The following is a 228,532-nucleotide window of genomic DNA, read 5'->3' on the forward strand; positions in this document are numbered from 1 at the left end:
CGCCGCTTCGGCCCGCGCCCGCCGCCGGTCGGTCTTCACCGCCCGCGCCATCTGCGTGACCCGGTCATAGATCGCCCGCCCCTCCAGACTCGGCACGAACATCCACAGCTCACTCATCCCGTCGTCACACTCCGTCAGCACCACCCGGCGCTCCTTCCGCGCCCGCGCATGCCTCTCCCGCAGCGACACCGGTGCGAGCTGCGCCGCCTGCAGCTTCGCGATCTTCCCCACCTCCCCCGCCGTGCGCACCCTCGCGAACGCCACTGCATGCGCATCCAACGACGCCTTCCCACCCGCATCGAGATTCACCCCCGCGCCCGCGATGACATCCGCGTGCCGTTTCGAGATCCGCCCCTCCGACAGAGCCTCCAGCGTCACCGGGAAATCCGCCACCAGGCGCTCGGCGTCCTCCATCCGGTGCTTCGCCGACGACGGATGCACCCGCGTCGCGACCGCGACCTCGGCCGCCATCGCCCGCCGCGCATACTCCGGCCCATCCGGCGCCTCCTGCCGGGCGCCCTCCGCGTGCGCGATCCGCGCCAGCTCCGCCAACACCCGCGCCTTGACGCCCTCGGCCCGCGCGATATCCCGATCGCACTCCGCGACCTCATCGATCAGGCCCCGCACCCGCGCCAACTCACCCGGCGTGAGCCCGGGCAGCTTCTCCGCGACGCGTTCGTGATCCATGACCCCACGCTACGAACCACCACTGACAAACGAAGAGACCTTCGATGAACGCAGCGATCGCCCTGACCGTGATGCGCGCCAGGTGCCTCACACGTCGCGATTGAACGCCGTCGACCGGGCGTCCGGCGATGAACGACCACGGCTGAGAACTGCCGGCGGAGGGCGCGCGTGAAGCGGCGTGTCGCCACAGCCGGTCGTCACGACGGCGCCGTTTCGGAAGGCCACGGGACTCAACCGTCGCCCCGACGCCGGATGCAGCTCCGGAGATGGCGACACCGGGCACGGGGCCACACCGATCAGTCGGCGTCGCGACCGGCGGTCGCCTGGTCCCCGCCAGCCGCTCGCAGCCGCGCCCGCGTGTTCCGCAGCAGCAGGATCCCCACCGCGACGAACATCACGTGCGCGGCGGCCTCGAGCCACAGCGGTGCCTCGGCGCCCATCAGGATCGTGAGATCGGACGTCGCATGCGTGAGCACCAGCGGCCAGATCCACGCGAAGCGCGCCTGGAACGCCGCCATCGCGAAGCCGGCGATCGTCGACAGCAGCACCGTCACAAGCACTACGTCGATCCGGCTCGGCGTCGTCGCGAGAATCGACAGATGCTGGAGGCCGAAGAGGATCGCCGTCATCACCACCGCGGGGGTGAGCGAGAAGCTCTCCCGGAGCGTCTCGAGCACCACGACGCGGCTCGTCAGCTCCTCGTTCACCCCGACCAGCAGGAGCGTCAGTGCCCACAGCCCGAATCCCGGCTCCGCGAACACGAGCCCGTCGGGCACCAGTGCCCACACCAACGCCTCCGCGACGAAGGGCAGCAGGAACAGCAGTGCCGTCCACGATCGCCACAGCCGGAACATCCCGCTGCGCCGCCACAGCCCCAGCACTGAGACGAGGATCGCGGCGAACACCGCGCACACGACGTTCGCGAAGAGCCCGATGTACCAGCCCGTGACGCCGATCAGCGGTGCGATCCCGATCGCGGCGAGGATCAGGAGGAAGCGGGCGACGTGCACCGCAACGGCGAACGCGAGCGCACCCGCGAGGTTCGTGGGAATCCTCACGGCCCGACCATATCGCCGCCGCGCGGATCGACGCAGTGGGGATATCCGCCGATCCCGCGATCGCTACGATCGTGCCATGACCTCCGACCTCCGTGTCCCCGCGGCGCGCTCCTTCGAAGCGGGCGCCGACGCATACGAGGCCCACCGCCCGCCGTACCCGGACGCGCTCTTCGACGACATCCTGAGCCGCGTCGGCGGATCCCCGCTCGCGCGGATCCTCGACATCGGCGCCGGGACCGGCCGCGCCACGATCGCCCTCGCCTCGCGCGGCGCGAACGTCGACGCGCTCGAGCCGTCGAACGACATGCTCGGCGTCCTCACCCGCCGGGTCCGACAGGAGGGGCTCGACGACCGCGTCACGGTGCGCAAGGCCGTCTTCGAGGACCTCTCCCTCGACGCCCGATACGACGCCATCGTCGCGGCGCAGTCGTTCCACTGGACGGATCCGGACACCCGCTGGTCGCGTCTCGCCTCGCTCCTCGGATCCGATGGGCGCGCCTTCCTCTTCTGGAACGCCTGGAGCCTCGACGCCGACCACCACGATCTCGACGCCGTCGCGACGATCTACGCCGCGCACGCCCCGGAGCTGCCGCCGGATCTCCCCCGCGATCTCGTCTCCCGCATGTGGGCCGACGGTCAGATCGACGCGCACCCCGACGTGCGACTCGCCGACCGGATCACGTACGGCTGGGACGTCCGGATGTCGGCGGCCGATTACATCCGCCTGCTCGCGACGATCTCGCAGTATGCGATCACGCCAGCCGCGCAGCGCGAAGGGCTGTTCACCGCGCTCGAGCCAGCCCTCGGCGAGGAGGTCCATCTGCGCGGCACGACCCTGCTCCTGGTGGTGGCGAAGGCGTGACTCGGATCACGCGCTCGACGCGGTGATCGCCGACCGGGTCGTCGGCACGAGAGCCGAGAGCGCGGACGGGGGCATCGCCAGCTGATCCCGCCGGTCGACGCGGCGCCTGCCGCATGTCTCGCAGCGCACATAGACCACGACGCCCTCGCTCGTGCGGTGCGCCGACTCCGTCGCCCAGCCGTGCTCGTGTGTCCACGGTGCCGTGCCGTGGGTGGGTTCCGACCGCTGCTCTGTCGCCATGGGATTCAGCCTGATGTAATGCCCTTATGCAACTCAACCCTTACGGCGAGTACGCGGTGCTCCTCGCCGCGTCGCTCGCGAACGAGTGGCCCGCGGACGGCTCCGGGATCGAGTCGCGGACGCGCGAGTTCGGCATGACGATGGCCTTCGCGCGCTCCCCCGACGACCACGCCGCCACACGACGCGTGATCGACCGATGGCTCCGCATCGTGGACGCCGCAGACGATGACGAGCGCGCTGCGCTCCTCAACGCCGAGATGGCCGCCGCCGCCGCCTACCCGCGCCTCACGAACCACGACGACGAGGGGTGGCACCTGCACTACCGCGACGAGATCCAGTCACTCGCTCACGTGCTGCACGCCGTCATCAGCGTCGGCACTGCGCTGCACCTCACGACACGGGGCATGCATCGCCTCGGACGCTGCGCCGCGGACCCCTGCCGACAGGTCGTCGTCGACGTCACGCGCAACGGGCGCCAGCGCTACTGCTCGGTGCGCTGCGCGAACCGCGACGCCGTGCGCCGACACCGCCGACGCGCGCGGGCGCTCTGAGCCCGCCGCGTCACCACGGCATCGCTCGGTCGGGATCCCTCGTCGCGTCGTCGGGAAGGTGCGGCAGCTGCTCGCCGCCCGCGCGGATGCACAGCCAGCGCATATCGCCCGCGCCATCCGGATCCGCGCGCCAGGTGCGCCAGACGCCCGGCCCGACCCGCACGACGGATCCGGCCCGCACGTCGACGACCTCGTCGTCGAGCCCCATCTGACCCGCCCCCTCGAGGAACACGTACAGCTCTTCGATGCGGGAGTGCGTGTGCCAGTACCCCGCCTGTTCCCCGGGCGGCATGGCATTGGCCGTCATCCCGATATAGGCCATCGACAGCTCGTGGTCGACGACGCGCCTGCCCTGCTTCGAGGTCTCCGGCCGGAAGCCGCCGAAGTGCCCGCCCCACGCGTCCGGCGCGCCGATGTCTCGGATCTCGTAGTCGCTCATGCCGCCACGCTACGTCAGACCGCCGACATCCGTCCCGACGCGTGTGGGCGCGCGCCCCGAGGGACGCGCGCCCACACGGAGGGAGGCCGGCTCACGCGGTCGGAAGCACGAGCCCCTGCCCGACGAGGATGAGGTCGGGGTTCGACACCTCGTCCTGGTTGACGGCGTAGATGCCGAGCCAGCCGCTGTCGAGGTCGAGCGCCTCGGCGATCTCGAACAGCGTGTCGCCCGACTCGACCGTGTAGGTCTCGTCGGACGCCTCGACGTCCGGGAGCGTCTCCGGCACCGACACCGTCTGCTCCTCGGCGACGGGCGCAGCGGGCGCCTCGGCCGGAGCAGCAGGCGCCTCACCCGGCGCCTCAGCCGGAGCGGCCGGCGCCTCCTCGGCTGGAGCCTGCTCCTCCGCGGGCGCGGAGCCGCTCGTGTCCGCTGTGCCGGAGGCGCCGATCTGCGCCGAGCATGACGGCCATGCGCCCCAGCCCTGCGTGGCGAGGACGTTCTCCGCGACGCGGATCTGCTCCTCGCGCGACGCGTCGGCCGGGTTTCCCGTGCCGCCGTTCGCCTCCCAGGTGGGAAGCGAGAACTGCAGGCCGCCGTAGTAGCCGTTGCCGGTGTCGATCGCCCAGTTGCCGCCGGACTCGCACTGCGCGAGCGAGTCCCACGTGGCGCCGTCGGCGGCGTTGGCCGCCGTCGGGACGAACATGGCGCCGGCGACGACCGCGAGGCCCGCCGCGGTGAGGCCGCTCTTCGCGAAGCGCGAGCGGCGCGTGGGGGTGGCGTGGGGGAAGGTCTTCTTCGAGAACACACTCGTCTCCAGGATCCCGTCTCGCTCCGCGGTGTTCCGCGGAGCGCATCCGCCCGACCGGCTGTCTCATTCGAGGTCAGGGTGCGAGGGGCTCTCGGGCGGATGAGACGGCGGCCCCTCGATGTCGAGTCCGATCACCCTACGCCTCCATCACGATCAGATAACAATCCAGCACAGCACCTTGCCAGGAACGTCATCAGGTCCCTTGACCTTCGCGCAGACCTCGAGACGGGCCTGGAAGAATGGGCGGATGACCGCCCGCGCGCACCGCTTCGACATCGACCGGATCGGCACGGGCCTCGTCGTCGCGACCGCACGCGGCGCCCTCGAAGCAGCCCTCTACGCAGGCGCCGCCGTCGTCACCGCCCCGCCGGGAACGGGCAAGACGACCTTCGTTCCACCACTCGTCGCGAACCACCTCGCGTCCCACGGAACGGGCCGGATCCTCGTGACGCAGCCGCGCCGCGTCGCGGTCCGCGCCGCCGCCCGCCGCATCGCGAGCCTGGATGGCAGCCCCCTCGGGGGCCCGGCCGGCTTCACGGTCCGCGGAGAACGCGCGGTCTCGCCCGAGACCCGCATCGAGGTCGTCACCCCCGGCGTCCTCCTGAGACGCCTGCTCGCGGATCCGGGGCTCGACGGCGTCGATGCCGTGATCCTCGACGAGGTGCACGAGCGCTCCGTCGACGGCGATCTCCTGTTGGGGATCCTGTCCGAGGTGCGGCAGCTGCGCGACGACCTCGTGCTCGTCGCCATGTCCGCAACCCTCGACGCGGACCCCGTCGCCGCCGTCCTCGGAGCCGGCCGCGCCGCGCCGATCGTCGACGTCCCGTCCGCCCTGCACCCGCTCGGCGTCACCTACTCCCCCGGCTCCGCCCCGAGGATCGGCCCCCACGGCGTGACGCGCGAGTTCCTCGCGCACGTCGCATCGACGGCCATCGACGCCCAGGCCGCGAGCGGATCCGATGCCCTCGTCTTCGTCCCGTCCGCGCGCGATGTCGACGAGGTGGCGCGCGCGATCCGCGAGAGCGCGACGGGTGTCGAAGCCCTGCCCCTGCACGGGCGACTGCCGGCGCGCGAGCAGGACCGCGCGACCTCCGGCCGCACGTCGGAGGCGGATCCGCCCCGCATCGTCGTGAGCACAGCGCTCGCCGAGAGCTCGCTGACGGTCCCCGGCGTGCGCCTCGTGATCGACGCCGGCCTCTCGCGCGAGGTCAGGCGCGACCAGGCGCGCGACATGAGCGGGCTCGTGACCGTGAGCGCGTCCCGGGCGAGCGCCGAGCAGCGCGCCGGACGCGCGGCCCGGCTCGGCCCCGGGCGCGTCGTCCGGGCCTACTCCGAGGCCGAGTTCGCGGCATTCCGCCCCGCGAACGATCCCGAGATCCTCTCCGCCGACCTCGTCGACGCCGCCCTCCTCCTCGCCGCCTGGGGCACGCCTGAGGGACGCGGTCTCGCCCTTCTCACCCCGCCGCCGGCGGCATCGATGATGCGTGCGACGGCGACCCTCGCGGCGCTGGAGCTCATCGGATCCGATGGCTTCACAACCGCGCTCGGCACGCGGGTCGCGCGCATGCCGGTCGGAGCCCGCGAGGCCCGCGCGCTCCTCGGCGGTCCCGCGGAGGGGATCCCCGCAGACACAGTCGCCGACGTCATCGCGGCGCTCTCGGGCGATCATCGTGACGCGGGCGCCGACCTCACGCGGCTGCTCCGCGCGCTGCGCGACGGCCGCGACCCGGGGAGCCGCCGCTGGCGCACCGAGGCGAAGCGGCTCCAGCGGATCATCGAGTCGGAGCCGGGCCAGGCTGCCATCGGATCCGGCCGCGGGGGCGACGCCGCGGGCGTGATCACCGCCCTCACGCGGCCCGATTGGATCGCGCGACGCACGGCAGACGGATCCCGCACCTACCTGCTCGCCACCGGCACGCGCGCCGCGCTCCCCGAGGGGAGCGGCCTGATCGGATCCGAGTGGATCGCCGTGCACGAGGTCCAGCGCGCGGACGGCCGCGTCGCCGACGGCACCGGCGCCGTGATCCGGCTCGCCGCCCCGCTCACGGAGTCGGACGCGCTGCGGATCGGGCATGCCCTCGTCGAGGCGCCCCGGCGCACCTCGATCGACGGCGGGCGCGTACGGGTCCGCGAGGAGCGTCGGCTCGGCGCGATCGTGCTCAGCTCGACCCCTGTCGCGCCGCGCCCCGAGGACACGGGCCCGGCCTTCGCTGCGCACATCCGAGCGCGCGGGCTCGACGCCCTCTCGTGGTCCGATGCGGCATCGGCGCTGCGCGGGCGACTCGCGCTGATCCGCCGCGAGCTCGGAGATCCATGGCCGGACGTGTCAGACGACGCGCTGCTCGCCGGCCTCGCCGCCTGGCTCGGCCCGGACCTCGCCGCGCTGCGCCCCGACGCACCACTCGCCCGACTCGATCTCGCGAACGCCCTGCGCCGCCTCCTGCCCTGGCCCGACGCGGCGCGCCTCGAGGCCCTCGCGCCCGAGCGGCTCGAGGTGCCCTCGGGATCCCGGGTGCGCATCGGCTATCCCGTGGATGCGGGCGCGCGCCCCGTCGTCTCCGTCAAGCTGCAGGAGGTGTTCGGCCTCACCGAGACACCCCGCCTCGTCGACGGCCGCGTGCCCGTGCAGTTCCGTCTGCTCTCCCCCGCCCGCCGCCCGCTCGCCGTCACCGACGACCTGGCATCGTTCTGGGACGGTCCCTATCGCGAGGTGCGGAAGGAGATGCGCGGCCGGTATCCGAAGCACCCGTGGCCCGAGGATCCGTGGACGGCTCCCGCCACTGCGCGGACGAAGCGACGGGCGTGAACTGAGAGGGTCACCTCCCGAGCGGCGTCCACCCGACGGGGATCGGGCCGTCGACGATCGCATTCTCCTCGTCAGCCGCGGCCGACCAGCCCTGCGCCCCGTCGCGGGCATCGAACCCGCCCCGCGCCACGCGGAAGCCGACGTCATCGTGGTGCATGCGGGGTCCGCCGCCGCGCCGGGCCGACGCCCGCACACTCCACGCCTCGTCCGCGTAGCCGCCGCCGCGGAACACGCGGTAGTCGCCGTATCTCGCCGGGTCCAGCAGGTCCCAGCACCATTCCCACGCATTGCCGAGGGTGTCGAAGAGCCCGAACAGGTTGGGCATCTTCCCGCCGACGTCCTGCGGGTGATCGACCCGGTCGGCCGCCGTCCACGCCACCTCGTGCAGCTCGCCGTACTGCGGCTTCGTCGAGCCCGCGCGGCACGCGTACTCCCATTCGGCCTCCGTCGGCAGCCGGTATCCGTCGGAATCGACGCGCCAGGAGATCTCCGCGCCGTCGACGCGGTATGCCGGATCGAGGCCCTCCCATTCCGAGAGGGCATTGCAGAAGCGGATGGCGCGCTGCCACGTCACGTCGACGGCGGGGCGGCGCGGGTGCGCGCTCGGCACCCCGAGGAGCTCCGCGAGCATCTCCTCCGTCACGGCGTACGCGGCGATCTCGAACGGCTCGAGTTCCACCGTGCGCCGCGCCTTCCGGCGGGCGTCGTGCAGGGTCACGGATCCGGCGGGCAGCGCCGCCATCTCGACGTCGGGGGTCACCGTCTCAGGCTACGCGGGCGGGGAGGTGCGGGTGTCGGACCCGGTTCGTGTGCCCCGCACCGGCGTCGGAGAATCACCGCGACTCGACCTGATCCTGCGGCGTGTCTGCCGAGAACGATGCACGTCTCCGACGCTCGCGCTCGGGCCTGGCGACCGCTCCGACATCCGCGCCGAGTCCGGATGGGGGCCGGCGCCCGCGCGGCGGGATCGACAGAATCGGTCCGTCTCCGCGTCACTCGGCGCCGACGGCCGCGATCAGAAAGCCCGTCGGTGTGTCCGCCGTCGCACTCAGCACGATCTCGCGGACATCAGGGATCTCGCGGGACGACTCGAGCCGCGCAATCTGTCCGGTGCACTCGATCGTCTCGGTCGCGCCTTCGGAACCTTCGGAGGCCGAATGAGCGGTCCACGTGAAGGTGACCTCGACGCCCGCATCCTCCTCGCACGCGGCCCAGACCGATTCGACGGTGCGCGGGTCGTCGTCGTATCCGAGGGCGATCGTCGATTCTGCGCCGTCCGCGACGCCGCTGCCCGAGCCCAGCCGAGACTCCGGCAGGCTCTCGGACAGCGCATCGGCCCATTCCTGAGTCTCGTCGTCGAGCACCACCGTATCGGGTTCCGCGGAGCACCCCGTGGCGGCGAGGAGGATGACCGCGAGGACCGGGAGGAGCACGCGTTTCGGCATATCGCCACGCTAGCGCAGCCTCACGATCCGGCAACGAGCCGCCCCATGCGCGGAAAACGGGCGGATACTGGCCCCATGCGGAGGAAGCTGGTGATCGGCGCGGCCGGGGCGGCCATGATGCTGCCTCTGTCGGCGTGCATGACGGATCAGGCCGATCCTCCTCCCGCTGCGCCTCCCGCCACGACGGCGCCGGCGGTCCCGACGCCGAGCCCCACCGCCGCGCCCGACGGCACGATCGCACTCGCGACGCCGCACCCGATCACCGTTCTCGAGAAGGAGTCTCGCGGCGACGGCCCGCAGCTCTGCGTCGGCGGCGTCGCCGCGTCGCTCCCGCCGCAATGCACCGGCGTCGACCTCCTCGGCTGGAGCTGGGAGGATGTCGCCGGCGAATACGACGACCGCTCCGGCGTGCGCTGGGGTGAGTTCGTGGTCACGGGAGACTTCTCCCTCTCGGACGACACCATGCGGGTCACGCTCGTCGAGACGGACGGTCCGGATCGGGGACCGCGATGGCCCGACTGCGCCGACGAATGCGAGCAGCCGACCGAGGAGCAGGAGGCGATCGCCGGCGAGATCATCCGCGACCACGTGGGCATCTACTCCTCTGGCGTCGACGGCACAGGCGCCGTCCGAGTGGAGGTCGCATACGACGACGGATCCCTGCAGCGCGAGCTCGACGCGACCTACGGCGAGGGCGTCGTCATCGTCGAATCGATTCTCCTCCCCGTCGAGGAGTGACGGGTTCCGGCGATAGCGTGAAGGCGATGACCTCCACGCGACTCGACGCCCTCCTCGGGCGCCGTCATTCGACGAAGGCGTTTTCGCCGGACTCCCTCGACGCCGATGTGCTGTTCTCCCTGCTCAGCACCGTTTTCGGCACCGGCGCGCAGGGCCGGCGCACCTACGGATCCGCACTGGCGCGATACGCGGTCACGGCGTCGATCATCGTCGGCGACGTGTCAGGGATGACGCCGGGTGCCTACGACGTCGACGGCGACGCGCTCGCACGCCGCGACGCCGAGGACCACCGCGCCGCTCTCGCCGCGGTGACGCTCGATGCCCCATGGCTCGCCGAATGCCCCGCTCTGATCGTCCTCACCGTCGACCTCGCGACCGAGAACGAGGCGTTCGCCGCGCAGGGGCCCACCCGGGGCGAGCGGTTCGCCGCGATGGAGGCCGGGATGATCGCCCAGACCGTGCACCTCGTCGCTGAGAGCCTCGGGATCGGCACCGCGCTCATCGCCGGCCTCGATCACCCGGGGGCGCACGACGTCGCCGCGTCGGCGCTGCCCACGGGTCACACGCTCCTCGGGATCATGCCGCTCGGATACCCCTGGGCGCGCTGACGAGCGCTCAGCCCGCGCTCCCCCGCCACCACCACGAGAACCACCCACGCCGTGGCTCCTCCGGGGGCGGCTCGGGAGCGCGCGCCGCGCGCCGCTCATGCCAGGCCCGCACGTCCTCGTCGACGTCATGCGTCGGGGTGACGACGGGCGGGCCACCCTGCAGCTGCAGGCGCGCATGGCGCACGCGCCGATTGAAGTCCTCGAGGTGCGCCCGCACATCGTCCTCCCGCGCGAAGCCATCGAGCGTCTCGTCCATCGCGCGGTGCTCGTTCCGCAGCTGAATCGCCGGCGGCGCGAGGCCAGTGAGGCCCTCCCGCTCGACCTTCCGGCGGATCCACCAATCGGGATCATGACCGCCGCCGAGCCACTCGAGTGGCTTGCCCGCGCCCGGCAGGTCGTCGAACTCGCCGCGGCGCATCGCGAGCTGGATCGACGTCTCCACGGCCGCCCAGCGCTCCTCGCGCGTCGTCCAGCTCGGTGGCCCGCCCGCGCCGTCGGCCCGTTCCTCCGCCTCGAGGTCGCGGCCGTCGTCCGAAGATGGATCCGACATGATTCCTCCCGAGACCACGGTACGCCCGCGGGCGCGCGGCGGCGCCGGATCAGCCCTCGAGGATCACGAGACGCTCTGTCGTGCGCGTCATCGCGACGTAACGGTCCACGGCTCCCGTGATGCCCTCCCCGAACGACGCGGGCTCGACGACCGCGACGAGGTCGAACTCGAGCCCCTTCGCCTCTGCCGGCGCGAGACCCGCGACCCGCGGCAGAGCCGGCACGTCGACCCCGCCGATCACACAGGCCACGCCGTCGGGATGCTCGGCGAGCCACTCCTCGAGGATCCGTCGGAGGTCGGCGATGGGCCCGCGCGCCACCGGGATCCCGCTCGCACGCACCGAGGTCGGGACGTTCGCGTCGGGGATCGCCGCCCGGATCACCGGCTCGGCCTCCGCCATCGCCTCGGACGGCGTGCGGTAGTTGATCGTGAGCCCCGCGACGCGGGAACGCGTGATCCCAACCTCCTCGAGGCGCTCCTCCCAGGTGCGGGTGAAGCCCTGCCGCGCCTGCGCGCGATCGCCGACGATCGTGAAGCTCTTCGACGGGCAGCGCCGGATGAGCATGCGCCACTCCGCGTCGGTGAGCTCCTGCGCCTCGTCGACGATCACGTGCGCGAAGGGGCCCGCGAGCGCGTCGACCGGCAGCTCGGGCAGCGCCCCCTCGTCGATCAGGCGCTCCTGCATATCGGCCGCGTGCAGCATCAGCGAGGTCCCCTCGCCGTCCTCGTCGGCGTCCGAGAGGTACTCCACGACGCGCTCGATGCGCTCCCGCTCGGCCGCCAGCGCGGTGCGTCGCCGCCTCCGCCGCTCAGTGGTCTCCGGATCCCCGATGATGTCACGTGCCGCGTCGATGAGCGGCACATCGTCGCCCGTCCACGCCCCGCCGTCCGGTCGCTGCAGCGACCGCATCTCCTCGTCCGACAGCCACGGCGCGAAGCGGGCGAGGAGCGACGGCGAGCTCCAGAGCGCCGAGACCAGCCGGGCCGGATCCAGCACGGGCCACGCGCGGTCGAAGGCCTCACGCAGCCCCGAATGGCCCTCGAGCTCGCGCCGCGCGAGGTGCGGCGGCATCTCCTCCACCTTCGCGGTGAGGATCTCGAGGAGCTCGGCCCACACGAGGTCGCGCGCGTCGTTGTGCGGCGTGCCGTCGTCGGCGGCCTCGAAGGCCTCGGCCCACTCCTCCGGCTCGACGTAGATGTCGGCCCACGACGCCTGGATGACGGTGGGATCCTCGGGCGGCCGCTCGTAGTGGCGCACGATCGACGAGATCGCGCGCTCGAGGTCCGCGGATCCCTTGAGGGCCGACACCCGCGGATCCCGTTCGGGCACCGCGTCCTCCCCCTCGGGCGTCAGTCGACGCAGCGTCGCGATGCGCACGCTGTCCTCGCCGAGGCTCGGCAGCACGTCGTCGACATACGACAGGTAGCGGTCGTTCGGGCCGACGAACAGCACGCCCCCGCCTCCCGACTGCGACACGCGTGCGTCCGCGTACAGGAGGTAGGCGGCGCGGTGCAGTGCGACGACCGTCTTGCCCGTGCCCGGCCCGCCGTCGACGACCAGCGCGCCGTCGGAGCCCGCGCGGATGATCTCGTCCTGGTCCACCTGGATCGTGCCGAGCACGTCGCGCATGCGGTGCGACCGCGACTGCCCGAGGCTGCGGATGAAGGCCGACTGGTCGTCGAGCGCCGCGTCGTCCGCCACCTCGCCCCCCGCGAACACCTCGTCCCAGTAGTCGACGACGCGTCCGGCGCGCCAGCGGAACCGGCGGCGGCTCGCGAGGCCCATCGGGTTCGCGTGCGTCGCGGCGAAGAACGGCTCGGCCGCGGGCGCTCGCCAGTCGACGAGCAGCCGCGCTCCCTCGGGCGAGACGAGGCCCGTGCGCCCGATGTAGACGGGCTCGGAGGATCCCTCCGGCACGATCCTCCCGAGACACAGATCCAGCGCGAACCGTCGCAGCACCGTCTGCCTGGACGCCAGCCGGTGCACGGCGATGTCGCGGTCCATCGCGTCCTGCCCGTCTCCGCCCTCGGCCCGGCGCGCATCCGCCAGCCGGCGCTCGATGTCGTCTCTGCTCGCCGCGAGGGCACGATCGATCTCGCGGAACCGCTCCTCGTCGGCCGCGATGAGCGCGGGCGCGGCCTTGGCGGCGAGATTGTCGGGCAGGGCGAACGCGGATCCGGAGGAGGTCACGATGATCCATTCTCCGTCACGCGGCGGCCCGCGGCGCGCCGAACGCCGCGATCCGCCGCGCCGACGATCCGCCTGATGCGGCAGGATGAGCGCATGACGCCAGCCGACCCGCGCCTCGCGAGACGAGCGCACGAGGAGCTCGACGAGTTCCAGCTCGCCGAGACGAACCCCGACTTCCGCGTCGACATCGAGCGGATCCGCTTCTCGCCGTACTTCTCTCGGCTGTCCGCCGTGACCCAGGTGATCGCGCAGACCGGTGCGGGCCTCGCGGTGCACAACCGGCTCACGCACTCCGTCAAGGTCGCCGCCGTCGCGCGAGCGATCGCGATGCACCTGCACCGATCCACGGGAACGGTCGGCGAGATCGTCGAGGAGCTCGGCGGCTGCCACCCTGTCGTCGTGCAGGCCGCCGCCAGCGCGCACGATGTCGGGCACCCTCCCTTCGGGCACCTCGGCGAGCACACACTCGATCGGCTGGCGCGCCACCGGTTCCGCCTGCGGGAGGGCTTCGAAGGCAATGCGCAGACCTACCGGATCCTCACCCGGCTCGACGAGCACGATCAGCCCGGCGTGGGGCTCAACCTCACGAGCGCCGTCCGCGCGGCCGTCCTGAAGTACCCGTGGCTGCGCGGCCAGGGCGGCGGTCGGCGCGGCGGCACGAGCAAGTTCTCGATGTACACCGTCGACCTCGGCGACGCGCAGGATGCGCTTCGTGCGTACCCGCTGATCGCCGAGGGCCAGCAGACGCTCGAGTGCTCCGTCATGGACATCGCCGACGACATCGCGTACTCGCTGCACGACCTCGACGACTTCTACCGCGCCGGGCTCCTCAACCAGGCGACGATCTCGGGAGAGTTCCGCGCGTGGCGCCGCGACCTCGCCGAGCTGCGGGCGCTCGACGCTCCCTCGCTCGCGATCGCATCGCGCTCGCCGGGGCACGCGCTCGAGCTGCTCTGGCGCCGCCTCGCCGACAGGGATCCCTGGATCGCCGACGCCGACGCGTTCGAGCAGGCCGTGTCGAAGGTGACGAGCGAGGTGATCGACGGCCTCCTCACGGTGCCGTTCGACGGATCCCTCGCGGCCGAGCGCTCGCTCGCGGGCTTCACCTCCGATTGGATCGCCCACCTGCAGTCGTCGGTCGAGGTGCATCGCGATCCCCCGCACCGCTCCGGCCACGCGACCCTCGACCGCACGGCGTGGCACGAGGTCGCCGTGCTCAAGTTCCTGCACGAGCGGTTCATCCTCGACCGTCCGGACCTCGCCGTCTACCAGCGCGGGCAGGCGAGCGTGCTCGAGCGGCTCGTCGACGGCTTCACGGCGTGGCTCGACGACGCATACGACGTCCGCCGCGCCCCGAGACGCCTCGTCGACCTCGTCGACCTCGCGACGGAGGACCACATCACGGCGCGCCGCGAGCACCCGGAGCTGCTCCCGACGACCGACGAGGCGGAGCTGCGTCGCCGCGCCGTCGGCCGCGGCGTCATCGACTACGTCGCCTCGCTCACCGACGCCCAGGCCGCGCAGCTCGACGCCCTGCTCGCGGGCCAGACCGAGCGGCTCTGGGACGCCGGTCAGGGGCTCTGAGCGAGCGGTCATCACGAGAGGATAGCTCCCGGCGAGGATGGTTTTAACTATTGCCGCGGCGCAACTCAATCGCCGGATGATCCGCGCGTCGCCTGACTAGAAGCCTGAAGCCCACGACCACCAACCCGATGACCCCGGTGGCGAGAACGAGCTAGGCAGCGAGCACCCGCGCCTTGGGGAGGATCGGAGCCACTCACTCGTTCGGCGCTACGACATTGTCGCCGAGGACGCGCACCGTGGCGTCGACGGTGCATGCGGTCATGCCCCCGCGCAACGCCCAAAGGAGCAGCAGGTCCGCGAACCATCTGAACACCGCGGGCCGGAATCCGCCCAATACCGACCACGATCGCTGGCACCCTGCGAACAGGACCGAACACTCAGGTCGGGGTGGTCGACACACCCGCTGTCTCGGTCGACCACAGTGCCTACCACGAGGCGAAGAGGATCGCCGAGAGTCTGAGTCCGATTGTCATCGCCCTCGAGATATGGTAAACGACGAGCCAGAACGCCACCCGTGCGAGCACAGCCGACACAACAAAGACCGCGAGGCTGGCAGCGACGACCTCCTTCAGCGCGCGCGAATCCCACGACGTAGATAACCACGGATCACAAGTTTCTTCGCCGTCATTGATGCCGCGGCTACGTGACGGAGCCACGCGCGCGGTCTCAGCCCGGGTCGAGGCACCCGGCTACGGACCCATAGGTGTGACCGCGCGCCTTGGCACACTGCGTCCCGGCGAATTCTCGCGAACCTTGGCTTCGAAGTATCCGGTCGCGCGCCCCAGCTCCGTCCACGGAAACGCGCATTCACCTACCGGCAGCTCAGACAAGGCAGCGCACCACGCTCCGGCTGCTCGCTGGCTTCTGCGACTCGGTGTCAGCCGCAGGCGAGCTCCCACGCGACATATGTCAAGAACGACTCGACGAGGTGCGCGTTGTGGTCGACATCAAGCTAGTTAGAAACCACTTGGGACTTCTCGTCCCCTTGGACCGGGGAAAAAAGATGTCGCCCGTCACATTGGATCACGCCGGAACCCGGTTGGTGGCCGGGTTCACCCCTGATCAGACGGCAACTCCGTTGAATCGATTAGGTCGATCCAGTTGTTGATCTGACCCAGCGCGGTTCGAATGTGCGTAACGCCGCTCGTAGCAGTCTGCACAGGCTTTTTCAGATCCCGGGACTGCTTTTGCAACGGAGCGATCGACCCGATGAACCCGGAGAGTCGGGTGTCGACAGTGTCAGTGGCGGTGCCGAGGACTCGGATCTGATCAAAGAACGCCTCAAACTGCGCGCGAGAATCCGGGTCTCCGAGGGCCTCGGACGGCGCCGACTCGATGACGATCCGTACTCCTTGATCGACGGAGGAGACTTTTCGCTCGAACTCTGCGCCCGCGCTCTCGATACGATCGGTGGGTTCCTGGAGCCGTTTCGCTGTTTCTCGAACGATCAGTAGCTTTCCAGCGAAGGTGCGACCGCGGTTGTCAGTCGCCATGTCTGCCGTAGCTTGCGAGGCAACCGCGCCCATGTCCTGGACACCGCTGGCAACCTGCTCTAATAGAGGAGCCCACGACTTTAGATCATCTTCCATGCGAGCGAGGATATCGAGTCGCCCCTCGTCGATGTCGAGCTCGTCACCGGCATCCCCAACTGTGGCTGTAACGAGTTCGGCGACCCCGGCCTTGTCGGCGTCGTCGTTGGCGCTCTTGATGCGCTCCGCCATCTTCGCGAGGGTGCGGCTGTACAACTCTGATCCACGAGCCTCATGCCGTAGATCCGTCCAGTCTTCCCATTGGCGATCCTGGATGATCCGCACCAGCTTGTCCTCCGTCGTTTCATCCTCCAGGCCTTCAACGGAAATCCAAAGAATCGGGAGAAGCAGCCCGCGCAACCCTTCGGCCTCGGTCCGCTGCGCGAACGACTCTATCTCGCTCCGACACACCGGACTCTGGAAGAAGGCTGGCGTGATAACCGGAATGAAGAACGCTACTGTACCCAGGTTCCTCTTGATAACTGATTTCCATGCATCCCCCCACTCCAAAGAGTCGCGGTCGATGAATAGAGAGACTTCGGTTCCGCTGATCATCTGGTAGACGCGCTGGAGGTCACGTCCCAGCTCAACGATCTTGTTGAAGGACGCAGTGTTGTCGTCGTGCACATACGACCAGAAGCCGTCGTTGGAGGTCATGCGAGCAACATAGCAGACCGACGTTCTTGACGGTATAGCAGCTGTCGGAAGCCGTCGGGTTCCAGTAGCGTGAAGGCGAAGCGATCGTTCGGGCTCCGGAACCCGAGCGCAGTGTCGCACAGATGTTCAACACGCGCGTCATCGGTCGCCCTCGGACCGCTCGAGGCGCCCCGCCTGTCGAAGACGGCAAGGACGTCGAGCTCGCGACGCATGATCGTGCGATAGAGAGGGAACCGCTCAGGAAGGGGTCCTTCGGGACCCTGTCGGTCTGCGAGGAGAACACGCGCTCGAGGTTCTTCGTCCGCGAGCAGGACCCTTGCGACGATTGGTGGGATAGCCTGCGTCGTAGAGCAGGTCTCGCTTGTGACGGCGATATCTGAGGGTTTCCTCTTAGTTGCGATAGGTCATCCTGTCGAGGATGCACCGAACAGCGCGACAACGTCGGTTCCGTCTCGCCGGGGTGCGAGCGCCAAGGCGAGCCGTGTTCGAACGTGTAAGAACTTCTGCCGCTCCGCCAGCAGTGCTTTCTATTGCGTCGCCGCGCCGTCGGCCGCGGCGTCATCGACTACGTCGCCTCGCTCACCGACGCCCAGGCCGCGCAGCTCGACGCCTTGCTCGCGGGCCAGACCGAGCGGCTCTGGGACGCCGGTCAGGGGCTCTGAGCGAGCGGGGTGCTCAGCGCCATCCGAGCGCCGGGGCGACCTCGGTCAGGATCGCTCCACGGGCGCCTCGGCGGTCTCGAGACTCTTCCGCATCTTAACGCTCGTGATCTCGTAGCCGAGCGACTCGTACAGTTGACGCGCCGGTCGATTGAAGCCGAAGACGCTGAGCCCCAGTGTCACCGCTCCTCGTGATCGGGCATATTCTTCGGCGAGCTGCATGGCCTCTCTGCCGAGCCCTCGTCCGCGATATTCAGCGTCGACGACGACGTCCCACACCCACCAGGACGTCGGGTCCTGGGACTGATCACGACCGAGCCAGAGATAGCCGACTGAACGTCCCGTATCATCGATCAGATCGAATACGGCGTTGTCCTCGAGGGGATGCCCGGCGGGGAAGGACTCCCGGATCGAGCTCTCAGCGTGCCGACGAGCCTCGTCGGCCGATCCCCCCAGGGCCACGAGGTCCGCCGCATACTCGGCACAGCACCGCTGCATCCACTGCGGGAAGTCATCGGAGCGGACCGGAACCAGACGCAGAGGCATCGAGCCAGCTTATGCCCCAGGCCATGGGCCAGCAGCCGGTGACGTCGCGCGTCCCGTTCGGTGACTCGGTGGGGTGGGTCACCTCGACGGGGCTCACCGTGCTCAGCGCCAGCCGAGCGCCGGGGCGACCTCGGTCAGGATCGACTCGATGAGGTGCGCGTTGTAGTCGACGCCCAGCTGGTTAGGCACCGTGACGAGCAGGGTGTCGGCCTCCGCGATCGCCGTGTCGTATCGCAGCTGCTCGATGAGCGCCTCGGGCTCGTCGGTGTACGAGCGCCCGAAGATCGCGCGCCCCGTTCCCTCGATCTGGCCGATCTGGTCCTCGGAGTCGCCCCCTCCGAGGAAGTACCGCCGGTCGGTGTCGCTCGTGATCGCGATGATCGAGCGCGAGACCGACACACGCGGCTCGAAGCCGTGCTCGTGCCGCGCCCACTCCTCGCGGAACGCGCGGATCTGCGTCGCCTGCTGCACGTGGAACGGCTCGCCCGACTCGTCGTTCTTGAGCGTCGAGCTCATGAGGTTCATGCCCAGCTCCGCCGCCCAGCGCGCGGTGGCGTCGGATCCGGCGCCCCACCAGATCCGCTGGCGCAGCCCCTCGCTGTGCGGCTCGAGGCGCAGCAGGCCGGGCGGGTTCGGGAACATCGGGCGCGGATCGGGCTCGGCGAACCCATGGCCGTCGAGCAGCTGCAGCAGCAGCTCGGTCTTCTGGCGCGCGGCCGCCTGTCCCGTCGGGTCGTCGTCCGCCGATGCATAGCCGAAGTGCCTCCAGCCGTCGATCACCTGCTCGGGTGACCCCCGCGAGATGCCGAGCTGCAGCCGCCCGTCGGAGATGAGGTCGGCGGCGCCCGCGTCCTCGACCATGTACATCGGGTTCTCGTAGCGCATGTCGATCACGCCCGTGCCCAGCTCGATCCGGCTGGTCTTCGCACCGGCCGCGGCCAGCAGCGGGAACGGCGAGGCCAGCTGGCGCGCGAAGTGGTGCACGCGGAAGTACGCGCCGTCGGCGCCGAGGTCCTCGGCGGCCTGCGCGAGATCGATCGACTGGTGCAGGACGTCACTCGCCGAGCGCGTCTGCGACTGCGGGTGGGGCGTGAAGTGCCCGAATGAGAGGAACCCGATCTTCTTCATGGTTCTATTCTGACGCATAAATCAACACAGGGCTCCGCGGGCAACTACTCGTCCGAGACGACGCGGATCCAGTCGGCGTGCTTCGGCGCGCGGCCGTCGCCGGAGGATCGCCCCGTGAGGCGGCGCCGCACCCACGGCGCGACGTGCGCGCGGTAGTAGGTGCGCGTATCGAGGTGCGGCGCCGGATCGCCCGGGTGCTCCCACCAGTCGGGGTGAGCCTCGAGGCCCAGCGCCTCGAGCACCCGCGCCGCGACGCGGTGGTGCCCGCGCGCGTTCATGTGCAGGCGATCCGGTGACCAGAACGACGGATCCCGCAGGCGCGCGTCGGTCCAGTTGACCGCCCAGACGATGCTCTCGTCACGCCGCAGGCGCGTCGTGACCGCCGCCGTGAGGGCGTCACCGCGCCGGCGGATCAGCGACGACATCGGCAGACCGCCCGACGGATCCGCCCCCGCGAGCAGGACAGGGATGACGCCCTCCTCGGCGCAGCGACGCGTGACCATCACGTACGCGTCGACGATCGAAGCGATCTTCGTGCCAGGGCGCAGCATGTCGTTGCCGCCGCCGTTGAACGACAGGTGCGTCGGACGCAACGCGAGCGCGGCCTCGAGCTGCTCGTCGACGACGGGCCACGCCAGCCGCCCGCGGATCGCGAGGTTCGCGTATTCGATCGGCTCACCGGCCTGGCGCGCCCATCCCTCCGCGGTCAGATCCGCCCAGCCGCGGGGCGTCCCGTCCGGCCGCTCGTCTCCGACGCCCTCCGTGAAGGAATCCCCGATGGCCACATACCGCACGCTCGTCACAGCGCGAGTCTACGACGCGTCGAGCACCCGGCCCTTCAGGTCGCGCAGGCCCCACGCGCCGACAGCGGCGATCGCGAAGAACACCGCGAACACCGTGAAGACGAGGCCCGCCCCGCCGAGGTTCAGCGCCCACGGCGTGAACAGGGGCGCGATGATCGACGCGATGCGGCCGAAAGCCGCCGCCCAGCCGGCACCCGTCGCGCGCACGGGTGTCGGATAGATCTCGGGCGTCACGGCGTAGAGCGCGCCCCATGCGCCGAGGTTGAAGAACGACAGCAGGCAGCCGAAGAGGAGGATCTGCCAGACCTCGCTCGCGGAGCCGAAGAGCATCGCGGCGACCGCGGATCCGACGAGGAACGTCGACAGCGTCGCTCGCCTCCCCCACACCTCGATCAGCCACGCCGCGACCGCGTAGCCCGGAAGCTGCGCGAGAGTGATGATGAGCGTGTACTCGAAGGATCGCAGCAGGTCGAAGCCCTGTGCGACGAGGATCGACGGGATCCAGATGAACGCGCCGTAGTACGAGAAGTTCACGAAGAACCAGACGATCCACAACGCGGCGGTGCGGGGCGCGAGACCGTCGCGGAACAGCGCGCGGACGCCGGCACGGGCCGGGCGTGCGGGCGCCGGCTCGGCCGTCGGTGCCGCGTCGGGCGTCGGTGCAGCCCGCGCGACGCCGCGCTCGAACCGCCGCACGACCGCATCGGCCTCGGCGACGCGCCCGCGCGACTCCAGCCAGCGCGCCGACTCCGGCAGGCCCCAGCGCACGATGATCGCGTACAGGGCGGGGATCGCGCCGATCGCGAACGCCCAGCGCCATCCGTTCTCGAGCGGCACGACGAAGTAGCCGATCACGGCGGACGCCGTCCAGCCGAGCGCCCAGAACGCCTCGAGGATCACGACGAGCCGCCCGCGGATCCGTGCGGGCGCGAACTCGCTGACGTAGGTCGACGCGACCGGCAGCTCGGATCCGAGGCCCAGCCCGACGAGGAACCGCAGCACGAGGAGCGCACCCACGCCGCCGACGAGGGCGCTCGCGCCGGTCGCGACGCCGTAGACGAGCAGCGTGAGGGCGAACACCTGCCGCCGGCCGAGGCGATCGGCGAGGAGGCCGCCGACGCTCGCGCCGATCGCCATCCCGACGAAGCCGATCGAGGTGATCCAGCCCGCCGTGCCGCCGTCGAGGCCCCACTCTGCGGACAGCGCCGCGATGATGAAGGCGATCAGCCCGACGTCCATCGCGTCGAGGGCCCAGCCGAGGCCGGATCCCGAGAGCACGCGCAGGTGCGCCCGTGTGAAGCGCAGTCCGTCGAGGCGCGCAGAAGGAGAGGTCACACCGACAGGTTAATGTCGATTCGACCCTTTCGGCGAATCCGCGCGCGTCAGCCGAGCAGCGCGCTGCGCAGCGTGTCGAGCCCGACCCCGCCGAGATCGAGCGCGCGACGATGGAACGCCTTCATCGAGAACGCATCGCCCTCGCGCTCCGCGACCGCGTCGCGCAGATCCTCCCAGATTCGCTGACCGACCTTGTACGACGGCGCCTGTCCGGGCCAGCCGAGGTAGCGGTTCACCTCGAAGCGCACGAACGCATCGTCCATGTTGACGTTGCGACGCATGAACTCGAGCGCGTAGTCGGCGTCCCACTTCTGGTAGCTGTCCGGGCGTCGCTTGCCGAGGTGCACGCCGATGTCGAGGACGACGCGCGCGGCGCGCATGCGCTGCCCGTCGAGCATGCCGAGGCGGGCGGCCGGGTCGTCGAGGTAGCCCAGCTCCTCCATGAGCCGTTCGGCATACAGCGCCCAGCCCTCGGCGTGACCCGAGGAGCCCGCGAGCAGGCGCCGCCAGCTGTTGAGGTGCGCGCGGTTGTAGACGGCCTGGCCGATCTGCAGGTGATGGCCCGGCACACCCTCGTGATAGACCGTCGTCAGCTCGCGCCACGTGTCGAAGGCGCGGACACCGGCGGGAACCGACCACCACATGCGGCCGGGGCGCGAGAAGTCGTCGCTCGGCGCCGTGTAGTAGATCTCGCCCGAGCTCGTCGGTGCGATCATGCACTCGACGCGCCGCACCGGCTCTGGGATGTCGAAGTGCGTCTCGCCGAGCTCGGCGATCGCCGCGTCGGCCGTGGACTGCATCCATTCGCGCAGCGCGTCCGAGCCGACGAGTTTGCGCTCCATGTCGTGTTCGAGGAACGCCACCGCCTCGTCGACGCTGGCCCCCGGAACGATCTCCCGCGCGAGCGCCTCCTGCTCGGCGCGCACCTTCGCCAGCTCCTCGAGGCCCCACTGATAGGTCTCGTCGAGGTCGACCTCGGCGCCGAGGAACCGCTTCGAGTGCAGCGCATAGAGCTCTCGCCCCACGGCGTCGTCCTCCGTGGCCCGCGGCGCGAGCACACCGTCGAGGAAGCGCGCGAAGCGCCCGTACGCGCTGCGTGCGGCATCCGCGCCGTCGACGAGGTCGCGGCGCAGCGAGGCCGGCAGCTCGGCGCCGCCCGCCGAGGCGCCCGCGACGAGCTGATCGAAGAATCCATCAGGGAACGCGTAGCTGCGCGCCTGCTCGGCGACCTCGTGCACCTGCCGCATCGCGGGCACGACCTCCGCGTGGATCCCCTCGCGGAGCGTCGCCATGTAGCCGTCGATCGCGTCGGGCACGCCCGCGAGCCGCGTGGCCACCATCGCCCAGTCGTCGACGGTCTCGGTCGGCATGAGGTCATATGCCTGTCGGATGTCCTGCGACGGGCTCTCGAGCACGTTGATGTCGCGAAGGTGCCACTGCGCGTCGTGCAGCTCGAGGTCGAGCCGCAGCTCGCGGGCCAGATCCGCCTTCGTCACGCGGTCGACGTCGTCGACGGGATCCGCGGACTCGAGGCGGCCGAGCGTCGCACGCGCGGCATCCGCGAACGCCGCGTGTCCGTCCGGCCCATAGTCGCCGTAGCTGTCGTTCACCTCGGTTCGACCGATGTAGGTGCCCACCGTGGGAACGAGGCCGACGAGGGTGTCGACCCACTCCTCCGCGATGGTGTCGATCAGGGACTGGGTGCGTGTGTTCTGATCCATGAGTGGTTCCAGGGTATCGGCCCCGGCACTCGCGGCCGATTCGGGGCTCAGTGGGCGGCCTCGTTCCAATCGTCTCCGTGTCCCACCTGCACCGAGAGCGGCACGCGCAGCTCGGCCGCCTGCGCCATCTGGCGGCGCACGATCTCCTCGACCTGATCCCACTCGCCTGGGGCCACCTCGACGACGACCTCGTCGTGGATCTGCAGCAGCAGGCGCGACGTGAGCGGGCGCAGATCGGCGTGGATCCGGAACAGGGCGATCTTCATGATGTCGGCGGCGCTGCCCTGGATCGGCGCGTTGAGCGCGGCCCGTTCGGCGTTCTCGCGGAGCACCCGGTTGGGGCTCGTGAGATCGGGGAACGGGCGACGGCGGCCGAAGATCGTCTCGGTGTAGCCGTCTTCACGGGCCTTGTCGACCGACGCCCGAAGATAGTCGCGCACGGCGCCGAAGCGCTCGAAGTAGCCGAGCATGAGCTGCTTGGCCTCCTTCTGCTCGATGCCCAGCTGCTTCGCGAGCCCGAAAGCGCTCAGGCCGTACACGAGTCCATAGGACATCGCCTTGACCTTGCTGCGCATCTCGCCCGAGACGTCCTCCGGCGCGACGCCGAAGACCTGCGCGCCCACGAAGCGGTGGAGGTCCTCGCCGTCGTTGAACGCGGCGACCAGCCCCGGATCCTCCGACAGATGCGCCATGATGCGCATCTCGATCTGCGAGTAGTCGGCCGTGAGGAGGGTCTGCCACCCCTCGCCGACCTCGAAGGCCGCGCGGATGCGCCGCGACTCCTCCGTGCGCACCGGGATGTTCTGGAGGTTCGGGTCGGTGCTCGACAGGCGGCCAGTCTGGCTTCCTGTCTGCACGTACGTCGTGTGGACGCGCCCATCGGCGGCGATCGCCTGGTCGAGGCCGTCGATGATCTGCTTGAGCTTCGTCGCCTCGCGGTGCGCGAGCAGCTGCGCCAGGAACGGGTGCCCCGTCTTGACCTGCAGGTCGGCCAGGGCGCTCGCGTCGGTCGTGTATCCCGTCTTCGTCTTGCGGGTCTTCGGGAGCTCGAGCTCCTCGAAGAGCACCTGCTGCAGCTGCTTCGGCGATCCGAGGTTCACCTCGCGGCCCAGCTCGGCGTAGGCCTCGGCCGCGATCGCCGCGGCGCGCTCCCCCAGCTCCGTCGAGAATCCCGAGAGCTTCTCGTGGGAGACCGACACGCCCGCGAGCTCCATGTCGGCGAGCGCGAGCAGCGTCGGCATCTCGATGTCGTCGAGCACCGCGCGTTCGCGGTCGGGGAGCGAGGCTGTGACCGCCTCGACCGCGCGCAGCGCGTACCAGGCGAGCTGGCCGGGCGTCGCCCCCTCGGTCTCCGGGACCAGCTGATCCGGATCAGCCTCGGGCAGGCGCTCGCCGAGATAGCGGTCGACGAGGTGCGCCAGGGTCTTGTCGGGGAACGACGGGCGGGCGATCCATCCGGCGATCAGCGCGTCGCCTCGCAGCCCGCGCACCTCGACGCCCGCGCGGCCGAGGGCCTTCACCTGCGTCTTCGCGTCGCACATCATCTTGGGTGACTCGGACGCGAACCACGGCGCGATCGCGTCGCGCACGGCGTCCGACCATTCGACCTCGACGGCCGCGTCGGCCGTGGCGAGGCCGACGCGCGCGGGCAGGCCGCCGTCGAGGGCGACAGTGACGCCGACCGGCCGGGCGGGGTCGGTGAACCAGCCCGCCAGCGCAGCGGCGTCGAGCTGCACGACGGACGGCGCGACCGCCTGCGGCTCGGGCTCGACCTCCTCGGCGCCGCCCATCGCGTCGAGGACCCGCTTCAGCAGCGAGCGGAACTCGAGCTGGGAGAAGATGTCGCGCACGGCCGCGTCGTCGGCGGCGCCCACCTCGAGGTCGTCAAGAGCGACGGGCACGTCGATGTCGTCGAGGAGGCGGTTGAGGCGGCGATTGCGGCGCACGTCGTCCAGGTGATCGCGCAGGTTCTGGCCCACGACGCCCGTGATGCCGTCCGCCCCTTCGAGGATGGCGTCAAGCGAGCCGAACTGCGTGAGCCACTTGACGGCCGTCTTCTCGCCGACCTTGGGCACGCCCGGCAGATTGTCGGCCTTCTCGCCCACGAGCGCCGCGATGTCGGGGTACTGCTCGGGAGGCACGCCATAGCGCTCCTCGACGGCAGGCGGGTCGTATCGCTTGAGCTTCGACACGCCCTGCACCGACGGATACAGCAGCGTGACGCGCTCGTTCACGAGCTGGATGGCGTCGCGGTCGCCGGAGCAGACGAGCACGTCGTAGCCGCCCTCCGCGCCGCGTCGCGCCAGGGTCGCGAGGATGTCGTCCGCCTCGAAGCCGTCCTTCTCGAGCACGGTGATGTTCATCGCCTCGAGGCACTGCTTGAGCAGGGGGATCTGGCCGCTGAACTCCTTCGGCGTCTCCTGCCGCCCCTCCTTGTAATCGGGGTACTCCTCCTTGCGGAAGGTCTTGTCGGAGACATCGAAGGCGACTGCGACGTGCGTCGGCTTCTCGTTCTTCAGCAGGTTGATGAACATCGACAGGAAGCCGTGGATGCCGTTGGTGTGCTGGCCCTCCTTGTTCTGGAAGGTGTCGACCGGCAGCGCGAAGAAGGCGCGGAAGGCGAGCGAATGGCCGTCGACGATGAGCAGAGTAGGCTTCGTGGGGTCCGTCACCCCTCCAGGGTATGCGGGACCGCCGACATTCGAGAGACCGCCACCGCCAGGAGAGCTGCGATGACCGCGAACACGCCCGCGCCGACGACCGGGATCGACTGGCTGCGGGCGCGCGGCATCGGCGCCCTCGCCGAACGGATGGGCGTGGAGTTCACCGAGCTGTCGGCCGAGCGCTCGGTCGCGACGATGCCCGTCGAGGGGAACACGCAGCCGGTCGGTCTGCTGCACGGGGGCGCCTACGTCGTGCTGGGCGAGTCGCTCGGATCCATGTCGGCGAACTTCCACGCCGGCGAGGGGCGCCTCGCGGTCGGCGTCGACATCAACGCGACCCACACGGCATCCGCGACCTCCGGAATCGTGACCGGCACGTGCACGGCCATCCACCTGGGACGCACTCTCGCCGTGCACGAGATCGTCATCACGGATGAGCGCGGCCGTCGCTGCTCGACCGTGCGCATCACGAACCTCATCAAGGACCTCGCCGGCTGAACGGCGACGGCGGCGACCCCTCGAGAGGGGTCGCCGCCGTCGGGGCCGCTCAGTCCTTCTTCGGGGAGAGCTGCTCGATGATCGCCTTGGCGACATCCTGCATCGTGAGACGGCGGTCCATCGACGCCTTCTGGATCCAGCGGAACGCCTCGGGCTCGCTGAGGCCCATCTTCTCGTTGAGGAGGCCCTTCGCGCGGTCGACGAGCTTGCGCGTCTCGAATCGCTCGAACATGTCGGCGACCTCGGCCTCGAGCGTGATGATCTGCTCGTGGCGCGCCAGCGCGATCTCGATCGCGGGCAGGAGGTCGTTCGGCGTGAACGGCTTGACGACGTACGCGAGGGCTCCTGCCTCGGTCGCGCGCTCGACGAGCTCCTTCTGGCTGAACGCCGTCAGGAGCACGACCGGCGCGATGTGGTCGCGGCTCAGCTGCTCGGCCGCCGAGATGCCGTCCAGCTGGGGCATCTTCACGTCCATCACGACGAGGTCCGGCCGCAGCTCGGTCGCGAGCTGCACCGCCGTCTCGCCGTCGCCCGCCTCGCCGACGACCTCGTAGCCGTTGTCTCGGAGGATCTCGACGATGTCCATGCGGATGAGCGACTCATCCTCGGCCACCACTACTCGGCGCGGTGCGGACCCCGCGTTGTCGTTCTGCTCTTCGCTCACGTCGTCCATCCTATGGCCGGGGTCTCGATTCGTCGTCAGCGCGCATACAGCACGCGACCGTGCCGGTGGAGGGACTCGAACCCTCACGCCCTCGCGGGCAGCGCATTTTGAGTGCGCCGCGTCTGCCATTCCGCCACACCGGCCCGGGTGACGATCCTACGCGGATCGCCACCCTGATCGCCCCTACGCCTTGTATGCGGGGGCGGCGCCGTGGATGGCGTCGCCCACGCGGTGCACGCGCAGGTCGTTCGTCGATCCCGCGATCCCGGGAGGGGATCCGGAGATCACGATGACCTTGTCGCCGACGCGCGCGAGGTCGTTCGACAGCAGGTAGTCGTCCACCTGCAGGAACATGAGATCGGTGTGCTCGACGAGGTCGACGAGCGCCGAGCGGATGCCCCACGTCATCTGCATGCGACGGCGCGTCTCCTCCGCGACCGTGAACGCGATCATGGGGCGCGACGACCGCAGACGCGACATCCGCCGCGCGGAGTCGCCCGTCTGGGTGAAGATGCACAGGTACTTCGCGTCGACGAAGTCGGCGACCTCGACGGCCGCGAGCGTGATCGCTCCGCCCTGCGTGCGCGGCTTGCTCGTGAGCGTCTCGATGCGCTCGAGGCCGTGCTCCTCCGTCGACTCGACGATGCGGGCCATCGTCTGCACGGTGACGGTCGGATAGGCCCCGACGCTCGTCTCACCGGAGAGCATGACCGCGTCGGCGCCATCGAGGACCGCGTTCGCGACATCGCTCGTCTCGGCGCGCGTCGGAACGGGATTCTGGATCATCGACTCGAGCATCTGCGTGGCGACGATCACGGGCTTCGCGAGGCGACGCGCGATGCTGATCGCCTTCTTCTGCACGATCGGCACGGCCTCGAGCGGCAGCTCGACGCCGAGGTCGCCGCGGGCGACCATGATCCCGTCGAACGCCTCGACGATCTCCTCGAGCACGTCGACGGCCTGCGGCTTCTCGATCTTGGCGATGATCGGGACGCGGCGCCCCTCCTCCGCCATGATGACGTGGGCGCGCTGGACGTCCTTCGCGCTGCGGACGAACGAGAGCGCGATGATGTCGGCGCCCTTGTTGAGCGCCCAGCGCAGGTCGGCCTCGTCCTTCTCCGTCAGCGCGGGCACGTTGACCGCGACGCCGGGGAGGTTGATGCCCTTGTTGTTGCTGACCGGTCCGCCGACGATGACCTCGGTCGTGACGGTCGTGCCGTCGGTCTCGAGGACCTTGACCCGCACCTTGCCGTCGTCGATGAGGAGGAAGTCGCCCGGGGCGACGTCGTTCGCGAGGCCCTTGTAGGTCGTGCCGACGAGCTCCTTCGTCCCCTCGACCTCGTCGACGGTGATCTTGAACACGTCGCCGGGGGCGAGGTCGTGGGGGCCGTCGGAGAACTTCCCGAGGCGGATCTTCGGGCCCTGCAGGTCGGCGAGGACCGCGACGGGGCGGCCGGCCTCCTGCGCGGCGCCGCGCACGTTCTCGAAGTTGGTGTCGTGGACGGAGTAGTCGCCGTGGCTGAGGTTGAATCGCGCGACATCGAGTCCCGCGTCGATCAGCTCCCTGACGGTCTCCTTGGTCGAGGTCGCCGGCCCGAGGGTCGCGACGATCTTGGCTCGTCTCACAGAATTGCCTTCCGCACTGCTGGGCATGCCTGCCCGTGGCTATGGAGATGCGCTCATCGCTTCGCAGCGGCACCGCACGTGCCGACGAAGCGGGCACTGCCCGAACGCGCTTCTCACACTACGCGTCTTCGGGGGCCCGCCGCGACGCCGTGACGTCGCGGCGGGCGTGGTCACCTGTCGATCAGACGTGCATGCCGACGTCGGTCGGCCCCACGGGCGCGGGGAGGAAGGTCTCCCCCATCAGGTACTCGTCGACCTTCGATGCGGCGGCGCGCCCCTCGGCGATCGCCCACACGATGAGCGACTGGCCTCGGCCAGCATCTCCCGCCACGAACACGCCCGGATCGGACGTCTCGTAGCTGTCGTCGCGCTCGACCGCGCCGCGCGAGGTGAATCGCGTCGAGAGCTGAGATTCGAGGTGGTCGCGCTCGGGCCCGGTGAAGCCCATCGCGATCAGCACCAGGTCCGCGGGGATCTCGTGCTCCGTCCCGCTCTTGGGGACGCGGCGGCCGTCCGGGAGGTACTCGGTCTCGGCGACGCGCAGCGCGCGCACCTCGCCCGCCTCGTTGCCCAGGAACTCGACGGTCGAGGCGAGGAACCGGCGCTCGCCGCCCTCCTCGTGCGCCGAGGAGATCTCGAACACCGTGGGATCCGTCGGCCACGGCTGGTGATCGGGGCGCGCCTCGGCCGGCTGCTTGCCGATCGCGAGGTTCGTCACGCTGAGCGCGCCGTGGCGGTGCGCCGTGCCGATGCAGTCGGCGCCCGTGTCGCCGCCGCCGATGACGATGACGTGCTTGCCCTCGGCCGAGATCTGGTTCGGGACGTCGTCGCCGGCGCCGGCCCGGTTCTGCTCGACGAGATACTCCATCGCGAAGTGCACCCCCGCGAGGTCGCGGCCGGGGATCGGCAGATCGCGCGGAACGGTCGCACCCGTGGCGACGACGACGACGTCGTAGCGGCGCCGCAGCTCGTCCCACGCGATGTCCTCGCCGATCGTGACGCCGGCGCGGAAGCGCGTGCCCTCGTCGCGCATCTGGCGAAGGCGCATCTCGAGGTGCTTCTTCTCCATCTTGAAGTCGGGGATGCCGTAGCGCAGGAGTCCGCCGATGCGGTCGTCCCGCTCGTACACCGCGACCGTGTGGCCTGCGCGCGTGAGCTGCTGCGCCGCGGCGAGGCCCGCGGGGCCGGATCCGACGACCGCGACTGTCTTGCCGGTCAGGCGGGTCGGCGGCTTCGGCTCGACCCAGCCGTTCGCGACGGCCTCGTCGATGATCGATACCTCGACCTGCTTGATCGTCACCGCCGGCTGGTTGATCCCCAGCACGCACGCGCTCTCGCACGGCGCGGGGCAGAGCCGTCCGGTGAACTCGGGGAAGTTGTTCGTCGCGTGGAGGCGATCGATCGCCGCGCGGTCCTCGCCCTTCCAGGTGAGGTCGTTCCACTCGGGGATGAGGTTGCCGAGCGGGCACCCCTGGTGGCAGAACGGCACACCGCAGTCCATGCATCGACCGGCCTGGCGCGTGAGCACCGCCTTGTCGCCGGGCTCGTACACCTCTTTCCAGTCCATGATGCGCACGGGCACCGGGCGGCGTGCGGGAAGCTCCCGCTCGGTCACCTTCAGAAAGCCTTTGGGGTCAGCCACCGGTCACCTCCAGGATCCGGGTCCAGACGACGTCGCCGTCGGGGTCGAGCCCCTCATCGGCCGCGTCCTGGCGTGTCTTCTGTACGGCGGCGTAGTCGCGCGGGAGCACCCGCACGAAGTTCGCCGCCTCGGTCTCGAGATCGTCGAGCAGCCGGCGTGCCAGCTGCGATCCCGTCTCGGCGACGTGTCGCTCGAGCATGTCGCGCACGATCTCGACGTCGCCCGATCCGAGCGCGCCGAGCGTCAGCTCGCCCGAGGCGAGCGCCTGCGCGTTGACGCGCTCCGCGTCGAGGCGGTACACATACGCCGTGCCTCCGGACATGCCGGCGCCGAGGTTGCGTCCCGTCTCGCCGAGGATCACGGCGAGCCCGCCGGTCATGTACTCGAGTGCGTGATCGCCCACGCCCTCGACGACCGCCGTCGCGCCGGAGTTGCGCACGAGGAACCGCTCGCCGACGACGCCGCTGAGGAACAGGGATCCCTGCGTCGCGCCGTAGCCGATGACGTTGCCGGCGATGACGTTCTCCGACGCGTCGAACGCGGCGCCGCGCGGGGGCCGGACGACGATGTGCCCGCCGGAGAGGCCCTTGCCCACGTAGTCGTTCGCGTCGCCCTCGAGGCGCAGCGTGATGCCGCTCGGGACGAAGGCCCCGAACGACTGCCCGGACGAGCCGCGCAGGTTGACGGTGATCGATCCCTGCGGCATGCCGTGCTCGCCGTGCGCCTTCGTGACCTCGTGTCCGAGCATCGTGCCCACGGCCCGGGCGGTGTTCTTCACGGGCAGGTCGATCGCGATGTCGCCGCCCGAGGCGATGACGTCGCGCGCGCGCTCGATGAGCTGCACGTCGAAGTGCTCCGCGAGCTCGTGGTCCTGGTCGCGCACGTGCGTGCGCGGCTCGCCGTCGGCGAACGCCGGGCCGCGCAGCACGGGGGCGAGGTCGAGGCCGTCTGCCTTCCAGTGCTCCACCGCGCCGTTGATGTCGAGCGCGTCGACGTGGCCGATCGCCTCCTGGAGCGAGCGGAATCCGAGCTCGGCGAGGTACTCGCGCACCTCCTCGGCGATGAACTGCATGAAGTTCACGACGTGCTCCGCCTTGCCGGAGAACCGCGAGCGCAGGACCGGGTTCTGCGTGGCGACGCCGACCGGGCAGGTGTCGAGGTGGCACACGCGCATCATGATGCAGCCCTCGACGACGAGCGGCGCGGTCGCGAAGCCGAACTCCTCGGCGCCCAGCAGGGCGCCGATCACGACGTCGCGTCCCGTCTTCATCTGGCCGTCGACCTGCACGACGACGCGGTCGCGCATGCCGTTGAGCATGAGCGTCTGCTGCGTCTCCGCGAGACCGAGCTCCCACGGGGTGCCCGCGTGCTTGAGCGAGTTGAGGGGGCTCGCGCCCGTGCCGCCGTCGTGACCGGAGACGAGGATCACGTCGCTGAGCGCCTTCGCGACGCCCGCCGCGACCGCGCCGATGCCCGACTGGCTCACGAGCTTGGTGTGGATGCGCGCGGACGGGTTCGCCCGCTTCAGGTCGAAGATCAGCTGCTTGAGATCCTCGATCGAGTAGATGTCGTGGTGCGGGGGCGGCGAGATCAGCCCGACGCCCGGCGTCGAGTGGCGCGTGCGCGCGACCCAGGGGTACACCTTGCCCGGCGGGAGCTGTCCGCCCTCCCCCGGCTTCGCGCCCTGCGCGAGCTTGATCTGGATGTCGTCGGCGTGCGTGAGGTACATGCTCGTGACGCCGAAGCGCCCCGACGCGACCTGCTTGATCGAGCTGCGGCGCTCCGGGTCGAGCAGTCGGTCGACGTCCTCGCCGCCCTCGCCCGTGTTCGAGCGCGCGCCGAGGATGTTCATCGCCTTCGCAAGCGTCTCGTGCGCCTCGCGCGAGATCGACCCGTAGCTCATCGCGCCCGTCGAGAAGCGCTTCACGATGGACGAGACGGGCTCGACCTCGTCGATCGGAACGGGCTTCCTGACGCCCTTCCTGAACGCGAACAGCCCACGCAGGGTCTTCAGCTCGGCGGCCTGGTCGTCGACCATCTTCGTGTATTCGCGGAAGATGTCGTAGCGGCCCGTGCGCGTCGAGTGCTGCAGGCGGAAGACGGTCTCGGGGTTGAACAGGTGCGCCGAGCCGTCGCGGCGCCACTGGTACTCGCCGCCGGTCCAGAGCCGCTCGTGCGCGCGCGGCGAACGGTCCTCGGGGTACGCGAACGCGTGGCGCTCCGCGGTCTCGCGCGCGATCGCCGCGAGGCCGACGCCCTCGATCTTCGTCTCGGTGCCGGTGAAGTACTTCGCGACGAGCTCCGACGACAGGCCGACGGCCTCGAACACCTGGGCGCCTGAGTACGACGAGACCGTCGAGATGCCGATCTTCGACATGATCTTCAGCACGCCCTTGCCGAGCGCGTAGATGAGGTTGCGCACGGCCGTCTCGGCGTCGACGCCCGCGACGGATCCGCTGCGCACCAGGTGCTCGACGGTCTCCATCGCGAGGTACGGGTTCACGGCCGTCGCGCCGAAGCCCAGCAGCGTCGCCACGTGGTGCACCTCGCGCACATCGCCCGCCTCGACCACGAGGCCGACCTTCATGCGGGTCGAGCTCTGGATGAGGTGGTGGTGCACGGCCGAGACCGCCAGCAGCGACGGGATCGGCGCGAGGTCCTGGTTGGAGTCGCGGTCGCTGATGACGATGAACTCCGCGCCGTCCTCGATCGCGCGGTCGACCTCGGCGCACATGCGCTCGAGGCGCTTCTCCATGCCCTTCGCGCCCGCGGAGACGCGGTACAGGGCGGGGATCGTCACGGAGGTGCGGCCGGGCAGCGCCGAGTCGATGTGCTGGATCTTCGCGAGCTCGTCGTTGTCGATGACGGGGAAGTCGAGCACCACGCCGCGCGCGTGCGACGCCCCCCACGACAGCAGGTTGCCCTCGGGTCCGAGGTTCTGCGTGAGGCTCGTCACGACCTCCTCGCGGATCGAGTCGAGCGGCGGGTTCGTCACCTGGGCGAACTGCTGCACGAAGTAGTCGAACAGCAGGCGCGAGCGGCTGCTGAGCACGGCGATCGGCGTGTCCGATCCCATCGCACCCAGGGGCTCCGCGCCCGTGCGGCCCATGGGGCCGAGGAGGATCTTGAGCTCCTCCTCCGTGTAGCCGAAGGTGCGCTGGCGGCGCCGGATCGACGCGATGGGGTGCACGAGGTGCTCGCGCTCGGGCAGGTCCGCGAGGCGGACGGTGCCGCCGTCGAGCCATTCGCGCCACGGCTCCATCGCGGCCAGGTCGCCCTTGATCTCCGCGTCGGAGAGGATGCGCCCCTGCGCGGTGTCGACGACGAACATCGTGCCAGGCTGCAGCCGGCCGCGGCGCGCGATGCGCTCGGGCTCGAACTCGAGCACGCCCGTCTCGGATCCGATGACGACGAGGCCGTCGTTCGTGACGGTCCAGCGCCCGGGGCGGAGGCCGTTGCGGTCGAGCGTCGCGCAGACCTGCGTGCCGTCGGTTGCGAGCAGCGCGGCGGGGCCATCCCACGGCTCCATGAGCCCGGCGTGGTACTCGTAGAACGCCTTCAGCTCGGGGTCGAGGCCGGTCTTCTTCTCGTGGGCCTCCGGCACCATCATGAGCATCGCGTGCGGCAGCGAGCGGCCGCCGAGCGTGAGCAGCTCGAGGGTCTCGTCGAACGAGGCCGAGTCGGACTCGTGGTCGGAGCAGATCGGGAGGAGCGGCGCCATGTCGCCGAGCAGCTCGCTCGACAGCTGCGATTCGCGCGCGCGCATCCAGTTGCGGTTGCCGCCGACGGTGTTGATCTCACCGTTGTGCGCGAGCATGCGCAGCGGCTGCGCGAGCGGCCACGACGGGAAGGTGTTCGTGGAGTAGCGCGAGTGCACGACGGCGAGCTCGGTCGCGAAGCGCTCGTCCTGCAGGTCGAGGTAGAACGGCTCGAGCTGGAGCGTCGTCACCATGCCCTTGTAGCCGAGGGTGCGGCTCGAGAGCGACACGAAGTACGCGTCGAGCTCGTGCTGGGCGCGCTTGCGCAGGCGGTAGGCGCGCCGGTCCAGGGCGATCCCCTCGAGGGGCTCCTGGTGGCCGGCCTGCGCGCTCGCGACGAACAGCTGCTCGATCGCGGGCTGCGCCTCGCGGGCGAGGCGCCCGAGGTTGTCGGGAGCCGTCGGCACCTCGCGCCAGCCGAGGACGTAGAGGTTCTCGGACGAGGCGATCTGCTCGATCTCGCGCTTCTGCGCGGCCCGCGCGTCGTCGACTGTCGGCAGGAACGCCATGCCGGCCGCGTACTGACCCACGGGAGGCAGGTCGAAGGAGACGGCCTCGCGCAGGAATGCGTCGGGCATCTGCGTGAGGATCCCCGCGCCGTCGCCCGTGCCCGCGTCGGATCCGATGGCTCCGCGGTGCTCGAGATTGCGCAGCGCCTCGAGCGCGAGGGCGACGATGTCGTGGCCGGCCTCGCCCCTCAGCGTCGCGACCATGGCCAGGCCGCATGCGTCCTTCTCGAAGCGAGGGTCGTACATGCCCTGCCGCGGAGGGAGGGTGCCGGGGGCACCGTGATGTGGCTGGAACTGCATAGACGTAGTCCTTCAGTCGGGGGGATCGATGACCGTGCGGGCGTCGTCGGCCCTGGCTGAGCCGTCCACCGCGCGAGAAGTCCTCGTGCCCTTTCCGAAAGGACAGCGTAAGGAGCTAGTTCATCACGACGTTGCTTGTGGCGACGGCTGAGCGTCGACTTCCTCCTCAGCAGCCGGGTCGCTGACATCGACGAAGTCGCTCTCGGACGAGTGTAGCGCCTTCTCGCCGCCGCGCTGACGACCCGGGCGGTAGACCGACGGCTCGGTGCCGTGGTGGCGGCGCAGCACGACGAGCAGGACGAGGCCGAGGACGACCGCGCCGATCGCCGCCCACACATTGGTGCGCAGGCCGAAGAAGACCTGGCTGGGATCGATGCGGATCGACTCCCACACGATGCGTCCCGCGCCGTACCAGATGAGGTAGACCGAGAAGAGGCGGCCCCACTGCATGGAGACGCGGCGCCCGAGCCACAGCAGCACCACGACCCCGAGCACGTTCCAGATCACCTCGTACAGGAACGTCGGGTGGAACAGGGTCCCCTCGGGAAGGCCCGCGGGGATGGCGGCGTTGTCGGCGTCGATCTCGAGCCCCCACGGCAGGTCCGTCGGGAGGCCGAACAGCTCCTGGTTGAACCAGTTCCCGAAGCGGCCGATCGCCTGAGCCAGGAGCAGACCCGGCGCGAGGGCGTCGGCGAACGACGAGAATCGGACGCCGGTCCAGCGGCCGCCGATCAGAACGCCGAGCGCCCCGCCGAGCAGGGCGCCGAAGATCGCGATCCCGCCGTCCCAGATGTTCCAGACTGCGTTCTCGACCATCGGGTTCCACCACTCGCGCCCCGCCGCGAAGTAGAAGTCCCAGTGCGTCACGACATGGAACGCCCGCGCGCCGATGAGCGCGAGGACGACGGCGGGAAGACCGATGTCGATGACGACCCACGGCTCGCCGCCGCGCTTCGTGAGCCGGCGGTTCGTGAGGATCGTCGCGATGACGATGCCCGCGAGGATGCACAGCGCATAGAAGTGGATCGTGAACGGCCCGAAGGTGAACGACCCGATCGTCCACTCGTTGCCGAAGGTGAACGACGAGATCGGCGGGCTGGGGATGCTCGCGGGGAGCGCAGGCGAAGACAGCATGATGGGGAGAGTCTAGATCCTTGTCTGATGTGCTCAGTCGGTGACCGCGGGGATCCGCGTGCCCGCCGCGAGCTCGCGGGCCTTGGCCGCGAGGCCGTCGATTCCGCCGTCGCGGAGCGCGCGCACGAGGGCCGTTCCCACGATGGCGCCGTCGGCGTACGAGACGACGCTCTCGACGTGCGCGGCGGTCGTCACGCCGATGCCGACGCACGCCCGTTCGGCGCCGTGTGCGCGCAGCCTCTCCACGACGCTCCGTGCGGCCGCGTCCAGCTCGGCGCGTTCGCCCGTGATCCCCATGGTCGAGACCGTGTAGACGAAGCCCGTCGACACCTCGGCGATCATCCGCAGGCGCTCATCCGACGACGTGGGCGCGGCGAGGAACACGCGATCGAGTCCGAACTCCTCGGAGGCGCGGATCCACTCCTCGGCGGAGTCCGGGGTGATGTCGGGCGTGATTAGGCCCGCTCCCCCGGCGGCCGCGAGGTCGCGCGCGTAGCGCTCGACGCCGTACTGCACGACGAGGTTCCAGTACGTCATGACGAGGACGGGGACGTCCGTGCGGGCGGTGATCTCGCGCAGCGCCGTGAACAGGTCGGGCGTTCGGAAACCGGCCTCGAGCGCCGCGTTCGTGGCCTCCTGGATGATCGGCCCGTCCATCACCGGGTCGCTGTACGGCGGTCCCAGCTCGAGCACGTCGGCGCCGTTCTCCGCCAACGCGACCGCGGCCTCGATCGACGTCGCCAGATCGGGGTATCCGACGGGCAGGTAGCCGACGAAGGCCCCGCGTCCGTCGGCCCGGGCCGCGTCGATCGCCTTCTCGACGGCTGAGATCATTCGGTCGTCTCCTCGTCGTACAGGCCGAAGTACGTGGCCGCGGTGTCCATGTCCTTGTCGCCGCGCCCGGACAGGCAGATCGCGATCGTGGCATCGGGGCCGAGCTCGCGCCCGAGCCGCAGCGCGCCCGCGAGGGCGTGCGCGGACTCGATGGCGGGGATGATGCCCTCGGTCTCGGTCAGCAGGCGCAGCGCCTGCATCGCCTCGTCGTCGGTCGCCGGCACATACGTCGCGCGCCCGGTCGCCGCGAGCCACGCGTGCTCGGGGCCGACACCCGGGTAGTCGAGCCCGGCCGAGATCGAGTGCGACTCGATCGTCTGGCCGTCGTCGTCCATCAGCACATAGGTGCGGGATCCGTGGAGGACACCCGGGCGCCCACGCTCGATCGAGGCCGCGTGACGCGGGGTGTCCACGCCGTCACCCGCCGCCTCGACGCCCATGAGGCGCACATCGGCGTCGTCGATGAAGGCGTCGAACATGCCGATCGCGTTGGATCCGCCGCCCACGCAGGCCACGACGGCGTCGGGCAGGGATCCGGTGCGGTCGAGGAGCTGCTGGCGCGCCTCCTCCGAGATGACCTTCTGGAAGTCGCGGACCATCGCCGGGAACGGGTGCGGGCCCGCGGCCGTGCCGAAGATGTAGTTCGTCGTCTCGACGCTCGCGACCCAGTCGCGATATGCCTCGTTGATGGCGTCCTTGAGCGTGCGGGAGCCGTTCTTCACGGGCACGACCTCGGCGCCGAGCAGTCGCATCCGGGCGACGTTGAGGGCCTGCCGCTCGGTGTCGACCTCGCCCATGTAGATCGTGCACTCCATGCCGAACAGCGCCGCCGCCGTCGCGGTCGCCACGCCGTGCTGGCCCGCGCCCGTCTCCGCGATCACGCGCGTCTTGCCGAGCCGCTTCGTGAGGAGGGCCTGGCCGAGCACGTTGTTGATCTTGTGGCTGCCCGTGTGGTTGAGGTCCTCGCGCTTGAGGTAGACCCTCGCGCCGCCTGCGTGGGCGGCGAAGCGCGGCACCTCCGTCAGAGGCGAGGGGCGGCCCGCGTAGTCGGTGAGCAGGGCCGCGAGCGCGGCGAGGAACGCCGGATCCGCCATCGCCGCGGTGTGCGCCGCGGCGAGCTCGTCGATCGCCGCGATGAGCGACTCGGGCATGTACCGCCCGCCGAATTCACCGAAGAACGGCCCCGGCTGGTCGCGCAGTGACATCAGATCCCCTCCGTTGCCGAGATGAACGCCTCGAGGGAGCGCACGGGGTCGCCCGTCACGAGCGCCTCGCCGATGAGGACGGCGTCGGCGCCGTCGCGGCGATACCGCACGACGTCGTCCGGCGTGGAGACGGCCGACTCCGCGACGCGGATCGTGCCGTCCGGGATGCCGGGCGCGAGCCGGGCGAACAGGTCGCGGTCGAGCGAGAAGTCGCTGAGGTCGCGCGCGTTCACGCCGATGATGGGCGCCCCGAGGTCGGCCGCGATCGCGACCTCGTCGGCGGAGTGCGCCTCGACGAGGGGCGTCATCCCCGTCTCGGAGATGAGCCCGAACAGCTCTGTCAGCGTGCGGCGCTCGAGGGCCGCGACGATGAGCAGCACCATGTCGGCGCCGGCCGCGCGGGCCTCGACGACCTGGTACGGCGTCGCGATGAAGTCCTTGCGGAGCACCGGCAGGCCGACGCTCTTCTTCACGGCCGAGAGGTCGGCGAGGGATCCCTTGAAGCGTCGCCCTTCCGTGAGCACGCTGATGGCCGCGGCGCCGCCGCGCTCGTACAGTGCGGCCTGGTGCGACGGATCCGGGATGGCGGCGAGGTCGCCGCGCGACGGGCTCGCGCGCTTCACCTCGGCGATCACGCGGATCGTCTCGGCGCGTGCGAGGAACTCCGTCGCGTCCAGGGCCGGCGCGCGGTCCTCCGCGAGGCGCTCCACAGCGGCGAGGGGGCGCTCGGAGCGACGCGATTCGGCGTCCTCCACCGCCCCGGTCGTGAGGTCGGCGAGGAGCGACATCAGTGCGCCTTCGACTGGTGCTTCGATCCGTTCGCGCCGAGGCCGGCCTTCGACATGATCCCGCCCACGATGGCGCCGATCACGAGGAGGACGGCGCCCGCCACGAGGAGCCACATCACGTCGAAGAACAGCGCCGCGGTGCCGATCGAGATCGCGATCAGCATGATGATGACGCTCGTCCAGGCCGCGGGCGAATGACCGTGGCCGGGGTCTCCGATGGGATTGCTCATGAGGATGCTCCTGAAGAATCGTGCAGGGGATGGTGTCGAGTCTAGGGGATCACGCGGGCGGATCCCCGCGGTGCGGGGGCTCGTCGGGGCGCGCAGGAGGCGCGTGCGTCGGGTCGTCTCCGCGCGAGAGCTCGTCCCACGAGTCGACGGCGTCGAGCGGCCCGGCGGATCCGCGTGCGCGTTCCCCACCGCTCTCGTAGCGGCGCCCGGCGCGCGCCCACCGCGCGCCGGTTCCGACCGCGAACAGTCCACCCGCGGCGACGACGATCGCGCCCACGAGGCCGATCCATGCCCAGGGCGCGGAAGAGACCTCGCCGACGAGCTCCGCGACGCTCGAGGACCCGGCGATTCCGGTGTGCTCGGTCACCGCCGTCTCCACGGCCGACACGGGCGCCGCGAAGGCGACGGGCGCGGCGAACGCGATGAGGAGGGCGCCGATCGCGACCGCGACGGCCGCGAGGACGAAGCGCACGACGCGCCCCGTCAGCGCGAGCGCGAGCGAGAGCGCGAGGACCGCGAGGGACAGGGGCTGCAGCAGAGGGATCGCGTCGGCCCCCGTCGAGGTGACGGTCGCGCCCGAGATCTCCGTCGTCGCCCACGTCTGCGTCGACGACACCAGCGCACCGGCGGCGCCCGCGAGGAGCGTCACGACGCTCACCGCGCGCCCGCGTCGAGCGGCCCACCCCGCGACCACGGGCCTCACGCGCCGACCGGCCGCAGGTCCCGCTCGTCGCCGTCGAAGCAGGTGCGGGTGCCAGTGTGGCATGCCGCGCCCGTCTGCTCGACGTCGAGGAGCACGACGTCGCCGTCGCAGTCGATGCGCGCACCCCGGACCGTCTGGATGTGGCCGGAGGTGTCGCCCTTGCGCCAGTACTCCTGCCGGCTGCGCGACCAGTACGTCACGCGCCCCTCGGTGAGGGTCCGGCGCAGCGCCTCCGCGTCCATCCATGCCAGCATGAGGACGTCGCCCGAGGCGTGGTCCTGGACGACGGCGGGCACGAGCCCGTCGCCGCCGAAGCGCACGCGCGACATGCGCTGTGCGAGGTCGAGATCGTCCTGGGCGTTCATCGGATGAGGATCCCTTCCTCGCGCATGGCCTGCTTGACCTGGCCGACGGTGATCTGTCCGGAGTGGAAGACGGTCGCGGCGAGCACCGCGTCGGCGCCGGCCCGGATCGCGGGCGCGAAGTGGGCCACCTCGCCCGCCCCGCCCGACGCGATGATGGGCACGTCGGCGCACTCGCGGACGGCGGCGGTCAGCTCGAGGTCGAATCCGGACTTCGTGCCATCCGCGTCGATCGAGTTCACGAGCAGCTCGCCCGCACCGCGCTCGACGGCCTCGCGCGCCCAGGCGATCGCGTCGATGTCGGTCTCGGCGCGGCCCCCGTGCGTCGTCACGACGAACCCGCTCGGCATGCGCGCGGAGCGCTTGATGTCGAGCGAGAGCACGAGCGCCTGCGCGCCGAAGCGGTCGGCGATCTCGTCGAGGAGCGCCGGGCGGGCGATCGCGGCCGAGTTCACGCCGACCTTGTCGGCGCCGACCGCCTGCAGGCGCGCGACATCGTCGACGGAGCGCACGCCGCCGCCGACCGTGAGCGGGATGAAGACCTGCTCGGCCGTGGCGCGGACGACGTCGTACATCGTCGCCCGCTCCTCCACAGAGGCGCCCACGTCGAGGAACGTCAGCTCGTCCGCGCCCTGTGCGTAGTACTCGCGTGCCAGCTCGACGGGATCGCCCATCTCGCGCAGGTTCTCGAAGTTGACGCCCTTGACGACGCGCCCGCCGGAGACGTCGAGGCACGGGATGACGCGGGTGGCGACGCCGAGATCGGCGGCGGTCGCGTGCTGTCCTGTCACGCCGAGCTCACAGCCGCGCGTTGTCGATGGCCGTCACGAGCAGGGCCCGCGCGCCGAGCGCGTACAGGTCGTCCATGATGCGGTTCGCGTCGCGGCGCGGCACCATGACCCGCACGGCCAGCCATCCCTCGCGCTGCAGCGGCGAGACGGTGGGCGACTGCATCCCCTGCGCGATCTCGCCGGCGCGGTCGAGCAGCTCGGCCGGCAGGTCGTAGTCGAGCATCACGTAGCGGCGCGCCACGAGCACGCCGCGCAGGCGCCGGAGGAGCGTGTCGATCCCCTCGGGCTCACTCGGGCCCTGGATGAGCACCGCCTCGGATTCGAGCATCACGGGGCCGAAGATCTCCAGGCCCGCCTGGCGCAGCGTCGTGCCGGTCGAGACGACATCCGCCACGGCATCGGCCACGCCGAGCCGCACGGCCGACTCGACCGCGCCGTTCAGGGGCACGACGTCGACCGACACACCGCGCTCGGCGAGATACATCTCGACGAGGCCCGCGTAGCTCGTCGCGACCCGCTTGCCGTCGAGGTCCTCGAGCGCGGCGAAGCGGCCCGTGGGCGCGGCGAAGCGGAAGGTGGAGTCGCCGAAGCCGAGCGCCTCGATCTCGCGCGCGTCCGGCAGGCGCACATCGAGCAGCAGGTCACGGCCGGTGAGGCCGACGTCGAGCGCGCCATGGGCGACATACGTCGCGATGTCGCGCGGGCGGAGGTAGAAGAACTCGACGCCGTTCGCGTCGTCGATGAGGTGGAGGGTCTTGGAGTCGCGGCGCGTGGCATAGCCGGCCTCGGCCAGCATCTGCACGGCGGTCTCGGAGAGCGAGCCCTTGTTGGGGATGGCGATACGCAGCACGGGAGTCTTTCTGATCGGGTCGAGAGGGGTCGGCGGCGATTCAGAGATGTCGGTAGACATCCGCGAGCGTGAGGCCCTTCGCGATCATCATCACCTGCAGGTGGTACAGCAGCTGCGACATCTCCTCCGCGGCCTCCGCGTCGGATTCGTACTCCGACGCCATCCAGACCTCGGCGGCCTCCTCGACGATCTTCTTGCCGATGAAGTGCACGCCGCGATCCAGCTCCTCGACCGTGCCGGATCCCTCGGGTCGCGTCTGCGCCTTCTCGCTCAGCTCGGCGAACAGGTCCTCGAACGTTTTCACCCGACCAGGCTACCGGTCAGTGGCTGTGGGCTCGCGCCAGCTCACGCAGCTCGTGGATGCGCGAGCCGATGTCCTCGGCGCCGAACACCGCGGATCCCGCCACGAACGTGTCGGCGCCCGCAGCCGCGGCCTGCTCGATCGTGCCGGGGCCGATGCCGCCGTCGACCTGCAGCCACACGTCCGCCCCCGTGCGCGAGGCCGCCTCACGCAGCTCGCGGAGCTTCGGCATCGTCTCCGGCATGAAGCTCTGGCCGCCGAACCCCGGCTCGACGGTCATCACGAGCACCTGGTCGAACTCGCCGAGGTGATCGAGCAGCGGCTCCACGCTCGTCCCCGGCTTCGCCGCGATGCCGACGCGCGCGCCGATGTCGCGGATCCGCCGCGCGAGCGCGATGGGATCGCGCGCGGCCTCGACGTGGAAGGTGACCGACGCGGCCCCGATCTCGGCGTAGCCGGGCGCCCAGCGATCGGCGTCGCTGATCATGAGGTGCACGTCGAGCGGAATCGGGCTCGTCGCCTGAATGCGCTCGACCATCTGCGGCCCGAACGTGAGGTTCGGCACGAAGTGGTTGTCCATGACGTCGACGTGCACGAGGTCGGCCCCCGAGATGCGCTCGAGATCACGCTGCATATTCACGAAGTCGGCGGACAGGATGCTCGGGTTGATGCGCGGGGCTTCGGGAGGTGTCACCCCGTCATTATCCCTGCGCGGGGCTCGGTAATGTGAAGTCCGCGATCGAGGGGGGTGGGGAGATGAGCGAATTCCCCTGGCAGAAGGACGGGCATCGGGACGACGTGTTCCGCTGGGACCGGCGCATGCCGTGGCAGACCGGCGACGAGGCGGACGAGCAGAGGGAGGCGCCCGAATCGGCCGACGCGAGCCGCGAGGCGTCGCCTCTCACGGATTCGGACCTCGCTGCGGGCGCCGACCGGGTCGACGGCGCTGCCGTCGCCGAACCCGTCGCCCCCGATCCTGCGCCGGGGACCGCCGCAGTGCCGTCCTCCGTACCTGAGGCCTCCGCACCCGAGGCCGCTGTTCCCGAGGCCCCCGCACCTCCGGTCGCCCCCGCTCCCCGCCAGGCGAATCCCGCGTCACCCGCGCAGGGCCCCGTTCTGCGCCCCGCGACACCCGTCGGATCTCCGCTCGCTCCCCCTGTGCCGCATCGGACCACGCCGAAGCGGCGGAGGCACGCGGCGCGTCCCGCGGCCGCGGCGGCGGCCGCGAAGAGGGGCTTCCGCGTCGTGCCGTGGGTCATCGGCGCCGCCGTCGCGCTCCCCGTGCTGTTCGGAGTGTTCGGCTCGGCCTTCGATGACGACGGCGCCGTCGACGAGGCCGCCTCCGAGGCCGCCCAGGAGGACATCGCACGGATCACCGCGGAGTTCTTCGAAGCCGTCGCGGCCGCCGACCTCGACGAGGCCCTCGCCCGGCTCGACGTCGACCCCGACGACGACGGAGAGTATGAGAGCCACGCGCTCCTGACCCAGGAGGTGCTGGACGGCATCTCGGCGCGGGCGCCCCTGACCGGCCTCTCGGTCGGCGAGGTCGAGGCCGATCCCGACTACAGCTGGCGTGCGCACGTCGAGGTGTCGTTCCGCCTCGGCGACGATGTGCTCTTCAGCGATGACATCGAGGTCGAGCAGTCGACGTGGGCCGACGCCGAGTGGGCCGTGTCGCCCGAGAACTTCGCGCAGTGGATGAGCCCCGATATGCTGCCCGCCGGTCTGACCCTCGAGGGGGTTCCGATCGACGAGGACAACAGGTACGTGCTCCTGCCCGGCGTGTACGCCGTCGACACCGGCTCGGACCTGACCACCCTGCGGGGGTACGACGAGCACGGCGGCGAGGTCCTCCTCGAGGACCGGCTCCTGCCGATCCCCGCGCCGATCGACTCGTTCGCCGGCGCCGCCCTGCTCCCGGAAGCCGCCGAGGCAGTGGACGCGGCGATCGAGGCGTCGCTCGCGGAGTGCGCGGCCGCGACGACCCTCGAGACGCCGTGCGGCACGCTCGCCGCCGACGCGTTCTCCGGGGGCGTGCCGGTCGACGGCACGCTCTCGCGCGAGATCTCCTGGGACAGCGGCGCAGAGGGCGTGGCCCTCGCATACGACGACGCGCTCCGCGCCGAGTCATATCGCTACATCGAGTTCGACGTCACCGCCGACTGCTCAGGCGGGGGCGTCGACGTCGAGTGCACGGCATACGAGACGCTCGACGAGGTGTGGGTCGATCTCTCGGATCCCGAGCTCCCCGTCACCTGGGAGCACGAGAGCTGGTGACGCATCCTCACCGCCGCCGGATGAGCGCAAGGAACATCGCGTCGGTGCCGTGGCGGTGCGGCCACAGTTGTGCCACCGGGAGGTCGGCGCGGGCGCCCAGGTCGAGCGGCTGCCGCGCGACGGCCTGCAGCGCGGCGGGCGCGTCGAGGAGCTCGATCGCCTCGCCCCACCGCTCGGCGATCGTCCGCACGACACCCGTCGTCTCGGCGAGGTGCGGTGAGCAGGTGACGTAGGCGACGACGCCGCCCGGCGCGAGCGCGTCGATCGCCGCGTCGAGGAGCTCCTCCTGCACCGTCACGAGCTCCGCCACATCGTCGGGGCGCTTGCGCCAGCGCGCCTCGGGGCGACGTCGCAGGGCCCCGAGCCCCGTGCAGGGGGCGTCCACGAGGATCCGGTCGAAGGCGCCCGCGTTCTCCCGCGCGAGCGCGCGCCCGTCGCGTTCGTGGACGTCGACCGTCCCCGGAACGGTCTCGAGCGCCCTCCGCACGAGCCCCGCCCGCGCGGGAACGACCTCGTTCGCCTCGAGCCGCGCCCCGACCGTGCGCGCCTCGGCCGCGAGCAGGGCGGTCTTGCCGCCAGGGCCCGCGCAGAGGTCGAGCCACCGCTCGCCCATCCGCGACGGCTCGAGGCGCGCGAGCGCGAGCGCGACGAGCTGGGATCCTTCGTCCTGCACCCGCCGGGCGCCGCCCGACGCCCGCACGAGCGGCTCGGGATCGCCCGCGGGGGCGCGGAAGCCGAGCGGCGAGAAGGGGGTGCGCGGCTCCCCCGGCTCGGCGAGATCCGGCAGCGCGATCATCGTGACCGCCGGCGACGCGTTGTCGGCCGCGAGCAGCTCGTCCAGCTCGGATGCCCGGCCCTCGGCGGCGAGGGCGCGGCGCAGCGCGCGCACGACCCACACGGGATGCGACGTCGTCGATCCGAGCGCCTCGTCATCGCTGCGCGCGGCCGCGACGATCGCATCGCGCCACTGACCCGGCGTGTCGCGGGAGATCCGTCGCAGGACGGCGTTCGCGAACCCGCCGGCGCCCTGCCCGCTCGCGCGGCGCGCCAGGGCGACGGCCTCGTTGACCGCCGCGTGCGAGGCGACGCGCGTCGCGAGCAGCTGATGGGCGCCGAGGCGGATCGCGTCGAGCACGCCCGCGTCGATCGCGTCGGGGGCGCGACCGGAGGCGAGGGCGATGATCGCGTCGTACATCCCGCGGCCCCGCAGCGTCCCGTAGGTCAGCTCCGTCGCCAGGGCCGCGTCGCCCGGCGCGAGGCCCGCCCGCTCGATCTCCGCGGGGAGCAGGAGGTTCGCGTACGCGTCGTCCGCCTCCACCGCGCGCAGCACCCGGTACGCGACCTCGCGCGCGGGCTGCACCGCCTGGCCGCCGGGCGCGCGGCCGCGGCGCGGGTGCCGTGCCCGGCGATCCGTCCCGCTCATGCGCCCAGGACCGCCGCATCGCGCAGCCCGCGGTGCCAGTCGGCCGCCGCCATCGCCGCCTTGCCCGCCGGCTGCACGCGCTCGACGAGCACGGGGCTCGTGTCCGTGCCGACGAGGACGCCGCCGCGGGTCGCGGCGACCGCCCCCGGGGCGAGCGGTTCGGCGCCCGGCGCCGGGCGGGCCGACAGGATCTTGAAGCGCTCCCCCGCGAGCGTCGTGTGCGCCCCCGGCTCGGGGGTCACGCCGCGAAAGCGCGCGAGCAGCTCGTCGGCGGGACGCGACCAGTCGAGCCGGCCGTCTTCGAGGCTGAGCTTCGGGGCGAACGTCGGCGTGCCCCGCTGCGGCTCGGCGACCGCCGTGCCGTCGGCGATGCCGGCGACGACCTCCGTGAGGAGCTCGGCCCCGGACGCCGCCAGCGCGGCGAGCACCTCACCCGCGGTCTCATCGGCGCCCGGCGTGTAGGGGCGCATGGCGAGCACATCACCCGCGTCGAGCTCCGGAACCAGCCGGAAGACGCTCGACCCCGTCTCGGGCTCCCCCGCGATCAGGGAATGCTGCACGGGCGCGGCGCCGCGCCAGCGCGGGAGGAGCGAGAAGTGCAGGTTGATCCAGCCGTGCCCCGGGGCCGACAGCAGCGGCTCGCGCACGAGCCCGCCGTACGCGACGACCACGCCGAGGTCCGGCGCGAGCGCGCGGATCCGCCCCGTCGCCTCGTCGTCCAGCCGTGCGGCCTTCACGATCGGCAGCCCCAGCTCCTCGGCGGCGCGCGCGACGGGCGACGGCGTGAGCACGCGCTTCCTGCCGAGCGGTGCGTCGGGCCGCGTCACCACGCCGACGATGTCGTGCCCCGCGGCGTGCAGCGCGCGCAGCGACGCCACAGCCGGATCGGGTGTTCCGGCGAAGACGATCCGGGGGCGACGGGGGTGCGGCATGGAGAGGGAGGTCCTTTCGACGGGGTGGTTCACAGCTCGGGATCGGCGACGTCGAGCCGCACTGCGAGTGTATTCGCCGGGCTCCGGGTGCGACCCGAGGTCTCCTCCCGCTTCGGGCGGCGCGAGCGCGACGTCACGGCGGCCTGCACGACCGATGCGCGGAGGCTGCGCGCGACGTCCGCTCCTCGCGCGTAGTCGAAGCGCACGAGCGCCCTCGCCCGCTTGCGTCCCGCGACGTCGTCGGCCGGCACCGGTCCGAGCACGGCGTCGTCCGGCAGCTCCGGCACGTCGACGCGCAGCCGGCTCAGCGCGTCGGACATCTGCGGCACATCGCCCTCGACGCGCGCGACGCGGAATGCGGGCGGCATCTTCAGGGGCGCGCGCTCCGAGAGCTCCGAACGCGCATAGGCGGGCTGCGTCCACGTCGCGAGGGCGCGCGCGACGGGGCCCGTCACGCCCACGAGGTGGATGGTCGCGTTCGGCGCCGCGAGCGCGGCCGCGTTCGACCAACCGCGCAGGCAGGCCTCGCCGATACGCAGATCGGGAGCCTGCAGCATGCGCTCGCCGTCGAGGAGCAGGACGGCGCGGTAGCCGCCCGGCGCCCACGGCTCCGCGCCGCGCGTCGCGACGACGAGGGCGGGTGCGTCGTCGACGCGCTCCACCGGGTGGGCGCCGTCGGCGACGATCACCCGCACACCGGGGAACGCCCGGCCCAGCTCGTCGGCCGTACGCTCGGACCCGCTCGACGCGAGGCGCACGCGCGTCGCCTCGCAGTGCGCGCACTGCCAGCCGTGCGCGGAGCGCCCGCACCAGCCGCAGGTCGGCGTCGCGCCGCGCGCCGGCGCGAAGAGGGGCCCGCCGCAGGGCGCGCAGCGCGCCGGCGCCCGACACTCGGCGCAGACGAGCGTCGGCGCGTATCCGGGCCGCGCGACCTGCACGAGCACGGGCCCGTGCGCGAGCGCCTCGCCCGCCGTGCGGAACGCGGACGACGGGATGCGTGCCGTCTCGGGGGAATCCTGCGGGGCGGCCAGCACCACGCGCGGCGACACGCGCCGCGCCCGCGGCACATCGGCGACGAAGCCGATGCCGACGAGCCGCTCGACATCGGACGAACGGGTGTGCCCGCAGAAGACGAGCGCGCCGCCCGCGAGGCTCTGCCGCACGAGCGCGACGTCCCTGGCGTGCGCGTAGGGGGCGAGCGGCTCCTCGTAGAGGGGGTCGCCGTCGTCCCACAGCGCGACCAGCCCGGCGTCCGCGACCGGTGCCAGCACGGCCGACCTGTTGCCGATGACGATGCAGGGGGCGTCCTCGAGGGTGCGGAGGTAGTTCGCGTACCGCGCGGGCGCCGACTGCTGCGCGTCGAGGCGCACGATCGCCTCCTCCGGAACCATCTCCGCCAGGGCGTCGGCCAGGCGCGCGAGGTCGCGGTGGTCCGGCACGGCGAGGATCGCGGAGCGCCCTCCCGCGAGCGTCGCGGCCGCGGCCGACGACATCAGGCCCGCCCACGCGGGCGCGCCGCCCGTCGCGACGGGGACGGCGTCGACGGCGACGCGGTCCCCCGCAGCGAGGCGCTCCGCGAGCCCCGGGTGCTCGCCGAGGATCCCCTCGGCCCGCGCGAGCGCGTCGTCGTCGACGCGCGGCGCCGCGCTCGCCTCGCGCGCGAGCCACGCCTTCTCGGCCCGGACCATGCGGCGCGGGATCGCGAGCCGCACGACGTCGTTCGCCGACCCCGCCGCACGGTCGGCGACCGCGCGCGCGAGATCGTGCAGGCGCGCCGGCAGCACGGCGGCCGTCGAGACCACCGTCTCGATCTCGGCGAGGGCGCGCTCCGCGTCCGGCTCCTCGCCGACGTCGACGACGAACCCCTGCAGCACACGCCCCGCGCTGCGCAGTGGAACCTTGACGCGGACCCCCGGTCGCGCCTCGGGCTCCAGCTGCGGAGGGATGGCGTAGTCGAAGAGGCGGTCGAGCTGCGGCAGCGGCGAGTCGACGAGCACGCGCGCGATCGGGCGCGCGGCGCGGCCCGATCCGTCGGCGTGCGCGGACACGGGGCCCGTCAGAGCCCCGCGGCTGCTCGCAGCTGCTCCACGCGGTCGGTGCGCTCCCACGCGAAGTCGGGCAGCTCGCGCCCGAAGTGACCATAGGCCGCCGTCTGCGCGTAGATGGGGCGCAGGAGGTCGAGGTCGCGGATGATCGCCCCCGGGCGCAGGTCGAAGACCGAGCCGATCGCGTCCGTGATGGCCTCGTCGCTCACAGAGCCGGTGCCGAAGGTCTCGACGTACAGCCCCACCGGCCTGGCCGTGCCGATCGCGTACGCGACCTGCACCTCGAGCCGCTCGGCGAGGCCCGCCGCGACGGCGTTCTTCGCGACCCAGCGCATCGCGTATGCGGCCGAGCGGTCGACCTTCGACGGGTCCTTGCCGCTGAACGCGCCGCCGCCGTGGCGCGACGCGCCGCCGTAGGTGTCGATGATGATCTTCCGGCCCGTGAGGCCGGCATCGGCCTTCGGGCCGCCGAGCTCGAAGCTGCCGGACGGGTTGATGTGCAGCGCGACGCCGGACGTGTCGAGGCCGGTCTCCTCGAGGACCGGCGCGATCACGAGCCGCTCGACCGCCTCGGCGAGGTCGGCCTGCGAGATCTCGGGGCTGTGCTGCGTGGAGAGCACGACGGTCTCGACCGTGCGGGGAACGTGGCCCTCGTACCCGAGCGTCACCTGCGTCTTGCCGTCGGGGCGGAGGAACGCCAGCTCGCCGGAGCGGCGCACCTTCGTGAGGCGCTCCGCCATGCGGTGCGCCGTCCAGATCGCCATCGGCATGTAGCTCGGCGTCTCGTTCGTCGCGTAGCCGAACATGATGCCCTGGTCGCCCGCGCCCTGCTGGTCGAGCGCGTCGTCGTCATCGCCCCCGCGGTGCTCGGCGCTCGTCATCACGCCGTCGCCGATCTCGCGGGACTGCTCGCCGATCGAGACCGTCACGCCGCACGAGTCGGCGTCGAAGCCCATGTCGCTCGAGGTGTAGCCGATGCGGCGGATCACGTCGCGCACGATCGTCTGCACGTCGGCATAGCCCTCGGTGCGGATCTCGCCGGCGACGTGCACGAGCCCCGTCGTCACGAGCGTCTCGACGGCGACGCGCGCGTCAGGATCCTGCGCGAGGAGAGCGTCGAGGACGCTGTCGCTGATCTGGTCGCAGATCTTGTCGGGGTGGCCCTCGGTGACCGACTCGGAGGTGAACAGACGCAGGCTCATCGCGGATCCTCAGTGTGCGTGGTGAACGGGAACGACAGAGAGTATGCCGAGGACCCCCGACATCCGAATGACGGGGGCCCTCAGAAAGCGGTGGGGAGCGTCACTCCCCGACGGCGCGCAGACGCAGCTTGTCCTGGTGGATCTCGCGGAGCGCGATCGACAGCGGCTTGTCCTCGACGCCCGAGTCGACGAGCGGCCCGACGTTGTCGAAGAGCGAGCCCTCCTGCAGGTCGGTGTAGTAGTCGTTGATCTGGCGGGCCCGCTTCGAGCCGTAGATCACGAGCTGGTACTTCGAGTCGACGCGGTCGAGCAGCTCGTCGATCGGCGGATCGATGATGCCCTTGTTCTCCGTGGCCATGAGTTCTCCTTCTGTTTTCGCGCGCAACGACAAGCGTCAGCGCGCGGACGCCTGCATCAAGTCTACGACCTGCCGGGACGCGTCGGCGACGTCCTCGTTCACGATCCGATAGTCGAACTCGCCCTGGGCGGCGAGCTCGGTGCGCGCCGTGCGCAGCCGACGGGTGCGCTCCTCTTCGTCCTCGGTCCCCCGACCGACGAGGCGGCTGACGAGCTCATCCCACGACGGCGGCAGGAGGAACACGAGGGTCGCCCGCGGCTCCGATGCCCGCACCTGGAAGGCGCCCTGCATGTCGATCTCGAGCAGCACCGACCGCCCCTCGGCGAGGGCGCGATCGATCGGTCCGCGCGGCGTGCCGTATCGGTGCGTGCCGTGCACCGTCGCCCACTCGAGCAGCTCGTTCTGCGCGATCATCCGGTCGAACTCGGCGTCGTCGACGAAGTAGTAGTGACGCCCATCCTCCTCGCCAGGCCGCGGCGCGCGCGTCGTGGCGGAGACGGAGAGGAGAACATCGGGGTGGTTCTCTCGGATGTGCGTGGCGACCGTGCCCTTCCCGACCGCGGTCGGGCCGGCGAGGACGACGAGGCTGCTCCGCCCCGGGCGCGGGCGCGGTTCGGGAGACCGCTCGTCGAGCCAGCCGCGCAGCGCATCGCGCTGGCGCGAGCCCAGCCCGCCGAGGCGCTTGACGGGCGAGATCTGCAGCTCGGCGAGGATCCGGTCGCGCTTGCCCTCGCCGATCGCGGGCAGCGCCGTGAGGAACTCGGGGACGCGCAGGGTTCCCGCCGCGGACGAGGGATCGGCGATCGCGCGGCGCAGGACCTCCTGCGGCGTCACGACCCGCGTCGACAGGTCGCGCTTCAGGCTCGCGCGTGCGCGGCGCGCCGCGACGGCCTTGCGCGAGGCGGCGACGCGGTCGACCTCGGGTGGGCGGAGGGTCTCGTTCATCCTGCTGCGGCTCCCGGATGTGGCTCCCCCGGCGTGCTCGCGCCCTGGGCGGCGACACGAGCGTGTTCTTCGATCACTCGTGCGATCCTGTCAGGCCCAGCCGAGAGAATGCTCCGGCTCTCGCTCATGAGGACGGCGCCGGCCATCGGCCCGTAGATGCCGGCGACCTGCTCGGCGCGCGCCCCCTGGTGTCCGAATCCGGGCGCGAGGATCGGCGCGACGGGCGCGTAGGGCGCGATGCCCGCGGAGCCCCAGTCCACCGTGGCGCCGATCACGAAGCCCGCGCTGCCCCATTCGCCGGCGGCGGCGTGGTGTGCGTTCAGCGCACTCACCTCGTCGATCACCCGCTGCGACACGGTGCGGCCGTCCGCGTCCGTCGACCGCTGCAGCGCCGTGGCCTCGGGATTGCTCGTGGCGGCGAGGACGAACAGGCCCTTGCCGTGCGCGTAGGCCGTCTCGACGGCGCCCGTGAGGGCCCCCACTCCGAGGAACGGGCTCACGGTCAGGGCGTCGGCCTCCAGCGGCGAGCCCGGCGTGAGCCACGCCGCCGCGTACGCGTCCATCGTCGAGCCGATGTCGCCCCGCTTCGCGTCGGCGATCACGAGCAGGCCCGCCGCGCGGGCCGCGCGGGAGACATCCTCGAGCGCCGCGATCCCGGCGGATCCGAAGCGCTCGAAGAACGAGATCTGCGGCTTCACGATCGCGACGCGACCCGCCGCCGCCTCGACGACGCGCAGCCCGAACTCGCGCGCCCCCGCGGCGTCCTGCGACAGGCCCCAGTCGTCGAGGAGGCCCGCGTGCGGATCGATCCCCACGCACAGCGGTCCGCGCCGACCGATGCCGGCGCGGACGCGCTGTCCGAAGGAGACCGTCACGCCGTGCGCTCCGCCTGGTACTCCTGCAGGCTCTTGACGGCGAAGCCGCCCGCCATCGAGTCCATGGCGCTCACCGCGGCGCCGAGCGTCGCGATCGTCGTGAACAGCGCCTTGTCGGCGCCGACCGCCGCGGCACGGATCTCGTAGCCGTCGGCGCGCGCGGACATGCCGCTCGGCGTGTTGACGATGATGTCGACCTCGCCTCGCGTGATGAGGTCGACGATGTTGTCCTCGCCGCTCTCCTGCGTCGCCGAGAACTTCCGCACGACCTCGACGGCGATGCCGTTGCGCCCCAGGATCTCGGCGGTGCCCTCCGTCGCGAGCAGGCGGAAGCCCAGCTGGCGCAGGCGGTGCGCCGGCAGGATCACGTCGCGCTTGTCGCTGTCGGCGACCGAGATGAAGACGGTCCCGGAGAGCGGGATGCCGCCGTAGGCGGCCGCCTGGCTCTTCGCGAACGCCGTCGGGAAGTCGCGGTCGATGCCCATGACCTCGCCCGTCGAGCGCATCTCCGGCCCGAGCACCGAATCGACGATCTGGCCGTCGGCCGTGCGGAACCGCTTGAACGGCAGCACGGCCTCCTTGACGGCGACCGGGGCATCGATCGGCACCTGGGATCCGTCGGCCTCAGGGAGCAGGCCGTCGGCGCGCAGCTCGGCGATCTTCGAACCCGCCATGACGCGGCTCGCCGCCTTCGCGAGCTGGATGCCGAGCGCCTTCGAGACGAACGGCACGGTGCGGCTCGCGCGCGGGTTCGCCTCGATCACGTAGAGCACACCCGCGCTGATCGCGTACTGCACGTTCAGCAGTCCGCGCACCCCCACGCCCTCGGCGATCGCGCGGGTCGCGTGCACGACGCGCCCGATCTCGCTGCGGCCGAGCGACATCGGCGGCAGGGTGCACGACGAGTCGCCCGAGTGGATCCCGGCCTCCTCGAGGTGCTCCATGATGCCGCCGATGTAGAGCTCGTCGCCGTCGAACAGCGCGTCGACGTCGATCTCCACCGCGTCGTCGAGGAAGCGGTCGACCAGGAGCGGCGCGTCGGGGCCGATGATGGCGCTCGCCGCGATGCGGTCGAAGTAGTCGTGCAGGCTCTCCGAGTCGTACACGATCTCCATGCCGCGCCCGCCGAGCACGAACGAGGGGCGCACGAGGACCGGATAGCCGATGTCCTCGGCGATCGCGACGGCCTCATCCTCGGTCGTGGCCGTGCCGTTGCGGGGCGCGACGAGGCCCCCGCGCTCGAGGATCTCGCCGAACAGCTTGCGGTCCTCCGCGAGGTCGATCGCGGCCGGGCTCGTTCCGAGGATCGTGTAGCCGGCGTCCTGGATGCCCTGCGCGAGGCCGAGGGGCGTCTGCCCGCCGAGCTGGCAGACCACGCCGACGAGCTCTCCCGACGCGCTCTCCGCGTGCAGCACCTCGAGGACGTCCTCGAGGGTGAGCGGCTCGAAGTACAGCCGGTCGGAGGTGTCGTAGTCGGTCGAGACCGTCTCGGGGTTGCAGTTGACCATGATCGTCTCGAAGCCCGCGTCGCTCAGCGCGAACGACGCGTGCACGCACGAGTAGTCGAACTCGACGCCCTGCCCGATGCGGTTGGGGCCCGATCCGATGATCACGACCTTGCGGCGATCCGAGGGGATCACCTCCGTCTCGGCGTCGTACGACGAGTAGTGGTACGGCGTCAGGGCCGGGAACTCGCCCGCGCAGGTGTCGACGGTCTTGTAGACCGGGCGGACGCCGAGGCCGTGCCGGACGCGACGCACCTCTGCCTCGTCGAGCCCGCGCAGCTGCGCGATCTGCGCGTCCGAGAACCCGTGGTCCTTCGCGAGACGAAGCACCCGCTCGTCGAGGTCACTCGCCGCGGCGATGGCGGAGGCCACCTCGTTGATGAGCACGATCTGGTCGACGAACCACGGGTCGATCTTCGTCGCCTCGAAGACCTGCTCGGCCGTCGCGCCGAGGCGGAGCGCCTGCTGAACGTCGACGATGCGCCCGTCGGTCGGTGTGCGCATCGAAGTGAGCAGCGCGTCGACGGACCGGCTCTCCTCGCCCCAGTGGAAGCTGGATCCGCGCTTCTCGATCGAGCGCAGCGCCTTCTGCAGCGCCGTCGCGTAGTTGCGGCCGATCGCCATCGCCTCGCCGACCGACTTCATGGTCGTCGTGAGGGTCGGATCCGCGGCGGGGAACTTCTCGAACGCGAACCGGGGCACCTTGACGACGACGTAGTCGAGCGTCGGCTCGAACGACGCCGGCGTCTCCTTCGTGATGTCGTTGGGGACCTCGTCCAGGCGGTAGCCGAGGGCGAGCTTCGCGGCGAGCTTCGCGATCGGGAAGCCCGTCGCCTTCGATGCCAGCGCCGACGACCTCGACACGCGCGGATTCATCTCGATGACGATGATGCGCCCGTCGTCCGGGTTGATCGCGAACTGGATGTTGCAGCCACCCGTGTCGACGCCGACGGCGCGGATGATGTCGATGCCGATGTCGCGGAGCTGCTGGTACTCGCGGTCGGTGAGCGTCAGCGACGGCGCGACCGTGATCGAGTCGCCCGTGTGCACCCCGACGGGGTCGACGTTCTCGATCGAGCAGACGACGACAGTGTTGTCGGCCGTGTCGCGCATGAGCTCGAGCTCGTACTCCTTCCAGCCGAGGATCGACTCCTCGAGGAGCACCTCGGTCGTGGTCGACTCGACGAGCCCCTGCCCCGCCATGCGGCGCAGCTCCGCCTCGTCGTGCGCGAAGCCCGAGCCCAGGCCGCCCATCGTGAACGACGGGCGCACCACCATCGGATAGCCGAGGTCGTCGGCCGCCGCCAGCACCTCGTCCATCGTGTGCGCGATGCGGCTGCGCGCCACCTCGGCGCCCGATTCGATCACGAGCTCCTTGAAGACCTGGCGGTCCTCGCCCTTGCGGATCGCGTCGACGTTCGCGCCGATGAGCTCGACGTCGTGCTTCTCGAGGATGCCGAGGTCGTGCAGCGACATGGCGGCGTTGAGCGCCGTCTGGCCGCCGAGCGTCGGGAGGATCGCGTCAGGCCGCTCCTTGACGATGATCGACTCGATCACCTCGGGGGTGATCGGCTCGATGTAGGTCGCGTCGGCGAAGTCGGGATCGGTCATGATCGTCGCCGGGTTGGAGTTGACGAGGATGACGCGCACGCCCTCCTCACGGAGCACGCGGCACGCCTGGGTGCCCGAGTAGTCGAACTCGCACGCCTGGCCGATGACGATCGGCCCGGATCCGATGACGAGGACGGAGGAGATGTCATCGCGCTTAGGCATGGGCGCCCTTCTTGCTGAGGGTCTCGAGGACGAGATCCCGGAAACGGTCGAACAGGTAGTTGGCGTCGTGCGGGCCGCCCGCGGCCTCCGGGTGGTACTGGACGCTGAACGCGGGGATGTCGAGCGCGCGCAGGCCCTCCACGACGTCGTCGTTGAGGCCGATGTGGCTCACCTCGACACGCCCGAAGCCGGCGGGGCTGTCGAACACGCCCTCCGTCGGGGCGTCGACCGCGAATCCGTGATTCTGCGCCGTGATCTCGACGCGGCCCGTCAGCTTGTCGCGGACGGGCTGGTTGATGCCGCGGTGCCCGAAGGGCAGCTTGTACGTGCTGAGCCCGAGGGCGCGGCCGAGCAGCTGGTTGCCGAAGCAGATGCCGAAGAACGGCAGGCCGTCGCGCAGCACGCCCTGCAGCAGCTCGACATGCGCCGCTGAGGCGGCGGGGTCGCCGGGGCCGTTCGAGTAGAACACCGCGACGGGATCGATCGCGCGCAGCTCATCGGCCGTCACGCTCTGCGGGAGGACGTGCACCTCGAAGCCGCGGCGCGCGAGGTTCTCGACCGTCGCCTTCTTGATGCCGAGGTCGATGACCGCGAGGTTGCCGATGCGGTCGCCTTCGGCCGGCGTGACCTCGGCGGCCTGGACCGACACCTCGGCGGAGAGGTTGCGACCCGCCATCTCCGGCGCCTCGCGCACGAGGCGAAGCTGCTCATCGGCGGACAGCTCCGCCTGCTCGCCGGAGAACACACCGCCGCGCATGGATCCCTCGGAGCGGATCCGCCGCGTCACGGCGCGGGTGTCGATGCCGGAGATGCCGACGATGCCGTCGCGCTCGAGCGCGGCGTCGAGCGACTCGTCGGCGCGCCAGTTCGAGACGACCCTCGAGGGGTCGCGCACGATGTACCCGGCGACCCAGATGCGCCGCGACTCCGGGTCCTCGGAGTTGACGCCCGTGTTGCCGATGTGGGGCGCGGTCTGCAGCACGATCTGGCCGGCGTAGGACGGGTCGGTCAGCGTCTCCTGGTAGCCGGTCATGCCGGTCGAGAAGACGACCTCGCCGAGGGTCGTGCCGCGGGCGCCGTACGCAGAGCCGGAGTACCTGGTGCCGTCCTCGAGCACGAGGACGGCCCGGTCCCTCTCGAGGAGGGCGGTGACGGAGTCGGTGGGGGTCATGATGTCGCTCCCGTGGGTGTGCCCGCCGCCGAGATGTCGTCGATCGCGCGCGTCAGGAGCGCGGGGTCGTCGTCCGGCAGGCGGAGGTAGGTGTCGAGTGTCTGGGATCCGTCGCTCCAGGCGACGAGGACGAGGCCGTCACGTTCGACGACGCGGTCGATCGTCCAGGTGGCGCGTCCGGCGCCGACGATGCGGTCCGCCGGGATGAACACCGGGGGCTCCCCCGGCATCGCCAGCCCGAGGCCCGCCGTCGTGACGGTGATCTCGGCGCGCGAGCGGAAGGCCAGGGGCCGTGCGACGATCCGATCGAGCGGCGCGTCGTGACGGGTCGTCGCGACGAGCAGGCCAGAGAAGGTCGCGACGGCGTCGCCCGCCGGCTCGCCGAGCGGAACGCGCACATCCGCGTCGCGGCGGGTTCGTCGCCGCCAGCCCCACACCATGAGGGCGAGCACGACGAGCGCGATCGCGATCATGATGAGCGAGGCCGCCTCGCGGGTCATCCGGCACCGCCCGCGAGGTCGACGACCTCGCCGTCGGCCAGCGTCGCGTATCCGCGGTGGATCGTCCAGCGGACGCTGCCGGGCAGCTCGCGCCCGACGTACGGCGAGTTCGTGCTGCGCCCGCGCAGATCGTCGCGCGTGAACGGCGCGCGCGGCGCCGGGTCGTAGAGCGTGAGCTCGGCCGGCTGCCCCGCGGCGATCGGCGTGCCATGCCCCGCGAGCCCGCCGATGCGGGCGGGTGCGGCGGAGAGCACGCGCGCGACGTCGGCGAAGTCGAACGGCCCATCGGCCACCATCGTGTCGTGCACGACGCGAAGGGCGCTCTCGAGGCCCACCATGCCGTGCGCCGCGGCGGCCCACTCCGTGCACTTCGCCTCGGCGGGGTGCGGCGCGTGGTCGGTCGCGACGATGTCGATCGTGCCGTCGGCGAGGCCCTCGCGCACGGCCCGCACGTCCTCCTCGCGCCGCAGCGGCGGGTTCACCTTGTAGACCGCGTCGTATCCGCGCGCGTTCTCGTCGGTGAGCAGCAGGTGGTGCGGCGTCACCTCGGCCGTGACGTCGATCCCGCGCTTCTTCGCCCAACGCACGATGTCGACGCTGCCCGCCGTCGACAGGTGGCACACGTGCAGGCGGGATCCGACGTGCTCCGCGAGGAGGACGTCGCGCGCGATGATCGACTCCTCGGCGACCGCCGGCCAGCCCACGAGGCCGAGCTCCGCCGAGACGGCGCCCTCGTTCATCTGGGCGCCCTCCGTGAGGCGGGGGTCCTGCGCGTGCTGCGCGACGACGCCGCCGAACGACTTCACGTACTCGAGCGCGCGGCGCATGAGCAGCGGATCCCAGACGCAGAAGCCGTCGTCGCTGAAGACCCGCACGCGGGCGCGGGAGTGCGCCATCGCGCCGATCTCTGCGAGCGCCTCGCCCTTCTGCCCGACCGTGACGGCGCCGATGGGCTGCACGGTCGCATATCCGGCGGCCTCGCCGAGCGCGGCCTCCTGTTCGACGACGCCCGCCGTGTCCGCCACGGGGTGCGTGTTCGGCATCGCGAACACCGCGGTGAAGCCGCCCGCGGCCGCGGCGCGCGTGCCCGTCGTGATGGTCTCGCTCGCCTCGTAGCCGGGCTCGCGCAGGTGGGTGTGCAGGTCGACGAGTCCCGGCAGCGCCACGAGGCCGTCGGCGTCGATCGCGCGCGCGCCGGCCCGGCTCAGGCCGGTGCCGACCTCGGCGATCCGCCCGTCCTCGATGACGATGTCGGCGCGCTCCGCGCCCTCGATCGCCGCGCCCTGGATGAGGAGCACCTCGCTCATCGGTCCTCCTTCGTCTCGGTTCCCGCGTGCTCCCCGGCCAGCAGCAGGTAGAGCACGGCCATGCGCACGGAGACCCCGTTCGCGACCTGTTCGCGCACCGTGGCGCGCGGCGAGTCGGCGGCCTCCGCGCAGATCTCGAGCCCCCGGTTCATCGGCCCGGGATGCATCACAATCGTATCGTCCGGCAGGGCGGCGAATCTCATCGGATCGAGGCCCCACAGTCGGGCGTACTCGCGCTCGTTCGGGAAGAACGAGCCGGTCATCCGCTCGGTCTGGATGCGCAGCATCATGAGCGCCTCCGGGGCCGCCGCGATCGCCTCGTCGAGGCTGTACACGACGCGCGCCGGCCAGCCGGAGACGTCCTGCGGCACGAGCGTCGGCGGGGCGACGAGCGTCACCTCGGCGCCGAGCGCGTCGAGCAGCCAGACGTTCGACCGCGCGACGCGGGAGTGGAGGACGTCGCCGACGATCGCGACGCGGTACCCCGCGAGGTCGCGGCCGCGGCTCGCGCCCGCGCCGTATCGGCGGCGGCGCATCGTGAACGCGTCGAGGAGCGCCTGCGTCGGGTGCTCGTGCGTGCCGTCGCCCGCGTTGACGACCCCGGCGTCGATCCACCCGCTCGTCGCGAGCGTGCGGGGCGCGCCGGAGGCGCCGTGACGCACCACGACCGCGTCGGCGCCCATGGCCTCGAGCGTCTGCGCCGTGTCCTGCAGGCTCTCGCCCTTCGACACGCTGGAGCCCTTGGCGGAGAAGTTGATGACGTCGGCCGAGAGCCGCTTGCCGGCCGCCTCGAAGGAGATGCGCGTGCGGGTCGAGTCCTCGAAGAAGAGGTTCACGACCGTCTTTCCGCGCAGGGTCGGCAGCTTCTTGACCTGCCGGTCCTGCGTCGCGGCCATGTCCTCGGCGACGTCGAGGATCCGGATCGCGTCCTCGCGCGCCAGCGTGCGCGTGTCGAGCAGGTGCCGCATCATGCGTCCTCCCCCGGGCCGGCGATCGTGACCTCGTCGACGCCGTCTACCTCCGTCACCGAGACGTTCACGCGCTCCGAGCGCGCGGACGGCAGGTTCTTGCCGACGAAGTCGGGGCGGATCGGCAGCTCGCGGTGCCCGCGGTCGATGAGGATCGCGAGCCGCACGGCCGCGGGGCGGCCGATGTCGCCGATCGCGTCGAGCGCGGCGCGGATCGAGCGGCCCGAGAAGAGCACATCGTCGACGAGCACGACGACGCGGCCGTCGATTCCGCCGTCGGGGATCGACGTGGGGCGCGGCGCGCGCGTCGGATGCTTCGACAGGTCGTCGCGATACATCGTGACGTCCAGCTGACCGACCGCGACCGGCTCGCCTCCGAAGCGCTCGATCAGCGCGGCGAGCCGCTCCGCGAGCGCGACGCCGCGGGTCGGGATCCCGAGGAGGACGAGGCCGCCGGGGCCCCTGTTCGACTCGAGGATCTCATGCGCGATGCGCGTGAGCGCACGCGTGATGTCGGCTTCATGCAGCACGGTTCTCGTGCCCATCTGCCGCTCCCTTCTCCGCCTCACGGGACGGTGTTAAAGGTGCAGGTGGTGCTGGAAGAGCAGTCTACTCAGGTCGAGCGCGCGACGCGTGCGAGCACGCCGTGGACGAAGGCACCCGAGTCCTCGGTCGAGAGCTCCTTGGCGAGCTCGACCGCCTCGTCGATCGCGACGGCCGTGGGCACCTCGTCGTTGAAGAGGATCTCCCACGTCGCGAGGCGCAGCAGCCCCCTGTCGACGGCGGGCATGCGATCGAGCTTCCAGTCGCGGCTGTGGGCCGCGATCTGCTCGTCGATCTCGTCCGCGTGATCGACGACGCCGTCGACGATCTCGCGCGCGTACAGCCAGGACGCCTGGCGCTCGGGCTCGCTCGCGGCACGCTGGGCCTCCGCCGCGAGGGCGACGGGCAGCGCGTCGCCCCGCACATCGGCGGAGAAGAGGATGTTCAGCGCGCGGCGGCGCGCCTTGGTGCGTGCGCTCACCGGGGTCAGTCGTTCACGCGGCTGAGGTACTCACCCGTGCGGGTGTCGACCTTGACCTTCGTGCCCTCGCCGACGAAGAGGGGCACCTGGATCTCGGCGCCCGTCTCGACGGTGGCGGGCTTGGTGCCGGCGTTCGAGCGGTCGCCCTGCAGGCCCGGCTCGGAGTACGTGACCTCGAGGACGACCGACGGGGGCAGCTCCGCGTAGAGGGGCTGGCCGTCGTGCATCGCGATCGTGACCATCATGTTCTCGAGCATGAAGCGCGCCTGGTCGCCGACGAGGGCGGCCGGGACGTTGATCTGGTCGTAGTCCGACGTGTCCATGAACACGAAGGAGTCGCCATCGCTGTAGAGGTACTGGTAGTCGCGGCGGTCGACGTTCTGGATGTCGACCTTCGACCCCGCGTTGAAGGTCTTGTCGACGACCTTGTTCGAGACCACGTTCTTCAGCTTCGTGCGGACGAACGCGCCGCCCTTGCCCGGCTTCACGTGCTGGAACTCCACGACGCTCCAGAGCTGTCCGTCGATCGCGAGGACGACGCCGTTGCGGATGTCTGCGGTGGATGCCATGAAGAGGAGTTCCGTTTCGTGATTGTGGGGTGTGCGAGGGCCTGACGTGGGCCCGAGGGATGATCCTATCGCGAACCCGTCTGGATGATTCCGCCCTGCTGCTCCTCGGCGACCTCCTGGTACGCCGCGAAGAGCAGCGACTGGTCCGGCGCCTGCAGCACCGACGGCTTTCCGAGGTCGTCGAGGACGATGAAGCGCAGCTGCCCCGCGCGCGCCTTCTTATCGCGCTGCATGGTCGCGTGCAGCTGGTTCCACGCGCCCGCGCGGTACGTGGTCGGCAGGCCGAGCAGCTCGAGGACCCGCCGGTGCCGGTCGACGGCCGCGTCGCCCAGGCGCCCCGCGAGGCGCGAGAGCTCGGCGGCGAACATCATCCCGATCGAGATCGCCGCGCCGTGACGCCACTGGTAGCGCTCCGCGTGCTCGATCGCGTGGCCGAGCGTGTGGCCGTAGTTGAGCGTCTCGCGCAGCCCCGCCTCGCGGAAGTCCTCGCCGACGACGTCCGCCTTCATCTGGATCGCGAGCTCGATGCAGCGCCGGAACTCCGGGCCCGTCACGTCGAGGGCGCGCCCGGGATCCGCCTCGACGATGTCGAGGATCTCGGGGAACCGGATGAAGCCGGCCTTGAGCACCTCGGCGAAGCCCGCCTTGAGCTCGTTCTCGGGCAGCGCCTCGAGGAGCTCGAGGTCGCACAGCACCGCGCGCGGCGCCCAGAACGCCCCGACGAGGTTCTTGCCCTCGGCGGTGTTGATGCCCGTCTTGCCGCCGACGGCCGCGTCGACCATGCCGAGCACCGTCGTCGGCACCTGCACGACCGCGACGCCGCGCAGCCAGGTCGCCGCCGCGAAGCCGGCGAGGTCGGTCGCCGCTCCCCCGCCGAAGCCGACGATCGCGTCGGTGCGGGTGAAGTCGGCCTGCCCGAGGATCCCCCAGAGGAAGGACGCGACCTCGACGCGCTTGGCGCCCTCGGCGTCCGGGATCTCGGCGAGCAGGACCTCGAGGTCGCCCTCGGCGAGCAGCTCGTCGCGGAGCTCGTTCACGATGCGGCCGAGGGTCGGCTGATGCACGATGAGCACCTTGCGCGCCTCGGGCGGGAGCGACGCGCGGAGCAGGCGGCGGGCGCCGTGCCCGATCGTCACGTCGTACCCCGGCGTGCCCTCGACGTGGATGGCCGTGTGCTCGGTCATGATGCCCCTCCTGTGTCCGGCGATGCCGTGCCCGCCAGCCGTGCGGACGCCCATTCGGCGGCGCCCGTCACGACCTCCCGCAGCGGCCCGCGCGACGTGTCGAATGCGATGTCGGCCAGCTCCTCGTAGATCGGCTGGCGCTCGGCGGCGATGCGCTTCCACTCGGCCAGCGGATCCCCGTGGTTCAGCAGCGGGCGCTTCGCGCCCTGGATCCGCGAGGCGACCGTGCGCTCCGAGACCGTGAGGAGCACGACGAGATGGGCGGCGAGATCCGCACGGGTGTCGGGATCCAGAACGGCGCCCCCGCCCAGCGCGACGACCCCGCCGCGGGCGAGAGCGTCGCGCACCGCGGCGCGCTCGATGCGCCGGAACTCGGCCTCGCCGCGCGACGAGAACAGGTCGGCGATGCGCCCGTGCTCCGCGACGATGAGGCTGTCGGTGTCGGTGAACGAGACGGCCAGCCGCTTGGCGACGCGGCGCCCGATGCTGGACTTCCCCGCCCCCATGGGGCCGATGAAGACGACGGAGCGCGGGTCACTCATGCGGGATCGAGTGGGGTGCGCTCCGCAGCGTGTCGGGGATCGCCGCGAGGTACGCCTCGAGGTTGCGACGCGTCTCGGCGATCGAGTCGCCGCCGAACTTCTCGAGGACGACGTCGGCGAGCGTGATCGCGACCATCGCCTCCGCCACGACGCCCGACGCCGGGACCGCGCACACATCGGAGCGCTGGTGGTGCGCGGCTGCGGTCTCGCCCGTGGCGACGTCGATCGTGTCGAGCGCGCGCGGAACGGTCGCGATCGGCTTCATGCCGGCGCGAACGCGCAGCAGGGTGCCGGTCGACATGCCGCCCTCCGTGCCGCCTGCGCGGTCGGATCCCCGCGCGACGCCGTCGTCGGACGGGTACAGCGCGTCGTGCGCGGCCGAGCCGCGGCGCCGCGTCGTCTCGAAGCCGTCGCCGACCTCGACGCCCTTGATGGCCTGGATGCTCATGAGCGCCTGCGCGAGCTTCCCGTCGAGCCGGCGGTCCCAGTGCACGTGCGATCCGAGCCCCGGCGGCAGGCCGTAGGCGAGCACCTCGACGATGCCGCCGAGCGTGTCGCCCGCCTTGCGCGCGTCGTCGACCTCGTCGACCATGCGCGCCGAGGTCTCCGCGTCGAAGCAGCGCAGCGGATCCGCGTCGAGCACGGCAACGTCATCGGGCGTCGGCAGCGGGGCGCCCTCCGGCGCGGCGACGGGGCCGATCGAGAGGGTGTGGCTCACGAGGCGGACGCCGAGCTCGCCGAGGAACTTCCGCGCGACGGCGCCGAGCGCGACGCGCGCGGCGGTCTCGCGGGCGCTCGCGCGCTCGAGCACGGGGCGGGCCTCGTCGAAGTCGTACTTCTGCATGCCCACGAGGTCGGCGTGGCCCGGCCGGGGACGCGTGAGCGGGGCGCCGCGGCCGCGCGACTTCTCGCTCAGCTCGGTCGGCTCGGCGCTCATGACCTCGGTCCACTTCGGCCACTCGGTGTTCCCGATGCGCAGCGCGATCGGGCTGCCCATCGTGAGCCCGTGGCGGATGCCGCCCGAGAGCGTCAGCTCGTCCTGCTCGAACTTCATGCGCGAGCCGCGGCCGTAGCCGAGCTTGCGGCGCTGCAGGTCGTCCTGGATGTCCTGAGGAGAGACGGGAACGCCGGAGGGGAGGCCCTCCATGATGGCGACGAGTTCGGGGCCGTGCGATTCACCGGCCGTCAGCACGCGGAGCATGCCCTCCAGCCTAGGGCCACGCGGCGCGCCCCACGAACCGGGCGTCACGCGGCGACGCGGGTGGGCGCGTCAGATCCGGCCGAGCGCTCCGCGCATCGCGTCGATGACGATCGGCTCGTCCGGGAGGGGCGTCGCGGGATCCCCGTGCGCGAAGATGCGCACCTGCAGCACGGCCTGGTGCAGCAGCATCGGGAGCCCATGGTGGGCCGACCCGCCCCAGACGCCCGCGAGCGCCGATGGCCACGGGCTGTACGCGACGTCGAAGAGCACGCCGCCGCGGGATGCGAGGCGCTCCGCGACGGCCGGATCCAGGGGTGCGCCGCCCGGGAGCGTCGCGATCGTCAGCTCGACGTCGTCTCCCGCCTCGTCGAGCGCGACCGCGCGCGCCGCGATGCCGGCCCGCGTTCCGAGCGCGACGAGCTCCGCCGCGCGCTCGGGACGCCGCGCCGCGATCTCGACCCGGGTCGCGTCGAGTTCGCTCAGCGCGACGAGAGCCGACGTCGCGGTCGCGCCCGCGCCGAGGATCCGCACCGTGCGCGCGCCATCGGCGCCGATCTCGCGCAGCGCCTGGGCGATGCCGCCCACGTCCGTGTTGTAGGCGCGCAGGCCGCCGCCTGAGAACCACAGCGTGTTGGCGACGCCCGTGAGCTCGGCCCGTCGATCGCGCCAGGCGGCTGCGGCGAAGGCGCGCTCCTTCAGCGGATACGTCACGGCGAGCCCGCGCACATCCGCCCGCGCGAGCTGGTCCGCGAACCGGTCCTCCGGCACCTCGCGGCGCGTGAAGGACCAGTCGAGGCCGAGCGCGCGATAGGCGGCCAGGTGCAGGGCGGGCGAACGGCTGTGGCCGATCGGGTCACCCCACACCTCGAGGTGCGCGGCGGGCATCAGCAGCCGGAGTCCGGATTCGCCCGACACCACGCGGTCCACTCGGCGACGTGCGTCTCGTGCTCGGCATAGGTGTCGCTGAAGACCGTCTCGCCCGTGTCGAGGTTCACCGTCACGAAGAACTGCCACGAGCCCTCGGCGGGATGCATCGCCGCGTCGATCGCGAGGTCGCCGGGGTTCGAGATCGGGCCGGCCGGGAGCCCCGCGTGCACGTAGGTGTTCCAGGGGTTGTCGTCGTTCAGCGCCTCCTCGGAGCTCGACGCCTGCCCCTCGTGCATCTCGCCGTAGCCGTACTGCGCCGTCGAGTCCATCTGCAGCAGGCCGCCGGTCTCCGAGATCGACTCGTCGAGGCGGTTCGCGATGACGGCGGACACGCGGTAGAAGTCGTCCTCGTACCGCGCCTCGCGCTGGATGATCGACGCGATCGTGAGGACCCGCTGGGCCTGCGCGTCCGGCACACCGGCCGCGTCGAGCGACTCGCGCGTGCGCTCTACCATCTGCGCGATCGCCGCGCGGGGCGCCGTTCCGGGTTCGAACTGATAGCTCGCGGGGAAGAGCCAGCCCTCGAGGCTGTCGGCGTCGACGCCGTATTCGGAGGGATCCTCCAGCGCGGCGTCGACGAAGGCCTCGTCGACGTCGAGGCCCACCGCGATGCGCGGTGCGATCTGCTCGAGCGTGAAGCCCTCGGGGTACGCGACGGCGTCCTCGAGCTTGCTCTCCGGATCCTCGAGCGCCTCGAGCGCGGCCTTCGCCGTCATCTTCTGCTGGAGCTGGTACGTGCCTGGCATGAACTCGGGGTCGACCTGCGCGGCGACGAGCATGTCGTAGAAGACCGACTCCGTGAGGGTGACGTCGGCCTCGTGCAGCGCCTGCGAGACCTCCCAGCCCGTGTCACCCGCCGTGATCGTGATGGTGGCCTCGCCCGTCGCGAGGCCAGCCTCGTAGTCGGTCGGCGTCGGCTCGATGCCGAAGAGGCTGATGCCGAAGCGATCGGCGAGATCCTGCCCATATGTGTTCACGGCCCAGACCCCGGCGCCGACGATGCCGCCTACGATCACGAGCACGATGATGAGGGCGGCCAGGCAGCCGCCGCCCCGACGCTTCCGCTTCTTCGGCGCGTGGTGGTCGTCGTCGTGATGCCCCTCGAGGAGGTCGTGCAGCGTGGCGTCCGTGGACGCGGCGGACGCGGGCGCGGCACCGAGGGAATCGCCGCGGGTCGGCGCGCCGCGACGCTCGTCGCGCGCCGATGCCGTCGGCGACGCGCCCACCGGATCCGCCTGCGCGGCGGGGGCGCTCGGCGCGGCGCCGTCGCGCGGGACGTCGGCGCCGCCCGCGATCGCCTCGTCATGCCCCCGCGCCTCGGCGCCACCGCGCTCCGGGGAGCTCTGCGTCTCCGCGGGCGCCGCGCTCGGCGCCTCCTGCTGCGCCTCAGCGGTCGCCTGTCGCGCACGCAGATCGCGCATCTCGCGCCGCGTCAGCGGCCTGCCCTGGGGGGAATCGGGCTGGGTCATATCGGTCCGTTCACTCCTCGGCGCGCACGAGCACCTCACCCGGTGCCCGGCCGGTGCGCTTCTCGGTGTCGATGGCGTGCTGCAGGAAGACGACCGCCGCGACCTGGTCGACGATACCGCGGGACTTCTTCTGCGAGCGGCCGGACTGGCGGAGAGCCGTGTGCGCGCTCACCGTGCTCAGCCGCTCGTCGACGAGGCGCACCTGAACGGCGGGGAGGGCGTCGCGCAGCAGCGCGGCGAACTCCCGCGCATCTGCCGTCGACGGCGTGTCCTCGCCGCGCATGTTGAGCGGGAGGCCGACGACGATCTCGATCGGCCCGTGCTCGGCCGCGATCTCCACGAGACGCGCGATCGACCGTTCGTCACGCGGCACGGTCTCGACCGGTACCGCGAGCATCCCGTCAGGGTCGCAGCGCGCCACGCCGACGCGCGCCTTCCCGACGTCGACTCCCAGCCGCACGCCTCGACGGAACCCGGTCATCGTGAAGGCAGCGCCTCCACCGCCGCGCGGACGGCATCGAGCGCCGCCGGGATCGCCGACGCATCGGAACCGCCGCCCTGCGCGAGATCGGGCTTGCCGCCGCCCCCACCGCCGAGCGCCTGGGAGGCGACCTTGACGAGGTCGCCCGCCCTCGCGCCCTGCTCGCGGGCGCGATCGGTCGTCCCGATCACGACGACAGGTCGATCCTTCGCCACGCCTGCGAGGGCGACGATCGCCGGCTCACCGGCGAGGCGCTCGCGCACCTGGGTGACGAGAGCGCGCACGTCGTCGGCGGATCCGACCTCGCCGACGTTCTCGGCGACGAGGACGACGCGTCCCGCCGGTGCGGCGCTCGCGGCGATCTCAGGTACGCGCAGCTGCAGCTGCTGCGCCTCGAACTGCGCGATGCGCTTCTCCGCCTGCTTGAGGTTCGCCGACAGCTCGGCGATCCGGTCCGCCAGCTTGTCGCGCGGTGTCCTGAGCGCGCTCGTGAGCTCGCTCACCAGGGCGCGTTCGGCGGTCAGCTCGCGGAGGGCGTCCTGTCCGACGAGCGCCTCGACCCGGCGGTTCGAGGCGCCGACCGACGACTCGCCCGTGAGCGAGATGAGGCCGATCTCGGCCGACGAGCGCACGTGGGTGCCGCCGCAGAGCTCGCGCGACCACGGTCCGCCGATGTCGACCATGCGCACGCGATCGCCGTACTTCTCACCGAACAGCGCCGTCGCGCCGGCCGCCTTCGCATCGTCGAGGCTGGTCACCCGCGTCGTCACCTCGAGGTTGTCGTGCACGGCGCGGTTCGCGATCTCCTCGATCTCGGTCCTCGTCTCCGCGGACAGCGCCTGGCCCCAGGCGAAGTCGAAGCGGAGATAGCCCGCGCGGTTGAGGGATCCGGCCTGTCGGGCGCCGGTGCCGAGGGTGTCGCGGAGGGCCGCGTGCACGAGGTGCGTCGCCGAGTGCGCCTGCTGCGCGCGACGGCGGTTCGCCTCGTCGACGACCGTCGTCGCCGGGTCGCCCACGCCGACCTCCCCCGAGGTCACGAGCACCGTGTGGCTGACGAGGCCAGGGACCGGGCGCTGCACGTCGATGACGTCGAGCTCGAAGCCGCTGCCGACGATCGTGCCCTTGTCGGCGACCTGGCCGCCGGACTCGGCGTAGAGCGCCGTCTCCGCGAGGATCACCTCCGCGGTCTGGCCGGTCAGGGCGCGATCCGCGGGGGCGCCGTCCACGAGCAGGCCGAGGACCCGCGTCTCCGTGACGAGGTCGTCGTAGCCCGTGAAGGCCGTCTCGCCCTGCGCCCGGAACTCGCGGTACACCCCGACATCGGCGATCGCCCGCTTGCGCGATCGCGCGTCCTCCTTCGCCCGCTCGCGCTGTGCGCGCATCAGCGCGTCGAAGGCATCGCGGTCGACGCCGATCCCCGCCTCGTCGGCGATCTCGAGCGTCAGGTCGATCGGGAAGCCGTACGTGTCGTGCAGGAGGAACGCCTTGTCACCGTCGAGCGCGGCGCGCCCCTCCTTCTTCGCCGCGTCCACTGCGGTGTCGAGGATCGTGGATCCCGCGCTCAGCGTGCGCAGGAACGTCTCCTCCTCCGCGAAGGCGTAGTCGGAGATGCGCGTCCAGTCCGTCTCGAGCTCGGGGTACGTGGCCTTCATCGCGTCGCGCGATGCCGCGAACAGCTCGGGGAACGTCGCCTCGCCGACGCCCAGCAGGCGCATCGAGCGCACCGTGCGGCGCATGAGGCGGCGCAGGATGTAGCCGCGCCCCTCGTTCGACGGCGTCACGCCGTCGCTCAGGAGCATGAGCGAGCTGCGCACGTGGTCGGCGATGACGCGGAAGCGCACGTCGTCGCCGTGGTCGGCGCCGTAGCGGCGCCCGCTCAGCTCGCTTGCGCGGTCGAGCACGGGACGGACCTGATCCGTCTCATACATGTTCTCGACGCCCTGCTTCAGGAACGCGACGCGCTCGAGACCCATGCCCGTGTCGATGTTCTTCTGCGGCAGGTCGCCGACGATGTCGAACTCGGTCTTGCTGCGCACGTTGTCGATCGCGTACTGCATGAACACGAGGTTCCAGATCTCGAGGAACCGGTCATCGTCCACGGCGGGGCCGCCGTCGCGCCCGTATGCGGGGCCGCGATCGAAGTAGATCTCCGAGCAGGGGCCCGCGGGGCCCGGCTGCCCCGTCGTCCAGTAGTTGTCCTCGCGGCCCATGCGCTGGATGCGGCCCGCGGGGACGCCGGCGACCTTCCGCCACAGCTGCTCGGCCTCGTCGTCGTCCTCGTAGACCGTGACCCAGAGGTCCTTCTCGTCGAAGCCGAGGCCGCCGTCGGACTCGCTCGACGTGAGCAGCTCCCACGCGTACGAGATGGCGCCTTCCTTGAAGTAGTCGCCGAACGACCAGTTGCCCATCATCTGGAAGAAGGTGCCGTGGCGCGCCGTCCGGCCGACCTCCTCGATGTCGTTCGTCCGGATGCACTTCTGGATGTCGGCGGCGCTCGCGTACGGCGCGGGCACGACGCCCGTGAGATACGGGATGAACGGCACCATCCCGGCGATCGTGAACATGATCGACGGGTCGTCGCTGACGAGCGACGCCGACGGCACGATCGTGTGATCCTTCGAACGGAAGAAGTCGAGGTAGCGGGTGGCGATCTCCGCGGTCTTCATGTGAGGGAGTGTGTCCTTGGCAGTAGCGTGCGGAGGCGCCCCGCCATGCGCGGCGCCTGTCGAGGTGTGCGGCGTGAGGGCCGTCAGCCCGCGTTCTCGCGGGCGACCTCGGCGTGATAGGCCTCGGTCAGGGTGTCCGTGAAGCCGCTGATGCGTGCGTCGATCGAGGCGAGCAGCTCATTGCCGCGGGGATCCTTGGTCATGAAGTGCGCGGCCACGAAGCCGCCCACGATGCCGAGCAGGAACCACAGCACGTTCTTCATGTCATCTCCACGGTGTCGCTCATCGTCACGGGCGGTCGTTCCATCCTAGGCGCTTCCGGATCCGGATACGCGAAGGGCGCCGCGGACCGAAGTCCGCGGCGCCCCGTGTCGCTGAGGGATCAGCGAGCGGCGTAGTACTCGACCACGAGCTGGACCTCGCACTGCACGGGCACCTCGGCGCGCTTGGGGCGCGCGACGAGCTTGGCCTGCAGCTTGTCGAGGGAGACCTCGAGGTAGCCCGGGACGGGGGGCAGCACGTCGGCGTGCCCACCGGCGGCGGCGACCTGGAAGGGCTCGAGGCCCTCGCTCTTGGCCTTGACCTCGATCGTCTGGCCCGGCTTCACGCGGAACGACGGGCGGTCGACGATCTTGCCGTCGACGAGGATGTGGCGGTGCACGACGAACTGGCGCGACTGTGCCGTCGTCCGGGCGAAGCCCGCGCGCAGCACGAGCGCGTCGAGGCGCATCTCGAGCAGCTCGACGAGGTTCTCACCCGTCAGGCCGTCGGTGCGGTTGGCCTCGTTGAACGCGATGCGCAGCTGCTTCTCGCGGATGCCGTACTGCTCGCGCAGACGCTGCTTCTCGCGCAGACGGACGGCGTAGTCGCTGTCCTGCTTGCGCTTGGTGCGGCCGTGCTGGCCGGGGCCGTACGGGCGCTTCTCGAGGTAGCGCGCGGCCTTCGGCGTCAGCGCGATGCCGAGAGCGCGGGACAGGCGGACCTTGCGGCGGTCCTGTGCCTTGGTGACCATGGTGTCCTTTCACGTGCCGCGATGACGCGGCTTCACGGGCGTACATTCCGCCTTCTTCCCGTTCGCGGGCGTACGCCGAACTGCCCGCGGGAATCGTGAAGGGGATGTGCTCGGACTTCGAGCCGGTCAATCTTAGCAGACGGCGCCCGCGCGGCCTCTCAGCCCTCGAGGATCCGGCGGATCCTCTCGAGTCGCTCGCTGACCTCGCGCTCTCCGCCGTGCGTCGTCGGCTCGTAGTAGCGCACGCCGCGCAGCTCATCCGGCAGGTGCTGCTGTGCGAGGACGCCGCGGGGGTCGTCGTGCGGGAACCGATAGCCCCTGCCGTGGCCGAGGCGCTTCGCCCCGGCGTAGTGCGCGTCGCGCAGGTGCAGCGGCACCGGGCCCATACGGCCGGCCCGCACGTCGGCCAGCGCCCCGTCGATCGCGTTGATCACCGCGCCCGACTTGGGGGCGGTCGCGAGGTAGATCGTCGCCTCGGCGAGCGGGATCCGCGCCTCCGGCATCCCGATCAGCTGCACCGTTTCGGCCGCCGCGACCGCGATCTGCAGCGCGCGCGGATCCGCCATGCCGATGTCCTCCGCCGCGTGCACCATGAGCCGCCTCGCGATGAATCGCGGGTCCTCCCCCGCCTCGATCATGCGGGCGAGGTAGTGGATCGCGGCATCGGGGTCGGATCCGCGGATCGACTTGATGAAGGCGCTGATCACGTCGTAGTGCTCATCGCCCTGGCGGTCGTAGCGCAGGAGGGCGCGGTCCACGGCCTGCGAGACGCGATCCGGCGTCACGACGGGCGTCTCGTCGGCGTCGCGCTCCGAGACCGCCACCCCCGCCGCCGCCTCGAGCGCGGTGAGCGCGCGACGCGCATCCCCCGAGGAGAGGGCGATGATCGCCTCTCGCGCCTCCGGTTCGACCGCGACCGCGCCGTCGAGTCCGCGCGCATCCGAGACCGCCCTGTCGACGAGCAGGCCGAGGTCGTCGTCCGTGAGCGGCTTCAGCGTGAGCAGCAGCGACCGCGACAGGAGGGGCGAGATCACCGAGAACGACGGATTCTCCGTCGTCGCCGCGATGAGGATGACCCAGCCGTTCTCCACCCCGGGCAGCAGCGCGTCCTGCTGTGCCTTGGTGAACCGGTGGATCTCGTCGAGGAACAGGATCGTCGACTGCCCATAGAGGTCGCGCTGATCGAGCGCCTGCTTCATCACCTCGCGCACGTCCTTGACGCCGGCCGTGATGGCGGAGAGCTCGACGAATCGGCGCCCGGACGAGCGAGCGATCGCCTGGGCCAGCGTCGTCTTCCCCGTGCCGGGAGGACCCCACAGGATCACCGAGACCGTGCCCGGCTTCGTGGCGTCGGGGTCCGCGAGCGCCACGATGGGCGAGCCCGCGCCGAGCAGGTGCCGTTGGCCGGCGACCTCGTCGAGCGAGTTCGGCCGCATCCGCACCGCCAGCGGCGTCTGCCCCTGGAAGAGAGCGCCGGAGGAAGTCATCGCCTCCACGGTAGGCCATGCCGCGCCGGTTCCCGGCTGGCGGTGCCCGTCCGCCTCGCGTAGGCTCTCCGGCGTTCCGCAGAGAATTCGCCCCTCGAGGAGGCACGGTGGCAACCGCCAAGCAGCGTCGCGAACGCGCCGAGCGCGATCGCGCCAGGACCTACGAGGCGCGGGTGCGCTTCCAGGAGTCGCGGATCGCCCGCCGTCGACGCGACAACATCGTCGCGTGCGCGGCCGCCGGGCTCATCGTGCTCCTCGCGGTCGGCGGCCAGACGGCGTTCTACACGATCGGCCCCGGCGCCGAGGCGGCGGTCGTCGAGCAGGAGTGACTGCCCGCGCCGCCCGAGATGCCATAGGCTGGGCGCGTCCCTTTCCCCTTCCCGCGGACACCCGCGCTGAGGAGCCTCCCGTGTCGACCCCCGACCACACCCCCGAGACCGACGAGACCGCCGCACCGAAGCCCGGCCCCGTCCCCAGTCCCGCCGCCTTCGCGAAGCGTCCGAAGCCGGTCGCTCCCGCGGTCGATGCCGCCCCGGCCGTCGTCCCGGCGACCGCCCCCGCGACGCCCGGCGCCGCAGAATGGGGTCGCGTCGACGAGAACGGCGTCGTCTCCGTCCGCGAGGGCGACGAGTGGCGCGTCGTCGGCGAGTACCCCGATGGAACGCACGACGAGGCCCTGCAGTACTACGTCCGCAAGTTCGACGATCTCGCGTTCAAGGTGCAGACCATCGAGCAGCGACACCAGGCCGGAGGCGCCGCGGCGTCGGACCTGCGCAGGCAGGCGACGCAGCTCAAGGGCGACGTCGTCGGGGCCGCCGCGGTCGGGGACCTCGCGGCCCTCGAGAGCCGCCTCACGACCATGATCGACGAGCTGGCGGAGGCGAGCGCCCAGGAGGCGGCCGCCCAGCGCGAGGCCGTCGATGCCGCGATCGCCGAGCGCACCGCGATCGTCGAGAAGGTCGAGCAGCTCGCGGCGCGCGACCCGCAGCAGGTCCAGTGGAAGCAGGCGACCGCCGAGCTGAACGACCTCTTCGCCGAGTGGCAGACGCATCAGAAGACCGGCCCTCGGATCCCCCGCGGCACCGCGCAGGGCCTCTGGAAGCGCTTCCGCGACGCCCGCTCGAAGGTCGAGCGCGCCCGCCGCGCATTCTTCTCCGAGCTCGACGATGTGCACAAGGCGGCCAAGTCGCAGAAGACGCGCATCATCGAGCGTGCGGAGGCCCTCGCCTCGCAGGGCGAGGACGGGATCCCCGCCTACCGCGCCCTGCTCGACGAGTGGAAGGACGCGGGCCGCGCCGGCCGCAAGGCCGACGACGCGCTCTGGGCGCGCTTCAAGGCCGCCGGCGACCTGCTGTACCACGCGCGCGCCGAGCGCAGCGCCGAGGAGGTCGCCGAGTCCGCGCCGCGCATCGAGGAGCGCGAGGCGCTCCTCGAGGAGGCGAAGGAGGTCGCCGACATCGCCGATCTCAAGAAGGCGCGCCAGGTCCTCACCGGCATCCAGCGCCGCTGGGACGAGGTCGGCCGCATCTTCCCGCGCGAGGTCGAGCGCGACCTCGACGGCCGCATGCGCCGGATCGAGCAGGCACTGAAGGACCGCGAGGACGTCGACTGGAAGCGCAACAATCCCGAGACGAAGGCGCGCGCCAACGACATGGGCTCGCAGCTGCGCGAGTCGATCGAGGGCTTCGAGAAGGACCTCGAGGCCGCGAAGGCCGCCGGCGACGAGCGCGCCGCGCGCGAGGCACAGGAGGCCATCGACGCCCGCACGGCGTGGCTGCGCGCCATCGACGGCTGAGTTATCCACAGGCGTTCCCGAAGGGGGCCGTGCCGCGCGATACTCGCGGCATGGCCCCTTCCGCGTTCCTCAGCCCCGATCCCCTCTCCGTGGCCGAGCTGTCAGCCGCGCGGCTCGACGGCGACCTCGCGCGCGTCTCGCGCACGGGCTACGCGCCGTCGCTTCTGCCGCCGAGCGCGACGGTCCGCGCCGGCGCCGCCCGCGATGTGCTCGCCGACGGTCTCGTCGCGGTCGGGGTGACCGCGGCGTGGGTCCACGGCGCGCTGGCGCACGAGCCGGATCCCCACGAGGTCCAGCGCCTCGCGGGCACCCCCGTGAGGCGCCACTGGCGCGCCGGCGTCATCTCGCACGCCTGGCCCATGCCGCCCGGCGATGTCGAGACCATCGCCGGAGCGCACATCACCACGATCGAGCGCACCTGCTACGACGTGTCCCGCGCCGCCTTCACGGGCGGCGGCCGGCCCGATCAGCTCGAGGCCATCCGCTGGTTCGTCGCGCGCACCGACCTGCACCCGCGGATCCTCGCCTGGCTCAGGCGCGGGCGTCGCCTGCGGTACACCGCGCGCACGGCGCGCCTGCTCGAGACGGGTCAGGACGAGGTGACGCGGTACACGTCGTAGACGCCCTCGATGCGGCGCACGGCGTTCAGCACGCGGTCGAGGTGCACCGTGTCGCCCATCTCGAACACGTATCTGCTCAGGGCGAGCTGGTTGCGCGTGGTCTGAACGGAGGCCGAGAGGATGTTCACGTGGTGCTCCGACAGGATCCGCGTGATGTCGCTGAGCAGCCCGCCACGGTCGAGCGCTTCGACCTGGATGTGCACGAGGAACACGGCCTTCGTCGACGGCGCCCACTGCACCTCGATCATGCGCTCCGGATCCTTTTGGAGCGAGGCGACGTTCGCGCAGTCGGCGCGGTGCACGCTCACACCGCTGCCCCGCGTGACGAATCCGACGATCTCGTCGCCCGGCACCGGCGTGCAGCACTTCGCGAGCTTCACGAGGATGTCGGGGGCGCCGCGCACGAGGACGCCGGAGTCGCCCACGCGCGGGCGCTGGCTCGCCGTCGGCGGCAGGTCCACGGGGCCGGTCGCGGCGTCGGCGTCGCTCAGCGCGGCCTGCACCTTCTCGAGCACCGACTGCGCCGACACATGCCCCTCGCCGACCGCGGCGTACAGCGCGGAGACGTCGTGGTAGTGCATGTTCGCGACGAGCTCGGGGAGCGCGTCCTTGAGGCGGGCGAACGAGACGTTGTGGCGGCGCATCGCGCGGGCGATGTCCTCCTTGCCCTGCTCGATGGCCTCGTCGCGGCGCTCCTTCGTGAACCACGAGCGGATCTTGTTGCGGGCGCGGGTGCTCTTGACGAAGGTGAGCCAGTCGCGGCTCGGCCCGGCGTCGGGGTTCTTCGACGTGAACACCTCGACGACATCGCCCGAGTGCAGCTCTGTCTCGAGGGGCACGAGGCGTCCGTTGACCTTGGCGCCCATCGTGCGGAAGCCGATCTCGGTGTGCACGGCGAAGGCGAAGTCGACGGGCGTCGCGCCGGTCGGGAGCCCGATCACGCGCCCCTTCGGCGTGAAGACGTAGACCTCCTTCGCGCCGATCTCGAAGCGCAGAGAATCGAGGAACTCCCCCGGATCCTTCGTCTCGGCCTGCCAGTCGCTCAGGCGCGCGATCCACGCCATGTCCTGGCTGGAGGCGCGCTCGTCGGGCCGGCCGCCCGTCGCCGTCATGCGCTCCTTGTACATCCAGTGCGCGGCGACGCCGTACTCGGCCTGCTGGTGCATCTCCTGCGTGCGGATCTGGATCTCGACGGTGCGGCCGCCCGGCCCGATCACCGTCGTGTGCAGCGAGCGATAGAGGTTGAACTTGGGCGTCGCGATGTAGTCCTTGAAGCGCCCCGGCAGCGGCGTCCAGCGTGCGTGGATGGCGCCGAGGACCGCGTAGCAGTCGCGCACCGTCGGGACGATGACGCGGATCCCGATGAGATCGTAGATGTCGTCGAACTCGCGGCCGCGCACGACCATCTTCTGGTACACCGAGTACAGCTGCTTCGGACGCCCCGACACCGATCCGCGCACACGGAGATCGCCGAGGTCGCGGTTGACCTCGCCGATGACCTTCTGCACGTACTGCTCGCGCTGCGGCGTGCGCTGTTTCACGAGGCTGTCGATCTCGTTGTAGATCTTCGGGTACAGCACGGCGAACGACAGATCCTCGAGCTCGCTCTTGATCGCCGCGATGCCGAGGCGATGCGCGAGCGGCGCGTAGATCTCGAGGGTCTCCGTCGCCTTCTTCTTCGCCTTCTCCGGCGGGACGAAGCCCCACGTGCGTGCGTTGTGCAGGCGGTCGGCGAGCTTGATGACGAGCACGCGGACGTCCTTCGACATCGCCACGATCATCTTGCGCACCGTCTCGGCCTGCGCGCTCTCGCCGTATTTGACCTTGTCGAGCTTCGTCACGCCGTCGACGAGCAGGGCGACCTCGTCGCCGAACTCGGCCGTGAGGTCGTCGAGCGGGTAGCCCGTGTCCTCGACGGTGTCGTGCAGGAGCGCGGCGGCGATCGCCTTGGGCCCGAGGCCGAGCTCCGCGAGGATCTGTGCGACCGCGAGCGGATGCGTGATGTACGGCTCGCCGCTCTGGCGCTTCTGCCCCGCGTGCTTCTCCTCCGCGACGCGGTAGGCCTTCTCGATGATGCTGAGGTCGACGCGCGGATGGTTCGCCCTGACCGACTCCGTCAGACGGCGGACGGACTCGTTCGGCTTCGCGCGGGTGAAGATGCGCGGCACGAGCCAGCGGAGGCTCGGGCCCGAGGGAGGAGACGACACGGGGTCAGCCATCGTGTCTCGCCCCGCCGGCGTCCGAACGAGCCCTCATGCACTCATCTTAGGCGTCGTCCGAGCCGGCCTCAGCACGCTGCTCGCGAACGCGGGCGTCGCGCTGAGCGATCGCGGGCTCGCGCTCGCGCAGCAGCGAATACAACGGCGCCGCGACGAACAGGGTCGAGTAGGTCGCGACGATGATGCCGACGAAGATCGACAGCGAGATGTCGCTGAGCGTCTCCGCGCCCATCCCGAACACGCCGATGAAGAGGATCGCCGCCACCGGCAGCGCGGCGACCACCGAGGTGTTGATCGAACGCACGAGCGTCTGGTTGACCGCGAGGTTCACCGCTTCGCCGAAGGTGCGATCCCCCTGCTCCTCCTGCGTGTTCTCTCGGATCTTGTCGAACACGACCGTGGTGTCGTACAGCGAGTACGCGAGGATCGTCAGGAACCCGATGACGGCGGACGGCGAGATCTGGAAGCCCGCGAGCGAGTAGATCCCGATCGTCACGACGAGCACGTCGACGAGGCCGACGATGGCGGCGACCGACATCTTCCAGGTACGGAAGTAGATCGCGAGGATCAGGAACGTCAGGGCGAGGAAGATCGCGAGGCCCCACAGCGACTGCTTGGTGACCTCGGCGCCCCACGACGGGCCGATGAACGAATCCGTCACCTCGTCGACGGACACGCCATAGGCCTCGGCGAGGGCCGCCGCGAGGTCGCGGGTCTCGTCGTTCGAGAGCGTCGACGTCTGCACGCGGACATCGCTGCCGCCGACGATCGTCACGGTCGCCTCCGCGTCCGGCACGAGATCGCCCACGGTGTCGGTCGCGACAGCCTGGTCGGTCGTCGACGGGTTCGAGATCGTGAACTGCGATCCGCCCGTGAATTCGATCGACGGCTCGATTCCGCGCACGAACGGCGCGAGGGCCGAGATCACGACGAGCGCGATCGCGATGAGGAACCACGTCCTGCGCCGTTCCACGAACGGAACGGACGTCTTGCCGGTGTAGAGGTCGTTGCCGAGCTCGTTCATGGTGCGCATCAGGCGTCGCCCTCCCCGCTCGTGTGGCCGGTATCGCCCGTGCCCGTCTTCTCGGCCGCGAGCTTGCGCTCGGCGATCGTCTGGCGGCGCTCCGCCTCGTTCCGAGACCGCCGGTTGCGCGGCCCGACTCCGACGGGTTCGCGGAAGCGCGCGCGGCCGCGATAGACGGCGCCGAGCGCCTGCGGGTCGAGCCCCGAGAGCTTGTGCCCGCCTCCGAAGAAGCCCGTGCGGACGAGCAGCTGCATCACCGGGTGGGTGAAGATCACGAAGATCAGGATGTCGAGAAGCGTCGTGAGGCCGAGAGTGAAGGCGAAGCCCTTCACCGTCGCGTCGGCGAGGATGTACAGCACGACCGCCGCGAGCACGTTGATCGACTTCGAGATGAAGATCGTGCGGCGCGCGCGCGCCCAGCCGTCCTCGACGGCGGCGGTTGCGCTCTTGCCGTCGCGCAGCTCGTCGCGGATGCGCTCGAAGTACACGATGAACGAGTCCGCGGTGAAGCCGATCGTCACGATCAGGCCCGCGACGCCCGCGAGCGACAGGCGATAGTCGATGCGCCACGACAGCAGGCAGAGCATCACGAATGTGAGCACCGCCATGACGGCGAGCGAGGCGATGATCACGAATCCGAGCGCGCGGTAGCTGACGAGCAGCACCCAGAGCGCCACGAGCGCGAGGCCGATGAGGCCGGCGACGAGGCCGATCATCAGCTGCTGTGAGCCGAGCGTCGCCGAGATCGTGTCGCTCGAGACGACCTCGAAGCTCATCGGCAGCGCGCCGAATCGCAGCTGATCGGCGAGCGTCTTGGCGCTGTCCTCCGTGATGCCGGGGCCGGAGATCTGCGGCTGGCCGTTCGTGATGATGCCGTCCATCGACGGTGCGGAGATCACGGCGCCGTCGAGCACGAACGCGAATCGGTTCTGCGGATCCTGCATGTTGAAGAGGCGCTGGCTGACGTCTCCGAAGATCTCGGCGCCCTGGCCGTCGAAGTCGATCGTCACGAGCCACTGGCCGTTGGTCTGGCTGATGCCGGCCTGCGCGTCGTCGATCGCGGATCCGTCGAGCTCGACAGGACCGAGGATGTACTTCTCCGTGCCGGCGGCGTCGCAGGTGATGAGCGGCTCGTCGGCCGGCGCGTGCGCCGGGTCGTTCGACTCGGCCGTGCAGTCGTATGCGAGCATCTCGGCCCACAGCGCGTCTGTGACCCAGGCGAGATCGCTCGCGTTCGTCGGCTCGGCCGTCGGCTCCGCGTTGAGCGACGGATCGGGCGTCGGGTACGGCGTCGATTCGCCGTCCTCGCCGACGAAGGAGGTCGCGGGGTTCGCGGAGTAGAGCAGGGGGCGCAGCTGCATCTGCGCGCTCGCCTGGATGCGCTCGCGCGTCTCGTCATCGGCGTTGCCGGGGATCTGCACGACGATGTCGTCGGATCCCTGCGTCGTGATCGTCGCCTCGGAGACGCCGGACGCGTCGACGCGCTGTCGGATGATCTCGACCGCCTGCGCCATCTGCTCCGACGTCGGCGTCACGCCGCCGGTGTCGGCCTCCATGATGATCTGCGTGCCGCCCTGCAGGTCGAGCGCGAGCTCTGGCACCCAGGTGCCCTGCTTGAACACGTGCACGCCGAGCGCGTTCGCGCCGAAGAGCACGAGCGTGATCGCGAGCAGGCCGATGAGTGCGCGCCATGCTCGGCGCGTCGGAGGGGCAGTCGCCACGACGGGATCCCTTACGTGAGTCGCTGTCGATGTGTCACACGGTGGCCGCGGGTGCGGCGCGCCGGTCAGTCCTTCTTGGTGTCGTCGTCGGCGTCTGCGCCGACCTCGTCGGCGCGCTCGCTCTCCACGGCGTCGTCGCTGTCCACGTCCTCGCCATCGGCCGACTCGAGCGCCTCTTCCTCGACCCCGTCGCCCTCGACGGTCTCGTCTTCGAGCTCCTCGTCGTCGGCCGCGTACGCGTCGGCGTCGACGGTCACCGTCTGCGCGTGCACCTCGACCTCGACGCCCGGGGCGATCTCGACGACGGCGTGTCGCGTGAGGTCGTCGGCGTCGAACTCGACGAGCGTGCCGTACAGCCCGGCGCGCGTCATGATGCGCGTGCCGGGCACCAGCTCGCGCTGGCGCTTCTGCTCCTCGGCCTGCATCTTCTTGCGGCGGCGGCTCGAGCTCCAGAACATGAAGACGAGCAGGGCGCCGGCGACGACGAGCAGGATGATGTCCATAGAAGAGCTGAGGCCTTTCGAGGTGGGGGTGCGTGCTCGATGCGGCGGCGCCTGCGCGGCGCCGCTGTCTGCGGCACTGCGCCGAGAGGCCCCGGCGCATCCCGTCGATTATAGGGCATGGGGTGATGCGGACAGCCCGCTCACACGCCCTCCGGAACGGGCAGATCGAGGTGCTCGTAGGCGTCGGGCGTCGCGACACGCCCGCGCGGCGTGCGCCCCATGAGGCCGATGCGCACGAGGTAGGGCTCGACGACGCTCTCGACCGTGTCCGCCTCCTCGCCGACCGCGACCGCGAGCGTCGACAGACCCACGGGACCGCCGCGAAATCGCCGCACGAGGACGTCGAGGACGGCGCGGTCGAGGCGGTCGAGGCCGATCGCGTCGACGTCGTAGAGGTCGAGGGCGGCGCGCACGGCCTCGAGCGAGACGGCGCCGCCTCCCCCGTGCACGAGGTTCCAGTCGCGCACGCGGCGCAGGAGGCGGTTCGCGATGCGGGGCGTGCCGCGGGAGCGGCGGGCGATCTCGGCCCGCTGATCCGCGCCGAGCACGACGCCGAGGACCGCTGCCGAGCGGTCGACGACCGCCTCGAGCTCGTCGGTCTCGTAGAACTCGAGGTGCGCCGTGAAGCCGAACCGATCGCGCAGGGGGTTCGGCAGCAGGCCCGAGCGGGTCGTCGCCCCGACGAGCGTGAAGGGCGCGAGGTCGAGCGGGATGCTCGTCGCGCCGGCGCCCTTGCCGACCATGATGTCGATGCGGAAGTCCTCCATCGCGAGGTAGAGCATCTCCTCCGCCGAGCGCGCCATGCGATGGATCTCGTCGATGAAGAGCACCTCCCCCGGCGTGAGGCTCGACAGCACGGCGGCGAGGTCGCCCGCGTGCTGGATCGCCGGCCCGCTCGACATCCGCAGGGGCCGAGACGACTCGTGCGCGACGATCATCGCGAGGGTCGTCTTGCCGAGCCCCGGCGGGCCGGCGAGCAGGATGTGGTCGGCCGGGCGCGACTGCATGCCCGCCGCGTCGAGCAGCAGCTGCAGCTGGCCGCGCACCTTGTGCTGACCGATGAACTCGCCGAGGCTCCGGGGGCGCAGCGCCCCTTCGACGGCCAGCTCCGACTCATCCTGGGGCTCCGGCGAGACGATGTCGTCAGCCACGCGCACTTCCCGCCTTCGCCGGGCCGAGCGCCGCGAGCGTGAGCCGCAGCAGCGCCTGGACCGAGGAGCGATCCGCGTCGGACGCCTCGTCCGCGACCTGGCGCACGGCGTCGGCCGCCGTGCGCTCGGGCCATCCGAGGCCGATGATGGCCTGCACGACCTGGTCGGCGATCCCGACGGGAGCGGACGCGGCCGACGGCGCGGCGGGCGCCTGCAGCTTGCCCTGCAGCTGCACGGCGATGAGCTTGGCCGTCTTCGGTCCGATGCCGGAGACCTTCCGGAACGGCGCCGCGTTCTCATCGGCGACCGCCTCGGCGATCTGGTCGATCGTCATGCCCGAGAGCACCCCGAGGGCCGATTTCGGCCCGACACCGCTCACGCCGAGGAGGATGCCGAAGACCTCGAGCTCGTCGCGAGACGCGAAGCCGAACAGGCTCAGCGCGTCCTCTCGGACGACGAGGTGGGTGTGCAGGAAGAGCTCCTGCCCGAGGTGCGCCGTGCGGGCGACGTCCGGCGGGACGGCGACCGAGTAGCCGACCCCCGACACCTCCAGGACGACGCCGTCGGTTCCGGCGTGGAGGACGCTGCCGCGCAGGGACGAGATCATCCCCCCACCCTAGCGAGGTGTTCGGAGATATGTTCGAGTGACACGCGACCGCTTCTCGGCATCTGCCCACGCGCGCTGGGCGGGCGTCTGGCTCGCCGAGGATCCCGGCGCCGCCGCGCCGCCCGAGCGCCACGCGTGGCACAGCGCGATCGCGAGGGCGTCGGCGGCATCGGCCGGCGTCGGCGGCGCGGCGAGGCGGAGCACGCGCTGTACCATGTGCTGCACCTGCGATTTGTCGGCGGATCCGTAGCCCGTGATCGCCGCCTTGACCTCGCTCGGCGTGTGCGTCGCCGTCGGCAGCCCACGCTCGGCCGCGAGCATCAGCGCCACCCCGGACGCCTGCGCCGTGCCCATCACGGACGCGACATTGTGCTGGGCGAACACGCGCTCGACGGCGACGACGTCGGGGGCGTGCGCGTCGAGCACCTCGCGGATCCCCCGCGCGATCATCGCGAGCCGCTCCCCCGGATCCCCGTCCGCGGGCGACCTCACGACGCCGACGTGCACGAGGGCGGCGGTGCGATCGGGCGCGACATCGACGACCCCGACCCCGCACCGGGTCAGCCCCGGATCGATCCCGAGAACGCGCACTGTACTCACCCCCTCAGCGTACGACGAGCACCCCCGGTTCCTCCTTCGGAACGCGAGGTGACAGGCAGAGCGGAGCGGTCAGGCGATCACGCCGCGCAGCGCAGCACCCGACGAGAACTACTCCTCGTCGTCCGCCAGCTCCGCCTGCACGTCGTCACTCAGGTCGAGGTTGGAGAAGACGTTCTGGACGTCGTCGCTGTCCTCGAGGGCGTCGATGAGCTTGAGCACCTTGCGCGCCGTCTCGGCGTCGAGCGGGACCTTCACGTTCGCGACGAACTCGGCGTCGGCCGAGTTGTAGTCGATGCCCGCGTCGACGAGGGCGGTGCGGACGGCGACCATGTCGGTCGCCTCGGTCACGACCTCGAACCCGTCGGGGTGCGGCTCGATCTCCTGCGCGCCCGCCTCGAGGGCGGCCATCATGACGTCGTCCTCGGTCGTGCCCTCGGCGGAGACGACGATGACGCCCTTGCGTTCGAAGTTGAACGAGACGCTGCCGGGGTCGGCCATGTTGCCGCCGTTGCGCGTGACGATCGTGCGGACCTCGGCCGCGGCGCGGTTCTTGTTGTCGGTGAGGCACTCGATGAGGAGCGCCGTGCCGCCCTGGCCGTACGCCTCGTACATGATCGTCGTGTACTCGACGGCCTCGCCGCCGATGCCGGCGCCGCGCTTGATCGCGCGCTCGATGTTGTCCTTGGGGACGGATGTCTTCTTTGCCTTGAGGACGGCGTCGTACAGGGTCGGGTTGCCCGACTCGTCGGGGCCACCCAGTCGCGCCGCGACCTCGATGTTCTTGATCAGCTTGGCCCACGACTTCGCGCGCTTCGCGTCGATCGCGGCCTTCTTGTGCTTGGTCGTGGCCCACTTGGAGTGACCGGACATATGACTCCTCGCAAAACGTCTGCGTCTGTTCTCTCCCGCGCACCGCGGATCGCGGGTGCACAGGCCTCGGGCCATCCTACGCGGATGGGCGCGCTCCCCCGCGACGCCGGTCAGGCGGAGACGTGCACGGGCGTGCCCGCGGGGAGCTCCGCGAGGCGGTCGATCGCCTCGGCCGGGAGGCGGATGCACCCGTTGGAGATCGCTCCGGAGCGCGCGTCGTGATAGTGGAACGCCGTCACGGCGACGGGCTGGCCGCCGAATCCGGCGAGCGTGGGCGACTGCACCGAGAGGTACACCATCTCGTGGCCGCGCGTGTACTCGAACGACACCTGCTCCGTCAGCATGATGAACGAGCGACCGAGCGGCGTCGGCGTCGCCTCGGTGCCGAAGCCGAAGTCCGTCGCGATCGTCTCGCGCGTCTCGTCGTCGCCGTCCGCCGCGACGATGTCGATCGTGCGCGCGGCCAGGTCGACCTCGATGCGCGTGTCGTTGGGCGCGATGCCGATGTCGGCCGTGCGGACCCATCCGGTCAGCTGGCTCGGGTCTCCGTCTCCGGCGACGGCCTGGCGCCCGACGAGGAGGACCTTCGCCCAGTGCTCGTGCTCCTCCACGATCGGCACCGCCGTCCCGCCGTAGCGCTGCTCGGGCAGCAGCCAGGCGACGGGTTCCTCGGTCGGGTCGGCGAAGACGGGCGCGCCCTCGCCGCGCGGCGCCGCCGTCAGGCCGAGCGTGGGGTCATCGGGCGCGTCGTCGACGGGGAGCTCGGGGATGACGGCGTGCACGTCGACGGTCGGCAGCCCGTCAGCGGAGTACTCGGCCTCGTTCGCGGGCGGCCCCGTCGGGGTGGGGCTCGGCGTCGGCGTGGGCGTCGCGCTGACCGTCGGCGTCGGCGTCGGCGTCGGCTCGGCGAGCGTCTCGCCGCGGGGCCACACCAGCGCGGCGATCACGACGCCCAGAACGACGACGGCGGCCGCCGCGCCCGCGATCCATGCCCATCCTCTGGTCATATCCCCATGGTGGCATGATCGAGGGATGCAGATCCTGTCGATCCAGTCCGCTGTCGCGTACGGTCACGCGGGCAACTCCGCCGCCGTCTTCCCGATGCAGCGCATCGGCGTCGAGGTGCTGCCCGTGTACACCGTGAACTTCTCGAACCACACGGGCTACGGCGCGTGGCGCGGGCCCGTGATGGATCCCTCGGACGTCGCCGCGGTCATCGAGGGCGTCTCCGAGCGCGGCGCGTTCGCGTCGCTCGACGCCGTGCTGAGTGGGTATCAGGGATCCGAGGGCATCGCGGACGTCATCATCGATGCCGTCGCGCGGGTCAAGCAGGCGAATCCCGGCGCGCTGTACGCGTGCGATCCCGTCATGGGCAACGCGAAGTCGGGATGCTTCGTCGCGCCCGCGATCCCGGATCTGCTGCGCGACAAGGTCGTGCCGGTCGCGGACATCATCACGCCGAACCAGTTCGAGCTCGGCTTCCTGACGGGCACGACGCCCGACACGATCGAGTCCACGCTCGCGTCGGCTGATGCGGCGCGCGAGATGGGGCCGTCGACGGTTCTCGTGACGAGCGTCGAGCGCCCCGACCGCGAGGACGGCACGATCGAGATGATGGCGGTCGACGACGCGGGCGCGTGGGTCGTCCAGACCCCGCATCTGCCGATGAAGGCGAACGGATCCGGCGACGTCACCGCCGCGCTGTTCACGAGCCACTACGCCCGCACGCGCGACGCGGCGGACGCACTCGCCCGGACCGCGTCGAGCGTGTTCGGGCTCCTCGAGCAGACCCACGCCGCCGGCACGAAGGAGCTGCAGCTCGTCGAGGCGCAGGAGCACTACGCGAACCCGCGTATGGAGTTCGCCCCGCGCCGGGTGCGCTGAGAGGTCAGCCCGCCGCGCGCACCACGGCGAGGAATCGCTCGTGGAAGCGCGTCTCCCCCGTCTGCTCGGGGTGGAACGCCGTCGCGAGGATCGCGCCCTGTTCGGCCGCGACGGCGCGCCCGTCGGCGACGCGAGCGAGCACCGTCACGGCCGGTCCCGTCTCCTCGATCGCGGGCGCGCGGATGAACGCCGCACGCACGGGCGGGTCCCCGAGCGCCGACACGGCGAGCTCGGTCTCGAACGACTCGCTCTGTCGGCCGAACGCGTTGCGGCGCACGGTCGCGTCGAGGCCGCCGAACGTCTGCTGCCCCGTGATCCCGTCGACGATGCGGTCGGCGAGGAGGATCATCCCCGCGCAGGTGCCGTAGACGGGCAGCCCCTCGCGGATCCGTGCGACGAGCGGCTCGCGCACGTCGAAGGCGCGCGCGAGCTTGTCGATCGTCGACGACTCTCCGCCCGGGAGGACGAGCCCGTCGATCTCGCGGAGCTCCTCGGCGCGCCGCACGCGGGAGGTGCGGGCGCCGAGCGCGGCGAGGACCGCCTCGTGCTCGCGCACATCGCCCTGGAGGGCGAGGATCCCGACGCGCGGCGTCAGCTCACCAGCCACGCTCGGCGAGGCGGTGCGGGGCGGGCACGTCGGAGACGTTGATGCCGACCATCGCCTCGCCGAGGCCACGGGAGACGTCCGCGACGACGGCGGGGTCGTCGTGGAAGGTCGTCGCCTTCACGATGGCCTTCGCGCTACCCGCCGGATCCCCCGACTTGAAGATGCCCGAGCCGACGAACACGCCGTCCGCGCCGAGCTGCATCATCATCGCCGCGTCGGCGGGCGTCGCGACGCCGCCCGCCGTGAACAGCACGACGGGCAGCTCGCCCGTGCGGGCGATCTCGGCGACGAGCTCGTAGGGCGCCTGCAGCTCCTTCGCCGCGACGTACAGCTCGTCGGCGCTCTTGCCCGCGAGCGCGCGGATCTCGCCCGTGATCTGGCGGATGTGGCGCGTCGCCTCGGACACGTCACCCGTACCGGCCTCGCCCTTCGAGCGGATCATCGCCGCGCCCTCGGTGATGCGTCGGAGCGCCTCGCCGAGGTTCGTCGCACCGCACACGAACGGCACCGTGAAGGGCCACTTGTCGATGTGGTTGACGTAGTCGGCCGGCGAGAGCACCTCGGACTCGTCGATGTAGTCGACGCCGAGCTCCTGCAGGATCTGCGCCTCGACGAAGTGACCGATGCGCGCCTTCGCCATCACGGGGATCGACACGGACGCGATGATGTCGTCGATGAGATCCGGGTCGCTCATGCGGGCGACGCCGCCCTGCGCGCGGATGTCGGCGGGCACTCGCTCGAGCGCCATGACCGCGACGGCGCCCGCATCTTCGGCGATCTTCGCCTGATCGGCCGTGACGACGTCCATGATGACGCCGCCCTTGAGCATCTCCGCCAGGCCGCGCTTGACGCGACCCGTTCCCGTCTCGTTCTGCGTGTCCGCTGCCATGATCTCCTCGTCCCGCTCGGGGCGCGCCGCGCGCGCCGCAGTTTGTCCTATGCCAAAAGAGTACAAGGCGTCGGGCATACACTCGGCATCGATGACACACGACGACACGGCCGGCGCGATCCGCGGCTCCACTGCGGCCGAGATCGCCGCCAGCGTGCGAGGGCTCATCGAGCGGGGCGAGCTGCCGCCCGCCGCGGCGCTGCCGCCCGTGCGCGCCCTCGCCGAACGACTCGGCGTCAACAGGAACACGGCCGTCGCCGCGTATCGGCAGCTCGCCGCGAGCGGGCTCGTCGAGAGCCGCGGGCGCGGCGGCACCCGCGTCGCGGCGCCGGATCCCGTCGCCCGCGAGGGATTCGCGCGCGACACCGGGCTGCGCGACGTCGGCACGGGGAACCCGGATCCGCGGCTCATCCCGGATCCCTCCACGGCCCTCGCATCGGTCGTCGGTCGGCCCGTGCTGTACGGCGCACCCGTCGCGGACCCCGAGCTCGAGGCGTGGGCGCACGCGTGGCTCGCCGCGGACCTGCCGCCGGGCGACGAGGACGTGCGCGTCAGTGTCACGGGCGGCGCGGCCGATGCCCTCGAACGCCTGCTGACGGCGATGCTCGCGCAGGGCGACGCCGTGGCGATCGAGGAGCCCGGCTTCCTCACGGGGATCCACATGGTGCGCGTCGGCGGGTACCGAGCCGTCCCCATCGAAGTCGACGCGGAGGGGATCACCCCGTCGGGACTCCGCGCGGCGCTCGACGAGGGCGTGCGGGCGATCGTCTGCACGCCGCGGGCGCAGAACCCGACGGGCGGATCCCTCTCCGAGGCGCGCGCGGCCGAGCTGCGCGGGATCCTCACGGCGCACCCGTATGTGCTCGTGATCGAGGACGACCACTTCTCGATGCTCTCGCGGCGCCCGTACCTGTCGCTCATCCCGCGCGGCCACCGGCGCTGGGCGCTCGTGCGATCGGTCTCGAAGTTCCTCGGCCCGGACATGGGGCTCGCGCTCGTCGGATCCGACGCCGAGACGGCCGCCCGGCTCGGCATGCGGCTGCGCCCCGGCACGGCCTGGGTGAGCCACCTGCTGCAGCGCCTGTCGCTCGCCCTGCTGACCGACGAGGGCGTGCGCGCGCAGATCGACCGGGCCGGCGCGCACTACGCCGAGCGCAACCGGGCGCTCTGCGCGCGCCTCGCGGACCACGGGATCGCGTGCGAGCCGGGCGACGGGCTCAGCGTGTGGGTCCCCGCAGGCGCACCCGCACACGAGACCGCGGCCGCCCTCATGCGGCGCGGCTGGCTCGCGCGGTCCGGCGACGAGTTCCGCGTCGCGGCCGACGCGGAGCCGTCACGGCACCTGCGCGTCACCGCGCACCACCTCGACGACGCGGCCACGGCCGAGCTCGCGGCGGCGATCGCCGCGTCGGCGGCCGAGGCGCGCCGCTGACGCGCCCTTCGGGTCACGCCCACCGGGTCAGGCGTGGTGGTGCTCCGGCCACGCGTCCGCGACGGCGCGGCGGACGTCGCCGAGCAGCTGCGGCAGCGCCTTCGTGCGGCCGATGACCGGGAAGAAGTTCGCGTCGCTCGCCCAGCGCGGCACGATGTGCTGATGCAGGTGCTCCTCGATGCCCGCGCCCGCGACCTCGCCCTGATTCATGCCGATGTTGAAGCCGTCGCAGCGCGACGTCTTCCGCAGCACCCGCATCGCGACCTGCGTGAGGTAGGCGATCTCGGCCGTCTCGTGCGGCGTGGCCTCGTCGTACAGCCCGACGTGGCGATACGGGCAGACGAGCAGGTGCCCCGAGTTGTACGGGAAGAGGTTGAGGCACACGAAGGCGTGTTCGCCTCGGTGGACGATCAGTCCCTCCTCGTCGGACTTCTGGGGGTTCGCACAGAACGGGCAGCCGCTCCCCCGGTTCGCGTCGGCGCCCGCCTGGATGTAGGCCATCCGGTGCGGCGTCCACAGCCGCTGGAACGGATCGCGCGTCCCGCCGAACGAGCCCTCGGGCTCGAGGGCTGAGAACTCGTCGCGGGGGTCCGTCATACGGCATCCCCATCGCTCTTGACGAGAGCCTTCTCGGCCACGAGCCGTGTCACCAGGGCGATCGCCTCGTCGATCGGGACGCCGTTGCGCTGCGTGCCGTCGCGGAAGCGGAACGAGACCGTCCCGGCCGCGCGGTCCTGCTCGCCCGCGATGAGGATGAGCGGCACCTTGCCGGTCGTGTGCGTGCGGATCTTCTTCTGCATGCGATCGTCCGACGCGTCGAGCTCGGCGCGCACGCCCGCGCGGCGCAGCTGATCGACGACGTCGCCGAGGTAGTCGGCGAACTCGTCGGCGACCGGCACGCCGACGGCCTGCACGGGTGCGAGCCACAGCGGGAAGTCGCCCGCGTAGTGCTCGAGGAGGATCGCGAAGAAGCGCTCGATCGACCCGAAGAGCGCCCGGTGGATCATGATGGGCCGCTGCTTGGTGCCGTCGGCCGCCGTGTACTCGAGGTCGAAGCGCTCGGGCAGGTTCGGGTCGACCTGCACCGTCGACAGCTGCCACACGCGGCCGAGCGCGTCGCGCGTCTTCAGGTCGATCTTGGGGCCGTAGAACGCGGCCTCACCGGGAACCTCGGTGAGCTTCAGGCCGCTCGCGACCGCGACGTTGCGCAGCGCGTTCGTCGAGTCGTCCCAGAACTGATCCGATCCGATCCACTTCGACTTCTCGTCGTCGCGCATCGACAGCTCGAGCTCGAAGTCGTCGAGGCCGAAGTCGCGGAGCATCGAGATGATGAACTCGAGGACCTTCGTCACCTCACCTTCGAGCTGGTCGGGCGTGACGAACAGGTGGGAGTCGTCCTGGGTGAAGCCGCGCACGCGGGTGAGGCCGTGCAGCGCGCCCGAGAGCTCGTTGCGGTACACCGTGCCGTTCTCGGCGAAGCGCAGCGGCAGGTCGCGGTAGCTGCGCGCCCGCTCCTTGTAGATGAGGATGTGCATCGGGCAGTTCATGGGCTTCAGGTAGTAGTCCGAGCCCTGCTTCGTGATCGCGCCGTCGTCGTCGCACTCCTCGTCCATGTGGATCGCGGGCCACATGCTGTCGCCGTAGGTCGCCAGGTGGCCGGACGCCTCGAACAGGTCGCTCTTCGAGATGTGCGGCGTGTACACGTACGTGTAGCCGCCCTCGATGTGGCGGCGGCGGGCGTGCTGCTCCATCTCACCGCGCACGATGCCGCCCTTCGGATGCCAGACCGACAGGCCGGATCCGATCTCGTCCGGGAACGAGAAGAGGTCGAGCTCGCGTCCGAGCTTGCGGTGGTCACGGCGCGCGGCCTCGGCGAGGCGGTCCTGATAGGCCTTCAGCTCGTCCTTCGACGGCCACGCGGTGCCGTAGATCCGCTGCAGCTGCGGGTTCTTCTCGCTGCCGCGCCAGTAGGCGCCGGCGACGCGGACGATGTCCCACCCGTTGCCGATGAGCCTCGTGCTGGGCAGGTGGGGTCCGCGGCAGAGATCCTTCCAGACGACCTCGCCCGTCTTCGCGTCGACGTTGTCGTAGATCGTGAGCTCGCCGGCGCCGACCTCGACGCTCGCGCCCTCGGCGGCTTCCTTCTTCCCGCCCTTCAGGCCGATGAGCTCGAGCTTGAACGGCTCGTCCGCCAGCTCGGCCCGCGCCTGATCGTCGGTCACGGCGCGGCGCACGAAGCGCTGCCCCGACTTGACGATGCGCTGCATCTCCTTCTTGATCGCCTTCAGCGCCTCGGGAGTGAACGGCTCGTCGGTGCCGAAGTCGTAGTAGAAGCCGTCGGCGATGGGCGGGCCGATGCCGAGGTTCGCCTGCGGGTGGATCGCCTGCACCGCCTGGGCGAGCACGTGCGCCGTCGAGTGGCGGAGGATCGCGAGGCCGTCCTCGCTGTCGATCGTGACCGGCTCCGTCGTCCGCGTGTCTGAGACCTCCGCCGCGAGGTCGGTGAGCTCTCCGTCGACGCGCATCGCGACGACGTTCCGGTCGGGGTACAGATCGAATCCACTGGTCACCCGACCATCCTATGACCGCCGACGGCGGCCACCCTGCGCGACTCTCAGTGCGCGGGCAGGGTGCGCCCGTACATCGCCGCGGTCTCGCGGACGCTCGGCGATCCGGCGTCGGGATCGGCCCCCGCGCGCAGCAGCGCCTCGACGATCTCGGTGTGCCCCTTGAACACGGCTCCGGCGAGCGGCACGAGCCCCTTCGCGTTCGGGCGATTCACGTCGGCGCCCCGGGCGACGAGCCCGCGCACGAGTTCGACGTGGCCGTGGTAGGCCGCGAGCATGACGAGCGAGTCGCCGTTCTCGTTGGTCTTGTCGACGTCGAATCCGTCGTCGATCGCCTGCAGGAGAACCAGGTCCCCCGCCCGCGCGAATGTGAAGAGGTCCATGCGACCAGTATCCCCCGTTCCCGCGCCGGTCGCCATAACGATCGGGAAGCGGCACGGACCAACACAATGCAGTCACCGTGCCGCCGAACGGCCCGACACGCCGGGCCCCCGCCGCGAGGGCCTCGGATCGACTGCGTTGTGCTGCCGGGGGCGGGAACGCCCCGCGGCAGACGAAGAGAACCCCGCGTCGGCGCCGAGGCGTCGAGCGGGGTTCTTCCAGAGCGGATGACGAGACTCGAACTCGCGACCCTCACCTTGGCAAGGTGATGCGCTACCAACTGCGCTACATCCGCGGATGCGAAAACCCCCGACGTGCGGGGGTTCCGTGCGCGATACTGGGATCGAACCAGTGACCTCTTCCGTGTCAGGGAAGCGCGCTACCGCTGCGCTAATCGCGCTCATGAGAGCTGTTCAGTTGTGACGAGGTGGCGACGGGATTCGAACCCGTGTAAACGGCTTTGCAGGCCGGTGCCTAGCCTCTCGGCCACGCCACCGTGCGGATCGAACCCGCGTGCCCAGCCACCCGGAGGGTGACCTGGCACTCGAGCGGATGACGAGACTCGAACTCGCGACCCTCACCTTGGCAAGGTGATGCGCTACCAACTGCGCTACATCCGCATTTTCATGTCCGGCCGCTTGCGCCGGGCACTTGAAATACATTAGCCCAGGTTCGACCCGTCCGCCAAACCGGCCCGCCCGACCGGGCGTGTCTGCCGCGGCCGGCGCGGCGACACCCCCGGAGGACGTGCGCGTTGCCGAGCACGGGGCAGCGTCCTGTACTATGGCTACTTGTGCCGCTCGGCACGACAACTTCACACCATGGGCGATTGGCGCAGTTGGTTAGCGCGCTTCCTTCACACGGAAGAGGTCGTGGGTTCGAGTCCCGCATCGCCCACACGAGATTCGAGATGCCCCTGGTCGCGACTGCGTCGCTTCCCAGGGGCATCTCTCGCTGTGTCCGTCGCTGCGCGCTACCCCGCCGCCGCCCTCTCCGCCGCGCGGTGCTGGGCGTAGCCCCATGTCGCGAGGGCGAGGAGCGGACCCCACAGCCAGAACGGCAGCACGAGCGAGAGCAGCAGGTCGCCCACGGATGCCCCATGGGCCATCGTCGTCACGAGCGACTCCGCTCCCCCGGCCGTGAACAGCGCCGCGACGATCGACGCCGGCACGACCGCGAGCGCGATCGGAATCGGGCGCCCGCCGACCCGCGGAACCCACCGCGGGAAGCGCGCGCCCCACGGCAGGATGAGGCCGAGGGTCAGGATCCCGCCGACGAGCATCGCGCTGGCGAGCATGAGGCCCGTGATGAGCACCGCGGGGCCGCCGTCCGCGACCGCCTCGCCGCCGAACAGCGGCCACGGCGTGAGCCAGCTCGCGCGGGCGATGACATAGGGCACGGCGCAGCAGGCCGCGACGATCGTGATCGCGACGCGGCGACGGCGCACGAACCGCCCGAATCGCCCCACGTCGCCCGCCACGGCGAGGATCCCGCACAGGAGCCAGACGCCGGCGAAGGCGATCCACAGCAGCGCGGCCGCCATCATGACCCCCAGCTCGGCGACGCCTTCGAGGGCGCGCGCGTAGAACAGCCCGACGGGCGCGGGGCCGGCGATCGCGACGGCCCCGAGCACGGCGACGATCACGAGCACGATCCAGCCCGTGCGGGGCCGGCGCAGGGCGAAGACGACCGCCGCGGCGGCGATGGCGATGGGGGCGGTCATCGCGAGCAGATATCCGGCGAGCACGATGCCGTTGAATCCGACGAACCCGAGAGCCGTCGCGGTTCCGCAGGCCAGCCCACCGGCCGCCAGAGCGGTCCCGGCGCGCTGGCGCGAGAAGAGCGCGGCGACGGCGAGCGCTGTCGTGACCGCCCCGAGCGCGGCCTGCGTCGCGGCGGCGATCAGCGGGCCGGCGCCGGGCTCGCCCAGGAGGACCTGCAGCACGACGGCGCGCCGCGTGAACGGGCCGAGTTCGGGCGCGACGAGCCAGACGAGGCCGGCCGCCAGCATGGCGATGCCGAGCCCGGCTCCGGCCCACAGCAGCCCGCGCGGAGCCGATCGCGTCGGCGCGGCGGAGGAACGGGGTGAGGAGATGATGTCCATGCCGCCAGGATCTCCCGCGTCGTCGCCGCCCGACATCGCTCGCACGGGCGGTCCCGCCTCACCCGCTCGGGTGATCTTCCGCGCCATCTCCGGGCGTGACGAGGCCGTTCTCGTAGGCCCAGATGACCACCTGGATCCTGTCGGGCAGCCCGAGCCCCGCCAGGACCGCGCGCACGTGCGTCTTGACGGTGTTCTCGGTGAGGAACAGCCGCCGGCCGATCTCCGCGTTCGACGCGCCTCGCGCGAGGAGCCGGAAGACCTCGCGCTCGCGGGGCGACAGGGCGGCGAGCGGATCCCCGTCGGGCACGACCTGATGCCGCACATGCCGCAGCAGCGACGCAGCGGCGCGCGGCGACACCGCGGCATCGCCGTCGGCGACCCGGACGATCGCGTCCGCGAGCTCCGCCGGCCGCGTGTCCTTCGTGAGGAAGCCGCTCGCGCCGGCGCGGACGGCGGCGAACACGTACTCGTCGAGGTCGAAGGTCGTCAGCACGAGCACGCGCGTGGCGGGGCTCGCGCGCAGCACCTCGGGGGTGGCGGTGATGCCGTCCATGCCGGGCATGCGCACGTCCATCAGCACGAGGTCGATGCGGTGAGCGCGCACGTGCTCGACGGCCGCGGCGCCGTCCCTGACGCCGCCGACGACGCGGATCCGCCGATCCGCATCGAGGACGGTGGCGAGCGCGTCGCGCAGCAGATCCTGGTCGTCGGCGAGGAGGACCGACACGGGATCGCTCACGCCGCCTCCCCCGCCGGCAGCTCGGCGCGCAGGCGCCACCCCGGCCCCCGTTCGATCGCGAGGGAGCCGCCGGCGCGCTCGATCCTCTCGGACATCCCGATCAGCCCCGTGCCGCCGCCGGCCGGGCGGGCCGCGCCGCGCCCGCCGTCGTCGGAGACGAGCACGACGACCTCGTCCCCGCCCCACGCGACCGCCACGTCGATGCGGACGGGCGGGACGAGGTGGCGGATCGCGTTCGTCAGCGCCTCCTGCACCATGCGATAGGCGGCGAGCCCCGCGTCAGGCGCGATCCGCGTCGGCGAGCCCGTCGTCTCGAGCACGATGACATGGTCCGCGCTGCGGGCCCTCTCGACGAGGTCGGGGATCCGGCCGATGTCCGGGAGGGGTGCGCGCGGCTGCGGCCCGTCGTCGTCGAGGACCCCGAGCATGCCGCGCAGGCCCTGCATCGCCGAGCGGCCCGTCTCAGCGACTCTCTCGAGCGGGCCGTCGACGACCTGATCCCGCGCGAGCACCCGCGCCGCCTCGGCCTGCGCGATCATGACCGACAGCGAGTGCGAGACGACGTCATGGAGGTCGCGCCCGATGCGTCGGCGCTCCTCCGCGACGGCGCGGCGCGTCCGCTCCTCGACGCGCTCCGCCTCGGCGATGCGCCGCGCCCTGGCGAGGGCGCCGAGCGCCCAGGCCGCGATGATCCCCGCGGCGAGGGCGCCGGCCTCGACGAGGAGCAGCAGCGGGTCGCTCGATCCGCCGCGCGCGGCGTCGAGCGCCGTGATGATCACACCGCCCACGATCCCGACCGCGAGCGCCCCGCGCGAACGGATCCGGTCGTCGTCGGCCGCCATCCGCCAGACGAGCGGCAGGTAGCCGAGGCTCGACGGCATCATGGCAGCGCTGGATCCGTCGGGGATGTGCGTGAGGGCGAGCGCGAGCATGATGACGGATCCGGCGACGAACGCCGCCAAGGGCCGCCAGCGGGCGAGCACATCGGCGCCGTGCAGCAGGACCCCGAGCGCGATCACCCACGCGGCGAGGCCCGCCGGGACCTCGTCATCGGGCGTCTGCACGAGCACGACGAGGGTGAGCGGCAGGGCGACCGCAGCGATCACGGCGGCCGCGACGAGCAGCCCATCGCCGCCCACCCGCGGATCCGGGCGCACGACCGCGCGGAGAGTCACCATGCCCTCAGTATCCCGGCACGCCCGCGGCCTGCGCATCACCCGAGCGGGTGAGAGGGCGCGTGGAATGCCGTCAGGCGCGCCAGCCGAAGCGCTGCTGCAGTGCGTGCGCGACGCGCGTGAAGCGCTCGAGGTCGAGCGCCGCCGCCTCACGGCGCATGCCGTCCTCGTGCACGCTGTAGAGCTGGTCGAGGTCCACCCACGACTCACGGCCGCGTTGGTCCCACGGTCCCGTCCCGAGCGGGAAGTACTCGCGGTCGCCGTCCTTGTCCTTGCTCGTCAGCTTGACCGCATAGACGCGGTCGGGGGTGTGCCGGCCGATCACGAGCACCGGGCGATCCTTGCCCCGCCCGTCGTTCTCCGCGTACGGCACCCAGGTCCAGACGATCTCGCCGGCATCGGGGGCGCCGTCGGGCTCCGGGGCGTAGGAGAGGGTCACGTCCGACACGTCGCGGGGATCCAGCTCCGTCGTCTGCGTGCCGACCGCCGCGACAGGCGTCGCGCGCCGCACGCGGCCGCCCCGGATCGAGCGCGATGAGGCCCCTCCCTCGCGGCGCGGGGACCGCAGCGCCGACGACGCGATGTCGATCCCGACCGAGAGCAGCCTCTTCCACATTCCTCTGTTCGCCACGATGACAGCGTAGAGGGTCCCCGAGCTCCCCCCCCACGCGACGACGCGGGGCGCCACCCCCGGTGAGGAGATGACGCCCCGCGTCGTGCTGTGCGATGTGTCGGGCTGTGATCAGCGGCCGTCGGCCGCGATCGCGTAGCCCTCCTCGCCGTGGACGCTGACGTCGACACCCGCGACCTCGTCCTCGTTCTTGATCCTGAAGCCGATCGTCTTCTCGATCGCGAAGCCGAGGACGAACGCCACCACGAAGGAGTACACGAGCACGGCCACGGCCGAGATGACCTGGACGACCAGCTGCTCGATCCCGCCGCCCGTGAACAGGCCCGTGTCGATCGCGAAGAAGCCGAGGTAGATCGTTCCGATGAGTCCGCCGACGAGGTGGACGCCGACCACGTCGAGCGAGTCGTCGTAGCCGAGCTTCCACTTGAGCTCGATCGCGAGGGCGCAGACCGCGCCCGTGATGATGCCGAGGACGATCGCCCACAGCGGCTCGAGGTTCGCGCAGGCCGGCGTGATGGCCACGAGGCCCGCGACGGCGCCCGAGGCCGCGCCGACCGAGGTGGCCTTGCCGTCCTTGAGCTTCTCGATGATGATCCAGCCGAGGACCGCGGCGGCCGGGCAGACCATGGTGTTGATGATGATGAGTCCCGTGCCGAGGTTGCCGTCCTCGCCCAGCGGCGCGACCGTGAGGCCGCCGTTGAAGCCGAACCAGCCGAACCACAGCACGGCGGCGCCGAGCATGACGAGCGGCACGTTGTGCGGCTTCTGGATGCCCTTCTGGAAGCCGACGCGGCGACCGAGGACGAGTGCGAGGGCGAGCGCGGCGGCACCGGCGTTGATGTGCACAGCGGTTCCGCCTGCCCAGTCGATGACCTCGACGCCCGACTCGGGGAACATCAGGCTGCCGAGCTCGAAGATCCAGCCGCCGCCCCAGACCCAGGCCGCGACGGGGAAGTAGACGACGGTGACCCAGATGCCCGCGAACACCATCCAGGCGCCGAACTTGGCGCGGTCGGCGATCGCACCCGAGATGAGCGCCACGGTGATGATCGCGAACGTGGCGCCGAACGCGACGCCGATCGTGCCTTCGCCGGTCGGGTCGTCGGCGATCGTGGAGGTCAGGGCGAAGTCGCCGAACGGGTTGCCGGCGAAGCCCCAGGTCGACGACACGGCGCTCATGCTGTAGCCGTAGAGCACCCAGAGCACGGCGACGAGGCCGAGGGCGCCGAAGCTCATCATCATCATGCTGACGACGCTCTTGGCCTTGACGAGGCCGCCGTAGAAGAGGGCGACGCCCGGCGTCATGAGGAGCACGAGCGCGGTCGCGACCATGAGCCACGCGAGATTGCCGCTGTCCATGTGAATCCTTACGGGTCGGGTAACAGGACCCCCGACGAGCCGGGACGAACGCATTCGCTCGACGGGATGCGCCCATGGTGGCGGCTCGGGGTTACCCGCGAGGTGCGCCGAATGTTTCCGACAGATGACATCACGCCCGGAATGTGAACTCTGCGTTACTTCCGCGACATGAATCGCCGACCCATGCTCTCAGGCGTGCGAGGAGGCCACGAGGCGCGAGATCGCGCGGAGGTACTTCTTGCGGTACCCGCCCTCGAGCATCTCGCTCGAGAACACGCCGTCGAGCGCCAGCCCCGTCGCCCTGACGGGGATCTGTGCGTCGTACACGCGGTCGATGAAGGCGACGAAGCGCAGCGCCTCCGACTGGTCGGTCAGCTGGCGGACGCCGCGGAGGCCCACGACGTCGACTCCCTCCACGAGGCGGACGTACCGCGACGGGTGCACGTGCGCGAGGTGCGCGACGAGATCCGAGAAGTCGTCGTCTGAGGCCGTCCCGCCGACGGCGGCGAGCGCCGCCTCGTAGTCTGACTCGCCGGTGACGGCCGCGCCGCCGTCCAGCGAGCGCTGGCGGAAGTCGACGCCGTCGATGCGGATCGTCTCGAAGCTCGACGACATCGACTGGATCTCGCGCAGGAAGTCCTGCGCGGCGAAGCGCCCCTCGCCGAGCGCGTTCGGCGGCGTATTGCTCGTGGCGGCCAGCCGCGTGCCCGTCGCGACGAGCTCGCCCAGCAGGCGGGTCATCACCATCGTGTCGCCCGGATCGTCGAGCTCGAACTCGTCGATGCAGATCAGCGCGGTCCCCGTCAGGAGGTCGACCGTGTTCTTGTATCCGAGGGCGCCGACGAGGGCGGTGTACTCGATGAACGAGCCGAAGAGCTTCCGCCGCGCCGGCACCGCGTGGTAGATCGACGCGAGCAGGTGGGTCTTGCCGACGCCGAAGCCGCCGTCGAGATAGACGCCGGGCTTCATCTCAGGCGCCGGCGCCTTCTTCTTCCGACCGAACGAGAACAGGCCGCTCCGCGCGACCGGCTGCGCGCCGCTCGCGGCGAAGCGGATCAGGTGCTCCTTCGCGCCCTCCTGCGACGGGTACGCCTCGTCGGTGCGATACGACTCGAACGTCGCCGCATCGAACTGGGGCGGCGGCACGAGGCTCGCCAGCATCTCCTCGCCCGTGAGCCGGGGGTGGCGCTCGGTGAGTCGGACGATCGTGGCGGTCGGGAGCGAAGTCATCGCGTCTCAGACTACTGGGGCGGCCAGGCCCCGCTCTCCCAGCCAGGAGCGGATGCTGCCCTCCCAGCGTTCCTCGTCGTAGTTCCAGAGCTTCGTATGCCGCGCCTCGGAGTACGACACGAGTTCGACGAGGTCGGGGCGGGCCTCGGCGAGCCCGTGCGACGCCTCGGACGGCACGAAGCCGTCGTCGTCGCTGTGCAGCAGGAGGATCGGGTGCGCGAGCTCGTCCGCGTGGCTCACGATGTCGAGATCGTCGAGCGAGATCGCGTCGCCGGACCTGACCACCCTCGACCACGACGGCATCGTCAGCTGGCGCAGGGCGATGTGCGTCACGGGCGACGGCACGCGCAGCTCGCGCGCCTGGAAGCCGAGCACGAGGCGCCAGTCGACGACGGGCGAGTCCAGGATCAGGCCCGCGACGGCGTCGGCGTGCTCCGTGCGCAGGATCGTCTGCAGGACGATCGCGCCGCCCATCGACCACCCCATGAGGACGATGCGCCGAGCGCCGTGCGCGCGTGCGTACGCGATCGCGGCCTCGACATCTCGCCATTCGGTGGCGCCGAGGCCGTAGCGCCCCGAGTCCGAGCGCGGGGCCTGTCCGTCGTTGCGGTACGACACGGCGAGAGTCGTCAGGCCGGCGGCACGGAAGACGGGGACGGCGCGGAGCACCTCCGACCGGGTCGTGCCGCGGCCGTGCACCGCGATCGCCCAGGTCTCCGCGCTCCCCCGCCCCGCAGGGAACAGCCATGCGGGGCACGGCCCCACGGGCGAGGGCACAGCGACCTCCTGGTACGGCAGGTGCAGCTCGTCGGCGTGCGAGAAGTACCATCCGCTGAAGCTGGCGGCCCTCCCGATCCGTTCGGCGGGTCCGACGTGCGTGAGCAGCTTCCTCGTCACGGCATCACCGGAGCTCGAGAGCACCGCGCCGAGCTTGAGGTATTCGCGGGCGCCGTTGACGAAGAGCCCGTAGCGGCCAGGCAGCACCGTGTCGAGCGTGCGTCGCAGGGTGATCGTCTGGGCAGAGCGATCGATCGCGAGCACCTCGGTGTCGGCGATGCGGCGCGTCGCGGGCGTGACCGCCTTCCGCGCGACGGCGAACGCGACCAGCGTGCCGCCGACGACGATGCCGGCGGCGGCCGCCGCCGCGACGACGAACGCCTCGAGGACGCGCGCCCGGACGCGGACACGTGCTCGGTCGGTCGCGGCGTGCCTGGATCCCCTCACCACATTCACAGCCTAGTCTGACCGCGTGAGTGACGACGGGGCGATCGCCCGCGGATTCGAGGCCGCCGCCGAGGGATTGCGCGCGGCGCGCTTCCGCGACGACCTGACGGTGCGCGCGATCCCCTCTCCGACCGGCGTCGCGCCGTACAGCGTCGCCTTCGCGGGCGATGTGCGCCCCGACTCGCACGGCGACTCGCCATACGGGACAGGGCGCTTCATCCTCCTCCACGATCCCGACGAGCCCGAGGCCTGGGGCGGCCCGTGGCGGGTCGTATCGTTCGCGCAGGCGCCCCTTGAACCCGAGATCGGCACGGATCCCCTCCTCGCGGACGTGGCCTGGTCGTGGCTCGTCGACGCCCTCGCATCGCGCGGCGCCGCGCACCATTCGCTCTCGGGGACCGCGACGACCACGGCCTCGCGGGGATTCGGCGCGCTCGAGAGGCAGGGAATCGGGTCCCAGATCGAGCTGCGCGCGTCGTGGACACCCGCCGCACCGGACGTCGCGCATATCGAGGCGTGGGCCGAACTCGTCTGCATGCTCGCCGGCCTTCCCCCCGGATCCGAGGACATCGCCGTGCTGCGCCCGGGCCCGCACCGCATGTGAACACGCGAGAGAATGTCAAGGACGCGCGAACAGGAGCGCGATCTGCACGAAGGAGAACCGCCATCCCGTATCGCGTGATCGACACCTCTCGGGGCCTCGCCGAGGCGGCCCGACTCCTCGCCGACGCCGATGGACCCGTCGCGGTCGACGTCGAACGCGCGTCGGGCTTCCGATACTCGGCGCGGGCGTACCTCATCCAGGTGTTCCGCCGTGGCGCGGGCGTGTTCCTCTTCGACCCGCCCGCGATCGGCGACCTCACGGCGCTGCAGGATGCGATCGGCGAGGAGGAGTGGGTCTTCCACGCGGCGAGCCAGGACCTTCCGTCTCTGCGCGAGCTCGACCTCGTGCCCCCGCGGATCTTCGACACGGAGCTGTCGGCGCGGCTCCTCGGCTGGGAGCGCGTCGGGCTCGGCGCCGTCGTCGAGCGGACCCTCGACATCGTCCTCAAGAAGGAGCACTCGGCCGCCGACTGGTCGACCCGCCCGCTTCCGCAGGAGTGGCTCGAGTACGCCGCCCTCGACGTCGAGCACCTGCTCGATGTGCGCGATGCGATCGCCGACGAGCTCGACGAGACCGGCAAGCGCGAGTGGGCGGAGGAGGAGTTCGCCGATGTGCTCGTGCGCCCGCCCAAGCCGGCGCCCTCCGAGCCCTGGCGCCGCCTCACGGGGCTCCACAAGGTGCGCGGCCGGCGCAGCCTCGCGGTCGCCCGCGCGCTCTGGACGGCGCGCGATGATCTCGCGCAGGAGCGCGACGTCGCGCCGGGGCGGCTCGTTCCGGATCGCGGCGTCATCGCCGCGGTGCTCGCGCAGCCGCGCAGCAAGGGCGAGCTGTCCGGCGTCAAGGACTTCACGGGCCGCGCGAGCAGGTCCGAGATCGATCGATGGTGGCAGGCGATCGTCGACGGCCGCGCCGCGGAGGACCTCCCCGCCGAGCGCGTGCCCAGCGACGCGCTGCCGCCCGTGCGCTCATGGTCCGGCCGCCGCCCGGACGCCGATCGGCGCCTCAAAGCCGCGAAGCCGCTCGTCGAGACGCACGCCGAGTTCCTCTCGATCCCGACGGAGAACCTGCTCACCCCGGAGCACCTGCGCCGCGTCGCATGGGATCCGCGACTGCCCGTGTCCGCTGATGGCGTCGCCGCGCAGCTGCAGGTCCTCGGCGCCCGTCCATGGCAGGTCGCGCAGACGGCCCCGCTCATCGCCTCGGCGTTTGTGCACGCGGCGCAATCCGCCGCCGACGAGGCCGAAGCCGCTTCGTAGGATCGCCCCAACCGGCTCGCGCCGGGCCCTCCCCCTCCCCCTAGGCTGGCGTCGCACACCAATCTCAGGAGGCAACGTGGCCCAGCGGACGGATGTCTATTTCGTCGACGGCGTACGCACTCCCTTCGGTCGCGCAGGCGACAAGGGGATGTACGCGAACACCCGCGCAGACGACCTCGTCGTGAAGGCGCTCATCGGACTGATGGAGCGCAACGGCGATGTCCCGAAGGACCGGATCGACGATGTCGCGATCGCCGCGACCTCGCAGACCGGCGACCAGGGTCTCACCCTCGGGCGCACGGCGGCGATGCTCGCCGGGCTCCCGCAGTCGGTCCCCGGTCTCGCGATCGAGCGCATGTGCGCGGGCGCGATGACGTCGGTGACGACGATGGGATCCTCGATCGGCTTCGGCATGTACGACCTCGCGATCGCGGGCGGCGTCGAGCACATGGGGCGGCACCCGATCGGCGCGAACGCCGACCCGAACCCGCGCTTCGTCGCCGAGCGCCTCGTCGACCCGCAGGCCCTCAACATGGGCGTCACCGCCGAACGCCTGCACGACAGGTTCCCGCACCTCACGAAGGAGCGCGCCGATCGCTACGGCATGCGCAGCCAGCAGAAGGTGCAGACGGCGTACGACGAGGGGCTGATCCAGCCCGACCTCGTCCCCGTCGCCGTCACGGACTCCGCGGGCACCTCCGGCCTCGCGACCGAGGACGAGGGCCGCCGCCCGCAGACCACGATGGAGGATCTCGCGGGGCTCAAGACGCCCTTCCGCCCCCACGGGCGCGTGTCGGCCGGCACCTCGTCGCCGCTCACCGACGGGGCGACGATCAGCCTCCTCGCGGGCTCGGACGCCGTGAAGGAGCTCGGCCTCGCGCCGAAGATGCGAATGGTCTCGTTCGCGTTCAGCGGCGTTCAGCCCGAGGTGATGGGCATCGGCCCGATCCCCTCGACCGAGAAGGCGCTCCGGGTGGCGGGCCTCGACATCTCCGACATCGGCCTCTTCGAGCTCAACGAGGCCTTCGCCGTGCAGGTGCTGTCGTTCCTCGACCATTTCGGCATCGACGACGACGACCCGCGCGTGAACCCCTGGGGCGGCGCGATCGCCCTCGGTCACCCGCTCGCCGCGAGCGGCGTGCGCCTCATGATCCAGCTCGCCGCGCAGTTCGCAGAGCGTCCCGATGTGCGGTATGGCCTCACGGCGATGTGCGTCGGTCTCGGGCAGGGCGGCAGCGTGATCTGGGAGAACCCGCACTACACGGGCAAGAAGGCGAAGAGGAAGTGACCGGGCAGATGACCGACTATCGCACCATCGATTTCTCCGGGCTCGAGGCCGCCGCGGCCGACGAGGTGGTCACGCACTCGCTCGTCCGCGATGTGCGGCTCGCGAGCGGGCGCACCCTCGCCCTGATCACCCTGCACAACGGCAAGGACCACAAGCGTCCGAACACCCTCGGTCCGCTCACGCTGCGCGAGCTCGGCGACACGCTCGACGAGCTCCGCGCCCGCGCCGAGGCGGGCGAGATCGACGCCGTCGGCGTCACGGGCAAGCCGTACATCTTCGCCGCTGGAGCCGACCTGTCGCAGATCGGTGCGCTGCGCACCGCCGAGAACGCCCTGCGGATCGTTCAGCGCGGCCACGACGTCCTCGGCCGCCTCTCCGAGCTCGGTGTGCCGTCGTTCTCGTTCGTGAACGGCCTCGCCCTCGGCGGCGGCCTCGAGGTCGCCCTCAACTCCACCTACCGCACGGTCGACGCGTCGGCCGCGGCGATCGCACTGCCCGAGGTGTTCCTGGGCCTCATCCCCGGGTGGGGCGGCGCGTATCTCCTGCCGAACCTCATCGGCATCGAGAAGGCGCTCGAGGTCGTCATCTCGAACCCGCTCAAGCAGAACCGCACGCTGAAGCCGCAGCAGGCCTTCGACCTCGGGATCTTCGACGCGATCTACTCCCCCGCGAGCTTCCTCGAGGACTCGCTCGCGTGGGCTGATCGAGTGCTCTCCGGCGAGGAGAAGGTCGAGCGGAGGAACGCGCCGGGCCGCATCGAGCGCGCGACGAAGTGGCCGGCCGCGATCAAGATCGCGCGCGGCATGCTCGAGCAGCGCATCGGCACGGTGCCCCTCTCGCCGTACCGCGCCCTCGACCTCCTCGAGAAGGCCGCGAAGGGTACCCGGGAGGAGGGCTTCGCCCGTGAGGACGAGGCGCTCGGCGAGCTCATCGCCGGCGACCAGTTCGCCGCGTCGATGTACGCCTTCGACCTGGTGCAGAAGCGCGCCAAGCGGCCCGTCGGGGCGCCCGACAAGGACCTCGCGCGCCCCGTCACGAAGGTCGGCGTGATCGGCGCCGGTCTCATGGCCAGCCAGTTCGCGCTGCTGTTCGTGCGGCGCCTCCAGGTGCCCGTCCTCATCACCGACGTCTCACAGGAGCGCGTGGACAAGGGCCTCGGCTACATCCGCGACGAGATCGCGAAGCTCGAGGAGAAGGGGCGCCTCGATGCCGACACCGCGGGTCGACTCCGCGGCCTCGTCTCGGGCACCGTCGACAAGGCCGACTACGCCGACTGCGACTTCGTCATCGAGGCGGTGTTCGAGGAGACCTCGGTCAAGCAGGACGTGTTCCGCGAGATCGAGCAGCACATCGCGGACGACGCGATCCTCGCGACGAACACGTCGTCGCTGTCGGTCGAGGAGATCGGTTCCGTGCTCGCGCACCCCGAGCGCCTCGTCGGATTCCACTTCTTCAACCCCGTCGCGGTCATGCCCCTCATCGAGATCGTGCGCACGCCGCACACGAGCGACGCCGCGCTGTCGACCGCGTTCGTGACCGCGAAGGCGCTGAAGAAGAACGCGATCGGATCCGCGGACGCTCCCGGATTCATCGTGAACCGCCTGCTCGCGAAGGTCATGGGCGAGGCGATCCGCGCCGTCGACGAAGGCGCGGAGGTGACCGACGTCGAGGCGGCCTTCGCCCCGCTCGGACTGCCGATGGGACCCTTCGAGCTGATCGACCTCGTGGGCTGGAAGGTGGCGGCCCACGTGCAGGACACGATGGCGCGCCACTTCCCCGAGCGCTTCCACGCCTCCGCGAACCTGCATGCGCTCGCCGAGATCGACGGCCCGCTCGAGCGCGACAGGAAGAAGCGGATCACCGGCCTGACGAAGCAGGCGCGGAAGGCGATCACCGTCGGCGACGCGCCCGCGGACGCCGAGGAGATCCTGCGCCGTGTCGAAGACGAGCTCGCCCGCGAGATCCGTCTCATGCTGGACGAGGGCGTCGTGCCCGAGGTCGAGGACATCGACCTCGCGCTGATCCTCGGCGCCGGCTGGCCGTTCATCGACGGCGGGGCGACGCCGTACCTCGACCGGTCCGGCGCGTCCGAGCGCGCCGCCGGCGGCGCGTTCCACGAACCGCCGATCCGCGGCATCGCCTGACGCGCGACGACGGGCCCGCCACCGCACACCGCGGTGGCGGGCCCGTCGTCGTCAGCGGGCCTGGCGGCGGATCCTCGTGACCTCGCCCGTGTGCGGCGCGGGCGACGTGGTCTGCCGCGCGACGGGGATGCGGGTGCCGAGCACCTGCGAGACGACGTCCTGCGCGATCTTCGCGGGCGTGAGGCCCGCGTCGTCGAGGATCTGGCCGCGGGAGGCGTGGTCGATGAAGGTGTCGGGCAGCCCGAGCTCGTCGACCGCCGTGTCGACGCCGCGCTCGCGCAGCACCTGCCGCACGCGCGTGCCGATCCCGCCCACGCGGATCCCGTCCTCGATCGTGATGACGAGGCGGTGGCGGGCTGCCATGTCGACGATCGAGTCGGCGACGGGAACCACCCAGCGCGGATCGATGACCGTGGAGCCGATCCCCTGCGCCCGCAGCCGATCGGCCACCTCGAGGGCCGTACGGGCGAACGGACCGATGCCGATGAGCAGCACGTCCTCGTCGCCGGATCGCGCGAGCACGTCGACGCCGTCGTCGGTGCGCTCGATCGCCTCGATCGCCTCGCCCACCTCGCCCTTGGGATAGCGGACGACCGTCGGTGCGTCGGAGACGGCGACCGCCTCGTCGAGCTCCTCCCGCAGCCGCGCGGCGTCGCGTGGCGCCGCGATCCGGACGTTCGGCACGATGTGCAGCAGCGCGAGGTCCCACATGCCGTGGTGGCTCGGGCCGTCGGGGCCCGTGACGCCGGACCTGTCGAGGACGAAGGTCACGCCCGCACGGTGCAGCGCGACGTCCATGATCACCTGGTCGAAGGCGCGGTTCATGAAGGTCGCGTACATCGCGACGACGGGATGCAGGCCGCCGTAGGCCAGCCCCGCGGCCGAGGTCACGGCGTGCTGCTCGGCGATGCCGACGTCGTACACGCGATCCGGGAACCGCGCCGCGAACGGGGCGAGCCCAGTGGGGCGCAGCATCGCGGCCGTCATGGCGATGACGTCGTCGCGGCGTTCGCCGATCTCGACGAGCTTCTGCGCGAACACATCGGTCCAGCCTTCGCCCGACGAGCCGAGCGAGACGCCCGTCGCGGGGTCGATGCGGCCGACGGCGTGGAACTGGTCGGCCTCGTCCTCGCGTGCCGGGTCGTATCCGCGGCCCTTCTCGGTGATGACGTGGACGATGACGGGGGCACTGTACGACTTCGCGAGCTGCAGCGTCTCCATGAGCGCCGACAGATCGTGACCGTCGACCGGCCCGAGGTACTTGATGTCGAGCTGCGCGTAGAGGGCGGAGTTGTTCGTGAACCGTGACAGAAAGCCGTGCGTGCCGCCGCGCACACCGCGATAGAGCGCCCGGCCGACCTTGCCGAGCCGACGCGCGACGCGGCCCGACTTCGCGTCGAGGTCGCGGTACGGACCGGCGGTCCGCACGCGGTTGAGGTACCGCGCCATGCCGCCGATCGTCGGCGCGTACGAGCGGCCGTTGTCGTTGACGACGATGACGAGGTTGCGGTCGTTGTCGTCGGTGATGTTGTTGAGGGCTTCCCAGGTCATGCCGCCCGTGAGCGCGCCGTCGCCGAGGACGGCGACGACGTGCCTGTCACCACGTCCGGTTCGGGCGAACGCCCGCGAGATGCCGTCAGCCCAGCTGAGCGAGCTCGAGGCGTGGGACGACTCGACGACGTCGTGCTCGCTCTCGGAGCGCTGCGGGTAGCCCGCGAGGCCGCCGCGGGAGCGCAGGAGGTCGAAGTCCTGCCTCCCCGTGAGCAGCTTGTGCACATACGACTGGTGCCCCGTATCCCACACGATCGGATCCTGCGGGGAGTCGAACACGCGGTGCAGCGCGATCGTCAGCTCGACGACGCCGAGGTTCGGGCCGAGGTGGCCACCCGTGCGGGAGACGTTCTCGACGAGGAACTCGCGCAGCTCGTCCGCGAGCTCCTGGAGCTCCCGCCGAGACAGGCGATCGAGATCCCGCGGTCCGGAGATCGTGTCCAACAGACTCATGGAACGAGCCTACGCCCACGCCCCGAGAACAACCCGCCCGCGCGCGCAATACGGGAAACCCGACGATTCCCCGGGACGCCGACGGCCCCCTCCCGCTCGCGCGGAAGGGGGCCGTCGGACGGTCGCCGGCTCAGCTGGCGACGAGGTCCCGCAGCACGTACTGCAGGATGCCGCCGTTGCGGTAGTAGTCGGCCTCACCCGGTGTGTCGATGCGGACCACGGCGTCGAACTCGACGATCGACTTGCCGGCCGGCGAGTGCTCGCTCGGCTGGGCGGTGACGCGCACGGTCTTCGGGGTCTCGCCGTCGTTGAGCTTCGTGAGCCCCTCGATCGAGAACACCTCGGTGCCGTCGAGCCCGAGGGAGTCGATCGACTCGCCCTCCGGGAACTGCAGCGGGACGACGCCCATGCCGATGAGGTTCGAGCGGTGGATGCGCTCGAAGCTCTCCGTGATGACCGCCTTCACGCCGAGGAGGCGCGTGCCCTTGGCCGCCCAGTCGCGCGAGGATCCCGAGCCGTACTCCTTGCCGCCGAGCACGACGAGCGGGGTCTCCTGCTCTGCGTAGTGCTGCGCCGCGTCGTAGATGAACGACTGCGGGGCGCCGGACTGCGTGAAGTCACGGGTGTAGCCGCCCTCCACACCGTCGAGGAGCTGGTTGCGCAGGCGGATGTTCGCGAACGTTCCGCGGATCATGACCTCGTGGTTGCCGCGGCGCGAGCCGTAGGAGTTGAAGTCCTTGCGGCCGATGCCGTGCTCCGTCAGGTACTGACCGGCCGGGCTGTCGGCCTTGATCGCGCCGGCGGGCGAGATGTGGTCGGTCGTGACCGAGTCGCCGAGCTTCGCGAGCACCCGCGCGCCCTCGATGTCCTTCACGGCGTCGAGCTCGAGCGTCATGCCGTCGAAGTACGGGGGCTTGCGCACGTAGGTCGACTCGGGAGCCCACTCGAACGTCGATCCGGTCGGCGTCGGCAGGTTCTTCCACCGCTCGTCGCCCTCGAACACGCTGGCGTACTGGCGGTCGAACATCTCGGTCGAGATCGAGGTGTCGATCGTCTGCTGGACCTCGTCGGCCGACGGCCAGATGTCCTTAAGGAACACCTCGTTGCCGTCCTGGTCGGTCCCGAGCGGGTCGTTGTCGAAGTCGAAGTTCATCGTGCCCGCGAGCGCGTACGCGATGACGAGCGGCGGTGACGCGAGGTAGTTCATCTTCACGTCGGGGTTGATGCGGCCCTCGAAGTTGCGGTTGCCCGAGAGGACGGCCGTGACGGCGAGGTCGCTGTCGTTGATCGCCTGCGAGACCTCCTCGATGAGGGGTCCCGAGTTGCCGATGCACGTCGTGCAGCCGTAGCCGACGGTGTAGAAGCCGAGCGCCTCGAGGTCGGAGTTGAGCCCCGCCTTCTCGTAGTACTCGGTGACGACCTTCGAGCCGGGCGCCATCGTCGTCTTGACCCAGGGCTTCGAGGTGAGGCCCTTCTTGGCGGCGTTGCGCGCGAGCAGACCCGCCGCGAGCATGACCGACGGGTTCGACGTGTTCGTGCACGACGTGATGGCCGCGATCGTGACGGCGCCGTTGTCGAGCTCGTACTCGCCGGCGGCGCTCGTGACCTTCGTCGGCTTCGAGGGGACCTCGGAGTAGACGGGAAGGTCCTTCGAGAACTGGTCCTTGGCGTTCGTGAGCTCGATGCGGTCCTGCGGGCGCTTCGGTCCGGCGATCGACGGCACGACCGTCGAGAGGTCGAGCTCGAGGTACTCGCTGAACGTGGGCTCGACCGCGGGGTCGTGCCACATGTGCTGTTCCTTGGCGTACGCCTCGACGAGCGCGAGCTGCTCGTCCGAGCGGCCGGTGAGGCGCAGGTAGTCGATCGTGACGTCGTCGACCGGGAACATCGCGGCCGTCGAGCCGAACTCGGGGCTCATGTTGCCGATGGTCGCGCGGTTCGCCAGGGGCACCTGCGCGACGCCATCGCCGTAGAACTCGACGAACTTGCCGACCACGCCGTGCTGGCGCAGGATGTCGGTGATCGTGAGGACGACGTCGGTCGCGGTGACGCCGATCGGGATCTCGCCCGTGAGCTTGAAGCCGACGACCTTCGGGATGAGCATCGAGACGGGCTGGCCGAGCATGGCCGCCTCGGCCTCGATGCCGCCGACGCCCCAGCCGAGCACGCCGAGGCCGTTGACCATCGTCGTGTGCGAGTCCGTTCCGACGCACGTGTCGGGGTACGCCTGCGTGACGCCGCCGACCTCGCGCGTGAACGTCGTGCGCGCCAGGTACTCGATGTTGACCTGGTGGACGATGCCCGTCCCGGGGGGAACGACCTTGAAGTCGTCGAAGGCCGTCTGGCCCCAGCGGAGGAACTGGTAGCGCTCGCCGTTGCGCTCGTACTCGATCTCCGTGTTGCGCTCATACGCATCGGCGCGGCCGAAGAGGTCGGCGATGACCGAGTGATCGATGACCATCTCGGCGGGCGCGAGCGGGTTGATCTTGTTCGGGTCGCCGCCGAGGCTGGCCACCGCCTCGCGCATGGTCGCGAGGTCGACGATGCAGGGCACACCCGTGAAGTCCTGCATCACGACGCGCGCGGGCGTGAACTGGATCTCGGTGTGCGGGTCGGCGGCGGCATCCCAGCTGCCGAGCGCGCCGATCTGCTCCTTCGTGACGTTCGCGCCGTCCTCGGTGCGGAGCAGGTTCTCGAGGAGGACCTTGAGGCTGTAGGGCAGCTTCTCGTAGCCCTCGACCGCATCGATGCGGTAGATCTCGTAGTCGGAGCTGCCGACCGTCAGGGTGCTCTTCGCACCGAAGCTGTTCACCGTGGACACCGGATTCGTCTCCTTCAGGATCGACCGCGGACTTCCCCCTCATCCTGCCGCGGGTCCGGGCTCGCTGCCAGTAAGGGAATCCTCACCGCCGACTCGTCGGAGCACCGCCTCAGACGAGGAGATTTATCTTGACGTCAAGATAAATCGTACCCCACCGGCCGCGGCGGCGCGCGCCGGTCACGGAGCAGGCGTGTCGAGGCCCCCGACGGGTCGCGCATACGCGGCGCGGACCGTCAGCCAGGTCACCGCGACCAGCGGCGCGAACAGCGGGATCCCCATCACGAGCTTGACGGTGCCGAGCACCTGCACGTCCACGTCGGCGAGCCACATGGGGAACTGCACGCCGAGGCGCAGGAAGAACAGCGCCGACCACATGATCGCGAGCCAGAAGAACACCCGCCGCTTGCGCCGATCGCGCCGCCAGCGCACGCCGTCGTCCATCAGGAATCCGGCGGCGAGGCCGATCACCGACCATCCCGCGAGGGCGGAGGCGAGGAGTGCGGAGCCGTAGACGACGTTCGTGATGAAGCCCGGGATGAAGTTGTCCTCGGCGCGCCCCGTGAACAGCACGAGCGCGCCGGCCACGCCGACCGCGACCAGCCCGCCGAGCGCGGCCGACGGCGGCTGACGCTGGACCAGGCGGGCGATCGTGAAGACCCCGGCCGCGGCGATCGAGGCCCCGACGGCGACGACGAGGCGATCCGGCCAGATCGTGAGGCTCACGAGGAAGATGACGAGCGGAAGCACCGACTCGACGATCCCCCGCACGCCGCCGATCGCCTTCCACACGACTCCCCCGGTCGAGGCCGACTGCGATGGATCGAGTCCGGCGCGCCGCGCCGCCTGGCCGAGGGCCTCGCCGAAGACGGCCGACGGGCGCGGTGCATCGGCGGCGGGCGGCGTCAGCGGGGTGGCATCCGGATGCGGACCGCCCTCGTCTCGGTCGGGCTCGCCGCCCGGGCGATCCTCGGACGCGGCCATCAGCTGCCCGGCGTCGACGGCATCGACAGCGGGATGAGGTCGCGCGGAGGCATCGGCGCCGAGCCGCGCACGACGACGATCGACCGGAAGAGGTCCTCCACCTGCTCGGCCGCCTCGGGAGAGCTCGCGCCCTCGCCGCCGATGACGCCCCGCAGGAACCAGCGCGGCCCGTCCACGCCGACGAAGCGCGCGATCCGCATGCCCGCGCCCGCCTCAGCGCTCACGGGGACCTCCGCGAGCAGCTCGGCGCCGAGCGGCCCCTCCCGCTCCTCGACGCGACCACCCTGCTGTGCGACCTGTGCGCGGATCTGCGCGCGCGTCTCGTGCCAGAGCCCCGTCGAACGCGGGGCCGCGAACGGCTGCACCTGGAGCGTCGAGTCGGCGTAGTCGAGCCCGACCGCGACGATGCGCTGGGTCTTCTCCTCGACCTCGAGCCGCAGGTTCAGCCCCTCCCGCGGCAGCACCTTGATGCCGCCGATGTCGATGTACGGCCGCACGGGATTGGCCTCGGAGGCATCGAACGGGCCGCGCTCGGCGCGGTCGGCCGGCGCCGACTTCTCGGTCGGGATCTGCTCGTCCTGCTCTTCGTGGGATTCAGTCATCGCTGTCGTCACGTCTTCCTTCTCGTTGCGTGGGCGCCGCGGTCAGCGGGCGCCGCCGTGCGCGTAGCCCGACGACCCGAAGCCGCCGTCGCCGCGGGCGCTCTCGTCGAGGTCGGAGACCGCCACGAATCGTGCCCGCATCACGGGGGCGACGATCAGCTGCGCGATGCGATCACCCGCGGACACCTGATACGGCGCCTCGCGGTCGGTGTTCAGCAGGGCGACCTTGATCTCGCCCCGGTACCCCGCGTCGATCGTGCCCGGCGCGTTCACGATCGTGATGCCGTGCTTCGCGGCGAGGCCGCTGCGCGGCACGACGAACCCCGCACATCCGTCCGGCAGAGCGACCCGCACCCCTGTCGGGACGAGCGCCCGCTCACCGGGGGCGAGCAGCACGTCGACCGTCGAGACGAGGTCGGCCCCCGCGTCACCGGGATGCGCGTAGGCGGGAACGTCGGGTGCGACAATGGGGACATCCACGGATTCGCTCACGCAACGAGGGTAATGCAGAACCAGCCAGCTCCCCGCGCCGTCCGCCGCATCGCGGAGGGCGCGTATCGCGAACGCCTCGCGCCGTCGCTGAAGATCATCGCCGGCGCGGCGATCGTCGCCCCCATGGTGTCCCTCGTCTTCGTGCGGATCGACGCGCTCGTCGCCCTCGCCCTCGGCCTCGGCGCGGCCGTCGCCCTCATCGCGCTGCTGGTCGGGCTCGCACCCGTCGTGACCGTGTCGGACGGCGTGCTGCGCGCGGGGCGCGCGCATATCGACGTCTCGCTCCTCGGCGATCCGCGTCCGCTCGAGGACGACGAGGCCCGCTCCGCGCGCGGCGTCGGCCTGGATCCGAAGGGCTGGTACCTGATACGCGGAGGGATCGCCGGGATCGTGTTCGTTCCGAACGACGATCCCGACGATCCCGTGAGGTCGTGGACGATCTCGACGCGCACGCCGGACCGGCTCGCGGCCGCGATCCGGCGTGCGCAGCGCGCTTAGGCCGCGCAGTCCTTGCAGATCGGCCCCGTCTTGTCGTCGGTGTGGTCGAGCTGCGAGCGGTGCTTCACGAGGAAGCAGCTCATGCAGGTGAACTCGTCCTGCTGGGGAGGGAGCACGACGACGTCGAGCTCCACGTTCGAGAGGTCGTTGCCGCCGAGCACGAAGCTCGGGTTGTCGGAGTCCTCGCTCTCGACCGCGGTGCCCTGGTTCGATCGCGCCGCTTTCAGGGCCTCGATCGACTCATTGCCTTCGTCCTCGTTCTTCCGCGGTGCGTCGTAATCAGTTGCCATCTGCGGGCGTCACTTCTTTCGCAAGTCTGTGGATGGGAGAGGGTTCCCGCGGCCGTCGGCGCGCGTCTTCGACGGGCGGCGATCAGCAGGGCTCGTCTGCGGTCGTCGACAGCTGACGCGGACGCGGCTCTCTGCGCGGGGCGGCGACAGTTTGCACGAGTACGCCGCTTTTCGCAAATGCACTGGCGATGGCTTCGGCGCGTCGCACCCTGCCGCACAGGATGAAACAAGCGGCGCGCCCGCGCTGTTCCCGGTTTCGCGCACCCTCCGTGTCACCATATGTGCGGGCGCGACGAGCGCCGCGCCAGGCGGAGAGGAGCAGGATGGAACAGCTGACCATCGTCGGCACGGAGGGCGAGAGGCTCGTCCTCGCCACCGAGCAGGGACAGCGCTTCACCCTCGACATCGACGACATGCTGCGCGCGGAAGTGCGCCGGTCGCGCGCCGAGGCCGAGCCGAGGTCCCGCGATCTCGGACCGAGCCCCAAGGAGATCCAGGCCCACATGCGTGCGGGCATGTCCGCGGAGGATGTCGCAGAGCTGCTGTCCTGCGACCTCGACCGCGTCCGCCTGTTCGAGGGCCCCGTGCTCGCAGAGCGCGAGCACATCGTCGATCGCGCTCTCGCGATGCCTGTGCTCACGGGCGTGCGCGTCGACCAGGACGACAACCCCACCTTCGGCACCGCCATCCGGCAGAAGCTCGCCGACATCTCGGCCTCCGCGGAGCGCTGGTCGAGCTGGAAGGAGGACGAGGGCTGGGTCGTCAAGCTGATGTTCGAGGCGTCGGGCATCGAACGCGACGCGCGATGGAGCTTCGACCCTCGCCGGAGCGCCCTCGCCCCGGCGAACGACGACGCCGTGCAGCTGTCTCGACAGGGAAAGATCCCCGACGGCCTCATCCCCCGCCTCCGCGCTCTCGACGTCGTCGACGACACGAAGGACGCCTCGACATTCGACGAACAGGCGTTCCAGGAGGAGCCGCCCGCCGCGCCGGAGCCCGAGCGCACGGCCGACACCGCCGACCTGCTGGAGGCCCTGCGACGCAAGCGCGGGCAGCGCGAGACGCCGCCCGTCGCCGATGACGACGAGGATCCCCGGGACGCCCCTCGCGGCCGCCCCGTCGCCGTCCTCGGCGCGATCGACCCGAATCTCGAGGAGACCCCGCCCGCCGACGCGGCCGACGACGCTGATGCGCCGGCGGACGAGCCCGCCTCGGGCCCCGCGCCCGATCAGGCGTCGCGGCGCCGCGGCCGCCCGGCGATGCCCTCCTGGGACGAGATCGTCTTCGGAGCCCGCGGCGACGACTGAGACGTGTGTCGTGATCGGTCGACGCAGACCCGATCACGACGCGCGTTCTAGCCCGCGTACGCGCCGCGTCGGATGAGCGGGACGGTCGTCTCCTCGGGGGTGATCGATCCGTGCTGCCCGATCATCCGCTGCGCACCCTTGTCGGCGAGACGATCGTCATAGAACGCCCAGATCCCGCGCGCGGCGACGAGGACGTCGCCGATCCGCCCCTCCACATGGGCGGCGATCTCCTCCCCGAAGAGGCCGTCCGCGATGGCCTCCGCGCGCGTCGACACATCGGCCGTCCGCTCGCACAGGCTCCGCCAGCGCTCCGCGAGCGCGCCGACGTCCTCGCCCGGCTCCGCGTACACGTGCAGCATCCTCGGCTCCCCGCCGAGGTGGCGCACGCCGTCGAGGCGCGGATCGCCCTCCGCCAGCAGAACGTGGCGTGAGCGCGGCACGTCGATCATGCCGTGATCGGCCGTGACCACCGTGCCGACCCCCCGCGGTGGCTCGAGAGCGGGCGCGGTCGCGCGGTCGATCGTCTCGAGCACGCCCCGCCATTCGTCCGAGTCGACCCCGTGCCGATGCCCGGCCTGGTCGAGCTCGGGAATGTAGCAGTAGACGAACGCACCCTCCTGCTGCGCCGCGAGCGCGCACGCGACGCGCACGCGCTGGTCGATGTCGTCCTCCGCGACATACTCGGCTCCCCGCATGAGCGCGGCCGTGAGGCCCGTCGACCGATACGACGCCGCCCCGACCGCATAGCCCGCGACGCCCTCCGCGGCGGCGCGCTCGAACACCGTCTCGCTCCGCTGCCACGCGGCGGGATCGAGCCCGTCGCGCTCGTATCCGTTGAGCTGATTCGTCAGGACGTCGCGCGCGGGATCGAGGGTGCGGTACCCCACCAGGCCGTGCCTCCCGGGATGCTCGCCGGTGAGGAACGAGGCCAGGGCCGCGGCCGTGGTGGAGGGGAAGACCGTCTGCGCGACGTGCTTCCGCGGCATGGCCTGGGCGAGCCGTCGCGCGTGCGCCTGGTGGGCGCGCAGCTGGATCGCCCCCAGCCCGTCGACGAGCACGGCGACACCCGAGGCCGCGGGCGGAAGCCACTGTCCCCCACCGCGCAGCGAGCGGATGATCTCGGTCGCCACTCCGGCGAGATTCCGGGCCGTGGCGGGCCCCGCGGGTAGGATCTTCTGCATCCGGGCCAGTCTCGCACAGCCCGACGAGCGGGCGATGCGGACGCCGCGCCGTCGCGGTGCACGGCCCGACGGACGTTCTTCCCATCAGAGAGGGTCGCATGGCGCGCAAGCAGGAACCCGCGGCATCGCCTGCCGCCGAGCGCATCGAGGACATCGCCCTCGAGACGGAGATGCAGGGCTCGTACCTCGAGTACGCCTACTCGGTCATCTACTCGCGCGCGCTGCCCGACGCCCGCGACGGCCTCAAGCCCGTGCAGCGGCGCATCCTGTACCAGATGGCCGAGATGGGCCTCCGTCCCGACCGCGGTCATGTGAAGAGCGCGCGCGTCGTCGGCGATGTGATGGGCAAGCTCCACCCGCACGGCGACAGCGCGATCTACGACGCGCTCGTGCGACTCTCGCAGGACTTCGCGATGCGTCTGCCGCTCGTCGACGGCCACGGCAACTTCGGGTCCCTCGACGACGGTCCCGCGGCCGCGCGATACACCGAGGCGCGCCTCGACCGCGCCGCGATGCGCATGACGGAGGACCTCGACGAGGACGTCGTGGACTTCGTCCCGAACTACGACGGCCAGTTCCAGCAGCCCGATGTGCTTCCCGCCGCCTACCCGAACCTCCTCGTCAACGGCGCGACGGGCATCGCGGTCGGCATGGCGACCAACATGGCGCCCCACAACCTCATCGAGGTCGTCGGCGCCGCGACGCACCTGCTCGATCACCCCGATGCGACGACGGACGACCTCATGCGCTTCGTCCCCGGACCGGACTTCCCATCGGGCGGCATCATCATGGGCCTCGACGGCGTGCAGGGCGCGTACGAGACGGGTCGCGGATCCGTCAAGGTGCGCGCGAAGGCCCAGATCGAGCAGATCGGGCCGCGCCGCACCGGCATCGTCGTCACGGAGCTGCCGTACATGGTGGGCCCCGAGCGCGTCATCGAGAAGCTCAAGGATGCGGTGCAGTCGAAGAAGCTGCAGGGCATCAGCGACGTCAACGACCTCTCGGACCGCAAGCACGGGCTGAGGCTCGTCATCGGCGTGAAGACCGGCTTCGACCCCGAGGCGGTCCTCGAGCGTCTCTACCGGCTCACGCCCCTCGAGGACTCGTTCGGCTTCAACAACGTCGCCCTCGTCGAGGGGCAGCCCTCGACGCTCGGCCTGCGCGACATGCTCGTCGTGTACGTGAACCACCGCATCGAGGTCGTCACGCGCCGCACGCGGTACCGCCTCGGTCGGCGCCGCGACCGCCTCCATCTCGTCGAAGGTCTGCTCGTCGCGATCCTCGACATCGACGAGGTCATCCAGGTGATCCGCTCGTCCGAGACGAGCGACGAGGCGCGCACGCGCCTGTGCCAGGTGTTCGACCTCGACGAGGTGCAGGCCGAGTACATCCTCGAGCTGCGCCTGCGGCGCCTCACGAAGTTCTCGCGGATCGAGCTCGAGACCGAGCGCGACGAGCTGCTCGCCGAGATCGCGCGCCTCGAGGAGCTGCTGGGATCCGAGGCGGCGATCCGCCGACAGGTCGCCGGCGAGCTCGAGGCCGTCGCCGACGAGCTCGGCACGCCCCGCCGCACGGTGCTCATGAACGCGCGACCGCAGCCGAAGCGCGCCGCCGCCGCGAACGATGCCGATCTCCAGATCGCCGACGCCCCGACGGTCGTCGCGCTGTCGACGACGGGGCGGGCCGTGCGCATCGACACGCCGGACGGCGAGGAGATCGCCCTGCCCGCGCGCCGCGGCAAGCACGACGCGATCCTCGCGACGGCGACGACGACGGTGCGCGGGGAGGTCGGTGCGATCACCTCGGCCGGCCGGCTCCTGCGCTTCTCCCCCGTCGATCTCCCATCGGTGCCGCAGGCGTCGATCTCGCTCGGAGCCGGCCAGCGGCTGCGCGACTACATCGGGCTCGCCGACGCGAAGGAGGAGATCCTCGGACTCGTCGCCCCCGACAGCGACGTGCCGCTCGCGGTCGGCACCGTGGGCGGCATCGTGAAGCGCATCGTGCCGTCCGCCCTCCCCGCGCGTCCCGAGGTCGAGATCATCGCCCTCAAGCCCGGCGACCGGGTGGTCGGCGTCGCGAACGCGGCGGACGACGCCGACATCGTGTTCATCACGACGGACGCGCGCCTGCTGCGCTTCTCGGCAACGTCCGTGCGCCCCCAGGGCGCGTCGGCGGGCGGGATGGCGGGCATCAAGCTCACCCCCGGCGCGTCGGCGCTGTTCTTCGGATCCGCGGCAGGCGACGGCAATGTCGTCGTGACCGTCTCGACCGCAGAGGGCACGCTCGCGGGGACCGACGTCGGCCGCGCGAAGATCAGCGACTTCGGTGAGTATCCGTCGAAGGGCCGCGCCACGGGGGGCGTGCGCGCGCACGCGTTCCTGAAGGGCGAGGACCGCCTGCAGATCGCATGGGCCGGGCCGGATCCCGCCTACGCGCTCGACGCGAACGGATCCGTGCGGAAGATCCCGATGACGCTGTCGAAGCGGGACGGATCCGGCCAGCCGCTCGAGGCGCCCGTCGCGACGATCGGCCGCGCGCTGTGACGCCTCGCCCGCGTCAGACTCGAACGGAAGCGGCGGGCGCCGGGCGCAGCGACGCGAGCGCCTCGCCGAGCGCGCGGCGGAATGCGCCGATCGCGGGGTGCCCGGAGCGCCCGACGCGCGCTGTCGTATAGACCATGCGGTGCGGATCCCCGGGCAGGCGCACGAGCTCGAGCCCGTCGAGGTGCGGATCCGCGAGCATGCCGGGAATGAACGCCACCGCATGACCTGTGCGCACCAGGTGCGCCTGCAGCAGAGGGTCGGGGCTCTCGAACTGCACGCGCGGCTCGAAGCCGGCACTTCGGCATACGGCGCGCGCCCAGCTCCCTGTGACGGTGTCCTCCGGATCGATCGCCCACGGCGCATCGGCCAGGTCGGCGAGGCGGTGCGGGCGGTGCGTGAGCGATCCGGACGGCGGAAGCACGAGGTGCATCGGGTCGGCCATCAGGTCCTCGCGGTCCACCCCCGCGCGCACGGGTTCGGGAACTCCTGGGTACTCCTCGCCGACGATGAGGTCGAACCGATGCGCGAGAAGGCCGCGATAGGCTTCGCCGACCTCGCGCTGGGTCATCACCACCTCCAGCTCCGGATGCCGCTCGCGCAGCAGGTCGAGTGCGGACGGCGCGACGCCGAGGACGACGCTCTGGAACGACGCGACGGAGAGCACTCCCCTGGTCTGCCCGTCGCCTGCGGCCAGGTCGGCCTCGGCGCGCTCGAGCTCTGCGACTGCGGCGTCCGCATGCCGAGCGAGTTCGACAGCGGCCGGTGTGAGCCGGACCCTCCGCGCATCGCGCTCGAGCAGCCGTGCTCCCGTCTCGCGTTCGAGCAGAGACAGCTGCTGCGAGACCGCCGACGGCGAGTACCTGAGGGCCTCCGCTGTCGCCGCGATCGTGCCGCGTCGGCCGAGTTCGCTGAGCAGACGCATCCGTGTGAGGTTGAGCATCGGTTCTCCTTACGCTCAGAGTGAAGAGACACTCGCTGTACTGATGTTATGTCGTGGTCGACGATGGATCCATGGCATCATCCGCGCGTCTCGCCCCTGTCGCCCTCATCGCCGGGTCGTGCGTCTCCCTGCAGTTCGGCGCCGCTCTCGCCGTCCAGCTGTTCCCCGCACTCGGATCCTGGGGGATGACCGCGCTGCGCGTGCTCATCGCCGCAGTGGCGGTCCTGCTCATCGCGCGGCCCGCCGCGTGGGCCTGGGATCGCCGACAATGGGGCCTCGTCGCGGGCTACGGGCTCGCGCTCGGCGGCATGAACGGCTTCTTCTACGCGTCGCTCGCCGTTCTTCCTCTCGGCCCGGCCGTCGCGATCGAGTTCCTCGGTCCGCTCCTGCTCGCCGCCGCGCTCTCGCGCCGGATCGCCGACATCTCGTGGGTGGTCCTCGCGCTCGGGGCGATGGGGCTGTTCGCGCTCGACGGCATGAACGGGGAGCACCTCGATCCCACCGGTGTCATGCTCGTCCTCATCGCGGCCGCGTTCTGGGCGCTCTACATCCGACTCGGGGCGCGCGTGAGTCGAAACGTTCCCGGGCTCGGCGGGCTCGGCATGGGGCTCGCGATCGCCGCCATCGCCTTGATCCCGTTCGGCGTGCCCGCGATCGCGATCGTCGCCCTCGACCCGACGCTCGTCCCGCTCGTGATCGGGACCGTGGTGCTCGCCTCCGTCGTCCCGTACTCGCTCGAGCTGCTCGCGCTGCGCCGCCTGTCGCAGCGCGCGTTCGGGATCCTCCTCAGCCTCGAGCCCGTGTTCGCTGCGCTGTTCGGCTGGCTCCTTCTCGCGCAGGACCTGTCGCCGCTGCGGATCGTCGCGATCGTCCTGGTCGTGGCGGCGAGCATCGGGACCGCGATCGGCGCACGCCCGACGGACGAGGCACACCCGGGAACGGGTCTCACCCCGGTCCCGATCCCCGCGCGCGGGTCGGATCGCTGACGCGTCCTACGCGTCGATCGACTCCTTGTCGAGGCGGGCAGCGCCCTCGACGATGAAGTTCCTCCGTGGCGCGACCTCGCTGCCCATCAGCATCTCGAAGACGTGCCCCGCCGCCTCCGCGTCCTCCATGCGCACGCGGCGCAGGAGGCGACCATCACGCGACATCGTCGTGTCGGCGAGCTGGTCGGCGTCCATCTCCCCGAGCCCCTTGTACCGCTGGATCGGCTCCTGCCAGCGCTTGTTCTGTCGGCGGAGCTTCGCGAGCAGGGCGTTGAGCTCGCGGTCGCTGTACGTGTAGATCGTCTCGTTCGGCTTGGAGCCCGGATTCATGACGATCACCCGATGCAGCGGCGGAACCGCCGCGAAGACGCGCCCGTGCTCGATGAGCGGACGCATGTATCGATAGAACAGCGTGAGCAGCAGCGTACGGATGTGCGCGCCGTCGACGTCGGCGTCGCTCAGGACGATGACCTTGCCGTACCGCGCGACGTCGATGTCGAAGGTCCGGCCCGATCCCGCACCGACCACCTGGATCAGGGCGGCGCACTCGGCGTTCGAGAGCATGTCGCCGATCGACGCCTTCTGCGTGTTGAGGATCTTCCCGCGGATCGGGAAGAGCGCCTGATACTCGCTGTCGCGCGCCTTGCGCGCGGTGCCGAGCGCGGAGTCGCCCTCCACGATGAACAGTTCGGAGTTCGACACGTCGTTCGATCGGCAGTCGATCAGCTTGGCGGGGAGCGACGACGACTCGAGCGCGTTCTTGCGGCGCTGCGTCTCCTTGTGGGCGCGGGCCGAGACTCGGGCCTTCATCTCGCTGACGACCTTGTCGAGCAGCATCGACACCTGGTTCTTGTCGTCGCGCTTGGTCGACGTGAAGCGCGCCTTCATCCCCTCGCGCACGACCTTCGCCACGATGGCGCGCACGGCCGGGGTGCCGAGCACCTCCTTCGTCTGGCCCTCGAACTGCGGCTCGGGCAGGCTCACGTTCAGCACGGCCGTGAGGCCGGCGAGCACGTCGTCCTTCTCGAGCTTGTCGTTTCCGACCTTCAGTCGACGAGCGTTCTTCTCGACCTCGGCGCGCAGCTGCTTCGTGAGCTCCTGTTCGAAGCCCTGCTGGTGTGTGCCGCCCTTCGGCGTCGCGATGATGTTGACGAAGGAGCGCATGATCGTGTCGTAGCCCGTGCCCCAGCGCAGCGCGATATCGACGTGGCATTCGCGCTCGACCTCCGTCGAGCGCATGGATCCGTCGGGCTGCAGCGTCGGGACCGTCTCTGTGAAGGATCCCGTGCCCTCGAGTCGCCAGGTGTCCGTGACGGGAGCGTCCGTCGAGAGGAACTCGACGAACTCGGCCAGGCCGCCGTCGAATCGGTAGGAGCTCTCCCTGACGCCGATCTCAGGGTCGTCGGCTGCGCGCTCGTCGCGGATGACGATCTCGAGCCCCGGCACGAGGAAGGCGGTCTGGCGCGCGCGGGTGACGAGGTCGTCGTACTGGAAGGCCGCGTCGGCCGTGAAGATCTGGCGGTCGGCCCAGTAGCGCACCCTGGTGCCCGTGACGCCGCGCCTCGTCTTTCCCACGACGCGCAGCTCGCTGTTCTTCTCGAACGGCGTGAACGGCGAATCCGGGCGCGCATCGCCCGCGTCGGCGAAGATGCCGGGCTCTCCGCGGTGGAAGCTCATCGCGTGGGTCTTCCCGCCGCGGTCGACCTCGACGTCGAGTCGCTCGCTCAGCGCGTTCACCACGGACGCGCCGACGCCGTGCAGGCCGCCGGACGCGGCGTAGGATCCGCCGCCGAACTTCCCGCCCGCGTGCAGCTTCGTGTAGACGACCTCGACGCCCGTGAGGCCTGTGCGGGGCTCGACATCGACGGGCACGCCGCGACCTCGGTCCTGCACCTCGACGCTGCCGTCCGCGCGGAGGACGACGTCGATGCGGTCGCCGTTGCCGGCCACGGCCTCGTCGACCGAGTTGTCGATGATCTCCCACAGGCAGTGCATGAGCCCCGGGGATCCGTTCGACCCGATGTACATGCCCGGCCGCTTGCGCACGGCCTCGAGCCCCTCGAGGACCTGCAGGTGGTGGGCGGAGTACTCGGCTGTCACAAGATTCGATCCTATCTTCGAACATCGCCTGGTCGGGGAGAACACACCCGACCGGGCGTCGCGGCCCGCCCGCGTACGCCGAGCGCGAAAAACGGCGGATCTCCGGAAGGTGTGCGGGCGCGTCGTGGTTGTATGGAACATGCCCCGCGATATCGGATCCATCACGAAGGAGGCAGCCCGATGACTGCAACGACGACAGCCGACGCCACTGTCTCCCACCGCCTCACGGCGGCCGATCGCTGCGACGCCTGCGGAGCGCAGGCGTATATCGCCGCGTCGGTCGGCGGGAGCGAGCTGCTCTACTGCGCGCACCACGGGCGCAAGTTCGAAGAGAAGCTCCGGGCCGTGGCCACGGCGTGGCACGACGAGACCGACAAGCTCGGGGACGACGCGAGCTGACGGGTCCCCCAGACGGCGCCCTCCCGCACTGCGCGGGAGGGCGCCGTCCTGTTCCTCAGACGTAGACGCGCGGCACGAGCGGCGAGACCCGCAGGAGCGGCTCCTCGCCGACGGTGCCGATCGCCTCCCCGAGGTCGGTCGGCGTCGGCTCTCCGCGGTCGCCCGGTCCGAAGAGGGTCACCTCGTCGCCGGCGCGGGCGCCGCCCCACGCCGCGACGGCCGACTCGAACGGGTCCACGCGCCGCAGCTCCCGCGGCCCTCCCGGGGTCCCGACGCGCACGCGGCCCGCGAGCGTCGACGGCACGCCGTCGACGGACCCGATGCCGATGCGCACCTCGTCCGCCTCGGCGTCGACGACCCGGGCGACGAGCGACGACACGGGGGCGATCCCGGGGATGTCGGGGCCGTCCGCCGAGCGGATCCCGTAGCAGAACGCGCCGATCCGCACGAGGTCGCCGCGGAACTCGGGGCGGTGCCATGCGGCCGCGCTCGCGGCGAGGTGCCGCACGGCCGGCGTGAGGCCCGCGTGCCGCGCGTCCGAGACCGCCCGGTCGAATGCGGCGCGCGAGATGTCGTCCTCCTCGTCGCTCGCCTCCGCGATGTGGCTCCAGATGCCGACGACGTCGACGGATCCCTCGCGCTCGAGCGCCGCGGCGCGCGCGCAGAACGCGTCCCAGTCCTCGGGCCGCACACCGTTTCGGTGCAGGCCCGTGTCGATCTTGAGGTGCACGCGGGCGACCACGTCGGCGCCGCGGGCCGCGGAGGCGACGCGCTCCAGATAGCCGGCGTCGCCCACGCCGAGCTCGAGGCCGCCGCGCAGTGCCATCTCGGCCTCCGGCCCCGTCACGGTCATCCAGGCGACGACGCGGGCGCGTTCCCCCGCGACGTCCTTGGCGCGCAGGGCGCTCGGGATGTCGATCCCGCCGAACCAGCTCGCCCCCGCGTCGATCGCCGCCTCGACGATGCGCGGCACGCCCTGCGCGTAGGCGTCGTCCTTGATCACGACGAGCACCTCCGCGGGCGCCATGCGGTCGCGGACGGCGCGCACATTCGCCCGGAGGCGCGACAGGTCGACCCGCAGCTCGGCCGTGCTCATGCCGCGACCTCCCGCCGTGCGGACAGCCCGGGGGCGGCGACGAGCTCGATCTCGGACCAGCCGGTCGCACGCGCCCACCGCCCGAGGAGGTCCGGCGCGGGCCCGCCGAAGAACACGGCCTCGTCGCCGGGGCGCACCTCGAGGTCGCCGATGTCGACGACGCAGACGTCCATCGCCACGCGCCCGATCACGGGCCGCTCGACGCCGGCGATCAGCACCGCCGCGCGCCCGCCGATGGCGCGCGGAACGCCCTGCGCGTATCCGCCCGCGACGAGGGCGGCCCGGGTGTCCTCGTCGGCGCGATGCAGGTAGCCGTACGAGACGCCGTCCCCCGCGCGCAGGCGCTTGGTCTGCAGCACGGGAGTCGCGAGCGTCAGCACCGGCTCGCCGCGCCCGCGGAGTCCGAAGACGCTCTCGAGCGGCAGCGTCGCCGTGCGGGCCTCGCGCAGGCCCTCGGCTGCGGCGACCGCGGGATCATCTGCGAGCGCCCTCGTGACGCCGGCGGCGCGCGCGGCCGCCGCGACGATCCGGGCGCCGTGGCCGCACGCGTCCCGGCGCAGATCGATCGACGCGTCAGGATCACCCGCCGCCGCGCGGGCGATGTTCGCCTCGAGCGCGGACCGCGACACACGTGCGCGCGGTGCGCTCATCCCCAGAATCGACGCACTCATCCGACCTAGACTAGGCGGCGCCCGCCTGACGGGGCGCCGAGCGCGCCGCCGGGCACCTTCCTTTTCCGCCGACACGGAGGTTCCATGCCCGCGAACGGCCTCGCCCTCGGACCCAAGCTCCGGTATCTCGCCGAGCGCGCCCGCCGCATCGACATCGGCTCGGTCCTCGACCGCGCCAAGGAGGTGCGCGACGAGCACGGCAAGGCGGTTCCCGCCGTCCTCGTCGACATGCTCTGGTCGGCGGCCCGAAAGGACGTCGCGTTCCAGGACTACGTCGACTTCGACTTCGCGATCCTCGACGCCGCCGAGCGCGAGACGTTCATGACGCACCCCGTCTCGGCGCAGCTCGCGCAGCGCTGGTCGCAGCCCGCGGGGCGCGCGATCTTCGAAGACAAGATCGCCTTCAACCGCCGCTTCGACCGCTTCCTGAAGCGCGCCTGGCTCGTCGTCGACGAGGGCAACGCCGACGAGGTGCGCGCCTTCATCGAGGAGCAGGGCACGATCATCGCGAAGGTCCCGGTCAGCCACATGGGCCTCGGGGTGCGCCGCTATCATGCGAAGGACGTCGACGACTGGGCCGCGTTCCATCGCCGCCTCCTCGACGGCGGCGAGATCCTGCTCGAGGAGCTCATCCGGCAGCACGACGACATCTCGGCCGTGTGCCCCGGCACCGTGAACACGACGCGCATCACGGCGTTCTTCGACGGCTCGGACGTGCACACGCTGGCGGTCGCGCAGAAGTTCGGTCGCGGCGAGGTCAGCGACCAGATGTCGTACGGCGGGTTCTACACGATGCTCGACCCCGACTCGGGCCACGCGCTGAGCGCCGGCTACGACTCGCACGCGCACGTGCACGAGACGCATCCCGACACGGGGTTCCGGATCGCCGACTTCCAGCTGCCGCTCTTCGACGAGGCGATCGCTCTCGTCGACGAGGCCGCGCGCGAGGTCTCCGAGGTGCAGTACGCGGGCTGGGACGTCGTCGTGACGCCGACGGGGCCCGTCCTCGTCGAGGGCAACTGGGGCGCGGGCGTCTACGAGAACAAGCCGAGCGTCTCGGGCGTGCGCACGGGGCACAAGCCGCGCTACCGCGCCGCGATCGGCTTCTGAGCCTTCCCCATTTCTACATTTCTGGCACATCTCCACGGGGAATCCCGTGCGGAGATGTGCCAGAAATGAAGGGCTGTGGGCTTCAGGCCCTGCGGATGATGCCCATCGGCGTCGACTGGTGCCCCTGGCCGAGGGGGTTGTCGCCGAGGATCGACACGAGCGTGCGCTCCGTCGCCTTGTCCAGCGTGGATCCGAGGATGTTGCCGCCGATGTCGTTGATGTCGACCACGGCGACATCGCACCCGACAAGGCGCTTCATCTCGGCCGCGACCTCGCGAGGGCGCTCGGGGCCCAGCACGACGGCGTCGTTGTACGGCGGGATCGTGTTCGGCGTCGGGCCGTCGATCGCGCGGGCTTTGTCGCCCGCGATGCGGTAGAAGTCCCCGCTCCGCCCGAAGACCTTCGTCACGGCCGAGACGGCCGCCGCGAAGAGGATCCGCGGCGTACCGACCTCGCGCAGGGCGAACTCCATCGTCTCGGGGATCCCGAGGCCGATGCCGTAGGCCGTCTTGGTGACGTAGCGCGACAGGAAGCGCGCAAGCCGCCGCGGGTGGATCTCGCTCATCATGTACGAGCGCCCCTGCGTGATGGCGACGATCTTCTCGGTGATGAAGAGGATGTCGCCGGGCTCGACGTGGTCGATCGCGTAGGAGCGCACGACCTCTTCGATGTCATCGCCGGGCATGACGACGCGCGTGCGCAGCGGGATCCGCAGGAACCGCGCGTCGTCGACCGTGACCTCGAGGGCCTTGCCCTCATTCGCCTCGGCGCTCACTCGAGGTAGTCCCGCAGCGACTGCGAGCGGCTCGGGTGACGCAGCTTCGCCATCGTCTTGGACTCGATCTGCCGGATGCGCTCACGCGTCACGCCGAAGGTGTCGCCGATCTGGTCGAGCGTCTTCGGCTGCCCGTCGCCGAGGCCGAAGCGCATGCGGATCACGCCCGCCTCGCGCTCCGAGAGCGAGTCGAGCAGGCTCTCGAGCTGGCGCTGCAGCATCGTGAAGCCGACCGCGTCGGCCGGAACGACCGCCTCGGTGTCCTCGATGAGGTCGCCGAACTCGCTGTCGCCGTCCTCGCCGAGGGGCGTGTGCAGCGAGATCGGCTCACGGCCGTACTTCTGCACCTCGACGACCTTCTCGGGCGTCATGTCGAGCTCCTTGGCGAGCTCCTCCGGCGTGGGCTCGCGGCCCAGGTCCTGCAGCATCTGGCGCTGCACACGGGCGAGCTTGTTGATGACCTCGACCATGTGCACGGGGATGCGGATCGTGCGGGCCTGGTCGGCCATCGCGCGAGTGATCGCCTGGCGGATCCACCACGTCGCATAGGTCGAGAACTTGAAGCCCTTGGTGTAGTCGAACTTCTCGACGGCGCGGATAAGGCCGAGGTTGCCCTCCTGGATCAGGTCGAGGAACTGCATTCCCCGGCCCGTGTAGCGCTTCGCGAGCGACACGACGAGGCGCAGGTTGGCGCCGAGCAGGTGGCTCTTGGCGCGCTTTCCGTCGCGCGAGACCCACTGCATGTCGAGCCCGAGCTGCGCCGACTTCTCGGCCGCCGACATGTTCGCGAGCTTCTCCTCCGCGAACAGGCCCGCCTCGATGCGCATCGCGAGGTCGACCTCCTCCGCCGCGTTCAGCAGCGGGACCTTGCCGATCTGCTTCAGGTAGTCCTTGACGGGGTCGGCCGTCGCACCGGTGATCTGCGTCGAGTAGACCGGGACGTCCTCCTCAGCCGACTGGCTGATGACGATCGCTCCCGAGGGCAGCGGCTCGGTCTGCTCGGCCTTCGGCTTCTTGGTGTCCTCGGCCTCTTCGGCCTCGGGCGCGTCGTCGCCGATGATCTCGTCGACGACATCGCCCTTCTTCTTCCGGGTCGCCTTCTTCGCCGGCTCCTTCGCCGGAGCCTTCGCCGGTGCCTTCTTCTTCGCCGCGGGCTTCTTGGCCGCCATCGTCGCGGCGGTGCCCTTCTCGTCCGCCGTCGTCTCAGCCGCGGTCTCGTCGGCCGCGTCGGTCTTCGTGGTCTTCGTGGCAGGAGTCACGTTTCGCCTTTCCCCGGGACCGCCGCGCGCCAGCGCCCCGAGAGTGTTCGAGCACGATTAAGACCCTTGTCAAGTGCGACGCCTGGTGGGCGCCGACCGGACAACGGGTCGGATATCCATTCTCTCATACGTCCGCGCCGTCTGCTGACCATCCGGCGCCGCGTCGCATCTGAGAGAACAACCGCCGCGAACGGGCTATTCCAGGAGGCGCCGTCAGCGGCGATGGTCGTCGTCGGGACGATCCGCGAGGAACCGCTCGAGTTCGGCCGCGAGCTCGTCCGCGCTCGGCAGATCGCCCTCGTGGAACCCGGTCGACGAGTCATCGGATCCCCCGTCCCTGTCCCGGTCGCCCGCCATATATGCGTCGAATCGCTGCTCGAGGGCCGCGACCATGCGGGCGAGCTCCTCGTTGTGGGAGATCTGGTCCTCGACGCGCGCGAGATACTCGCGGTTCTCCTCCCGCACCTCGTCGAGTCCGAACACGAGACCGGTCGCCGTCATGAGCCTGTCGAGCGCCGCGAGCGCCGCGCCCGGATACTCCGTCTCCGCGAGGTAGTGCGGGATGAGCATCACGAACCCGGCGACGGGGTACCCGTCCTCGGACATGCGGAACTCGATGAGGTGCCCGATCGTCGCGGGCACCTGCGTGTGCGGTTTCCATACCGAGTGGGCCTGCACGAGGTCGGACCTCGACCCGCTCACGGTCGTCGTGATCTGGCGCGTGTGCGGCACGGGCATCGCGATCGCGTGCACCCAGGTCATCGTGGCGACGTCGAACTCGTCCGAGAGGTGCAGCAGCACCTCCACGAAGGTCTCCCACTGGAAGTCGGGCTCGTATCCCGAGAGCAGCAGGAACGGCTGACCGAGCGCGTCGTGCGCGAGCGACAGCTCGAGCCGCGGGGCGCGGAACTCCGTCAGGTGATCCTGATCGAACGTGACGACGGGGCGACGCGCCCGATAATCGAGGAGTGCGTCGTTGCGGAACACGATCACCGGGCGGGGTTCGAGCTGATCGCGCGCATAGTCGACGATGCTCGCGACCGTCCCTCCCGCGTCGGTGAATCCTGTGAGCAGGACGACCAGCGGGAGGCGCGGCGGGACGACGGGGCCGTTCGCGACGCGCTCGAAGATCTCCGGTGTGCGAGGCATCCTCCCATGCTACGAGCAGCGGCCGACCCCCGGGCCGGGCTCGCGGGTCGCGTCCCCCTCCTCACCGCGAACCTAGGATGGATCACATGCCTCTTCCCGAAATCGTGATCTCGCACGCACCGTTCGCTTCAGAGGAGGCCGACGCTCTGATCCTCGCGGTCCCGTCGCTCGACGACGCCGACCTGTCGGATCTCGCCGGCCTGCGCCCCGCCCTCGAGGCCATCTCGTTCACGGGCCGGAAGAACTCGTTCGCGCGCGCCTATGCGCCCGAGCTCACGCAGACGCCCCTCGCGGTCGTCGGGCTCGGCGGCCGGGCCGATGCCGACACCGTCCGCGACGCCGTCGGCACCGGCGTCCGCCAGCTCACGGGCTTCGACACCGTCGCCGTCGCCGTGCTCGGAGACATCGACGGCGCATGGCGGGCGGCCGCGGAGGGCGCGATCCTCGGCGGCTATCGCTTCGACTCCTACAAGAGCGACTCGGAGGAGGACCTCGCGAAGGGACGTCGCGCCGCGCGCGTGATCATCCACGCGCCGGAGGATGCCCGCGACGCCGATCTCGATGGGGCGCGCGCACACGGCGCCGCCGTCGCACTCGTGAAGGACCTCGTCTCGACGCCGGCCGACCGCCAGAGCCCGGAAGGCCTCGCGGATGCGGCCGTCGCCGCCGTCGCGGACCTGCCCATCCAGGCGATGGTGTGGGACGAGAACGCGCTCGCCGATGGCGGATTCGGCGGGATCCTCGGCGTCGGACGCGGATCCGACCGCCCGCCGCGCCTCGTGCGGCTCGACTACGCGCCCGAGTCCGCCGAGCGCCATGTCGCGCTCGTCGGCAAGGGCATCACGTTCGACACGGGCGGTCTCTCGCTCAAGCCGGCCGCGTCGATGGTCGGCATGCAGGAGGACATGACGGGTGCCGCCGAGGTGCTCGCCGTCGTACGCGCCGCCGCACAGCTCGCCCTCCCCGTGCGCGTGACCGCGTGGATGTGCATCGCCGACAACATGCCCTCGGGCCGCGCCACGCGCCCCGGCGATGTGCTCGTCATGGCCGACGGCACGACTGTCGAGGTCACCAACACCGATGCCGAGGGCCGCCTCGTGCTCGCCGACGGCCTCGTCGCCGCGAGCCGTGAGAACCCCGACGTGATCGTGGATGTCGCGACCCTGACGGGCGCCATCCTCGTCGCGCTCGGCACGCGCCACACCGGCGTGATGGGCGCGGACGACGCGGTCGCCGCGTTCCTAGCGGCCGCGGATCGCACGGGCGAGCTCGCCTGGGCGCTCCCGCTCCCCGAGTACATCGAGGAGCGGCTCGACTCGCGCGTCGCCGATATGCAGAACGCCGATGTCGGCAGCCGATCCGCAGGATCGCTCTATGCGGGCCTGTTCCTGCAGCGCTTCGTGGGGCGCCCGGGCAACGATCCCGAAGCGGACCGCATTCCCTGGGTGCATCTCGACATCGCAGGCTCCTCCATGAGCACGACATCCGTATACGGATTCACCGACAAGGGGCCGACGGGCGCGTCGACGCGCGCGCTCATCGACTTCGTGGCCGCCGGCGGCCGGCTCTCCTGATCGCCCCACGGATGAACCGGATCCTCACATGAGCTCCCACAGCTTCGACCTCGTCGTCCTCGGCGGAGGAAGCGCCGGCTACGCGGCCGCGCTGCGTGCAGCCGAGCTCGGCCGCTCCGTCGCCCTCGTCGAACAGGACCGGCTCGGCGGCACCTGCCTGCATCGCGGCTGCGTCCCGACGAAGGCGCTGCTGCACACGGCGGAGGTCGCCGACGGCGTGCGCCACGCAGCCGCGGTCGGCGTGCGGGCGAGCCTCGACGGCATCGATGCGGCCGCGGCCCGCGCCTGGCGGGAGAAGGTCGTCGCGGGCAAGCACCGCGGGCTGACGTCCCTCATCCGCTCACGCGGCATCACCGTCGTCGACGGCCGCGGAACCCTCACGAGCTCCGCAGAGCGCCCCGCCGTCGCGGTCGGCGACGACCTGTTCGTCGCCGACGACGTCGTCGTCGCGACAGGTGCCGTGAGCCGGTCGATCCCGGGCCTCGCGCTCGGCGGGCGCATCCTCGACTCCGAGGCCGCGCTTGCGCTCGACGAGGTGCCGGAGCGGGCGATCGTGCTCGGCGGCGGCGTCATCGGCGTCGAGTTCGCGAGCGCCTGGCGGTCGCTCGGCGCCGAGGTGACGATCGTCGAGGCGCTCGACCATCTCATCGCGAACGAGGACCCGTCCTCGCGCGCCGCGCTCGAGAAGGCGTACCGCCGACGCGGGATCACGCTCGAGCTCGGCGCCCGGGTGTCGGAGGTCTCGGCGGGGGCGGACTCCGTCTCGCTGACCTTCGAGCGCGACGGATCATCGTCGACGCTCGACGCGGACGTCGTGCTCGCCGCGGTCGGGCGGGCCCCCGTCACGGATGGGCTCGGGCTCGAGGCGGCCGGCGCGCGCACCGAGCGCGGCTTCGTCGTCGTCGACGAGGCGCTGCGCACGACCGCGCCTCACGTGTGGGCGGTCGGCGACATCGTGGCGGGCCCTCAGCTCGCCCACCGCGGCTTCCGTCACGGCATATTCGTCGCCGAGACCATCGCCGGCGAGGCGCCATCGCCCCTCGACGACGCGCTGTTCCCGCGCGTCACCTACTCGTCACCCGAGGTGGCATCCGTCGGCCTGACCGAACCGCAGGCCATCGCCGCACACGGCGCGGAGCGCGTCGTGGCGCGCGAGGTTCCGCTCGCGGGCAACGCGAAGAGCGAGATCGTCTCGGCCGGATCCCCCGTGCGCGGCGGCTTCGCAAAGGTCGTCGCCCTCGACGGCGGCCCGATCCTCGGAGTCCATCTCGTCGGCGATCGCGTCGGCGAGCTCATCACGGAGGGCCAGCTCGCCGTCGCGTGGGAGGCCCGCGCCGACGATCTCGCCCCTCTCATCCACGCGCACCCGACGCAGAGCGAGGCGCTCGGAGAGGCCTTCCTCGCGCTCGCGGGATCGCCCCTCCACACCACCTGATCGGCCCGCACTCTCCGCGCGGCCGCTCGACGGGCGCGCGGAGGACCGATCCCCTAAGCTGATACGGCATTCACACCTTCTCGAAGGAGACTCGAATATGAGCACTTCCGTTGTCCTCCCCGCTCTCGGCGAGAGCGTCACCGAGGGAACGGTCACCCGCTGGCTGAAGCAGGTCGGCGACACCGTCGAGGTCGATGAGCCTCTGCTCGAAGTGTCGACCGACAAGGTCGACACCGAGATCCCTTCGCCTGTCGCGGGCGTGCTCGAGGCGATCCTGGTCCAGGAGGACGAGACCGCCGAGGTCGGCGCCGACCTCGCCACGGTCGGCGAGGGCACGGGCGGTGCGGCTCCGGCCGAACCGGCCCCCGCCGCCGAGGCGCCGGCCGCTCCGGCGCCCGCCGCTCCCGCCGCCGAGGCCCCGGCCTCGGCTTCCGGCGACGCGGCCGACGTGACCCTCCCCGAGCTCGGCGAGAGCGTCACCGAGGGCACCGTCACCCGCTGGCTCAAGCAGGTCGGCGACACGATCGAGGTCGACGAGCCCCTCCTCGAGATCTCCACCGACAAGGTCGACACCGAGGTCCCCTCCCCCGTCGCCGGCACCGTCCTCGAACTCCTCGCGGGCGAAGACGACACCGTCGAGGTCGGCGCCGTGCTCGCACGCATCGGATCCGGCGCCCCCGCCGCGGCCGCCCCCACGGCACCGGCCGCCGAGGCACCCGCCGCCCCAGCCCCTGAGGCTCCCGCCTCTCCCGCGGCCGCCGCTCCGGCACCCGCCGAGGCTCAGGCGCCCGTGGCGGCAACGGCACCCGCCGCTCCTGCGCCGCAGGCGGCGCCCGCGGCCCCGGCTCCGGCGGATGACGCCGCCGTGTACGTCACGCCGCTCGTCCGCAAGCTCGCGGCGCAGCACGGCGTCGACCTCGCGTCGTTGTCGGGAACGGGCGTCGGCGGTCGCATCCGCAAGGATGACGTCCTGGCCGCGGCGACGTCGGCCCCGGCCGCTCCGTCCGCCGCCCCGGCGGCCGCGGCGCCCGCCGCGCCGGCGAAGAAGCTCGAGACCTCGCCGCTGCGCGGCACGACGCAGCCGATGACCCGTCTGCGCAAGGTGGTCGCATCGCGCGCCGTCGAGTCGCTCAACACGACGGCCCAGCTGACGACCGTCGTCGAGGTCGACGTGACGAAGCTCGCGGCGTTCCGCGACGCGAAGAAGGGCGAGTTCCTCGAGAAGACCGGCAGCAAGCTGTCGTTCCTGCCGTTCTTCTCCCTCGCCGCGGTCGAGGCGCTGAAGGCGTTCCCGATCATCAACTCGACCGTCGAGGGCGAGAACATCGTCTACCCCGAGACCGAGAACCTCTCGATCGCGGTCGACACCGAGAAGGGTCTGTACACGCCCGTCCTGCGGGACGCGTCGTCGAAGAACCTCGCGGAGATCGCCGTCGGCATCGCCGACCTCGCCGAGCGCACGCGCGACAGCAAGCTGAAGCCGGACGACCTCTCGGGCGGAACGTTCACGATCACGAACACGGGCTCGCGCGGCGCGCTGTTCGACACGCCGCTCGTATTCCTCCCGCAGTCGGCGATCCTCGGCACCGGCATCGTCTTCAAGCGCCCCGGCGTCATGAAGGTGGACGGCGTCGACGCGATCGGCGTGCGCTCGTACGTCTACCTCGCGCTGTCGTACGACCACCGCACGATCGACGGGGCCGACGCGGCCCGGTACCTCACGGCCGTCAAGGCCCGGCTCGAGGAAGCGGACTTCGCCGCCGATCTCGGCATCTGAGTCAGCACATCCCGCAGGGGGTCGCGTTATCGGCGCGACCCCCTGCGGCGTGTCACGGCGCGGGCGCGCGGTACAGGTCGCGGATCCGCCACGAACCGTCGCCGCGCTCGATGACGAGCAGCTGACGATCGGCATCCGGCGCGTCGACGGCCAGCAGCGCCACGGATCCGTAGTCGTCGACGAGAGACACCACCCGGTCCGGGTCGGCGACCGCGCCGGATCGCTCGACCGCGCCCGCGAGCGCGCAGGGGGCGTCGCACGCGTCCCACTGCGCGAGGAGCTCGCGGGCGGCGCCCAGGGGACCCGCAGAGCCCTCGCCCATCGTCTCGATGTCCTCCGTTCTCTCCGGCTCCGGGGGCGCATCTGCGGGGGACGCCCGGACAGGGCGCTCCGCCGGGACTGCCCGCCCGTCGCCGTGCGGCCACGCGAGACCCACCACGAGCACGAGGCCCGCCGCGAGGAGTCCCACGACCGCGACGCGGCGGCGGGCGGGACGGGGCGCGGGCGGGCGCGCTCCCTCGCCCGCGTTCGCACGGCCTCCGCGGTTCCTCCCCCTCCGGCCCACCGCACGCATGGCGTCGCCGACGAGCGCGGCCACGCGGCCGTCGACGTGGCGCTCGAGCGCCCCCCGCACGCGCATGAGGATCCCGGGCTCCTCCTCGGGTTCGTCCCCGATGACGCGCGCGGGGCGCGATGAGCCGGCCCGCGCGGGCGGCTCGCCGACGAGCGGCTGCGGCGCGGCCGCGTCGAACAGGGCCGCCTCCAGCTCGCCGATCCGCCGGCCGAGGGCCCGGGGGCGATCGAGGGCGTCGAGCACATCGTCCGCGACCCGGGCGATGATCCGATCGTCGCACGCGGCCGCCACCCGGCGGACGAGGGCGCGGGTCGCGTCCGCGATCGGCTCGCCCTCGCCCGCCTCCGGCGCGAAGACGAACACCGGCCTGCCGTCGACCGCGATCCACCATGCCCCGCCCGCCTCGTCCTCGAGGCCGCGTTCCGCGGCCTCCGCGACGCCGCGCAGGCCGGAGACGACGAGCGTCACCGCCTCACCGCGGTGCCATCCCGTCCCGGCCTGCTCGCGCGCACCGCACGCCCGCGCCGACGGCTCTCGCAGGTCCGGCAGGAGCGCGTCGTGCCCGTCGGCGCGGCGGCGGACGTCAAGCGGGGCGAGCAGGTGCTGCGCACCGGCGCACCGCCACCCCGCCCAGCCGCGCATCAGATCCGCGTCGACGAGGATCACGGTGTCGCCGTCCACGGAGGCGCGCGTCGCCGCGAACGGCGCATCGGGAGGGCCGACGCGGCGGATGGGGCGCGCGTCGAGGCCGAGGGGGTCCGCCGGGGCGGCGTCGGCGATGAGGGTCATGGCGACAGCCTGCCGCGCATCGCCGGTCTCCCGCTCGCCCGCTCCCCCCACCGTTGTGGACGGATCGCGCGAACGCGCGATTGTGAGCACGCTGACCTCGGACATCGAGGCCGGGGCGCGCCGGTAAACTGGACCCATGGCATCACGCACGTCCGCACCTGAGAAGCGCCCCGGGTTCTTCGCCACGGTCAAGAACCTGTTCACGTTCACGCGCGACCCCTTCCCGTGGGTCGTGTGGGTGCTCCCGCTGATCCTCGTCGCGGGCGTCGCCGTCGGCATCGCTCTCGCGCTGATCATGGCGCAGCCGTGGTGGGGCTACATCATCTGGGGCATCTTCGGCCTGATGCTCGGGCTCATCGCCGCGATGGCCCTGCTCAACCGCCTCGCCACCAAGGCGATGTACCAGAAGATCGAGGGCATGCCGGGCGGGGCGGGCCATGTCGTGTCGAATATGCTCGGCCGTCGCTGGCGCGGCGAGGAGATGCCGGTCGCGATCAACCCGAAGACTCAGGACGCCGTGTACCGCGCCGTCGGTCGCGGTGGCGTCGCGCTCGTCGCCGAGGGGTCCCGAAAGCGCCTCGAGAAGCTCGTGAAGAAGGAGAAGACGACGGCGCGCCGCATCACGCACGACTCCGTGCCCGTGTCGGTCTTCTACCTCGGTCGCGGCGAGGACGAGGTGCCGATCGACCAGCTCGCGAAGGCCATCAAGAAGCTTCCGAAGGTCGTCGACCGCAACGGCATGAGCCAGCTCATCGCGCGCACGGAGTCGATCTCGCAGGGCGGCGCGGCGTCGCTGCCGATCCCGAAGGGCATCGACCCGACGAAGGTGCGCGCGCCGAAGCCGCGCTGATCCCCGCACACGGCTCAGGCCCCCGCCACGGCGGGGGCCTTCGTCGTCAGCGGGCCCGGACGATCACGGTGCCCGAGAAGAGGTCGTGCATGCCCCGGTGGTCGCCGTCCCAGATCGCGGCGGGGATCACGAGGACGATGAGCACCGAGCGCACGATCGGTCGCCAGGGGCCCACCCACGCGCCGTCGGAGCGCGTCACGCGCAGGCCGCACATGTGGTGCCCTGGACTGCCGGACGCCGTCGCCACGAAAACCGACTGGATGATGACGAAGAGGACGAGCGTGGACCACCACGCATAGTCGAAGAACGCGATCGAGAGCAGCACGACGGCCGCCCAATCGATCGCGAAGGCCGCCACGCGTCGCGACAGGGGCGCGATGCTCCCGCGGCCGGATCGCGGCAGGCCCATCGACCGGCCGGGGTACTCGTCTTCACGCGCGTCGGGGGTCACTCGGACAGCCTATTGCGGCCCCGGTTTGTGTCGGACCCCGTTGTCCACGTAACCTCCAGGAAACATTCGAGACATTCACGGGCAATGCCCCGCGGCTAGTTTCGACGGGTCACCCGTCTTCGGGCGGCGACCCGACGACCCCGATATCTGGAGCCTCCATGTTCAAAGACTCTTCTGAGGTGCTCGCGTTCATCAAGGATGAGGACGTCAAGTTCCTCGACATCCGCTTCACCGACCTGCCGGGCGTGCAGCAGCACTTCAACATCCCGGCGTCGACGGTGGATGAGGAGTTCTTCACCGTCGGACAGATGTTCGACGGATCCTCGATCCGCGGCTTCGCGAACATCAACGAGTCGGACATGCAGCTGATCCCCGACGTGACGACCGCGTACGTGGATCCCTTCCGCGAGCACAAGACGCTCGTGGTGATCTTCGACATCTACAACCCGCGCAACGGCGAGATCTACTCGAAGGACCCGCGCCAGGTCGCGAAGAAGGCCGAGAAGTACCTCGCCTCGACGGGCATCGCGGACACGGCGTTCTTCGCCCCCGAGGCCGAGTTCTACATCTTCGACGACGTGCGCTACGAGGTCACGCAGGGCAAGAGCTTCTACTCCGTCGACTCGGAGGAGGCCGCGTGGAACACGGGCCGCGAGGAGGAGGGGGGAAACCTCGCGAACAAGACGCCGTTCAAGGGCGGCTACTTCCCCGTCTCCCCCGTCGACAAGCACTCCGACATCCGCGACGACATCTCCCTGCGCCTCATCGACGCGGGCCTCGAGCTCGAGCGCGCGCACCACGAGGTGGGCACGGCCGGCCAGGCCGAGATCAACTACAAGTTCGACACGATGGTCCACGCCGCGGACGACATCCTGAAGTTCAAGTACATCGTCAAGAACGTCGCCGATGAGTGGGGCAAGACGGCCACGTTCATGCCGAAGCCGATCTTCGGCGACAACGGCTCGGGCATGCACACCCACCAGTCGCTGTGGCTCGACGGCAAGCCGCTGTTCTTCGACGAGCAGGGCTACGCGCAGCTCTCGGACGTCGCGCGCTGGTACATCGGCGGCCTGCTCAAGCACGCCCCCGCGGTCCTCGCGTTCACGAACCCGACGATCAACTCGTACCACCGCCTCGTCAAGGGCTTCGAGGCCCCCGTCAACCTCGTGTACTCGGCGGGCAACCGCTCGGCTGCCGTGCGCATCCCGATCACGGGCTCGAACCCGAAGGCCAAGCGCCTCGAGTTCCGCGCCCCCGACTCGTCGGGCAACCCGTACCTCGCGTTCGCGGCGCAGCTCATGGCCGGCATCGACGGCATCAAGAACCGCATCGAGCCGCACGAGCCCGTCGACAAGGACCTCTACGAGCTCCCGCCGGAGGAGGCCAAGGACATCCCCCAGGTTCCCGGCACGCTCGCCGAGGCGCTCGAGGCGCTCCGCGAGGACCACGCGTTCCTCCTGGAGGGCGGCGTGTTCACCGAGGAGCTCATCGAGACCTGGATCGACTACAAGTACGAGAACGAGATCATCCCGATGGCCCAGCGCCCTCACCCGTTCGAGTTCGAGCTCTACTACGGCGTCTGACACCGCCTGAGCGCGCGAAAGAGCCCGCCCCCTCCCCGGAATCCTCGGGCAGGGGGCGGGCTCTTTCGCGTGTCAGTCCTCGACGAAGTGCTCGCGCGTCGCCGCCTGGACGCTGCGCAGGTGTGTCGACATCGCGGCGGCGGCCGCATCGGCGTCGCGCGCACGGATCGCGTCGATGATCGCCATGTGCTCGGGAAACGACACGCGGGGGCGGTTGTGCGTGCGGGCCAGCTTGATACGGAACCTCGCGTGCTGCGCGCGAAGCCGGTTCACGATCGTGGGCGCAAGACGCATGCCGCTGAGGTCGAGCACGAGGTCATGCAGCGCACGATTGCACGCCGAGTACCCCTCGGCGTCCCCGGCATCCACACACGCGCGCATGCGCTCGCCCACCTCCGCGAGCTCGGCGAGCTGAGCGTCGGTGGCGTTGCGCGCGGCGTGCGCCGCGCACAGCGACTCGATCGATGCGCGCAGCTCGAGGATCTCGAGCGCCTCGTCGGCGTCGATCGCCCGTACACGCGCGCCGCGGTTCTGCACCCGCTCGACCATGCCCTCGACCGCGAGGTTGGCGAGCGCCGTACGCACGACGCTCCGGCTGACACCGTACTGCTCGACGATGTCGGCCTCGATCAGGCGCTGATTCGGGGCCAGCTCCCCCGCGCTGATCTCGCGGCGCAGCTCGTCGGCGAGGCCATCGCTGTCGAGCCTCGCCGCCACTGTGCGTGCCGTGGCCATCGTTCTCCCTCCCGCGCGGCCGGTTGTCTCGTCGACCCGTCGCCGCGCGACGCGTGCGTTTCGTCGATCTTATTGTCCACAATCGCACCGCGCCATCCAGCGCGCCGAAGCGCGTGAGAACGTCGCGGCGCGGGTGACGGGCGGGTGCTCAGAGGTCGTAGAAGACGCTCTCGTATGTGCGGCGGGCGCGGCGCGCTGTGCGCAGCCACTCCTCCTCGACCTCCCACGCGGATCCCGGCGGGTGCTCGAGGATGCGCCCGATGCCGTCGAGCGCCCGGAACTCGGTCGGCAGCACATCGCTCGTCGTCCCCGTGAGCAGCGTGTTGGCGGAGCGGAGGCGCGTCGCGAGGCGCCACGCGGCGCCCAGCTGCCGCCCCTCCTCCTCGCCGAGCAGGCCGGCGTCGAACGCGGCCTGGAGGGCGTGCAGCGTGCGCGGCGTGCGCAGCTCGGTCACTCGATGCGCGTGCTTCATCTGGATCAGCTGCACGAGCCACTCGACATCGCTCAGGCCGCCGGGGCCGAGCTTGAGGTGCCGAGTCGGGTCGACGCCCTTGGGCATTCGCTCCGACTCGACGCGCGCCTTGATCCGCTTGATCTCGCGCACGTCGGACAGCTCGGCCCGCTCGGGGTACCTGATGTCGTCGACCATGCGCATGACGTCGTCGCGCAGCGCCGCGGTGCCGGCCACGGCGCGCGCCCGCAGGAGCGCCTGCGCCTCCCAGGACACGGACCAGCGCGCATAGTAGGCCCGATAGGCGTCCAGCGTGCGCACGATCGGACCGCTGCGGCCCTCGGGGCGCAGCTCGGCGTCGAGCTCGAGCGGCACCCTGTGGTCCTGCGACGCCTCGCGGAGGCCGGTCACGATGCCGCGAGCGTAGCGTTCGGCCAGCTGCGGATCGACGCCGCCCGCACGGTAGACGAAGAGGACGTCGGCGTCCGAGCCGAACCCGATCTCCGCGCCGCCGTAGCGGCCCATCCCGACGATGACGAACTCGAAGTCGTCGTGCTCGGGCGGCACGACATCGCGGCGCACGGCGCGCAGGAGCGCCTGCAGCGTGACGTCGGTGATCGTCGTGAGCGACGTGGTCACGTCCTTGATCGTGATCGCGCCGACCATCGACGCGATCGCCGTGCGCAGCAGCTCGCGCCGGCGCGCACCGCGGATCGCGCGCGCCGCGTCGGCCAACTGGTCGTGGCGCCGGTGCATGGCACGCGCCTCCTGGTCGAGCACCTCGAACGCGCGCGGGCGCAGCTGCTCGGCCGAGTCGAGCCACGCGACCGACTCCGGGATCCACTCCATGAGCTCGCCGACATAGCGCGATCCGCTCAGCAGCATCGTGAGCGATTCCGCGGCGCCGGCCGAGTCGCGCAGCATCCGCAGGAACCACGGGCTGTTGCCGAGGCGCTCGCTGATGCGCCGATACGCGACGAGCCCGTAATCCGGATCCACGCCCTCCGCGAACCAGCGCAGCATGACGGGCATGAGGGTGCGCTGCACGGTCGCCTTGCGGCTCACGCCCCGCGTCAGCGCGGCGATGTGCGCGAGCGCGCCCTTGGCATCGCGGAATCCGATCGCGGCGAGCCGGTCATGCGCCTCGGCGCCCGTGAGGGCACGGGCGTCGTACTCCGTCGCCGCGACGGCCGAGAGCAGCGGACGGTAGAACAGGCGCACGTGGATGTCGCGCACATCGGCGCGCACACGCTCCCATGTCGCGGTCACGTCCTTCGCCGTGCCGCCCGCGACCTGCTCCGACGGGTCGTACAGCCCCGTCGAGCGCGCGAGGATGCGCCGTGACTCGTCGTCGCTCGGCATGAGGTGCGTCCGGCGCAGCTGCTGCAGCTGCAGCCGGTGCTCGAGGAGGCGCAGGATCCGGTAGTCGGTCGCGAAGGCCGCCGCGTCGTCGCGGCCGATGTACCCGCGTTCGACGAGCGCCTCGATCGCCGCGAGCGTGCCCCGCTCGCGCACGTCCTCGTCCGAGCGGCCGTGCACGAGCTGCAGCAGCTGAACCGTGAACTCGACGTCGCGCAGACCTCCGGGGCCGAGCTTGAGCTGGCGGTCGACCTCGTCGCGCGCGATGTTGTCGCTCACGCGCTCCCGCATCCCCTGGACGCTGTCGACGAAGCCATCGCGCTCGGAACTCGCCCAGACGAGCGGGCGCGTCGCCGCCACGTACGCCTCGCCGAGCGTCTCGTCCCCCGCGAGGTGACGCGCCTTCAGCAGCGCCTGGAACTCCCACGAATGGGCCCAGCGGTCGTAGTAGGCCAGGTGCGAGTCGAGCGTGCGCACGAGCGCGCCCTTCGCCCCCTCGGGCCGCAGATTCGCGTCGACCTCCCACAGGGGCGGCTCGGTCTCGAACGCGCTGATCCCGCGCATCGTCTGCACGGCGAGCCGACTCGCGATGTCGATCATGCGGGGGTCTGCCAGCTCGGCGCCCTCGGCGCCGCCCGCGACGAAGATGACGTCCACGTCCGACACGTAGTTGAGCTCGCTCGCGCCCGCCTTGCCCATGCCGATGATGGCGAGTCGCGTCGCCCTGACCTGCTCCTCGGGGAACTGCCCGCCCGTGCCGTGCCCCGTGGACACGGCGGAGCGCGCCACGGCGAGCGACGCCTCGAGCGCCGCCGCCGCCGCGTCGGAGAGCGCGGAGGAGACACCGCGCACGGCCTCGACGGGATCGGGCGCCGAGAGGTCGAACGCCGCGATGCGCAGCATCTCGCGGCGGTACGCGACGCGCAGCTCGTTCCAGCCGGCGTCCCCGCCCACCGACGCGAATCCATCGCTCGCCTCGACGGCGGCGAGGAGGCGCGTCCGCATCTCCTCGGCGGTCGGCAGCGCGGTCGGTGCGACGAGCAGGTCCCGCAGCAGCACGGGGCGCCGCAGGAAGAACTCGCCGAAGCCCGCGGACGCGCCGAGCACGTTCCACATCCGGCGCGCGGCGCGCTCGTCGGCCAGGACGTCGCGCACGGGCGCGGGATCCCGGCGCGCGACCGCGACGACGGCGCGCACCGCGCTGTCGGGATCCGCGCTGCGCGCGCTGCCGGTGATGATCGCCTCGCGGTCATGCCCCGTCATCTCGACGAGCTCGTCGATCGCGACCGCGGCCCCGCTGAGGTCGGCGAAGCCGACCCGGGCGAGACGCGACCGGGTGGACTGCCGTTCGGACGGTGCCACCGGCGCCTCAGATGACGTCGAAGGTCGTCTGCCGCTCGAGCTCCGTCACCTGCGAGCGGTACTGCTCGAACTCGCGGCGCTTGTTCGCGAGGACATAGCGGAAGACCTGCTCGCCGAGCGTCTCGGCGACGAGCTCGCTGTCCTCCATCCGCGCGATCGCGTGGTCGAGGCTCGACGGCAGCGAGCGATACCCGAGGGCGCGGCGCTCGGCCTCGCTGAGCGCCCAGACATTGTCCTCGGCCTCCTCGGGGAGCTCGTACTCCTCCTCGATGCCCTTGAGGCCCGCCGCGAGCATGAGCGCGTACGCGAGGTACGGATTGGCGGCCGAGTCGATGCCGCGGTGCTCGACGCGGGCCGACTGGCTCTTGCCCGGCTTGTACATCGGCACGCGCACGAGGGCCGAGCGGTTGCTGTGGCCCCACGTGATGTAGCTCGGGGCCTCGTCGCCGCCCCAGACTCGCTTGTACGAGTTGACGAACTGGTTCAGCACGAGCGAGATCTCGTCCGAGTGGCGCAGCAGGCCCGCGATGAACCGGCGGCCCGTCGTCGAGAGCTGGTGCGGCGCGCTCGCCTCGTAGAACGCGTTCGTGTCGCCCTCGAAGAGCGACATGTGCGTGTGCATCCCGCTGCCAGGGGCGCCCGCGAGCGGCTTGGGCATGAACGTCGCGTGCACGCCCTGCTCGATCGCGACCTCCTTCACGACGGTGCGAAAGGTCATGATGTTGTCGGCCATCGTGAGGCCGTCGGCATACCGGAGGTCGATCTCGTTCTGACCGGGTCCGCCCTCGTGATGGCTGTACTCGACCGAGATGCCGAGGTCCTCGAGCATCCTCACCGCGCGGCGGCGGAAGTCGTGCGCCGTCCCTCCCGGGACGTTGTCGAAGTACCCCGCGGAGTCGACGGGGACGGGGATGCCGCCCTGCGCCCCGGTCTTGAAGAGATAGAACTCCATCTCGGGGTGCGTGTAGAAGGTGAAGCCGGCCTCGGCCGCCTTCGAGAGCGTGCGCTTGAGAACGTTGCGCGGATCCGCGACCGCGGGCTGGCCGTCGGGCGTGGTCAGATCGCAGAACATGCGGGCCGTCGGGTCGACGTCGCCGCGCCACGGGAGCAGCTGGAACGTCGTCGGATCGGGGTGCGCGAGCAGGTCGCTCTCCTGGACCCTCGTGAGCCCCTCGATGGCCGAGCCGTCGAACCCGATCCCCTCGCTGAACGCCCCCTCGACCTCGGCCGGGGCGATCGCGACGGATTTCAGGGTGCCGATCACGTCGGTGAACCACAGGCGCACGAACTTCACGCCTCGTTCCTCGATCGTGCGGAGCACGAAATCCTGCTGCTTGTCCATGCCAGCCAGCCTAGTGGCTGATCGCGTCGGGACACGCCCTCGATCAGGTCGCGTCGCCGCCCCACTCGGAGTCGCGTCGCTCGTCCTCCTGCCACGCCTTCGTGCGCTGGCGGATGATCTCCGGCGCCCGCGCCGCCTCCTCCGCCGTCTCGAACGGGCCCGCGCGATCGACGGCGGGAGACTCGGGCCCCTGCTCGACCTCGCCGGTGGTCAGGTTGTACCAGTAGCTGTCGGCCATGGCGCCAGACTAGCGCCGCGCGGCCTGGTCCGCTCGCAGTCGGCGCATTCGATCGACGGCGGCGCCGAGCGCCGCGACCGCGACGAGGGGGAGCCACAGCAGGAGCGACCGGATCGCCTCGCCCGCCGCGACGGCCGGTGTCGTGCCGTCGCGGAGCTCGACGTCCGCGATGATCGCGCCCGGCTCGTCGGCGGGGATCTGCTCGAGCGTCGTGCCGTCTGGCCCGATGACCTGGCTGGTGCCGACCGTCGAGACGTTCACGACGGCGCGTCCCGTCTCGATCGCGCGCATGCGCGCGAATGCGAGCTGCTGGAGGTTCTCGTCCGTCCCCCGGAAGTCCGCATTGTTCGTCTGGAACATCAGCACCTGCGCGCCGTCTGCGATCCCCTCCGCGACGAGCTGGTCGAAGAGCACGTCGAAGCAGATCGCGAGCCCGACCGTCGCCCCGTCGACGTCGACCGTCGGCGAGTCGTCGCCCGGCTCGTACTCGCGCTGGATCATCGCGATGAGGTCGGGGACGATGCGCGCGTACAGCTCGCGCTGCGGGACGTACTCGCCGAACGGCACGGGGAACCGCTTCGCGTGCGACTGATCTGCGCCGGCGTCCGTCCACAGCATCGACGTGTTGTAGACGAGGTCTCCGTCGGCGACGGCCGCGTTCATGAGGATCGGCGCGCCGTATGCGCGGGCGGCGCGATCGAGCGCGACCGCCGCGTTCGCGTCGGCGAGCGGATCCGCGTCGACGCCGCCCTCGGGCCACAGCACGAGGTCCACCTCGTCGTCGACGACGGGCGCGGAGGCCGCGAGCTGCGCCTCGAGCACGTCATAGCGCTCGCGGTCGTCGAGGTAGGCGGCCGGCCCGTCGCCCTGCACCGCCGCGACCCGCAGCGACCCCACGGCACTCGTGGGGAACTGCGGGACCACCGCGAGCGCGACGAGGAGCGCGGCGGGGGCCAGCACCGGACGCCATGCGCGCGGGCCCTCGCCTCGCGCGGAGGCGAACCGGCGACCGGCCTCGATCGCGAGCGCCGCGACGAGCACGACGAGGAAGGTCATCCCGGAGGGGCCGACCCAGGAGGCGAGGGGCGCGAAGGGGCTCTCGGCGAGGCTCATCCCGATGCGGCCCCACGGGAACCCGCCGTAGGGCCAGGATCCCATCACGAGCTCGCGCGAGGTCCAGACCCCCGCGACGAGGAGGGCCGTGGTGACGAGGCGCGCGATCGGGCGGACGACGAGCGCGCGCACCCAGCGGTAGGCGAGCGCGATGACGATCGCGCCGAGCGCCGAGAAGATCGTCTCGACGCCCGCCAGCGCGACCCAGGGCACCCACCGGAGAGGGTGGTCGCCGAGGAAGCTCGCCGCCCAGTCGATGTGCGGCAGGTAGAAGCACGCCGCGAACACGGCCCCGACGAGCAGCGCACCGCCCGCGCGCCGCCCGATGAGCGACAGCAGCGACAGCACGACGGCCGCGAAGGAAAGCGGCCAGATGCCCGGTGCGGGGAAGGCCGCGACGAGGGCGAAGCCGCCGACCGCGGCCGCGATCACCGCCGCCCACAGGGGCAGGAGTGCGCGCGCGGGCGCGTCGGCTGATCGCTGCGGGGACGACATGATCGCCCTACTGCTCGTCGTCGGCGAGCTCCTCGAAGAGCCCCGCCGGCGGCGTGAGCACGATGCGCCCGTTCGCCAGATCGACCTCGGGGACGATCGCCTGCACGAACGGCACCATGACCTCGTCCTCGCCGACCCGCACGATCAGCAGGTCCTGCGCCGGAAGGTGGTCGACGCGCGCGATCCGCCCGATGACGGCTCCGTCGCGGACGGCCTCGAGGCCGATGAGCTGATGGTCGTACCAGGCGTCGGGCTCGCCGACGACGTCGGCGTCGTCCTGGTCGACCCAGAGGATCGCGCGCACGAGCGACTCGGCTTCATCGCGGTCGTCCACACCCTCGAAGAACACCACGGGGCTCGCGTTCATCCACCGGAACTCGCGAACCGTGATGGTCTTGCGATGCCACTTCGAGTGCTCGGGCACCTGCAGAGTGAACGATGCCCCCGGCGTGAACCGGCCGTCGGGATCGTCGGTGTACAGCTCGAGCTTCAACGCGCCCTTGAGGCCGTGCGCCTTGAGGACGCGGCCGACGCGGAGCTGGTTCTTCGGCGACGCCGGCGCGGCCATCAGTCGTCGGCCACGTCGACGCGCACGCGCCGCCCGTCGGCCAGCGCCGAGACGAGCGTGCGCAGGGCCTTCGCCGTGCGGCCGCCGCGCCCGATCACGCGGCCGCGGTCCTCCGCGGCGACGTGCACTTCCAGCACGTCACCGCGCGAGGACGAGGTCGAGGTGATGCGGACCTCGTCTTCTGCGTCGACGATGCCCGTGACGATGTGTTCGAGTGCGGCGGCCAGCACGATCGGGATTACTCGGCCTGGTCGGCGTCGGAGGCGGCGGCCTCCGCGGCCGGCTCCTCGGACTTCTTCGGGGCCGCGGGCTTCACGACCGACTTCTTCGCGGAGTCGGCCTCGTAGGCCTTCTTCTCGTCGGCGACCTTGAGGGTGCTCTTCGCATCCTTGTCGCCCGTGAAGGTGCCCCAGTCGCCCGTGATCTTGAGGATCGCGCGCACCTGGTCCGTGGGCTGCGCGCCCACGGAAAGCCAGTGCTGCGCACGCTCCGAGTCGACCTCGATGAACGAGGGCTCCTCGGTGGGGTGGTACTTGCCGATCTCCTCGATCACGCGACCATCGCGCTTGGTGCGCGAGTCGGCGACGACGATGCGGTAGTAGGGCGCACGGATCTTGCCCAGGCGCTTGAGACGGATCTTGACAGCCACGATTCTCCTGTGGTTTGGAAAGAGTGAACGAACCGGTCGCCCTGCGCGTGGGGTGATGCACGCCGGCGGAAGCTCTGAATGGTGGACCGCCGTGCTGGATAGAGGGTCGAGCACGCGTTCCAACGTCCCATTCTGCCAGATGTCGACGGGGTTCGCGAACGGTCCCGCGGCCCGTGTCGGGCACCCGCGACGTCACCGCACCCGCGCATCCCGTACTATTAGGTGAGCCTTACCTACTTGGACCCGTCCCCGAAAGAATCGAGACCCCGTGCACGCCCAGCGCGCTCTCCTCCTCGCGGCCGCCGCCGCGACCGCTCTGACCCTCTCGTCCTGCGCCACAGGAGAAGGCGATGCCGGCTCCGACACCGACGCCGGCGAGGCCATCACGATCGAGCACGCACTCGGTACGACGGAGATCCCGGCGGGCGTCGAGCGCGTCGCCGCGATCGGCTGGGGCAACCACGACGCCGCGCTCGCGCTCGGGGTCGCGCCGGTGGGCGTCGACGACCAGACCTGGTCGATGGACGGCTCGGACGGTCTCGGGATCTACGAGTGGTCGACGGACGCATACGCCGAGCTCGGCGCCGACGAGCCCGTGATCTTCGACACGACCGACGGCGTCGACTTCGAGGCCATCGCCGACACGGCCCCCGACCTCATCATCGCGGCGCAGTCCGGACTCAGCGAGGAGGACTATGCGACGCTGAGCGAGATCGCCCCGGTCGTGGCGCACCCCGACATCCCGTGGTACACGCCGTGGCGCGACACGATCCGCGTCGACGGCACCGCGCTCGGCCTCGCCGACGAGGCCGATGACCTCGTCGCCGACATCGAGCAGCAGATCGCCGACGCGACGGCCGATGCGGGCGCGATCGACGGCAAGACCGCCGCGTTCTTCTCGTTCCTCCCGTCCGACCTCTCGACGGGGTCGATCTACGCGGAGGGCGACTCCCGCTCGGCGTTCCTCAACGACCTCGGATTCGCGATCCCGCAGGCCGCGATCGACGCGGCCGAGGGCGGCAGCTTCTACGCGGACATCGCCGCCGAGAACGCCGACCAGCTCGCGGACGTCGACGTCATCGTCTCGTACGGCGACGAGAGCCTCGTCGAGGCGCTCCAGGCCGACCCGCTGTGGAGCACCGTCCCCGCCGTCGAGAACGGCGCCATCGTGACGGTCGGCGCCGGCAGCCCGCTCAGCGGCGCGGTCAGCCCCACCGCCCTGTCCATCCCGTGGGCCCTCGACGAGTACGTCGGTCTGCTGGACGCCGCCGCCGCGAAGGCAGAGTGACCGCGGCGACCGCTCCCATCGGCGCCCCCGCGACTCGCGCGGGGGCGCCGCGCCGAGTTCTGCTCATCGCGATCGGCACCGCCGCCCTCACCCTCGCCGTCGCCGCGTCGCTCGCGTTCGGATCCCGGTTCGTCGGTGCCGACGAGATCATCGACGGCCTCACCTCGTGGACGCGCGGCGAGGTCGCGGGAGAGATCGGCGCGATCTCGGTGCAGGAGCGGATCCCCCGCACCGTGCTCGCGATCGTCGCCGGCGCGGCGCTCGCCCTCTCGGGCGGCGTCATGCAGGCGATCACGCGCAACCCGATCGCCGACCCCGGGATCCTCGGCGTCAACTCGGGCGCCGCGCTCTTCGTCGTGTGCGGCATGGCGCTGTTCGGCATGACCACGACCTCGGAGTTCCTCGTCCTCGCGCTCGTCGGGAGCGCCCTCGCGGCCGTGTTCGTCTACCTCGTGGGGTCGGTCGGCGCCGGGGGCGCCACGCCCATCAAGCTCGCTCTCGCGGGTGCGGCGACGACCGCCGCCCTCTCCTCTCTCGTGAGCGCCGTGCTCCTCCCCCGCGCGCAGGCCATGACCGAGTTCCGGTTCTGGCAGGTCGGCGGCGTCGGGGGCGCGACGTGGGAGTCCATGGCCATCGTCGCGCCCCTGATCGCCGTCGCCGCGCTCGCCGCCTTCGCTCTCGCCCCGGCCCTCAACGCGCTCGCGCTCGGCGACGACGTCGCCGTGGGCCTCGGCGTGCGCGTCGGCCGCACGCGCGCGCTCGCCGCGCTCGCGGGCGTCGTGCTCTGCGCCGCGGTCACCGCCGTCGCCGGCCCGATCGCCTTCGTCGGCCTGATGATCCCGCACGTCGTGCGCCTCGCCTCGGGGCCGGACCAGCGCTGGCTCCTGCCGCTCTCCGCCGTCGGCGGCGCCGTCCTCCTCACCCTCGCCGACACGGTCGGCCGCGTGATCGGGTCGCCTGGAGAGGTCGAGGCCGGCATCGTGACCGCCTTCCTCGGCGCCCCCGTGCTCGTGATGATCGCGCGCCGCACACGGATGAAGGCGCTCTGATGACCGCTCTCGCCGCCGCCGGCGCCCTCGCCGCCCGCGTGCCCGACATCCGGTCCGACATCCGGGCCGGTCGGCGTCGGCGCGCCCGGCGCCGCGGGATCGGCATCGCGATCCTGGCGGTCCTGCTCGTCGCGCTCGCGACCGCCATGCTCGTCCTCGGCCAGACGATCTACCCGATCGGCGACGTCGTGGCCGTGATCGCCGGGCGCGATGTGCCCGGCGCCTCGTTCACGGTCGGCACCCTGCGGATCCCCCGAGTGCTGACGGGGGCGCTCGCCGGCATCGCGTTCGGGATCGCGGGCTCGACGTTCCAGACGATGCTGCGCAATCCGCTCGCGAGCCCCGACGTCATCGGCATCACATCGGGCGCGAGCGCGGCCGCCGTGCTCGCCCTCGTCGTCCTGCACCTGAACGTCGGCGTCACGACGCTGCTCGCGCTCGTCGTCGGCGTCGCGACGGCCGCGGCCATCTACGCCGCCGCGCGCGGCGGCGAATCGACGGGGGGACGGCTCATCCTGATCGGCATCGGGATCGGCGCCATGCTCGAATCCGTCGTCGCCTACCTCATCCAACGCGCGGCCGAGTGGGATGTCGCCGTCGCGATGCGGTGGCTCACGGGGAGCCTGAACGGCTCCCGGATGGAGAGCCTGCCGCCGCTCGCCCTCGCGGTCGTCGTCCTCGTCCCCGTCGTCCTCGTGCTCTCGCGCAGCCTCGGCGCGCTGGAGCTCGGCGACGCGTCCGCGACGGCGCTCGGAGTGCGCGTCGACCGCGCGCGCCTGCTGCTGATCGTGTCGGCCGTCGCGCTCGCGTGCTTCGCCACGGCGACGACCGGACCGATCGCCTTCGTCGCCTTCCTCGCCGGGCCGATCGCCCACCGCATCGTGGGCGCGGGCTCGTCGCTCGTGATCCCGTCGGCGCTCGTCGGTGCGTGCCTGGTGCTCGCCGCCGACCTGCTCGGCCAGTTCGCCTTCGGCACGCGCTTCCCCGTCGGCGTCATCACGGGGATCCTCGGCGCCCCGTACCTGATCTTCCTGCTCGTCCGCACGAGCCGAAAAGGAGGTTCCTCGTGACCGTGGACCACTCGCTCGAGGCGCGCGGCCTGTCGGCCGGATACGGCCAGCGCACCGTCGTCGCCGACGTCGACCTCGCGCTGCCACCGGGACGGATCAGCGTCATCGTCGGCGCGAACGCATGCGGCAAGTCGACGCTCCTCAAGACCTTCGCGCGCCTGCTCTCCCCCGCCGCCGGCGCCGTCCTGCTCGACGGGGAGCGCATCGACCGCACCCCGACGAAACGGCTCGCCCGCACGCTCGGGCTGCTGCCGCAGACCTCGGTCGCGCCCGAGGGGATCGCGGTCGCCGACCTCGTGGGGCGCGGGCGCCACCCGCATCAGAAGCTGTTCCGATCGTGGACCGCCGACGACGAGCGCGCCGTCGCTGCGGCGCTCGCGGCGACGGGGACCGCCGAGCTGGCGGATCGCGCCGTCGACGAGCTCTCCGGCGGGCAGCGCCAGCGCGTCTGGATCGCGATGGCGCTCGCGCAGGAGACCGAGGTGCTGCTGCTCGACGAGCCGACGACCTATCTCGACCTCGCGCACCAGATCGAGGTGCTCGACCTCGTCGCGGACCTCAACCGCGACCGCGGCACGACGATCGCCATGGTGCTGCACGACATCAACCTCGCGGCGCGCTACGCCGATCACCTGTTCGCGCTCCGCGACGGCGCGCTCGTCGCGAGCGGTCCGCCGAGCGAGGTCGTCTCCGCCGAGCTCATGCGCGATGTCTTCGGTCTCGACAGCACCGTGATCCCCGACCCCGTCTCGGGGACCCCTCTGATCCTCCCCCACGGCCGGCACCACGCGCCGGCCGCGATCCCGCACGCCCCGACGACAGGAGCCTCCGCATGAGCGCCACCGCCACCGCGACCGACACCCGCCCGATGCGGTTCTTCCGGGTCAGGGTGACCGGGATCCAGGACCTGACGCCCAGCTTCCGCCGGTTCACCTTCGCGGCAGACGATCTCGACGAGTACGGCGACCCCGGCTTCGATCAGCGGATCAAGGTGGTCTTCCCCACGGACCGCCTCGCGCTCGAGGACATGCCCGCCGGCGACGACTGGTACGCCGAGTGGCGCGCGCTTCCCGAGGGAGAGCGCCCGCCGTTCCGCACGTACACGACGCGCGCCGTGCGCCCCGAGGCGCGCGAGATCGACATCGACATGGTGGCGCACGACGTGCAGGGTCCGGCCTCGGCGTGGATCGAGCGCGCCGGCATCGGCGACGAGGTCCTCGTGCTCGCCCCGACGGTGCACGCCGAGGGCGTGCCTCTGGGCGTCGACTTCGTGCCGCCCGCCCAGACCGACCAGCTGCTGCTCGTGGGCGACGAGACGGCCGCGCCCGCGATCGCCGTGATCCTCGAGCAGCTGCCCCGCGAGGCGACGGGCATCGTCGTGCTCGAGGTGCCGCACGAGCGCGATGCGGCATACCTCCCGCCGCATCCGGGGTTCCGCGTCTACGCCGCGGGGCGCGAGACCTCCGAACGCCATGACCACCTCACGCGCGTCGTCGAGGCCCACGCGGGCGTGCTGTGCCCTGACGGGCGCGGCGCCGACGTCGAGGAGGTGGACGTCGATCGCGATGTCCTCTGGGAGGTGCCGCGCACCGCGAAGGGCGGCGCCGCGCTCAAGAGCGCGCCGATGTACGCCTGGATCGCGGGCGAGGCGAGCGCCGTGAAGGCGCTGCGCCGCCACCTCGTCCGCGATGTGGGCGTCGACCGCCGCGCTGTCGCGTTCATGGGCTACTGGCGGCTGGGTCGGGCCGAGGGCAGCTGATCAGAGGCGCTCGACGAGGGCGGAGGCGAGCGACTCGTCGAGCACGACATCGGTGACGAGGCCGGCGGCGAGGGCGCCCCGCAGCGCCCGGAGCTTGTGCTGTCCCGCGGCGACGCAGACCCGCCGCGGCACGCGGCGCAGCCGGTCCAGCGACGGACCGGTCGCGCGCGCGTTGAGCCGCACATCGCGCCAGGATCCGTCGGCACGGAAGAAGACGGTCGCGACGTCGCCGACCGCGTGATCCTCGGCGAGGCTCGCGTAGTCCGCCTCGTCGAGGTAGCCCCCGACGTACACGTGGCTCGGCACATCGGCGGCGGGCGATCCGACGCTGAACAGCGCCACGTCCATGCGCGCCTGCAGGCCGAGCACGCGCCGGGTCATGCGCTCGCGCCACATCGCGTCGCGCGTGGCCGGCTCGTCGAAGAAGGCCGGCACGGGGAACTGCTGCACCACCGCGCCGAACGCGTCGCCGAACCGCAGCAGGATCTCGCTCGAGTACTCCACGCCTGTCGTCTGGGTGTTGCCCGCGCCGTTGAGCTGCACGAACAGCGTGTTGTGCGTGTCCTTCTGCGGCAGGTTCCGGCTCACCGCGCTGAGCGTCGATCCCCAGGCGAGCCCCACGACCATGTTCGACTCGACGAACTGGGCGACCAGGCGCGCCGCCGTCAGCGACACGCGGTCGAGGCGGTCGGCCTCGCTCACGTTCTCGGGCACGGGGACGACGTGCGCCGCGACGCCGAAGCGGCCGTCGATGAGGCGCTCCAGCTCGTCGCCGTGCGCGTGCGGCGGCTGCAGACGGATGTCGACGATGCCGCGATCGCGCGCGAAAGTCAGCAGCCGTGACACCGACGATCGTGATGTGCGCAGCTCGGTCGCGATCGCCGCCATGGTCTTGTCCTGCATGTAGTAGAGCTGCGCGGCGGTGAACGCCTGCGACAGCTTGTCGCTCTCCGACACGGTCCCGACCCCTTCCGGCGGCGCTGCGGCCTGGCCGATCTGCACATATGTGCATCCAGTTTGTGCGTCTGTGATCGCTGGGTCAAGGTGAGATCACCTGAGAGAAACGAGGCCGACGATGTCTGAGAACTCCCCCCTCCCCATGCGCAACGCCGTACGCTCCGTTCGCGATGCCGGTCGCACGAGCGTGCTCGTCATCGGCGGCGGCGTCAACGGGATCTCGACCTTCCGCGACCTCGCGCTGCAGGGCGTCGACGTCGTCCTCGTCGAGCGCGGCGACTTCGCGGGCGGCGCGTCCTCGGCGTCGAGCCACATGATCCACGGCGGCGTCCGCTATCTCGAGAACGGCGAGTTCCGGCTCGTGAAGGAGTCGGTGCAGGAGCGCAACCGCCTGCTGCGCCTCGCACCGCACTTCGTCAAGCCGCTCGAGACGACGATCCCGATCTACTCGACCTTCTCCGGCATCCTCTCCGCGCCGCTGCGCTTCCTCACGCACCGCTCCGGCAAGCCACAGGAGCGCGGCGCCGCCCTCATCAAGATCGGCCTGACGCTCTACGACACGTTCTCGCGCGACGGCGGGTCCGTCCCCCGGCACCGCTTCCTCGGGCGGAAGAAGTCGCTCGCCGAGCTGCCCTCGCTCGACGCCGACGTCAAGTACACGGCGACCTACTTCGACGCGTCGATGCACGACCCCGAGCGCCTCGCCCTCGACGTGCTGCTCGACGGGCTCGCCGCGAACGACAGCGCCCGCGCACTCAACTACGTCGAGGCCGTCGGCCGCACGGCGGACGGGGTCACCCTGCGCGACCTCGAGACGGGTGAGGAGTTCGACGTCGCCGCCGACGTCGTCGTCAACGCGTCGGGTCCGTGGACCGACCTCACGAACGCACAGCTCGGCCAGGGCACGCGCTTCATGGGCGGCACGAAGGGCTCGCACATCGTGCTCGACAACCCCGAGCTGCTCGCCGCGACCCGTGGCCGCGAGATCTTCTTCGAGCACTCCGACGGCCGCATCGTGCTCATCTACCCCCTGAAGGACCGCGTTCTCGTCGGCACGACCGACATCGACGCCGACCCGTCGAAGCCCGCCCTGTGCACCGAGGAGGAGGTCGACTACTTCTTCGACCTCATCCACCACGTGTTCCCGACGATCGACACCGACCGCGAGCAGATCGTCTACCGCTTCGCGGGGATCCGTCCCCTGCCGCGCCACGAGGACACCGCCCCCGGGTTCGTGTCGCGCGACTACCGCGTCGAGGTCGACCGCTCGCAGTCGACTCCGATCGTGAGCCTCGTCGGCGGCAAGTGGACGACGTTCCGCGCCCTCGGGGAGTCGCTCTCGACGAAGGTCCTCGAGATCCTCGGCCGCGGCCGCACGGCGTCGACGGCCGACCGCCCCATCGGCGGCGGGCGCGGCTTCCCCACGAGCGACGCCGAGCGTCGCGCCTGGATCCGCGCGCACCTGGCCGGAGCCGGCGACCGCGCCGAGGTCCTCCTCGCCCGCTACGGCACGCGCGCCGCCGAGGTGTGGGCGCACATCGAGCAGGACCACGATGCGCCGCTTGCGGACGGAGCGCTCTCGACGCGGGAGCTCGCCTGGATGGTCGAGCAGGAGCACGTCGTGCACCTGCGCGACGTGATCCTCCGCCGCACGAGCCTCGCCTTCACGGGACACGCCTCCGCCCAGGTGATCGACGAGCTGGCCGACGCCCTCGCCGATCTCCTCGACTGGGATGCCGACCGCCGCCACGACGAGGCGGCCCAGATGCGACAGGAGCTCGGCGACCGCCACGGCGTCGCCCTCGCCTCCTGACGTCCCCGGGGCGCGGCGACGGACGATTCCGCCGCGCCCCTCCGCTCATCACCGGCGATGGTCGCCGGCGAAGAAAGGTCAACGAAGACATGCAAGAACTGAACTACGGGCTCTACTTCCTGTCGGAGCTCGTCGGCACGACCTTCCTGCTGCTGTTCGGCTGCGGCGTCGTCGCCAACGCCGTCCTCGCCAAGAACAAGGGCTTCGCCGGTGGCTTCCTCATGATCAACTGGGGCTGGGGCCTCGCCGTGTTCGTCGGCGTGCTCGCGTCCGCATACTCGGGCGCGATCATCAACCCCGCGGTCGGATTCGGCCTCCTCATCGCGGGCTCGATCACCTTCCCGATGTTCCTCATCGCCACCTCGGCCGAGCTGCTCGGCGGCATCCTCGGCGCCGTTCTGTGCTATCTCGCATACAAGAAGCACTTCGACGAGGAGGAGGACCCGGCCGCGAAGCTCGGCGTCTTCTCGACGGGACCGGCGATCCGCTCCTACGGCTGGAACCTCGTCACCGAGATCATCGGCACCTTCGCACTCGTGTTCGTGATCTTCGCGTTCGCCGACTACGGAGACATCACGGTCGGCGTCCCCGGGGGCCTCGGCCCGCTGGCAGCCCTCCCGGTCGCGCTCCTCGTCGTCGGCATCGGCGCCTCGCTCGGCGGCCCGACCGGCTACGCGATCAACCCCGCCCGCGACCTCGGCCCGCGCATCGCGCACGCGATCCTCCCGATCCGGGGCAAGGGCTCGAGCGACTGGGCATACTCGTGGGTGCCGGTCGTCGGCCCCCTCGCCGGCGGAGCGCTCGCCGCGCTCGCCGCCCCCGCGCTGCTCGGACTCGCAGCCTGAACGACCCTCACCACTGCAACGCATTCAAAGGAGAAGCATCCATGGGCGACTACATTCTCGCCATCGACCAGGGCACGACCTCGTCGCGCGCGATCATCTTCGACCACGAGGGATCGATCGTCTCGGTCGGACAGAAGGAGCACGAGCAGATCCTCCCGCGCCCGGGCTGGGTCGAGCACGATCCGGCCGAGATCTGGCGCAACGTGCAGGAGGTCATCGGCCTGGCGCTCAGCCGCGCCGACCTCACGCGCCACCAGATCGCCGGCATCGGCATCACGAACCAGCGCGAGACGGCCGTCGTGTGGGACCGCACGACCGGCCAGCCCGTCTACAACGCGATCGTGTGGCAGGACACCCGCACCCAGGCGATCGTCGACCGTCTCGCGGGCGACGAGGGATCCGACCGGTTCAAGAGCATCGTCGGCCTCCCCCTCGCGACGTACTTCTCGGGCACGAAGATCGCCTGGATCCTCGAGAACGTCGACGGCGCGCGGGAGAAGGCCGAGGCGGGCGACCTCATGTTCGGCACGACCGACACGTGGGTCCTCTGGAACCTCACGGGCGGCGTCGACGGCGGCGCGCACGTCACCGATGTGACGAACGCCTCGCGCACGCTCTTCATGGACCTCGAGACCCTCGAGTGGCGCGACGACATCCTCGCCGAGTTCGGCGTGCCCCGCTCGATGATGCCGGAGATCCGCTCCTCGTCCGAGGTCTACGGCTACGCGGAGGACACGTCGCTGCTGCGCGAGACGCCGATCGCGGGCATCCTCGGCGACCAGCAGGCCGCCACCTTCGGCCAGGCCGCGTTCGAGGCGGGCGAGAGCAAGAACACCTACGGCACGGGCAACTTCCTCATCTTCCAGACGGGCGAGGAGAAGATCCTCTCGAAGAACGGCCTGCTGACGACCGTCGGCTACAAGCTCGGCGACCAGCCCGTGCGGTACGCGCTCGAGGGTTCCATCGCCGTGACGGGCTCGCTCATCCAGTGGCTGCGCGACCAGCTGGGGATCATCAGCGAGGCTCCCGAGGTCGAGGTGCTCGCGAAGGGCGTCGAGGACAACGGCGGCGTCTACGTGGTGCCCGCGTTCTCCGGCCTCTTCGCGCCGTACTGGCGCCCCGACGCGCGCGGCGCGATCGTCGGCCTGACGCGCTACGTCAACAAGGGGCACATCGCGCGCGCCGCGCTGGAGGCCGTCGCGTTCCAGACGCGCGACGTGCTCGACGCCGTCAACGCGGACGCGGGCGTCGACCTCACGGAGCTGCGCGTCGACGGCGGCATGATCGCCAACGACACGCTCATGCAGTTCCAGGCCGACGTGCTCGGCGTGCCGGTCGTGCGGCCGGTCGTCGCCGAGACGACCGCCCTCGGCGCCGCGTACGCGGCCGGCCTCGCCGTCGGGTTCTGGAAGGACCTCGGCGAGCTCTCCGCGAACTGGCAGGAGGACTCCCGCTGGGAGCCCCAGATGCCGCAGGAGGAGGTCGACCGCACCCTGCGGCTGTGGCGCAAGGCGATCACGAAGTCGATGGACTGGGTCGACGACGACGTGAACTGACCGCATCACACGGCGAGAGGGCCGGGAACCGAATGGTTCCCGGCCCTCTCGCCGTCTCGGGCTCAGCCCTTGCCGAACAGCTTCTGGATCTCGGCCAGGTCGGTCTCGCTCGGCTGCGGAGCACCCGCCCCGAGGCCGAAGCCCGACCCCGCCTTCTGCTCCTGCGCCACCTCGTCGCCCTGCGACGCGCGCTTGGCGGGGTTGCCGGAGCGGCCGCCCTGGTACCCCTGCTTCTTGCCCTTCTTCGCGCGCTTCGACGATGCGCCCGGCTTCGCGCCCGGCATGGCCCCCATACCCGGGATCCCCGTGTTCTCGCCGCGCGCGACCTTCTTCATCATCTTTGCCGCCTGCTCGAAGCGGTTCACGAGCTGGTTCACGTCGGTGACGGTGACACCGGACCCGCGCGCGATGCGGGCGCGGCGCGAGCCGTTGAGGATCTTCGTGTTGTGGCGCTCCGCGGGCGTCATGCCGCGGATGATCGCCTCGGTGCGGCCGATCTCGCTCTCGTCGAAGTCCTGCAGCTGCTGCTTCATCTGCCCGCCCATGCCGGGAAGCATGCCGAGCATCTTCTTCATCGAGCCCATCTTCTTGAGCTGCTGCATCTGCTCGAGGAAGTCGTCGAGGGTGAAGGCCTCGTTCGCGAGCTTCTCGGCGACCTTCTTCGCCTCCTCCTCGTCGAAGGCCTGCTGGGCCTGCTCGATGAGGGTGAGGACGTCGCCGAGGTCGAGGATCCGGCTCGCCATGCGGTCGGGGTGGAAGTCCTCGAGCGCGTCGAGGTCCTCACCCGTCGAGGCGAAGATGATGGGGCGTCCCGTCACGGACGCGACCGACAGGGCCGCGCCGCCGCGTGCGTCGCCGTCGAGCTTCGAGAGCACGACGCCCGTGAAGTCGACGCCCTCGAGGAAGGCCTTTGCGGTGTTGACCGAATCCTGACCGATCATCGAGTCGATGACGAACAGCACCTCGTCGGGATCCGTCGCGCGGCGGATCTTCGAGGCCTGCTTCATGAGCTCCTCGTCGACGCCGAGGCGGCCCGCCGTGTCGATGATGACGGTGTCGTGCTGGCGCTGCTTCGCGAGCTCGACGCCCGCCTTCGACACCGACACGGGATCGCCGACGCCGTTGCCGGGCTCCGGCGCGTAGATCGCCGCGCCCGCCTGCTCGGCGACGACCTGCAGCTGGTTCACGGCGTTCGGGCGCTGGAGGTCGGCCGCCACGAGGAGCGGCGTGTGCCCCTCCTTCTGCAGCTTCTTCGCGAGCTTGCCCGCGAACGTCGTCTTGCCCGAACCCTGCAGGCCCGCGAGCATGATCACCGTCGGCGGCGTCTTCGCGAAGACGAGCTTGCGCTGCTCGCCGCCGAGGATGCGCACGAGCTCCTCGTTGACGATCTGCACGACCTGCTGCGCGGGGTTCAGCGCCTTGTTGACCTCGTCGCCCAGGGCGCGCTCGCGCACGTGCGAGGTGAAGTCCTTGACGACCTCGAGGGCGACGTCCGCGTCGAGGAGGGCGCGGCGGATCTCGCGCACCGTGCCGTCGACGTCGGCCGCCGACAGCCGTCCCTTCGTGCGGAGATTCCTGAAGGTCTCGGTGAGCCGGTCGGAGAGCGTGCCGAAAGTAGCCATGATTCTGCCGATTCTATCGCGACGGCGTCTCCGCGATCGCCGCGAGGCACCGGTCGAGGTGCGCGGCCGGCGGCGCGCTGCCCGCCCCTGCGCTCGCCCACGACCAGATCGCCGACATCATGGCGGCGCCGTACGCCCCGCCCCGCACCTCGGCGGCGAGCCGCTCCGCGCCTCCGCGCCGCAGCGCGCGCGCGGAGATCTGCGCGATGCGCCACATGCGCACGGCCGCCTCGCGCTCGAGGTCGTCCGCGATGCGCATCGCCTCGGCGTTTCCGATCGCGAGGGCGAGGGTGCCGGGCGCGAAGTCCGTCGCGATCGCTCGCAGCGCCTCGTCGATCGGCACCCCATCGTCGACCCCCGCGCCGGCGCCCGCGATCCGCTCGTCGAGGGATCCCCACAGCAGATCGGCCTTGCTCGAGGCGTAGTTGAAGAAGCTCGACCGGCTGATTCCCGCGCGCGTCGCGATGTCGGTCACGCTGGTCGCGTCGTGCCCCTGCTCGAGGAACAGCTCGCACGCCGCCTCCGCGAGCATCTCGCGCGAGATCGCCTTCGGCCGCCCGGGCCGCCCTCCTGTCGTCGCCACGCCCTCAGCGTACGACCCGCGCACGCCGTCGGCGCGGTAGGGTCTTCCTGGACGCGGTCCATCAATTGAAGGAGTGTGCATGATCGAGGTGTTCGAGGCGGGCTTCGCCCCCCGATTCGTCACGTATCGCGATGGTTGGGATCTGCAGCGGCGGATCCACGAGGGGGTCGTCGCCGGCACGCGCGCCGAGACGCTCATCCTGCTCGAGCACGAGGCCGTCTTCACCGCCGGCTCGCGCACGGAGGACCACGAGCGCCCCGGCCTGAGCGCGACACCCGTCATCGACGTCGACCGCGGCGGCAAGATCACGTGGCACGGACCCGGCCAGCTCGTCGGCTATCCGATCATCCGCATCGGCGCGCAGCGCGAGGTCGTCGGCCATGTGCGCCGCCTCGAGCGCATGCTCATCGACCTCCTCGCCCCGTTCGGGATCGAGGGGATCCTGGTCAAGGGCCGCACGGGCGTGTGGGTCGAGACCGACGGCGCGCCGAACAAGATCGGTGCGATCGGCGTGCGGGTCGAGAAGGGCGTCGCCATGCACGGCTTCGCGCTCAACTGCAGCAACTCGCTCGCGCCGTACGAGGAGATCATCCCCTGCGGCATCACCGATGCCGGCGTCACGACCATCACGCGCGAGACGGGGCGCGAGGTCTCCCCCGCCGACATCGCCGCGGCCGTGCCCGGCGCCTTCCGCGAGGTCTTCGAGGGGGTCGCCGCATGAGCGCCTGCGGATCCGGTCCCGCGACGAACACGGCGCCGAACGGCAGGAAGATGCTGCGCCTCGAGGTGCGCAACGCCGAGACGCCGATCGAGAAGAAGCCCGAGTGGATCAAGACGCGCGCGAAGCTCGGGCCCGAGTACCGCGAGCTGCACGCCCTCGTGAAGAGCGAGGACCTCCACACGGTGTGCCAGGAGGCCGGCTGTCCCAACATCTTCGAGTGCTGGGAGGACCGCGAGGCGACGTTCCTCATCGGCGGATCCCAGTGCACGAGGCGGTGCGACTTCTGTCAGATCGACACGGGCAAGCCCGCCGACTACGACACGGACGAGCCGCGTCGCGTCGCCGAGTCGGTGCGGCGCATGGAGCTGCGCTACGCCACCGTGACGAGCGTCGCCCGCGACGACCTCGACGACACCGGCGCGTGGCTCAACGCCGAGACGGTGCGTCAGATCCACCGTCTCAACCCGAACACGGGCGTCGAGCTGCTCGCCAACGACCACGGCGGGAACCCCACGTTCCTCGGGAAGATCTTCGAGGCCCGCCCGGAGGTGTTCGCGCACAACGTCGAGACGGTCCCCCGTGTGTTCCGCCGGATCCGCCCCGCCTTCACATACGAGCGCTCGCTCGGCGTGCTCACCCAGGGACACGAGGCCGGGCTCATCACGAAGTCGAACCTCATCCTCGGCATGGGCGAGGAGCCCGAGGAGGTCGTCGGCGCACTGCAGGACCTGCGCGAGGCGGGCTGCGACATCATCACCCTCACGCAGTACCTGCGCCCGTCGCCGCGCCACCTGCCCGTGCAGCGCTGGGTCAAGCCCGACGAGTTCGTCGAGCTGAAGAAGGTGGCCGAGTCGATCGGGTTCCTCGGCGTGCTCGCGGGGCCGCTCGTGCGCTCGTCCTATCGCGCCGGCCGCCTGTGGGCGCAGTCGATGCGCGAGAAGGGCCGCGAGATCCCCGCGCACCTGCAGCACATCGCCGACAGCGCGCCGGCGGAATTCGCCCAGGCCGTGTGAGGGAATGCCCGCACGGGAGGGCGCGTTAGTGTGGACGACGGTCCGTTTCTGGACCGCGTCCACCCCACGCCTTCCGAGGAATCCATGCGCCCGTTCCGCCGCGTCCTGCCCGCCCTCGCCCTCGCATCCGCCGCGCTTCTCGCGGCCGGCTGCGCGGCGACCGACGACGGGGGATCCGCCGAGCCGGTCTCGGGCGGCACGCTCGTCTACGCGACGGGCGACGCCGAGCCGACGTGCCTCGACCCGCACGTCGGCGGCAACTACCCGCAGGGGCTGATCTCGACGCAGTACCTCGAGCCGCTCTTCGGCCGCGACGCGGGCGGCGAGATCGTGCCCTGGCTGGCCGAATCGGGCGAGGCATCGGACGACGGCCTCTCGTGGGACATCGCCCTCCGCGACGACATCTCGTTCACCGACGGCACGCCGTTCGACGCCGAGGCCGTCAAGGTCAACATCGAGCATCTCCAGGACCCCGACACCGCCTCGTCGACGGGCTATCTCGCCGTCGAGCAGGTCGAGAGCGTCGAGGTCGTCGACGATCAGCACGTGCGCCTGCACCTGTCGACGCCGAAGTCGGCGCTGCTCGAGGTGCTGAGCCAGCAGTGGGCGGCCATGCAGTCGCCCGCCGGCATCGCGCGGGGCATGGACGAGAACTGCCAGGCGCCGATCGGCACCGGCCCGTTCGTCGTCGAGAGCTGGGCGCCGCAGGAGAAGGTCGTCCTCACCCGCAACGACGACTACGTCGCGACGAACCCCGAGGCCGATCACGACGGACCCGCCCACGTCGAGCGGATCGAGTGGCGCTTCATCCCGGATGCCGCGACGCGCCAGGCCGCCCTCGCATCGGGCGAGGTGCACGTGATCGACAACCCCCTGCCCACGGACATCGCCGCGGCCGAGGGCCAGGGCCTGGGCCACCTCGACGCCCCGCGGCCCGCGGCCTCGAACCGCATCGAGCTGAACACGGCGCAGGCGCCCTTCGACGACGACCGCGTGCGCGAGGCGTTCCTGCGCGCGGCGGACCCGACCCCCGGCATCGAGACGCTGTTCGCGGGCACCGCGACCCGCTCGTACTCCGTGCTCTCGTCGGCCGAGCCCGTGCGGCTCTCCGACGAGGACCTCTTCCGCACCGACGCCGACGCCGCGGATGAGCTCCTCGACGAGGCCGGATGGACGTCGCGCGATGACGACGGTGTGCGCACGAAGGACGGCGAGACCCTCACCGTGCGCTTCCCCGTGTCGACCAACCAGTCGACGGCGGCCGAGCAGTCGCTCTTCGAGCAGATCCAGGCGAACGCCGCGGCCGTCGGCTTCGATGTGCGGCTCGAGCCGATGGACCTCTCCAGCTGGTACGGCGCGCTCGCGGCCCACGAGTACGAGGCCGTCTCCGCGCCGTACACGACGGTCGGCCCCGATGTGCTGCGGATCCTGTACCACTCCGACGGCACGATCCCCGCGCCGTCGGGCTACTTCGCGAACAACGCGCAGCTGACGGATCCGGAGCTCGACGCGCTCCTCGAGGAGGCGCTCGCGACGACGGATCCCGACGAGCGCGCGGAGCTCTACACGCAGGCGCAGCGGATCGTCCTCGACAGCCACGCGGTGCTCCCGCTGTACGACCAGCAGAACCACTTCCTCACGAACGGCGTCTCCGGCGTCGCGGCGATCCACACGATCTCGACCCCGACGTTCGTGAACGCCCAGCTGACGGAATGAGCCCGCGCGGGTGGGCGGTCCCCGCCCGGTGGATCGCGAGCCGGATCGGCGCGGCGATCGGCGTCGTGTGGATCGTCGCGACCGTCGTCTTCTTCGCCCTGCGGTCGACGGGCGACCCGCTCGAGGCGATCCTCGGCGGCCCGGGATCGCAGGCGGGCGACGAGGCCGTGCGCGCCGCGACCGAGCGCTACGCCCTCGACCAGCCGCTCGCCTGGCAGTACCTGCTGCAGCTGCGGGACGTCGCCACCCTGCAGCTCGGCGACTCGTATTCGCGCCGCCAGCCCGTGCTCGACCTCCTCGCCGCCCACCTGCCGCCGACCATGCTGCTCGCCGTCCTCGCCCTCGCACTCGCCTGGGCCCTCACGGTCGCGGGCGCGCTCGTGCAGGCCAGCGCGCGCGGCCGATTCGGCGCCATCGTCGGATCCGCGCTGCGCGCCGTCGAGGTCGTCGCGAGCGTCGCCCCGCAGTTCTGGTTCGGCGCCGTGCTCATCATGGTGTTCGCCTCGTCACTCGGCTGGCTGCCCGCCACGAGCGCCTCATCGGATCCGGCCGCCCTCGTCCTGCCCGTCGTGACCCTCGCCGTGCCGATCGCCGGCTTCCTCTCGCAGGTCTCGCGCGACGCCCTCGACGACGCCGACGCCGCGCCGTTCGCCACGACGGCCCGCGCCCGCGGCGCGGGCGAGATGCGCGTGCTCCTGCGCCACACGCTGCGCCACGCGAGCCTGCCGGCGATCTCCCTGTCCGGATGGGCGTTCGGCAGCCTGCTCAGCGGCGCGGTCGTCGTCGAGGTGCTCTTCGCGCGGCCCGGCCTCGGCCGCCTGCTCCAGGAGGCGGCCCTCGCCCGCGATGTGCCGGTCGTCATCGGCGCCGTGGTCATCGTCGCCCTCCTCTACGTCGCCGTCGTGATCGCGACCGATGCTCTCGAGCTGGTCGTGGACCCGCGCCTGAGGCGGCGCCCGCGCGCCGTCCGCGCGCCCGATGCGGCGGTGGGGTCGTGAGGTTCCTCGCGGAGCGGGCGCGCGCCCTGGGCGCCTCGGGTGCCCTCGCGGCCGCCGTCGTCCTCCTGATCGTCATCGCGGTGGCCGCACCGGGGATCCTCGCTCCGGGCGACGCGCTCGCCGTCTCGCCCGCCGACGGCTTCCTCGCCCCGTCGGCGGCGCATCCCTTCGGCACCGACGAATCGGGCCGCGACGTGCTCACGCGCGTGCTGCACGGCGCCGCCGCATCGGCGGGGATCGGGCTCGCCGCGACGGGCATCGGCATCGGCGGCGGCCTCGTGATCGGCTTCGCGGGCGGGCTCGGGCCGCGCCTCGTCGACGCCGCCCTCACCCGCATCGTCGAGGTGCTCTACGCGCTGCCGACGCTCGTCATGGCGCTGCTCTTCGTGGCCGTGATGGGGCCGGGCCCGCGCAGCTCGATCCTCGCCATCGGCCTCGCGACGGCGCCCGGCTATGCGCGCATGATCCGCGCGCGCGTCCGGCAGATCGCACGCGGCGACTACGTCGCATACGCGCGCCACGAGGGCGCGTCCGCCTGGCGCGTGTTCGCGCGCCACATCCTGCCGAACACGCTCTGGCCGCTCGTCGCGATGATCACGCTCGGCATCGGACAGGCGATCGTCTGGGTCTCGGCGCTGAGCTTCCTCGGCCTCGGCGCCGAGCCGCCGAGCCCCGAATGGGGATCCATGCTGAACGCGGGGCGCGTCTACATCGGCACGGCCTGGTGGATGACGCTCTTCCCCGGCCTCGCGATCGTCGTCACGGCGACGGCGCTCACGGTGCTCGGGCGTCGGCTGTCCGCGGACGGTGCGCGGCGCCCGCGCCGCGGGCCGCGCCGCACCGCGCCGGTCGCACCACCGCGTCCTTCCGCCGCCGACGACGCGCTCCTGGCCATCGGCGGCCTGACGGTCGACCTGCCCGGATCGGGCCGCGTGCTCGACGGCGTCTCGCTCGACATCCGCCCCGGCGAGGTGCTCGCCGTCGTCGGGGAATCGGGCGCCGGAAAGTCGGTGCTCGCCCGCACGCTCCTCGGCCTCACACAGGCGGATCCGCGGGCACGGGTCGCCGCGGCCGAGCTCTCCTTCGACGGCCGGGATCTCGCGCGCGCCGATCAGCGGACATGGCGTCGCCTGCGCGGATCCGAGATCGGCCTCGTCCTGCAGGACGCGCTGCAGTCCCTCGATCCCCTCCGCACCGTCGCCGCCGAGGTCGGCGAGCCGCTCGCCGTGCGCCGCGTGCCGCGGTCGGAGCGGCGAGAGCGGATCATCGGCGCGCTCGAGCGGGCGGGTCTCGACGACGCCGCGATTCTGCGCCGGCGCTCCGGTGAGCTCTCGGGCGGGATGCGGCAGCGGGTGCTCATCGCGTCCGCGATCGTCGGCGGCGCACGCGTCATCATCGCCGACGAGCCGACGACCGCCCTCGACGCGACGGTCGCCGCGCGCGTGCTCGACCTGCTGCGCGCGCTGGCGCGCGATGGGGCGGGGATCCTCCTCATCGCCCACGATCTCCACGCCGCGCGCCAGGTGGCCGACCGCATCGCCGTGCTCGAGCGCGGCCGCGTGATCGAGGAGGGCGCCGCCGAGCGGATCCTCTCGGCGCCGTCTCACGCGACCACCCGCGACCTGCTCGACGCGGTGCCTTCCGGCCCCAAGCCGCCGGCCGCGCCCGCGTCCGGCACGAGCGGCTCGGACGCCGCCTCGTCGGCCACGGTTCTCGCCGCCGACGGCGTGACGAGACGATACGGCGACGTCACCGCCGTCGACGACGTATCGCTCGAGATGTCCGCCGGCGAGGTCGTGGGCATCGTCGGCGAGTCCGGATCCGGCAAGTCCACGCTCGCGCGCCTGCTGATCGGCGCCGAGCGGCCCGATCGCGGATCCGTCACTCGCCACGGCGAACCGCGCGTGCGGCTCGTCCCTCAGGATCCGCTCGGCTCGTTCGATCCGCGCCACACGGTCGGTCGGATCCTCCGCCTCTCGCACCGCGATGGCGCGCCGTCGCCCGCGGAGCTCCTCGAGCGCGTCGGGCTCGACGCACGGCTGCTCGATCGCCGCCCCGCGCAGCTGTCAGGTGGTCAGCGCCAGCGCGTCGCGATCGCCCGTGCGCTCGCGGCGGACCCCGACGTGCTCGTCTGCGACGAGCCCGTCTCGGCCCTCGATGTCACGACGCAGAAGGGGATCCTCGACCTGCTGCTCGGCCTGCAGGAGCGGGACGGCCTCGCGATGGTGTTCATCTCACACGACCTCGCGGTCGTGCGCCGCGTCGCGGACCGCGTGATCGTGATGCGGGACGGCCGGGTCGTCGAGTCCGGCCCGACGGAGCGCGTCTACGCGGACCCCTCGCACGCCTTCACGCGCGAACTGATCGCGGCGTCGCGGTGAGTCTCAGTCGGCGCTCGTGACCGATTGCACGGTGCCGTCGCTCGCGAAGTTGACGAGCAGCACGTCGTCGGTCTCGTCGGGGTCGAGGGCGTATTCGAGCACGGCGAACGGATCCGTGCCGCCGTGCTCGTCGGCGAGGATCGTCATGCTCATGAGCTCGAGCGAGCGGACGATGTCGACAGGGGCGTCGCCCGACACATCGACGAGGACGTCCTCGATCTCGTCGCCGTAGCGATCGGTCATCATGAGGATGAACTCGGTGACGTCGCTCGCCCGATTGTCGACCTCCGCCAGCATGGCGTTGCGCGCGCGGCGGTCGATCTCGTCGAGGGATGTGACGAGCGATGCCGCCGCGTCGAGGGCGTCGGGCGTGACGTCCTCCTGATCGGGCGCCGTGAGGTCGACCGTGACGCGCATGTCGCCGAGATCGACGTTCTCCGACCAGAAGATCGCGCCGTCGGGCCCCGACTCGAGGAGCCCGAAGTAGTCGTGTTCGATCGCCATACGCCTACTCAACCACGTGACGGGCTCGCGCCGCGAGGGCGCGCCCCGACGGGCTCGCGCGCTCGCGCGGATCGCGGACGCCGGGCCGCGTTCGAGGGGCGCGCCCGGGGCTCAGCCGACGAGCTGCGCCGCGAACGCGTGCGGCGCGAAACCGGTGAGGTCGCCGATGCTCTCGCCCTCGCCGAGGAGCTTCACGGGGATGCCCGTGCGCTCCTGCACGCTCAGCACGAAGCCGCCCTTCGCGGAGCCGTCGAGCTTCGTGATCACGAGGCCCGTGACCCCCGCGTGCTCGAGGAACGCCTCGGCCTGCAGGACGCCGTTCTGGCCGGTCGTCGCGTCGAGCACCAGCAGCACCTCGCTGATGGGCGCCTGCTTCTCGATGACGCGGCGCACCTTCGTGAGCTCGTCCATGAGCCCGGCCTTCGTGTGCAGGCGGCCAGCCGTGTCGACGAGGACGATCTCGGTGCCGGTGCGCTTGGCGTAGTCGATCGTCTGGAAGGCGACCGACGCGGGATCCTGCCCCTCCCGCTCGGGGCGCACGATCGCCGCCCCCCCGCGCTCCGCCCATGTCGCGAGCTGCTCGACGGCTGCGGCGCGGAACGTGTCGGCGGCGCCGACGACGATCGAGCGGCCGTATCGCCCGAGGAAGTGCGCGAACTTGCCGATCGTCGTGGTCTTGCCGACGCCGTTGACGCCGACGACGAGCACGACCGCGGGACGCTCCGTGAGCTTCAGGGTCGAGTCGAACTTCGCGAAGCGCTCTTCGAGGCTCTCGACGAGCATCCGCTTGAGGTCCTTCGGGTCCTCCGTGTGGAAGCGCGCGACCTCCTCGCGGAGGTGATCGACGATCTGCTCCGTGATGTCGGGGCCGAAGTCGGCCGTGATGAGGGCCGTCTCGAGGTCGTCCCACGTGTTCTCGTCGATCGTCTCTTTCACGAACATGCCGCGCAGCGCGCGACCGAGGGACCACTTCTCCGCCATGGGATCCAGCCTAGTGGGAAGCGCGGTTCAGGAACGCCGGGAGGCCGTCACCGTGAAGGTGCGATCGCGCCCGATCTGGCGGGTCGGGCCGACGATCCGCTCGAGCTGCGGCCGGTACCGCAGGTGGCCGTTCCAGACGGTCCACAGCTCCCCGCCCGGGCGCAGCACCCGCGCCGCATCGGCGAACAGGCGGGGCGCGATCGCCGCGGTCACGGCCGCGCCCGAGTGGAACGGCGGGTTCAGGAGCACGAGGTCGGCGGATCCGTCGGGCTGCGATGCGAGCCCGTCGTCGCGCACGACGCGCACGCGATCCTCCACGCCGTTCGCGGACATCGTCGCGCACGCCGACGCGACGGCCGCGCTCGAGCGGTCGGTCGCGATGACGCGCGTGCCCGGTCGGGCGCACGCGTACGCGGCGGCGATGGCACCCGTGCCGCAGCCGAGGTCGATCACGGATTCCGCATGCGGCATATCCTCGAGAAAGCCGAGGAGGAAGCGCGTGCCGATGTCCAGAGACGTCCCCGCGAACGCGGCGCCGTGCGCGCACAGCGTGAGGCCGATGTCGTCGTGCCGCTCGCTCCGCGGCCACGGCGCGCCCGCGCCGGGTATCGGATCCGCCGCGTGCAGCACGCGCGACTTCCCGACGCCCCTGCTCGCCCGCACGGTTCGGAAGCGGCGCGCGAGCACCTCGTTCATCGACGGCGTCATGTGCTTGACGCGCCCGCCCGCGACGACGCGCACGTCCGGGGCCGCCGCGTCCGCGACGACATCGGCCACCTCGGCGAGGGCGTCGAGCCCTCGGGGCAGCTGCGCCACGACGAGGTGAGCGCCGCGGGCGAGGTCGGCGTCGAGCGCGTGCCAGGCGACGCGGCCGACGAGATCGACCCCGAGCAGCTCGGCGTTCGCCGCGAGCGCCCGCTCCCCCGTCAGGGCGTCCTGATGCACGCGCAGGCGCAGATCCGGATCCGCCGCAAGAAGCGACAGGGTCAGCGCGCCGTACCGGTCGCCGATCACGACGGTATCGCCCCGCACGGGCCCTGTCTCCGCGAGGATCAGCCGATCGCTCGCATCGGCCGCGACGAGATCGTGCGCCTCGACATCGGGCCAGCGTCGCAGCCCCGGTGCGATCCGATCGAACGCCTCGACGGGGCTCATGCGCTCGCGCGATCGCCGATGCGCTGGCCCACGACGGCCGACACGCCGTCCTGGCGCATCGAGACGCCGTAGAGAGCGTCGGCGATCTCCATCGTGCGCTTCTGGTGTGTGATGACGAGCAGCTGGCTGTTCTCGCGCAGCTTCTCGAACACGCCCAGAAGGCGGCCGAGGTTCGCATCGTCGAGGGCCGCCTCGACCTCGTCGAGGATGTAGAACGGGCTCGGCCTGGCCTTGAAGATCGCCGTCAGGAGCGCGACGGCGGCGAGCGAACGCTCGCCTCCGGAGAGCAGCGACAGCCGCTCGATCTTCTTCCCCGCCGGCTTGACGGCGACCTCGATGCCCGTCGTGAGCATGTCGTCGGGATTCGTCAGCGTGATCGAACCCGTGCCACCCGGGAAGAGGATCGGGAACATCTCCGCGAACGCGCGCTGGGTGTCCTCGAATGCATCGGCGAAGATCGTCTGCATGCGCTCGTCGAGGTCGGCGATGATCGTCTGCAGATCGCGGCGCGTCCGCGTGAGGTCGTCGAGCTGCTCCGTGAGGAATCGGTGACGCTGCTCGAGCGCCGCGAACTCCTCGAGGGCGAGCGGGTTGACGCGACCGAGCTGGGAGAGCTTGCGCTCGGCGGTGCGCAGCCGCTTCTCCTGCTGCGCGCGGTCGTACGGCACGGTCTCCTGTTCGACGGCTTCGCCCTCGGGGGCGCCGAGCTGGTCCTCCTCGCCCGGATCCGGCGCCTCGGCCGCCTGCTCCGCGAGCACCTCGTCGAGCGGGACCGGCTGATCCGGTCCGTATTCGGCGACGAGGATCTCCTCGCCCATGCCGAGCTCGGACTGCACGCGCTCGACGAGGCTCGCGAGGTGGAGCTTCTTCTCGTGGATCTGCAGCTCGAGGCCGTGCACGCTCTCGGTGAGGCGCGCGAGGCGCTCGCGGATCGACGTGTCCTGCTCGCGCAGTCTCCGCAGCTCCCCCGACACCGCGCTCCGCGCACGCTCGGCCTCGCCGAGGGCCGCGCGCGCCTGAGTCACCGACCGGTCGACGGACGCGAGCACGGCAGGCAGTTCGCCCGCGACGGCCCGTGCGATGTCGCGCTGACGCCGGCGCAGCACCGCGCGCCGCGCCGCGTGCTCCGCGGCGTCCTGCTCCCGCCGGCGCTGCCGCTCGAGGCCCGCCGCGTGCGCCTCGGCCGCGCGCACCCGCTCGCGGGTGGTCTCGACCTCGAGGCGCGCGGTCATCTCGCCTTCGCGGGCCTTCTCGAGCGCCGCGAGCAGCCCCTCGCGAGCCGATGCGTCGAGGATCGGCCGCGGCTCCTCTCGCGCGGCGTCGAGGGCCTCCTGCGCGCGGCGGGCGCGCTGCTCCGAGTCGGCGACCGACGCCCGCGCCTTCTCGAGGTCGACCGTCAGCCGCTCGCACTCCTGGGCCGCGGCCTCGTGCCGCACCGTGATCCGGTTGACGTGCTCGGCCTGCTGAGCGAGCTGCGCGTCATGCGCGCGGAGCGTCTGCAGCGCCTCCTTCTGGGCGCCGCGCGCCTCCTGCACGCGCTCCTGCAGCTCGCGGCGCTCGACGCCGAGGCCCTCGACCTCCGCGCGCACCTCCGCGAGCCGCGCCGTCGCCTCGTCGCGTTCGGCCTGCAGCGCGAGGCGCGACTGCCCCTCGCCGGACCCGGCGCGGATCGTGCGCGCCGTGACGATCTCGCCCGCGCGCGTCACGATCGTCGCGCGCTCGGCGTCGTCGCCCGCGAGGGCGGATCCGGCCGTGCGCGCCGCGCCGAGGTCCTCCGCGATCAGCACCCAGCGCAGCACGCCGCGTACGCCGCCCGGCGCGGTGACGACGTCGACCGCGCGCTCCAGTCCTTCGCCGGGATCCGCGATCGGATCCCCGCCCGCCGCGTCGGCGATGACGACATCGATGGTCCCCGCGTCGCCCGTCGTCTCGGCGATCCGGAAGGCCGCCCCGCGATCCTCCGCGAGCACCCCCTCGGCGAGCGGGCCGAGCACGGCCTCGATCGCCTGCTCGTACCCGGGGCGCACCTGGACCGATTCGCTCACGAGGCCGCGGATGCCCGCATCGCCGCGCGCGATGACCTCCCCCGCGGCGTTGGTCACGTCGAGCGCCGAGCTCAGCGCGGCGGACTTGGCCGTGAGCGCGTCGGCCTCGCGCTCGGCGACCCGGTGCCGCTCGCGGACCTCCTCGAGCGACCGCTCGGCGGCGCTCACGTCGCGCTGCGCCCGCTCGTACGCCTCCTGCAGATCCGCGGCCTGCTGCTCCCCGACCTCGGCGGTCTCGAGCGCCTCGAACGCCTCACGCGCCTCGCGGCGCCGCTCGTCGGCCGCGTCGAGCGCCGCCTGCTGTCGGACGACGGCCCCGCGCACGGCCTCGAGCGTCTGCTCCGCCGCATCCGCCGCGCCGCGCAGGGTCGTCACGCGCATGTCGTACTCGCTCACGAGCGCGCTCTGCTCGGCGATCTCGGCGTCGAGCGCGTCGAGCTCGCCGCGCGCCCGCACCAGATCGCGCGACGCCGCCTGCACGGCGTCCTGCGCCTCGCCGACGCCGTCGGAGAGCCGCGTGACCTCCTCATGGGCGGCGTCGATCGCCTGCTGCGACACCGTCACCTGCGGGCGATCGGCGTCGTCGTCGTTCCCCAGCAGCGCCAGGCGCTGGTTCGCGAGGGTGAACAGGCCGCGCAGGCGCTCCTGGGCCTGCTCGAGGCCGAAGACGACGCGCTGCGCCTCGTCGACGGCCTTCGCCGTCTGCTCGCGCTCGAGCTGCGAGATGCGCAGCCGCACGCCGGACGCCTGCTCCTCCAGCGCGATCCGCTCGGTGTGACGCTCCTGCTCGCCCCGCGCGTGCTCGGCGAGCTGCGTGCGCAGCCGCACGACATCGTCGGCATGGATCCGCGCCTTGGTGTCGCGGACGACCGCCGCGATCGTCTGCGCCTGCCGGGCGATCTCGGCCTGGCGGCCGAGGGGCTTGAGCTGCCGCCGGATCTCCCCCGCAAGGTCGCTCAGGCGGGTGAGGTTCTGCTCCATCGCGTCGAGCTTGCGAAGGGTCTTCTCCTTGCGGCGGCGGTGCTTGAGGATGCCCGCGGCCTCCTCGATGAATCCGCGTCGCTCCTCGGGTGTCGCCCGGAGAACCGTGTCGAGCCGCCCCTGCCCGACGATGACGTGCATCTCCCGGCCGAGGCCCGAATCGCTCAACAGCTCCTGCACATCGAGCAGGCGGCACGACTCGCCGTTGATCGCGTACTCGCTCTGGCCCGTGCGGAACAGGGTGCGGCGGATCGACACCTCGCTGTATTCGATCGGGAGGGCGCCGTCGGCGTTGTCGATCGTCAGCTGCACCTCCGCACGACCGAGCGGGCCGCGCGTCGCGGTGCCGGCGAAGATGACGTCCTCCATCTTGCCGCCGCGCAGGCTCTTCGCCCCCTGCTCGCCCATCACCCATGCGAGAGCGTCGACGACATTCGACTTGCCGGATCCGTTCGGGCCGACGATCGCGGTGACGCCCGGTTCGAGGACGAAGGTCGTCGGCTGCGCGAACGACTTGAACCCCTTGAGGGTGAGGCTCTTCAGGTGCACGTCGATCCGCCTCCCTCGTCTCGTCGCACGCCGCGCGCTGTGCCTCGACACACCCTATTCGGCCGCCCCGCCGAGGCCGCGGAACGGCGCGGGACACGCCGGATTCCGGTGCGTCGCTTGACGCCGACCGCGGATCGTGCGTAACGTTCAGCTCGCACACATTTTCGTTCCGGGTGAGATCGCCCGCAGAGGACCGAGAGGAGGAAGTCCCATGATGATCATCGATACGACGCCATGGACTTCCGTCCCCGCTCTGCGCGACGCACGACGTCGCGGCACGAACGCACAGGGATCGACGAAGGCCCTCTAGCCTCTCGGCCCCGCGCGTCCGCTCTGCGGCGCGGTCGTCTCTGACGGATCCCTGACGGATCCGTCTCGCTCACGCCTCCTTCAGCGTGACCCGCCCCTCGCCTCCTTCGGTGCAGGGCCCCTCCCTCGCCCCTCGGCGCGGGGATCCTCCCTCGCCTCCTCGGCGCGGGGATCCACGCTCGCGCCGCTCCGGCGTTCAGCCCCCGCCCCCGTCCCGCGCGGCCCCCTGCCGCGCCCCGCGGGAGCGGTTCCCCCTCGCAGTTCCCTCTTCCTCTCTTGACCAGGAGTTCATCGTGAACCTGTCTGTTCCCACCCGTCCCCCCTCTCCGCAGCGGCCTGTCGCACAGACGTCGGCCGAGACCGCCGCGGAGATCCTGCAGCGCCGCGCCCCGCGCACGACGCTGTTCGATCGCATCGCGATGCGCATCGGGCTGGCCCTGCTCATCTGGGGCACCCGCCCCACGCGGCAGTCCGCTCCCGATGTCTCGGGATTCCGCGCCGACCCGCGCGCCCCGCTGTACGCGCGGCACGCGCACGACGACTCGCTCGCCCGCCACGCGCTGCTGCACGGCGCGTCGACCACCCCGTTCGGCCGATGAGCGCGGCGCGCACCCCGCGAACGCACACACGTTCCGCGAGCGCACACGAGATGTCGTGTGCGCTCGCGCAGAACGTGTCCGCTCGCGACATGAACCGAAGGAGACACGCATGATGACCCTCACGATCGACACTCTGCACGTCCCCGAATCCGTCGACGCGCCCGACGCCGGCGAGTGGCGCGCATACATCGAGGTCATCAACGCGTCGTATCGGCACGACGCGGGGACCGACCTGCTCGAGTGGGATCCCGCTGTGATGCTCGCTGCGATGCATCAGCAGTCGCACCGTGTCAGGCTCGCCTACCTCGCCCGCGACGGCGGATCCGTCGTCGGCGCGGGCGAGCTCACCTTCGACCGTTCGACCGAGCGCGACGTCGAGTTCATGGTCGCGGTCGCGCCGGGGGCCCGCGGCCGCGGGATCGACGACGCGATCTGCGCCCGGCTCGAGGACGAGGCGCGCGCCCTCGGCCGGTCGTATGCCCTCGTCTACGCCCCGACGCCGGTCGACGCGGACACGCTCCCGTCGGACGCCGTGCTGCGGCCGTCGTCCGGCGCGGGCGGCGTCCCGCGCGACGACGAGCGGTCGCGGATGCTCCTCGCGCGCCGATACGCGCTCGGGCAGGTCGAGCGCGCAAGCGCGTACGCGCTCGACGCGGATCCGGATCCGCTCCGCGCGCGTCTCGACGCCGCGCAAACGGCGGCCGGAGACGAGTACGAGACCGTGTGGTGGTCCGACCGCGCCCCCGACGCGTATATCGACGGGTACGCGGCCGCGATCGCGCGCATGGGCACCGACGTGCCGTCGGGCGATCACGACTGGGAGCCGGAGGTGTGGGACGCGGAGCGGATCCGCGCCCGCGAGGACCGCGCCGCCTCGACGGGGCAGCTGTGGGGCGTCACCATCGTCGTGCACCGCCCGACGGGCGTCGTCGCCGCGTTCAACGAGCTCGTCCTGTCGCCCGATCGCGCCAAGCCGACCGAGAACTACGGCACGCTCGTCGTCCCGGAGCATCGCGGGCGCCGGCTCGGCACGATCGTGAAGTGCCTCGGCCTGCTGCGCTGGCGCGAAGTCGCCCCCGACTCCCCCGCGGTCGTCACGTTCAACGCCGAGGAGAACCGGCACATGCTCGACGTCAACGAGGCGGTCGGCTTCCGCCCCGTGTTCTGGGAGGGCTCGTGGCATACGCACCTGAGCTGATCCCCTCCCGATGGCGCGAACGCACAGGGTGTGCGCGAGTGGACACGCTGTTTCCTGTGCTCTCGCGCAGATCCTGTGCGTTCGCGAACTTCTCCTCCCGAAAGGCGACATGACCCTCACGATCGAGCCCCTGCACATCCCGGAATCCGTCGACGCACCCGACGCCGGCGACTGGCTCGCCTATGTCGACATCGTCAACGAGATGTGCCGCGCCGACGCCGGATCCGATCTGTTCGACGGCGACGCCGCGACATGGCTCGTCGGGATCCGCAACCGCGCCTACCGCGACGCCCACACGGTCGTCGCGCGCGATGCGGCGGGGACGATCGTCGGCATCGGGAACGCCACGTGGGAGCGCGATGGCGCCACGACGGCGAACGTCGACGTTGCGGTCCGGCCCTCTCAGCGCGGCACCGGCATCGAGGATGCGATCCAGCGCAGCCTCGAGGCCGAGCTCCGAGCCCGCGGGCTCCGGATCGCCTGGTCCTACGCGTTCGTCCGCGGCGATGGGCTCGACGGTCTCGCCGAGCACGAGCTCCTGCGCCCCTCGTCGGGCCGCGGCGCGGTGCCGCGCGACGACGTCAGCGCCCGGTTCATGCTCCGGCACGGCTACGAGCTCGGGCAGGTCGAGCGCGCGAGCACGTTCGATCTGCGCGCGGATCCGTCGACCCTCGAGCGCACGCTCGAGGCCGCGCTCCAGGTCGCCGGCGCCGGCTACGAGCCGCTCTGGTGGCAGACGCCGACGCCCGACGAGCACGTCGACGGCTACGCGGCGGCCGTCGCGCGCATGTCGACCGATGTGCCGAGCGGCGACCTCGCCGTTGACGAGACGGCGTGGGATGCCGCGCGGATCCGCCACCGCGCGGAGGCGAAGGCGTCGGCCGGCGTCACGATGGCGGTTGCCGCCGTGCGCCACCGCCCATCGGGACGGATCGTCGCCTTCAACGAGATCCAAGTCGTCGCCGACCGCACGCGCCCGTCGGAGAACATCGGCACCCTCGTGCTCTCGGAGCACAGGGGCCGCCGACTGGGCACGATCGTCAAGTGCCTCGGCCTGCTGCGCTGGCGAGAGCTCGTGCCCAGCTCGCCCGTCGTGCAGACGTTCAACGCGGAGGAGAACGCCCCCATGCTCGCCGTCAACGAGGCCGTCGGCTTCGCCCCGGCGTGCTGGACGGGCGAATGGCAGAAGCGCCTCGCCTGACCGGCCGGCACGAACGCACACACTCTGTGCGAGCGCACACGTCATTTCATGTGCGCTCGCGCAGAACGTGTGCTCTGGCGGGTATGGATCCCATGATCGCGGAGAAACGCGTCGAACGTCGATCGCGATCGGATCTCCCTGTTCGTCCACCTGATCATCCTCTGGCCCGTCGCGGCGCGGATCTCGTCCTCCCGGCGCTTCTCGTCGAGGACAACCTGCTCGACCGACCGTCCGCGGCGCATCTCCCGATCGCGATACTTCACCTCTCCGTCGAACTCGCCGAGCACGCCGTCGATCTCGAAGTCCACCCGGTATCGCGCGCCCGTCGCGACTCGCACCTCCCGCTGCACGACGATGTCCGTGAACCCCAGTTGCACGGCATAGAGCCTGCTGGCGCTCTCCCCCGGTGAGTCCGCCCGCGGATCCATGAGTTCGACGACGAGGCGGGCCTGTTTCACGCCTCGAGCCCCGGGGTGATCGGCGATGAGGAGACCGAGGTCGGCCCGGAACTCGTGCGCCGCCTCCTCGTCGATGCCTCGGGAATCGGCGATCCGCGAGACTCTCCCGATCGCGGCATCCGCGCACGCGAGCGCCGTCGGGACGCGCGTCGTGCGGATCACGTCGAACACGGTGCGGGCGAGCGTCGTGACGCGGATGCCGTCGACCTCGACGAAGTCGCCGTCCCAGCGATCCCGATGGCGCGTCACAGCGGCGCTCGGTGTCCCCGTCCCGCGATCTCCGCTCAGGAGGTGCGCCGCCGAGTCGCGATGGCGGAACAGCGGCAGCCCATGCACGGCGGCCGCCGTAGCGCGGCATACGACCGGCGGAGTCCGCGCAGCGTCGGTCGCCGCGCGCGCCAGCGCGACCTGTCGCTCCTCGACGTGCGCGTCGCGCCACGCCGCCCTGCTTGCGTAGTGTCCATTCCGGATCCGCTCGGCTCGTCCCTGCGCGACCTCGACCCGAAGTCGGCGGTCGCTGACTCCGTCACCGACCAGATCCCGTCGCGAGTATGTATCCATCGCCATACTCTTGCGCAGGCCGCGGCCGTAGCGTTCGTGCCTGTGGATACCGACGCGAGCGCACATGATCTGCGCGAGAGCACACGACATTTCCTGTGCGCTGGCATGCAACATGTTCGTTCGCGAGGGGTGATGCCGGCGGGTAGCGTGGATCCATGCGCATCACGGTCATCGGCGGCGGAGTGGGAGGTGCGCGCTTCGTCCTCGGCGTGCGCGAGCACGTGCGGCGGACGGGTTCGGGCGACACGATCGACGTCGTCGTCAACACGGGCGACGACTGGTGGGTCTCCGGCCTGCGCATCGCGCCGGACCACGACAGCCTGCTCTACGCCCTCGCGGGCGTGAACGACACCGAGCGCGGCTGGGGTCGTGCCGGCGAGACCGAGCGCGTATCCGCGGAGCTCGCGGCCTGGGGGACGGCGCCCGAGTGGTTCACGCTGGGCGACCTCGACCTCGGCACCCACATCGCGCGCACCGCCTGGCTGCGCGGCGGCGCGAGCGTGAGCGATGTGTACGCGCGCCTCGGATCCCGCTGGCCGCTCGGCGTGCGCCTGCACCCGGCGACGGACTCCGAGATCGACACCCATGTCGAGACCGACGAGGGGTCCCTGCACTTCCAGGAGTGGTGGGTCCGCCACCGCTCGGCTCTCCCCGCCCGTGGGTTCTCGCAGCGGGACATCGCGCGGGCGGAGCCGTCCGCGGGCGCGCGCGAGGCGATCGCCGGCGCCGATGTGATCCTCCTCGCGCCGTCGAACCCCGTCGTGTCGATCGGCCCTGTCCTCGCGGTCCCGGGCATGCGCGAGGCGCTCCTCGCGGCCCGCGCGCCGATCGTCGGCGTCTCGGGGATCATCGATGGATCCGTCGTGCGCGGCATGGCCGATGCCTGCCTGACCGCGATCGGCGTGGAGACGTCCGCGCGCGCGGTCGCCGAGCACTACGGGCCGCGCGCGGGCGGCGGGATCCTCGACGGCTGGCTCGTCGACGAGAGCGATGCGGCGTCCGCGGATCCCCTCGCCGCGCGCGGCATCGCGGCGCGCGCCGTGCCGCTGTGGCTGCGCGACCCCGAGACGTCGGCCCAGCTCGCGCGCGACGCGCTCGAGCTGGCGGCGTCTCTGCGCCGCTGAGCCCACGTCACTCCGCGGGGCAGGCGCCGCAGCGCCCGAACACCTCGAGGATGTGCCGGGTCACGGTGACGCCGCTCCGTTCGGCCGTCGCGCGGATCCACTCCTCGTCCGGCGGGTCGATGTCGACGGCCGTGCCGCAGTCCTCGCACACGAGGTGGTGGTGCCCGCCCTGCTCGCAGGCGCGGAAGAGCTGGCCGCCGGGGACCGGGATGGCGTCCGCGCGGCCGATGTCGACGAGCGCGTTGAGCTGCCGATAGACGGTGGCGAGGCCGACGGCGCTCCCCTCGTCGCGCAGGCGCTGGTGCAGCTCGCCCGCGGAGATGAACCCGTCGGCGGCCGTGAGCTCGCGGCACACCGCCTCCTTCTGGGCCGTGTTGCGGCGCTCGCGGATCGTGGCGGACATCCCCGACTTCCTCCCGATGATGAGAACCGATCCTGATTACATAGACATATTGCGAATCATTTATACATGTGGTGAGGTGGATCCGTGAACGCAGAACCGAGGCTCGCCGCGGCGGCACAGCTGTTCAAGACCCTCGGCAGCGAGCCGCGCCTGGCCCTGCTGCACACGATCGAACGGGAGCCGCGCTCGGTCAGCGCGCTCGCCGAGGCGACGGGCATGTCGCAGCCACTCGTCTCCCAGCACCTGCGCACCCTGCGGCTGGCCGGGCTCGTCACGCCGGTCCGCGCCGGCAAATTGGTCACATACGAGCTCGCCGACCAGCACGTCAGCCACGTGATCGCCGACGCCCTCGAACACGTCCAGGAACCCGTCGCGGGAGACCCCGCGCGCACGAACCACCCCGCCGCCGAACAGAAGGAGACAGCATGACCACCGCCGAGATCCACGCCGAGCACACCACTGCCGAGCACGAACACGGGGCCGGCTGCGGCCACGAGGCGATCCCGCACGACGACCACGTCGACTATCTGCACGGCACGCACCGCCATGCCCTGCACGGCGACCACTACGACGAGCACGAGTCGCTGGCCGAGCACACCGCCGCCGATCACGCGCACGGCGCGGACTGCGGTCACGAGGCCGTGGAGCACGACGACCACGTCGACTACGTGCACGGCGGTCACCGTCACGCCGCGCACGGCGACCACTACGACGAGCACTGACCCGAGCCCCCCATCTCGGGACACGGAGGGGCCGCGCGGCGGCCGCGCGGCCCCTCCGTCGTCCCCGACCCTCGACGCCCACCCGCCGCTCCCTCGCTCGCGCTCTGCCGTATAGTGCGTAATGATAACCATTATCAATACGTGGTGCACCCGCACCGAGGAAGCACGGCCCATGACACGAACCTCTCCCCCTCTCGACGCGCTCGTCATCGGAGCCGGCCCGGCCGGCATCGGCACCGCCCTGGCCCTCGACGCGGTGGAGGATCTCACCTTCGGGCTGCTGGAGCGCGGCCAGATCGGGCAGACGTTCCTGGACTGGCCGGAGGCGCAGACGTTCCTCACCCCGTCGTTCACGGGCAACGGCTTCGGCGCGACCGATCTGAACGCGATCCACCCGGAGACCTCCCCCGCGTTCAGCCTCGGCGTCGACTACCCGACCGGCTCGCAGTACGCGACGTACCTCCGCAGCGTCGTCCGACACTTCCGGGTCCCCGTCCTCGACGACGCAGAGGTCACCTCGGTCGTCCAGAACGACGACGGGTTCACGGTCGAGAGCGCGCGGGGGCCCGTGTGGGCTCGATCGCTCGTGTGGGCCGGCGGCGAGTTCCACCAGCCGCTCACGCCGCGTGTCTCCGGCAGCGGCCTCGCCGATCGCGCATGCAGCGCGGCGGCGTGGCGGGCGCGGGAGGGGCGCGCGGTCGTGATCGGCGGGTACGAGTCCGGCATCGACATCGCCTGCCATCACGTCGAGGGCGGGGCGGACGTCACGATCGTGGACGGCGAGACACCGTGGGACGCCGGCACCGGGTCGGATCCGTCGTTCCGTCTCGCGCCGCGCTCGCGCCGGCGCCTCGAGGCCGCGACGGCGACGGGCCGGCTCGAGCTCGTGGCCGCGAACGCCGCCGGCGTCAAGCGCGACGGATCCGAGTGGGTCGTGAGCCTCGACAACGGCAGCCGCCTGCGCACGGACTCGCGCCCCATCGCGGCGACGGGCTACGGGCCAGGGCTCGGCCCCGTCGACCACCTGTTCGCGCGCCGCCCCGACGGCTGGCCGGAGCTCGACGAGGACGACCAGTCGACGCTGGCGCCCGGCCTCTTCCTGTCCGGACCGGCGATCCGCCACGGCGGGCTGAAGTTCTGCTTCGTCTACAAGTTCCGGCAGCGCTTCGCCCACATCGCGCGCGTCATCGGCGACCGCGCCGGGAAGGACACGGGTGCGCTGGAGGCGTGGCGCGCCGCCGGGATGCTCACCGACGACCTCTCCTGCTGCGGGGTCGAGTGCGCGTGCTGACCGTCCGCGGGCGCGCCGCCCTCACGACGGCGCTCTTCGCGGCCGCGATCGCCGTGGGGAGCCTCATCGGCATCTTCGCCCCCGGCGCGGCGGCCGGCGTCGCGAGCGCGGCGGATCCGCTGATCATGGTGCTGATCGGCGCCCTGTTCTTCACCCTGACGCCGGGCCGGCTGCCCGAGGTGCGCCGGATCCCGCGCACGGCGCTGATCGCGATCGGGATGAACTTCCTCGCGATCCCCCTGCTCGCGCTGGCCCTCACGGCCCTCGTGCCGGACGAGGCGTTGCGCCTCGGGGTGCTCATCTACTGCCTCGCACCGTGCACCGACTGGTTCCTGGGATTCACGCGCCTCACCGGCGGCGACACCGCGACCGGTGCGGCGCTCATCCCCGTGCAGATGGTCCTGCAGCTGCTGCTGTACCCCGTCTGGCTGTCGCTCTTCGCCGGGGAGCGCGTCGACGCGATGATCGATGCCGCCGGCCCGACCCTGCTGACCTGGTTCGTCCTGCCCGCCGCGACGGGGATCGCCGCGCGGCTCGCGCTGCGCCTCGTCCGGCGCTCCTCCTGGCGGGCGGGCGCGGTGATGGCGGTGGACCGCGCCGTGCCCGGCGTCATCGCCGCGCTGATCGCCGCGATCTTCGCCGGCAACGTCCAGGTGGTCCTCGCCGACCTGCCGTCGTTCGCATGGGTGCTGGCCGTCGTGTTCGGGTTCTTCCTCGCCGTGTACGCGCTCGGCGAGGCCATCTCCCGCGCGTTCCGCCTCGCCTATCCAGAGCACGCCCTGCTGACCATGACGACCTCCGCCCGGAACGCGCCCCTCATGCTCGCCGTCACGACGATCGCGCTGCCCGACCAGCCGGCCGTGCACGCGGCGATCGTGCTCGGCATGCTCGTCGAGTTCCCACACCTCGCCGTCGTCACCCAGCTGCTGCGGCGGCGTGCGCCGGATCCGGAGCGCACATCAGTCGCTGAGCCGGCGATAGCGACGTAGCCGCCGCAGGCCCGCCGCATCCGAGCGCTCCGCCGGGGCCGCGGCCGCCTCTCGAAGGCGGCGCTCGGCGCCGGCGGGGTCGAGGTGCAGGCCGATCGCGACGAGCTCGCCCTCGGCAGGCGGCACGGGCAGCGGAGCGACGTGGATCGCCCGCCCGACGACGTTGACGACGTAGCCGGCATCGCCCCGTGCACCGCGCACCCGCACGCGCCCCTTCATCCGGTATGCGCCCTCAGGCGGATCCTCGAGGAGGTCGACGACGGCCCCGGGCGAGATGGGGCGGGTGAGCGCCACGGACGCGGCGCGGGCGTGCTCGTGCGCACCGTGAGCGTGCGCCTCCTCCCGCAGCAGCCGCGCGATCGGCAGCTCGTCGGCGGGGTCCTCCTCGCTCGCGATGTCGAACACGAGGCCGGGATCCACGCGTCCCGCCGTCGCGACGACGAGCGGGGCGTGCGTGTTGCGCTCGCGCACCCGTTCGCGGATCCGGGCGATCACACCGTCGCGCTCGCCCTGCGGAAGCAGGTCGCTCCTGCCGATCACGACGAGCGTCGCCGCGCCGTACCGCGCAGGCGGCTCGGGGCGCACGTCGACCGTGCGGAAGTGCTCGGCGGCATCGATCACCTCGATCACTCCCCCGGGCCGGATCCTCTCGGCCCCGCTGAAGCGGATCAGGCGCGCGAGCTCGAGAGGCTCGGCGGCACCGCTCGCCTCCACCATGATCGCGTCCAGCCGCAGGCGGGGATGAGAGAGACGTTCGAGCGCATCGTCGAGCCCGCCCGCGTCGGGCAGGCAGCACAGGCACCCGCCGGAGATCGCCGCGGCCTCGTCGACCTGGCCCGTCACGAGCGCGGCGTCGACGTTCAGCGCGCCGAAGTCGTTGACGACCACGCCCAGCCGGGCGCCCGGTGCGCGCAGCAGGTGGTTCAGCAGGCTCGTCTTTCCCGCGCCGAGGTGCCCCGTGATCGCGGTGACCGGCACTCTCGCGGGCGGGTCGCTCAGCGGCGCGGCGGGCCGCCCGCGCGCCGAGGGCTCGGTCATGCCGTCACCCCTCACAATTGAGAATCATTATCATACACGAGCATCGCCACGACGAGCCCGGCCCGGTCAGCGGGGAAGAATCGCCTCGACCTGAGCGCGGATGCTCGCGAGCAGCTCGGGGATCGTCGCCCCGACATTCACGCCGTTCGCCAGGGTGAGGAACATGATGGCCGTGACCACGCCGGCCAGTGTCGAGGCGTCCTCGGCGCCCACATGCCCCTTGTCGACCAGCACGCCGGCGACGGCCTCCTCCGTCTGCGCGACGATGGACAGCGCCTCCGCGCGATGGGGCTCAGCCGGGTCGCCGAAGACCATCTCGCGCAGATAGGTGCGGCCGTTCTCGACGTGGACGCGGTTGCACTCCACGATCTGCTCAGCGAGGGCCATCACCCCACCCAACGCATTCGATGCTTCGGCCGCCGCCACGCGGCCCCGAGCCAACGATGCCGCATAGTGAGCGTTCTGCACCAGCAGAAGCAGATCACCCTTGGTCTTCGCGTACAGGAAGAGCGTTCCCGTGCCGATATCGGCTGCATCGGCGATCTGCTGCGTGGTGACCTCATCCACCCCGCGCTCCGCGAACAGCTCGCTCGCGGCCGCGGTGATGCGCTCGAGTTTGGCCTGCTTGTTCCTCTCACGCCGCCCGAGCGGCTGGAATGTCGTGGACATCGATCCCTCCGGGAATAAACTCTGAGTCAAGTCAGTTATGAACATGGTCACTGACGTGCGGACTCGGTTTCACCTCCGCTCATTCTCCCACGCCGGTGCGCGGCCACCCGGCCTCCGCCCCATCTCGAAGAAACAGGAATCAACCATCATGACTTCCCTCAACGGAGCCGTCGTCCTCGTCACCGGTGCGAACGGAGGCATCGGCACCCATTTCGTCCGCGAGGCCCTCGCCCGCGGCGCCGCCAAGGTCTACGCCACGGCCCGCAGTCCTCGCGAATGGGACGACGACCGCGTCATCCCCCTTGCGCTGGACGTCACCGATCCGGGCTCGATCGACGCCGTCGTCGCGCAGGCATCGGATGTCACGGTGCTGATCAACAACGCCGGCACGGCCCCGTCGACGCCGGGGATTCTCACACACACGGCCGAGGAGATCCGCAGCAACGTCGAGACGAACTTCCTCGGCCCTCTGTTCCTCGCCCGCGCCTTCGCGCCGGCCCTGTCCGCGAAGGGCGGCAACACCGCGATCATCGACATGCACTCGGCTCTGTCCTGGTTCGCGGTGATGGGCATCTACTCCGCGACCAAGGCCGCGCTGTGGTCGGCGACGAACTCGCTGCGCCTCGAGCTCCAGCCCGCAGGAGTCCAGGTCGTCGGCGTGCACGTCGGCTGGGTCGACACACCTATGGCCGCCGGCGCCACCGACCCGAAGCTCGACCCGGCGCTGCTCGTCACCCAGGTGTTCGACGCGACCGAGGCCGGCGAGCACGAGGTCCTCGCGGACGAGACGTCCGTGCAGGCCAGAGCCGGACTCTCCGCGCCGCTCGAGGTCGTGTACCCGCAGCTCGCCCTCGGCGAGTAGTCGGACCCCCACGGGCGGCCACTGACGCCCCCACCGCACAGAACTGCAGAAGACAGAGGAATCATGAAAGCGTTCGCGTTCGACAAGTACACGCATCCCATCCGCCAGACGGAGGTGCCCGAGCCCGAGGTGGGCGATCGTGACGTGCTCGTGCGCGTCGCGGCTGCGGGGGTGAACCCCGTGGACGAGAAGATCCGGGACGGAGAGTTCAAGGCGATCCTGCCCTACAAGACTCCCCTCGTCCTCGGGCATGACGTCGCCGGCACCGTCATCCGCACCGGTGCGAGCGTCACCCAGTTCACGCCGGGTGATCAGGTGTTCGCGCGGCCACGGGACGGTCGGATCGGGACGTTCGCCGAACGCATCGCGATCGATGAGGCCGACCTCGCCCTCGCCCCCGCCACGATCAGCCTCGTCGAGGCGGCATCCTTGCCGGTGGTGGCATTGACCGCCTGGCAGGCGCTCGTCGTCAGGGGCAAGGTGCAGCCGGGTCAGAAGGTCCTCATCCACGCCGGGGCCGGTGGTGTCGGGGCGATTTCGATCCAGCTCGCCAAGCACCTCGGCGCGCAGGTGGCGACCACGGCCTCGGGGAAGAACGCCGACGTCGTCCGCGATCTCGGGGCGGACATCGTGATCGACTACCGCACCCAGGACTTCGAGGCCGAGCTGTCCGGGTACGACCTGGTGCTGGACAGCCTCGGCGGCGAGAATCTCGCGAAGTCCCTGCGTGTCCTGCGTCCGGGCGGCAAGGCGATCGGGATCTCCGGACCACCCGACCCGGCGCTCGCGAAGGCGGCGGGCCTGAATCCGGTCATGCGCCTGGCGGTCGCCGCATTGAGCGCGAAGATCCGCCGACAGGCGAAGAAGCTCGGCGTGAGCTACGAGTTCCTCTTCATGGCGGCCAGCGGCGATCAGCTGCGGCGGATCGCCGCCCTCGTCGATGACGGCACGCTGCGCCCGGTGGTCGGAAAGACGTTCTCCTTCGACCAGACCCCACAGGCCCTCACGGCGCTGGCCACGGGCGGCACCCGCGGCAAGACCGTCATCACCGGCCCGTGACGCCACCTCACCCCACACGACGATCTCCCGAAGGAACGATCACCATGAGCACTATCGACCAACCCGTCACAACCTCGTACGCGAAGGCCACCACGAAAACCCTCACCGCTGGCGGTGTCACGTTCGCCTACCGCGAGCTCGGCCCCCGGGAAGAGATCCCCGTGGTCTTCTTCGTGCACCTGGCCGCGGCCCTGGACAACTGGGATCCGCGCATCATCGACGCGATCGCGAAGACCCGACACGTGATCACGTTCGACCAGCGCGGTGTCGGAGCCTCCTCAGGTTCCATCCCGGACACCATCGAGGAAGCAGCCGACGACGCCTACACCTTCATCACCGCACTCGGATTCGACAAGATCGATGCCTTCACCTTCTCGATGGGCGGATTCATCGCCCAGGACCTGATCATCAAGCACCCCGACCTGGTCCGCAGACTCGTCCTCGCGGGCACCGGCCCTCGCGGTGGGAAGGGCATCGACAAGATGATGGGTGTGACCTATGGGGACGTCTTCCGTGCCGCGATCACGCGCGCGGACCCCAAGGAGTATCTGTTCTTCAACCGCGACAGGCCCGGCAAGAAGGCCGGGAAGGCGTTCATGGAGCGCCTCAAGGAGCGCACTCACGACCGCGACGAGCCCGTCGGTCTCGCGGCGGTCCATACCCAGCTGAAGGCCATCCAGCGCTACGGCCGCTCCGCCCCATCGGACCTGTCGGTGATCACTCAGCCCACCCTGATCGCCAACGGCGACAACGATCGCATGGTCCCCTCCATCCTCTCCGCCGACCTGCACCAGCGAATCAAGGGATCCACATTGATCATCTACCCGAACTCCGGACACGGCGGCATCTTCCAGTACTGGGAGCAGTTCGCTCCCGTCGCCGCCGAGTTCCTCGCCCCCTGATCTGCCGAGGGCGCGCCGAAGACAGAAGACGCGGGTGAGACCACACCGACGAGCGTCGGAAGCGTCGTGCAGGTCCGCCCCTCTCTCGGCGCGCTCGACCGCGATGGCGGGGCGCGCGCGAAGCCGAGTCTCCCTGACGTCGGAATCACGACGGGGGCACGCGGGTCCGAGGTGCGCTCACCACGGCGACGGAGATCACGTCGTGGCCAGCTCCATGATGACGCGTGCCGTCTCGGCCGGGTGGGTGATCATCGGCCAGTGGCCGGCGTCGAGCGTGCGGCAGCTCCAGCCGAGCAGCTCCACGGATACATCAGCGGCTGGAGGGCTGGTCCGGAGGCAGCGCACGTAGGCCACGGCCGTGTCCGTCGCGGTCAGCGGCTCGTCGACCGCAGTTTGCATGTAGGTGCCGATCGGCTGAGCGGTGAGGTGCCGCTGCATCCAGTCGAAGTCGGCGTCGCCGATGCCGTTCTCTGGGTAGAGCTGGTCGAGCTGCTCGCGCGAGAACCACGGGATCGCCCCGTCGTGGGCCATGCTCGTCATGAACGCGGCGACGTCGGCACCCATGACGTCGAACCACGACTTGCCGGGCTGCGGCAGCACGGCGTCGATGAGGATCAGCTGGCGGATGCTGTGCGGGCGTCGCTCGAGCACTGCCGCCGCGACGTAGCCGGCGAACGAGTGGGCGACGAGCGTGGCACCCGCGTGGCCCGCGAGGGCTTCGCTGACGTCCTCGACCCAGTCATCCAGGCCGATGGTGGCCGCGGGCGTCGAATCGTCTCCCGTGGTGCGCAGCTGCGGCGTCGTGGTGTGGAGTCCGTGGCCGTTCAGGATCGGTGCTACGCGTTCCCAGGCCCACGGGCCCAGTCCGCCGCCTCCGAGGAGGACGATGGGGCTGTTCGCGGTCATGTGTCTGCTCCTATGCGGTTGATGAAGTCGGTCAGGTCGCCGACGAACTCGGCTGGCGAATCGAGTGAGGCGACGTGGCCGCCGCCGTCGTGCGGGTACCAGGCGAGGAGATCGTTGTCGCGGGCCGACACCGAGCGGGCGGCGAAGTCCCCGTGACCGAAGACGCTCACCGCAGTCGGCACGGCCGCAGCGGCGGCATCCAGGTCGGGGGCATCCATCGAGTAGATCCGCATGCTGCTGCCCATACTCGCCGTCAGCCAGTACAGGGTCGCGTTGGCCAGGATGAAGTCGGTTCCCAAGCCGAAGTCCTCCCCGAGTTCGCCCTGCCAGAGCTGGTACTTGTCGAGCTGCCAGGCGAGCAGTCCCACCGGCGAATCGGACAGCGCGAACGCCAGCGAGTCCGGACGACGACTCTGCAGCTGGAGGTATCCACCGCCGTCGACGGCGAACGTCCTCAACCTGCTCCAGGCCGGTTCGTCGTCGGCACTCTCGGCCATGAACCCGCTCAACCCCGCGCTCACGTGGACGCCCATGACCCGGTCGGCTTCGACGGTGCCGATGACTCGGGCGACAACGGAGCCCCAGTCCTGTCCGTGGACGACGAACCGGTCGTGGCCCATCGTTGACATGGCGTCAGCCAGGAGACGAGCCGAGTCGGTGATCGACCAGGCGCCGTGCGGCAGAGTCGAGGTGCTGAATCCAGGAAGGGAAGCCAGCACGATCTCGGACGCCAGCGCCTGGAGGGGCTCGATCACGCGGTGGAAGGCGAGGAACGAGGTGGGCCAACCGTGCAGGAGCAGCATCGGCACGCGCCCAGATCCGCGGAACCTGACGACATGAACTCGGATGCCCCCGATGCCGAGGTCGACGTGTTCACCCCACCCGTCGCCGCTCTCCTGCTGCAGCCAGTGCTCCCACTCGGCCGCGAACCGCTTCGCGGTCGATGCCGCGAGACCGCGCACACCCGCTTCCGCCGAGGGCAGGACCGGCCATCGCGTCTTCCGGAGGCGGCTTCGGAGAGACTCGAGGCCCGCTTCGGGAGACCCGAGTGCACCCAGAAGGAGTTGGTAGCATGCTGTCACATCGCCACAGTAAGTGATTGACAGCACACTGTCAAAGGAGGTTGTGTGAACGCCGACACCGACGCGGCTCTGCATGCCGTCTTCGAGGTGAACCGGCTCCTGCGCGACGCCGGGGAACGAGTGTCGGCAGCGGCAGGTCAGACGCATTCTCGACGCATGGTCCTCCAGACCGCCGGCGATCGCGCCACCGTACCGGACATCGCCCGCCGGCTCGGGCTGCAGCGACAGAGCGTCCAGCGCGTCGCCGACGAGTTGGTCGCGGACGGGCTCGCGCGCTACGAGGACAACCCGCGTCATCGGCGGTCCCGGCTCCTTGTCACGACCGCAGCCGGCAACAGTGCCCTCGCGGCGATCCAGAGCGCTCACCGCGCGTGGGTCGTGGACCTGGAGACCACGATTGGCCAGCTCGACTGGGCGCGCCTCAGAGATGATCTGGACCGCATCGCGAAGGCCGTCGAGAAACGCCCACTACCCGAGAGCTAACGTCTTCGCTGGCAGACGAGGCAGAAGTGGCTCGAGCGATTCGTGAATGCCTCTCGCCGGATGGGGGTGCCGCACCGCCGGCACGGCTCACTCCCGCGACCGTACGCGTTGAGGCTGTGCGCGAAGTAGCCGGACTCGACTCGTTTGTGACATTCACGTATGGCCAGTCGAGTCATCAGTCGACTGACGATTCGATAGGACTCGACTCCCCCTCGCAGACTGACTGCGACTGACAACCTGAGGACCAACCTAACGATCCCGGACGTACTCGTCTCTGACTACGCTCGAGACGATCACGCGAGAGGGACACTGCTGAGCCTCTCTAGGCCGGAACGCCATCTGTTCCGGCGCGCTTCCGCTTCTCTTCACGCTCCAGAAGGTGCTCGAGGAAGACGTCGCGGATCGCGACCTTCTGCTCGAAGTGCAGCGGCTGTGCCGACGCGCGGATCCTCCGAACATGGGCCTCGTGGTCCGTCCATCCGAACGCGTCGTCCAGGTCGGAGACTCGGATCACGGTCTTGAGGACCGGGCGTCCGTCGCGGCCGCCGATCTTCTCATTTTGGGCAGGCAGGGTCCCGTTCTTGATGCGCCGCCTGATGGTCTTGGTGCTGTACCCGTGACGCAGCGCCGCCTCAGCGACACCGACCCAGCCGTCGTCGGGCTTCATACGCACCTCCAAATCGCCGCGGACCCATTGCCCGTGGACTCATCGTCAGCTTATCGAGAGCGTTGAGACATGAGTCGGCGCATCGCATCGCTTTCGGCGAGCACCTTCGGGACTGGTCGTCGCCGGAGGCCTTTGCGCACCGCGTCGGACTGCACCGCACCTACATCAACGGGCTCGATCGCGGACGTCGCAACCCGGCACTCGATGTGACCCTCGAGCTAGCCCGTGGTCTCGATGCCGCTCCGCCAGAGCTCCTTTCTGCGATCAAGTAGGCCGTCACCCAAAGGCGTGCCACGGCTTGAGATGATTGGGGTGTGAGTGCGTTCTCGGACAGAGCTGAGCGAATCGCCGCGTATCTGGTCGGTCATGCCACTGCTGCGAGTGTGGTCGCTCACGACATCGATGGCCGACAGGGCGTCGTGGACTTCCTGATCCGATGGCCAGATGGTGTCGCGGGTGCACTCGAGGTCACGCTCGTCGTCGAGCACGCTTCGATCGAGTGGCAGGCCCTGGCCGCCGCGGAAGGGTGGCGATGGCCAGCGACATCATCATGGGACTTCCGTGCAAGCGAGGTCAGCTTTCGGTACAAGTCCACTCGCCGCCTGGTGTTACGAGCGGTCGAGCTGTGCGATCGCTGGTCCGTTGATGATCCGAGGGATCTGCCGCAGGACGCTCTCATCGCGGAGCCCGGCTTGCGTCGCTTCTCACGGTGGGACCTCGGCTCGCTGACCCGTTCTCCCTTCTCGCCGGGCGTCACCGTGTATGCGCGCACCACAGCTGAGTTCATCGAGGCCGCGCCGAGCAGTTTTTCACGGGTTGTCGAGACGTGGCACGACCAGCCGCACATGGCGTCCCACATCGCAAAGCTCGTTGAGACTCCCGACGTTGCAGAGCGACATCTCTTCCTTGTCGCCATGGACGACGTGCTGCCAGTTCGTTTCTTCACCGATGACTTTGATCCGCCGGCAACGCGGCCCCTCGGGTTCGATGCGGTGGACGTGCTGTGGGTCTGGTCCAACTACTGGCACCGATTCCTGCGGTATCGGCATCAGGAGTGGAAATGGATCGACTTTCCGCCACCTCAAGACGCGGGTGGTTCGTAATGACGAACCACCGAGCTCAACGGAAATACCATGAGGCGCATGGAAGATCCGGCGTTGCCTGAGAGGCTTAAGTTCTACGGTCCGACGGACCTCGCCAACGGCTGGTTGGCCGAGCAAGCGGTCGCGCTGATTCAGGACTATGCATCTGGCCGCAAGATCCGCTCGCTGGACGATGTGCTCGAGTTGCATAACGCGCTCGCGTACGAGGAGCACAGCATCTTCCCGAACTCCCTGGGTCACGAAGAGCGTGATGCACTGGCGCGGTCAGCTCGTGAATTGCGAGGGACGGTCGCTTCGTTCTTCGCGGACTTCGAGGCGTCCAAGCTCGAGTCCCTTGTGCGCGATTTCGAGTACCAGTACGCGGAGGACCTGATTCTCCTCCTCGAGAGACATGGCGTCGCCAATAAGGTCGGCGACCAAGCGCTCTTGGATGCTCTGATGAATGCGCGCATCCCGTTGGCGGTCATGCTCTCGAACCGCCAGTTCGTGAAGCGACACGACCGCAGACTCCGCGACGCGCTCCTGGCGGACGCTCAGCACGGCGAACTCTTGGTCAGCATGAGATTGATCAAAGGCTCTGCCCCCTCATATTTCCTCCCTGCGAGCTTCAGCGGTCAGGACTCGCAACGACTCCTGAGCGCGTACATCGACAGTCCGTTTCCCCACCCCAACCACGTTCAAGCAATAGCGGAGGCCAAGGACAACGACGATTTCGGGCTCACTCCGAAGATCCGGTTGCAGGCGAAAAAGCGATACGAGGCTCTCGCGAAGGACCTCTTCGCGGACGACAAGAACACCCTGATGACGACCCGCTACGGCTTCCGAATCGATCCAGAACAACTGGAGCCCGTGCTCGATCGCGTTGAGCATGACGAGAACGGCACAACACATTTTCGCTCGTTCGGCGAGCAGTACCTGCTGTCTTCGATGGAGCCGCAGCGTATGCTGCGAAATTTCGCCTCCGTGGTGGGCTACCTGGATCGCCACGGGCTGCTCACGATGCCGTCGTTCAAAGCCCAGATCGGCGTGCTCCACAGCCTTTTCATCTCAGGGAGAGAGGCGTACCCCAAGGGACCGGCATTCGAGTACCTCGATGCACTGACGCTTCAAGGGACGCTGTTCTACTCGGAGTTCCTCCGTCAGAACGGCGTCGAGGTCGAGGACGCAGTGGCTTGGTTCTTCCGAGAACATCTCGTCGACGAATTCGGCGCGACCAACTTCTACTACGCGCCTTCCAGCCCGAACAGTTCGTTCCTCGAACGGTGCCGTCACGTCGCCGCGGAGATGGAAAGCGTCGCCCGCCAGTTCACTCTTTACTGCGACGAGGGCGAACTGGATCCTGAACTCCTTCGCATGACGTCCACTCCGCGGCCGTGGGCTGAGATTCCGAGCCTCGTCGATCGCAAGTACCTGCGCCCTGGATCTAACCGCGACTGCGATCAGGCGCTTCATCTCCTATTCAGCGACCAGTCGACACTCAACTACGTCAGCAAGGAGTTCCGAGCCAGAAGCTTCGTGGAGCTGGTCACCGAGAACGAGGTGCCCTACGACGCGATTCATCCGTACCAGAAGCACGCCGTCGACTGGTTAGTCTCAGAGGGATTAGTCGCAGTCGATTCCGGTGTGATCGAGTTCGCCCAGCCAGTGCAGATTCTCGTACTGAGCGACATCAACAGCCTTGAGGCCGCAGCCTACGGACACTACGGGCCGGACGAGTCCGCTGCGGCACTCGCCCTCGCGGAAAAGGGGTGGCTCGCATTCAGTTCGACGCTTCTGACATCGGCCGAGGCGAGCTACTTCAACTATTTCCTGAACAAGAGCGAGTTCAGCGATGGACCGGACCTTCGCAACAAGTACGCACACGGGACCAACGCCGGTCCAGGCGACGAGGGCGCACACCGGCAATCCTACGTGCAACTCCTCAGGTTGCTCGTGTCATTAGTGCTCAAAATCAGCGACGACTTCCAGGTGTCCCTGGAGAACCATGACTGAGCACACCGAGGCGAGGCATCAGTCTTGGTACTGCGGTCGTGCAGCTCCGACCCAGGAACGACAACGAGCCGTGATCTCGACCCCCAGACAAGCACCGCAGTGTTGTGACGATCCCGTGCGATGGACACTCACACCACGCACGAGTGACGATCTAGGCTCAACGCATGGCCGATGAGCAGAACGGGTGGCCGGAGATCACTCCGAAGCCGACGCCAGGAAGCGTCTCCGCCTCGTCTGTCGAGCGGCTCGCCTCGATCTTCCCGTGGATGCGGTCTTTGTCGCTGCCCGACCGGGAGGCCTGCGCGGACGACCTCGCATCAGCAGCAAGCCCCGAGTTGCTGGTCGCCGAACTAAGGTCCTGGAAGGAGACCGCCGCGGCCGTTGCTGCCGGGTACCGCGACGTCGAACTCGGGTGGCTCGACTAGACGCGGGCGAACAGGACCGCCCACGCGGCCGGCGTCATAATCGAGCACGACGGTACGTCCTTTCCGCTGCCCTACTAGGCCGATCCGAGCGCCGCGGCGACCTGGCCGAGTGCGTCAGGCACGAGCCGGTAGTACGCCTACGTGCCCCGCTTGGACCGGGTCAGGAACCCGGCCGTGGTGAGCACCTTGAGGGGCGCAGGACCTGACCGTCAAGATCAACGGGGCCAGCTTCTGTGGCATATTCGACACAGAGGCATGCGTCTGAGGGGACGGGATCCTCTGCGTGCCGATCGGCATGCCCGACTGAACGAAGGGGTTCGCCGTGACCATTCCCGTAGTTGAAGATCAGACGCCGACAGCAGAGAGCGTGCAGGATCTTGAGGTCGTAATCCGTGATTGCAACAGCATCACCGAAGCCGCGATCAAGCTGCGGCCGCGCGCATTGAACATCAAGTACGGACCCAACGGCCTTGGTAAGAGTACCATCGCGCGAGCATTGACGTATCGGGCTGAAAGCACTGAGCGACTGGCTGAACTCACTCCGTTCAGGCACCTCGGGGCCAACCCGCCGATCGTGCCTATTGTGGAGGGCGCGGACGAGATCAAGAGCGTGCTCACATTCGACGACGAGTACGTCTCCAAGTTTGTTTTCCGCCAGAACGAGGTCGTCGAGAACAGCTTCGAGATCTTCATCAACACTGACGAGTACCGTGCAGGTATTGCGGAGATCGACGAAATCTTCGAGTCGCTGAAGGAGACCTTTCTCGAGGGGGTTGAACTCAACGAAGCGATCGCACACTTCACTGAGCTTCGAGACGCCTTCGGTATCACCGCTGCGGGGAAGCTGTCGAAGACCAGCCGCGGGCCGAAGGCGCTGAGCATGGGCGGCAAGCTGGATGTGATCCCGGGGTCGCTCCAGGGATATACCGAGTTCATCAAGAGCGACAATCCCGCGAAGTGGATCTCGTGGCAGGCTCAGGGCAAGGAGTACCTGGAGCTCTCGGAAAATTGTCCGTTCTGTGCGACCGTGAGCGTCGACAAGACGACCGCGAAGATGGTCTCCGACGAGTACAACTCGGCCGCTGTCAAGAACATGAGCAGCCTGAGGGCCGTGATCGAGAAACTCGGCGGGTACCTCAACCCGGAGCATCTCGATCAGCTGCAGAATCTCACGAAGTTGCTCGCGGGCATGACCTCAGAGCAGGAGCGCTTCCTCGTCAACCTGCACGGCGACGTCGTCACCTTCCTGAACAAGCTCACGGCTGCTCGCAACGTATCCTTCCATGCCCTGCGCGAAGCCGGAGACGTGAAGCAATTCCTGAGCGAACTGCGGATCGACCTTAGCCTGTTGCACGGATTGAGATCAGATGCAACGCAGGAGATCGTGACGTCGATCAACTTCAAGCTCGATGAAGTGGAGACCCGCGTCATCGACATCAACCAGCGGATCTCACGGCAGAAGCGAAGGGTCGGACAGCTGATTGAAGAAAACCAGCGCGCGATCAACGATTTCTTGAACTCAGCCGGCTACAAGTACGCGGTCCGCATCGAGGCGGACGGCGATTCCTACCGGATGCTTCTCGAGCACCGGGACAAGACCGGGCACTTGGAATCGGCGGGGCAACATCTCAGCTACGGCGAGAAGAACGCGTTCGCTCTGGTGCTGTTCATGTATGACGCGAGACGCCGTCAGCCAGACCTGGTGGTGTTGGATGATCCGGTGTCTAGTTTCGACAAGACCAAAAAGTTCGCGATCCTGCACCAGCTCTTCCACGGCCAGAACAGCTTCAGGGATGTCACCTGCCTGCTCCTCACGCATGATCTTGAGCCCGCGATCGACATCGTGAGGACGTCAGCAACGCCGGTGGTCCACTTCCTGACAGGGCGCGACGGGGTGATCTCCGAACTTCCAATTACCCCGGACCACATCATGACCTTCTCCGAGGTATGCAAGCAGAACATCGATACAGCAACCGATCCGCTGATTCAGTGCATCTATGCGCGCCGGCTTCTGGAGGTCCGTGGCGCGAGGGGCATGGGATACCAACTGATATCGAACTTGCTGCACGTGCGCGACGTCCCGCTTCTTAGTCCGAACAGTGATGATGAAGTCCCGATGACGCAGATAGAGATCGACGAAGGGACAAACGAAGTTCGAGACTTGCTTCCAGACTTCGACTACCACCAGCTTCTCGAGGACCTGAACGACCCGCAGAAGGTCAGGTCAAGATTCGATGCGACTGCTGTCGGATATGAGAAGGTTCAACTGTTCCGCGTGTTTACGGTACTGAGCCCGACGACGTTGGCGAAGGATCGGATCTTCACGAAGTTCGTGAACGAGACGTATCACATCGAGAACGAGTACGTGATGCAGCTCAACCCGCAAGCTTTCGACGCAGTGCCCGAGTACGTCGTGGCGGCTTGTGAAGAGCTCATCAACGCAAACTTCCCTGATTGAGACGCGCTGCAGCGGCCTCCATGTCAGGTCGCTATGACACCCCCATCGCCCGCTGGGAGAAGACCAGATCATTGCCGAGGTCCGGCCACTCACCGCCGTCATGGACGGCATCGGACTGCAAGGGCTGCACGAACTCTTCCACCGACGTGGAGGAGACGGTGACTGTCTGCGTCGACCGCGTCCTCGCCGCGTGGAGCGACAGCGCAGTCCGTGACGCGCAGCACCGGCATCCCGTGTCGCGTCAAGGAGTTGTCTACGAGACGCCTGCCGACATCTGCCGCCTTCACCGACGACGGTGCGGAAGAAGGATCCGGTCGACGCCAGCGCGGGCACGATGCCACGTACCAGCCAGGTCTCACCGTCGCGTCCTGACTTGGCTCAGCGCCGACATGAAACGGCGCTTCTACGGCATAACAAAGTTGTTCATGGCGTTGGTCTCGCGGATCGCAGAATCGAACTCCTGCTCGGAGACTGATCCGAGAAGTTCGAGCGGCGATTGGTCGGAGCCGGCTGCGTTCTTCGGCAGACGAGGTTGCGGGGTCTGCCACCAGTCCAGCAGTGCCGCCGCGACGAGCGTCGGCTGCGCGTCGCCGCAGGCCGTGACGAACGCCTTGTTGATCTCCGCGAGTGCGTCGATGATCTTCCCATCGCGGAACTGGAACGCCGGGTAGTGCTTCATCCCGCTGAGCTCGACCTCGATCACGACCTGGTAGCGCAGGTAGGTTCGAAGAAGGGACTTCTGGGCCCCGCGCTTGGCTGCCGCCAGCTGCTCGGACGTTCGCGGCTCGGCTTTAGGCGTCGGCTCCGCACTGGTGAGCACAGCACGCGTCTGCGGCGCGGTCAGGAGCTCCGTGCGATCGAGCAGGCTCGCGGCGCGCATTGGCGATGGGTCGAGTGCGAAGCCTCGGTCCCAGACGGGGCTGCTCCTCCAGTCGTCGGGGAACCCGAGTTGGCCCACTCCGAACCCAATCTTCTGCGACCTGGCTTCGACGAATTCGGCCAGGTCTACGACATCGGCCCGTTCCGGGGCGATGCTCAGGAGGAGGTGGCGCATGATCAGCAGCACGCCGTAGAGCTTGTTGTTCACGCCTTCGCCGGCGAGCGGGGCGAGGAGGTCATCGCCGTCCGCGCGGGCCTGCCCGGGGGCGTCGATCACCACGTCGAACGTGCGGTTCCACAGGCGGCCGTAGTGCGCGCAGATGTTCCGCGCGTGCCTGAGGCTATTGAGCCAGTTACTCAGAGCGCCGCGGTCGGCGCGGCCGTCTGCGTTGCGGATCTGGAACCGCGCAGCGAGGACCTCCTGGTCGCCCTGGGGCATCAGGTCGAAGAGACTGCTGAGCAGACCGAAGGACATCACCTCGGTCGCCACCCAGATAGGCAGGTGCGGACCGTACTTCTCGCGGAAGTGCAGGACGAAGTCGCCCCGCGCCCGCTTCTCGTGGACGTCGTATTCGGCGAGCCAATCCCCGTAGGCGGACGTGGGTTCGACCGGGGCTCCGGGCTCGCCCTTCCTGACTGCGCCGAGCACCTGGGGGTGCCGGTGCGCGAATCTGTCCATCCTGCCGAGCCGGTGGCCGATGAAGAACCGGAACGCCGTCTCGATCATGCTGAGCGCGTCGCCGAGGCGAGTCCGGAGCTCGTGGTCGAATTCGTACAGAGCGACCACGTTCGCCAGACTCGTTCCTGGCAGGAACGAGTCCAGGCGGATCTCGCGTCCGTCGTCGTCGAACCGGGGCTTCGGAGGCTCGGGCCGGGCGCGGTGCAGGTGCCAGTATCCGGAGAGCCGGTAGTAGCCATAGCGCTCGAGGACGCGGGAGGCATACTCGTCAGCGCCGCAGTTCATGCCCCGCTCCCGCAGCCGGCGGATCTGCTCGGGCACCGTCAGGAACGGCTTGGCGTAGGTGCTGTCCGGGGTCGTCACGTGCATATCATCCTCGCGACCCCGCCGCGGGTGGAAAGAGAACAGGCCCGCGTCTCATCGCGAGAAGCGGACCTGTCGTGGTGATTCGAGCATACGGGGTCGGTGCGCACCGGTCAACACGACGCACGCGCGCGATCTCCTGGCCCTCACCGCCCCGGCTAGCGTTTTCGCTGACAGCCGGGGCAGAAGTGGCTTGAGCGGTTCATGAACTTCTCCCGCGCGATGGGCGTGCCGCAGCGCGTACAGGGATGCCCGGCGAGCCCGTAGACGTTCAGACTGCGGGAGAAGTAGTATCCACTGCTGCCTGCCACGTCGACATAGAGAGAATCGAACGAGGTCCCGCCCTGCGCAAGCGCAGCGGCCATGACGGAGCGCGCAGCATCGACCACCGCCGAGATCCTCGACTTGCTCAGCGAGGACGCCGCCGTCTCACCGTGCACCTTGGCCGTCCAGAGGGCCTCGTCGGCGTAGATGTTCCCGATGCCGGACACCAACGTCTGATCCAGCAATGCGCGTTTGATCCCGGTGCGCTTGGCCTTGATCCGCGCGACAACCGCCGCTTGATCGAACTGCGGGTCAAATGGATCCCGCGCGATATGGGCGATCGGCGACGGCAACACTTCCCCACCCTCGTCGTACATCAGATGACCGAAAGTGCGCTGGTCATCGAAGCGCAGATCATGGCCGCCATCGGTGAAGGAGAACCTCGCCCGCTCGTGCGGGGCGATCGGCACGTCGGGCGAGGTGATGAGCATCTGCCCGCTCATCCCCAGATGCATGAGCAGGGCGTCCCGATCATCCAGGATCAGCCAGCAGTACTTCCCCCGACGCGCGGTCCCCGTGATCGTCGCGCCGAGCATCCGTGCAGCGAGATCCTCAGTGCCAGCTACATGTCGACGCGCCGCTCGCGGATGCCGAATCACGGCCGAGGCGATCGTCCGACCACGCACGTGGTCGTCGAGCCCACGGCGCACAACCTCGACCTCAGGCAGCTCAGGCATGCTCCTCTGTCCAATCCCTCTCAATGCCAGTTCAGCGTGTCGGAGCGGTATGCATTGACGTACAGCGAGTCGAAGCGAGTCGCATTCGGACACGCAGTTCTTGCGTGTGTCCGGCATCCAGTCAGCGGCCGTCGATCAGCGTTTTCGCTGGCAGACCGGGCATAAATAGCTGGATCGGTTCATGAAACGCTCGCGTACGATCGACGTTCCACAGCGCTTGCACGGGTACCCTGCGAACCTATGGACACTTAGATGCGGCCCGTGCATGCCCGCCTGCCCGTTGACGTTCACGTACTGCGCGTCGAAGCTCGTGCCGCCCTCGGCCAGTGCCTTGCGGAGCACGGAGCGCACCTCCGCGAGCAGCCGATTCGCGCTCCGCGTCGCCAGCGCCGAGGCGGTCGTCTCCGGATGGATCCGCGCCGCCCAGAGCGCCTCGTCGGCGTAGATGTTGCCGATGCCGCTGACGACGCCCTGGTCGAGCAGCACCCGCTTGACGGCGGATCGGCGCCGCGCGAGCTGGGCGCGGAAGGCCTCCTCCGAGAACGCGGGATCGAGCGGATCCCGCGCGATGTGCGCCGCCTGCGACGCGATGAGCGGGAGCGGGTCTCCGTAGCCGCCCGCGGCGCCGTCGGGCATCGGCACGAGCGCGTCGACCCCGAGGGATCCGAACGTGCGCTGGTCGGCGAAGACGACGGCGAGCTCGCCATGGTCGGGGTGCTCGATGGCGAGGCGGATCCGCTCATGGCGCTCGGCCGGCGTCCCCGGAGCGCGCAGGAGCATCTGCCCGCTCATCCCGAGATGCGCGACGATCGCCTCGCCCGTTCCTTCGAGCGGGAACCAGAGGAACTTCCCCCGACGCACGGCGGCGCGCACGGTGCGGCCCGCGAGGCGCGACTCGAAGTCTGCGCCGCGAGACGCGGGTGCCGCTGCGGGCGAGGGCGCGCCGGGCGAGGTCCCGGGGCCGACGCGCCTGCCGACTGCGCCGCCGACCGCGTGCCGCGTCAGCGCGCGCTCGTCGCGCACGTCGACCCCGAGGATCCGCGCGCCGACGACGGCAGGCGCGAGGCCCGCGCGGACGACCTCGACCTCGGGGAGCTCAGGCACCGGCCGGCGGGTGCAGCGACCGCCAGAGGGTGAGCGCCGCCGCCATCTCGGCCTGCTTCTTGCTCGTGCCCGCGCCCGAGGCGCTGTCGTCGCCGACGGTCACGACGGCCGTGAAACGACGATCGTGATCGGGCCCCGTGCTCGTGATCTCGTACGCGGGCGGATCGACGCCGAGCCGCGACGCCAGCTCCTGCACGCTCGTCTTCGGATCGACGGCGGCACCGTACCGCGCCGGGTCGTCGACGAGCGGCGTGATGAGCCGCAGCACGAGGGCATCTGCCTCCGCCCTGCCCGCCGACAGGAACGTCGCGCCGAAGATGGCCTCCATGGCGTCGGCGAGGATCGAATCCTTGTCGCGCCCGCCGGTCTGCTCCTCGCCGCGGCCCAGGCGCAGGTGCGCACCGAGTCCGATCCGGCGCGCGACGTCCGCGAGCGCGAGCGTCGACACGACGCCGGCGCGACGCTTCGCGAGGTCGCCCTCGGGCACGTCCGGGAAGCGCGTGTACAGCATCGCGGTCACGGCGAGCCCGAGCACGGAGTCGCCGAGGAACTCGAGGCGCTCGTTGTGCGGGATCGCGCCGTTCTCGTAGGCGTAGGAGCGGTGCGTCAGGGCCAACGAGAGAAGCTCGGCGTCGATCTCGACGCCGAGCTTCTCGGTCAGCGACACCTGCGCGCGCTCGTCAGTGCGCAGTGTCATCTGGGGGTTCAGACGTCAGCGACCTTGCGGCCCTTGTACTCCAGGAACAGCTCGGTGCCCTGCGAGTCGGTGACGACCTTGGCCTGGTGCGGGCGGCTGTAGGTGACCTTGCCGTTCTCGACGGTCTTGACGAGCGCGGGGGCCTCGGCCTTCCACTGCGAACGACGCGAGCGCGTGTTGGAGCGCGACACCCGGCGCTTCGGGGGGTTACCTGCCATGACTAGCTCTCTTCTCTGCTCTGGACGGCGCCGGACGCCGACTCGGTTTCGGTGAGTTTCTGGAGCGCCGCCCACCGCGGATCGATGGGGTCCTGCGCCACGCCGGAGGATTCGGCCAGCCGATCGCCCGTGGCGGGATCAAGACCCGGGCAATCCGGCCGACAGACCGGCTGAAACGGAAGCGACAATACAATCGCATCTCTGACCAGAGTTTCAAGATCCACGTGGTCGTCTTGAAGCTCGAAGTCAGGGGTTTCATCCCCAGCGTACTCGAAAAGCTCCTGGAACTCGACTTCGACAGGCTGGGAGATGGCTCGCAGACAGCGGCTGCACTCCCCCTCGGCGACGGTGTCTGCGGTGCCGCTGACGAGGATCCCCTCGTGCACGGATTCGAGCCGCACGTCGAGTTCGACCGCGCGATCCTTCTCGATCGCGATGATGCCCTCACCCCAGCGTTCGGGGATCGGGATCGAGAGCTCGTGCTCGCGCATCTCGCCCGTCCTGCGGACGATGTCGCGCACAGGCAGGACGAAGGGTCCGGAGAGTCGGTTCTTCACTCCTCCAGCGTACGGCCCCGCGTCGGATGACGGCTGACGCGCGGACTCAGAAATCGCTGGGCGTCGACGCGTCGAGATAGCGTGCGACCGCGTCCGGCACATACGGCGAGACGTCGCCGCCGAGCCCCGCGACCTGGCGCACGAGAGAGCTCGATACGACCGAGTTCGCCGGATCGGCGAGGAGGAACACCGTCTCGATCCCCGCGAGGTGGTTGTTGACGACGGCCATCGGCGTCTCATACGAGACGTCCTGCTGCGCGCGGATCCCCTTCACGAGCACCCCCGCGCCGACCTCCTGCGCATAGTCGACGAGCAGACCCACGCTCCAGCTGCCGACGACGATCTTCCCAGGCAGACCCGCGTCCGCGATCGACTGCTCGAGCAGCCGGAGGCGCAGCGCGATCGGCAGCATGCCCTCCTTGTCGGGGTTGTGCACGACGAGCACGTGGATCTCGTCGTACAGGCCCGCGGCGCGACGGATGATGTCGAGGTGGCCGAGCGTGGGCGGGTCGAAAGACCCGGGGACGACCGCGATCCGGTTGCTCATGGCCTCACCCTATCGAGCGGGCCGACGCGCGTTCGCGCGGCGGATCCGCGTTCTCAGTTCTTCCTCAGGGCCGCGCGCTCCTCCGCGCCGAGGCGCGCGTCGAGGATCGCCGCGAGGCCCGGGTGAGCCTCGAGCGTCGGATCGCCCTCGAGGATGCTCTCGGCGAGCGTGCGCGACCTGTCGATGAGTCCGGCGTCCTTGATGACGCGGAGCAGGCGCAGCGATGAACGTGATCCCGACTGCGCGCCGCCCAGCACATCGCCCTCGCCCCGCTGCTCGAGGTCGACCTCGGCGAGGGCGAATCCGTCGAGGGTCTCGGCCACGGCCTCGACGCGCTCACGGGCGGGCGTGCCCTCGAGCGCGTCGGTGACGAGGAGGCACAGGCCGGGGACGTCGCCGCGGCCCACACGGCCGCGCAGCTGATGCAGCTGCGAGACCCCGAACCGGTCGGCGTCGAGGATGATCATGGTCGAGGCGTTCGGCACATCGACGCCGACCTCGATCACGGTCGTCGCGACGATCAGGTCGATCTCGCCGCGCGCGAACGCACGCATGATCTGGTCCTTCTCCTCACCCGGCATGCGCCCGTGCAGCGCGCGGATCCGCAGATGCTGTGTGCTCGCCTGCCGGGACAGCATGCCCGCGACCTGCGCGACGCCGAACCGCGGCCCCGTGGACTCGGCGGCGACGTCGGCGGGCACGTCGTCGATGTCGCCCTCCTCGACGGCGGCCGCCCCCTCCGCCTCGGCATCGATCGCCGCGCAGACGACGAACACCTGGTGTCCCTTGTCGACCTCCTCAGCCGCCCGCTCCCACACCCGGCCGAACCAGCCGGGCTTCTCGCGGATGGGAGCCACGAACGTCGAGATCCCCGCCCGCCCCGCCGGCATCGTGCGGATCGTCGACACGTCGAGGTCGCCGAAGACCGTCATCGCGACGGTGCGCGGGATCGGCGTGGCCGTGAGCACGAGCACGTGCGGATTGCCGCCCTTCGCACGCAGCGTCTCGCGCTGCTCCACGCCGAATCGATGCTGCTCGTCGACGACGATGAGGCCGAGATCGGCGAACGTCGTCTTGTCGCTCAGCAGCGCGTGTGTGCCGACGACGATGCGCGCCTGGCCCGAGGCGACGCGCAGCGAGGCCTTCCGGCGCTCCGCCGTCGGCATCTGGCCCGTCAGGAGGGTCGGCATGAGCTCGGCGGCGAGATCGGGGCCGAGCATCTTCGCGATCGATCGCAGGTGCTGCCCCGCGAGCACCTCGGTCGGTGCGATGAGCGCGCACTGACCGCCCGACTCGGCCGCCTGCAGCATGGCCCGCAGGGCGACGAGCGTCTTGCCCGAACCGACCTCGCCCTGCACGAGCCGGTTCATGGGCGCGCCCTCCGCGAGATCCGCCGCGATGCGCTCGCCGACGCCCACCTGATCGGGTGTGAGCGTGAACGGCAGCGCCGCATCGAAGCGCGCCAGGAGGCCGCCGTCCCTCGCGGGGCGCGGCGTCGTCGCCATCGCGCGCACGAACCACCGCTGCTGCAGCAGCGCCGTCTGCATGACGAGCGCCTCGTGCAGGCGCAGCGTGTGGCGCGCGCGGTGGACATCGGCGTCGGAGCGCGGCCGATGGATCTTCTCGAGCGCATCGCGCGCCGTCAGCGCCTTCTGTTCGCGCCGCATGCCGTCGGTGAGGGGATCCGCCACCTCGCCGAGCCCGTCGAGCGCATCGCCGATGAGCTGCTGCAGCCGCCACGTCGGCACGGTCGAGGTCGCCGGGTAGAACGGCAGCGGGCGCTCCGCGTACTCCTCCGCGCTCTCGCGCGCCGCGAGCTCGTCTTCGAACAGCTGGTAGTCGGGGTGCGAGAACTGCAGGACCCCTCGGTACTCGCCCACCTTGCCCGAGAAGATCCCGCGCACGCCGGGCCGCAGCTCGCGCTCGCGCCACGCCTGCCCGAAGAACGTCAGGCTCATCTCGCCGACGCCGTCGCCGATGACGACCTCGAGCAGCGTGCCGCGCCTGTTGCGCATGGGCCGCGACTGCACGCTCTGCACCTCGGCCACGATCGTGGCGGTCTGGCCGATGGGCAGGTCGAGGATCGGCGTGAGGTCGCCGCGCTTCGCGTAGCGGCGCGGATAGTGCGAGACCAGGTCGCCGACCGTCTGCATCTCGAACGCCCGCGCGAGCGACTTCGCCAGCTTCTCCCCCAGAGCCGCCGTGAGCGGGGTGTCGAGCGCGAAGGTCATGCGTCGAGCATAGTTTCGACCCCCGACACGGCAGACCATCCGCGCCGGGAGTGCGCCGTAGGCTGACAGGCGTGACGCGCATCATCTCGGGCCGCGCGGGCGGCCTCCGACTCGACGTGCCCCCGTCCGGCACGCGCCCGACGAGCGACCGCGTGCGCGAATCGCTCTTCGCCTCGCTCGAGACGACAGGGCTGCTCGACGGCACGACGGTCATCGACCTGTACGCCGGGTCCGGTGCGCTCGGGCTCGAGTCGCTCAGCCGCGGCGCCGCGCGCTGCGACCTCGTCGAGAAGGGCCAGAAGGCCGCGCAGATCGCCCGCCGCAACGCCGAGCGCGTCGCGCGTGCGACGGGCACGCGCGCCGACGTGCACCATGCGCCCGTCCGCGCCTTCCTCCGGGGCGCCGCGCGCATCTACGACGTCGCCTTCCTCGATCCGCCCTACGACATCTCGCCCGAGGCGCTCGCGGAGGATCTCGCCCAGCTGCGCCCCCTGCTCGCGGACGACGCGCTCGTCATCGTCGAGCGCGCGACCCGCTCGGGCGCGCCCGACTGGGCGCCGGCGGGTCTCCGCGGCGTCCGTGACCGCTCGTTCGGCGACACCGCGCTCTGGTGGGGCGAGCCCGCGGTCTGATCCCGCGTCAGGCGCCCCCGTGTCCGTCCCAGTCGCGGTACGGATCCCACCCCGACCCGCCCGCGTGGGCCGAGCCGTCGACGAGCAGCGGATCCGCCCCGCGAGCCCTGACCACGCCGATCTCGCGGAACCCGGGCGGCAGGGCCCCCGGCGCGAAGGTCGCGAGGAGCGCGTGGTCCTCGCCGCCGCGCAGCGCGAGCTCCGGATCCGCGCCCAGCGCGGCGCTGGACAGGTCGAGGGCGACCCCCGATGCGTCCGCGAGGCGCGACGCATCGAGTGCGAGGCCGTCCGAGATGTCCATCATGGCCGAGGCCCCCGACACGGCCGCCACGGGGCCGAGGCCGATGGGCGGCTGCGGGCGCAGCTGCATGTCGATCGCCGCGCGGTCGCTCTCGCCGAGCTCGGCGGGGCGCACGGGAATCGCCTCGCCCGCGCCGCCGCGGAACCGGCCGAAGAGCATCCCGAGCCCACGCGCGGCGACGCCCATCTCGCCCGCGATCGCGACGACGTCGCCCTCGCGCGCACCGGAGCGCCGCACCGGGTCCCTGCCCTCCGTATCGCCGAGCGCCGTCACCGCGACCGTGAGCGTCGCGGACTGGGCCAGGTCTCCCCCGACGACGGCGCATCCGGGAGCGAGCGCGTCGCACGCGTCGCGCAGGCCGTCGGCGAGGCGCTCGACGTACCCGATCGGTGTGTCGTTCGGAATCGCGAGAGCCACGAGCAGGGCGGTCGGCCGCGCCCCCATCGCCGCGATGTCGGCGAGGTTCACTGCAGCGGCCTTCCAGCCGAGGTCGTACCCGCTCGACCATGCGCGGCGGAAGTCCGGCCCCTCGATGAGGGTGTCCGTCGTGGCGACGACCGAGCCGGTCGTGCGGATCACGGCGGCGTCGTCGCCCGGGCCGAGCATCGCCGCCTGCGCCCGCCCCGTGCGGGAGACGATGCGGCGGAGGATCTCGCGTTCGGACAGGTCGCCGACCGTGGGTTCATCGTGCATCCCTCCAGCGTAGGCGCCCTCGCGATCTTCGCTCAGGCGGACCGGAATAGGCTGGGCGGGTGATCCGCCGCCTCGTCGCCGTCTGCGTGCTCGCCCTCGCGACCGTCGCCGCGGGATGCACCCCCACGGTGCATCTCGAGCCCGCCCCCTCCGCGGACGACCCGATCTGCGCCGACGTGAGCGTGCGCGTCCCCGACTCGATCGGCGAGCTCAGCCGCGTGTGGACCGACGCGCAGGCCACCGCCGCGTGGGGCGACCCGAGCGCCGTGCTGTTCCGCTGCGGTCTCGAATCGCCCGCCCCGACGACCTTGCAGTGTGTGACCGTCGGCGGCGTCGATTGGATCGTCGACGACAGCGAATCGCCGAACCTCCGAATGACGACCTACGGCCGCGCGCCCGCGGCCCAGGTCTACGTCGATTCCACGCGGGCCGTCAGCAACGACGTGCTGAGCGCTCTGAGCAATGCGGCGAACATGCTCCCGAAGGTCGGCGAATGCACGGCTCCCGATGAGGCCGACCCCGACGCCACCGAAGCGCCGCACACCGACTGATCAGCCTGCGCGGCCGAGCTCGACGAGCTCGGTGATGAGGTCGGAGTAGCTCAGCCCGGTCGCGACCCAGCACTTCGGGTACATCGAGATCGGCGTGAAGCCCGGCATCGTGTTGAGCTCGTTGACGACGATCTCGCCCGCGTCCGTGAGGAACACGTCGACCCTGGCGAGGCCGCGCCCGTCGACGGCCTCGAAGGCGTGCGTCGCGACCCGCCGGATCCGCTCCGACTCGTCATCGGACAGCTCGGCCGGGCATACGACCTCGGCGCCGTCGCCGCCCAGGTACTTGCCCTCGAAGTCGTAGAACTCGCGCGTCGTCAGCACGATCTCGCCGGGAAGCGACGCGCGTGCGGCCTCGGATCCGCGCCCCTCGAGCACGGCGACCTCGATCTCGCGGCCCGTCATCGCCTGCTCGACGAGCACCTTGTCGTCCTCCGCGAAGGCGATGCGCATCGCCTCGTCGATCTCGGACGCGTCGTGCGCCTTCGACACCCCCACGCTGGATCCCGCCCGCGCCGGCTTGACGAAGACGGGGTATCCGAGGCTCGCGACGTCGGCGCGCACCGCGTCGGCGTCGGTCTCCCAGCGGCGGGCGCGCACGGTGACCCACGGCGCGACCGCGATGCCGTCCGCCTCGAGCGCCACCTTCATGAAGTGCTTGTCCATGCACAGCGCCGAGTCGAGGACGCCGCCGCCGGCATACGGGATCTCGAGGATGTCGAGGAAGCCCTGCATCGTGCCGTCCTCGCCGTGCAGCCCGTGCAGGATCGGCAGGACCGCGTCGATCTCGCCGAGCGACGAGACGGATCCGTCGGCGCGCGTCACGCGCAGTTCGCGCGGACCGCCGGGCATCGGCCAGAGGATCCGCGTGCCGTTGTCGACGACCTCGGGCAGCTTCTCGGCGTCGAGCCGGAACCGCTCCGGATCGTCCTCCTCGAGGACGAAGACGCCCTCGCGGGTGATGCCGATCGGGATCACGCGGTAGCGATCGCGATCAATTGCGCCGAGAACGCCCCCCGCCGTCGCCGAGGAGATCTCGTGCTCGCTCGAGCGCCCGCCGAAGAGCACCGCCACGGTCGCTGCTGCCATACTGGGTCTCCTCCTGCGGAGTGTCGTCGTCGGTCGTGAGATGGGGCGCGATGTCGCGAGGCTCCATCGTGCCATCCAGCACCATCTTCACCTGCTGCACGATCGGCATGTCGACGCCCTTCGCGTGCGCGAGCTGGAGGATCGGCTCGACGGAGCTGAGGCCCTCGGCCGTCTGCTCCATGTGCTCGACGACGTCGTCGAGGGTGTACCCCTGCCCGAGCAGCCGCCCGGCCGTGTTGTTCCTGCTCAGCGGCGACTGGCACGTCGCGATGAGGTCGCCGAGGCCCGCGAGGCCCTGCATCGTGTCGGGCTGGGCGCCGTAGGCCACCGCGAAGTCGGTCATCTCGACGAGCCCTCGGGTGATGATCGACGCCTTGGTGTTCTCGCCGTAGCCGACGCCGTCGACGATGCCCGTCGCGACGGCGATGAGGTTCTTCAGCACGCCGCCGAACTCGGTGCCCGCGACGTCGGTGTTCACGAAGGTGCGGAAGTACGGAGCGGACGCCGTCATCGCGACCCGCGCGGCCGTCGCGGCGCTGTGCGAGGACACGACGGCCGCCGTCGGCTGCTCCTGCGCGATCTCGCGCGCGAGGTTCGGGCCGCTCACGACCGCGATGCGGTCGCGGTCGCACGCGAGCGCCTCCGCGATCACCTCACTCATCCGCAGCCCCGTGCGCTTCTCCACGCCCTTCATGAGGCTCACGATCGGCGCGTCCGACGACGCCAGCGCCGAACGCAGCGGCTTCAGCGTCTCACGCGCCGTCTTGCTCGGCACCGACACGTACACCTGGTCGGCGCCCTCGAGAGCGCGCGCGATCTCGTGCGTCGCATGCATCGAGCGCGGCAGGTTGATCCCCGGCAGGTAGCGCGAATTGCGCTTCGCCTCGTCGATCTCGTGCGCGAGCTCGGGGCGCCGCGCCCACATCGTGACCTGGGCGCCGCCATCGGCGAGGATCTTGCCGAACGTCGTGCCCCAGCTGCCCGCGCCGAGCACGGTGACCCGGGCGCTCACATGCGCCCCGTCTCGGCCTGGCCGTTCTTCGCGGGATCCCAGCGCTCCGTGGGCGCGGTCTCACCGCGCAGCTGCTCGAGCAGCCGCGTGATCTCCTGCATCACCCGCGACGTCGCCTCCGTGATGACGCCCTTCTCGTGCTCGCGGCCCACGAGATCCGACAGGTCGACGGGCGCGCCCACCGCGAACACCACACGACGACGCGGGGGGAAGAAGCGCAGACGGCCGTAGCGCGGCATGAACTGCTGCTCGCCCCAGTGCGCCACGGGGATCAGCGGGATGTCGCCGGCCAGCGCGAGACGCACGGCCCCCGACTTGCCCCGCATCGGCCACAGCTCGGGATCGCGGGTGAGCGTGCCCTCGGGGTACACGATGACGCCGCGCGCGTTCTCGACGAGCTCCGTCGCCTGCGCGATCGACTGGGAGGCGCCGTTCTTCCCGCGGCCGCTGCGCGACACCGGGATCATGCCGGTCGCGCGCAGCGCCGCCCCCACGACGGGGATGCGGAAGAGGCTCTCCTTCGCCATGAAGCGCGGCGCGCGGCCGAGCTTCCACGTGGCGATCGCCACCGTGAGCGGATCGATCTCGCTGTGGTGGTTGGGCGCCATCACGAACGCGCCTTCGCGCGGCAGGTTCTCGGCGCCGCGCAGCTCGATCTTCGCGAACCACCCCATCACGGGCAGCACGATGGCCGCGAGCAGCCAGAACAGACTGGGGCGGGTCTTCTCCCGCGAGGCGTTCGCCACGCTCAGCCCACGACGTCGAAGTCGGCGCCGAGAGCCGTGAGCTTGTCGAAGAACTTCTCGTAGCCGCGGCGGATGATGCCGACGTTCGACACGCGCGAGGTTCCCTCGGCCGCCAGCGCGGCGATGACGTACGCGTAGCCGCCTCGCAGGTCCGGGACGACGATGTCGGCGCCCGTCAGCGGGGTCGGCCCCGTGATGACGGCGGCCTGCTCGAGCTCGCGGCGCTCGACGCGACGGTAGACGCCCTCGAGGCCCTTCGGGTGCACGACGATGTCGGCGCCCATCTGGTTCAGTGCCGCCGTGAAGCCGAGCCGGTTCTCGTACACCGTCTCGTGCACGATCGACACGCCGCCGGCCTGCGTCAGGGCGACGATGAGCGGCTGCTGCCAGTCGGTCATGAAGCCGGGGTGCACGTCGGTCTCGACCATGACGGGCTTGAGCGGCGTCGTCGCACGGCGGAACCAGATGCCCTCGTCGGTGATGTCGAAGGATCCGCCGACCTTGCGGAAGACGTTGAGGAATGTGAGCATCTCGTACTGGCGCGCGCCCTTGACGAAGATCTCGCCGTCGGTCGCGAGCGCAGCGCACGCCCACGAGGCGGCCTCGTTGCGGTCGAACAGGCTGCGGTGGTCGTAGCCGTGCAGCTCGTCGACGCCTTCGATGAAGATGACGCGGTTCGGCTCATAGGAGATGATGGCGCCCATCTTCTGGAGGACGCCGATCAGGTCCATGATCTCGGGCTCGATGGCCGCGTTGCGCAGCTCGGTGACGCCCTTGGCCCTGACGGCCGTGAGCAGCACCTGCTCCGTCGCACCGACGCTCGGGTACGGCAGCTCGATGTTCGCGCCGTGGAGGCCCTCGGGCGCCGACAGGCGGATCCCGTTCGGCTGCTTGTCGACGATCGCGCCGAAGTTCCGCAGCGCATCGAGGTGGAAGTCGATCGGGCGGTCGCCGATCCGGCATCCGCCGAGGTCGGGGATGAAGGCCTGACCCAGCAGGTGGAGCAGGGGCCCGCAGAAGAGGATCGGGATGCGGCTCGAGCCGGCGTGCGCGTCGATCTCCTCGAAGCCGGCCGACTTCGCCAGCGCGGGGTCGAGCACGAGCGAGCCCGGCTCGTCGCCCTCCGACACCGAGACGCCGTGCACCTCGAGGAGGGAGCGGACGACCTCGACATCGCGGATCTCGGGCACATCGCGCAGCGTCGACGGCGTCTCGCCGAGCAGAGAGGCCACCATCGCCTTCGTCGCGAGGTTCTTCGCGCCCTTCACGTCGACCTGCCCGCGGAGCGGATGGCCGCCGCGGATCTCGAGGACGTCACCGAGCGTCGGCGCGGTGCGCGCCTCGTCACTGCCTACGAGCGTCATGGGTGTGGATCCTCACTCACTTCCGGCGAACCGGCCGCCCCGCGTGTCGGGGCGGCTCCTCAGCTCACGGAACCGGAAGGGTCCGTGGCCGCCACGCCTCGCGGCGGGCCTCGAACTGCGCGATCTCGTCCTGATGACGTAACGTGAGCCCGATGTCGTCGAGCCCTTCGAGGAGCCGCCACCTAGTGTAATCGTCGATCTCGAACGGAGCCGTGAAGTCGCCGATGGTGGCGGTTCGCGCCTCGAGGTCGACCGTCATCGAGATGCCGGGGTCCGCGTCGATCTCGGCCCAGATCCGCTCGAGCGCCTCGTCGGAGATGATGCCCGTGACGAGACCCTGTTTGCCCGAATTGCCGCGGAAGATGTCGGCGAATCGGGTGGACAGCACGACCCGGAAGCCGTAGTCGCGCAGCGCCCACACGGCATGCTCGCGGCTCGATCCCGTGCCGAAGTCGGGGCCGGCGACGAGCACCGACGCGTTCCGGAACGGCTCCTGGTTGAGCACGAAGTCGTCCTGCTGGCGCCAGGCGGAGAACAGGGCGTCTTCGAAGCCCGTCTTGGTGACGCGCTTCAGGAAGACGGCGGGGATGATCTGGTCGGTGTCGACGTTCGAGCGCTTGAGCGGCGCCGCGACTCCCGTGTGGGTCGTGAACTTCTCCATGATCAGGCCCCTGCTTCCGTCAGCTCGCGGTCATCGACCGGTTCGAGGTCGCTCGGGCTCGACAGCGTGCCGCGCACGGCCGTCGCCGCCGCGACGAGCGGCGAGACCAGGTGGGTGCGGCCGCCCTTGCCCTGGCGCCCCTCGAAGTTGCGGTTGCTCGTCGACGCGCAGCGCTCGCCCGGGGCGAGCTGGTCGGGGTTCATGCCGAGGCACATGGAGCAGCCCGCGAAACGCCACTCGGCGCCGAAGTCGGTGACGATCCTGTCGATGCCCTCGGCCTCGGCCTGCAGGCGCACGCGCGCGGATCCGGGGACGACCATGACGCGCACGCCGTCGGCCTTCCTGCGCCCCTGGATGACGGACGCGAAGGCGCGCAGATCCTCGATGCGGCTGTTCGTGCACGAGCCCATGAACACCGCGTCGACGGCGATGTCCTTCATGCGCGTGCCCGGCACGAGGTCCATGTACTCGCACGCGCGCTCGGCCGACTGCCGCGCGCTGGGGTCGGAGAAGCTCTCGGGTGACGGGACGACGTCGCTGAGCGACACACCCTGGCCGGGGTTCGTCCCCCAGGTGACGAACGGCTCGAGCTCGTTCGCGTCGATGAAGACCTCGGCGTCGAACGCCGCGCCCTCGTCGGTCGGGAGCGTCTTCCAGTAGGCGACGGCGTCGTCCCAGTCCTGCCCTCTCGGGGCGTGGGGGCGGCCCTTCACGTACTCGAAGGTCGTCTCATCGGGCGCGACCATGCCGGCGCGCGCGCCGGCCTCGATCGACATGTTGCAGATCGTCATGCGCCCCTCCATGGAGAGGGCGCGGATCGCGCTGCCGCGGAACTCGAGGACGTACCCCTGCCCGCCGCCCGTGCCGATCTTCGCGATGACGGCGAGGATGATGTCCTTCGCCGTCACGCCCGGCTTCAGCTCGCCTTCGACGGTGATCGCCATCGTCCTGAACGGCTTGAGCGGCAGCGTCTGCGTCGCGAGCACGTGCTCGACCTCGCTCGTGCCGATGCCGAAGGCGAGCGCACCGAACGCGCCGTGCGTCGAGGTGTGGCTGTCGCCGCACACGACCGTGAGGCCGGGCATCGAGAGGCCGAGCTGCGGCCCGACGACGTGCACGATCCCCTGCTCAGCGTCGCCCAGCGAGTGCAGGCGCAGGCCGAACTCCTCGGCGTTGCGTCGCAGCGTGTCGACCTGCGTGCGGCTCGTGATGTCGGCGATCGGCTTGTCGATGTCGAGCGTCGGGGTGTTGTGGTCCTCCGTGCCGATCGTGAGATCGAGGCGGCGGGGATCGCGGCCCTCGGCGCGCAGGCCGTCGAACGCCTGCGGGCTCGTCACCTCGTGGACGAGGTGCAGGTCGATGTAGATCAGGTCGGGCTGGCCGTCCTCACCGCGGACGACGATGTGGTCGTCCCACAGCTTCTCGGCCAGGGTCCGGGGGTGTTCGGGGATGCCGGATTCGGCGTTCATGCTCTGTGTAGCTCCTTGACGTCGGGATGTCGGCCGTCGACAGACTCCGCGACGGGGGGCCTAGAGCGAGATCCCGTCGCGGCAGCTAAGGAGGAGCCTGTTGCACCGCACCCCTCGACGATATCAGAGTGCTCACCCCCGCCCCGCACGCGGCGGAACGGGGTGAGCACTCTGCTCATCGTGCGCGGATGACGCGGATCATCTCTCCGAGATCGATGCCGGATCCGACTCGTCCTTCGGCGCGCGCGCGTTCACGATGAGGCTCGCGACGGTCGAGATGAGGATCGCGGCGACGATGACGCCGAGCGAGACCCAGTTGCTGATCTCGGGCGCCCAGTCGACGTGATGCCCGCCGTTGATGAACGGCAGCTCGTTGACGTGCAGCGCGTGGAAGAACAGCTTCGCGCCGATGAACGCGAGGATGAACGCGACGCCGTACTTGAGGTACTGCAGTCTGTCGAGGAGGTCGCCGAGCAGGAAGTACAGCTGACGCAGGCCCATGAGGGCGAACAGGTTCGCCGCGAACACGAGGAACGGGACCTGCGTGATCCCGAAGATCGCGGGGATCGAGTCGATCGCGAAGATGAGGTCGGTCACGCCGATCGAGAGGAAGACGATGATCATCGGCGTGAGCATCTTCTTGCCGTTCACGACCGTGCGGAGCTTCGCGCCGTCGTACTGGTCGTGGATCGGGATGAAGCGCCGCAGGATCCGGACGAGGAACGTCTCCTTGTTCGCGTCCTCCTGGTGCTCGTTCTCGAACACCTGCCGCACGGCCGTGTAGACGAGGAAGGCGCCGAAGATGTAGAAGATCCAGCTGAAGTTCTCGATGAGGGCGGCGCCCACGAGGATGAAGGCCGCGCGCAGGACGAGGGCGATGATGATGCCCACCATCAGCACCTCCTGCTGGTACTTCCGCGGCACCGAGAACTGCGTCATGATCAGCACGAAGACGAACAGGTTGTCGATCGACAGGCTGTACTCCGTGAGCCATCCGCTGACGAACTCGACCGCGTGATCCGCGTCGCCGATCAGCCAGAGCACGACGGCGAAGATCAGCGCCAACGTGACGTAGAAGCCGACCCAGAGGGCCGACTCGCGCGTGGACGGGATGTGCGGGCGCTTCAGGATGAGGAGCAGATCGGCCAGGAGGATGAGCACCAGCACGACGAGCGAGCCGACCTCGAACCAGACGGGAATTCCCATGCGGGATCCTTTCGGGGTGCAGAGACTGTCGAAAGTCTCTCCCCCGCATGCGATATGCGGCGCGCGCCCGGACCCCCACCGACGGGGGACGTACTGACGGATCGCGCGAGGACGGGATACTCCCTCTCGCTCGCGCCAGCCTACCGTCTCGGGCGAGCGCCCCACCTGCGAGAACGACGAAAGCCCGGACCGAAGTCCGGGCTTTCTGCGGTGACCCCAGCGGGATTCGAACCCGCGTTACCGGCGTGAGAGGCCAGCGTACTAGGCCGCTATACGATGGGGCCGCATGTCTTCTGTTGTGTGTCCCCGCTCTCGCGGCAACCAGATAACTGTACAACGATCCTGCGCGCAGGACAAAATCGGGCGACCCCGCTCGCGCCGCCCGGGCGTGTCTTCCTGATCGCGAGCTTATTCGTCGCGCCCCTCGAACGGAACCCCCACCTGGTGGCATCCTCGGATCATGCGCGTCACGAAGCACGAACACGCCTTCCTCACGATCGAACGCGACGGCGAGACCCTCGTCGTCGACCCGGGGGCCTTCACCGCCGAGCTCGGTGCCCTCGAGAACGTCGTCGGCGTCGTCGTCACCCACGAGCATCCCGACCACTGGACCCCCGACCATCTGCGGCGCCTCGCGGAGGCGTTCCCCGATGCGCCGATCCTCACGACCGCGGCGACGGCCGCGGCCGCCCCCGTCGAGGCGACGATCGTCTCCCCCGGCGACGCCGTCACGGTGGGATCCTTCGCGCTGCGGTTCTTCGGCGGCACCCACAACGAGATCCACTCGTCGCTCCCCCTCGTCGACAACGTCGGCGTGCTCGTCGACGACGCGGTCTACTACCCCGGCGACTCGTACGCCGTCCCGGAGGGTGTCGATGTCGCGCTCCTTGCGGCGCCGATCGGCGCCCCCTGGCTGAAGATCGGCGAGGCGATGGACTTCGTCCTCGCGGTCGCGCCGCGCGCGGCGTTCGGCACCCACGACGTGCCGCTGTCCGACGTCGGCCTCGGCATGCACCGGCAGCGCCTCGCGTGGGCGACCGAGCAGGGCGGAGGCACCTTCCACGAGCTCGCCCCCGGCGAGTCGATCGACATCGCGCCGTGATCCGCGGGGGCGGACTGGTCGTCTTCGAGGCGCGGTGCGACCGCGCGCCGCTCCCGAGGCGCGGCGCCCGCGCGTAGCCTGGCGCCATGAGCGTGACGGTGCGCAGGTGGTGGCGATGTCCCCTCGACGTCGAGTCCCTCGTCGTGCCCTCGGTGGAGGTCGCCGCCGACGAGGCCGCGCGGCTCGCCGCGGAGCGTGGGAAGCCCGTCGTGGTCGAGACCACGGCCGAGCTGGTGAGGGCCGCGTTCGGCGCCTTCTCCCATCTGCGCGTCGACGGCCGCAGCGTGGATCCGTGGGCGCCGATGTCGGGGTTCCTGCGCACCCGAGATGGATTCCTGCGCGTGCACGCCAACTACCCGCACCATGCGGAGGCGATCCGCGCCGCGACGGGGGCGTCCGACCGCCCCACGCTCGACGACGCCGCGTCGTCGTGGCGGGCCGACGATCTCGAGGCGGCGATCATCGAGGCGGGAGGGATCGCGACGCGCGTGCGCACCGAGCGCGAGTGGCGCGAGCATCCCCACGGCCTGGCGACCGCCGAGGATCCGTGGATCCACGTGCAGCGGGCGGGATCCCGCCCCGTCTCGCCGTCCCGTGGGCGTCCCCTCGACGGGATCCGCGTGCTCGACCTGACGAGGGTCCTCGCGGGCCCGAGCTGCTCGCAGATGCTCGCCTGCCTCGGTGCGGACGTGCTCCGCGTCGATCCCCCGCGGATCCCCGAGCTGATCGACCAGCACCTCGTGACCGGCATGGGCAAGCGCTCGGCGGTCGCGGATCTCGCCGAGCGCGGCGACGAGGTGCGCGGCCTCGCGCGCTCTGCCGACGTCGTGCTGCTCGGCTACCGGCCCGGATCCCTCGACCGCTACGGCCTGTCGCCCGAGGAGCTCGTCTCCGAGACGCCGTCGCTCGTGGTCGGATCGCTGTCGGCGTGGGGAGAGAGCGGTCCGTGGGGCGAGCGCGGCGGCTTCGACTCGATCGTGCAGGCGGCGACCGGCATCGCGGAGGTCTGCGCTCGCGAGGACGGCGCTCCCGGCGCGCTGCCCGTGCAGGCGCTCGACTACGCGACAGGCGCGCACCTGGCCGCACGCGTGATGGGCCTGCTCGCTGATGGCGTCGGCGGGATCGTCCGCGCGAGCCTCGTGGGCGCCGCGCGCACGCTGCTCGCGCGCGACCGCATCGCGCACGACGAGGAGATCCCCCTCGGCGTGCCCGTCGTGAACGTCTCCTCCCCGCACGGCGAGCTGCTCGCCGTGCCCCCGCCGCTCCTCGTCGACCGGCGCACCATCGAACGCGATGTCGGCGAGTACGGCGGCGCCGCGCTCGAATGGGCGTCCTGACGCCTCAGCGCACGCGGATCGCGGCAGGCTGCACGCTGATCGAGGCGCGGGTGATCTCGCCGATGTCGTCGCCGTCGACCTCGAAGACGCGCGGCTCGGCGAGATCGAGGCCCAGCTTCGTCAGGCGGCGGTGCGTCACGCTGTCGCTGCTCTGCGCGTCATCGGAGCCGAACAGGCGCGCGATCCCGTTGTCCCAGACGACGTTCTTCAGCGTGTCAGCCCACCCGCCGACGCCCTCGGCATCGAGCACGAAGAGGTCGAGTTCGCCGTCGGAGGGATCCGCGTCGGGCAGCAGCGTGAACCCGCCTTGGAGGGTGCCGCAGTTGCCGACGATGAGCGTGTGCGCGTCGTCCTCCTCGCTCTCCCCGTCGGCGAACGTGAGCGTCACGCGGATCACCTCGCTCGCCGAGACCGCCCGGCCGAGCGACTCGACGTAGGCGAGCCAGCCGGCCTTGTCCTTGAGATCGTCGTCGGTCTCGGTGATCATGTGCGCGTCGATGCCGAAGCCGGCCATGACGGCGAACGCGTAGCGCTCGTCGATGCCGTCACCCTCGACCTCGGCCCAGCCGAGGTCGATCGCGCGCGGCTCGCCGTTCAGCGCGCGCTCGACGGCCGCCCGGACGTCGCCGAGCGGCACGTCGAGGTTCCGCGCGAGGAGGTTCCCGGTTCCGAGCGGGACGATGCCGAGGTCGACGTCCGCGCCGCTCTCGCCGAGGTGGGCGGCGACGGCGCGCACTGTGCCGTCGCCGCCGGCGGCGAGGATCAGGTCGGCTCCCGCATCGATCGCCGCGCGGGCCGCCGAGATGCCCGGATCGTCGACCTCGGTCTCGTGCCAGGTGACGGTCTCGACGGCGACCGCCGACACGGCGGCCTCGAGCTCGTCGCGCGAGCCCTTCGAGGGGTTGAACACGATGCCGATGTGGGTCGCCTGCGCCATGATCGCTCTCCTTCTCTCGCGCGCCGCCGGTCGGCCGCGGCTGAGATCGGATTAGGCCTGCGACGGCCCACAGGGCCTGCGAATCCGCCGCGCGTCACCCGGCGTCGGGCAGAGGCCTCCGCACGGCGTGCGGCACGCGCCAGCGGAACCACAGGGCGAGGATCCGCAGGGCGAACACGAGCGCGGCGACGACGTACGCGATCCACTCGGCGTACCAGCCCGCGATCCAGATCGCGGTGACGAGTGCGGCGCCGAGCATCGCCGGAAGCGCGTAGATGTCGCGCGGGTCGAACAGTTGCGGGTCCCGGTTCGCGACGACGTCGCGCAGCAGTCCGCCGCCGACGCCCGTCGTCACCCCGAGGAGGATCGCCGCCACAGGGTTCATCCCGTGCTCGAGCGCCTTCACGGCCCCCGTCGTGCAGAACACGCCCAGCCCGGCGGCATCGCACACGAGCAGCGGCCGCGTGAACCGGCGCATGTGACCGTGCAGGACGTAGACGATCCCCGCGGCGACGAGCGGCGGAACGAGATACACGGGCCGGTCGAACGCCGTCGGCGTGAGGCCGAGGACGAGATCGCGCACGACGCCGCCGCCGAGGCCCGTGAGGCACCCGAGCAGCACCGATCCGATGATGTCGAAGCCCCGACGCGCCGCGAGGAGCGAGCCGGACAGCGCGAAGAAGAACACGCCCAGGAGGTCGAGCGTCAGCGACATACGGGCACTCCTCTTCCGTGCATCCCCGCGATCATACGGCCCGCAGGCACGAGAAAACCCCCGCCTGAGCGGGGGTTTCTCTCTGCTGGGGTACCTGGACTCGAACCAAGAATGGCGGTACCAGAAACCGCTGTGTTGCCAATTACACCATACCCCAAGGGCGCTCCGGCTCTCGCCGTCACAAGTGACCAGCTTACCCGAACCTCGGATCGGGTGCCAATTCGACCGTGCAGCCGGGGCGTGTCGCGCTCAGTCCGCGACGCGCTGCGCGAGGGTGCGCAGGCGCTCGAGCGTGCGCACCCGGCCGAGCAGCTCCATCGATTCGAACAGCGGCGGCGAGACGCGGCGGCCCGAGATCGCGACGCGCGGCGCGGCGTAGGCGACGCGCGGCTTGAGCTCGAGGCGGTCGATGAGCGCGGCCGCGAGGGCCGCCTGGATGGGCTCCGCACGGAAGTCATCCAGCCCCTCGAGCGCCTCGACGCTCGCGTGGAGGATGCGCGGGGCATCCTTCAGCTTGGCGACCGCGTCCTCGTCGTAGGCGAGCTCGTCCGTGAAGAGGAAGCCGAGCATGTCGCCGACCTCGCCGAGCATCTGCATGCGCTCCTGCACGAGAGGCGCGGCCGCCGCCACGAGGGCGAGCTCCTCGTCCGTCGGCTCCTCCCCCAGCGCGCCCGCGCTCTGCAGGTACGGCACGAGGCGCGCGGCGAAGTCGTCGGCGGCGAGCATGCGCACGTGGTCGCCGTTGATCGACTCGGCCTTCTTCTGGTCGAAGCGCGCCGGGTTCGGGTTCACCTGCTCGATGTCGAACGCCCGCACGAACTCGTCGAGCGAGAACACATCACGGTCGGGCGCGATCGACCAGCCGAGCAGCGCGAGGTAGTTGAGCAGGCCCTCGCGGATGAAGCCCTTGTCGCGCTGCAGGAACAGGTCGGCGCGCGGGTCGCGCTTCGACAGCTTCTTGGTGCCGTCGCCCAGTACGAGGGGCATGTGCCCGAATCGCGGGATGAAGCTCGTCACACCGGCGTCGATGAGCGCGCGGTACAGCACGATCTGCCGGGCCGTCGACGGCATGAGGTCCTCGCCGCGCAGCACGTGCGTGATGCCCATGAGGGCGTCGTCGACGGGGTTCACGAACGTGTAGAGCGGGATCCCGTTCGGGCGCACGATGACGAAGTCCGAGAAGGATCCGGCGGGGAACGTCACCTCGCCGCGGATCAGGTCGACGTAGGTGATGTCCTCATCGGGGACCTTGAGCCGCAGGGCGGGCTGGCGCCCCTCCGCGCGGTACGCGGCGCGCTGGTCGTCGGTGAGGTCGCGATCGAAGTTGTCGTAGCCCTGCTGCTTCGCGCGGCCGTTCGCCTCGTTGCGCGCGTCGATCTCCTCGGCGGTCGAGAAGCTCTCGTAGACGAGGCCCTTCTCGACGAGCTGGTCGAGCACCCCGCGGTGCAGGTCGTGCCGCTCGGACTGGCGGTACGGCGCGTGCGGGCCGCCGACCTCGACGCCCTCGTCCCAGTCGATGCCGAGCCACGTGAGGGCGTCGATCAGCTGCTCGTAGCTCTCCTGGCTGTCGCGGTTCGCGTCGGTGTCCTCGATGCGGAAGACGAGCGTGCCGCCGTGGTGGCGCGCGAACGCCCAGTTGAACAGCGCCGTGCGGACGAGGCCCACGTGGGGCAGGCCGGTCGGAGACGGGCAGAAGCGCACGCGCACGTCGCCGCCCGTGGCCTGTGTGGTGAGGGAATCGGGTGCAGATGACATCGCGTCCCAGCTTAGTCAGCCGGGCGCCGCCTCACCTGCGACCGAGCGGGGAGAGCGCGACGACCGCGCCGACGACGACGAGGGCGACGAGGGCGAGGCCGCCGTACTCGATCCAGGCGAGCACACCGCCCGCCGCGATGGCGCAGATCGCGCCCGTGAGGTTCATGGTCAGGTCGCTGCGCCCCTGGCGCCGCGTCCGCAGCGCGGGCGCCGTCGCCTCGGTCAGCAGCGACGCCCCGGCGACGGTCGACGCGCTCCACCCCAGGCCCAGGAGCACGAGAGCGACCGTCACCGCGGCGGCCGAGTGCTGTCCGAGCGCGGCGACGGCAAGCGCCGCGGCGAGCAGCGCCTGCCCGAGGAGGATCGTGCGCACGCGGCCGAGGCGGTCGGAGAGGATCCCGAACACGGGCGAGAGCCCGTACATGCCCGCGATGTGCAGGCTGATCGTGAATCCGATGACGCTCACGGCGGCCCCGTGGTGCGCGAGGTGCACGGGCGTCATGGCCATGACGGCGACCATCGTGCCGTGCGCGCCCGCGACGGCGAGGATCGCGTACCGTGCGGCGACGGGCCGGTCGGCGCGCTCGACCGGTCGATCGCCCTCCGCGCGCGCCGCGATCTCGATCGCGACCTCGGCGGCGACGCGCAGCGGATCCGGTCGGAGGAAGATCGCGTAGAGGACGACGGCGAGGACCTGGGCGGCGAGGGCGAACACGTAGGGACCCGTGAGGAGCGGCATGCCGAGCGCCCGCCCGATCGCCTCGCCCGGCCCCGTGAGGTTCGGGCCCAGCACGGATCCGATCGTCGTCGCCCACACCACGAGCGAGAGGTCGCGGCCCCGCGTCGCATCGGATGCGAGGTCCGTCGCCGCGAACCGCGACTGCAGATTCGCTGCCATGCCCGCGCCGACGAGCGCGAAGCCCGCGAGGAGGGCCGCGAACGAGCCGATCCCGGTGGCGATCACGATGAGAACGATCCCGACGAGCGCGACGAGCATGCCGGCCGTGAGCGAGATGCGCCGCCCCGAGCGGTGCGCGAGAGCGGCCAGCGGCACCGCGAGGAGGGCCGCGCCGAGTGTCAAGGCCGCCGCCGCGAGCCCGGAGAGCGCATCGAGGCCCGATACCTGCGCGGCGAGCAGCGCGCCGACCGACAGCGTGGCTCCCGCCGCGATGCCACCGAGGATCTGGCCGATCGCGAGCACCACGACAGTGCGGCGCTGGATCGCGCCGATGTCGCGCACGCCGGCGGCCGAGGCGGATCCCTGCGGCGCGCGCCCCGTCGTCATGTCAGGCCGCGTCGCGCACGGGATTGCGCAGGATCCCGATGCCCGGGATCTCGACTTCGACGGCATCGCCCGCCTGGAACGGGCCGACCCCGGCGGGCGTGCCCGTGAGGATCAGGTCGCCCGGCAGGAGCGTGAACGCCGCCGAGACGTATTCGATGATCGTCGGCACGTCGAAGATCATGTCGCGGAACGCGCCGCGCTGCTTCTCCTGCTCGTTGAGCCGCGTGATGACCTCGCCGTTCGCGAGGTCGAACTCGGTCTCGATGGCGGGGCCGACGGGACAGAACGTGTCCATGCCCTTCGCGCGCGCCCACTGGCCGTCGCTCGCCTGCAGGTCGCGGGCCGTCACGTCGTTCGCGACCGTATAGCCGAAGACGACGTCCATCGCGTCGGCGGCGGACACGTTCTTCGCGATCTTGCCGATCACGACCGCCAGCTCGCCCTCCCACTGCGTGTCGTTCGACTGCGGCGGCCGCACGATCGCGTCGCCCGGCCCGATGACCGACGTGTTCGGCTTGAGGAACAGCAGCGGCTCAGCGGGCACATCGTTGCCCAGCTCGGCCGCGTGATCGCGGTAGTTGCGCCCCACGCACACGACCTTCGAGCGCGGGATCACGGGCGCGAGCAGCGCGACGTCGCCGATCGAGACGCGCTCCCCCGTCGTGTCGTATCCGGCGAACACCGGATCGCCCTGGAGGACGACGAGCTCGGCGCCGTCGACGATCCCGTACCTGATGGCGTCGTTGTGGCTGAACCTGGCGATCTTCACCCACCCAGCCTAACGACAGCGCCCGGCCGCCGCGACGGAAGGCGCGGCGGCCAGACGCCGGCGCGCTCAGGCGTCGAGGCGGCGCAGCCAGCCGCGCGTGTCCTCGCGTCGGCCGTACTGGATGTCTGTGAGCTCCTCGCGCAGCGACGTCCCGAGGGATCCGGTCGGCTGCTCGTCGACGAAGCCGTCGCCTCTGAGGGCACCGATCGGCGTGACCACGGCGGCCGTCCCGCATGCGAAGGCCTCGACGATGTCTCCCGCTGCGACGCCGTCGCGCCACTCCTGCAGCGAGATCGGGCGGCGCTCGATGGCGTGGCCGCGGTCGGCGGCGAGCTCGAGGATCGAATTGCGGGTGACGCCGTCGAGGATCGTCTCGGACGCGGGCGTCACGAGAGTGCCGTCCTTCTTCACGAAGACGACGTTCATGCCGCCCAGTTCCTCGACGTTGCCGCGCTGGTCGAGGAAGACGACCTGGTCGCAGCCGTGCTCCGCGGCCTCCGCCTGGGGAAGCAGGCTCGCCGCGTAGTTGCCGCCGGTCTTCGCGGCCCCCGTCCCGCCCTCGGCGGCGCGCGCGTACTTCTCGCTGAGCCAGATCGACACGGGCTTCACGCCGCCCGAGAAGTACGATCCCGCCGGGCTGCCGATCAGGTAGAAGGCGTACTTCTTCGCGGGGCGCACGCCGAGGAACGCCTCCTTCGCGAACATGAACGGGCGCAGGTACAGCGTCTGCTCGGCGCCGGAGGGCACCCAGGCGCCGTCGACGGCGATGAGCTCGTGCAGGGCCTGCAGGAAGTGCTCCTCCGGCAGCTCGGGCATCGACAGTCGGCGCGCGCTGCGGTTGAACCGTCGTGCGTTCTGCTCGGGGCGGAAGGTGTAGATGCCGCCATCGGAGTGGCGATAGGCCTTCATTCCCTCGAAGATCTCCTGCGCGTAGTGCAGGACGGCGGCGGCGGGATCCAGCGAGATGGGCCCGTACGGCTGCACGCGGGGACGGTGCCACCCGCCTTTCTCGGACCAGCAGATGTCGACCATGTGGTCGGTGAAGACGGTGCCGAAGCCGGGATCCTCGAGCTTCTTCGCGCGCTCGGCGGGCGAGGCGGCCGCGAGGTTCTTCGTGACCTGGAACGCGAGACGCCCGGGCTCGGCGCCGGATGAGGGGTCGGTCATGATCGTGTGCTCTTCCTGTCTGCGCTGATGGCTGCGCGAGATCCGTGTCAGTTGTGGAGGCGCGCCGCGATGGCGTCGCCGATCTGAGCCGGCGTGCGCGCCTGTGAGGTGCGCTCGGCGATGTCCTCCTCGATCGCGCGGGTGACGCGCGCGGCCTCGTCCGGATGCCCGAGGTGGTCGAGCATCAGGGCGACGGATCCGATCGCCGCGGTCGGATCGGCCTTCTGGAGGCCCGCGATGTCGGGCGCCGAACCGTGCACGGGCTCGAACATCGACGGGAACTCGCCTGACGGGTTGAGATTTCCGGAGGCGGAGAGACCGATGCCGCCGGTGATCGCCCCGGCGAGGTCGGTGAGGATGTCGCCGAAGAGGTTGTCGGTGACGATGACGTCGAAGCGGCTGGGGTCGGCGACCATGTGGATGGTCGCGGCGTCGACGTGCATGTAGTCTACGGCGACGCCGGGGTGGCCCTCGCCGACCTCGGCGACGAGCCGGCTCCAGAGCTTCCCGGCGTTGACCATGACGTTGGTCTTGTGCACGAGCGTGAGGGCGCCGCGGCGCTTCTCGGCGAGGTCGAACGCGTACTCGACGACACGCCGGACGCCGTGCGCCGTGTTGACGCCCAGCTCGTTCGCGATCTCGTGCGGCGTGCCGGGGCGCAGGACGCCGCCGTTGCCGACGTATGCGCCCTCGGTGCCCTCGCGCACGACGACGAAGTCGACGTCGCCCGGATCCTTCAGCGGGCCCGGCACCTGCGGGAAGAGCCGCGACGGGCGCAGGTTCACATAGTGGTCGAGGGCGAAGCGCAGCCCGAGGAGCAGCCCGCGCTCGATGTTCGCGCCCGCGAGGCGCGGGTCGTTGGGAACGCCGCCGATGGCGCCCAGCAGGATCGCGTCGTGGCTCGCGATCGCCGCGAGGTCCTCATCGGTGAGGACGTCGCCGGTCGCGAGGAAGCGGTCGGCGCCGAGCGAGAAGCGCGTCGTCTCGAACGAGACGTCGCTGCCGGCCGTGACGGCGTCGAGCGCCTTCTCGGCCTCCGCGACGACCTCGGGGCCGATGCCGTCGCCGGGGATGACGGCCAGTTTCACGACGCGCGACATAGGACTCCTTCAGCTCTGCGGTCACGGCCGCCGCCCGGCGTCAGCGAGGCTCGGGCGTGCGGCTTCGTCCCAGCGTAGCGCCCGCGACGACGCATGCCAGGGCGAGGAGGATCGCGCCGATGAGGCAGGTCGCGACCACCCCGCTGTCGAACGCAGCCGCGGCGGCTTCGCGCAGTGCGGCGCCCGCGGATCCGCCGATCCGATCGGCCTCGTTCATCGCACCTGCGAGCGTCTCCCGCGCGTGCGCCGCCGCGCCGGCCGACACGCCCGGCGGCACCACGAGCGTCGACCGATACCAGGCTGTGAGGAGCCCGCCGAGGATCGACGTGCCCAGCACGGCGCCGAACTCGTAGGCCGTCTCGCTGATCGCGCTCGCGGCGCCCGCCCTGTCGGGCGGCGCGGACGAGATGATCAGCTCGCCGGACACGGTCTGCGCGGCCCCCGCCCCCGCGCCCATCAGGACGAAGGCCCACACGAGCATCCACACGTCCTCCGCGCCGGCGACGACCACGAGGAGCAGACCCGCCACGGCGACGACGAGCACGGCCGGCACCACGCGGGACGCCGGGTAGCGGCTCGCGAAGGGCGTCACGAGGAATCCGCTCGCGATCGACATCACGGCGCCCGGGATCAGCGCGATCCCGGCGACCATGGGCGACAGGCCCGCGATCATCTGCAGGTGCTGCGAGACGAAGTACAGGAACCCGATGTACGCCATGATGCAGCACAGGTTCACCGCGAGCGAGCCGGAGAACTTCGGCCGACGGAACAGCGTGAGATCGAGCATCGGGTGGGGGATCCGCCGCTGGCGCCGGATGAACAGCCATCCGAACCCGAGGCCCATGACGACCGGCAGGACGCCGATCCACCCGGCGACGGCGATCTCCTTGATGCCATAGGCGAGCGGGCCGAGGGCGAGCATCGACAGCACGATCCCTCCGCCGTCGACGGGCCCGGGCCGCGGGTCGCGGCTCTCGCGCACGAAGAACGGCGCGAGCGCCAGCATCAGGGCGAGGATCGGCACGGCGAGCAGGAACACGCTCTGCCACGGGAGGTGCTCGATGAGGAAGCCGCCGATGATCGGGCCGAGCGCTCCCCCGGCCGCGAACATGCCCGCCCACGCGGCGATCGCGATGCGACGCTGCTCGCGGTGGCGGAACGTCGAGCGCAGGAGCGACATCGTCGACGGCATGAGGGCCGCGCCGAAGACGCCCATCGCCGCGCGCGCCGCGATGAGCCACTCGGCCGTCGGCGCGAACGCGGCGCCGACGGACACGAGCGTGAACCCGATCGCGCCGACGAGGAGGATCCGCCGCCGGCCGAACCGGTCGCCGAGACTGCCCGCGGTGACGAGCAGGCCCGCGAGCACGAGCGAGTAGGCGTCGATGATCCACAGCTGCTCCGCGCTCGTGGGCTCGAGATCGCGGGCGATCGCCGGGAGGGCGAAGTTGAGGATCGTGTTGTCCATCGAGACGAGCAGCACGGGCAGCATGAGGACGACGAGCGCGGCCCAGCCGCGCCAGTCGGCGCGCGGTCCGTCGGTCGCGATGGCATCGGTCGGGGTGCTCACGAGATCCGATCCTCGCCCACTCCGCTGGGCGATCGCAGGGCAGCAGGCGCCCCGCCCGTCGGGTGACGGGCGGGGCGATGTGAAAGAGGCCTGCCGGTCAGTCCTCGACGATCTCGATCTGTCGGATGATGCGCGCGTCGATGGTGCCGCCGATCTCGTCGATGACCTCGTCGGGGACGCGCTTGTCGACCGTCACGACCGACAGCGCCTCCGCGTTGTCGCTGCGCGCGACCTGCAGGCCGTCGATGTTGATGCCGTTCTCGCCGAACTTCTCCGCGTAGACCGCGACGATGCCGGGCCGGTCCTTGTAGATGATCACGAGATGATGCTCGGCGAGCGGCGCGTCGAGCTCGTAGCCGTTGATGCCGACGAGCTTCTGCACCATGCGCGTGCCGGCGAGGGTGCCCGCGACCGAGAGCACGGTGCCGTCGGCCAGGGTGCCCGTGAGCGTCGTCAGGTTGCGGAACTCGGGGCTCTCCCGCTCGACCGTCATGCGCGTGTCGATCCCGCGCTGCTCCGCGATCACGGGCGCGTTGACGTACGAGACCTTCTCGCTCACGACGCTCGTGAGGATCCCCTTGAGGGCCGCGAGCTTGTAGACGCTCACGTCATAATCGGCGAGCTCGCCGCGCACGTCGACCTCGAGGCTCGTGAGCGCGCCGTGTGCGATGCCGCTGAAGACCTGGCCGAGCTTCTCGACGAGCGCGATTCCCGGGCGGACGAACGGGTCGATCGCACCGCCCGCGACGTTGACGGCATCGGGCACGAGGTCGCCCTCGAGCGCGAGCTTGACGGACTTCGCGACCGAGACGCCCGCCTTCTCCTGCGCCTCGGCCGTCGAGGCGCCGAGGTGGGGCGTGACGACGGCGCGCTCCTGGCCCGTGAGCGCCGTGTCCGCCGGCGGCTCGCTCGTGAACACATCGATGCCCGCGCCCGCGATCTCGCCGGCCTCGAGGGCGGCCGCGAGGGCCTCCTCGTCGATGAGGCCGCCGCGCGCGACGTTGACGACGTACGCCGTCTTCTTCATCGCCTTCAGCTCGGCCTCGCCGATCATGCCCGTCGTCTCGGGGGTCTTCGGCATGTGGATCGTCAGGAAGTCCGCCTGGGCGACGAGCTCCTCGAGCGAGAGCAGCTCGACGCCGAGCTGCTGGGCGCGCGCCGCCGTGACGTACGGATCGTACGCGACGAGCCGCATCCCGAACCCCTGCATGCGGGCCGCGACGAGCGCGCCGATGCGGCCGAGGCCGACGACGCCGAGCGTCTTCTCATACAGCTCGACGCCCGTGAACGAGCTGCGCTTCCACGCGCCCTCGGCGAGCGAGGCATGCGCCGCGGGGATCCGGCGCGCGAGGCTGATGATGTGGCCGCAGGTGAGCTCGGCCGCTGAGATGATGTTCGACGTCGGCGCGTTGACGACCATGACACCGGCCGTCGTGGCCGCCTTGATGTCGACGTTGTCGAGACCGACGCCCGCGCGCGCGATGACCTTGAGGTGCGGCGCGTGGGCGATCGCCTCCTCGTCCATCTTCGTCGCGGAGCGGATCAGCACGGCGTCCGCCTCACTCAGCGCGTCGAACAGTGCCGGACGATCGGTTCCGTCGACCGAACGCACGTCGAAATCGGGACCGAGCGCCTCGATCGTTGCGGGTGAGAGCTGTTCTGCGAGCAGGACGACGGGCTTCGACAAGGTGGGATCCTCCGGGAAGACGCTGCGATGGGACGGCCGCGCCCCGGGCGCCGCCGTGAGGCCAGCCTATCGCCGGTCGGGCGCGCCGCCGTGCGCGTGTGTCACTGGAAGACGACCTGCGTCGCCGTGAACCCCTGCACGTTCAGCCAGAACACCGCCGTCACCGCGAGGCCGACGAGCAGCATCAGGATGAGCTTCCACGCCTCGCGACCGCGGCCGATGAGGACGGCGATGACGAATGTCGCGATGGGGACGATGATCGTCATGATCATCGCGATCCACGACACCGGCGTGAGGGATCCGCCGATGGCCGACGCCGTCTGCGCCATGACGACGAGATAGCTGATGCCCGCCCAGATGGCGTAGGCGTAGAACAGCCCGAAGATCCCGGCGATCGTCGCCGTGAACCATGCCGGCGCCGTGCGGCGCGTGTGCGTGCTCATCGGCCGATCACCCCCACCATGACGAAGGGCCACGGGATGAGCAGGACGACGCCCGCCCCGAGCCAGAGGAAGCGCTGCCAGGCCCGCTTGCGCCGCGTGGCGGCGAGCGTCGTGAGGAACCAGAGGGCCGGCGCGGCGATCGCGAGCACCATGCTGCCCCGGAACATCACGTCGGCGACCGTCTCGGTCGCGGTCTCGATCCAGTCGCGCAGGCGCAGGGTGCCGAGGATCCAGCCGACCGTCCAGAGCGCATAGACGCCGCCGAGCACCCCGTACGCGACGAGCGCGACGCTGCCGCCGCGGGCGGGCGCGGGATCCGGCTCGGCCGGGGCCTCGTCCGACGGCTCCTCCGCGGCAGGATCCGGCTCATCCGCCGGCGCCGACGCGGCATCCGGCTCGACTTCCGGCGTCGCGTGCAGCGTCGGGTCGTCGTCTCCGTCCCAGCGGAGGCCGTCGTCGTCGCGGGAGGTCATGCGGGTCAGTCCTCGTCCGAGCGCTTGCGCCAGCGGATCCCCGCGTTGATGAGCCCGTCGAGGTCGCCGTCGAAGACCTGGTCGGGCTGCGACATCTCGAAGCCCGTGCGCAGGTCCTTCACGAGCTGCTGGCCGTAGAGGAAGTAGGAGCGGATCTGGTCACCCCAGCTCGCCGTGATGTTGCCGGCGAGCTCCTTCTTCTTCGCGGCCTCCTCCTCCTTCTGGAGGAGCAGCAGGCGCGTCTGCAGGAGGCGCATCGCGGCCGCGCGGTTCTGGATCTGCGACTTCTCGTTCTGCATCGAGATCACGATGCCCGTCGGGAGGTGCGTGATGCGCACGGCCGAGTCGGTCGTGTTGACCGACTGCCCGCCGGGGCCCGAGGAGCGGAACACGTCGACGCGGATGTCGGTCTCGGGGATCGTGATCTCCTGCGCCTCCTCCATGAGGGGGATCACCTCGACCGCGGCGAAGCTCGTCTGGCGCTTGTCGGCGGATCCGAAGGGGCTGATGCGCGCGAGGCGATGCGTGCCGGCCTCGACCGAGAGCACGCCGTAGGCGTACGGCGCGCTGACCTCGAAGGTGGCCGACTTGATGCCGGCGCCCTCGGCGTACGACGTGTCGAGCACCTTGACGGGATAGTCGTGGCGCTCGGCCCACCGCAGGTACATGCGCATGAGCATCTCGGCGAAGTCGGTCGCGTCGTCGCCGCCCGCGCCCGAGCGGATCGTCATGACGGCGGCGCGCTCGTCGTATTCGCCGTCGAGCAGCGTCTGCACCTCGAGGTCGGCGATCGTCTTCTCGAGGGCGGCGAGCTCGACGCGCGCCTCCTCGGCCGTGTCCTCGTCCTCCATCTCATTCGCGAGGTCGACCATGACCTCGAGATCGTCGAGGCGCTGGCCGGCGTTCTCGATCTTGCGGACGGCGGCCTTGCGGTGACTGAGCTGGCTCGTCACCTTCTGTGCGTTCTCCTGATCGCTCCACAGATCCGGGTCGGCGGCCCGCTCCTCGAGCTTCGCGATCTCGGCGCGCTGCGCGTCGACGTCGACCACCTCGCTGATGTTGTCGAAGGTGGTGCGGAGGGCCTGGATGTCGGCGGAGAGATCGAGTTCAAGCATGGCGTCTCAGCTTATCGCGATCGGCGGCTCGGGATGGCCGCGCGGTAGCGTGACACGCGATGAATGATGATTCCGCCTCGCGCGGCGCCGGGGCCGACGCCATCCGCCGCTACTGGCCGATGATCTATGCGCCCACCGCCCTGTACTCCATGGGCCAGGGCGCGGTCGTGCCCGTCCTGCCCTCGATCGCCGCCGCCCTCGGCGCCGACCTGGCGGTCGCCGCGCTCATCGCGGCCGCCCTCGTGGTCGGCCAGCTGTGCGGCAACCTCCCGGCGGGATCCCTCGTGGCGCGCCTCGGCGAGCGCCGCTCGATGATCGTCGCCACGGGCGGATCGCTCGTGGGCGTCGCCGCGATGCTCCTCGCGCCGCATATCGCGGTGCTCGGGCTCGGCACGTTCCTCGTCGGGATGTGCGCGTCGGTGTTCGCCCTCGCGCGGCACGCCTTCATGACGGCCCGCGTGCCGTACGCGCGGCGCGCCCGCGCGCTCGCCCTCGTCGGGGGATCCTTCCGCCTCGGCACGTTCACCGGGCCGCTCGTGGCGGCCGCCCTCATCTGGGCGACGGGATCCGCGCACGCGACGATCTGGTTCTTCGCGGTCTGCCTCGTCGGGATGGGCCTGCTAGTCGCATTCGGGCCGGATCCGGAGGAGCGCGCGCTCGCCGCCGAGCGCGCCGCGCGCTCCGCCCGGCAGGACGAGTCGGACGCGGAGGACACGGGCGAGCCCGTGACGGGATCGATCCCCACCGCCGAGCGCGTCGGGCTGTTCCGCACGATCTGGGAGCACCGCTCGGTGCTCTCGCGGCTGGGTCTCGCGGCGGCCTCGCTCGCGTCCGTGCGCGCAGGACGCCAGGCGGTCCTCCCCCTCTGGGGTCTGTCGATCGGGCTGGATCCGGCGAACACGGCGCTCATCGTCGGCATCGCCGGCGCCGTCGAGTTCTCGCTGTTCTATGTGAGCGGTCAGGTGATGGACCGCTTCGGCCGGATCTGGGCGACCGTGCCATCTCAGCTGCTCATGGGGCTCGCCTTCGTGAGCCTCGCCTTCACGCACGAACTCGACATGGCCGCCATGTGGTTCGGCGTGTTCGCGATCGTCGTGGGCGTCGGCAACGGCCTGTCGGCGGGCGCGCTCCTGACGATCGGATCCGATGTCGCGCCGGCGCGCAACACACCCGCGTTCCTCGGCGCGTGGCGCACACTGACCGACGGCGGCGCCTCGGTCACGCCGCTCGTCGTCTCGGGCGTGACGGCGCTCGCCTCGCTGTCGGTCGCGACGGGGCTCGTCGGCATCATCGGCCTGCTCGGGGCGGTCGCGTTCCTCCGCTGGGTTCCGCGGTATCTCCCCCGGCGCTGATCACCCCGCGAGGGCGGCGCGGCTCGTGCCCGTCGCGGTGAGGGCGACGCCGTCGGGGACGAACACCGCGAGGAGGAAGGGCTCCCACGTCGACGCGACCGTCGCGCGCGCCGTGGATCCGCCGACCGCGTCGAGCGCCGCGAGCTCGGCCTCGACGGGCGACACGGCGATGACCTCCTCCGCCTGACTGCGCGCGGCGTCCGGGTCCAGCTGGAGCGTCACCTGGTCGCCCGCGACGACGATGTCGAAGCCGTCCGATGCCGCGAGCGCCGCGGCGTCGGCGAGCGCGTCGATGCGCTTCTGCGCGAGGAAGAGCGACGTCGCGTTGACGCAGAGCAGCACGACGGCGAGCGCCAGCGTCGCGTAGCCCACGATCAGGGGCAGCACGCTGCCGGTCTCGTCCGATGCGATGTCGGTGCGCATCAGCCCTCCGCGAGGCGTTCGACGCGGTAGACGCTCGTCGCGTCCACGGGGATGCTCATGGCCTCCGCGAGACCGAAGATCTCGGGCACGAGCGGGAGCGGGGCGGTGTTCCCGACGGTGACGACGATGGTCGTCCCGGCCGCCGGGCAGTCGGCCGCGGCGGGCACGCAGTCGATGCTCATCTCGAGCGTGGCGGCGTCGAGGCCGTAGGCGTCCGCGACGGACTCGCGCACCAGCTCGGGGGTCACCTCGGCGCCCGACGCGACCGTCCGGGCGACGAACCGCGCGGTCGCCTCCGTGCCGAGCGCCGCGTTCTGCACGGCGCCCAGCGCGACGACGAGGTACACGATCGGGACGAGCAGAATGAGGCCCGCCGCGAGGAACTCGAGCGAAGCG

Annotated in this window: 208 protein-coding genes, 8 tRNA genes and 1 pseudogene (1 of these 217 cut by a window edge); 64 read left to right on the forward strand and 153 right to left on the reverse strand. The window is 70.9% G+C overall.

Translation table 11 applies throughout. The features are described from left to right. On the reverse strand, positions 1-687 hold a 687-nt coding region (locus tag GB932_RS16480), incomplete at its 3' end, for a DUF222 domain-containing protein (protein WP_156761808.1). Positions 688-983: 296 nt separating this feature from the next. Continuing rightward, positions 984-1,745 carry a CPBP family intramembrane glutamic endopeptidase gene (locus GB932_RS16485; RefSeq protein ID WP_197517535.1) on the reverse strand — a complete coding sequence of 254 codons (762 nt, stop codon included), beginning with the start codon at positions 1,743-1,745 and terminating at the stop codon, positions 984-986. A 76-nt stretch (positions 1,746-1,821) separates the two neighbouring features. On the opposite strand from GB932_RS16485, the gene GB932_RS16490 reads away from it, so the two are divergent. Then, the gene (locus GB932_RS16490; protein ID WP_197517536.1) at positions 1,822-2,607 is read left to right on the forward strand and encodes a class I SAM-dependent methyltransferase; all 786 of its coding nucleotides are present in this window, start codon (positions 1,822-1,824) and stop codon (positions 2,605-2,607) included. Positions 2,608-2,613: 6 nt separating this feature from the next. Here the strand turns inward: GB932_RS16490 and GB932_RS16495 are convergent, their stop codons facing one another. Further along, on the reverse strand, positions 2,614-2,847 hold the full coding sequence (locus GB932_RS16495; protein ID WP_156761811.1) for a hypothetical protein: 234 nt from the start codon (positions 2,845-2,847) through the stop codon (positions 2,614-2,616). 26 nt (positions 2,848-2,873) lie between these two features. Between GB932_RS16495 and GB932_RS16500 the strand changes: the two genes are divergently transcribed. Then, positions 2,874-3,398 (forward strand): CGNR zinc finger domain-containing protein, encoded by a 525-nt coding sequence (locus GB932_RS16500; RefSeq protein WP_156761812.1) that lies wholly within the window; start codon positions 2,874-2,876, stop codon positions 3,396-3,398. A 10-nt stretch (positions 3,399-3,408) separates the two neighbouring features. Here GB932_RS16500 and GB932_RS16505 read toward each other — a convergent pair whose 3' ends face one another. Together GB932_RS16505 and GB932_RS19675 are read right to left on the reverse strand one after the other, a co-directional pair. Then, positions 3,409-3,837 (reverse strand): cupin domain-containing protein, encoded by a 429-nt coding sequence (locus GB932_RS16505; RefSeq protein WP_156761813.1) that lies wholly within the window; start codon positions 3,835-3,837, stop codon positions 3,409-3,411. A gap of 91 nt (positions 3,838-3,928) precedes the next feature. Next, a complete protein-coding gene (locus GB932_RS19675; protein ID WP_306769971.1) occupies positions 3,929-4,642 on the reverse strand; it encodes a LysM peptidoglycan-binding domain-containing protein in 714 nt (237 codons plus the stop codon). Positions 4,643-4,892: 250 nt separating this feature from the next. On the opposite strand from GB932_RS19675, the gene hrpB reads away from it, so the two are divergent. After that, a complete protein-coding gene (hrpB, locus tag GB932_RS16515) occupies positions 4,893-7,451 on the forward strand; it encodes an ATP-dependent helicase HrpB (protein WP_156761814.1) in 2,559 nt (852 codons plus the stop codon). Positions 7,452-7,461: 10 nt separating this feature from the next. Here the strand turns inward: hrpB and GB932_RS16520 are convergent, their stop codons facing one another. Next, complete coding sequence (locus GB932_RS16520) at positions 7,462-8,193, reverse strand: formylglycine-generating enzyme family protein (RefSeq protein WP_156762241.1); 732 nt, start codon at positions 8,191-8,193, stop codon at positions 7,462-7,464. A 250-nt stretch (positions 8,194-8,443) separates the two neighbouring features. After that, the gene (locus GB932_RS16525; protein WP_156761815.1) at positions 8,444-8,896 is read right to left on the reverse strand and encodes a hypothetical protein; all 453 of its coding nucleotides are present in this window, start codon (positions 8,894-8,896) and stop codon (positions 8,444-8,446) included. 75 nt (positions 8,897-8,971) lie between these two features. Between GB932_RS16525 and GB932_RS19285 the strand changes: the two genes are divergently transcribed. Both GB932_RS19285 and GB932_RS16530 read left to right on the forward strand, forming a co-directional pair. Beyond that, positions 8,972-9,634, forward strand: a complete 663-nt coding sequence (locus GB932_RS19285) for a hypothetical protein (RefSeq protein WP_197517537.1) — start codon at positions 8,972-8,974, stop codon at positions 9,632-9,634. Between the two features lie 26 nt (positions 9,635-9,660). Next, positions 9,661-10,242: a nitroreductase family protein gene (locus tag GB932_RS16530; protein ID WP_197517538.1), complete on the forward strand. Its 582-nt coding sequence runs from the start codon at positions 9,661-9,663 to the stop codon at positions 10,240-10,242. A 7-nt stretch (positions 10,243-10,249) separates the two neighbouring features. Here the strand turns inward: GB932_RS16530 and GB932_RS16535 are convergent, their stop codons facing one another. Both GB932_RS16535 and helR read right to left on the reverse strand, forming a co-directional pair. Then, positions 10,250-10,792 carry a DnaJ family domain-containing protein gene (locus tag GB932_RS16535; protein ID WP_156761817.1) on the reverse strand — a complete coding sequence of 181 codons (543 nt, stop codon included), beginning with the start codon at positions 10,790-10,792 and terminating at the stop codon, positions 10,250-10,252. A 49-nt stretch (positions 10,793-10,841) separates the two neighbouring features. Next, complete coding sequence (helR, locus tag GB932_RS16540; RefSeq protein WP_306769972.1) at positions 10,842-12,983, reverse strand: RNA polymerase recycling motor ATPase HelR; 2,142 nt, start codon at positions 12,981-12,983, stop codon at positions 10,842-10,844. Between the two features lie 93 nt (positions 12,984-13,076). Here helR and GB932_RS16545 point away from each other — a divergent pair, with 93 nt between their 5' ends. Then, positions 13,077-14,567: a deoxyguanosinetriphosphate triphosphohydrolase family protein gene (locus GB932_RS16545; RefSeq protein ID WP_197517539.1), complete on the forward strand. Its 1,491-nt coding sequence runs from the start codon at positions 13,077-13,079 to the stop codon at positions 14,565-14,567. A gap of 1,052 nt (positions 14,568-15,619) precedes the next feature. Here the strand turns inward: GB932_RS16545 and GB932_RS16550 are convergent. Continuing rightward, complete coding sequence (locus GB932_RS16550) at positions 15,620-16,753, reverse strand: TIR domain-containing protein (RefSeq protein WP_156761819.1); 1,134 nt, start codon at positions 16,751-16,753, stop codon at positions 15,620-15,622. Between the two features lie 530 nt (positions 16,754-17,283). On the opposite strand from GB932_RS16550, the gene GB932_RS19680 reads away from it, so the two are divergent. Then, positions 17,284-17,415, forward strand: coding sequence for a hypothetical protein (locus tag GB932_RS19680; RefSeq protein WP_306769973.1), 132 nt, complete (start codon positions 17,284-17,286; stop codon positions 17,413-17,415). 45 nt (positions 17,416-17,460) lie between these two features. Here GB932_RS19680 and GB932_RS16555 read toward each other — a convergent pair whose 3' ends face one another. From GB932_RS16555 to polA, 6 genes are all read right to left on the reverse strand, one after another. Further along, positions 17,461-17,958, reverse strand: a complete 498-nt coding sequence (locus GB932_RS16555; protein ID WP_156761820.1) for a GNAT family N-acetyltransferase — start codon at positions 17,956-17,958, stop codon at positions 17,461-17,463. A gap of 102 nt (positions 17,959-18,060) precedes the next feature. After that, entirely contained in the window at positions 18,061-19,086 is a 1,026-nt protein-coding gene (locus tag GB932_RS16560) for an LLM class flavin-dependent oxidoreductase (protein ID WP_156761821.1), read from the reverse strand. Between the two features lie 44 nt (positions 19,087-19,130). After that, on the reverse strand, positions 19,131-19,889 hold the full coding sequence (locus GB932_RS16565) for an SGNH/GDSL hydrolase family protein (RefSeq protein ID WP_197517540.1): 759 nt from the start codon (positions 19,887-19,889) through the stop codon (positions 19,131-19,133). 9 nt (positions 19,890-19,898) lie between these two features. Beyond that, positions 19,899-21,224 (reverse strand): MFS transporter, encoded by a 1,326-nt coding sequence (locus GB932_RS16570; protein ID WP_231916268.1) that lies wholly within the window; start codon positions 21,222-21,224, stop codon positions 19,899-19,901. Between the two features lie 47 nt (positions 21,225-21,271). Next, on the reverse strand, positions 21,272-22,945 hold the full coding sequence (locus tag GB932_RS16575; RefSeq protein ID WP_156761822.1) for a DUF885 domain-containing protein: 1,674 nt from the start codon (positions 22,943-22,945) through the stop codon (positions 21,272-21,274). 47 nt (positions 22,946-22,992) lie between these two features. After that, the gene (gene polA / locus GB932_RS16580) at positions 22,993-25,617 is read right to left on the reverse strand and encodes a DNA polymerase I (protein ID WP_156761823.1); all 2,625 of its coding nucleotides are present in this window, start codon (positions 25,615-25,617) and stop codon (positions 22,993-22,995) included. Between the two features lie 60 nt (positions 25,618-25,677). On the opposite strand from polA, the gene GB932_RS16585 reads away from it, so the two are divergent. Next, positions 25,678-26,106, forward strand: coding sequence for a hotdog fold thioesterase (locus GB932_RS16585; RefSeq protein ID WP_156761824.1), 429 nt, complete (start codon positions 25,678-25,680; stop codon positions 26,104-26,106). 49 nt (positions 26,107-26,155) lie between these two features. On the opposite strand, the gene GB932_RS16590 is transcribed toward GB932_RS16585, so the two are convergent. The 16 genes from GB932_RS16590 to rpe form a co-directional block, all read right to left on the reverse strand. Further along, entirely contained in the window at positions 26,156-26,779 is a 624-nt protein-coding gene (locus tag GB932_RS16590) for an ANTAR domain-containing response regulator (protein ID WP_156761825.1), read from the reverse strand. A 51-nt stretch (positions 26,780-26,830) separates the two neighbouring features. Beyond that, positions 26,831-26,913: transfer RNA gene (locus GB932_RS16595), tRNA-Leu, on the reverse strand. Between the two features lie 40 nt (positions 26,914-26,953). Further along, positions 26,954-28,396 carry a pyruvate kinase gene (gene pyk, locus GB932_RS16600; RefSeq protein ID WP_156761826.1) on the reverse strand — a complete coding sequence of 481 codons (1,443 nt, stop codon included), beginning with the start codon at positions 28,394-28,396 and terminating at the stop codon, positions 26,954-26,956. Between the two features lie 181 nt (positions 28,397-28,577). Then, on the reverse strand, positions 28,578-30,038 hold the full coding sequence (locus GB932_RS16605; RefSeq protein WP_156761827.1) for a glutamate synthase subunit beta: 1,461 nt from the start codon (positions 30,036-30,038) through the stop codon (positions 28,578-28,580). After that, positions 30,031-34,605 carry a glutamate synthase large subunit gene (gene gltB, locus GB932_RS16610; protein WP_156761828.1) on the reverse strand — a complete coding sequence of 1,525 codons (4,575 nt, stop codon included), beginning with the start codon at positions 34,603-34,605 and terminating at the stop codon, positions 30,031-30,033. Before gltB ends, GB932_RS16605 begins: the two co-directional genes overlap by 8 nt. A 123-nt stretch (positions 34,606-34,728) precedes the next feature. Then, the gene (gene lgt, locus GB932_RS16615) at positions 34,729-35,739 is read right to left on the reverse strand and encodes a prolipoprotein diacylglyceryl transferase (protein ID WP_156761829.1); all 1,011 of its coding nucleotides are present in this window, start codon (positions 35,737-35,739) and stop codon (positions 34,729-34,731) included. A gap of 33 nt (positions 35,740-35,772) precedes the next feature. Then, positions 35,773-36,573 (reverse strand): tryptophan synthase subunit alpha, encoded by an 801-nt coding sequence (trpA, locus tag GB932_RS16620; protein WP_156761830.1) that lies wholly within the window; start codon positions 36,571-36,573, stop codon positions 35,773-35,775. Beyond that, positions 36,570-37,778, reverse strand: a complete 1,209-nt coding sequence (gene trpB, locus GB932_RS16625) for a tryptophan synthase subunit beta (protein WP_156761831.1) — start codon at positions 37,776-37,778, stop codon at positions 36,570-36,572. The genes trpA and trpB overlap by 4 nt, the downstream gene beginning before the upstream one ends. Then, positions 37,778-38,566 (reverse strand): indole-3-glycerol phosphate synthase TrpC, encoded by a 789-nt coding sequence (gene trpC, locus GB932_RS16630; RefSeq protein ID WP_156761832.1) that lies wholly within the window; start codon positions 38,564-38,566, stop codon positions 37,778-37,780. The genes trpB and trpC overlap by 1 nt, the downstream gene beginning before the upstream one ends. After that, the gene (locus tag GB932_RS16635) at positions 38,566-38,796 is read right to left on the reverse strand and encodes an HGxxPAAW family protein (RefSeq protein WP_156761833.1); all 231 of its coding nucleotides are present in this window, start codon (positions 38,794-38,796) and stop codon (positions 38,566-38,568) included. The genes trpC and GB932_RS16635 overlap by 1 nt, the downstream gene beginning before the upstream one ends. A 49-nt stretch (positions 38,797-38,845) precedes the next feature. Beyond that, positions 38,846-39,499, reverse strand: coding sequence for a Trp biosynthesis-associated membrane protein (locus GB932_RS16640; protein ID WP_197517541.1), 654 nt, complete (start codon positions 39,497-39,499; stop codon positions 38,846-38,848). Beyond that, positions 39,496-39,864: a phosphoribosyl-AMP cyclohydrolase gene (gene hisI / locus GB932_RS16645; RefSeq protein WP_156761835.1), complete on the reverse strand. Its 369-nt coding sequence runs from the start codon at positions 39,862-39,864 to the stop codon at positions 39,496-39,498. The genes GB932_RS16640 and hisI overlap by 4 nt, the downstream gene beginning before the upstream one ends. After that, positions 39,861-40,652, reverse strand: coding sequence for an imidazole glycerol phosphate synthase subunit HisF (gene hisF, locus GB932_RS16650; protein ID WP_156761836.1), 792 nt, complete (start codon positions 40,650-40,652; stop codon positions 39,861-39,863). Before hisF ends, hisI begins: the two co-directional genes overlap by 4 nt. A 7-nt stretch (positions 40,653-40,659) precedes the next feature. Next, positions 40,660-41,502 (reverse strand): ATP phosphoribosyltransferase, encoded by an 843-nt coding sequence (gene hisG / locus GB932_RS16655; RefSeq protein ID WP_156761837.1) that lies wholly within the window; start codon positions 41,500-41,502, stop codon positions 40,660-40,662. 40 nt (positions 41,503-41,542) lie between these two features. Then, positions 41,543-41,806, reverse strand: a complete 264-nt coding sequence (locus GB932_RS16660) for a phosphoribosyl-ATP diphosphatase (RefSeq protein ID WP_156761838.1) — start codon at positions 41,804-41,806, stop codon at positions 41,543-41,545. A 16-nt stretch (positions 41,807-41,822) separates the two neighbouring features. Then, complete coding sequence (rpe, locus tag GB932_RS16665; protein ID WP_156761839.1) at positions 41,823-42,497, reverse strand: ribulose-phosphate 3-epimerase; 675 nt, start codon at positions 42,495-42,497, stop codon at positions 41,823-41,825. Between the two features lie 62 nt (positions 42,498-42,559). Here rpe and GB932_RS16670 point away from each other — a divergent pair, with 62 nt between their 5' ends. Beyond that, positions 42,560-44,080, forward strand: a complete 1,521-nt coding sequence (locus GB932_RS16670; protein ID WP_156761840.1) for a hypothetical protein — start codon at positions 42,560-42,562, stop codon at positions 44,078-44,080. A gap of 7 nt (positions 44,081-44,087) precedes the next feature. Here GB932_RS16670 and GB932_RS16675 read toward each other — a convergent pair whose 3' ends face one another. The 25 genes from GB932_RS16675 to GB932_RS16795 all read right to left on the reverse strand — a co-directional run bounded on the left by GB932_RS16675 (position 44,088) and on the right by GB932_RS16795 (position 71,646). Next, complete coding sequence (locus GB932_RS16675; RefSeq protein WP_156761841.1) at positions 44,088-45,503, reverse strand: RsmB/NOP family class I SAM-dependent RNA methyltransferase; 1,416 nt, start codon at positions 45,501-45,503, stop codon at positions 44,088-44,090. Beyond that, a complete protein-coding gene (gene fmt / locus GB932_RS16680; protein WP_156761842.1) occupies positions 45,500-46,435 on the reverse strand; it encodes a methionyl-tRNA formyltransferase in 936 nt (311 codons plus the stop codon). The genes GB932_RS16675 and fmt overlap by 4 nt, the downstream gene beginning before the upstream one ends. Before the next feature lie 29 nt (positions 46,436-46,464). After that, positions 46,465-48,483 (reverse strand): primosomal protein N' family DNA-binding protein, encoded by a 2,019-nt coding sequence (locus GB932_RS16685; protein WP_156761843.1) that lies wholly within the window; start codon positions 48,481-48,483, stop codon positions 46,465-46,467. Between the two features lie 8 nt (positions 48,484-48,491). Beyond that, entirely contained in the window at positions 48,492-49,682 is a 1,191-nt protein-coding gene (gene metK, locus GB932_RS16690) for a methionine adenosyltransferase (protein ID WP_156761844.1), read from the reverse strand. Between the two features lie 100 nt (positions 49,683-49,782). Further along, positions 49,783-50,040, reverse strand: a complete 258-nt coding sequence (rpoZ, locus tag GB932_RS16695; protein WP_156761845.1) for a DNA-directed RNA polymerase subunit omega — start codon at positions 50,038-50,040, stop codon at positions 49,783-49,785. A 36-nt stretch (positions 50,041-50,076) separates the two neighbouring features. Continuing rightward, complete coding sequence (gmk, locus tag GB932_RS16700; protein ID WP_156761846.1) at positions 50,077-50,985, reverse strand: guanylate kinase; 909 nt, start codon at positions 50,983-50,985, stop codon at positions 50,077-50,079. Further along, positions 50,982-51,860, reverse strand: coding sequence for an orotidine-5'-phosphate decarboxylase (gene pyrF, locus GB932_RS16705; protein ID WP_156761847.1), 879 nt, complete (start codon positions 51,858-51,860; stop codon positions 50,982-50,984). The genes gmk and pyrF overlap by 4 nt, the downstream gene beginning before the upstream one ends. Beyond that, a complete protein-coding gene (gene carB, locus GB932_RS16710) occupies positions 51,857-55,138 on the reverse strand; it encodes a carbamoyl-phosphate synthase large subunit (protein ID WP_156761848.1) in 3,282 nt (1,093 codons plus the stop codon). The genes pyrF and carB overlap by 4 nt, the downstream gene beginning before the upstream one ends. Then, on the reverse strand, positions 55,131-56,309 hold the full coding sequence (gene carA / locus GB932_RS16715; protein ID WP_156761849.1) for a glutamine-hydrolyzing carbamoyl-phosphate synthase small subunit: 1,179 nt from the start codon (positions 56,307-56,309) through the stop codon (positions 55,131-55,133). Before carA ends, carB begins: the two co-directional genes overlap by 8 nt. After that, on the reverse strand, positions 56,306-56,809 hold the full coding sequence (locus GB932_RS16720) for a PH-like domain-containing protein (RefSeq protein WP_156761850.1): 504 nt from the start codon (positions 56,807-56,809) through the stop codon (positions 56,306-56,308). The genes carA and GB932_RS16720 overlap by 4 nt, the downstream gene beginning before the upstream one ends. Further along, positions 56,806-58,116, reverse strand: a complete 1,311-nt coding sequence (locus tag GB932_RS16725) for a dihydroorotase (RefSeq protein WP_156761851.1) — start codon at positions 58,114-58,116, stop codon at positions 56,806-56,808. Before GB932_RS16725 ends, GB932_RS16720 begins: the two co-directional genes overlap by 4 nt. After that, the gene (locus GB932_RS16730; protein WP_156762245.1) at positions 58,113-59,084 is read right to left on the reverse strand and encodes an aspartate carbamoyltransferase catalytic subunit; all 972 of its coding nucleotides are present in this window, start codon (positions 59,082-59,084) and stop codon (positions 58,113-58,115) included. The genes GB932_RS16725 and GB932_RS16730 overlap by 4 nt, the downstream gene beginning before the upstream one ends. Beyond that, complete coding sequence (gene pyrR, locus GB932_RS16735) at positions 59,084-59,629, reverse strand: bifunctional pyr operon transcriptional regulator/uracil phosphoribosyltransferase PyrR (RefSeq protein ID WP_156761852.1); 546 nt, start codon at positions 59,627-59,629, stop codon at positions 59,084-59,086. Before pyrR ends, GB932_RS16730 begins: the two co-directional genes overlap by 1 nt. Before the next feature lie 68 nt (positions 59,630-59,697). Further along, positions 59,698-60,108 carry a transcription antitermination factor NusB gene (gene nusB, locus GB932_RS16740; protein ID WP_156761853.1) on the reverse strand — a complete coding sequence of 137 codons (411 nt, stop codon included), beginning with the start codon at positions 60,106-60,108 and terminating at the stop codon, positions 59,698-59,700. Between the two features lie 5 nt (positions 60,109-60,113). Next, positions 60,114-60,677: an elongation factor P gene (efp, locus tag GB932_RS16745; RefSeq protein WP_156761854.1), complete on the reverse strand. Its 564-nt coding sequence runs from the start codon at positions 60,675-60,677 to the stop codon at positions 60,114-60,116. A 65-nt stretch (positions 60,678-60,742) separates the two neighbouring features. After that, positions 60,743-61,861, reverse strand: a complete 1,119-nt coding sequence (gene aroB / locus GB932_RS16750) for a 3-dehydroquinate synthase (RefSeq protein ID WP_156761855.1) — start codon at positions 61,859-61,861, stop codon at positions 60,743-60,745. Further along, positions 61,858-62,403, reverse strand: coding sequence for a shikimate kinase (locus GB932_RS16755; protein WP_156761856.1), 546 nt, complete (start codon positions 62,401-62,403; stop codon positions 61,858-61,860). Before GB932_RS16755 ends, aroB begins: the two co-directional genes overlap by 4 nt. Then, positions 62,396-63,604 carry a chorismate synthase gene (gene aroC / locus GB932_RS16760; protein WP_156761857.1) on the reverse strand — a complete coding sequence of 403 codons (1,209 nt, stop codon included), beginning with the start codon at positions 63,602-63,604 and terminating at the stop codon, positions 62,396-62,398. Before aroC ends, GB932_RS16755 begins: the two co-directional genes overlap by 8 nt. Positions 63,605-63,673: 69 nt before the next feature. After that, positions 63,674-64,519 (reverse strand): shikimate dehydrogenase, encoded by an 846-nt coding sequence (locus tag GB932_RS16765; protein WP_231916270.1) that lies wholly within the window; start codon positions 64,517-64,519, stop codon positions 63,674-63,676. Further along, the gene (gene mltG / locus GB932_RS16770; protein WP_156761858.1) at positions 64,489-66,000 is read right to left on the reverse strand and encodes an endolytic transglycosylase MltG; all 1,512 of its coding nucleotides are present in this window, start codon (positions 65,998-66,000) and stop codon (positions 64,489-64,491) included. The genes GB932_RS16765 and mltG overlap by 31 nt, the downstream gene beginning before the upstream one ends. 10 nt (positions 66,001-66,010) lie before the next feature. Beyond that, entirely contained in the window at positions 66,011-66,481 is a 471-nt protein-coding gene (gene ruvX, locus GB932_RS16775) for a Holliday junction resolvase RuvX (protein ID WP_156761859.1), read from the reverse strand. Then, positions 66,478-69,147, reverse strand: a complete 2,670-nt coding sequence (gene alaS, locus GB932_RS16780) for an alanine--tRNA ligase (RefSeq protein WP_156761860.1) — start codon at positions 69,145-69,147, stop codon at positions 66,478-66,480. Before alaS ends, ruvX begins: the two co-directional genes overlap by 4 nt. A gap of 83 nt (positions 69,148-69,230) precedes the next feature. Next, positions 69,231-69,410: a hypothetical protein gene (locus GB932_RS16785; RefSeq protein ID WP_156761861.1), complete on the reverse strand. Its 180-nt coding sequence runs from the start codon at positions 69,408-69,410 to the stop codon at positions 69,231-69,233. A gap of 119 nt (positions 69,411-69,529) precedes the next feature. Further along, positions 69,530-70,159: a 30S ribosomal protein S4 gene (rpsD, locus tag GB932_RS16790; protein WP_156761862.1), complete on the reverse strand. Its 630-nt coding sequence runs from the start codon at positions 70,157-70,159 to the stop codon at positions 69,530-69,532. A 158-nt stretch (positions 70,160-70,317) separates the two neighbouring features. Next, a complete protein-coding gene (locus GB932_RS16795; RefSeq protein ID WP_156761863.1) occupies positions 70,318-71,646 on the reverse strand; it encodes a replication-associated recombination protein A in 1,329 nt (442 codons plus the stop codon). A gap of 107 nt (positions 71,647-71,753) precedes the next feature. On the opposite strand from GB932_RS16795, the gene GB932_RS19540 reads away from it, so the two are divergent. The 3 genes from GB932_RS19540 to GB932_RS16805 all read left to right on the forward strand — a co-directional run bounded on the left by GB932_RS19540 (position 71,754) and on the right by GB932_RS16805 (position 74,061). Continuing rightward, positions 71,754-71,975 (forward strand): hypothetical protein, encoded by a 222-nt coding sequence (locus GB932_RS19540; protein ID WP_231916271.1) that lies wholly within the window; start codon positions 71,754-71,756, stop codon positions 71,973-71,975. Between the two features lie 80 nt (positions 71,976-72,055). After that, positions 72,056-73,441, forward strand: a complete 1,386-nt coding sequence (locus tag GB932_RS16800) for a DUF349 domain-containing protein (RefSeq protein WP_231916272.1) — start codon at positions 72,056-72,058, stop codon at positions 73,439-73,441. A 50-nt stretch (positions 73,442-73,491) separates the two neighbouring features. Beyond that, entirely contained in the window at positions 73,492-74,061 is a 570-nt protein-coding gene (locus GB932_RS16805) for a type IV toxin-antitoxin system AbiEi family antitoxin (RefSeq protein WP_156761865.1), read from the forward strand. Here GB932_RS16805 and GB932_RS16810 read toward each other — a convergent pair. The 9 genes from GB932_RS16810 to GB932_RS16850 form a co-directional block, all read right to left on the reverse strand. Continuing rightward, a complete protein-coding gene (locus GB932_RS16810) occupies positions 74,031-76,280 on the reverse strand; it encodes a RelA/SpoT family protein (RefSeq protein ID WP_156761866.1) in 2,250 nt (749 codons plus the stop codon). The two genes, GB932_RS16805 and GB932_RS16810, sit on opposite strands and share 31 nt — an antisense overlap. Positions 76,281-76,326: 46 nt before the next feature. Then, positions 76,327-77,313, reverse strand: coding sequence for a protein translocase subunit SecF (gene secF / locus GB932_RS16815; protein WP_156761867.1), 987 nt, complete (start codon positions 77,311-77,313; stop codon positions 76,327-76,329). Beyond that, positions 77,313-79,025 (reverse strand): protein translocase subunit SecD, encoded by a 1,713-nt coding sequence (gene secD / locus GB932_RS16820; protein WP_156761868.1) that lies wholly within the window; start codon positions 79,023-79,025, stop codon positions 77,313-77,315. Before secD ends, secF begins: the two co-directional genes overlap by 1 nt. A 65-nt stretch (positions 79,026-79,090) precedes the next feature. Next, entirely contained in the window at positions 79,091-79,528 is a 438-nt protein-coding gene (locus tag GB932_RS16825) for a preprotein translocase subunit YajC (protein ID WP_156761869.1), read from the reverse strand. A gap of 140 nt (positions 79,529-79,668) precedes the next feature. After that, positions 79,669-80,679 carry a Holliday junction branch migration DNA helicase RuvB gene (ruvB, locus tag GB932_RS16830; RefSeq protein WP_156761870.1) on the reverse strand — a complete coding sequence of 337 codons (1,011 nt, stop codon included), beginning with the start codon at positions 80,677-80,679 and terminating at the stop codon, positions 79,669-79,671. Next, positions 80,672-81,286: a Holliday junction branch migration protein RuvA gene (gene ruvA / locus GB932_RS16835; protein WP_156761871.1), complete on the reverse strand. Its 615-nt coding sequence runs from the start codon at positions 81,284-81,286 to the stop codon at positions 80,672-80,674. The genes ruvB and ruvA overlap by 8 nt, the downstream gene beginning before the upstream one ends. A 9-nt stretch (positions 81,287-81,295) precedes the next feature. Further along, positions 81,296-81,886: a crossover junction endodeoxyribonuclease RuvC gene (gene ruvC, locus GB932_RS16840; protein WP_231916273.1), complete on the reverse strand. Its 591-nt coding sequence runs from the start codon at positions 81,884-81,886 to the stop codon at positions 81,296-81,298. Between the two features lie 108 nt (positions 81,887-81,994). Continuing rightward, positions 81,995-82,756, reverse strand: a complete 762-nt coding sequence (locus GB932_RS16845; protein ID WP_156761872.1) for a YebC/PmpR family DNA-binding transcriptional regulator — start codon at positions 82,754-82,756, stop codon at positions 81,995-81,997. 110 nt (positions 82,757-82,866) lie between these two features. Continuing rightward, a complete protein-coding gene (locus GB932_RS16850) occupies positions 82,867-83,763 on the reverse strand; it encodes a L,D-transpeptidase family protein (protein WP_156761873.1) in 897 nt (298 codons plus the stop codon). 25 nt (positions 83,764-83,788) lie between these two features. Between GB932_RS16850 and pdxY the strand changes: the two genes are divergently transcribed. Beyond that, positions 83,789-84,640 (forward strand): pyridoxal kinase PdxY, encoded by an 852-nt coding sequence (gene pdxY / locus GB932_RS16855; RefSeq protein WP_156761874.1) that lies wholly within the window; start codon positions 83,789-83,791, stop codon positions 84,638-84,640. A 4-nt stretch (positions 84,641-84,644) separates the two neighbouring features. Here pdxY and pdxT read toward each other — a convergent pair whose 3' ends face one another. Beyond that, the gene (pdxT, locus tag GB932_RS16860) at positions 84,645-85,247 is read right to left on the reverse strand and encodes a pyridoxal 5'-phosphate synthase glutaminase subunit PdxT (protein ID WP_231916274.1); all 603 of its coding nucleotides are present in this window, start codon (positions 85,245-85,247) and stop codon (positions 84,645-84,647) included. Beyond that, positions 85,237-86,136, reverse strand: coding sequence for a pyridoxal 5'-phosphate synthase lyase subunit PdxS (gene pdxS / locus GB932_RS16865; protein WP_156761875.1), 900 nt, complete (start codon positions 86,134-86,136; stop codon positions 85,237-85,239). Before pdxS ends, pdxT begins: the two co-directional genes overlap by 11 nt. Before the next feature lie 91 nt (positions 86,137-86,227). Between pdxS and GB932_RS16870 the strand changes: the two genes are divergently transcribed. Beyond that, a complete protein-coding gene (locus GB932_RS16870) occupies positions 86,228-87,568 on the forward strand; it encodes an aminotransferase class I/II-fold pyridoxal phosphate-dependent enzyme (RefSeq protein ID WP_156761876.1) in 1,341 nt (446 codons plus the stop codon). Between the two features lie 27 nt (positions 87,569-87,595). Here GB932_RS16870 and GB932_RS16875 read toward each other — a convergent pair whose 3' ends face one another. The 7 genes from GB932_RS16875 to GB932_RS16905 form a co-directional block, all read right to left on the reverse strand. Further along, complete coding sequence (locus GB932_RS16875) at positions 87,596-88,165, reverse strand: HIT family protein (RefSeq protein ID WP_156761877.1); 570 nt, start codon at positions 88,163-88,165, stop codon at positions 87,596-87,598. Continuing rightward, positions 88,162-90,093 carry a threonine--tRNA ligase gene (thrS, locus tag GB932_RS16880; protein WP_231916314.1) on the reverse strand — a complete coding sequence of 644 codons (1,932 nt, stop codon included), beginning with the start codon at positions 90,091-90,093 and terminating at the stop codon, positions 88,162-88,164. Before thrS ends, GB932_RS16875 begins: the two co-directional genes overlap by 4 nt. Before the next feature lie 89 nt (positions 90,094-90,182). Then, on the reverse strand, positions 90,183-90,518 hold the full coding sequence (locus GB932_RS16885; protein ID WP_231916275.1) for an ankyrin repeat domain-containing protein: 336 nt from the start codon (positions 90,516-90,518) through the stop codon (positions 90,183-90,185). Between the two features lie 220 nt (positions 90,519-90,738). Next, positions 90,739-90,811, reverse strand: a tRNA-Gly gene (locus GB932_RS16890). A gap of 33 nt (positions 90,812-90,844) precedes the next feature. Then, positions 90,845-90,916: transfer RNA gene (locus GB932_RS16895), tRNA-Val, on the reverse strand. Positions 90,917-90,941: 25 nt separating this feature from the next. Continuing rightward, a tRNA-Cys gene (locus GB932_RS16900) sits at positions 90,942-91,012 on the reverse strand. A 51-nt stretch (positions 91,013-91,063) separates the two neighbouring features. Then, positions 91,064-91,136: transfer RNA gene (locus GB932_RS16905), tRNA-Gly, on the reverse strand. A 203-nt stretch (positions 91,137-91,339) separates the two neighbouring features. Here GB932_RS16905 and GB932_RS16910 point away from each other — a divergent pair. Next, positions 91,340-91,413: transfer RNA gene (locus tag GB932_RS16910), tRNA-Val, on the forward strand. A 76-nt stretch (positions 91,414-91,489) separates the two neighbouring features. On the opposite strand, the gene GB932_RS16915 is transcribed toward GB932_RS16910, so the two are convergent. From GB932_RS16915 to GB932_RS16945, 7 genes are all read right to left on the reverse strand, one after another. Next, positions 91,490-92,620, reverse strand: coding sequence for a hypothetical protein (locus tag GB932_RS16915; RefSeq protein WP_156761880.1), 1,131 nt, complete (start codon positions 92,618-92,620; stop codon positions 91,490-91,492). 58 nt (positions 92,621-92,678) lie between these two features. Next, complete coding sequence (locus GB932_RS16920; RefSeq protein WP_156761881.1) at positions 92,679-93,359, reverse strand: response regulator; 681 nt, start codon at positions 93,357-93,359, stop codon at positions 92,679-92,681. Further along, a complete protein-coding gene (locus tag GB932_RS16925; protein WP_156761882.1) occupies positions 93,356-94,537 on the reverse strand; it encodes a sensor histidine kinase in 1,182 nt (393 codons plus the stop codon). Before GB932_RS16925 ends, GB932_RS16920 begins: the two co-directional genes overlap by 4 nt. 70 nt (positions 94,538-94,607) lie before the next feature. Further along, a complete protein-coding gene (locus tag GB932_RS16930) occupies positions 94,608-95,165 on the reverse strand; it encodes a type II toxin-antitoxin system PemK/MazF family toxin (RefSeq protein ID WP_231916276.1) in 558 nt (185 codons plus the stop codon). A 111-nt stretch (positions 95,166-95,276) separates the two neighbouring features. Further along, on the reverse strand, positions 95,277-96,524 hold the full coding sequence (locus tag GB932_RS16935; protein WP_156761883.1) for an ammonium transporter: 1,248 nt from the start codon (positions 96,522-96,524) through the stop codon (positions 95,277-95,279). 189 nt (positions 96,525-96,713) lie between these two features. After that, the gene (gene zapE / locus GB932_RS16940) at positions 96,714-97,754 is read right to left on the reverse strand and encodes a cell division protein ZapE (RefSeq protein ID WP_156761884.1); all 1,041 of its coding nucleotides are present in this window, start codon (positions 97,752-97,754) and stop codon (positions 96,714-96,716) included. Between the two features lie 6 nt (positions 97,755-97,760). Beyond that, positions 97,761-98,978: an alpha/beta hydrolase family protein gene (locus GB932_RS16945; RefSeq protein ID WP_156761885.1), complete on the reverse strand. Its 1,218-nt coding sequence runs from the start codon at positions 98,976-98,978 to the stop codon at positions 97,761-97,763. A gap of 25 nt (positions 98,979-99,003) precedes the next feature. On the opposite strand from GB932_RS16945, the gene GB932_RS16950 reads away from it, so the two are divergent. From GB932_RS16950 to GB932_RS16965, 4 genes are all read left to right on the forward strand, one after another. Beyond that, complete coding sequence (locus tag GB932_RS16950; RefSeq protein WP_156761886.1) at positions 99,004-99,582, forward strand: DUF3000 domain-containing protein; 579 nt, start codon at positions 99,004-99,006, stop codon at positions 99,580-99,582. A 74-nt stretch (positions 99,583-99,656) separates the two neighbouring features. Continuing rightward, positions 99,657-100,838, forward strand: coding sequence for a ribonuclease D (locus tag GB932_RS16955; RefSeq protein WP_231916277.1), 1,182 nt, complete (start codon positions 99,657-99,659; stop codon positions 100,836-100,838). Positions 100,839-100,914: 76 nt separating this feature from the next. Further along, on the forward strand, positions 100,915-102,126 hold the full coding sequence (locus GB932_RS16960) for a thiolase family protein (protein ID WP_156761887.1): 1,212 nt from the start codon (positions 100,915-100,917) through the stop codon (positions 102,124-102,126). Positions 102,127-102,134: 8 nt separating this feature from the next. Then, positions 102,135-104,270: a 3-hydroxyacyl-CoA dehydrogenase NAD-binding domain-containing protein gene (locus tag GB932_RS16965; protein ID WP_156762251.1), complete on the forward strand. Its 2,136-nt coding sequence runs from the start codon at positions 102,135-102,137 to the stop codon at positions 104,268-104,270. Positions 104,271-104,321: 51 nt separating this feature from the next. Here the strand turns inward: GB932_RS16965 and dxs are convergent, their stop codons facing one another. The 5 genes from dxs to dut all read right to left on the reverse strand — a co-directional run bounded on the left by dxs (position 104,322) and on the right by dut (position 111,170). Continuing rightward, a complete protein-coding gene (gene dxs, locus GB932_RS16970; protein WP_156761888.1) occupies positions 104,322-106,274 on the reverse strand; it encodes a 1-deoxy-D-xylulose-5-phosphate synthase in 1,953 nt (650 codons plus the stop codon). Positions 106,275-106,404: 130 nt separating this feature from the next. Further along, entirely contained in the window at positions 106,405-109,095 is a 2,691-nt protein-coding gene (gene acnA / locus GB932_RS16975) for an aconitate hydratase AcnA (protein WP_156761889.1), read from the reverse strand. A 177-nt stretch (positions 109,096-109,272) separates the two neighbouring features. Then, positions 109,273-110,076: a DUF3159 domain-containing protein gene (locus GB932_RS16980; RefSeq protein ID WP_156761890.1), complete on the reverse strand. Its 804-nt coding sequence runs from the start codon at positions 110,074-110,076 to the stop codon at positions 109,273-109,275. After that, positions 110,076-110,678 (reverse strand): DUF3710 domain-containing protein, encoded by a 603-nt coding sequence (locus GB932_RS16985; RefSeq protein ID WP_156761891.1) that lies wholly within the window; start codon positions 110,676-110,678, stop codon positions 110,076-110,078. Before GB932_RS16985 ends, GB932_RS16980 begins: the two co-directional genes overlap by 1 nt. Before the next feature lie 42 nt (positions 110,679-110,720). Continuing rightward, a complete protein-coding gene (gene dut, locus GB932_RS16990; RefSeq protein ID WP_197517542.1) occupies positions 110,721-111,170 on the reverse strand; it encodes a dUTP diphosphatase in 450 nt (149 codons plus the stop codon). A gap of 12 nt (positions 111,171-111,182) precedes the next feature. Here dut and GB932_RS16995 point away from each other — a divergent pair, with 12 nt between their 5' ends. After that, positions 111,183-111,668: a DUF3093 family protein gene (locus tag GB932_RS16995; RefSeq protein WP_156761892.1), complete on the forward strand. Its 486-nt coding sequence runs from the start codon at positions 111,183-111,185 to the stop codon at positions 111,666-111,668. Here the strand turns inward: GB932_RS16995 and GB932_RS17000 are convergent. Next, positions 111,665-111,958, reverse strand: coding sequence for a DUF4193 domain-containing protein (locus tag GB932_RS17000; protein WP_156761893.1), 294 nt, complete (start codon positions 111,956-111,958; stop codon positions 111,665-111,667). The genes GB932_RS16995 and GB932_RS17000 overlap by 4 nt on opposite strands. A 323-nt stretch (positions 111,959-112,281) precedes the next feature. Here GB932_RS17000 and sepH point away from each other — a divergent pair, with 323 nt between their 5' ends. Further along, complete coding sequence (gene sepH, locus GB932_RS17005) at positions 112,282-113,265, forward strand: septation protein SepH (RefSeq protein ID WP_156761894.1); 984 nt, start codon at positions 112,282-112,284, stop codon at positions 113,263-113,265. Positions 113,266-113,312: 47 nt separating this feature from the next. Here sepH and GB932_RS17010 read toward each other — a convergent pair whose 3' ends face one another. After that, complete coding sequence (locus GB932_RS17010; protein ID WP_156761895.1) at positions 113,313-114,446, reverse strand: alkaline phosphatase family protein; 1,134 nt, start codon at positions 114,444-114,446, stop codon at positions 113,313-113,315. Positions 114,447-114,544: 98 nt separating this feature from the next. On the opposite strand from GB932_RS17010, the gene GB932_RS17015 reads away from it, so the two are divergent. Beyond that, a complete protein-coding gene (locus GB932_RS17015) occupies positions 114,545-116,989 on the forward strand; it encodes a DNA gyrase/topoisomerase IV subunit A (RefSeq protein WP_231916278.1) in 2,445 nt (814 codons plus the stop codon). A 13-nt stretch (positions 116,990-117,002) separates the two neighbouring features. Here the strand turns inward: GB932_RS17015 and GB932_RS17020 are convergent, their stop codons facing one another. Continuing rightward, positions 117,003-117,929 (reverse strand): LysR family transcriptional regulator, encoded by a 927-nt coding sequence (locus GB932_RS17020; protein ID WP_156761896.1) that lies wholly within the window; start codon positions 117,927-117,929, stop codon positions 117,003-117,005. A 71-nt stretch (positions 117,930-118,000) separates the two neighbouring features. Here GB932_RS17020 and GB932_RS17025 point away from each other — a divergent pair, with 71 nt between their 5' ends. After that, positions 118,001-118,915 (forward strand): EamA family transporter, encoded by a 915-nt coding sequence (locus GB932_RS17025; RefSeq protein ID WP_156761897.1) that lies wholly within the window; start codon positions 118,001-118,003, stop codon positions 118,913-118,915. A 6-nt stretch (positions 118,916-118,921) separates the two neighbouring features. Here the strand turns inward: GB932_RS17025 and GB932_RS17030 are convergent, their stop codons facing one another. Next, a complete protein-coding gene (locus tag GB932_RS17030; protein ID WP_231916279.1) occupies positions 118,922-121,015 on the reverse strand; it encodes a DNA gyrase/topoisomerase IV subunit B in 2,094 nt (697 codons plus the stop codon). A 180-nt stretch (positions 121,016-121,195) separates the two neighbouring features. On the opposite strand from GB932_RS17030, the gene GB932_RS17035 reads away from it, so the two are divergent. Continuing rightward, positions 121,196-121,414 carry a DUF7455 domain-containing protein gene (locus tag GB932_RS17035; RefSeq protein ID WP_156761899.1) on the forward strand — a complete coding sequence of 73 codons (219 nt, stop codon included), beginning with the start codon at positions 121,196-121,198 and terminating at the stop codon, positions 121,412-121,414. A 55-nt stretch (positions 121,415-121,469) separates the two neighbouring features. Here GB932_RS17035 and GB932_RS17040 read toward each other — a convergent pair whose 3' ends face one another. Together GB932_RS17040 and GB932_RS17045 are read right to left on the reverse strand one after the other, a co-directional pair. Continuing rightward, positions 121,470-122,510, reverse strand: coding sequence for an alanine racemase (locus GB932_RS17040; RefSeq protein WP_156761900.1), 1,041 nt, complete (start codon positions 122,508-122,510; stop codon positions 121,470-121,472). Further along, complete coding sequence (locus GB932_RS17045) at positions 122,507-123,160, reverse strand: alanine racemase C-terminal domain-containing protein (RefSeq protein ID WP_231916280.1); 654 nt, start codon at positions 123,158-123,160, stop codon at positions 122,507-122,509. The genes GB932_RS17040 and GB932_RS17045 overlap by 4 nt, the downstream gene beginning before the upstream one ends. A 105-nt stretch (positions 123,161-123,265) precedes the next feature. Between GB932_RS17045 and GB932_RS17050 the strand changes: the two genes are divergently transcribed. Further along, positions 123,266-124,291, forward strand: a complete 1,026-nt coding sequence (locus tag GB932_RS17050; protein WP_156761902.1) for a sugar-transfer associated ATP-grasp domain-containing protein — start codon at positions 123,266-123,268, stop codon at positions 124,289-124,291. 82 nt (positions 124,292-124,373) lie between these two features. On the opposite strand, the gene GB932_RS17055 is transcribed toward GB932_RS17050, so the two are convergent. The 3 genes from GB932_RS17055 to GB932_RS17065 all read right to left on the reverse strand — a co-directional run bounded on the left by GB932_RS17055 (position 124,374) and on the right by GB932_RS17065 (position 127,474). Then, positions 124,374-125,066 carry a coenzyme F420-0:L-glutamate ligase gene (locus GB932_RS17055; RefSeq protein ID WP_156761903.1) on the reverse strand — a complete coding sequence of 231 codons (693 nt, stop codon included), beginning with the start codon at positions 125,064-125,066 and terminating at the stop codon, positions 124,374-124,376. After that, entirely contained in the window at positions 125,063-126,325 is a 1,263-nt protein-coding gene (locus GB932_RS17060; protein WP_156761904.1) for an RNA polymerase sigma factor, read from the reverse strand. Before GB932_RS17060 ends, GB932_RS17055 begins: the two co-directional genes overlap by 4 nt. Before the next feature lie 213 nt (positions 126,326-126,538). Then, positions 126,539-127,474, reverse strand: a complete 936-nt coding sequence (locus GB932_RS17065; RefSeq protein WP_156761905.1) for a proteasome assembly chaperone family protein — start codon at positions 127,472-127,474, stop codon at positions 126,539-126,541. 86 nt (positions 127,475-127,560) lie between these two features. Here GB932_RS17065 and GB932_RS17070 point away from each other — a divergent pair, with 86 nt between their 5' ends. From GB932_RS17070 to sucB, 3 genes are all read left to right on the forward strand, one after another. Beyond that, positions 127,561-129,048 carry a leucyl aminopeptidase gene (locus tag GB932_RS17070; RefSeq protein ID WP_156761906.1) on the forward strand — a complete coding sequence of 496 codons (1,488 nt, stop codon included), beginning with the start codon at positions 127,561-127,563 and terminating at the stop codon, positions 129,046-129,048. Positions 129,049-129,076: 28 nt separating this feature from the next. Continuing rightward, the gene (gene lpdA / locus GB932_RS17075) at positions 129,077-130,483 is read left to right on the forward strand and encodes a dihydrolipoyl dehydrogenase (protein ID WP_156761907.1); all 1,407 of its coding nucleotides are present in this window, start codon (positions 129,077-129,079) and stop codon (positions 130,481-130,483) included. 97 nt (positions 130,484-130,580) lie between these two features. After that, the gene (sucB, locus tag GB932_RS17080; protein WP_156761908.1) at positions 130,581-132,260 is read left to right on the forward strand and encodes a 2-oxoglutarate dehydrogenase, E2 component, dihydrolipoamide succinyltransferase; all 1,680 of its coding nucleotides are present in this window, start codon (positions 130,581-130,583) and stop codon (positions 132,258-132,260) included. 52 nt (positions 132,261-132,312) lie between these two features. Here sucB and GB932_RS17085 read toward each other — a convergent pair whose 3' ends face one another. Next, entirely contained in the window at positions 132,313-133,623 is a 1,311-nt protein-coding gene (locus GB932_RS17085; protein WP_156761909.1) for a hypothetical protein, read from the reverse strand. A gap of 136 nt (positions 133,624-133,759) precedes the next feature. Between GB932_RS17085 and GB932_RS17090 the strand changes: the two genes are divergently transcribed. After that, entirely contained in the window at positions 133,760-134,473 is a 714-nt protein-coding gene (locus GB932_RS17090) for a DUF4191 family protein (protein WP_156761910.1), read from the forward strand. A 46-nt stretch (positions 134,474-134,519) separates the two neighbouring features. Here GB932_RS17090 and GB932_RS17095 read toward each other — a convergent pair whose 3' ends face one another. Then, the gene (locus GB932_RS17095) at positions 134,520-134,924 is read right to left on the reverse strand and encodes an RDD family protein (RefSeq protein ID WP_231916281.1); all 405 of its coding nucleotides are present in this window, start codon (positions 134,922-134,924) and stop codon (positions 134,520-134,522) included. Between the two features lie 158 nt (positions 134,925-135,082). Here GB932_RS17095 and glnA point away from each other — a divergent pair, with 158 nt between their 5' ends. Beyond that, positions 135,083-136,507: a type I glutamate--ammonia ligase gene (glnA, locus tag GB932_RS17100; RefSeq protein ID WP_156761911.1), complete on the forward strand. Its 1,425-nt coding sequence runs from the start codon at positions 135,083-135,085 to the stop codon at positions 136,505-136,507. A gap of 72 nt (positions 136,508-136,579) precedes the next feature. Here glnA and GB932_RS17105 read toward each other — a convergent pair whose 3' ends face one another. From GB932_RS17105 to rpsP, 8 genes are all read right to left on the reverse strand, one after another. After that, on the reverse strand, positions 136,580-137,242 hold the full coding sequence (locus GB932_RS17105) for a GntR family transcriptional regulator (RefSeq protein ID WP_156761912.1): 663 nt from the start codon (positions 137,240-137,242) through the stop codon (positions 136,580-136,582). Positions 137,243-137,390: 148 nt separating this feature from the next. Beyond that, complete coding sequence (locus GB932_RS17110) at positions 137,391-140,414, reverse strand: bifunctional [glutamine synthetase] adenylyltransferase/[glutamine synthetase]-adenylyl-L-tyrosine phosphorylase (protein WP_156761913.1); 3,024 nt, start codon at positions 140,412-140,414, stop codon at positions 137,391-137,393. Between the two features lie 7 nt (positions 140,415-140,421). Then, entirely contained in the window at positions 140,422-141,756 is a 1,335-nt protein-coding gene (locus GB932_RS17115) for a glutamine synthetase family protein (RefSeq protein ID WP_156761914.1), read from the reverse strand. A 43-nt stretch (positions 141,757-141,799) separates the two neighbouring features. Next, complete coding sequence (locus GB932_RS17120; RefSeq protein ID WP_156761915.1) at positions 141,800-141,994, reverse strand: SPOR domain-containing protein; 195 nt, start codon at positions 141,992-141,994, stop codon at positions 141,800-141,802. A 9-nt stretch (positions 141,995-142,003) separates the two neighbouring features. Next, complete coding sequence (gene lnt / locus GB932_RS17125) at positions 142,004-143,602, reverse strand: apolipoprotein N-acyltransferase (protein WP_156761916.1); 1,599 nt, start codon at positions 143,600-143,602, stop codon at positions 142,004-142,006. A 7-nt stretch (positions 143,603-143,609) separates the two neighbouring features. Further along, entirely contained in the window at positions 143,610-144,170 is a 561-nt protein-coding gene (gene rimM, locus GB932_RS17130; RefSeq protein ID WP_156761917.1) for a ribosome maturation factor RimM, read from the reverse strand. Next, positions 144,170-144,400 carry a KH domain-containing protein gene (locus GB932_RS17135; protein ID WP_156761918.1) on the reverse strand — a complete coding sequence of 77 codons (231 nt, stop codon included), beginning with the start codon at positions 144,398-144,400 and terminating at the stop codon, positions 144,170-144,172. The genes rimM and GB932_RS17135 overlap by 1 nt, the downstream gene beginning before the upstream one ends. Before the next feature lie 8 nt (positions 144,401-144,408). Further along, positions 144,409-144,819: a 30S ribosomal protein S16 gene (rpsP, locus tag GB932_RS17140; RefSeq protein ID WP_156761919.1), complete on the reverse strand. Its 411-nt coding sequence runs from the start codon at positions 144,817-144,819 to the stop codon at positions 144,409-144,411. A gap of 268 nt (positions 144,820-145,087) precedes the next feature. Here rpsP and GB932_RS17145 point away from each other — a divergent pair, with 268 nt between their 5' ends. From GB932_RS17145 to GB932_RS17165, 5 genes are read left to right on the forward strand one after another with little or no spacing between them, the layout of a single operon-like run. Beyond that, a complete protein-coding gene (locus GB932_RS17145) occupies positions 145,088-146,107 on the forward strand; it encodes an iron-siderophore ABC transporter substrate-binding protein (protein WP_156761920.1) in 1,020 nt (339 codons plus the stop codon). Continuing rightward, positions 146,104-147,156 (forward strand): FecCD family ABC transporter permease, encoded by a 1,053-nt coding sequence (locus GB932_RS17150; protein ID WP_197517543.1) that lies wholly within the window; start codon positions 146,104-146,106, stop codon positions 147,154-147,156. Before GB932_RS17145 ends, GB932_RS17150 begins: the two co-directional genes overlap by 4 nt. After that, positions 147,156-148,226, forward strand: coding sequence for a FecCD family ABC transporter permease (locus tag GB932_RS17155; protein WP_156761921.1), 1,071 nt, complete (start codon positions 147,156-147,158; stop codon positions 148,224-148,226). Before GB932_RS17150 ends, GB932_RS17155 begins: the two co-directional genes overlap by 1 nt. Continuing rightward, the gene (locus GB932_RS17160; protein WP_156761922.1) at positions 148,223-149,062 is read left to right on the forward strand and encodes an ABC transporter ATP-binding protein; all 840 of its coding nucleotides are present in this window, start codon (positions 148,223-148,225) and stop codon (positions 149,060-149,062) included. Before GB932_RS17155 ends, GB932_RS17160 begins: the two co-directional genes overlap by 4 nt. Further along, positions 149,059-149,985, forward strand: coding sequence for a siderophore-interacting protein (locus GB932_RS17165; RefSeq protein WP_197517544.1), 927 nt, complete (start codon positions 149,059-149,061; stop codon positions 149,983-149,985). Before GB932_RS17160 ends, GB932_RS17165 begins: the two co-directional genes overlap by 4 nt. Here GB932_RS17165 and GB932_RS17170 read toward each other — a convergent pair whose 3' ends face one another. After that, entirely contained in the window at positions 149,986-150,888 is a 903-nt protein-coding gene (locus tag GB932_RS17170) for a sugar-binding transcriptional regulator (RefSeq protein WP_156762257.1), read from the reverse strand. 172 nt (positions 150,889-151,060) lie between these two features. Here GB932_RS17170 and GB932_RS17175 point away from each other — a divergent pair, with 172 nt between their 5' ends. The 3 genes from GB932_RS17175 (at position 151,061) to glpK (ending at position 155,156) form a co-directional block, all read left to right on the forward strand. Further along, complete coding sequence (locus GB932_RS17175; protein ID WP_156761923.1) at positions 151,061-152,755, forward strand: glycerol-3-phosphate dehydrogenase/oxidase; 1,695 nt, start codon at positions 151,061-151,063, stop codon at positions 152,753-152,755. Between the two features lie 89 nt (positions 152,756-152,844). Further along, the gene (locus tag GB932_RS17180; protein ID WP_156761924.1) at positions 152,845-153,600 is read left to right on the forward strand and encodes an MIP/aquaporin family protein; all 756 of its coding nucleotides are present in this window, start codon (positions 152,845-152,847) and stop codon (positions 153,598-153,600) included. 41 nt (positions 153,601-153,641) lie between these two features. Next, entirely contained in the window at positions 153,642-155,156 is a 1,515-nt protein-coding gene (glpK, locus tag GB932_RS17185; protein WP_156761925.1) for a glycerol kinase GlpK, read from the forward strand. Positions 155,157-155,218: 62 nt separating this feature from the next. On the opposite strand, the gene ffh is transcribed toward glpK, so the two are convergent. Together ffh and GB932_RS17195 are read right to left on the reverse strand one after the other, a co-directional pair. Then, positions 155,219-156,778 (reverse strand): signal recognition particle protein, encoded by a 1,560-nt coding sequence (gene ffh, locus GB932_RS17190; RefSeq protein ID WP_156761926.1) that lies wholly within the window; start codon positions 156,776-156,778, stop codon positions 155,219-155,221. A gap of 13 nt (positions 156,779-156,791) precedes the next feature. Further along, positions 156,792-157,361, reverse strand: coding sequence for a TetR/AcrR family transcriptional regulator (locus GB932_RS17195; RefSeq protein ID WP_231916282.1), 570 nt, complete (start codon positions 157,359-157,361; stop codon positions 156,792-156,794). A gap of 79 nt (positions 157,362-157,440) precedes the next feature. Here GB932_RS17195 and lipB point away from each other — a divergent pair, with 79 nt between their 5' ends. The 5 genes from lipB to GB932_RS17220 all read left to right on the forward strand — a co-directional run bounded on the left by lipB (position 157,441) and on the right by GB932_RS17220 (position 164,190). Continuing rightward, positions 157,441-158,082 carry a lipoyl(octanoyl) transferase LipB gene (gene lipB / locus GB932_RS17200; protein WP_156761928.1) on the forward strand — a complete coding sequence of 214 codons (642 nt, stop codon included), beginning with the start codon at positions 157,441-157,443 and terminating at the stop codon, positions 158,080-158,082. After that, positions 158,079-159,095, forward strand: a complete 1,017-nt coding sequence (lipA, locus tag GB932_RS17205; protein WP_197517545.1) for a lipoyl synthase — start codon at positions 158,079-158,081, stop codon at positions 159,093-159,095. Before lipB ends, lipA begins: the two co-directional genes overlap by 4 nt. An 84-nt stretch (positions 159,096-159,179) precedes the next feature. Next, positions 159,180-160,811, forward strand: a complete 1,632-nt coding sequence (locus tag GB932_RS17210) for an ABC transporter substrate-binding protein (protein WP_156761929.1) — start codon at positions 159,180-159,182, stop codon at positions 160,809-160,811. Further along, positions 160,808-161,809, forward strand: a complete 1,002-nt coding sequence (locus GB932_RS17215) for an ABC transporter permease (protein WP_156761930.1) — start codon at positions 160,808-160,810, stop codon at positions 161,807-161,809. Before GB932_RS17210 ends, GB932_RS17215 begins: the two co-directional genes overlap by 4 nt. Then, positions 161,806-164,190: an ABC transporter ATP-binding protein/permease gene (locus GB932_RS17220; RefSeq protein ID WP_156761931.1), complete on the forward strand. Its 2,385-nt coding sequence runs from the start codon at positions 161,806-161,808 to the stop codon at positions 164,188-164,190. Before GB932_RS17215 ends, GB932_RS17220 begins: the two co-directional genes overlap by 4 nt. A gap of 3 nt (positions 164,191-164,193) precedes the next feature. On the opposite strand, the gene GB932_RS17225 is transcribed toward GB932_RS17220, so the two are convergent. The 4 genes from GB932_RS17225 to smc form a co-directional block, all read right to left on the reverse strand. Further along, entirely contained in the window at positions 164,194-164,694 is a 501-nt protein-coding gene (locus GB932_RS17225; RefSeq protein ID WP_156761932.1) for a DUF2004 domain-containing protein, read from the reverse strand. A gap of 111 nt (positions 164,695-164,805) precedes the next feature. Next, a complete protein-coding gene (gene ftsY, locus GB932_RS17230) occupies positions 164,806-165,675 on the reverse strand; it encodes a signal recognition particle-docking protein FtsY (protein WP_156761933.1) in 870 nt (289 codons plus the stop codon). A 27-nt stretch (positions 165,676-165,702) separates the two neighbouring features. Next, positions 165,703-166,830 carry a class I SAM-dependent methyltransferase gene (locus tag GB932_RS17235; protein ID WP_156761934.1) on the reverse strand — a complete coding sequence of 376 codons (1,128 nt, stop codon included), beginning with the start codon at positions 166,828-166,830 and terminating at the stop codon, positions 165,703-165,705. Then, positions 166,827-170,405: a chromosome segregation protein SMC gene (gene smc, locus GB932_RS17240; protein ID WP_156761935.1), complete on the reverse strand. Its 3,579-nt coding sequence runs from the start codon at positions 170,403-170,405 to the stop codon at positions 166,827-166,829. The genes GB932_RS17235 and smc overlap by 4 nt, the downstream gene beginning before the upstream one ends. 602 nt (positions 170,406-171,007) lie before the next feature. Here smc and GB932_RS17245 point away from each other — a divergent pair. The 3 genes from GB932_RS17245 (at position 171,008) to GB932_RS17255 (ending at position 173,712) form a co-directional block, all read left to right on the forward strand. Then, the gene (locus tag GB932_RS17245) at positions 171,008-171,313 is read left to right on the forward strand and encodes a hypothetical protein (protein ID WP_156761936.1); all 306 of its coding nucleotides are present in this window, start codon (positions 171,008-171,010) and stop codon (positions 171,311-171,313) included. A 109-nt stretch (positions 171,314-171,422) separates the two neighbouring features. After that, on the forward strand, positions 171,423-172,511 hold the full coding sequence (locus tag GB932_RS17250) for a GNAT family N-acetyltransferase (RefSeq protein WP_156761937.1): 1,089 nt from the start codon (positions 171,423-171,425) through the stop codon (positions 172,509-172,511). A 109-nt stretch (positions 172,512-172,620) separates the two neighbouring features. Next, the gene (locus GB932_RS17255) at positions 172,621-173,712 is read left to right on the forward strand and encodes a GNAT family N-acetyltransferase (RefSeq protein ID WP_156761938.1); all 1,092 of its coding nucleotides are present in this window, start codon (positions 172,621-172,623) and stop codon (positions 173,710-173,712) included. A 41-nt stretch (positions 173,713-173,753) separates the two neighbouring features. Here the strand turns inward: GB932_RS17255 and GB932_RS17260 are convergent, their stop codons facing one another. After that, positions 173,754-174,731, reverse strand: a complete 978-nt coding sequence (locus GB932_RS17260; RefSeq protein ID WP_156761939.1) for a hypothetical protein — start codon at positions 174,729-174,731, stop codon at positions 173,754-173,756. Positions 174,732-174,886: 155 nt separating this feature from the next. Here GB932_RS17260 and cofD point away from each other — a divergent pair, with 155 nt between their 5' ends. Beyond that, on the forward strand, positions 174,887-175,855 hold the full coding sequence (cofD, locus tag GB932_RS17265; RefSeq protein ID WP_156761940.1) for a 2-phospho-L-lactate transferase: 969 nt from the start codon (positions 174,887-174,889) through the stop codon (positions 175,853-175,855). 7 nt (positions 175,856-175,862) lie between these two features. Here the strand turns inward: cofD and GB932_RS17270 are convergent, their stop codons facing one another. Then, positions 175,863-176,258, reverse strand: a complete 396-nt coding sequence (locus GB932_RS17270; RefSeq protein ID WP_156761941.1) for a Fur family transcriptional regulator — start codon at positions 176,256-176,258, stop codon at positions 175,863-175,865. Positions 176,259-176,342: 84 nt separating this feature from the next. Here GB932_RS17270 and GB932_RS17275 point away from each other — a divergent pair, with 84 nt between their 5' ends. The 4 genes from GB932_RS17275 (at position 176,343) to GB932_RS17290 (ending at position 179,260) form a co-directional block, all read left to right on the forward strand. Continuing rightward, positions 176,343-176,687, forward strand: coding sequence for an ArsR/SmtB family transcription factor (locus GB932_RS17275; RefSeq protein ID WP_156761942.1), 345 nt, complete (start codon positions 176,343-176,345; stop codon positions 176,685-176,687). After that, positions 176,684-176,980, forward strand: a complete 297-nt coding sequence (locus GB932_RS17280; protein ID WP_156761943.1) for a hypothetical protein — start codon at positions 176,684-176,686, stop codon at positions 176,978-176,980. Before GB932_RS17275 ends, GB932_RS17280 begins: the two co-directional genes overlap by 4 nt. A gap of 172 nt (positions 176,981-177,152) precedes the next feature. After that, positions 177,153-178,271, forward strand: coding sequence for an NAD(P)/FAD-dependent oxidoreductase (locus tag GB932_RS17285; protein WP_156761944.1), 1,119 nt, complete (start codon positions 177,153-177,155; stop codon positions 178,269-178,271). After that, complete coding sequence (locus tag GB932_RS17290) at positions 178,265-179,260, forward strand: arsenic resistance protein (protein ID WP_156761945.1); 996 nt, start codon at positions 178,265-178,267, stop codon at positions 179,258-179,260. Before GB932_RS17285 ends, GB932_RS17290 begins: the two co-directional genes overlap by 7 nt. Here the strand turns inward: GB932_RS17290 and GB932_RS17295 are convergent. After that, the gene (locus tag GB932_RS17295; RefSeq protein ID WP_156761946.1) at positions 179,231-180,298 is read right to left on the reverse strand and encodes a CobW family GTP-binding protein; all 1,068 of its coding nucleotides are present in this window, start codon (positions 180,296-180,298) and stop codon (positions 179,231-179,233) included. The two genes, GB932_RS17290 and GB932_RS17295, sit on opposite strands and share 30 nt — an antisense overlap. Before the next feature lie 66 nt (positions 180,299-180,364). Next, positions 180,365-180,967, reverse strand: a complete 603-nt coding sequence (locus GB932_RS17300; protein WP_156761947.1) for a TetR/AcrR family transcriptional regulator — start codon at positions 180,965-180,967, stop codon at positions 180,365-180,367. A 148-nt stretch (positions 180,968-181,115) separates the two neighbouring features. On the opposite strand from GB932_RS17300, the gene GB932_RS17305 reads away from it, so the two are divergent. The 3 genes from GB932_RS17305 (at position 181,116) to GB932_RS17315 (ending at position 183,790) form a co-directional block, all read left to right on the forward strand. Next, positions 181,116-181,829 (forward strand): SDR family oxidoreductase, encoded by a 714-nt coding sequence (locus tag GB932_RS17305; RefSeq protein ID WP_156761948.1) that lies wholly within the window; start codon positions 181,116-181,118, stop codon positions 181,827-181,829. 63 nt (positions 181,830-181,892) lie between these two features. Further along, complete coding sequence (locus GB932_RS17310; RefSeq protein WP_156761949.1) at positions 181,893-182,888, forward strand: NADP-dependent oxidoreductase; 996 nt, start codon at positions 181,893-181,895, stop codon at positions 182,886-182,888. A gap of 44 nt (positions 182,889-182,932) precedes the next feature. Further along, positions 182,933-183,790 carry an alpha/beta fold hydrolase gene (locus GB932_RS17315; RefSeq protein ID WP_156761950.1) on the forward strand — a complete coding sequence of 286 codons (858 nt, stop codon included), beginning with the start codon at positions 182,933-182,935 and terminating at the stop codon, positions 183,788-183,790. Between the two features lie 195 nt (positions 183,791-183,985). On the opposite strand, the gene GB932_RS17320 is transcribed toward GB932_RS17315, so the two are convergent. Together GB932_RS17320 and GB932_RS17325 are read right to left on the reverse strand one after the other, a co-directional pair. Then, positions 183,986-184,696: an alpha/beta fold hydrolase gene (locus GB932_RS17320; RefSeq protein ID WP_156761951.1), complete on the reverse strand. Its 711-nt coding sequence runs from the start codon at positions 184,694-184,696 to the stop codon at positions 183,986-183,988. Then, on the reverse strand, positions 184,693-185,925 hold the full coding sequence (locus GB932_RS17325) for an alpha/beta fold hydrolase (RefSeq protein WP_156761952.1): 1,233 nt from the start codon (positions 185,923-185,925) through the stop codon (positions 184,693-184,695). The genes GB932_RS17320 and GB932_RS17325 overlap by 4 nt, the downstream gene beginning before the upstream one ends. Here GB932_RS17325 and GB932_RS17330 point away from each other — a divergent pair. Beyond that, the gene (locus GB932_RS17330) at positions 185,824-186,261 is read left to right on the forward strand and encodes a MarR family winged helix-turn-helix transcriptional regulator (RefSeq protein WP_197517547.1); all 438 of its coding nucleotides are present in this window, start codon (positions 185,824-185,826) and stop codon (positions 186,259-186,261) included. The two genes, GB932_RS17325 and GB932_RS17330, sit on opposite strands and share 102 nt — an antisense overlap. Here the strand turns inward: GB932_RS17330 and GB932_RS17335 are convergent. Together GB932_RS17335 and GB932_RS17340 are read right to left on the reverse strand one after the other, a co-directional pair. Beyond that, positions 186,258-186,398 (reverse strand): annotated as a pseudogene (locus tag GB932_RS17335) (zinc finger domain-containing protein); the annotation flags it as partial. The gene GB932_RS17330 and the pseudogene GB932_RS17335 overlap by 4 nt on opposite strands. A 185-nt stretch (positions 186,399-186,583) precedes the next feature. Next, positions 186,584-186,928 (reverse strand): helix-turn-helix transcriptional regulator, encoded by a 345-nt coding sequence (locus GB932_RS17340; protein ID WP_156761955.1) that lies wholly within the window; start codon positions 186,926-186,928, stop codon positions 186,584-186,586. Positions 186,929-187,242: 314 nt separating this feature from the next. Here GB932_RS17340 and GB932_RS17345 point away from each other — a divergent pair, with 314 nt between their 5' ends. From GB932_RS17345 to GB932_RS17360, 4 genes are all read left to right on the forward strand, one after another. Next, entirely contained in the window at positions 187,243-188,031 is a 789-nt protein-coding gene (locus tag GB932_RS17345) for a hypothetical protein (RefSeq protein WP_156761956.1), read from the forward strand. A 39-nt stretch (positions 188,032-188,070) separates the two neighbouring features. Beyond that, entirely contained in the window at positions 188,071-190,023 is a 1,953-nt protein-coding gene (locus GB932_RS17350) for a hypothetical protein (protein WP_197517548.1), read from the forward strand. A gap of 164 nt (positions 190,024-190,187) precedes the next feature. Then, on the forward strand, positions 190,188-190,448 hold the full coding sequence (locus GB932_RS17355; RefSeq protein ID WP_156761957.1) for a hypothetical protein: 261 nt from the start codon (positions 190,188-190,190) through the stop codon (positions 190,446-190,448). A gap of 322 nt (positions 190,449-190,770) precedes the next feature. Next, a complete protein-coding gene (locus GB932_RS17360) occupies positions 190,771-192,906 on the forward strand; it encodes an AAA family ATPase (RefSeq protein WP_156761958.1) in 2,136 nt (711 codons plus the stop codon). Positions 192,907-193,309: 403 nt separating this feature from the next. Here the strand turns inward: GB932_RS17360 and GB932_RS17365 are convergent, their stop codons facing one another. The 8 genes from GB932_RS17365 to GB932_RS17400 form a co-directional block, all read right to left on the reverse strand. After that, positions 193,310-194,833 carry an Abi family protein gene (locus GB932_RS17365; protein WP_231916284.1) on the reverse strand — a complete coding sequence of 508 codons (1,524 nt, stop codon included), beginning with the start codon at positions 194,831-194,833 and terminating at the stop codon, positions 193,310-193,312. Positions 194,834-194,985: 152 nt separating this feature from the next. Continuing rightward, on the reverse strand, positions 194,986-195,828 hold the full coding sequence (gene mutM, locus GB932_RS17370) for a bifunctional DNA-formamidopyrimidine glycosylase/DNA-(apurinic or apyrimidinic site) lyase (RefSeq protein WP_156761960.1): 843 nt from the start codon (positions 195,826-195,828) through the stop codon (positions 194,986-194,988). A 135-nt stretch (positions 195,829-195,963) separates the two neighbouring features. Beyond that, complete coding sequence (mutM, locus tag GB932_RS17375) at positions 195,964-196,932, reverse strand: bifunctional DNA-formamidopyrimidine glycosylase/DNA-(apurinic or apyrimidinic site) lyase (RefSeq protein WP_156761961.1); 969 nt, start codon at positions 196,930-196,932, stop codon at positions 195,964-195,966. Further along, entirely contained in the window at positions 196,925-197,629 is a 705-nt protein-coding gene (gene rnc, locus GB932_RS17380) for a ribonuclease III (RefSeq protein ID WP_156761962.1), read from the reverse strand. Before rnc ends, mutM (GB932_RS17375) begins: the two co-directional genes overlap by 8 nt. A gap of 8 nt (positions 197,630-197,637) precedes the next feature. Beyond that, the gene (rpmF, locus tag GB932_RS17385) at positions 197,638-197,847 is read right to left on the reverse strand and encodes a 50S ribosomal protein L32 (protein WP_156761963.1); all 210 of its coding nucleotides are present in this window, start codon (positions 197,845-197,847) and stop codon (positions 197,638-197,640) included. A 2-nt stretch (positions 197,848-197,849) separates the two neighbouring features. Beyond that, on the reverse strand, positions 197,850-198,338 hold the full coding sequence (locus GB932_RS17390) for a YceD family protein (protein WP_156762259.1): 489 nt from the start codon (positions 198,336-198,338) through the stop codon (positions 197,850-197,852). A gap of 112 nt (positions 198,339-198,450) precedes the next feature. Further along, positions 198,451-198,951: a pantetheine-phosphate adenylyltransferase gene (coaD, locus tag GB932_RS17395; RefSeq protein ID WP_156761964.1), complete on the reverse strand. Its 501-nt coding sequence runs from the start codon at positions 198,949-198,951 to the stop codon at positions 198,451-198,453. Positions 198,952-199,004: 53 nt separating this feature from the next. After that, complete coding sequence (locus GB932_RS17400; RefSeq protein ID WP_156761965.1) at positions 199,005-201,182, reverse strand: ATP-dependent DNA helicase RecG; 2,178 nt, start codon at positions 201,180-201,182, stop codon at positions 199,005-199,007. A 71-nt stretch (positions 201,183-201,253) separates the two neighbouring features. On the opposite strand from GB932_RS17400, the gene rsmD reads away from it, so the two are divergent. Beyond that, positions 201,254-201,814 (forward strand): 16S rRNA (guanine(966)-N(2))-methyltransferase RsmD, encoded by a 561-nt coding sequence (rsmD, locus tag GB932_RS17405; RefSeq protein ID WP_156761966.1) that lies wholly within the window; start codon positions 201,254-201,256, stop codon positions 201,812-201,814. A 7-nt stretch (positions 201,815-201,821) separates the two neighbouring features. On the opposite strand, the gene thiL is transcribed toward rsmD, so the two are convergent. Next, positions 201,822-202,808, reverse strand: coding sequence for a thiamine-phosphate kinase (gene thiL, locus GB932_RS17410; RefSeq protein ID WP_156761967.1), 987 nt, complete (start codon positions 202,806-202,808; stop codon positions 201,822-201,824). Between the two features lie 59 nt (positions 202,809-202,867). Between thiL and GB932_RS17415 the strand changes: the two genes are divergently transcribed. After that, positions 202,868-203,359: a DUF3515 family protein gene (locus GB932_RS17415; RefSeq protein WP_156761968.1), complete on the forward strand. Its 492-nt coding sequence runs from the start codon at positions 202,868-202,870 to the stop codon at positions 203,357-203,359. On the opposite strand, the gene GB932_RS17420 is transcribed toward GB932_RS17415, so the two are convergent. From GB932_RS17420 to GB932_RS17455, 8 genes are all read right to left on the reverse strand, one after another. Next, positions 203,360-204,448: a D-alanine--D-alanine ligase family protein gene (locus GB932_RS17420; protein WP_156761969.1), complete on the reverse strand. Its 1,089-nt coding sequence runs from the start codon at positions 204,446-204,448 to the stop codon at positions 203,360-203,362. After that, the gene (locus GB932_RS17425) at positions 204,354-205,460 is read right to left on the reverse strand and encodes an NAD(P)H-dependent glycerol-3-phosphate dehydrogenase (RefSeq protein WP_231916285.1); all 1,107 of its coding nucleotides are present in this window, start codon (positions 205,458-205,460) and stop codon (positions 204,354-204,356) included. The genes GB932_RS17420 and GB932_RS17425 overlap by 95 nt, the downstream gene beginning before the upstream one ends. Then, entirely contained in the window at positions 205,457-206,206 is a 750-nt protein-coding gene (locus GB932_RS17430; protein ID WP_231916286.1) for a lysophospholipid acyltransferase family protein, read from the reverse strand. The genes GB932_RS17425 and GB932_RS17430 overlap by 4 nt, the downstream gene beginning before the upstream one ends. Positions 206,207-206,208: 2 nt before the next feature. Next, a complete protein-coding gene (murA, locus tag GB932_RS17435; protein ID WP_156761970.1) occupies positions 206,209-207,570 on the reverse strand; it encodes a UDP-N-acetylglucosamine 1-carboxyvinyltransferase in 1,362 nt (453 codons plus the stop codon). A 64-nt stretch (positions 207,571-207,634) separates the two neighbouring features. Continuing rightward, on the reverse strand, positions 207,635-208,231 hold the full coding sequence (gene leuD / locus GB932_RS17440) for a 3-isopropylmalate dehydratase small subunit (RefSeq protein WP_156761971.1): 597 nt from the start codon (positions 208,229-208,231) through the stop codon (positions 207,635-207,637). A 2-nt stretch (positions 208,232-208,233) separates the two neighbouring features. Further along, complete coding sequence (gene leuC, locus GB932_RS17445) at positions 208,234-209,700, reverse strand: 3-isopropylmalate dehydratase large subunit (protein ID WP_156761972.1); 1,467 nt, start codon at positions 209,698-209,700, stop codon at positions 208,234-208,236. Positions 209,701-209,898: 198 nt separating this feature from the next. Then, on the reverse strand, positions 209,899-210,906 hold the full coding sequence (locus GB932_RS17450) for a TerC family protein (protein ID WP_156761973.1): 1,008 nt from the start codon (positions 210,904-210,906) through the stop codon (positions 209,899-209,901). A gap of 211 nt (positions 210,907-211,117) precedes the next feature. Continuing rightward, positions 211,118-211,190, reverse strand: a tRNA-Glu gene (locus GB932_RS17455). A 176-nt stretch (positions 211,191-211,366) separates the two neighbouring features. Between GB932_RS17455 and GB932_RS17460 the strand changes: the two genes are divergently transcribed. Both GB932_RS17460 and GB932_RS17465 read left to right on the forward strand, forming a co-directional pair. After that, the gene (locus GB932_RS17460; RefSeq protein WP_156761974.1) at positions 211,367-212,008 is read left to right on the forward strand and encodes an MBL fold metallo-hydrolase; all 642 of its coding nucleotides are present in this window, start codon (positions 211,367-211,369) and stop codon (positions 212,006-212,008) included. A gap of 86 nt (positions 212,009-212,094) precedes the next feature. Continuing rightward, on the forward strand, positions 212,095-213,345 hold the full coding sequence (locus GB932_RS17465; RefSeq protein WP_156761975.1) for a CoA transferase: 1,251 nt from the start codon (positions 212,095-212,097) through the stop codon (positions 213,343-213,345). Positions 213,346-213,349: 4 nt separating this feature from the next. On the opposite strand, the gene GB932_RS17470 is transcribed toward GB932_RS17465, so the two are convergent. The 13 genes from GB932_RS17470 to prfB all read right to left on the reverse strand — a co-directional run bounded on the left by GB932_RS17470 (position 213,350) and on the right by prfB (position 226,361). Then, positions 213,350-214,282 (reverse strand): diacylglycerol/lipid kinase family protein, encoded by a 933-nt coding sequence (locus GB932_RS17470; protein ID WP_156761976.1) that lies wholly within the window; start codon positions 214,280-214,282, stop codon positions 213,350-213,352. A 94-nt stretch (positions 214,283-214,376) separates the two neighbouring features. Continuing rightward, positions 214,377-214,997, reverse strand: a complete 621-nt coding sequence (locus GB932_RS17475) for a trimeric intracellular cation channel family protein (RefSeq protein ID WP_156761977.1) — start codon at positions 214,995-214,997, stop codon at positions 214,377-214,379. Positions 214,998-215,082: 85 nt separating this feature from the next. Further along, positions 215,083-215,154: transfer RNA gene (locus GB932_RS17480), tRNA-Gln, on the reverse strand. Between the two features lie 92 nt (positions 215,155-215,246). Continuing rightward, positions 215,247-216,752, reverse strand: a complete 1,506-nt coding sequence (gene gltX, locus GB932_RS17485; RefSeq protein ID WP_156761978.1) for a glutamate--tRNA ligase — start codon at positions 216,750-216,752, stop codon at positions 215,247-215,249. A 31-nt stretch (positions 216,753-216,783) separates the two neighbouring features. Next, complete coding sequence (locus tag GB932_RS17490; protein ID WP_156761979.1) at positions 216,784-218,037, reverse strand: MFS transporter; 1,254 nt, start codon at positions 218,035-218,037, stop codon at positions 216,784-216,786. A gap of 1 nt (position 218,038) precedes the next feature. Continuing rightward, on the reverse strand, positions 218,039-218,806 hold the full coding sequence (locus GB932_RS17495) for a fumarylacetoacetate hydrolase family protein (protein WP_156761980.1): 768 nt from the start codon (positions 218,804-218,806) through the stop codon (positions 218,039-218,041). Positions 218,807-218,872: 66 nt separating this feature from the next. Next, on the reverse strand, positions 218,873-219,973 hold the full coding sequence (locus GB932_RS17500; protein ID WP_156761981.1) for a branched-chain amino acid aminotransferase: 1,101 nt from the start codon (positions 219,971-219,973) through the stop codon (positions 218,873-218,875). A gap of 47 nt (positions 219,974-220,020) precedes the next feature. Further along, the gene (locus GB932_RS17505; protein ID WP_156761982.1) at positions 220,021-221,073 is read right to left on the reverse strand and encodes a 3-isopropylmalate dehydrogenase; all 1,053 of its coding nucleotides are present in this window, start codon (positions 221,071-221,073) and stop codon (positions 220,021-220,023) included. Between the two features lie 40 nt (positions 221,074-221,113). Continuing rightward, positions 221,114-222,643, reverse strand: coding sequence for an MFS transporter (locus GB932_RS17510; protein WP_231916287.1), 1,530 nt, complete (start codon positions 222,641-222,643; stop codon positions 221,114-221,116). Positions 222,644-222,740: 97 nt separating this feature from the next. Further along, positions 222,741-224,330 (reverse strand): phosphoglycerate dehydrogenase, encoded by a 1,590-nt coding sequence (serA, locus tag GB932_RS17515; RefSeq protein ID WP_156761983.1) that lies wholly within the window; start codon positions 224,328-224,330, stop codon positions 222,741-222,743. Positions 224,331-224,431: 101 nt separating this feature from the next. Beyond that, entirely contained in the window at positions 224,432-224,773 is a 342-nt protein-coding gene (locus GB932_RS17520; protein WP_156761984.1) for a hypothetical protein, read from the reverse strand. Beyond that, on the reverse strand, positions 224,770-225,246 hold the full coding sequence (locus GB932_RS17525; RefSeq protein WP_156761985.1) for a DNA polymerase III subunit gamma/tau: 477 nt from the start codon (positions 225,244-225,246) through the stop codon (positions 224,770-224,772). The genes GB932_RS17520 and GB932_RS17525 overlap by 4 nt, the downstream gene beginning before the upstream one ends. A gap of 5 nt (positions 225,247-225,251) precedes the next feature. After that, positions 225,252-226,361, reverse strand: coding sequence for a peptide chain release factor 2 (gene prfB / locus GB932_RS17530; RefSeq protein WP_156761986.1), 1,110 nt, complete (start codon positions 226,359-226,361; stop codon positions 225,252-225,254). A 59-nt stretch (positions 226,362-226,420) separates the two neighbouring features. Here prfB and GB932_RS17535 point away from each other — a divergent pair, with 59 nt between their 5' ends. After that, positions 226,421-227,713 carry an MFS transporter gene (locus GB932_RS17535; RefSeq protein WP_231916288.1) on the forward strand — a complete coding sequence of 431 codons (1,293 nt, stop codon included), beginning with the start codon at positions 226,421-226,423 and terminating at the stop codon, positions 227,711-227,713. On the opposite strand, the gene GB932_RS17540 is transcribed toward GB932_RS17535, so the two are convergent. Both GB932_RS17540 and GB932_RS17545 read right to left on the reverse strand, forming a co-directional pair. Further along, on the reverse strand, positions 227,714-228,136 hold the full coding sequence (locus GB932_RS17540; protein ID WP_156761987.1) for a pilus assembly protein TadG-related protein: 423 nt from the start codon (positions 228,134-228,136) through the stop codon (positions 227,714-227,716). Continuing rightward, a protein-coding gene (locus tag GB932_RS17545; RefSeq protein ID WP_156761988.1) for a TadE family protein crosses the window boundary here: on the reverse strand, positions 228,136-228,532 show its 3' portion. The gene runs 44 nt beyond the window's last position; only the last 397 of its 441 coding nucleotides appear in the window; the start codon falls outside the window, past its right edge — the gene reads right to left on this strand; it ends in the stop codon at positions 228,136-228,138. The genes GB932_RS17540 and GB932_RS17545 overlap by 1 nt, the downstream gene beginning before the upstream one ends.

The organism is Microbacterium karelineae (assembly GCF_009745985.1).
GTDB classification, from domain to species: domain Bacteria; phylum Actinomycetota; class Actinomycetes; order Actinomycetales; family Microbacteriaceae; genus Microbacterium; species Microbacterium karelineae.

Excerpts from the sequence above, each read along its gene's own strand:
- GB932_RS16490 (WP_197517536.1), top strand. The coding sequence starts at position 1,822 with ATGACCTCCGACCTCCGTGTCCCCGCGGCGCGCTCCTTCGAAGCGGGC.
- GB932_RS16495 (WP_156761811.1), bottom strand. The coding sequence starts at position 2,847 with ATGGCGACAGAGCAGCGGTCGGAACCCACCCACGGCACGGCACCGTGG.
- GB932_RS16500 (WP_156761812.1), top strand. The coding sequence starts at position 2,874 with ATGCAACTCAACCCTTACGGCGAGTACGCGGTGCTCCTCGCCGCGTCG.
- GB932_RS16505 (WP_156761813.1), bottom strand. The coding sequence starts at position 3,837 with ATGAGCGACTACGAGATCCGAGACATCGGCGCGCCGGACGCGTGGGGC.
- hrpB (WP_156761814.1), top strand. The coding sequence starts at position 4,893 with ATGACCGCCCGCGCGCACCGCTTCGACATCGACCGGATCGGCACGGGC.
- GB932_RS16520 (WP_156762241.1), bottom strand. The coding sequence starts at position 8,193 with ATGGCGGCGCTGCCCGCCGGATCCGTGACCCTGCACGACGCCCGCCGG.
- GB932_RS16525 (WP_156761815.1), bottom strand. The coding sequence starts at position 8,896 with ATGCCGAAACGCGTGCTCCTCCCGGTCCTCGCGGTCATCCTCCTCGCC.
- GB932_RS19285 (WP_197517537.1), top strand. The coding sequence starts at position 8,972 with ATGCGGAGGAAGCTGGTGATCGGCGCGGCCGGGGCGGCCATGATGCTG.
- GB932_RS16530 (WP_197517538.1), top strand. The coding sequence starts at position 9,661 with ATGACCTCCACGCGACTCGACGCCCTCCTCGGGCGCCGTCATTCGACG.
- GB932_RS16535 (WP_156761817.1), bottom strand. The coding sequence starts at position 10,792 with ATGTCGGATCCATCTTCGGACGACGGCCGCGACCTCGAGGCGGAGGAA.
- GB932_RS16545 (WP_197517539.1), top strand. The coding sequence starts at position 13,077 with ATGACGCCAGCCGACCCGCGCCTCGCGAGACGAGCGCACGAGGAGCTC.
- GB932_RS16550 (WP_156761819.1), bottom strand. The coding sequence starts at position 16,753 with ATGACCTCCAACGACGGCTTCTGGTCGTATGTGCACGACGACAACACT.
- GB932_RS16555 (WP_156761820.1), bottom strand. The coding sequence starts at position 17,958 with ATGCCTCTGCGTCTGGTTCCGGTCCGCTCCGATGACTTCCCGCAGTGG.
- GB932_RS16560 (WP_156761821.1), bottom strand. The coding sequence starts at position 19,086 with ATGAAGAAGATCGGGTTCCTCTCATTCGGGCACTTCACGCCCCACCCG.
- GB932_RS16575 (WP_156761822.1), bottom strand. The coding sequence starts at position 22,945 with ATGGATCAGAACACACGCACCCAGTCCCTGATCGACACCATCGCGGAG.
- GB932_RS16585 (WP_156761824.1), top strand. The coding sequence starts at position 25,678 with ATGACCGCGAACACGCCCGCGCCGACGACCGGGATCGACTGGCTGCGG.
- GB932_RS16590 (WP_156761825.1), bottom strand. The coding sequence starts at position 26,779 with ATGGACGACGTGAGCGAAGAGCAGAACGACAACGCGGGGTCCGCACCG.
- gltB (WP_156761828.1), bottom strand. The coding sequence starts at position 34,605 with ATGCAGTTCCAGCCACATCACGGTGCCCCCGGCACCCTCCCTCCGCGG.
- lgt (WP_156761829.1), bottom strand. The coding sequence starts at position 35,739 with ATGCTGTCTTCGCCTGCGCTCCCCGCGAGCATCCCCAGCCCGCCGATC.
- trpA (WP_156761830.1), bottom strand. The coding sequence starts at position 36,573 with ATGATCTCAGCCGTCGAGAAGGCGATCGACGCGGCCCGGGCCGACGGA.
- trpB (WP_156761831.1), bottom strand. The coding sequence starts at position 37,778 with ATGTCACTGCGCGACCAGCCGGGGCCGTTCTTCGGTGAATTCGGCGGG.
- trpC (WP_156761832.1), bottom strand. The coding sequence starts at position 38,566 with ATGTCGCTCCTCGCCGACCTCACGACCGGGGCGGTGGAGGACGCCGAA.
- GB932_RS16635 (WP_156761833.1), bottom strand. The coding sequence starts at position 38,796 with ATGAGCAATCCCATCGGAGACCCCGGCCACGGTCATTCGCCCGCGGCC.
- hisI (WP_156761835.1), bottom strand. The coding sequence starts at position 39,864 with ATGAACGCCCAGGACGATCTCGACCTCGCACAGCGCATGTCGCGCGTG.
- GB932_RS16670 (WP_156761840.1), top strand. The coding sequence starts at position 42,560 with ATGAGCGAATTCCCCTGGCAGAAGGACGGGCATCGGGACGACGTGTTC.
- GB932_RS16675 (WP_156761841.1), bottom strand. The coding sequence starts at position 45,503 with ATGAGCGGGACGGATCGCCGGGCACGGCACCCGCGCCGCGGCCGCGCG.
- fmt (WP_156761842.1), bottom strand. The coding sequence starts at position 46,435 with ATGCCGCACCCCCGTCGCCCCCGGATCGTCTTCGCCGGAACACCCGAT.
- metK (WP_156761844.1), bottom strand. The coding sequence starts at position 49,682 with ATGAGCCTGCGTCTGTTCACCTCCGAGTCGGTCACCGAGGGCCACCCC.
- rpoZ (WP_156761845.1), bottom strand. The coding sequence starts at position 50,040 with ATGGCCACGGAGAACAAGGGCATCATCGATCCGCCGATCGACGAGCTG.
- gmk (WP_156761846.1), bottom strand. The coding sequence starts at position 50,985 with ATGAACGAGACCCTCCGCCCACCCGAGGTCGACCGCGTCGCCGCCTCG.
- carB (WP_156761848.1), bottom strand. The coding sequence starts at position 55,138 with ATGCCTAAGCGCGATGACATCTCCTCCGTCCTCGTCATCGGATCCGGG.
- carA (WP_156761849.1), bottom strand. The coding sequence starts at position 56,309 with ATGACCCCCACCGACTCCGTCACCGCCCTCCTCGAGAGGGACCGGGCC.
- GB932_RS16720 (WP_156761850.1), bottom strand. The coding sequence starts at position 56,809 with ATGACCCGCGAGGCGGCCTCGCTCATCATGATCGCGATCGCGCTCGTC.
- GB932_RS16725 (WP_156761851.1), bottom strand. The coding sequence starts at position 58,116 with ATGAGCGAGGTGCTCCTCATCCAGGGCGCGGCGATCGAGGGCGCGGAG.
- GB932_RS16730 (WP_156762245.1), bottom strand. The coding sequence starts at position 59,084 with ATGCGGCACCTGCTCGACACGCGCACGCTGGCGCGCGAGGACGCGATC.
- pyrR (WP_156761852.1), bottom strand. The coding sequence starts at position 59,629 with ATGGGCACGAGAACCGTGCTGCATGAAGCCGACATCACGCGTGCGCTC.
- efp (WP_156761854.1), bottom strand. The coding sequence starts at position 60,677 with ATGGCATCCACCGCAGACATCCGCAACGGCGTCGTCCTCGCGATCGAC.
- aroB (WP_156761855.1), bottom strand. The coding sequence starts at position 61,861 with ATGACCGAGCACACGGCCATCCACGTCGAGGGCACGCCGGGGTACGAC.
- GB932_RS16755 (WP_156761856.1), bottom strand. The coding sequence starts at position 62,403 with ATGAGTGACCCGCGCTCCGTCGTCTTCATCGGCCCCATGGGGGCGGGG.
- aroC (WP_156761857.1), bottom strand. The coding sequence starts at position 63,604 with ATGCTCCGCGTGCTGACGGCCGGTGAATCGCACGGCCCCGAACTCGTC.
- mltG (WP_156761858.1), bottom strand. The coding sequence starts at position 66,000 with ATGACCCAGCCCGATTCCCCCCAGGGCAGGCCGCTGACGCGGCGCGAG.
- ruvX (WP_156761859.1), bottom strand. The coding sequence starts at position 66,481 with ATGACCGGGTTCCGTCGAGGCGTGCGGCTGGGAGTCGACGTCGGGAAG.
- alaS (WP_156761860.1), bottom strand. The coding sequence starts at position 69,147 with ATGAAGACCGCGGAGATCGCCACCCGCTACCTCGACTTCTTCCGTTCG.
- GB932_RS16785 (WP_156761861.1), bottom strand. The coding sequence starts at position 69,410 with ATGAAGAACGTGCTGTGGTTCCTGCTCGGCATCGTGGGCGGCTTCGTG.
- rpsD (WP_156761862.1), bottom strand. The coding sequence starts at position 70,159 with ATGGTCACCAAGGCACAGGACCGCCGCAAGGTCCGCCTGTCCCGCGCT.
- GB932_RS16795 (WP_156761863.1), bottom strand. The coding sequence starts at position 71,646 with ATGACTTCCTCCGGCGCTCTCTTCCAGGGGCAGACGCCGCTGGCGGTG.
- GB932_RS16805 (WP_156761865.1), top strand. The coding sequence starts at position 73,492 with ATGGCCCCTTCCGCGTTCCTCAGCCCCGATCCCCTCTCCGTGGCCGAG.
- GB932_RS16810 (WP_156761866.1), bottom strand. The coding sequence starts at position 76,280 with ATGGCTGACCCCGTGTCGTCTCCTCCCTCGGGCCCGAGCCTCCGCTGG.
- secF (WP_156761867.1), bottom strand. The coding sequence starts at position 77,313 with ATGCGCACCATGAACGAGCTCGGCAACGACCTCTACACCGGCAAGACG.
- GB932_RS16825 (WP_156761869.1), bottom strand. The coding sequence starts at position 79,528 with ATGGACATCATCCTGCTCGTCGTCGCCGGCGCCCTGCTCGTCTTCATG.
- ruvA (WP_156761871.1), bottom strand. The coding sequence starts at position 81,286 with ATGATCTCGTCCCTGCGCGGCAGCGTCCTCCACGCCGGAACCGACGGC.
- GB932_RS16845 (WP_156761872.1), bottom strand. The coding sequence starts at position 82,756 with ATGTCCGGTCACTCCAAGTGGGCCACGACCAAGCACAAGAAGGCCGCG.
- GB932_RS16850 (WP_156761873.1), bottom strand. The coding sequence starts at position 83,763 with ATGACCAGAGGATGGGCATGGATCGCGGGCGCGGCGGCCGCCGTCGTC.
- pdxY (WP_156761874.1), top strand. The coding sequence starts at position 83,789 with ATGCAGATCCTGTCGATCCAGTCCGCTGTCGCGTACGGTCACGCGGGC.
- pdxS (WP_156761875.1), bottom strand. The coding sequence starts at position 86,136 with ATGGCAGCGGACACGCAGAACGAGACGGGAACGGGTCGCGTCAAGCGC.
- GB932_RS16870 (WP_156761876.1), top strand. The coding sequence starts at position 86,228 with ATGACACACGACGACACGGCCGGCGCGATCCGCGGCTCCACTGCGGCC.
- GB932_RS16875 (WP_156761877.1), bottom strand. The coding sequence starts at position 88,165 with ATGACGGACCCCCGCGACGAGTTCTCAGCCCTCGAGCCCGAGGGCTCG.
- thrS (WP_231916314.1), bottom strand. The coding sequence starts at position 90,093 with ATGCGCGTCGACGGAGAGCTCACCGACCTCGCGGCGGAGGTCTCAGAC.
- GB932_RS16885 (WP_231916275.1), bottom strand. The coding sequence starts at position 90,518 with ATGGACCTCTTCACATTCGCGCGGGCGGGGGACCTGGTTCTCCTGCAG.
- GB932_RS16915 (WP_156761880.1), bottom strand. The coding sequence starts at position 92,620 with ATGGACATCATCTCCTCACCCCGTTCCTCCGCCGCGCCGACGCGATCG.
- GB932_RS16925 (WP_156761882.1), bottom strand. The coding sequence starts at position 94,537 with ATGGTGACTCTCCGCGCGGTCGTGCGCCCGGATCCGCGGGTGGGCGGC.
- GB932_RS16935 (WP_156761883.1), bottom strand. The coding sequence starts at position 96,524 with ATGGACAGCGGCAATCTCGCGTGGCTCATGGTCGCGACCGCGCTCGTG.
- zapE (WP_156761884.1), bottom strand. The coding sequence starts at position 97,754 with ATGACTTCGCTCCCGACCGCCACGATCGTCCGACTCACCGAGCGCCAC.
- GB932_RS16965 (WP_156762251.1), top strand. The coding sequence starts at position 102,135 with ATGACCGACTATCGCACCATCGATTTCTCCGGGCTCGAGGCCGCCGCG.
- dxs (WP_156761888.1), bottom strand. The coding sequence starts at position 106,274 with ATGAGTCTGTTGGACACGATCTCCGGACCGCGGGATCTCGATCGCCTG.
- GB932_RS16980 (WP_156761890.1), bottom strand. The coding sequence starts at position 110,076 with ATGGCCGCGTCCGAGGATCGCCCGGGCGGCGAGCCCGACCGAGACGAG.
- GB932_RS16985 (WP_156761891.1), bottom strand. The coding sequence starts at position 110,678 with ATGACTGAATCCCACGAAGAGCAGGACGAGCAGATCCCGACCGAGAAG.
- GB932_RS16995 (WP_156761892.1), top strand. The coding sequence starts at position 111,183 with ATGCAGAACCAGCCAGCTCCCCGCGCCGTCCGCCGCATCGCGGAGGGC.
- GB932_RS17000 (WP_156761893.1), bottom strand. The coding sequence starts at position 111,958 with ATGGCAACTGATTACGACGCACCGCGGAAGAACGAGGACGAAGGCAAT.
- sepH (WP_156761894.1), top strand. The coding sequence starts at position 112,282 with ATGGAACAGCTGACCATCGTCGGCACGGAGGGCGAGAGGCTCGTCCTC.
- GB932_RS17010 (WP_156761895.1), bottom strand. The coding sequence starts at position 114,446 with ATGCAGAAGATCCTACCCGCGGGGCCCGCCACGGCCCGGAATCTCGCC.
- GB932_RS17015 (WP_231916278.1), top strand. The coding sequence starts at position 114,545 with ATGGCGCGCAAGCAGGAACCCGCGGCATCGCCTGCCGCCGAGCGCATC.
- GB932_RS17020 (WP_156761896.1), bottom strand. The coding sequence starts at position 117,929 with ATGCTCAACCTCACACGGATGCGTCTGCTCAGCGAACTCGGCCGACGC.
- GB932_RS17025 (WP_156761897.1), top strand. The coding sequence starts at position 118,001 with ATGGCATCATCCGCGCGTCTCGCCCCTGTCGCCCTCATCGCCGGGTCG.
- GB932_RS17035 (WP_156761899.1), top strand. The coding sequence starts at position 121,196 with ATGACTGCAACGACGACAGCCGACGCCACTGTCTCCCACCGCCTCACG.
- GB932_RS17040 (WP_156761900.1), bottom strand. The coding sequence starts at position 122,510 with ATGAGCACGGCCGAGCTGCGGGTCGACCTGTCGCGCCTCCGGGCGAAT.
- GB932_RS17045 (WP_231916280.1), bottom strand. The coding sequence starts at position 123,160 with ATGAGCGCACCGCGCGCACGTGTGTCGCGGTCCGCGCTCGAGGCGAAC.
- GB932_RS17050 (WP_156761902.1), top strand. The coding sequence starts at position 123,266 with ATGCCCGCGAACGGCCTCGCCCTCGGACCCAAGCTCCGGTATCTCGCC.
- GB932_RS17065 (WP_156761905.1), bottom strand. The coding sequence starts at position 127,474 with ATGCCTCGCACACCGGAGATCTTCGAGCGCGTCGCGAACGGCCCCGTC.
- GB932_RS17070 (WP_156761906.1), top strand. The coding sequence starts at position 127,561 with ATGCCTCTTCCCGAAATCGTGATCTCGCACGCACCGTTCGCTTCAGAG.
- lpdA (WP_156761907.1), top strand. The coding sequence starts at position 129,077 with ATGAGCTCCCACAGCTTCGACCTCGTCGTCCTCGGCGGAGGAAGCGCC.
- sucB (WP_156761908.1), top strand. The coding sequence starts at position 130,581 with ATGAGCACTTCCGTTGTCCTCCCCGCTCTCGGCGAGAGCGTCACCGAG.
- GB932_RS17085 (WP_156761909.1), bottom strand. The coding sequence starts at position 133,623 with ATGACCCTCATCGCCGACGCCGCCCCGGCGGACCCCCTCGGCCTCGAC.
- GB932_RS17090 (WP_156761910.1), top strand. The coding sequence starts at position 133,760 with ATGGCATCACGCACGTCCGCACCTGAGAAGCGCCCCGGGTTCTTCGCC.
- glnA (WP_156761911.1), top strand. The coding sequence starts at position 135,083 with ATGTTCAAAGACTCTTCTGAGGTGCTCGCGTTCATCAAGGATGAGGAC.
- GB932_RS17105 (WP_156761912.1), bottom strand. The coding sequence starts at position 137,242 with ATGGCCACGGCACGCACAGTGGCGGCGAGGCTCGACAGCGATGGCCTC.
- GB932_RS17115 (WP_156761914.1), bottom strand. The coding sequence starts at position 141,756 with ATGGACAAGCAGCAGGATTTCGTGCTCCGCACGATCGAGGAACGAGGC.
- GB932_RS17120 (WP_156761915.1), bottom strand. The coding sequence starts at position 141,994 with ATGGCCGACAGCTACTGGTACAACCTGACCACCGGCGAGGTCGAGCAG.
- lnt (WP_156761916.1), bottom strand. The coding sequence starts at position 143,602 with ATGTCGTCCCCGCAGCGATCAGCCGACGCGCCCGCGCGCGCACTCCTG.
- rimM (WP_156761917.1), bottom strand. The coding sequence starts at position 144,170 with ATGGCCGCGCCGGCGTCGCCGAAGAACCAGCTCCGCGTCGGCCGCGTC.
- GB932_RS17155 (WP_156761921.1), top strand. The coding sequence starts at position 147,156 with ATGACCGCTCTCGCCGCCGCCGGCGCCCTCGCCGCCCGCGTGCCCGAC.
- GB932_RS17165 (WP_197517544.1), top strand. The coding sequence starts at position 149,059 with ATGAGCGCCACCGCCACCGCGACCGACACCCGCCCGATGCGGTTCTTC.
- GB932_RS17170 (WP_156762257.1), bottom strand. The coding sequence starts at position 150,888 with ATGCAGGACAAGACCATGGCGGCGATCGCGACCGAGCTGCGCACATCA.
- GB932_RS17175 (WP_156761923.1), top strand. The coding sequence starts at position 151,061 with ATGTCTGAGAACTCCCCCCTCCCCATGCGCAACGCCGTACGCTCCGTT.
- GB932_RS17180 (WP_156761924.1), top strand. The coding sequence starts at position 152,845 with ATGCAAGAACTGAACTACGGGCTCTACTTCCTGTCGGAGCTCGTCGGC.
- glpK (WP_156761925.1), top strand. The coding sequence starts at position 153,642 with ATGGGCGACTACATTCTCGCCATCGACCAGGGCACGACCTCGTCGCGC.
- ffh (WP_156761926.1), bottom strand. The coding sequence starts at position 156,778 with ATGGCTACTTTCGGCACGCTCTCCGACCGGCTCACCGAGACCTTCAGG.
- lipB (WP_156761928.1), top strand. The coding sequence starts at position 157,441 with ATGATCGAGGTGTTCGAGGCGGGCTTCGCCCCCCGATTCGTCACGTAT.
- lipA (WP_197517545.1), top strand. The coding sequence starts at position 158,079 with ATGAGCGCCTGCGGATCCGGTCCCGCGACGAACACGGCGCCGAACGGC.
- GB932_RS17210 (WP_156761929.1), top strand. The coding sequence starts at position 159,180 with ATGCGCCCGTTCCGCCGCGTCCTGCCCGCCCTCGCCCTCGCATCCGCC.
- GB932_RS17215 (WP_156761930.1), top strand. The coding sequence starts at position 160,808 with ATGAGCCCGCGCGGGTGGGCGGTCCCCGCCCGGTGGATCGCGAGCCGG.
- GB932_RS17225 (WP_156761932.1), bottom strand. The coding sequence starts at position 164,694 with ATGGCGATCGAACACGACTACTTCGGGCTCCTCGAGTCGGGGCCCGAC.
- ftsY (WP_156761933.1), bottom strand. The coding sequence starts at position 165,675 with ATGGCGGAGAAGTGGTCCCTCGGTCGCGCGCTGCGCGGCATGTTCGTG.
- GB932_RS17235 (WP_156761934.1), bottom strand. The coding sequence starts at position 166,830 with ATGAGCCCCGTCGAGGCGTTCGATCGGATCGCACCGGGGCTGCGACGC.
- GB932_RS17250 (WP_156761937.1), top strand. The coding sequence starts at position 171,423 with ATGATGACCCTCACGATCGACACTCTGCACGTCCCCGAATCCGTCGAC.
- GB932_RS17255 (WP_156761938.1), top strand. The coding sequence starts at position 172,621 with ATGACCCTCACGATCGAGCCCCTGCACATCCCGGAATCCGTCGACGCA.
- GB932_RS17260 (WP_156761939.1), bottom strand. The coding sequence starts at position 174,731 with ATGGATACATACTCGCGACGGGATCTGGTCGGTGACGGAGTCAGCGAC.
- cofD (WP_156761940.1), top strand. The coding sequence starts at position 174,887 with ATGCGCATCACGGTCATCGGCGGCGGAGTGGGAGGTGCGCGCTTCGTC.
- GB932_RS17270 (WP_156761941.1), bottom strand. The coding sequence starts at position 176,258 with ATGTCCGCCACGATCCGCGAGCGCCGCAACACGGCCCAGAAGGAGGCG.
- GB932_RS17280 (WP_156761943.1), top strand. The coding sequence starts at position 176,684 with ATGACCACCGCCGAGATCCACGCCGAGCACACCACTGCCGAGCACGAA.
- GB932_RS17285 (WP_156761944.1), top strand. The coding sequence starts at position 177,153 with ATGACACGAACCTCTCCCCCTCTCGACGCGCTCGTCATCGGAGCCGGC.
- GB932_RS17295 (WP_156761946.1), bottom strand. The coding sequence starts at position 180,298 with ATGACCGAGCCCTCGGCGCGCGGGCGGCCCGCCGCGCCGCTGAGCGAC.
- GB932_RS17300 (WP_156761947.1), bottom strand. The coding sequence starts at position 180,967 with ATGTCCACGACATTCCAGCCGCTCGGGCGGCGTGAGAGGAACAAGCAG.
- GB932_RS17305 (WP_156761948.1), top strand. The coding sequence starts at position 181,116 with ATGACTTCCCTCAACGGAGCCGTCGTCCTCGTCACCGGTGCGAACGGA.
- GB932_RS17310 (WP_156761949.1), top strand. The coding sequence starts at position 181,893 with ATGAAAGCGTTCGCGTTCGACAAGTACACGCATCCCATCCGCCAGACG.
- GB932_RS17315 (WP_156761950.1), top strand. The coding sequence starts at position 182,933 with ATGAGCACTATCGACCAACCCGTCACAACCTCGTACGCGAAGGCCACC.
- GB932_RS17320 (WP_156761951.1), bottom strand. The coding sequence starts at position 184,696 with ATGACCGCGAACAGCCCCATCGTCCTCCTCGGAGGCGGCGGACTGGGC.
- GB932_RS17325 (WP_156761952.1), bottom strand. The coding sequence starts at position 185,925 with ATGCGTCTGACCTGCCGCTGCCGACACTCGTTCCCCGGCGTCGCGCAG.
- GB932_RS17340 (WP_156761955.1), bottom strand. The coding sequence starts at position 186,928 with ATGAAGCCCGACGACGGCTGGGTCGGTGTCGCTGAGGCGGCGCTGCGT.
- GB932_RS17350 (WP_197517548.1), top strand. The coding sequence starts at position 188,071 with ATGGAAGATCCGGCGTTGCCTGAGAGGCTTAAGTTCTACGGTCCGACG.
- GB932_RS17355 (WP_156761957.1), top strand. The coding sequence starts at position 190,188 with ATGGCCGATGAGCAGAACGGGTGGCCGGAGATCACTCCGAAGCCGACG.
- GB932_RS17365 (WP_231916284.1), bottom strand. The coding sequence starts at position 194,833 with ATGCACGTGACGACCCCGGACAGCACCTACGCCAAGCCGTTCCTGACG.
- mutM (WP_156761960.1), bottom strand. The coding sequence starts at position 195,828 with ATGCCTGAGCTGCCTGAGGTCGAGGTTGTGCGCCGTGGGCTCGACGAC.
- rnc (WP_156761962.1), bottom strand. The coding sequence starts at position 197,629 with ATGACACTGCGCACTGACGAGCGCGCGCAGGTGTCGCTGACCGAGAAG.
- rpmF (WP_156761963.1), bottom strand. The coding sequence starts at position 197,847 with ATGGCAGGTAACCCCCCGAAGCGCCGGGTGTCGCGCTCCAACACGCGC.
- GB932_RS17390 (WP_156762259.1), bottom strand. The coding sequence starts at position 198,338 with ATGCGCGAGCACGAGCTCTCGATCCCGATCCCCGAACGCTGGGGTGAG.
- coaD (WP_156761964.1), bottom strand. The coding sequence starts at position 198,951 with ATGAGCAACCGGATCGCGGTCGTCCCCGGGTCTTTCGACCCGCCCACG.
- GB932_RS17400 (WP_156761965.1), bottom strand. The coding sequence starts at position 201,182 with ATGACCTTCGCGCTCGACACCCCGCTCACGGCGGCTCTGGGGGAGAAG.
- thiL (WP_156761967.1), bottom strand. The coding sequence starts at position 202,808 with ATGCACGATGAACCCACGGTCGGCGACCTGTCCGAACGCGAGATCCTC.
- GB932_RS17420 (WP_156761969.1), bottom strand. The coding sequence starts at position 204,448 with ATGGCAGCAGCGACCGTGGCGGTGCTCTTCGGCGGGCGCTCGAGCGAG.
- murA (WP_156761970.1), bottom strand. The coding sequence starts at position 207,570 with ATGACGCTCGTAGGCAGTGACGAGGCGCGCACCGCGCCGACGCTCGGT.
- leuD (WP_156761971.1), bottom strand. The coding sequence starts at position 208,231 with ATGGAGAAGTTCACGACCCACACGGGAGTCGCGGCGCCGCTCAAGCGC.
- leuC (WP_156761972.1), bottom strand. The coding sequence starts at position 209,700 with ATGAACGCCGAATCCGGCATCCCCGAACACCCCCGGACCCTGGCCGAG.
- GB932_RS17450 (WP_156761973.1), bottom strand. The coding sequence starts at position 210,906 with ATGGGAATTCCCGTCTGGTTCGAGGTCGGCTCGCTCGTCGTGCTGGTG.
- GB932_RS17460 (WP_156761974.1), top strand. The coding sequence starts at position 211,367 with ATGCGCGTCACGAAGCACGAACACGCCTTCCTCACGATCGAACGCGAC.
- GB932_RS17465 (WP_156761975.1), top strand. The coding sequence starts at position 212,095 with ATGAGCGTGACGGTGCGCAGGTGGTGGCGATGTCCCCTCGACGTCGAG.
- GB932_RS17470 (WP_156761976.1), bottom strand. The coding sequence starts at position 214,282 with ATGGCGCAGGCGACCCACATCGGCATCGTGTTCAACCCCTCGAAGGGC.
- GB932_RS17475 (WP_156761977.1), bottom strand. The coding sequence starts at position 214,997 with ATGTCGCTGACGCTCGACCTCCTGGGCGTGTTCTTCTTCGCGCTGTCC.
- gltX (WP_156761978.1), bottom strand. The coding sequence starts at position 216,752 with ATGTCATCTGCACCCGATTCCCTCACCACACAGGCCACGGGCGGCGAC.
- GB932_RS17490 (WP_156761979.1), bottom strand. The coding sequence starts at position 218,037 with ATGACGACGGGGCGCGCGCCGCAGGGATCCGCCTCGGCCGCCGGCGTG.
- GB932_RS17500 (WP_156761981.1), bottom strand. The coding sequence starts at position 219,973 with ATGACCGACCCCTCATCCGGCGCCGAGCCCGGGCGTCTCGCGTTCCAG.
- GB932_RS17505 (WP_156761982.1), bottom strand. The coding sequence starts at position 221,073 with ATGTCGCGCGTCGTGAAACTGGCCGTCATCCCCGGCGACGGCATCGGC.
- GB932_RS17520 (WP_156761984.1), bottom strand. The coding sequence starts at position 224,773 with ATGAGCACGCACACGCGCCGCACGGCGCCGGCATGGTTCACGGCGACG.
- GB932_RS17525 (WP_156761985.1), bottom strand. The coding sequence starts at position 225,246 with ATGACCTCCCGCGACGACGACGGCCTCCGCTGGGACGGAGACGACGAC.
- prfB (WP_156761986.1), bottom strand. The coding sequence starts at position 226,361 with ATGCTTGAACTCGATCTCTCCGCCGACATCCAGGCCCTCCGCACCACC.
- GB932_RS17535 (WP_231916288.1), top strand. The coding sequence starts at position 226,421 with ATGAATGATGATTCCGCCTCGCGCGGCGCCGGGGCCGACGCCATCCGC.
- GB932_RS17540 (WP_156761987.1), bottom strand. The coding sequence starts at position 228,136 with ATGCGCACCGACATCGCATCGGACGAGACCGGCAGCGTGCTGCCCCTG.